Here is a 227,510-nt window from a genome sequence, read left to right as displayed (position 1 = left end):
GACCGCGCTGGACGACGCCAAGAAGGCCATCGACGCCGCCGACCCGAACGACCCGGCGGCCATCGCCGAGGCGTTCTCCAAGGTCGGTACGCAGCTCAGCGAGTTCGCCAAGGTCGGCACGGACTTCCAGGACACCTTCGTCCAGTCCAACCTCGCCGAGGCGGAGAAGAAGGCGAAGAACTGCCAGGAGCTGAACAAGACCGACACGACGTCGTCGGCGCCCACCTCCTGAGTGCCGTGAAGGGCACCCTCACGACACTTAACGCCGTGAGGGTGCCCTTCACGACACCCCGTAACGGTTGGATCACGCGGCCACTGGCTCCGATCGAACGTCTGTTCTACCCTGTGCGCCGTGGGGCAGCTGTCCTTCTTCTCGGCCGAGGCGCGCACTCCGGGTGTGGCCGACCTCGCCGGCCTGCTGTGCGGGCCGGGTCAGGCGATGGGTTTCGCGCGCGGCACGGCGGCCCGCGTCTCGGTCGCGCTGCGCGACGAGTGGCGTGCGGCACCGCTGCGGCAGGTCTGCGCCGAACGCGGCGTGACGTCGGAAATCTGCATGTCAGAGGATGGTTCACGGATCGTGCGCACGCCGTTTCGCACCGATCTCACCGGTCTGGCCGCCCGCTGGCTGGATGGCACCACGAAGGTCGTTCCTCGTGATTTCACCCTTGACGGGGCGATACTGCGCGTTTGGGCACTCGCGTCCGGGCACTGGGTGGAGTCCGCCTACCTGCTGGGACTGGATCCGGACGCGCCTGGGACACACGAGCCGCTGAAAAATGCGCTGCTCGCCTCAGGTCTGCCGTGCACCCTGGTGGACGCGCCCGCGTTGCGGGTAACCGGGAGGCGAAGGCTCGCGCGGCTGGCTGAGCTGGTCGGACGTCCGCCGCGCGGGGTGGCGGAGCGCACCTGGCCGGCGGCCTAGACAGGCGTTCAGGCAAGGTTGTGTCACTCTGTCTCGTCGTAGGGTGCGCCGCGGACAGTGCACACTGGCGGGTCTGAGATCGGGTTTGGAAGAGAGCGGGACAGCGTGGCTGGATCGACACGGACGAGAAAGAGCAGCGGAGGAACGGGCGGCAATCGACGGCTCGTGATCGTCGAGTCCCCGACGAAGGCGCGCAAGATCGCCTCGTACCTCGGCGCTGACTTCGTCGTGGAGTCCTCCAGGGGACACATCCGGGACCTGCCGCGCGGCGCTGCGGACGTGCCCGCCAAGTTCAAGGGACAGGCCTGGGCCCGGCTCGGCGTGGACGTCGACCACGACTTCGAGCCGCTGTACGTGGTGAGCGCGGACAAGAAGTCGCTGGTCACCGAGCTCAAGGAAGCGTTGAAGGACGTCGACGAGCTCTACCTCGCGACAGACGGTGACCGCGAGGGTGAGGCCATCGCGTGGCACCTCCTCGAGACGCTCAAGCCGAAGATCCCGGTCCGCCGGATGGTCTTCCACGAGATCACCGAGTCCGCGATCCAGGCCGCCGCCGCGAACCCGCGCGACCTCGACCAGGACCTGGTCGACGCCCAGGAGACCCGGCGCATCCTGGACCGCCTCTACGGCTACGAGGTCAGCCCCGTGCTGTGGAAGAAGGTCATGCCGAAGCTCTCGGCGGGCCGCGTGCAGTCCGTGGCGACCAGGCTCGTCGTCGAGCGCGAACGCGAGCGGATGAAGTTCGTCTCGGCGAGCTACTGGGACATCTCCGCCACGATGGACGCTGGCGCGGACGCCTCGCCACGGCAGTTCGGCGCGCGGCTCGTGGCCGTCGACGGCACGCGCCTCGCGACCGGCCGCGACTTCGGTTCCGACGGCCGCCTGAAGAACTCCGACGTCACCGTTCTCGACGAGACCCAGGCCCGCGCCCTCGCGGCCGGCCTGGAGAACGTCGGCATGCGCGTCACGTCGGTCGAGGAGAAGCCGTACACGCGCAAGCCGTACGCGCCGTTCATGACCTCGACGCTGCAGCAGGAGGCGGGCCGCAAGCTGCGGTTCTCCGCGGACCGCACGATGCGCACTGCGCAGAAGCTGTACGAGAACGGCTACATCACCTACATGCGTACCGACAGCACCACGCTGTCGGAGACGGCGATCAACGCCGCGCGCTCGCAGGCGACGCAGCTCTACGGCGCCCAGTACGTGGCGAAGGAGCCGCGCCAGTACACGCGCAAGGTCAAGAACGCGCAGGAGGCCCACGAGGCGATCAGGCCGGCGGGAGAGAGCTTCCGCACGCCCGGCCAGGTCGCCGGTGAGCTCGACTCGGACGAGTTCAAGCTCTACGAGATGATCTGGCAGCGCACGATCGCCTCCCAGATGGCCGACGCGCGCGGCAACACGACCAGCGTCCGCATCTCCGGCACGGCCGCGACCGGCCAGGAGTGCACGTTCTCCGCCTCCGGCCGCACGATCACGTTCGCGGGCTTCCTCAAGGCCTACGTCGAGACCGTCGACGCCGAGGCGGGCGGCGAGTCGGACGACGCCGAGTCGCGACTGCCGCAGCTGGTCAAGGACCAGGCGATCACGCCGGTCGAGCTGACCGCGGACGGCCACTCGACCAGCCCGCCGTCGCGCTTCACCGAGCCGAGCCTGATCAAGACGATGGAGGAGCTCGGCATCGGCCGTCCGTCCACCTACTCGTCGATCATCAGCACCATCCAGGACCGCGGCTACGTGTGGAAGAAGGGCGCCGCGCTGGTGCCCTCCTGGGTCGCGTTCGCCGTGGTCGGGTTGCTGGAGAACCACTTCGGCCGGCTCGTCGACTACGACTTCACCGCCGCGCTCGAGGACGAGCTCGACGGCATCGCCGCCGGTCGCCAGCAGCGCACGGCGTGGCTGAGCGGCTTCTACTTCGGCGGCAGCGTCGGCCCGGACGGTTCGGTCGGCCGGTCCGGCGGCCTGAAGAAGCTGGTCGGCTCGGGTGTCGAGGACATCGACCCGCGGGAGATCAACTCCATCCCCCTGTTCAGTGACGCCGAAGGTCGTACGGTCGTCGTCCGGGTGGGTCGCTTCGGGCCGTACCTGGAGCGCGAGGTCGACGGCGCGGCGCAGCGCGCGAACCTGCCCGAGGACCTGCCGCCGGACGAGCTGACCGCGGAGATCGCGGAGAAGCTGTTCGCGACGCCGCAGGAAGGCCGTTCGCTTGGCACGGACCCGGTGTCCGGCAACGAGATCGTGGCCAAGGAAGGCCGCTTCGGGCCGTACGTCACCGAGGTGCTGCCCGAGTCGGACAACGGCAAGAAGGCGCCGAAGCCGCGGACCGGCTCGCTGTTCAAGTCGATGTCGCTGGACACGGTGACGCTCGACGACGCGCTGAAGCTGTTGTCGCTGCCGCGCGTCGTCGGCAAGGACCCGGAGACCGGTGCCGAGATCACCGCGCAGAACGGCCGGTACGGCCCGTACCTGAAGAAGGGCACGGACTCCCGGTCGCTCGTCGACGAGTCGCAGATCTTCACCGTCACGCTCGAAGAGGCGCTGAAGATCTACGCCGAGCCGAAGAAGCGCGGCCGGTCCGCCGCGGCCGCCCCGCCGCTGCGCGAGCTGGGCAACGACCCGGTGTCCGGCAAGCCGATGGTGATCAAGGACGGCCGGTTCGGCCCGTACGTCACCGACGGCGAGGCGAACGCGTCGTTGCGCAAGACGGACAGCGTCGAGACCATCACCGATGAGCGCGCGGCGGAGCTGCTGGCCGAGAAGCGCGCCAAGGGACCGGTCAAGAAGAAGGCTCCGGCCAAGAAGGCTGCCACGAAGAGCACGGCAGCTAAGAAGGCGGCGCCGAAGAAGGCCGCGAGCAAGAGCTGACCTTTCGGGGGTGGCGGTGGATTTTGGACCTGACGGAACGCAGGCGCCGCCGCCACCTCGCGTCTTTCCCGACCCGCTGGCCGGGCTGATCGCGGCGGACACCTTCGTCGCACGGCCCCTCCCGAAGATCGCCAGGCCGCCACAGCCTCCGCAGCCGACCGAGCAGATGCGGCAGGCGATCGCGGAGCAGATGGCGCGTGAGCAACGGCACGCGGCGCGTCCCAGACAGAAGCCGCGGCCGCCGCAGCGCCCGCACGTTCCGCCCGCGATGCCGGCGGTCGTGCCACCCGCTCCGCAGCAGGCCCAGCAGCAGCAACAACAGACCAGCGGCGTGGCGACGTTCATCGGTTGCTTGATCATCTTGCTGGTGTTCGGCGGGCTGGCCGCGGGTGTGATCGCTTTTCTTGGGGCACTCTTCAGCTGACTCGGCCAATCTCGGTCCGACCGTCCGGTTACGCTGAGCCGAAGAGTCGGGGCACGCAAGGAGTGACGTCATCCAGGACGCGGACACAGGTGCGCAGGAGGCTGGCCGGAATCGGCCCGCCGAGTCGAGCGTGTCCACGGTCCACCGGCTGCGCAGCGTTCTCGCGATCCGGCCTTTCCGCAGGCTGTGGCTCGTCACCTACCTGTGCAGCGTCGGCGACTGGCTGTCGCTGCTCGCGTTGACCGGTCTGGTCTCGGAGCTCACGGACAGCTACCAGTGGCAGAGCTTCGCGTTGAGCCTCGTGGTGCTGACGCAGCTGCTGCCCGGAATCCTCTTCGCGCCGCTCGGCGGTGTGCTCGCGGACAAGTTCGACCGCCGCAAGGTGATGGTGCTCTGCGACATCGCCCGCGGCGGCCTGTTCATCTCGATCGCGCTGGTCGGCACGACGTGGTGGCTGTTCATCGCGAACTTCATGGTCGGCTGCTGCGCGATGCTGTGGATCCCGGCCAAGGAGTCGGCGGTCCCGAACCTGCTGCGCCGCCCGGACCAGGTGGAGTCGGCGAACCAGCTCGGCCTGGTGATGACCTACGGCATCTCCACGATCAGCGGCTTCGGCCTGTACTCGCTGGTCTCCGGCATCCCCGGCTACCTGAACCTGCAGGGTGACAACGCCGAGTTCAACATCGCCACGATCGCCGTGGTGATCAACGGTCTGCTGTACTTCACGTCCGCGGTGCTGGTCGCGACCCGCCTGCCCGAGCTCTCCGGCCGAGTGTCGTCGCCCCGCAAGAAGCAGCAGGACGCGGGCTCGCCGGGCTTCGTCGCGATGCTGCGCGAAGGCCTCCGGTTCGCCGCCCACACCCCGCTGGTGCGCGGCCTGGTGATCGGCATGATCGGCGCGTTCGCCGCGGCGGGTGTCGTGATCAGCACGGCGAAGCTCTACGCCGAGTCGCTGCTCGGCGGCGCCTCCACGTTCGGCCTGCTCTTCGTCGCCGTGTTCGTCGGCCTCGCGGTCGGCATGGCCGGCGCCCCCAAACTCGCCCGGCGCCTGGCGTACAACCGCCTGTTCGGCGTGACTATAGTGCTCGCCGGCGTGACGCTGGTGCTGGTCGCGTTCGCGCCGCACCTGTGGGTCGCGCTGCTGACCGTGGCTTTGGTCGGCGCGTGCGCCGGCGTCGCGTTCCTGACGGGCCTGACGATCGTCGGCTCGCAGGTCGAGGACGCCATGCGCGGCCGCACGGTCGCCCTGATCCAGTCCCTGCTCAAGATCGTGCTGTTCGGCGCCTCGGCGGGCGCGCCGCTGCTCGTGTCGCTGATCAACCGGCGGCAGATCAGCGTGTTCGGCCACCCGATGGAGGTCGACGCGACCCGCCCGGTGCTGCTCTTCGGCGCGGTGATCGCGATCCTGCTCGGCCTGGTCGCCTACCGGCAGATGGACGACCGCCGGGAGGAGCGCGTCCTGTCCTCGCTGTTCGCCGCTTTGCGCGGCCGCGCCCACACCAAGGGCATGCTGATCGCGATCGAGGGCGACACGCGGGAGGACACCTCGGTCCAGGCCCGCCGCCTCGCCGCCGCGATGCGCGCCGACGGCCTCGAGGTCCTGCTGGCCGCCGATCCGGAGTTGGACGAACGCCGCCTGCGCAACGTTCTGTCGTCCGCCGAACTGGCCGGCGTGCGGGCTCAGGCTCTGGTCGCCGCGGCTGTTCGGGCCGACGTCGTGGAACGTCAGGTTCGGCCGGCGCTCGACGCCGGGTCGCTCGTTGTGATGGAGCGGTACGTCGACAGTCCGATGGCGCACTTCAGTGCGGTCGGGAGTCTTGAGCACACCGAGCTCGAGGGGTTGGTCGACTGGGCTACCGGTCGATTGCGGCCTGACCTGACCGTGTTGCTGGATCGGGCTCCGGCCGCCGAGGAGCGAGGCTTCAGCGGGGTCGAGCACCACTGGCGGGTGCAGCGGTTGCTGTCGGAGATGGCTGCTGCGGATCCGGATCGGTACGTGGTCGTGGATGCCGACGGGGATCCGGACGCGGTGGCTGAGCGGGTGCGGTCGGCGGTGTTGCCGCTGCTGGCCAACCGTAAGCGGGTCGGGTCGCAGGTCTCCGTCTGAGGTTCGGCAAGATGAGGCCATGAGCGTCTGGACCGAGGTCGTCGGCCAACCCGAGGCCGTCGCCACGCTGAGCGCCGCCGCCGAAGCCGCCGCGAGCATCGTCGCCGGCGGGTCACCGGCCCCAGGCGCGATGACGCACGCATGGCTCTTCACCGGCCCACCCGGTTCTGGCCGCTCGTCCACGGCCCGAGCGTTCGCAGGTGCCCTGCAGTGCACGGTGACGGACGACCGCCCCGGCTGCGGCCACTGCACGGGTTGCCGCACGGCCCTGCACGGCACCCACGCCGACGTGCGCGTAGTCGTCCCCGAAGGGCTGTCGATCTCGGTCGCCGAGATGCGCGCACTGGTGCAGACCGCGGCCCGCCGCCCGACCGGCGGCCGCTGGCAGGTCGTGATCATCGAGGACGCCGACCGCCTCACCGAAGGCGCGGCGAACGCGCTGCTCAAGGCGGTCGAAGAGCCGCCGGACCGCACGGTCTTCCTGCTGTGCGCGCCGTCCGACCACCCGGACGACGTGTCGGTCACCATCCGGTCCCGCTGCCGCCTGGTGCCACTCGGCTCGCCGCGCCCGAAGGCGATCGCCGAAGCCCTGGAGCAGATCGACCAGGTCGCCCCGGAGATGGCGGCCTGGGCCGCAAGCGTGTGCGGGGGGCACGTCGGGCGCGCGAGACGACTCGCGAACGACGAGGAAGCACGGAACAGGCGTGAGGCCGTCCTCAAGATCCCGCTCGCGCTCAGGCGACCGGCGGACGTGTTCACCTGCGCCGACGAGCTGATCAAGGCCGCCGAGGAGGACGCCCTCACGGCGAACGAGGCGCGCAACGAAGAGGAGCGCGCCGCGCTGGAGACCGCGATGGGCGCGGGCGGCACCGGCAAGGGCACCGCGGCCGCGACGAGGGGCGCCAAAGGCGCGATCAAGGACCTGGAGAAGCGGCAGAAGTCGCGAGCCACGAGAACCCAGCGCGACTCGCTGGACCTGGCGCTGGTCGACCTCGCCGGGTTCTACCGCGACGCGCTGGTCACGAAGACCGGCTCCGAGGCGTCGCTGAACCACCCGGACCGCGCGGCCGACTCGAAGACGGCCGCCGCCCAGTGGTCCAGCGAGTCGATCCTGCGGCGCCTCGAGGCCGTGCTGGCGTGCCGCGAGGCGATCGACCTGAACGTGAAGCCGCGCATCGCGATCGAGGCGATGGTCACGACCTTGCACCGGGGCTGAAGCCCAGGGCCGCCGACACCTCCGCCGCCGCCCGCACTACCCGCGGCCCCAGCGCGATCAGCTCGGCTATGCCGTGTTCCATCGCCAACGACGATGCGGACAGCCCGCCGATCACGACACCGGCGTGGTCGCGGATGGCGGCGCCGACGCAGCGCACGCCGACCTCGTTCTCCTCGTCGTCCAGGGCGAACCCCGACCGCCGCACGCGCGCCAGCTGAGCCCGCAAACGCTTGGCCGAGGTGATGGTGCGTGGGGTGCGACCGGGCAGCCCGACGCGCGTGATCAACGCGTCGAGCTCGCCCGGTGACAACGAGGCCAGCACGGCCTTGCCGATCGCGGTGCCGTGACAGGGCAGTGCCATGCCCAGCCGCGACGCCATCCGGTACGGCTTGTTGGCCTCGATCTTGTCCACATACACCAGTTCGTCGCCGAAGAGCACGGCCAGGTGGACCGTGCACGCCGTGTCGTGCTGCAACGACCGCAACGCGGGGCGGGCGCGTTCGACGGTGTCGATCGGGCGAAGAACCTTGCCGGCCAACGCGAGCACTCGCGGCCCTGCCAGATAGTTGCCCTCCGACCCCACGACGGCGAAGCCGCGGTCCACCATGGCCTGCAGCAACCGGTGGACCGTCGACTTCGGCAGACCGGTCACCCGCGCGATGTCCGTAATACGCGAGTGGTCGGCCAGTGCCTCGAGCACGGCCAGCGTCTTCTCGACGGCGGTGTCGGTCATCGCCCCATCCAACCCCCGTCGACGACGAGAACGTGCCCCGTCACGTAGTCGGACGCGCGCGAGGACAGGAAGACCGCGGCGCCGACCAGGTCCTCCGGCGTGCCCCAGCGACCGGCCGGGATGCGGGTGCGGATCTGCGGCTCACGGACCGGGTCCGCCTGCAGCACCGCGGTGTTGTTGGTCGCGATGTAGCCCGGCGCGATGGCGTTGACCTGCACGTTCGACGACGCCCACTCGTTGGCCAGCGCCTTGGTCAGACCCGCGAGCGCGTGCTTCGACGCCGTGTACGCGGCCACGTTGATGCCGCCCTGGAACGACAACAGGGACGCGATGTTCACGATCTTGCCGCTGCCCTGGGCCAGCATCTGCCCGCCGACGAGCTTCGAGAGCTCGAACGCCGAGTCGAGGTTCACCGACAGCACGCGCCGCCAGTCCGGAAGCGACACCTCGGCCGCCGGACCACGCCCGATCGTGCCCGCATTGTTCACCAGCACGTCGATCCGATGCGACGCCAGCACCGGAGCCAGCGCCGGCTCGATCGACGACGGGTCCTCCAGATCAACGGAAACCGTGGAGATCACCGCGTCCGACACGTCCGACAGGTCGCCGCGCCCCAGCAGGATCAGCTTGGCACCGGCGGAAGCGAGGCCGACCGCGATGGCGCGACCGATGCCCGTGCGCGCGCCGGTCACCAGTGCGGTCTTACCGCTCAACGAGAAGAGGTCCACTAGCGCAGCTCCGTCACGGCGACCTGGTCCATGTCGTCGTACGCCTGGTTCTCGCCGCCCATGGCCCAGACGAACGTGTACGCGCTCGTCCCGACTCCACTGTGGATGGACCACGCGGGGGAGATCACGAGTTCCTCGTTGCGCACCACCATGTTCCGCGTGCGCTGCGGTTCACCGCACAGGTGGATGACGCGCTGGTCCTCGGGCAGGTCGAAGTACAGGTAGCACTCGGTGCGCCGATCGTGCGTGTGGGGCGGCATCGTGTTCCACACGCTGCCGGACGCCAGGCGCGTCACGCCCAGCACGAGTTGCGAGGACCTGATGCCGTCGGCGTGGATGAACTTGCGGATCTCGCGGACGTTGGCCGTCTCCGGGGATCCCATGTGCAGCACGTCGACCTCGTCGAACCGGGCGACGGCGGTCGGGAAGGACGCGTGCGACGGCGTGGAGAACAGGTAGAAGTGGGTGTCGTCCTCGGTCGCGTGGAACTGGACGTCCCGCGAGCCCTGGCCGATGTAGACGCAGTCGCGCGTGCCGAGCTTGTGCTCGGTGCCGTCGACGGACACGCTGCCGGATCCGCGCACCACGAGTGCCGCGAGCTCGCGCCGTTCGCAGAAGTACGAAGTACGCAGCGGATCGTAAGTGTCCAAAGTCAACGGGCGACCTGGAACCGGAGCGGCGCCGCCCACGACGATGCGATCTTCGTGCGTGTACACGGTCTTGATCTCGCCCGCCACGAAGAGGTCTTCGACCAGGTAGTGCGCCCGCAGTTGGTCCGTGTCGAACTCCTGCAACTGCGCCGGATGGGTCGAGTGCCTGATTTGCATCTCAAAGTGCCTTCCGATCGAGGCGGCGGAGTGACACGATGTGCGCCGACCAACATGGAACTACGTTCCGTGGGCTGGAACAAGCCTCGTCACTCCGCCGCCGGTGACGACGGGCATTGAAAGGCGGTTGTCGTGTACCAGCAGAACCCCAACCCGACGGGGTCGCTGTTCCTGTCGGCGCTCTTAGCCCTGATCCCGCTGGTAGCTGTCCTCGTGCTGCTCGGCGGCCTGAAATGGAAAGCGCACTGGGCGGGCCTCACCGCGCTCGCGCTGGCGATCGGCGTCGCCGTCGTCGGCTACTCGATGCCGCTCGGCCCGGCATTGAACTCCGCGGCGTTCGGTGCGGCGACGAGTGTGCTGGTGATCCTCTGGATCACGTTCAACGCGATCTGGATCTACAACCTCACCGTCCACAGTGGACACTTCGCGGTGCTGCGCAGGTCGTTCAGCTCGATCAGCGACGACCAGCGGGTGCAAGCCATCGTGATCGCCTTCTCGTTCGGCGCGCTGCTGGAAGCGCTTGCCGGTGGCGGCGGCCCGGTCGCGATCTGCTCGGTCATGCTGATCGCGCTCGGCGTCGACCCGATGAAGGCCGTCGCGTTGTCGCTGATCGCGGATACCGCGCCCGTCGCGTTCGGCGGCATGGGCAACCCGATCACGGTGCTGAACACGGTGACGAACCTGCCCGCCGACCAGTTCGGCGCGATGGCCGGCCGTCAGGTCGCGATCCTCGCGGTGTTCGTGCCGTTCGTGCTCGTGGCCGTGACGGACGGCAAGCGCGGTCTGCGCGAGGCGTGGCCGGTCGCGCTGGTGGCCGGACTCTCGTTCGGCATCACGCAGTTCGCGGTGTCGAACTTCTGGTCCTACAAGCTGTGCGACATCGTCGCCGCGATCGTCTCCGTGCTCGCGGTCGTCGGGTTCACCCGCGTGTGGCAGCCCGCCCGCTCGATCCCGCCGGTGATCGCCGGTGGCGCGACGACCGACTCGCGACGCGACGTGGTCACCGCGTTCGCGCCGTACGCGATCATCGTCGCGGTCTTCTCGATCGCGCAGATCGTGCCGGTCAAGAAGTTCCTGGACTCGCTGACTTACAAGTTCCCGTGGCCCGGCCTGCACATCACCAACGCGGCGGGCAAACCGGTGGCGACGACCTACCAGCTCAACTGGGCGTCCGCGACGGGCACGCTGCTGTTCGTCTCCGGCCTGCTGTCGCTGATCTTCCTGAAGGTCGCGGTCAACAAGGCCGCACAGATCTACGGCCAGACGATCCGGCAGTTCAGCTGGGCGATTCTCGCGATCCTCGCGGTGTTCTCGCTGTCGTACGTCATGAACTTCTCCGGCCAGATCACGACCTTGGGCCTGTGGCTCGCGGGCACGGGCGCGTTCTTCGCGTTCCTGTCACCGGTCGTCGGCTGGTTCGGCGTCGCGATCACCGGCACGGACGCGGGTTCCAACGCGCTGTTCGGTGGCCTGCAGGTGACCGCGGCCAACCAACTGGGCGCCTCGCCGTTCCTGTTCGGCGCCTCTAACAGCTCCGGTGGCGTGATGGCGAAGATGATCTCGCCGCAGAACCTCGCCATCGGCACCGCCGCCGCGGACCTGGTCGGCCGGGAGGGCGACCTGTTCCGCAAGGTCTTCGGCTGGAGCCTGTTGCTGCTCCTGGCCATGTGCGTGATCGCGTATCTGCAGTCGACACCGGTTCTGGGGTGGATGGTGCCATGAGTTTCAACAGACGAACGCTCTTCACGGCGGCCGGCGCGACAGCCGTCGCGGGCGCCGCCGGCGCGGGACAGGCGGAGGCGTCGCCCCGCCAGTTCCGCCAGGCGCTCGACTACGCGCTGCGCAAGCTGCGCTCGACCGCGCCGAACATCAAGTCGTTCCCGCAGGAGACCAAGTTCGAGAAGTGGACCTTCGCGGACGACGGCGGCTGGGTCGGCGGCTTCTGGCCGGGCCAGCTGTGGCTGGCCTACGTCGACTCGCACGACGAGCAGTTCAAGACGTGGGCGATCGAGTCGGCACTGCGCCTGGCGCCGCGCCGGACCGACACGTCGACGCACGACATCGGTTTCCTCTTCTACCCGTCGTGGGTCACGGCGTATCGGCTCACCGGCGACAAGTCGTGGCGCGACGGCGCGATCGAGGCCGCCGGTTCGTTGATCCAGCGGTACAACCCGGCGGGCCGCTTCATCCGCGCGTGGGGCAAGCTCGGCACCCCGGACAACGCGGGCCGCGTGATCATCGACTGCATGATGAACCTGGACCTGCTGACGTTCGTCTCGCAGGAGACGGGGGACCGCAAGTACCTCGACATCGCGGTCGCGCACGCGGAGACGACCCGGAAGTTCTTCCCGCGGCCGGACGGGTCCACGCCGCACGTGTACGACTTCGACCCGGTCTCCGGCGCGCCGATCGGGCCCAACACGAACCAGGGCTACAGCCCGACGTCGTGCTGGTCGCGCGGCCAGGCGTGGGGAATCTACGGGTTCACCACGATGTACCGGCGGACCCGACGGCAGGAGTTCCTCGACACCGCGCGGAAATTGGCGGACTACGCGCTGGACGTCCTGACGCCGGACCATGTTCCGGTGTGGGACTACCGGTCCCCGTTGGCGCCCAACGACATCAAGGACTCCTCGGCGGGCGCGATCATGGCGTGCGGCCTGATCGACCTCGCGCGTGCGACGGGCCGGTACGGCTACCACGTGGCCGCGCTGCGCATCCTGGATGCCTTGTGCGACACGTGTTTGACGACGCGTTCGGAACGCGCGGACGCGATCCTGGCGCGGGCGACCCGCAACCGCCGCAACGAAACCGGCATCGAGGTGTCGTTCCCATACGGCGACTACTACCTGATGGAGGCCCTGCTGCGGGTGCTCAAGCCCCGGGAGCTCGGCGCCGCGATCGGACTGTAGGCATGGCGGCCACGACGATCACGCCCGTGAGCAGGAGCGCGGTGCCGATCCAGAAGATCGGGATCGCCTGGTAGGCCGCGTTCGTGTAGGCCAACGGCGGCGCCTTCTTCGGAGGCGCCGCCTGGCCACCATCACTCGGCGGGACAGGGGTTGTCGCCGTGCCGCAGACGACGCCGCCCCTGGGCGCCGCCGCACGCACGATCTGTTCGCCGAGTGACACCTGTGCGAGTGCGCTGGGCAGATCCTTGATCTTGAGCTTGTCGGTCGGCAGCACCTGCAGGTCCAGCAACCGCGCCGTGGCGCCGAGCTGGAACCCGCTGAAGTCGTTGCCGCTGAACGAGGCCTTCTTCTCGCTCAGCCCCGCGATCTGCAGCCGGATGACCACGAGGTCCAGCAGCAACGGCACATCCAACTGTGGGTGCGCCGCGTCCAGCACGCCGAGCTCCTTGCCGCCTTGGGTGACTTTGAGGACCGGCGCGGTGTAGGTGATCTTCGACGTGGCCTCGTCGCCGGTGGCGAGCGCGGTCAGCGTCGGCTGGCTGACCACGTCGATCTTCACGTCACCGGCGAGCTGGATGCTGACCGCCCGCATGGTCGACGTCGACTGCACGGCCTTGTTCCTGCTGCCGGGGAGATCGACCAGCTTGACGTTCGACTGTGCCTTGAACGTGTCGGGCACGTTGATCAGCGAGGCGCCGGTACCCGGAACTGTGTTGAGCACGCTGAGGCTCGCGACCGACGTCTCGGCGTTGGCCAGCGGTTCGACGCACGGCCCCCGCTCGGTGTCCCACCGCGCGTGCACGCTGCCCTTCAACAGTCCCACCTTGAGCAGCGGGTCGAGCGGCGTCGGCTGGCCGGGCAGCTCCTGGGACTTCGGCTCCGGATTGTCCGGAATCGCCATCTGCACCAGCGTTCCCGGACTCTGCGGCGACCGTCCCTGGATCGCGAACCCGGCGGGCGAGGCCTGCGTGATCACGCGTTCCGCCGTCAGATACGCCTCGGTGTTGACCTGCGCGCTGGCGAGGCCGAGCCCCACCTCGCCGATCGCCTGCTTCGGCAGTTGCTCGCCGTACCCCGGCAGGATCGTGTTCGTCTTCGCGCCGTTCGGCCCGATCCGCACCACCGCGAGCCCGGTCCCGGCGTCGCCCACCGCGTGCGCCAGCGGCTGCGGCCCGTTCGGTGCGCTCGCCGGCGGCTGGTTCGGGTCCCTCGGACCCGGTACCGGTGTGGTGGGTTGCGCCAACGCGGGCGTCGCCACGAGGGCGAGCAGCAGTCCGGCAACGGGCACGGAGAGCGCTCGGTGCATGGGTTCTCCTCGGCGGTTAGGAGGCGTGACCGTGGTCACTGTCCGTTCAACGAGGGGACCCCTGGTAAGTAACGCTCGCCAGTTCCGCTATAGTTGTCGCGTCTCGCCGCCTTAGCTCAGTCGGCCAGAGCGGCTCACTCGTAATGAGCAGGTCATCGGTTCGATTCCGATAGGCGGCTCTTGGTGAGACAAGGGCCAGGTCACTCGTGACCTGGCCCTTTCTTTCATTTCTGCGCCCACTCCAGCCACGGCCGGTCGTCGCCGAACAGGTGGTGCCCGATGCCGACCATCGCCCCGCCGAAGAACCGGTACAGCCCCTCCGGTCCGCGCACTCCGAGGAACGGCCGGGCCCCTTCCCCCGAGTAGTCGACAATGCCCTCGACCGGCTCCATCCCTTCCGGCGCGAGCGTGATCGCGTCACCGACGCGCAGCGGCTCGCTGACGTTGAGTCGTTCGAGCAGCGTGGGCCAGTCGACGGACATCGGTGAGTACGCGTAGGTCGCGAACTGACCGGGGAAGTGCCTGAGGTACAGGCCCATCGTGTGGAAGTACATGTCCCAGCCGTGGCTGGTCTGGTCGAGGTACTCGTCGCCCCAGTCGTCGCTCACGACGCCGCTGTGCACGAACCGCAGCACGGTGCTGCCCTGCTCGCGGCCCTCGACGAGGTACTCCATGGCGTGGAACGACCCGTCGGGAGCGGTGTCGCCGCGGTACGCGAGGTGCTTCGGCGGGTCCCACGCGGTGATCGTCGACGACTCGGAGAAGTCGCCGATGGTCAGCGTCATCCGGCCGCCGACGCCCGGTTCGACGGTGTGCGGGCCCATGAACCACGAGGAGATGCCGGGGCCCGTCGCGATGGCGTCCCACACCTGTTCCGGAGTCGCCTCCAGGGTGACTTCCTTGTTCAGCTCGAACTCGCGGCTCACGTCTCCTCCTTGACGCTCGGGTGCAGTGCGACGACCACGCGGTGCGGCCGGCCGCCTTCGGCTTGTTCGTCGTGGTACTTCGAGACCAGCTGTGAGACGGCGACGGCCAGCTCCTCGGCGAACGCCGCGCGGTCGGCGGCGGACGCGAAGCGGATCTCGCCGTCCAGCGCGAACGTCGCGAGGCGCTTCTTCGCCTTCGCGGCACCGGTGATCAACGTGCCGACGTCGCGGACCAGGCGGGCCGCCACCGCCAGCAGCCAGCGTGCGGACAGACGGTCCGGCGCGCGGGCGGGGTCCGGTTCCACCGCCGCCAGGGCCACGGGGGAGATCACGTAGGACTGGGCCGTCGCGCGCATCAGGCGTTCGGTCACGTTGCCCTTGCGGCGTTCCTCGACCAGTTCCACCAGGCCGTGCTTCTCCAGGGCGCGCAGGTGGTAGTTCACCTTTTGCCTGGGCAGGCCGACCTTCGCGGCGAGCATGGTCGCCGAGCACGGCTCGGCCAGCTCGGCCAGCAGCCTGGCCCGCACCGGGTCCAGGGAGACCTCGGCCGCGGCCGGGTCCTCGATCACCGCCACATCGAACATGACCCCACGGTCTCACCGACAACTTTGTTAGTCAAGACAGGGGTGTTGTTCGGTGTTTTGCTCCATCGGGGTGGTGTTCGGTCGGGTACCGTAAGCAACGTCTCAATTGGTCGTTGCACGTTCGCAACCCGAGGAGACGTCATGATCACGGCCCTGATGCTGACCCTGCTCGCTCTACCGTTCGCCCTCACCGCGGCCAACATCGGCCGCAGACGCTGGATCAGAAAACGCGGCGTCGCCAGAGTGCGCGCGGAGCTCGCGCTTTTCCACGACGAGCTGACGCGGCAGGGACTCAGCCACTTCTCCGGGCACTGAGCACGCTCGGCGTCGTCGTCACGCGCGTGATCACGTCCGCCCGTTCGCCGAGTTTCGCGGCCACTTCCTGTGGGGTGCCGACCAACGCGAACGCGTACAGGACCTCGTCGTCGATCAAGGCCGACATCTCGGCCCACAGCTGCCGGCGCGACATGGTGTGCAGCTCCTCGTGCAGCGCACTCCAACCGTGCAGGTCCAGCACCTTCCGATACGCGGGCGTCGACCCGTAGAACGCGATCTGCCGCTTCACGTCGGCGACCTCGTCCTCAGTGGTCGCGACGAACGAGGGTCCACTCACCTCGAACCCGTCGAGCGACTTCCCGGCCTTGGCGCGACCCCGCTCGAGCGCGGGAACCGTCACCTCCCGCAGGTACCGGTCCGTCGTGAAGCTGTGGCACAGGAACCCGTCCGCCACCTCGCCCGCGACCTCGGTCATCAGCTCGCCGACTCCGGCCAGGTAGATCTTCGGGTTGCCGAACTCGTTCGGTCCGGGATTGAAGAACGGCGTCATCAGCGTGTGCCGGTAGAACTCGCCGCGGAACGCCAGCCGGTCGCCGGTCTCCCAGCTGTGCCAGATCGCCCGGATCGCCAGCACGAACTCGCGCATCCGCGCGGCCGGCTTCGACCACGGCATCGCGAACCGCTTCGTGATGTGCGGCTCGACCTGCGAGCCGAGGCCCAGGTGGAACCGGCCGCGGGACAGCAGCTGCAGGTCGTTGGCCAGCGTCGCGGTGCTCATCGGGTTGCGGGCGAACGCCACCGCGATCGCCGTGCCGAGCTCGATGTCCTTGGTGCGAGCCGCTGCCTGGCCGAGGCCGACGAACACGTCGTGCTTGGTCTCGGCCAGCCAGAACCCGTCGTAGCCAAGGGATTCCGCCTCGGCGGCGTGCTCGCCCACGGTGTGCGGGGTGAAGTCGACCTTGATGCTGTCCAGCTTCATGGCGAACAGGCTATTCGCAGGCGACGCCGTCCTTGTTGCGGTCGAGCGCGAGTCGGTAGCCGGGCTGTCCCGCGTAGATCGGTGCGGCGCCTGCCGCCCGAGCGGCGTCGCAGTTCGCGTAGTAGACACCTGGCGACGGCTGTGGTTGAGGCTGCGGCTCAGGCTCGGGTTGCGGCTCAGGCTGGGGTTGCGGCTCAGGCTGGGGTTGCGGGACAACCGGCTGGGCCTGGGGCACAGGTACCGGCTTGTCGTCGAGCCCATTGCATGGCGGAGCCCACAACCCAGTCGCGGCCTGCTTTGCGGTGGTCTGTGCTTGCTGGATCGCGCTGCCCGCAATGGATTCCGCGCGTGCCGCGCCCTTGCTCACCGCGAGCACCGCATAGTCGGTGCCGTCTGTAAGCACGATCGCGGCGGTGACTGCGCTCTTGACTGGCTTGATCGTCTTGCCCAGCAAGCTGGTCCTTGCGAAATCGGCGGACGCTGCCGCCCAACACTCGCCGGGTGGGGCGAGCCCTTCGATTCTGAGCTCGCGACCATCAGAGAGGCCAACGGTGCGACCGTTGACGATGCTCGTCACGCTGAGCGGAATGGGGGAAACGGTCGTACTCGTCGAACCCATCGCAGGCGGAGTCGCGACTGGCCGCTTCTGCTCGCCGCCGGTCAGCGCCCCGATCAGCTCGAAACCGAGCACGATCGCGATCACGATGAGGACGATGCGGGCGTTCTTCGGCAACTGGCGCCAGAATTGGACTGCGGTCACGGTCCGTGCATCGCTATGCGCCCAAAGGACTGTTACCCGCATCACCCGATCGGTGTCACTCGCAGGCGATGCCGTTCCGGTTCGGGTCCAGCTGCAGCCGGTAGCCCGGCTGGTCCGAGCGGATCGGGGCCGCACCGGCCCGGCGCGCCTCGTCACACGTCAGGAAGAAGACCGGCCGAGGCGTGGTCGTGGTGGGCTTCGGCGGAGCGGGCGGCGGGGGCGGTGGAGGAGGCGTCGACGTCTTGTCCTCGCCGCGGCAGGGCGGTGCCCACAACCCGAGCGGGGTCTGCTGCGCCGCGTTCTGCGCGTCGAGCATCACGCCGGTCGGCGCTTCGGCCCGCGCGGCGCCCTGGCCGACCGCGAGCAGTGCGTAGTCCGTGCCGTCGGTGAGCTTGAGGACGTTGCCGTTGGTCACCCTGACGTCCTTGCCGAGCAACATCGACGTGGCGAACGCCGCTCCGTCGGCCGCCCAGCACTCGCCCGGTGCGGCGAGGCCCGCGACCTGGATGCGGGCGCCGTCGGACAGCGTCACGGTGCGGACGTCCACGATCGACTGGACGGTCAGCGTGGACGACGGCGGGAGTGCGATCGCCGTGGAGGTGACCGCGGGCGGATCTTCGACGGGCATCGCCGCCGGCACGGGGGCCGCCTGGGTGCTGGTGCACCCGGTCACGAGAAAAGCCAGGAGCGTCGTGCTCGCGGCCCGCCGTCCGACCACCGTTCCTCCCCGCCCTGAATGACCAGCCAAAAGGTGTCTACGGAGGGGAGGGGGCGATAGTTCATCGCGTTATCGACTTGAGTCTGACGCAACGGCAGTTTCTAGCTTCGGCGCATGGCCGCGAAGAAGACGATCCACGAGATCACGATGCAGCTCGAGGCGGGCAACGCCTCGATGATGGACCTCGGCAAGATGCTCGGGCACACGGGTACGAACCTGGTCGGAATCAAGCGCGCCTACGACGAGGCGACGCAGGGCCAGCGCGGCGAGACGGTCCCCGTGGTGATCTCGATCCTCGACGACAGGTCGTTCCAGCTGCGCCTGAAGACGCCGCCGACGAGCGCGTTGATCAAGAAGGCGATGAACGGCCAGAAGAAGATCACTCAGGCCCAGCTCAAGGCCATCGCCGAGCGCAAGCTGCCCGACCTCAACACGACCGACGTCGACGCCGCGATGCGCGTCATCGCCGGAACGGCGCGGTCGATGGGGGTCACCATCGGGGACGCGTGACCGCCGTCAGGCGCGGTTCGGCTTGAGTGTCCAGACGACGGTCATCTCGCCGGTGGTCACGCCCTCGGCGTTGGTGATCGTCACCGCGACCGGGAACTCGGGGCGCTTTCCGGACTCCAGTTCGGCCAGCACGTCGGCCGCCGAGCGCTCCAGCACGGCCTCCGCACGCAGCACGCCCAGCGCGAGCTTCTTGTAGGCGATCTCGGCGCGCGCGACCAGCGGCGTCGCCTTGCTCATGTGCTCGGCGAACGCCGCCATCACCACGGCACCCGAGGCGGTCTCGGCGACGCCGAACATGTTCGCGGCGTGCGGCCCGCCGACGTGGTTGCGCATCGGCTCGTCGTCGGGCAGCACCGCGACCACACGCGTGGCCGACACGTCCTCGAACTCGACGCCGATGGTCTTCACCCACGGCACGACCTGCTTCATCGCGTCGGCGACGAACGAGAAGTCCTGGCTCATGACGGCGATGTTACTCATGAGTAGCACAGGTTCGCGAGTGAGACTCAAAACTCACTTGCCATTTGACCGTTGAAGACCGATGCTTGTACCGAGCAACTAGTTGGGTGATACAAGCAACGGAGATGGTCATGGTCGAGCCGGGGATGTGTGGCGTCGATCCCGAGCACGAGCTCGCGGAGCGCGTCGGCATGGCGATGGTTCGTCTCAACAAGATGCACGCCCAGGTCGCACACCAGATGGCCAAGCAGGGCATGGACAAGGCGTCCTTCATCCTGCTCGCCACCCTCGCGGGTCTCGGGCCCTGCCGGTCGAGCGCGCTCGCCGAGGCGGTGCTGTCCGATCCGTCCACTGTGAGCAGGCAGGTCGCCACGCTCGTCAAGGACGAGCTGATCGAGCGACGGGCCGATCCCGCCGACGGACGCGCGAGCGTCCTCGCGGTCACCGAGAGCGGCCTGAAGTTGCTCAAGGAACGCAGGCGGCTGCGCAACGTCGCCCTGGCACGGATGTTCGAGAACTGGGAGGAGACGGACTGGAAGCAGTTCGCCGATCTCTTCGAACGGTTCGTGCACGACTACGAGAAAGCCATCCCGGTTCTTTTGTCAGAGGGCGGTCTGGGGACCCGCTCAGGAGGGGAAGACAAGTAGATGTCCCAAGAAACACAGGCGACCCCCGAGTCGCCGGCAGGTCTGACACACCGTCAGATCCTGACCGTGCTTTCCGGTCTGCTGCTCGGCATGTTCCTCGCCGCGCTGGACCAGATGATCGTCGCCAGCGCGATGAAGACCATCGCGGACCAGCTGCACGGACAGACGCTGCAGGCGTGGGCGACCACGGCCTACCTCATCACCGCGACGGTGACCACGCCGTTGTACGGCAAGCTCTCGGACATCTACGGCCGCAAGCCGCTGTACCTGGCCGCGATCTCGCTGTTCCTCGCCGGTTCGCTGCTGTCCGGTATGGCGAACTCGATGTACGAGCTGGCCGCGTTCCGCGCGGTGCAGGGCCTCGGCGCGGGCGGTCTGATGTCGCTCGCCTTCGCGATCATGGCCGACATGATCTCGCCGCGGGAGCGCAGCCGGTACTCCGCGTACTTCATGGCCGTGTTCGGCACGTCGAGCGTGCTCGGCCCGGTCATCGGCGGCCTGTTCGCTGGTCTGGACAGCTTCCTCGGCTTCGCCGGCTGGCGCTGGGTGTTCCTGGTGAACGTCCCGATCGCGCTCGCCGCCCTGTTCGTCGTCGCGAAGGTCCTCAACATCCCGCACCAGCGGGTGGACCACCGCATCGACTACTGGGGCGCGCTCTCGCTGATCACCGGCCTCGTGCCGCTGCTGATCGTCGCCGAGCAGGGCCGTGAGTGGGGCTGGGCGTCGTCGACCTCGTTGGCCATGTACGTCATCGGTGCGATCGGCCTGATCGCGTTCGTGTTCGTCGAGTACCGGATGGGCGACGAGGCGCTGCTGCCGATGCGGTTGTTCCGCAACCACACGTTCGCGCTGGGCAACACGATCAACTTCGTACTCGGTATCGGCATGTTCGGCGGCATGGTGTCGTTGCCGCTGTACCTGCAGATCGTCAAGGGCGTGTCGCCGACGCAGTCCGGCCTGATGTTGCTGCCGATGATGCTCGGCATCATGTCCTCCACCGCGGTCAGCGGCCGGATCACCGCGAAGACGGGTCGCTACAAGATCTTCCCGGTGGTCGGCTCCGGGATGATGGCGGCGGCGCTGATCCTGCTCAGCCGCGTCGGTACGGACACGCCGACCTGGCAGGTCATGATCGTCATGTTCGTCATGGGCGCCGGCCTCGGTCAGTGCATGCAGACGATCCTGGTCGCGATCCAGAACGCGTCCGAGCCGCGGGACATGGGCGTCTCGACCTCGTCGGCGACGTTCTTCCGGCAGATCGGCGGCACCGTCGGTACCGCGGTCTTCCTGTCGATCCTGTTCAGCACGGTCGGCGACAAGATCGGTGAGAACGTCCGCGCGGCGTTGCAGACCGACGCGTTCCGTGCCGCGCTGGCGCAGAACCCGCAGTTCGCGCAGGCCCTCAAGCAGGGTGGTGCGGGTGTGGACCTGAACAACACCGAGTTCCTGAAGCACCTCGACCCCGTGCTGGCGCGGCCGTTCCTCGACGGCTTCTCCAGTGCGATCGACACGGTGTTCCTCACCGGCGGTCTCGTGATGATCGCGGCGTTCCTGCTGGTGTGGTTCGTCCGCGAGATCCCGCTGTCGGAGAAGTCCGGCCTGCAGCGGGCGGCGGACACCGAGTCCATCGCGGTCTAGTCACTGAAAACCGTTAAGGCCACCTTCACTGCGTCTGACGCAGTGAAGGTGGCCTTAACGGCACTACCGGAAGCTCAGTGCTCGTCGTGCTCGCCGCTCTCCTGTGCTTCCTTCTCACGCTTGTAGGAGCGCTCGATCTCCGCCTCGGCCTCGACGCGGCCGACCCAGGTCGCGCCCTCGACGCTCTTGCCCGGCTCGAGGTCCTTGTAGACCTCGAAGAAGTGCTGGATCTCCAGGCGGTCGAACTCCGCCAGGTGGTGGATGTCGCGCAGGTGCTCCTGACGCGGGTCGCTGGCCGGGACGCAGAGGACCTTGTCGTCGCCGCCCTTCTCATCGGTCATCTTGAACATGCCGATGGCGCGGGCGCGGATGAGGCAGCCGGGGAACGTCGGCTCCTGCACCAGCACAAGCGCGTCCAACGGGTCGCCGTCCTCGCCGAGCGTGTTCTCGATGAAGCCGTAGTCGGCCGGGTACTGCGTCGACGTGAACAGGGTCCGGTCCAGCTTGATCCGCCCGGTCTTGTGGTCGACCTCGTACTTGTTCCGCACGCCCTTGGGGATCTCGATGGTGACGTCGAACTCCACTGTCCGTCCTCGCTCAATGCTCGCTGTTCTTGACTGCCACTAGTGTGGACCAAAACGCCCTGTCAACCCTCATCGGAGGGACAGCAGAAGGGTGTGAGATTGCCCGTACCGAGCTGACGGAGGACCGCGTGTCGGACGAGCCCTCGTGGCCGACGGTGGACGACGACGCCACGGAGCCCGACCAGCCCGAGTCGCCAACGCTGCAGGTCAAACACCCCGTGATCGAGTCGCCGACGCTGCGGATCCCGATCGGCCGGGGCAAGGCGGGCGGCGAGGACGCGGGAACCGACCAGTCGACCGTCACACTGCGGATGGCGCCGCTGCTCAAGCCGCCTTCGATGCCGCAGCCGCCGCCGGCCTCGCCGATCCGGTCGCAGCGTCCGCAGAACGACGGTGGGGCCACGAGACCCATCTCACACCAGTCCGGGCCGGGTGCGGGGCCGTCCGGAGCGCAGAAGACCTCGATGCTGCCTGGGCCCTTCGTGCCGCCTGCCGGGCTCGCGGGCGGGGCGGGACCTGGCTCGCCTGCGCGTGGGCCGGGGGTGCCGGGTAGGCCGGGCTCAACGGGGTCGCCTGGTGGGGCGGGGACGGGGTCGCCTGGTGGGCCGGGTTCGGCGATTCCGCCCAACACCCAGCGCCCAGCGGCCGCGCGCATGCCGCAACAGGCGTCCCCCGCGCCTGGGGGTCCCCCGAATTCAATTCTCCCAGGCGACACCGACAATTCCGGGCGGTCCGAGAGCTCGGCCCCGCGATCCGAGCCGAAGTCGCAGCGCGCCGAGGAGCACGCGCAGCCGCAACGGGTCGAGCCGGCCAAGAAGAAAAAGACGGTCAAAGTCCTCGTCGCCCAGTTCGCGGTGGCGATCCTCGGCGTGGCATCGGTCCTGACGTACAAGGCGGTCAGCGGCCCGGCCACCCCCACGACCCAGCCACCCGCCCCGCCCGCCGCGGTACAGCCGATGGTCAAGGCCGTCGGCGCGGACTCCCCGGCCCCCACCCCGGCAGGCGTGAAGCGCGCGCTGTCCGGGCCCACGGCGAGCGGGCTGCTGACGCCGTTGACGGGCTCCGTTGTGGACCCGGCGACGAACGCGGTGCTCTGGTCGCAGGGCGAGACGACACCGAGCACGCCGGCGTCGTCGCTCAAGATCCTCACGGCGGCGGCCGCATTGCTCACGCTGGAGAAGACCGACCAGCTCAGCACCAAGGTCGTCGCGGGCCCGACGCCCGGCTCGGTGGTGCTGGTCGGCGGCGGCGACATCACGTTGTCGTCGAAGCCCGCGGGCACGACCACGGTCTATCCGGGAGCGGCCACGCTCGACGACCTCGCCGCGCAGGTCAAGGCCAAGGGCCCGGTCACGCAGGTGCTCTTCGACATCAGCCGGTACTCGGGCGACGCGATGGCGCCCGGCTGGGACCCGCTGGACATCGCCGGCGGCTCGATCGCCCCGATGGTGCCGATCATGATGGACGGCGGGCGCGCCGACGCCACGAAGGTCGTCAGCCCGCGCAGCCAGACGCCCGCACAGGACGTGGCGAACGCGTTCGCGCAGCGGCTCGGCGTCAGCGCCGCCACCGGTGGCAGCGCGCCTGCCAACGCGCAGGTGCTCGGCGAGGTCAAGTCCGCGCAGGTCGAGCAGCTCGTCGACAACATGATGCAGATCTCGGACAACCTCCTCGCCGAGGCGCTGTCCCGTGAGGTCGCCAGGGTCACCGGCGGCGAGCAGTCGTTCGCGGGCGGTATGAAGGCCGTCAAGGACGTGCTGGCGAAGAACGGGTTCGACGTCAGCGGCGCCGACGTCGTCGACGCGAGTGGACTGTCCGGGCGGAACAAGATCCCCTCGAAGCTGCTCGCCGACATCCTCGCCGTCGCGGGCAAGCCGGGGCTCGACGACCAGAAGACGGTGAAGCTGCGTCCGCTGCTCACCGCGCTGCCCGTCGCGGGCGGCAGCGGCACGCTCGCCGAGCGGTACCAGGCGGCGGCCGCGAGCGGCAAGGGCTGGGTGCGCGCCAAGACCGGCACGCTGACCGGCGTCAACTCGCTGGCCGGCGTCGTCGTCGACAAGGACGGCAGGCTGCTGACGTTCGCGTTCATGACGGGCAACACGGGGCCGACCGACGACGTCCGGCAGGCGCTCGACGTGCTCGCCGCCACGCTGCGTGGTTGCGGCTGTTCCTGACGCGATATCGCCAGGTAGCGTCGGAAGCGTGAACGGGGCGTCGGAGACCGAGGTCGGACCGGTCGACTGGGAGCTGGCGGCGGCTACCGCCGTCCGGCTCGTGCGACCGGGACCGCAGATCCCGCGGGACGAAGCCGACCACGTCGTCGGCAGACTCCGCGAGCTCGCGACCAGTGCGGAGGTGCACGTTCGCGAGCTCACCGGGCTTGGCGCCGGGCTTCCGCTGCTGCCGGGAGAGGTCGTCGACCGGCCCGCGTGGGTGCGCGCCGCCGTGCAGGGCCTGGAGGCGTTGACGGCACCCGCGCTGCCGCGGTCGGCCAGCCCGCTGGCGGGCATGCTGTCCGGCACCGCGGGCGTGCAGGCCGGTGTCGTGCTCGCGTTCCTCAGCTCGCGCGTGCTCGGCCAGTACGACCCGTTCAGCCCCAACGAACAGCTCGCCGGCCGGTTGCTGCTCGTGGCGCCGAACATCGTCGGCGCGCAGCAGGCACTCGACGTGCCCGCCGAGGACTTCCGCATGTGGGTGTGCCTGCACGAGTGCACGCACCGCCTGCAGTTCACCGGCGTGCCGTGGCTGCGGCGCTACTTCTCGGACCAGGTCGTCGCCTTGTTGTCCACAATGGACAGCTCGCGCGCGCCGATCGGTGACCTCATCCGCGATTTCCGGCAGAAGCTGCGGGCCGGCGGCGGTCCAATCGGGCTGATCGACCTCATCCAGACGCCGCAGCAGAAAGTGGTGCTGGACCGGCTGATCGCACTGTCCACTTTGCTCGAAGGCCACGCGGACCACGTGATGGACGCGGTCGGGGAGTCGGTCGTGCCGTCCGTCGCAACGATCCGCAGCCGGTTCACGGCCCGGCGCAAGGGTGGTGGCCTGCTGGACCGGGTGCTGCGCACGCTGCTCGGCGTGGAGGCGAAGGTGCGTCAGTACGCCGAGGGCGCGGCGTTCACCGAGTACGTCGTCGACCGGGTCGGCATGGACGGCTTCAACGCCATCTGGACGTCCGCGGACACCCTGCCCACCCGCGCCGAGATCGCCGAACCGCTGACCTGGCTGCGCCGCGTCGCGCCGTGAACGGTCCGGTCTCGTCGGTGCGGGCCGCGGTGCGGCGGTTCCTGGACACGGCTCAGCCCGAGGAGGTCGCCGTCGCGGTCTCCGGCGGCGCCGACTCGCTCGCACTCGCCGCCGCCATCGCCGATCTGGTTCCCGACGCGGTGGCGTTGATCGTCGATCACCAGCTGCAGGCGGGGTCCGACCAGGTGGCTTCACGTGCCGCTGCGGCGTGCACTTCGCTCGGGATGCGGGCGCGGGTGCTGACCGTCTCCGTGTCCGGTCCCGGCGGACCGGAGGCGGCCGCGCGTCGCGCCAGGTATGCCGCCCTGCGACCGGAACGCGGGCTCGTCCTGCTCGGACACACCCTCGACGACCAGGCGGAGACGGTCCTGCTCGGGCTCGGCCGGGGGAGCGGTCCACGTTCGATCGCCGGCATGCGCCCGCTGGACCCGCCGTGGGGCCGGCCGTTGCTCGGCGTGACGCGTGAGGTGACCTCGGCCGCGTGTGCCGAGCTCGGGCTGTCGCCGTGGACGGATCCGCACAACTCCGACCCGTCGTTCCAGCGGGTGCGCCTGCGCACGGAGGTGCTGCCGCTGCTGGAGGACGTGCTGCAGGGCGGTGTAGCCGAGGCGCTGGCCCGGACCGCCGCGCAATTGCGCGAGGACTGTGACGCACTCGACTCGCTGGCCCGCGCGTTCGACGGCGACTGCTGCGAGGTGGCCGAGATCGTGGATCTTCCGGCCGCTTTGCGACGCAGAGTGCTCAGGCGGTGGCTGCTTGGTGAAGGTGTGCCGGAGTTGTCCGACTCGCACCTGCGGCGTGTCGACGCGCTTGTCTCGGCGTGGCGCGGACAAGGCGGCGTGTGGCTGCCCGGCGGCTTTGTCGCCCGGCGGTCACATGGCAGGCTCGTGCTGAACGAACAGCAGCCTTAACCAGAGGAGACCTGTCCGTGTACGACGGCGACATCGCATCCGTGCTCATCACCGAGCAGGAGATCAGCGACAAGGTCACCGAGCTCGCCAAGCAGGTCGCGGCCGATCACCCACGAGGTGAGTCGGACCTGGTGCTGATCACCGTCCTCAAGGGCGCGGTCATGTTCATGACGGACCTGGCGCGTGCGCTGCCGGTCCCGGTGCAGCTCGAGTTCATGGCGGTCTCGTCCTATGGATCTTCCACGTCCTCTTCCGGCGTGGTGCGGATCCTGAAGGACCTGGACCGCGACATCGCCGACCGCGATGTGCTCATCGTCGAGGACATCATCGACTCCGGGCTCACTTTGTCGTGGCTGCTGAAGAATCTGCAGACTCGGCGGCCTCGGTCGCTGGAGGTTTGCACTTTGTTGCGCAAGCCTGATGCGGTGAAGGTCGAGGTGCCCGTCAAGTACGTCGGGTTCGACATTCCCAACGAGTTCGTCGTTGGGTACGGGTTGGATTACGCGGAGCGGTACCGCGATCTGCCCTACATCGGCACGTTGGACCCGAAGGTTTACTCGAGCTGATTGCGGGTTCGTAGGCCTTTTCTGGGGCTCCGCCCCAGACCCGGCGGGCTGCTGCCGGTTGCGTTGTGGGGCGCGCCCGTTTGGCTTTCGTCGTGGTTGGGGAGTGCGGCAGGCGCTCGCTGGCGTTCGGGGGCTCGCGCTTCGCGCATCGTGTCGCGTGTTGCCCATTCCGCCCCCGCGAGTTCTCGCTTCGTGCACCTGGCCCTGCGCTCGCGTGGCCGAAACTGTCAGACCCACGTGGCAGAATAAAAATCAGGGGTCCCCCTTGCGGGAGGACCCCTGATTCGCCTGCGGGACCAGCGGTTTAGCGGGACCGGCAGCGTGCGGGACTAGCAGTTCGGACGGCACCGCCGCTGACTCAAAGCGTCCAGCAGCACGCCGCGGATGTCCTCCGGCTGCAGCGCCTGGTAGGCCTTGCCGCCGGTCGCCGCCGAGATCGCCTTCAGCGACTCCATGTCCGCCTCCTGGCCTAGGCCGATCATGATGATCGGCACCGGCTTGGCCGGGTCGGACTCGCGCTTCAGGGTCTCGATCAGCGACGCCGTGTCGATCGACGAGATGTCGTCGTTGCGGCCGTCGGTGAACAGCGTGACCGAGTTGACCTTCGAGGCGTCGTAGGTCGCCAGCACGTGCCGGTAGGCGGCCAGCGTCGTGTCGTTCAACGCCGTGCCACCGCCGACCAGGGCCTTCAGCTGCGCGACGCCGCCTTCCAGACGCTTGCGCCGGGGCACACCCTGCAGCGGCTCGCCCAGCGGGCCGATCGGGGTGAGCTCGATCCAGTCGTTGGGCGGCTTCTTGTCCGTCGAGAATGCCCACAGGCCGATCTGGGTCGTGTCGGGGAGCATGGCCAGCGCGGTGAAGGCGGCCTCTGTGGCCGCCTCGATGCGTGTCTTGCCGTTGCCGCCCTTCTCGATCATCGACCCGGAGACGTCGAAGACGGTGAGCATGCGCATGTCGAGGTTGATGGCGCCCCACGTGCGCAGCAGCTCGGAGACCTGGTCGGCGTTGGGGGTCTCGATGATCTTGACCGTGTCACCCTTCACGCCGTCCTTGTCCGACGCCCAGCCCGAGGGAGCCTCACCCGCCACGTTGCGGAAGCCCGCGTCGGTGAAGCGCTTCTCGGTCTCCTTCGAGCGCAGCACGCGTTCGAAGCCCTGGGCGGCGTCACCCGTGCCCGGCTGCTCGGACGGCCGCGACACCCGCACCAGCGGGTAGTCGAAGCTCAGCGTGCCCTCCTTCGGGGGGCCGCCGTACACTGTGGCCTGCGCGTTCTTGCCCGCCGAGCGGTTCGTCGAGATGACCTGCTGCTCGGAGGCCGCGAACACGGGGGCCTTGTCACCGTCGGTGGTGACCTTGCCGAACGCGTCACGGACCGACGGCACCGCGGAGCGGCCGACGCGCAGCAGCGCGCCCACCAGCTCCGGCTTCGGTGAGCCGTCGGGGTTGCCTAGCAGTGTCCTGATCACGAAGAGGGTCGCGAGACCCTCGGACGTCATCGTCGGGTCGGACAGCGACACCGCGACCTTGGGGTCCAGGACCTTCTGCCACGCCACGGGCTGGATCGGGTGACCCAGCGCCGCCATGGCGTTCTTGGAACCGGCCAGCACGATCGGCGACGAAGCCAGCGAGGGCTTGATATCCAGCTTCGGCGCGTCGGGGCCCGTCTCGGCGGCTTGGCGTTGAGCCTCCGCCGCCCACATCGACGAGTCGGGGATCCACAGGGAGTGCGGGCTGATCTGTGCCGTCGGAAGCTCGTGCGCCACGTCCGCCGCGTTGCGCGACTCGACCTGCACCTGCACGCACCGGCCGTTCACGACGGGCTGTGTTCGTTGGTAGTCCTCGGCGGCCGCGTTGACGACCTCGAGAGCGGCTGGGGTGACGGCCACCTTGAGCGGCAGCGCGCCCTGGCAGTCTGCTCCGCTGGTCGCGCGCAGCGCCACCACCGTGACGCCTGCGGCCGCGATCACGCCGAGGAGGGCGCCGGCGGGCAGCGCAACGCGTCTGAACAGCCCAGGGGGCGTGTGACGAGCTGTCATTCGGTTACGTACCTTCAGTTGCGTGTTCACTCTTTCGAGTGGGCGGGGAACACTCAGGGGTGACTGAGGATGACATGTGACCGTCCAACGTAATGAGACAGGGTGACCTGCGTCACTCATCCGGACGGACCAACGTATTCCGGGTGAACCAAACACGCGGAACATGCGTGTCGCCGGTCACGCCGGGAACCCCGGCTCGGTCCCGGCCGTTGGTTGCTCAGTACCCGACCGGCGGACGGTACGCTGGTCGGACGCGGGAGAGGTGGGTCCTCCACCACCCGACACGCAAGTCAGGGAGGGTCGAGGCCGCCCGACGGCCGTAATTGCATGGACCGCAAGCGCCTGCTTCGCAACCCGCTGCTGTGGATCGCTGCGGTGTTGCTGCTGTACTTCGTCTTCACCGTGCTCTTCGACGACTCGCGGGGCTATCACCCCGTGAAGACGTCCCAAGCCTTGCAACAGGTGACTCAAGGCAAGGTCAAGGAAGCCACGATCGAGGACAAGGAGCAGCGTCTCCGGCTGACCCTCAACGACGGGGAGAACTTCGACGGCAGCAACCGCCTGATCACCCAGTTCCCCGCCAGCGCGACCGACGAGATCTTCAAAATCCTCAACGACGCGGGCAACCACCCGACGGTCGAGACCAAGGTCAGCCAGGAGTCCGTCCTGATGCAGATCTTGATCTACCTCGTGCCGCTCGGCCTGCTGTTGCTGCTGCTCATGTGGATGATGAACAACGCGCAGGGCGGCGGTAACCGCGTCCTCAACTTCGGCAAGTCCAAGGCCAAGCAGTTGTCCAAGGACATGCCCAAGACGACGTTCCAGGACGTCGCGGGCGCCGAGGAGGCCGTCGAAGAGCTCGAGGAGATCAAGGACTTCCTCCAGAACCCCGGTCGCTACCAGGCACTCGGCGCGAAGATCCCGAAGGGCGTACTGCTCTACGGGCCGCCGGGAACCGGTAAGACGCTGCTCGCCCGCGCCGTCGCCGGCGAGGCGGGCGTCCCGTTCTACTCGATCTCCGGTTCCGACTTCGTCGAGATGTTCGTCGGTGTCGGTGCCTCCCGCGTTCGTGACCTGTTCGAGCAGGCCAAGCAGAACGCCCCGTGCATCATCTTCGTCGACGAGATCGACGCCGTCGGCCGTCACCGCGGCGCGGGTCTCGGCGGCGGGCACGACGAGCGCGAGCAGACGCTGAACCAGCTGCTCGTCGAGATGGACGGCTTCGACTCGCGCGGCGGGATCATCCTGATCGCGGCGACGAACCGCCCGGACATCCTCGACCCGGCGCTGCTGCGTCCCGGCCGGTTCGACCGGCAGATCCCGGTGTCCGCACCGGACCTGAAGGGCCGCAAGCAGATCCTGCGCGTGCACTCGAAGGGCAAGCCGCTCGCCGCGGACGCCGACCTCGACGGGCTCGCCAAGCGGACCGTCGGGTTCTCCGGCGCCGACCTGGCGAACGTGATCAACGAGGCGGCTCTGCTCACCGCACGGCAGAACGGCCACGTCATCACGGCCTCCGCGCTCGAGGAGTCCGTGGACCGCGTGATCGGCGGTCCGGCCCGCAAGAGCCGGATCATCTCCGAGAAGGAGAAGAAGATCACCGCGTACCACGAGGCCGGGCACGCCCTGGCCGCGTGGGCCATGCCGGACATCGACCCGGTCTACAAGGTCACGATCCTCGCTCGCGGCCGGACGGGTGGCCACACCCTGTCCGTCCCCGAGGAGGACAAGGACCTGATGACCAGGTCCGAGATGATCGCGCGCCTGGTGTTCGCGCTCGGCGGCCGTTCGGCGGAGGAGCTCGTCTTCCACGAGCCCACCACCGGTGCGTCCAACGACATCGAGCAGGCGACCAAGATCGCCCGCGCGATGGTCACCGAGTACGGCATGAGCGCGCGGCTCGGCGCCGTGAAGTACGGCCAGGAGCAGGGCGAGCCGTTCCTCGGCCGCTCGGCGGGCCGGCAGGCCGACTACTCGCTCGAGGTCGCGCACGAGATCGACGAGGAGGTGCGCAAGCTCATCGAGGCGGCGCACACCGAGGCGTACGAGGTGCTGGTCACCTACCGCGACGTCCTCGACGACCTCACGCTCGAGCTGATCGAGAAGGAGACCCTGCACCAGAAGGAACTGGAGCGGATCTTCGCGCGGGTCGAGAAGCGGCCGCGGATCACGCAGTTCAACGACTTCGGTGACCGCACGCCGTCCGACATCCCGCCGGTGAAGACGCCGGCCGAGCTGGCCAAGGAGCGCGGCGAGCCATGGCCGCCCGCGGTGGAGGACACGCTCGACGACGAGCCCGAAACGCCGGAACCGGTGGAGGAGCCCGCGGTTCCGACGAACGGCATCGGTTCGAACGGGGCGTACCACCCGCAGCCGGCCAACCAGTCGGGCCCGCCGAACTACGGCGCCCCGCCCGGATGGACACCGGCGACGGTTCCCGGTGAACAGCGCAACATCTGGGAACCGAAGAAGCCCGAGCCCACCGACGCGGACGAGCGGAAGTGAGCGAGAGCTCTGACGTCGACGCCGGCCTTTCCCCCAACGGAGAGGCCGGCGTCGCCACGCGTAGGCAGTTCGACCAGGCTCGCGCCGAGGCCGCGGTGCGCGAGCTGCTGCTCGCGTGCGGTGAGGACCCCGAGCGCGAGGGCCTGCGCGAGACACCCGCGCGCGTGGCGCGGGCGTACCGCGAACTGTTCGCCGGCCTCTACACCGAGCCGGACAGCGTGCTGGCGCGGACCTTCGACGAGAGCCACGAGGAACTCGTCCTGGTCACCGACATCCCGATGTTCAGCTTCTGCGAGCACCACCTCCTGCCGTTCCACGGCGTCGCGCACGTCGGGTACATCCCGAACGAGGCCGGCCGCGTCACCGGCCTGTCCAAGCTCGCGCGGCTGGTCGATCTCTACGCCAAGCGCCCGCAGGTGCAGGAGCGGCTCACGTCGCAGGTCGCGGACGCGCTGGTGCGCAGGCTGGAGCCGCGCGGCGTGATCGTGGTGATCGAGGCCGAGCACCTGTGCATGGGCATGCGCGGCGTGCGCAAGCCCGGTTCCCGCACGACAACTTCGGCCGTGCGCGGCCTGTTGCGCTCGCAGCCGTCCTCGCGGGCGGAGGCCATCGAGCTGATCCGCGGACGGCTGCGATGAGCCTGCCCCGCCCGGACCACTGCGTCGTGATGGGCGTTCTCAACGTCACCCCGGACTCGTTCTCCGACGGCGGCCGCTACCTCGACGCCGCGGACGCGGTCGCGCACGGCGTCGCGATGCACAAGCGCGGCGCGGACCTGATCGACGTCGGCGGCGAGTCGACGCGGCCGGGCGCTTCGCGGGTCGAGGCGTCCGTCGAGATCGCGCGGGTCGTCCCGGTGATCACCGCGCTGGTCGCCGAGGGTGTACCGGTGTCGGTCGACACGATGCGCGCCTCCGTCGCCTCGGCCGCACTGGAAGCGGGCGCGTCGATCGTCAACGACGTGTCCGGCGGCCTCGCGGACCCGGACATGGCCTCGGTCGTGGCGGCGGCCCGAGTGCCGTGGATCCTCATGCACTGGCGCGGCCACAGCACCGAGATGGACTCGCTCGCGACGTACGACGACGTCGTATCTGAAGTACGCGAGGAGCTCCTGGCGCGAGTGGACGCGGCGGTGCGCGCGGGCGTCTCGGAGGACGACATCGTGCTCGACCCGGGCCTCGGTTTCGCGAAGAAGGCCGAGCACAACTGGCAGTTGCTCAACCGCCTCGACGAGCTGATCTCGGTCGGGCTGCCGGTACTGGTCGGCGCGTCGCGCAAGCGTTTCCTCGGCACGCTGCTCGGCGACCGCGCGCCGGACGGCCGGGAGGACGCGACCGCCGCGGTGTCGGCGTTGGCGGCGTTCGCAGGCGCGTGGGGGGTTCGGGTGCACGACGTGGATCGGTCGCTGGACGCCGTCGCGGTCGCCGGAGCGTGGTCGCGTGGCTGACCGCATCACGCTGACCGGCCTGCGCGTGTTCGGTCACCACGGCGTTTTCGAGCACGAGAAGCGCGACGGCCAGGAGTTCGTCGTGGACGTCACGCTGTGGCTCGACCTGGGCAAGGCGGCCGCCACCGACGATCTCACCGAGACCGTCCACTACGGAGAACTGGCTTCGCGGGTGGCAGAGATCGTCGCCGGACCTTCGTTCGACCTGATCGAGACGGTCGCGGGCAAGGTCGCCGACGCCGTGATGGAGGACCCGCGCCTGCACGCGGCCGAGGTGACCATCCACAAGCCGTCGGCCCCGATCCCGCTGACCTTCGACGACGTGTCGGTGACGATCCGGCGCTCGCGACGCTTGAACCGATGAGCCGCGCGGTGCTGTCGATCGGGTCCAACATGGGCGATCGACTCGGTTACCTGCGGATGGCCGTATCTGGTTTTGCGGACGTGTTGGTCGCGGTCTCGCCGGTCTACGAGACGGCGGCGTGGGGTGTGACGGACCAGCCGGACTTCCTCAACGCCGTCCTCATCGTCTCGGACCCGTCCGTGGACGAGTGGGGATGGCTGCGGCGCGGGCAGGCCCTGGAGGACGCCTCAGGGCGCGTGCGGACCCTCCGGTGGGGGCCGCGCACCCTCGACGTGGACGTGGTGACCGTGGACGGTGTGACGTCCGCTGATCCTTCGTTGCTGCTGCCGCACCCCGGCGCCTTCGAACGCGCCACCGTGTTGATCCCCTGGCTCGACGTGGATCCGGAGGCCGAGCTGCCCGGCCACGGGCGGATCGCGGACCTTCCGTTCAGTTCCGAAGGCGTGCGGCGGCGTGACGACCTGGTACTGGAAGTGTAGAACATCGCGTTCTACACTTCCGGTCATGGACCGCATTCCTGTTCGCGAGCTCAACCAGCACACCAGTGCTGTGCTGGCGCGCGTCGAGCACGGTGAAGCGCTCGAGGTCACGGTCAACGGACGTCCGGTGGCCCGGCTCATGCCGGTTGAGGCCGACGACACACACGAACTCCAGGACCTCGTGGCGCGAGGGCGCATCGTTCCCGCGACCGCGGCACGTGGCCTGATCCCGATGCCCGCAGGAGAGATCGACCACCACACCGACTCCGCCGCGATCATCTCCGAAATGCGCGAGGAACGTCTTTGATCTATCTGGACAGCGCGGCGATCGTGAAGCTGATCCGGCCTGAAGCCGAGACCGCCGACTTGCTCGACTGGTTGAACGACAGGCTCAACGACGTGCTCGTGTCGTCGGCACTGACAGAGATCGAGGTGCCTCGGGCACTTCGGCGTTCTGATCCGGGACGGCTGGTCGGCGTACCGACGGTGCTCGCGAAAATCAACAAGCTGGAGATCGACTCCGCGGTCCGGGCAACGGCCGCCGCGTATGACGACCCGAATCTCCGATCTCTCGACGCGATCCACCTCGCCAGTGCGCATTCGCTTGTCCTCGAGGGCAAGAAGCTGATCGCGTTCGTTACCTACGACAAGCGGCTGCTCGCGGCCGTCTCGGCGGCAGGGCTTCCGGTGGCAAGTCCCGGAATGAACTGAGCTGCTTGGATGGACGCGTGAGGTTCACCAAGCCCCGCGACCTGCTCGCGATCGCCGTCGTGGCCGGACTCCTGACCCATCTGCTGCTGCGGCTCGCGTACGACGCCCTGCCGCCGCTGCCGATCCTCGCCGGAAGCACACTCTTCGTGATCGGCGTCGTCGAGCTGGTGCTCGGGTTCAACCTTCGGGCCCGGATCCAGCGCAAGCCGGGGGCACGTCCGGTGCAACCACTCACCGCGGCGCGCGCGGTGGCGCTGGCGAAGGCCTCCTCGGTTCTCGGCGCGATCATGTTCGGCGCGTGGAGCGGGTTGCTGATCTACCTGATCCCGGTTCGCGACCAGTTCGAGGCGGCGCAGAACGACCTGGTCAGCGCCATCATCGGGATGATCGCGGCGGCCGCGTTGACCGGTGCCGCGCTGTGGCTGGAGTACTGCTGCAAGACCCCTACGGAGACACCGGGGAAGGATTAGATACCGGTGCGTAGGTCTCAGTCGGATAACTCCGGGGTACCGTAGTGCCCATGACCGGTCGCGGCGCGTCGTTCGACGACGAGCAACAAGATCACGGTCGTGGCTCCGGACGATTGCTGTTGGTAGCGGCGCTGGCGCTTGCCCTCGTGGCGGCGGCCGTGCTCGTGCTCAGCGACAACGCCCGGTGGCTGCGGCTCGCCGTGGTCGCTGCTCTGTGGGCCGCGCTGGTGGGTGCCTTCCTGGCCGCCAAGTACCGCAGGCAGGTGCAGGAACGGACCGATGAGGTCGCGGACCTCCAGTCCGTCTACGAGCTTGAGCTCGAACGGGAGGTCGCGGCTCGCCGCGAGTACGAGCTGGAGATCGAGAGCGAGACGCGCAAGCGGATCGAGGAGGAGTCCCGCGGCGACATCGAGGCGTTGCGCGCCGATCTTCGTCAGCTGCGCGACAACCTCGAGGCGTTGCTGGGCGGTGACGTCCTCGTCGAACGCATCGCGCTGCGCGCCGAGTCGACGCGCCTGCGGTCGCTGTCCGACCAGGCGCGGATCACCACGGGCGACAGCAAGCGGATCATCACCGCGGGCACCGCGAAGCAGGTCGTCAACGCGGAGAAGCCGTCCGAGCGCACCGAGCTGATCGAGCGCGTCGCGCACGACGCCAAGGTTCAGGCGCCGCGGCGTGAGCCGGCCCGGCCCGAGCCCGCCCGTCCGGAGCCCGCGCGCACCTCGCCGCAGGCCCGGCCGCAGCCGACCGTCATCCGCCGCGAGCCGCAGAAGCCCCAGGAGCCGCAGCGCCGTGAGCCGCAGCCGACGACGCGCACGGTTCAGCCCGCGCGCGCCACGGTCGACCGCGTGACGATCTCGGCGACCCCCGAGCCGCCGACCCGCGCCAACCGCTTCGAGTCCGCGTCGGCGACGCCGCGCGTGGCGCCCCGCACGACGCAGGAGAACGTGGCCGCGCGGCTCAACCCGGCCGGGCCGCCTCCCCGGCAGCCGGCAAGCGCCCAGCCTCTGAACGCGCAGTCGCAGCGCACCGAACAGGTCGACCGCGCCGAGTTCGCTCGGGCCAACAAGCCTCAGGTGTCCCAGCCGCTGCCCCAGGTATCTCAGCCGCTGCCGCAGGTGTCCCAGTCCCTGCCGCAGGTGTCCCAGCCGTTGCCGCGCGGTGGCGAGCCCGCCCGCCGGTCGCGGGTGGCCGAGCGCACCGAGATGATCAACCGCGAGAAGCTCGCGGCCGACAACCGCACCCAGGTCACCGGCGGCAGGCGCCGCGCGGACGAGCGCGACCAGAACAGCGGGTCGTGGGAGACCATCGATCCGGGCACCTCGTCCGAACGCACCGGCGGCCGCCGTGCCGCTCCGGAGGTCACCGGCCGCCGTGCCGCCGCCGAACCGGAACCCACGGGCCGCCGCTCGGCGGAGGCCACGGGTGGCCGTCGCGTCGCGACCGGGATCACGGCCAGTGAGATGACCGGTGGCGGTGGCCGCCGGGCCGCGGTGGAGGACCCGTCCGGTGCGCATGCCGACGGCAAGTCCGTGAGCGAGCTGCTGGCGTCCCTCGGTGGCGGTGAGGCGCCGCGCCGGCGTCGTCGTCGCGAGGACTGACCTACTTGTCGATGTCGCCGACGATCACGGCGAACGAGCCCAGCACCTGTGGCAGGTCGCGCACGTGCGTGCCCGGCACGAGCGCGGACAGCGCCTGGATGTTGTTGAACGACGGCGTCCGCAGCTTCAGCCGCCACGGCGTCTTCTCGCCGCGCGAGGAGAGGTGCACGCCGGACGTCCCCAGCGGCGCCTCCACCCACGTGTAGACCGAGCCCTCCGGTGCCTTGATCGCCTTGGGGAGCCGGACGTTCACCGGCCCGGCCGGCAGCTTCGCGAGGCAGTCGTGCGCGAGCCGGATCGACTGACGGGCCTCGTCGAGCAGGCAACGCACACGGGCCAGCGCGTCGCCTTCCGTGCGCACCACCGGCTGGACGTCCAGCTCGCGATACGCGGGCAACGGGTCGTCGCGGCGCAGGTCGAAGTCCACTCCGGACGCGCGGCCGATCGGCCCGGTCACGCCGTGCGCGAGCGCCGCGTCGCGGGACAGCACGCCGAGCCCGCGCAACCGATCCTCGTCGATCTTCAGCGCGGAGACGTCGATCGTCTCCAGCGCGGCGGCGACGCGGTCGGTCCAGCCCGCCGGGACGTCCTCCCGCAGGCCACCGATTCGGTTGAACATGAAGTGGATGCGCCCGCCGGACGCCTCCTCCATCACCGCCTGGACGGCCTCGCGGTGGGCGGCGGCGCCGGGGGCGAGCGGCGTCAGGAACACCATGTGCGCCATGAGCCGGTTCAGCTCGCACAGCAACGCGCGCAGCCACTGCGCCCGCGCCGGGACGTCCATGCCGGTCATCCGCTCCACGGCGAGCGCGACCGCCAGTTCGTTGCAGAACGCCGACAGCCAGTCGTGGCGGTTCGCCAGCGTCAGCACCTGGCGGTAGTCGCGCACCTCGAACAGTTTCTCCGCGCCGCGGTGCAGGTGGCCGACCAGCGGGACCGCCTCGCTGATCACCGGATCGTCCCCGGAGACCGTGAGGCGCAACCGGTACGCGCCGTGCGCCGACGGGTGCAGCGGGCCCAGGTCCACGACCCGGTCCACGCCCAGGTACTTCGCCCCGGCCCCCACCCCGACGGTGATCCGCTCACTCACCCGCCCATGGTTTCACGGGCGCTACGACCGGCTGATCCCGAACAGGTAGCACCCATGCGAGAGGCTCCGGATCTGCAGTTGTTCAACAGTAGGATCGTTGAGCAATTCTTCGATCGTACTGTTGAACGATCCGGGCTCTACCGTCTGGCCGGAGTGGATCTGCCCGGCGGCGTTGTAGGACCGTAGAATCCGGGTATTGTTCAACAATTCTACGGGCAGATTGTCGAACTGGGGGATTGTTGAACAATTGACGTGGGTGAAGACGGGTCCCAGCTCGGCATAGGGGCCCTTGCCGGCGGGCGGGGCGTAGCGGAACAGCCAGACGGGCTCGCCGGGCAGGGACTTGCGCAGGCAGCAACGCAGCGGCACGTCGGGCTCGGAGGCGCGGTACTCGCGGCCGGGGTCGTCGAGGGCTGCGGAAACCGGAATCGCGTGAATCCTCATGGGATCCAGCGTGGTCAGTCCGTTGTCGGGAAGCTGGCGGGATTCGGACGCCACGCAGGCAGCGGCGGCAACAGGTCGGACACCCGCACGGGCCCGGTCGCGTGCAGCAACCACCCGAAGTCACCGAGTCCGCCGACCGCCCGCAGCTCGGCGATCCGCCCGGCTCGAGCCGTCTCCTCCAGCCACGCCATCGGGTCCGAATCGGTCACCGACGCCGTCAACCCCAAGGCGGACAAGGCATCCCGCTGCGACACCAGCACCGAGGAGCCACCTGCGGCGGCCGCCGCCGAGTCGAAGGCGACGTGCGCGGTGATGTCGCAGGACCCGTCGAACACCGGCGCGACCTGCCGCCCATCGCGGTAGCCGGTCAGCGTCGGACGACGGCAGTCCGCGGTGTGCCCGTAGTCGATCGCCAGCGCCGCACCGGTCACCGACGCCACCGCCGAAGCCCACGCCGCGTCCCGAGGAGCGCCCACCTCGGCCCACTCGCCTTCGCCGAGCGGCCACCAGCGCGCCAGCCAGGGATCGTCGGACGGTCCTTGCACGACCGGGCAGGGAATCGCGTCCAGCCACTCGTGCGCGACCAGCAGCCCAACAGACGGCTCCAGTGAGGAAGTCCAGCGCACGCCGGGCAACGACGGGTCGGGCGCGAGATCCACTCCGGTCACCCGCAACCGGCGGCTCAGCGAACCCGAGGCCAGTTCCCGTACCGCGGCGGAAAGTTCGCCACCGCCCGCACCCATGTCGACGAAGTCCACGACCGGGGGACGTCCGAGCGCATGATCAACGCGGTCCAGCAGCGAGAGCAGGGCCGATGCCAGCTCCTGGCCGATCAGCGGGGCCGTGCGGAAGTGCCCGGACGGCCGTTCGCCCCGCACGAAGAACCCCGAAGGGCCGTACAGGGCCGACCGCCACGCCTCTTCCCAGTCGAGCACCGGACAAGTGTGCCTCTAAGGTCTGTTCCCGTGACCGACGCCGACTTGACGCCGACGCCGCCCACCCGCAAGCGCATCGAACAGCGCCGCTGGACCGTCCTCGCCCCCGTGGTCGGCCTGATCGTGCTGTCCGCGTGCGGGCTGGTGTTGTTCGGGCTGGGCACGTCGTCGCTGGGGATCAAGCCGATCGCGATCGGGGCCGCGGCCGCGTTGATCCCGGTCGTGCTCGTCGTCAGTGTCTTCCTCTGGGTGGACCGCTGGGAGCCGGAACCCGCGCAGATGCTGCTGTACGCGTTCCTCTGGGGCGCGTGCGGCGCGACGATCACCAGCCTGCCGTTCAACCAGACCGCGCAGGTGCTCGGCGCGTTGCTGACCGGCACGGACGGCAGCGCGGTCGCGGCGGTGGTCGCGGCACCGATCGTCGAGGAGGCCGCGAAGGGCGTCTTCCTGCTCGCGGTGTACCTGCGGCGCAGGCACGAGTACGACGGTGTCGTCGACGGCATGGTCTACGCGGGCATCGTGGCGGCCGGCTTCGCGTTCACCGAGAACATCCTGTACTTCGGCCGGGCCTTCGTGGACTCGGGCTTCGGCGGGCTGACGGGCGGTGTCGTCGCCCTGTTCATCCTGCGTGGCGTGCTCTCGCCGTTCGCGCACCCGCTGTTCACCACGATGACCGGCATCGGCATCGGCGTCGCCGCGGTGACGACCAGCCGCAAGGTGCGGATCGTCGCGCCGATCCTCGGGTTCCTCGGCGCGGTGCTGCTGCACGCGGCGTGGAACCTGTCCGTGTCGATCGGCACCGGGTCGGACTTCATCAACCTGTACTTTCTGATCATGGTGCCGGTGTTCGCGGGCGCCGTCACGATGGTCATCTGGCAGCGCCGTCGCGAACAGCGGATCGTCGCCGAGCAGCTGCCCGCGATGGCGATGAACCGGTGGATCGCGGCCAGCGAGGTGGCGCTGCTCGCGAGCCTGCCCGGCCGCCGCAACTGGCGGGACGCCGTGCGCCGCAAGTCCGGCGACGCCGCGGCGAAGGCGGTGAAGCTCTACCAGGAGACCGTCACGGAGCTCGCCTTCCTGCGGCACCGCATCGACCGCGGCACGGCCGACCGCAACGCCGAGGCGCGGCACGCCGAGCTGCTCGCCACACTGCACGCGGCCCGGACCGCGGCTCGCCGGTGAAGCTCGTCACCGACCGGCCACCCGCCGGGGATTAGCGGTTTACCCTCGTCGGCGTCGTCTGGTACCCGATCAGGGACTGGAACGCCAGAAGGAGTTAGTCGCATGGACGCGACAGGACGTCCGGCCAGGCTCGCCGTGGGCATCATCTCGGCAGGCCGGGTCGGCTCGGTGCTGGGCGCCGCGTTGGCCAGGACGGGCCACGTGGTCGTCGGCACGTCCGCCGTCTCCGCACAATCCCAGCGGCGCGCCGAAGAGCTGCTGCCCGGGGTGCCGATCCTCGACCCGCCCGAGGTCGCCGCGCGCGCGGACCTCGTGCTGCTGGCCGTCCCCGACGACGAGCTGCCCGGCCTGGTCAGGGGGCTCGTCGCCACGAACTCGTTCAAGCCCGGCCAGATCGTCGTGCACACCAGCGGTGCCCAGGGCGTCCAGGTGCTCGAGCCGGCCCGCGAGCTGGGCGCGTTGACGTTGGCGCTGCATCCCGTCATGACCTTCACCGGCCGGTCCGAGGACCTGCAGCGGATGACCGCCGCGTGCGTCGGCGTGACGGCCGCGGACGACGACGAGATCGCGTGGAGTGTCGGCGAGGCGCTGGTCGTCGAGATGGCCGCCGAACCCGTCCGCGTCCCGGAAAACGTCCGCCCGCTGTACCACGCGGCGCTCGCCCACGGCGCGAACCACCTGATCACGCTGGTCCGTGACGCCGTCGACCTGCTTGCCGGCGCGGGTGTCTCCGACGCCGAACGACTCATCGGCCCGCTGTTGTCGGCGGCACTGGACAACGCGCTGCGCCACGGCGACCGCGCGCTGACCGGTCCGGTCGCCCGCGGCGACACCGGTACCTTGCGCAAGCACCTGGACGTGCTCGCGGCACACGACGTGCTGCCCGCGTACAAGGTGCTCGCCCGCCGCACGGCCGACCGCGCGGAGGCAGCCGGGCTGCTGAAGCCCGACGCCGCAGAAGACGTCCGCACCACCCTCGAGGACTGAACGCATGACCAAGCCGCTGACCAAGGACGACTACTCCCCGTCGGACGTCACCGTGCACCGCGATCCCGCGCGGCTCAACCGCGTCGTGAGGGCGCTGCGCGCGGCCGGCCGCAACGTCGCGCTGGTGCCCACGATGGGCGCGCTGCACGCCGGGCACCGCCAGCTGATGCGCGAGGCGCACGTGCTGCAGAACACCGTCGTGGTCGTGTCGATCTTCGTGAACCCGTTGCAGTTCGGCCCTTCCGAGGACCTCGACTCCTACCCGCGCCAGTTCGAGTCCGATGTGGACATCTGCCGCGAGGAGCGCGTGGGCCTGGTGTTCGCGCCGTCCGTCGAGGACATGTACCCGGAGGGCGCGCAGGTCACCGTCCACCCCGGACCGCTCGGTGACGAGCTCGAGGGCGCGTCGCGACCGGGACACTTCGCCGGCGTGCTGACCGTCGTGTCGAAGCTGTTCAACATCGTCGGCCCGAACTACGCGGTGTTCGGGCAGAAGGACTACCAGCAGCTCACGCTGATCAAGAAGCTGGTGCGGGACCTGAACTTCCCGCTCGACGTCGTCGGCGTGCCGACCGTGCGCGAACCCGACGGCCTCGCCCTTTCGTCCCGCAACGCGTACCTGTCCGACGAACAGCGCACCACGGCGGTCGCGCTGTCCGCCGCGCTCACCGCGGGCGCGCACGTCTCGGCCCAGGGCGCGGACGCCGTGCTGAAGGCCGCGCACGACGTGATCGCCGCGAGTTCTGGCGTCGAGCTGGACTACTTGGAGCTACGGTCCCCGGAGCTGGGGGCCCCGCCGGAGAACGGAGACGCCCGTCTGCTCGTCGCCGCGCGGGTGGGTTCGACACGCCTGATCGACAACGCGCCGGTACTGCTCGGCGCGGGCGACGAATAGAGGGGCACGCCATGTTCCGCACGATGCTGAAGTCCAAGATCCACCGCGCGACCGTGACGCAGGCCGACCTGCACTACGTCGGCTCGGTCACCGTCGACCTCGACCTGATGGAGGCGGCCGACCTGCTGCCGGGCGAGCAGGTCGCGATCGTCGACGTCACCAACGGCGCGCGCCTCGAGACCTACGTCATTCCCGGGGAGCGGGGGTCCGGCGTCCTCGGGATCAACGGCGCCGCCGCGCATCTCGTGCACCCCGGCGACATCGTCATTCTGATCGCTTACGGTCAGATGGATGACTTGGAGGCTCGTACGTACAAGCCTCGCGTGGTGTTCGTGGACGCTTCGAACAGCGTGGTCGATCTCGGGGTTGACCCCGCGCATGCACCTGAGGGGTCGGGCCTGGTGAACGGGTCCGTGTCTTCTGAGACCGTCGAGGCGGCCGCGCTGGACGCCTTGATCCAAGCGGAGAACTGATGCTGCTCGCCATCGACGTCGGTAACACCAATATCGTCCTCGGGCTCTACGACGGGGTCGGTGACACCGCGCCCCTGGTGCGCGACTGGCGCATGCGTACCGACGCGCGGATGACCGCCGACGAGCTTGCTCTGACCATGCGCGGGTTGCTCGGTGAGTACGCGGAGAAGATCACCGGAATTTCCGCGTTGTCCACCGTGCCCGCGGTGTTGCGCGAGCTGCGCGTGATGCTCGGGCGGTACTACGCGTCCGTGCCGAAGGTGCTCGTCGAGCCTGGCGTTAAGACCGGTGTGCCGCTGCTCGTCGACAACCCCAAGGAGGTGGGGTCGGACCGCGTGATCAACACGTTGGCCGCTCACCACCTGCACTCCACTGCTTGTGTGGTTGTCGACTTCGGTACCTCTACGAACCTCGATGTGATTTCTGCTCGGGGGGAGTTTCTTGGGGGTGCGCTCGCGCCTGGGATTGAGATCTCCGTGGACGCGTTGGCGGCTCGGGCTGCTCAGTTGCGCAAGGTCGAGCTGGTGCGGCCTCGGTCGGTGATCGGGAAGAACACCGTCGAGTGCCTGCAGTCCGGGATCGTTTACGGGTTCGTCGGGCAGGTTGACGGGCTTGTTCGGAAGATCATCGCGGAACTGCACGAGACCGATCCTGGGCCGGTGGCCGTGCTGGCTACCGGGGGGTTGGCGCCGCTCGTGGTTGCTGAGTCCGAGACGATTGCGCACCACGTGCCTGATCTGACTTTGCTTGGGTTGCGGCTGGTGTTTGAGCGGAACATGGCGCGCTGATTCGGGCGTCCCCCCGCGTTGGGGGACCCCCGGTTTCTATTCTCCCAGGGTGGTCTGACAGTTCTGGGGTTGTGCGTGGGTTCCGTCCGTGCTTGCTCGCTTGGCTGCCGGTGCCGTGCGTGGTTGTTCTTTTGTTGGCTGCCGGTGTCGTGGGGCGCTGCGTCTTCCGGGGGCGCCTTCGGCGCCGCGATTGGGGCTTGACTTGGGGCCCCTCGCGGCGTGGTGGGCCGGCTCCGCCGGCAGATTCAAGATCTGCCGGCCCGACAAGGGCTACCACGCCGCACCCCAAGTCAAGCCCCAATCGCTTTCGTAGTGGGTCACCAGACGCGCCCCACTCTGGGTGCGTGGTCGCCTCTGTGGCTGCCGGTCTCGTGCGTGGTCGCCAGCTTTCGTGCCGGTCCCGTGCGTGCCCACCTTGTGTCGGTCGCGCGTGCGGTAGATGCCCAAACCGGCTCGCGCTCCGCGCATCGCGTGACACGGGGCCGGTGAACCCGGCGAGTCGTACCTTCCCGCCCCCTGAGCTGTACGTTCGCAACCCGCGAGTCTTACCGTCCGGCCCCGCGAGTCTTACCGTCCGGCCCCGTGAGTCTTACCGTCCGGCCCCGTGAGTTTGACGCTCCCGCACTCGCTGCGTGCGAGTCGTACGTTCCCGACCCCCGAGCCGTACCTTCCCGCCCCCGGAACCGTACGTTCCCTGGCCCGCCCCGCGAGTCCCACGTCCCGCGCGAGTCCTCAGTCCAGCCCCAGCGAGTCCTCAGCCCAGCACCCGCGAGTCCTCACTTCGCGCCGTGTGTTGCCCGCTCCGCCCCCGCGTGTCGGCCAACCAGCCCCGCGTGTCGTACGTTCCCGACCCCCGAGCCGTACGTTCCCGACCCCGCGTTGGACGTTCCCGCGCCCCGAACCATGCGTCCCCACACCCAGAACCGCTGCCCGAGAACTGTCGGTCCCCCTCACTAGCCTGAGATACGGGGGCAGCTCACAACGCCAGCGCGTCGACACACCCCCAGCCGACCGTAGCGCCAGGGTCCGACAATTCCGACGGCCTCGAGGGCATGAACGGGCGCTCACCCCGCCAGCACGAGCCGCTTCACGTAGGTCACCAGCGGCACGTCGAACGGGCCGTTCGACGTCTCCGGCTGCGCGTGCAGGAACCCGAGCATCCGCTCCATCAGCTCCGCCCGCTCCTCCGCCGGGATCACGATCGTGTGCGAGTGCGTCCCGACCGTCGCCACCAGGTCGTCCGGCGAGGAGCGCCGCAGCGCGTGCGGGAACTCGGCCGTCTCCGGCGAGACGAAAAGTGGGTGGTCGGGCATCTCGTAGGTCGGTGAGCTGATGGCGCTCACGCTCGACCTGGCGATCTCGTTGAACGACGACACCCACGGCACCGAGACGTCGATGTCGTTCCACAGGCCGGCGACCACCCCGCCGGGCCGCAGCACCCGCGCGATCTCGGGGAAGGCCTTCGACGGGTCGAACCAGTGGAACGCCTGCCCGACCAGGACGGCGTCGACCGTCCCGGAAGGCACCGGGATGTGCTCGGCGTGGCCGGGTAGGGCGCGTACCCCGTGCACTCGGCGGACCAGCTCGGAGAGCATCTGCTCGTTGGGCTCGACCGCGGTGACGCGGTGACCCTCGGCGATCAGTACGGAACTGAGCTTTCCGGTGCCCGCGGCCAGGTCCAGCACGTCTAAGGGGTCGGTGCCCAGCGGCTCCAACGCCCACCTGACGGCGGCCACGGGGTAGTCGGGGCGGTGCTCGGCGTAGGCGTACGCGTGTGCCCCGAACGAGTCTGCCCGGCGGGCGTGAAGGTCCATGCCCCCAACCTAAAGGTATCCGGTTGGAGGAAGCCCACGGCCTTTCCGTACCCTTTGAAGCCGTGAGTGAGCAGCCCAAGCAAAGCGCCGTGACCAGCGAAGAAGATCTGCCCGAGCAGATGCGGGTACGCCGGGAGAAGCGTGCGCGGCTGCTGGACCGCGGCGTCGAACCGTATCCGGTCGAGGTGCCGCGGACGCACACGTTGCGGCAGATTCGCGAGACTTACCCGGAACTCGAGCCTGACACGCAGACCGGGGAACAGGTCGGTGTGACCGGGCGCGTGATGTTCATGCGCAACACCGGAAAGCTGTGCTTCGCTACGTTGCGGGAAGGCGACGGCACCGAACTCCAGGCGATGCTGAGCCTCGCCGGAGTAGGTGAGGATGCCCTTTCCGATTGGAAGTCCGACGTCGACCTCGGCGACCACGTTTACATCCACGGCGAGGTCATCAGCTCGCGCCGCGGTGAGCTTTCGGTCATGGCCGACAGTTGGCGGTTGACCGCGAAGTCGCTGCGACCCTTGCCGGTCGCGCACAAGGAACTCGGTGAGGAAACGCGTATTCGTCAGCGATACGTCGACCTCATCCTGCGGCCGCAGGCTCGGAACACCGTTCGGACCCGTGCGACTGTGGTCCGCCAGTTGCGTGAGTCGTTCCACAACCGCGGATTCGTCGAAGTCGAGACGCCGATGTTGCAGACGCTGCAAGGCGGTGCCGCGGCGCGTCCGTTCGTGACGCACTCGAACGCGCTCGACATTGATCTGTTCCTGCGCATCGCGCCGGAGCTGTACTTGAAGCGCTGCGTGGTCGGCGGCATCGAGAAGGTCTTCGAGATCAACCGCAACTTCCGCAACGAGGGCATCGACTCGTCGCATTCGCCCGAGTTTTCGATGCTCGAGTACTACGAAGCGTATGCGACGTATGACACGAACGCGGTACTCACGCGGGAACTGATCCAGGAAGCCGCGCAAGCGGTTACCGGTTCACAGGTGGTGACGCTCGCGGACGGCACGGACTACGACCTGTCCGGCGAATGGACCACGCTCTCCATCTACGACTCGCTGTCCGGCGCCGTCGGCGAGGAGATCACGCCCGACACCCCGGTCGACGTGCTGCGCAAGCTCGCCGACAAGGTCGAGCTGGAGGTCAGCCCCAAGCACGGCCACGGCAAGCTGGTCGAGGAGCTGTGGGAGCACCTGGTCGGCGACCACCTCTATGAGCCGACGTTCGTGCGCGACTATCCGGTCGAGACGTCGCCGTTGACCCGTCAGCACCGCAGCCGTCCGGGTGTCGCGGAAAAGTGGGACCTCTACGTCCGTGGATTCGAACTCGCTACCGGTTACTCCGAACTGGTGGATCCGGTCATCGAGCGTGAACGACTCGAAGCGCAGGCGTTGCTCGGCGCGGCCGGAGATGTCGAAGCGATGCCGATCGATGAAGACTTTCTGCGATCACTGGAGTACGGAATGCCACCGAGCGGTGGCGTCGGAATGGGGATCGATCGGCTGCTGATGGCCATCACCGGCCTGGGTATCCGGGAGACCATCTTGTTCCCGCTCGTTCGCCCTGAATGAGTAACTTTCCGGATGTCGATAGGTGCAATGTGGCACCCGTGCGCTAACCTGCCCTCGAAGCGGTATTAAGTTGGCGTCGCGGGTGTCACTCGCGCATTCGAGTCCAGGAGGATACGCATGGCGCAGAAGGTCACCGTGACCCTCGTCGACGATCTGGACGGGTCCACGGCCGAGGAGACCGTTGAGTTCGGACTCGATGGAGTCTCGTACACGATCGACCTTTCCTCGGGCAATGCGGACAAGCTGCGTGACGCTCTTGCGGACTTCGTTGCCGGTGCACGTCGTGCGGGTGGCCGCAAGCGTGGACCTGGTCGTCCCGCCGGTGTGAAGGCGCGTCCCGCCTCTGCTGATCGCGAGCAGAACCAGGCCATTCGTGAGTGGGCTCGCAAGCAGGGCATGAAGGTGTCGGACCGTGGCCGTATCCCGGCCGAGGTTCTCGACGCGTACCACCAGCAGGGCTAAAATTCGTAAATATGCGAAGGGGTGGTCGGAGGTAATCCGACCACCCCTTCGGTTTATTTGAGTGACCACTCAACTACGCTGCGGATCCACACCGAATGCCTTCGCGAGGTCATCGAGCATCGCGTGTGCACCCTGAAGGCTGACCGAAGCCACCCAAACGGTGTCGTTCACGTCCTGCTTGCCACCCTTCAGTTGACCCCACAACGGGTTCGCCAGGAATTGGTCCTTGATCTTCTGCGACTCGTTCTTCGGATCGGACCACGTCGACACGAAGATGCGGTCGGCGTCGACCGAGATGATCTGCTCCTGGCTCAGGTTCACCGAGATCTTGTCCGACGTCGGCTGGCCTTCCGGCCGGGCGAGACCGGTGTCCTTCAGCACCCCGCCGGGGAACGAGTTCGGCGTGTAGAGCCGGACGGTCTGCTCGCCGGCGACGAACCGGACGAGGCTTACCGTCGGGTTGCGGCCCTCCTTGGCGCGGATCGCGTCGCCGAGCTTCTTCGACCGGTCCTCCAGCGCCTTGATCTTGTCGTTGGCGAGCTGCTCCTTGCCGAGCGCACGGCCGAGCAGGCGGATGTTGTCCTTCCACGTCGGTCCGGTCGTCTCGCTGAACACCGTCGGGCCGATCTTGGTGAGCTTGTCGTAGATCTCCCCGTGACGGACCTTCGCGCTGACGATCAGGTCCGGCCCGATGCCCGCGAGCTGCTCCAGGTTCGGCGTCATCAGGTCGCCGATGGCCTTGGCGTCCTTGCCGTACTTCTCGGCGTCCGCCTTCAGGTACTCCGGGAAGTTGTCGCCCTGACCCGGATAGCGGGTGAACGCGACGACCTGCGTCTCCAGCGCGAGGGTGGCGTCCACGTAGCTGGTGTCGAGTGCGGCGACCCGTTCCGGCCGGGCCTTGATCTCGGTCTTGCCCATCGCGTGCTCGATCGTCACCGGCACGAAGGCCTGGCCGGTGGTCGGCACGGCGGGGTTGGTCGTGGTCGTCTGACCGCACGCCGTGAGTGCGAGGAGCACCACGGTCGCGATAGCGGGCCTGCGCATCGGCGGCTCCTGTTAATTCGGTTAGGCTGCCCTCACCGAGCATAGGTTTTGAGGAGTGGACCGTGGCCCGTCGCCGCCTGATCGGCCTGGTGCTCCTCCTGGCGGCACTGGTGCTGATCTGCGTCGCTTCCGTCGCCATCGGGGCGAAACCGATCGCCGTCTCGGGCGTGTGGCACGGCCTGTTCTCGTTCACCGGCGTCGAGGACGACGTGGTGATCCGTTCGCTGCGGGTGCCCCGGACGTTGATCGGCATCGCGGTCGGGATCGCACTGGGCGTCGGCGGCGCGCTGATGCAGGGACACACGCGCAACCCGCTGGCCGATCCGGGCATCCTCGGAGTCACGCACGGCGCGGCACTCGCCGTCGTGCTCTCGATCTTCCTGCTCGACGTGTCGTCGTTGTACGGCTACATCTGGTTCGCGTTCGCCGGCTCGATGATCGCCTCCATCGTCGTGTTCCTGCTGGGGTCGGCCGGTCGCGGCGGCCCTTCGCCGGTGACGCTGGCGCTGGCCGGTGCGGCGGTGTCGGCGTTGATGCACGGCCTGGTGTCCGCGATCGTGCTGCTGGACCAGCAGTCGCTGGACGCGTTCCGGTTCTGGCAGATCGGCGCGATCGCCGGGCGGGACCTGACCTTGCTCGGCCAGGTGCTGCCCTTCCTCCTGGCAGGCCTGCTGCTGGCGTTCATGAACGCGCCGGGCCTGAACGCGCTGGCGCTGGGGGAGGACGTGGCTCGCGCGCTCGGTACGCGTGTCGGGCTCACGCGGGTGCTCGGCGTCGTCGCGATCACGCTGCTGGTCGGCGGGGCGGTCGCGGCGTGCGGGCCGATCGGGTTTCTCGGCCTGGTCGTGCCGCACCTGGCGCGAGCGGTGGCCGGACCGGACTACCGCTGGCTGCTGCCGCTTTCCGGCCTGTTCGGCGCCGTGCTGTTGCTGCTCGCGGACATCGTCGGACGTGTGGTCGCGCGGCCGGCCGAGGTGGAGGTCGGCGTCATGCTGGCGCTCGTCGGCGCGCCCTTCTTCGTGGCGCTGGTGCGGCGCAGGAAGCTGGTGAAGTTGTGACGGCGGTGCGCGTCGGGTCCGCCTCGTTCCGGCTGCGCCGCCGGTCCATGGTCGTCGTTCTCGCCGGCCTCGCCGTGCTGCTCGCGCTAGTGGTCGTCGACATCACGAGCGGCGACTTTCCGCTCACCGTCAACCAGGTCCTCGACGTCCTGCTCGGCGGCGGCACCCGCCGCGACCAGTTCGTAGTCTTCGAGCTCCGCCTCCCGCGCACGCTCACCGGCCTGCTCGTCGGCGGGGCCCTCGGCCTGAGCGGCGCGATCTTCCAGTCGATCGTGCGCAACCCGCTCGCCAGCCCGGACCTTCTCGGCATCACGTGGGGCGCGGGCGCCGGAGCCGTCACGGTGATCACGTTCGCCGGCAGCCTCGGGTCGATCACCGGCCCGTACGCGGAGTTCGGCCTGCCGCTCGCGGGGCTGCTGGGCGGGTTGACCGCCGGGCTGCTCGTCTACGCGCTCGCGTGGCGCAAGGGCATCGAGGGCTTCCGGATGGTGCTCATCGGCATCGGCGTCACGGCCGTCGCAGCCAACCTCACCCAGTACCTGCTGACGGTCGGCGACGTGACGGACGCGGCGCGCGCGATGGTGTGGATCACCGGCAGCCTCAACGGGCGCGGCTGGGAGCACGTCGTGCCCATCGCCATCGCCCTCACCCTGCTGATCCCGGCGGCCCTGGTCCAGGCACACGTCCTCGGAGCCCTGCAGTTCGGCGACGAGACGTCGAAGGGGCTCGGCGTCCGTGTCGACAAGTCGAGAACGGTCCTCATCCTGATCGCGATCGTGCTGGCGTCGGTGGCGACCGCCGCGGCTGGGCCCATCGCGTTCGTCGCCCTGGCGACGCCGCAGATCGCCCTCAGGCTCGCGAGGACGGCCACTCCGCCGCTGTTCGGGTCCGTCGTGCTCGGCGGTGTGCTGACCGTGCTGGCGGACCTCGTGGCGCGCACGATCTACCGCATCGAGCTGCCGGTCGGCGTCGTCACCGCGGTCCTGGGCGCGCCCTACCTGATGTACCTGCTGGTTCGGAGCCGCCGGGAGGCGCGGATATGAGTGTGCGTCTGCAGGCGAAGGAACTGAGCGTCGGCTACGGCGAGCGCGTCGTCGTCGACCGGCTCGACCTCGACATCATCGGTGGCACGGTCACCGCGGTCATCGGCCCCAACGGGTGTGGCAAGTCCACCCTGCTGCGCGCGCTCGGCCGGCTGCTCCCCGCGCGGCACGGCGCGGTCGTCCTCGACGGCAAGCGGATCGACAAGATCCCGACGCGCGAGGTCGCGAAGGTCCTCGGGTTGCTGCCGCAGTCGCCGCAGGCGCCCGAAGGACTGACCGTGAGCGACCTCGTCGCGCGCGGCAGGCACCCGCACCAGGCCTGGTACCGGCAGTGGTCGGCCGACGACCAGGAGGCCGTCGCGCAGGCCCTGCGGATGACCGGCATCTCCGACCTCGCCGAACGGACCGTCGACGAGCTGTCCGGCGGTCAGCGGCAACGGGCGTGGATCTCGATGGCGCTCGCCCAGGGCACGGACCTGCTGCTGCTCGACGAGCCCACGACGTACCTCGACCTCGCGCACCAGATCGACGTGCTCGACCTCGTCCAGCAGCTGCACACCGACATGGGGCGCACGGTCGTGATGGTGCTGCACGACCTCAACCTCGCCGCCCGCTACGCCGACCAGCTCGTCGCCATGAAGGACGGCAAGATCGTCTCTCTGGGTGCGCCGGCCGAGGTGCTCACGGAGCAGATGCTGCTCGACGTGTTCGGACTGGACGCGCGGGTGGTCGAGGACCCGGTCTCCGGGACGCCTCTGGTGGTCCCGGTCGGCTCACGCCATCGGGTGAACTAACAGACCCGCGGGCAGGTCTGGCAGGCGTTCGCCTCGGGCAGGACGTAGTGAAAGCAGCAGCTCTCCCGCCGCCGCGTCCAGCCCTCGTCGCTCAGGTAGATCGTCGAGGCCGAGGTGAACGGGTCCAGCTTCTCCGGCAGCAGCATCGCCGCGTCCGTGACGCCGGAGGTCTCGTCGCCGCACAGCTTTCCGGCCGTCCAGGCGCCGCTGTCCAGCGCGTCCGTCGCGGCGGCCCACAGCTGACGGCGGCCGAACCGGACCGTCTGGCCGAACGACGCGACGAACTGCGCGGCGTGGCCCGCGTACCGGGCCCGCAGCAGCGCGGCCAGCGCCGCCTCGTTCTTCACCACGGTCGCCGCCGGGTGGTTGCTCGCCGGGTCGTCCGGCAGGCAGGCGAACTCGTCGCACAGGATCGCGAGGCCGTCCGGGTGCGGCCGGCCGTCCTCGTTGATGTGGAACGCGAGGTCGGTGGGCTTCAACGTGGGCACGCGGCGCGCGGTGTGGAAGAGCAGCCCCGCGAGGAATCCCGGCACGCTGAGGTACCAGCCCATGATGTAGCCGCCGGTCGCGCGGTCGGACGAGTCGCCGTACTGGTCGACCATCCATTCCGCGAGGTCCTTGCGCCACAGGTCGAACCGATCGGGATCGGCGAGCATGTCCGAGCAGACGATCCAGTCCGGGTCGGCGGGCATGCCGAAGCGGATGTCGGCGCCCACCTCCAGCCGCGTGATCGACTCGGCCAGTGGTGTGAGCGCACGGGAGTCGCGGGAAACCCTCGCCGGTACGGTCAACACCCATTCCTGTTCTATGAGGCTTGCCTAACCTTACCGAATGAGACAGGAACTGTGCGCGGCGAGGTGACCCCGATCACGCCCAGTGTGGGTGAACCACCAGTTGTTCGCGCTCAGCGGACATCGCCCGATCCGTGGAATCCGGACTCGGCTACCTGCGTTGATGCATACGTCAGAGATCCCCGCGGACGACTAGCTGCGCACGGGAACTGAGACGGTCGGCCGGGCCCACTACAGTGGTGACACGGTGCCGCGCTCACCAGGGTAGATCGGTGGAGCCGGGGACCGCCGACGCAGCAGTCAGGGAGTGCGAATGTTCGAAAGGTTCACCGACCGCGCGAGGCGGGTGGTTGTCCTTGCCCAAGAAGAGGCACGGATGCTCAACCACAACTACATCGGCACCGAGCACATCCTCCTGGGCCTGATCCACGAGGGTGAAGGTGTCGCCGCCAAGGCGCTCGAGTCGTTGGGGATCGCGCTGGAAGGCGTCCGCCAGCAGGTCGAGGAGATCATCGGCCAGGGACAGCAGGCGCCGTCGGGCCACATCCCCTTCACCCCGCGTGCAAAGAAGGTGCTTGAGCTGTCGCTGCGCGAAGCGCTGCAGCTCGGCCACAACTACATCGGCACCGAGCACATCCTGCTCGGCCTGATCCGCGAAGGCGAGGGCGTTGCTGCGCAGGTCCTCGTCAAGCTGGGTGCCGACCTCAACCGGGTGCGTCAGCAGGTCCTCCAGCTGCTGTCCGGCTACTCCGGCGGCAAGGAGCCCGCCGAGTCCGGCGGCCGTGGCGAGGGCACGCCGTCGTCGTCCCTGGTGCTCGACCAGTTCGGCCGCAACCTCACCGCCTCGGCGCGGGAGGGCAAGCTCGACCCGGTCATCGGTCGCACCAAGGAGATCGAGCGGGTCATGCAGGTGCTGTCCCGCCGCACCAAGAACAACCCGGTCCTCATCGGCGAGCCCGGCGTCGGCAAGACCGCCGTCGTCGAGGGCCTGGCGCAGATGGTCGTCAAGGGCGAGGTGCCCGAGACGCTGAAGGACAAGCAGCTCTACACGCTGGACCTCGGTTCGCTGGTCGCGGGCTCCCGCTACCGCGGTGACTTCGAGGAGCGCCTGAAGAAGGTGCTCAAGGAGATCCGCACGCGCGGCGACATCATCCTGTTCATCGACGAGATCCACACGCTCGTCGGTGCGGGTGCCGCCGAGGGCGCCATCGACGCGGCCTCGATCCTGAAGCCGATGCTGGCCCGCGGTGAGCTGCAGACCATCGGCGCCACCACGCTCGACGAGTACCGCAAGCACGTCGAGAAGGACCCCGCGCTGGAGCGCCGGTTCCAGCCGATCCAGGTCGGCGAGCCGTCGCTGGAGCACACGATCGAGATCCTCAAGGGTCTGCGCGACCGGTACGAGGCGCACCACCGCGTCTCGATCACCGACTCCGCGCTGGTCGCCGCCGCCACGCTGGCGGACCGGTACATCAACGACCGGTTCCTGCCGGACAAGGCGATCGACCTGATCGACGAGGCGGGCGCGCGCATGCGCATCCGTCGCATGACCGCTCCGCCGGACCTGCGCGAGTTCGACGAGAAGATCGCGGACGTGCGTCGCGACAAGGAGTCCGCGATCGACGCGCAGGACTTCGAGCGCGCGGCGAAGCTGCGTGACGCGGAGAAGCAGCTCCTGGGCCAGAAGGCCGAGCGGGAGAAGCAGTGGAAGGACGGTGACCTGGACGTCGTCGCGGAGGTCGACGACGAGCAGATCGCCGAGGTCCTCGCCAACTGGACCGGTATCCCGGTGTTCAAGCTCACCGAGGAGGAGACGACCCGTCTGCTCCGCATGGAGGACGAGCTGCACAAGCGGATCATCGGCCAGACCGACGCGGTCAAGGCCGTGTCGCAGGCGATCCGCCGCACCCGCGCCGGTCTGAAGGACCCGAAGCGCCCCTCCGGCTCGTTCATCTTCGCCGGCCCGTCCGGTGTCGGTAAGACCGAGCTCTCGAAGGCGCTGGCGAACTTCCTGTTCGGCGAGGACGACGCGCTCATCCAGATCGACATGGGCGAGTTCCACGACCGCTACACCGCTTCGCGGCTCTTCGGTGCCCCTCCCGGTTACGTCGGCTACGAAGAGGGTGGCCAGCTCACCGAGAAGGTGCGCCGCAAGCCGTTCTCCGTCGTGCTCTTCGACGAGATCGAGAAGGCGCACCAGGAGGTGTACAACACGCTGCTCCAGGTGCTGGAGGACGGCCGCCTGACCGACGGTCAGGGCCGGACGGTGGACTTCAAGAACACCGTCATCATCTTCACCTCGAACCTGGGCACGTCGGACATCTCCAAGGCCGTCGGCCTCGGCTTCACCTCGGGTCAGGACGCAGGGTCCAACTACGAGCGCATGAAGAACAAGGTCAACGACGAGCTCAAGAAGCACTTCCGGCCCGAGTTCCTCAACCGCATCGACGACATCATCGTCTTCCACCAGCTGACTCAGGAAGAGATCATCCGGATGGTCGACCTGATGATCGCTCGGGTCGAGACGCAGTTGAAGAACAAGGACATGGCGCTCGAGCTCACCGACCGCGCGAAGTCCCTGCTGGCCAAGCGCGGCTTCGACCCCGTGCTCGGTGCGCGGCCGCTGCGCCGCACCATCCAGCGCGAGATCGAGGACCAGCTGTCGGAGAAGATCCTGTTCGGCGAACTGCAGCCGGGCCAGATCATCATCACCGACGTCGAGGGCTGGGACGGCGAGTCGGACGAGCACGACAAGGCCAAGTTCGTGTTCCGCGGCGAGGCCAAGCCGCTCCGCGTGCCGGACGCCCCGCCGGTCGACCTCGCGGCTCCGGCCGGCGAGTCGGCCTCCGAGGCCGAGTCCACGGAGTAAGTGGCTGAACGAGAACGCCCCCTGGGAGCTCCCAGGGGGCGTTCTCGCGTTCTAGTGCAGTGTTCCGGTGCTGATGACCAGGTCCTGCTTCGTGTCGTGGCAGGTATCCACCAGCAGGCCCAGCGCCGTGGCGATGGTCGCCACCGGCATCGAGGGCTTGTCGTCGTAGCCCTGCTCGGGTGAGAACGGTACGTGCACGAAGCCGCCGCGCACGTTCGGCAGTTCCGTGGCGATCAGGTGCATCAGGCCGTAGAAGACGTTGTTGCACACGTACGTCCCGGCCGTGTGCGACACCTCGGCCGCGATACCCGCCCGCAGGATCCGCTGCACACCGGCCTTGATCGGCAGCGTGGTGAAGTACGCGGCCGGCCCCGACTCGACGACGGGAACGTCGATGGGCTGGTCACCCGCGTTGTCCGGGATGCGGGCGTCGCGAATGTTGACCGCGATGCGCTCCGGCGTCACGCCCGCCCGGCCACCGGCCTGCCCGACGCATATGACAACTTCGGGTTCGTGCTCGGCGATGGCCGCCTGCAGCGTGGCTAACGAGCTGTCGAAAGCGCACGGGAGCAGGGCTGTTGCGATTTCACGGCGCGTCGCCAGCTCCCGCACCGCGTCCCAGGACGGGTTGGTGAGCGAGCCGCCGAAGGGTTCGAAGCCCGTGAGCAGTGTGACCACTCGGGCAGACTAGATGTGTGGTGGATACCCACGTAAAGCGTTCTGGGGGCGGAATCACGACGTTCGTGCTGGTAGTCGGTGCGATTGCGGTCGTGGTAGTGGCCGTGCTCAGACTGATCGGCATCGACGGCACGCGGCACATGCTGGCGACCGTCGCGCTCGTCCCGTACATCACGGTGGCCGGCCTACTCCTCGGCGTCATCGCGATGTCCCTGCGCAGATGGGTCGTCGGCTCGATCGTCCTGCTGGTCTCGATCGTGCTGCTGGCGAACGTCGCCCCGCGTGCGTTCCCCGACTCGCGTCCGAACGGCGTCGGCACCGAGCTGCGCGTAATGACGTCGAACACGCTCGGAGGAATCGCGGACGCTTCCGTGATCGTCGACGTGGTCCGGTCGCGGCGGATCGACGTGCTGACGTTGCAGGAGCTGACGCCCGAGATGGTCGCCGACCTGGACCGGGCCGGACTCGGTTCGCTGCTGCCCAACCGCGTGTTCCTGGCCGAACCGGGTGGTTCCGGGTCCGGCATCGCCTCGCGGTATCCGATGCAGCCGCGGAACCTGACCGGGCCCAGCACTCTGCGGCAGGCTGGAGCGCTCGTCGACGTGCCGGGGACCGACATCGAGGTGGTGTCCGTGCATCCGTTGCCGCCCGTTGAGGCCGTCGGGCCGGAGCCTTGGCAGCGCGAGCTCGCCGGGTTGCCGCCGCGCGACCTGAAGGGGCCGGTGCGGGTGCTGGCCGGTGACTTCAACGCGACCCTGGACCACGTGGCGTTGCGGCGGCTGCTGAACGCCGGCTACGTGGACGCTGCCGACCAGGTCGGGGCCGGGCTGGTGCACACGTGGCCCGCGCAGATCTCGTTCTGGCCGCCGCCCGTGACGCTGGATCACGTGCTGGTCGACGGGCGTTGCCCGGTGGATACCGTGGATGTCGTCGACATTCCCGGTACGGATCACCGGGCGGTGATCACGCAGTTCGTTGTGCCAGCGCCGTGAGTGCTTCCAGCGCGCCCATGGGTAGCGCTACTCCGCGGCCGTGGCGGATTTCCGGCTCTCGGGGGTTGATCCGGATCAGTGCTCCGGACGCTGCGCTGGCCAGTTCGGCCTGACGGCGGACGGTGGGAACGGCTTGGCCTGCGCCGATTTCCACGACGACCAGGTTGCGTTGTTCCCTCCGCCACTTGGTCAGCTCGTCCAGTTGTCGCTGCGAGCGGTCCGGGACCCAGGTCCAGTCGCCGAACATCAGGATGTTGGGGCGGGCCAGGCCGCCGCAGTTGCGGCACTTGGGGAGGTCGCTCGTGGCGCGCATGGTCTCTGGGTCTACCTCGATGGTTTCTTGGCATTCCCAGATGTCGTCCGTGCACGGTTCTACGCACTGGAGGTGGTGGATTGAGCCGTGCACTTCGGCTGTGTGCTGGAAGTTCGCCTTCTGGAACTGTCCGTCTACATTGGACGTGAAGACTCGTTGTTCCCTGCCCCACCGTTTGAGGATTTGGAAGCCCTCGTGTGGGGTGGTGTCGCGGTACAGGTGCAGACGGTGGCCGTAGAAGCCCCACGCCAGTTCCGGGTCGTCCGCGAAGTGGGCTGGGTCGGCTAGTTCCACGAACTTCAGGCCCAGGCGTTCGTACGGTGGGTAGGCCTCCCAGAAGCCCTGGTCGCCTCGGAAGTCTGGGAGGCCTGAGTCGACCCCCATGCCCGCGCCTGCGCAGATCAGTAGTGCGTCCGCGGTGGCTAGGAGTTCGGCGGCTCTCTCGATCACTTGCTGTTTGGCTTGCTGCTCAGGACCACCTCGAACTCGAGCAGGTCCGCGCCGGTAGCTACCAGCTTGGCTCGTTCTCCGGCGTGGGCTCGTTCGCCGGCGCTGCCCTCGCGCCAGTTGTTGAAGTCCTCGTCGGTTTCCCAGTGCGTTACTACGAAGTAGCGGTCGTCGCCGGCGATTGGGCGGAGGAGTTCGAAGCCCAGGAAACCTGGGGAGTTGTCCACTGCGCCCAGGCGGGCGGCGAAGCGCTTCTCCAGCTCGGGGCCGTTGCCCTCGGGGACCCTGATCGCGTTGATCTTCACTACTGGCATGGCCTCGACGTTAGCGCGTTGGTGTGGGAGGGCGCTCGTGCGCTGCGTCTCAGGCGGGGTGGGGGCTGGGGGCTGGCTGTTCAGGCGGGGTGGGGGGCTGGGGGCTGGCTGTTGGTTCGCTCTCGGGCTCCGTCTCCGGCCTCTGCCTCGGCCGCCGGTCTCTGCCTCGGCCGCCGGTCTTTGCCTTGGCCGCCGGTCTTTGCGCCCGCCGCCGTTCCTGATCTTGTCGGTGTTGCGTGCTTGGATATTTGCAAGGGGTGCTTCGCGCGGGGGGACCCTTGGCTGGCCCTTGTTTGGCTGCCGCCTTCCGCCTCTCGCCGCCCCCCCTCCTGCCTCCGCCTCTCGGCCCCGCCTGCCGGTTTCGTGCGTGGTCGCCTTTTCCTGGCTGCCGGTTTGTGTTGACGCGGCGGTTTGCGTGGTGGGTTGTTAGTGCGACGCGCTGACTTTTCTTGGCTGCCGGTTTCGTGCGTGGTGCGTTTCCTGCGCGGGGCTCCGCCCCGGACCCCGGCTCAGCTCAAAGAGGGGCCCTTGGGTGGTTTCGTTTCGTAGTGGGTCGCCTTGATGGTGGTGGGCCCCTCCCGTCGCATCGCACCTGAGGCAGCCACATCCGAGACCCCAGGTCAAGCGAAAAGCGTGCTTGACCTGGGGTCTCGGATGCGGCAGGGCTTCGCCTGCGATGCGACGGGAGGGGCCCACCACCTGGTGGTTTGCGCGCTGCGCGCGTCGTTGTGTCTGCCGGTCCCGTCGTGGTCTTGGTCCCGTGGCTCGCGCTTCGCGCGTCGTGTGGGGTGGGCTTAGCGGCGTAGGTTGCCTGGGTATAGGTGCTCGTCGGCTGGGAGCTTCGTGTCGCGGAACCACGCCTGGAAGAAGGCATCAAGCTGCTGGCCCGAAGCCTTCTTGAAGTGGCTCTCGAACTCCGGCCACGTCGCGTTGCCGTCTCGGTGCGTGCTGACCCACGACTGCAGCGCCTGCTTGAACACCTGGTCGCCCACCTGCTTGCGCAGGGCGTGCATGGCCAGCAGGCCCTTGGTGTAGACGCCCTTGAACTCGTTGCCCTTGCCCATGTCGTAGAGCTTGGCCGCCCAGAAGGACGTCTCGCCCTTCAGTTCCTGGATGCGGGTGCGGTACCGGTCGTCCAGATTCTGGCCCTCGTGTTCGGCCCACAGCCATTGCGAGTAGCTCGCCAGGCATTCGTTGAGGCAGATGTCGGCCCAGGTAGTGATCGACACCGAGTCGCCGAACCACTGGTGGGCGTTCTCGTGGACGATCGTCTCCAGGTCGGCCCACGCCGCGTAGACGGGACGCGTCTGGGTTTCCAGGGAGAAGCCGATGCGGTCGGCTACGAAGATGCCGCCCGCTGCACGTTGGGGGTACGGGCCGAAGTACGGCGTCAGCACCGAGATGACCTCGGGTAGGCGTTGTTCCAGTGACTTCTTGTCCTCGGTGCCTGGGGCGTAGGCGTCCACCACCGGCTTGCCGTCCGGGAGGGTTGAGCGCACCACGGTCCACTTGTCGATGGCTACCGTCGAGACGTAGGTCGCCAGTGGGGTGTCCTCGGTCCAGGTGAACGTGGTCCAGCCGTCGGCGCGGGACACGGGGCCCTCGACGCCGTTGGCGATCACTGACCAGCCGTCGGGGACTCGGGCCGTCAGCTTCAGCGTCGCCTTGTCGCGGGGGGTGTCGTTTGCCGGGAACCAGGTGGTCGCCGAGTGGGGTTCGCCTGCTGCGAAGGCGCCGCCTGTTGTTGAGACCTGCCAGCCGCTGCGGCCCAGCGAGTCGTCGCTGACCAGTTGGGGGTTGCCGTTGTAGACGACGGTTGTGGTGAACGGCTTGCCGGACGCCAAGGCGGTGGCCGGGGTGATCACCAGCTCGTGGTCGCCCTCCTGGGCGAACCTGGCGGGCTGGTCGCCCACCTGGACCGACGTGACCTTCAAGCCCAGTAGGTCCAGGTTGAACCGGGAGAGGTCCTGGGCGGCTGTGGCCGTGATGCGGGCCGTGCCGTCCAGGTGCTTCTTGGACGGGTCGTAGCTGATCGACAGGTCGTAGTTGGTGACGTCATAGCCGCTGTTGCCGTCCGCCGGGTAGTACGGGTCACCCGCTCCGGCGCCTGCCTCGACCGCAACTTGCGGGGCTGTCGTGGGCGGTGGGGGTGTCGCCTTCGGGATGCGCGCCACCACCACTAGGCCCGCTACGAACACCACGAGCACGAGGACGAACAGGTAGCGGCGTGCGTTCATGTACTAATCATCCCTGTGGACGCGGTCGAGTTCGGCGGAACGGGTCAAGGCATCCTGCTGCTGCACGGGTTGATGAGCAGGGCGACTACTTGGTGGACGGTCGCGCAGTGGTTGCGGCCGTACGGGCGCGTCGTCGGGATTGACGCACGTGGGCACGGGCGTAACCCGCAGCGGGGGCCGTGGCGGACCGAGGACTTCGTCCAGGACGCCGCTGAGGCGATCGAAACCCTGGACCTCGGACCGGCGATCGTCATCGGGCACTCCATGGGTGGGTTGCACGCCTGGGGGCTCGCGGCTACCCGTCCGGACCTGGTTCGCGCGATTGTGGTCGAGGACGTCGTGCCGGACAACCGCGGAAAGTCGGTCGACGACTGGAAGTGGTACTTCGACGCCTGGCCACGGCCGTTCGAGTCGCCTCGGCACATCAAGGCGTTCTTCGGGAGCGAGCACGCCGTGGAGTACTTCGAGGAACGGGTGGACGGGTGGCACCTTATCGCCGACATCGACGACCTCTACGCGATCGCCGGCGAGTGGGGGGAGCGCGACTACGGGGGGTTTGTCGACGCCATCAGGTGTCCGATGCTCGTTATCGAGGCCGGTAAGGGTGGGATGCGCGAAGGGCAGATGCGGGAGGTCGCGCGGCGTGGCGGTGGGACGTACCTGCTGGTGCCTGAGGCTGGGCACGTCGTGCACGACGACGCGCCCGAGGTTTATCGGGGTGCGGTCGAGGCCTTCCTGACCAGCGTGTCGATCTCGCCCGTCTGAGTGTCCACAACGGACACCTCGCGCACTCGCACGCGGATTGGTGACACCGGGAAAGCCTTGGCGAACAACGACTTCATCTCGTCGTCGGACACGTTATCGGCCAAGGTGCAGTGCGGGATCCAGCTGCCCGGCAGGTAGTACGCGCTCGGGTTGCGGACCTTGCCCGCCAGCACGTCGTGGATCGCGGAGTGCACGGCCAGCAGTTCGGCGTCCACTACCGCGCCCAGGTACAGGACGTTGTCGGACGCGGAGAAGACGCCCAGGTTGTGCAGCCACATGTCCGGCACCCACAGGCGCGACAGGTCCTCGCGCAGCTCCTTGCGGGCCTTCGGGCCGATGGTCGACGCGACGGCGTAGGTGACGTGCGGCGGGAACTCGTACGTCGTGCCGAGTCGTTGCCACAGCTCGCGGACTGCGGCGTCGGCCTCGTCGTCGAAGAAGGCGACCAGTGCCTGCATGTCAGTGCTCCCCTGGCAGGGCGAACTCGCCGCTTGCCGTCTGCTCGACCAAACCGTCCTGGAGCAGCGAGTCCAGGCACTTCTCGCGTTGCGTGACGTCCGGCCAGACGACGTCGAGCTGGGCCTTGGGCACCGGGGCAGACGTGCCGCGCAGCACGTCCAGCAGCAGGCCGCGCACCTGGCGGTCGGTGCCCGCGAACTGCTGCACCTTCTTCGCCGGGCCGTTGTACGCGGGACGGCCGTTGCGTTGCCAGGCGCACTCCGAGTAGATCGGGCAGTCCGCGCAGCGCTGGCCCTTCGCGGTGCACACCAACGCACCCAGCTCCATCAACGCCGCCGAGAACACCGCGGCATTGTCTGCCGGAAGCAGCGCCTCGACGTCGGCCAGATCGCGTTTGGTGGACGGCGGACCGGCGTCGCCGGCGCCGTGCACGGCTCGCGCGACCACACGGCGGACGTTGGTGTCCACTACCGCGCAACGTTGGCCGTACGCGAACGCGGCTACGGCACGCGCGGTGTAGGAACCAATGCCGGGCAGGCTTTCCAGCGTCTCGATGTCCGACGGCACGATGTCGCCGTGGTCGCGGGCGATGGCGGTCGCGGCCTCGTGCAGCCGCAGCGCGCGGCGCGGGTAGCCGAGCTTGCCCCACGCGCGCAGCACCTCGCCCTGGGAGGCGGCCGCCATGGCGCTCGGCACCGGCCAGCGGGCCAGCCACTCATGCCAGATCGGCTCTACGCGTGAGACCGGCGTCTGCTGCAGCATGATCTCGCTGACCAGCACGCCCCACGCGGTGCACTCCGGCCTGCGCCAGGGCAGATCGCGCGCGGTCCGGTCCCACCAGTCGAGGAGAAGTTCGCTGTCGACGCTCATCGTGGGACATTGTGGCCCACCATGAATTCGATCAGCCTGCATCCCCGGACGCGGTTCGCCGCGGGCCCCGGCGGCAAGACGCTCGTCGGGCATCCCTGGGGTGTGCACGCGATCCAGGGCGACTTCAGCCGGTTGCGCCGGCTGACCGAGGAGCCGGTCGATCCGGCGACGCTGGACGCCGAGACGCTGCGGTTCCTCGCCACGTTCCCGTTCCTCGTCGTCCATCACGTCGGTGACGTGCTGCGGCTCGTACCGCTCGGCATCGACGCCGCGCCGGTCGAGCCGTGCGCCGACGACATGCCGATCAAGCTGTCCCGGTTCGCACTGCTCCGCAACGACGACGGCGTGCTGGTGCTCGAGTCGCCGCTGTCGCTGTATCGGGCGGAGCTGTCACCGGAGCTCGGTCGAACGGTCACCGCGCTTGTGCAGCCCAAAACGTTGTCTTCGTTCGACAATGTCGAACGGCAGGTGGTGAGGGAGCTGGTTTCGGCCGGACTGGTCGGCAATGTCGAAGACCTTTCGACGTGGGACTTCCACGACCTGCTCTTCCACACCCGCAGCCGCGCGGGGCGGCACGACCAGCCGGTCGGTGCCCAGTACCGCGGCGAGGAGCCGCCCCGGTTCAAAACTGTGGCGGGCGAACCGATTCCGCTGGCAACACCGGCCGCGGTCGACGTGCCGTTCACGACCGTGCTCGAAAGGCGCAGGTCAACGCGGTCGTACGGGCCGGAGGGGATGACCGTCGAGGAGCTGGGCGGACTGCTGCACCACGCCGCGCGGATCAAGGACGGCAGGCGGCCGTACCCGTCCGCGGGCGCGTCGTACGACCTGGAGCTGTACCTGGCGGTGCGCCGGTGCCGGGGGCTGGACACCGGCGTCTACCACTACGACCCGCTGGCCCACGCGTTGCGGCTGGTGCGCGAAGAGCTCGGCGAGCTGGCCCGCAGGCCCGCCGACTTCGACTCGCCGCCGGACGTGCTCGTGGTGATCACGTCGCGGTTCGGCCGGGTCAGCTGGAAGTACACGTCGATCGCGTACGCGCTGACCCTGCGCAACGTGGGCGTGCTGTGTCAGACGCTCTACCTGGTGGCGGCCTCGATGGGACTGGCCGCGTGCGCGCTGGGTTCGGGGGACATCGCCGGAACAGAACGACTCCTCGGTGTTCCGTTCACCGAGGAGTCGACGGTCGGCGAGTTCGCCCTAGGCAGCCTTGGCGTCTAACGCCTCGACCTCGCGCAGCTCACCGGTGTGCACGTCGTAGACGAAGCCGCGCACCTTGTCGGTGTACGGGATGAACGCGCTGTGCTTGATGCGGGCCATCGAGGCGCGGACGCTGTTCTCGACGACCTTGAAGGCCTCGACGGACCAGGTGGGCCGCAGGCCGGTGTCCTCTTCGAGCTCGTCCTTGAAGCCGTCCTCGGTGACCATCTCGAGGCCGCAGTTGGTGTGGTGGACCAGCAGGATCTCGCGGGTGTCGAGCTTGCGCTGGCTCAGCGCGAGGCTGCGGATCATGTCGTCCGTCACGACGCCGCCCGCGTTGCGCAGCACGTGCGCCTCGCCCTGCTTGAGGCCGAAGATCTCGAACACGCGGATGCGCGAGTCCATGCACGTCAGGATCGCCACGTGCAGAGACGGCTTCGCAGATGAGCGGTCTCCGGGAACCACGTTTCCAAGTTCGTAGTTCCGGCGGAGCAGTTCGTCGATCGCGGTCATGACACCTCCATGGCCTAAGACGGACCCCTACTTGATTAACGGGTACCCACACCTGCGGTGACAAGGGGTTTCGGGTCAATATCACGTTCACCGAATCGAGTTACGCTGGGCTACCGCTCAATTCCGGTCGGTGGCTATACGTTCGCCTCGTGATCGAGCCCAACGGCCCCCTGCCGTCCGCGGTGTACTGGCGAAGGCGCGTTGCCGCCATCGTCGTCGCCGTGGTCGCGCTGATCGCGGTCGTGTGGCTCGTCGGTGCTCTGATCAGCGACGATGACCCCGTCGCGCAGTCGACTCCGGTGGCCGCGGCGTCCACGCCGCCGTCCACCTTCACCACGCCCCCGCCGACCTCGTCGTCCACCGCGACGCCGTCGCCGACGCCCACGACGCCTCCACCGCCACCACCTCCGCCCCCTGGTCCGCCGCAGCCGTGCCCCGACGACGTGATGGGTGTCACCGCGGTACCAGCGGCGCCCTCGTTCGCGGTCGGTTCGCAGATCGGGCTGTCGATGGCCATCTCGAACACCGGCAAGGTGCCCTGCATCCGGGACATCGGGCGGCACCTGCGCGAGCTGGTCGTGATGTCGGCGGACGGGGCGACCGCGTTGTGGTCGAGCAACCACTGCCTGGCCACCGCCGGGGACGAGGTGCGGATCCTGCAGCCCGGCGAGAAGTTCGACTTCGGGACCAAGTGGCTCGGGTCCACGTCGGAGCCGGGGTGCGCGAAGCACGTGCGGCTCGGGCCCGGCGACTACCTGCTGGTCGCGAAGCTGGGACCGCGGACGAGCCCGCCCGTGCCGTTCCGCCTCACGAACTGACGCTTTCGCGGGCGTCCCCGGCGCTGGGGGACCCCCGGTTTCAATTCTCCCACTTGGGTCTGACAATTCCGGGTGTGTGACGGCGTGAACGGGCCGTTCGCGCCTGGGAGTGGCCGGTTCACGACCGGGGAGTGGCGATGAGAGCCGCACGCCTGCGCAACGTGCCGTTGCCCGAGGCGCACCTGCTCGGGATCGCGGCCCTGGTCGCACTGCATCGGTTGCGGCCCAAGCGTTGTCCGGGGAGCCGCGTCGCGGGTGCGGTGATGGCCGGCGTCGCGACAGTCCTGATCGGACGGTCCATTGCGGCCGCCGGGCAGGTGGATCTGGAACAGCCCGGCAGCCTGGTGACCACGGGGCCGTACGCGGTGAGCCGGAATCCGATGTACGTGGCGTGGGGCCTGCTGCACCTCGGTGCCGGGGTCGGGATGCGGTCGGCGTGGACCGCGCTGACCCTGCCCGCCGCCGTGGCCCGGATCCACTGGGAGATCAGGCGCGAGGAGCGGCGGCTCGCGGCGGAGTTCGGTTCGGAGTTCGCCGAATATCGGGCGCTTGTGCCGCGCTACCTGCGGGTACCGTGGACGGATGCTCGGCCCGTCAGGGCAAGACGGGGTCCGCACGGCTGATGTCGTCGCGGCGCTGTCCCTCGCGTCGGATCTGGGCATGGAGGTGCCGCTCGAGAACGGGCTGCGCGGCACGTTGATGGCGATGCGGCTGTGCGACGTCCTGGGCACCGGCCGGGACACCGCCGTGCAGGCCTTCTACTCGTCGCTGCTGTTCTACGTCGGGTGCACCGCGAACGCGATGATCGGGTCAGAGGTCTTCGCCGACGGCGACGCGTTCCCGAGGTACGCGACCACGTCGAGGTACGGCAGTCGGCTCGACCAGCTCGGGGGAATGGCCCGTGCGGTGGCGCCACCAGGCAGTTCCCCCGTGCTGCGCGCGATGCGGGCCACTCACGGCCTGTACCGGCTGGCGCGCGCGTTCCCGGAGATCGTCGCCGCGGACTGCGACGCCGCGCGGATGCTGACCGCCCGGCTCGGTCTCCCGGCCGCGGTGTCCGACCTCTTCGCCCACGCCGACGACCGCTGGGACCGCATGGGGGAGGACATCCCGTTGCCGATGCGGATCGCCCAGGTCGCGTGCGACGCGGCCATCCAGCAGGCGTTCGGGGGTGACGAGGTCGCCGCCCAGGTGGTGCGCAGCCGGGCGGGCGGTGCGTTCGACCCGGACGTCGCGGAGCACGTCGACAAGATCCTGGAGATCGATCCGAACACGTCGGTGTGGGCGGAGACCCTGGCGAGCGAGCCACGGCCGCACCTCGTGCTCGAATCGGACGCGATCGACCTCGCGGTGAGCGCGATCGGCGACTTCGCCGACCTGGCCTCGCCCTACCTGGTCGGTCACTCGGCCGGTGTCGCCGCGCTGGCCGCGGACGCCGGTCGGCGGTGCGGACTCGGCGCCGGAGAGGTCGTCGCGTTGCGGCGCGCGGCACTCGTGCACGACGTGGGCCGCGTCGCTGTTCCGGTCCGCGTGTGGCAGCACGCCGGGCCGCTCTCGCCCGACGACTGGGAGCGCGTCAGGCTGCACGCCTATCACACCGAACGCGTGCTGACCCGGTCACCGTTCCTCGCCTCCCTCGCGCCGATCGCGGCGTTCCACCACGAACGTCTGGACGGCTCCGGCTACCACCGCGGCACCTCGGTGCTCGGCATGCCGGGCCGGCTGCTCGCGGCCGCCGACGCCTACCACGCCATGACCGAGCCACGGCCGCATCGCGCGGCGATGTCGCAGGCACAGGCCGCCGACACCGTCTGCGAACAAGTTCGGGCGGGGCGACTGGATCCCGACGCGGTCGGCGCCGTGCTCGCGGCGGCCGGTCACCGTGCGCCGCACATCGAACGGCCGGCCGGGCTGACGGCCCGCGAGACCGAGGTCGTGGGCCTGCTCGCCCGCGGCATGCAGACCAAGCAGGTCGCTCGTGTCCTGCGGATCTCGGTCAAGACGGCCGACCACCACATCCAGAACGCCTACCGGAAGATCGGCGTCAGCACCCGAGCCGGCGCCGCGTTGTTCGCCATGCAGCACGGACTCGTGGAGTAGGGAGAACTCCCGATGGGCGCGGGCGATGCCCGCTCCTAGCGTCGAAGTCGTCCGAACGGCTCGACGCAGGAGGCGATCATGTCGAGTACTCACTCCTCGCTCGTCGCGGGTTTGCCCGTCACCGAGCGAAAGCTGGACGTGGACGGGTTGTCCACCGCGATCATCGAGGGCGGCGCGGGCCGGCCGGTCGTCCTGTTGCAACCCGAGTTCCGCGCGGTCTGGATGCGGGTGGTCCCGGACCTCGTGACGACCCATCGCGTGATCGCGGCCGACCTGCCCGGACTGGGTGCGTCGGTGTCCGACGGCCGCTTCGACGCGGACCGCGTGCTCGCCTGGCTCGCCGACCTCATCGGCCAGACCTGCGACAGCGCCCCGATCCTCGTGGGCAAGGGGCCGGCCGGTGCCCTCGCGGCCCGCTACGCCATCGACCACGAGGTGGACCGGCTCGTGCTGGTGGACTCACACGGGCTGGCGCCGTTCCGGCCACCGCTCGGCATGATCGTGAGCTTTGCCGGGGTCATGCTGCGGCCGACGGAACGCAGGCTGGACAAGAGCTTCCGGAAGTACTGCTACACCGACGCCGACCGTGTGCGGGCCGACATGGGCGAGTCCTACGACGCGCTGGCCGCCTACGCGCTGGACCTGTTCCGGACCCCGTCGTTCCGGACGGCCATGCGCCGGCTCGGCTCCTGGATGTCCGCGCCGATCCCGCCGGAGGCCCTCGACCGGATCACCGTGCCGACGGCGTTGATCTGGGGACGGCACGACGTGGGGATGCCGCTGCGCGTGGCGGAGGCGGCCAGCGCCCGGTTCGGGTGGCCGCTGCACGTGATCGAGGACGCTCGTGACGACCCTGGGCTCGAGCAGCCCGAGGCGTTCCTGGCCGCGTTCCGCGCTTTCGCGGGCGTCCCCGGCCTCAGGGGGACCCCCGATTTCAATTCTCCCACCGGGGTCTGACAGTTCCGGGGGTGTGACGGCGTGAACGGGCCGTTGACGGGCCGGGTTTCAGCTGAGCGGCGAGGGGCTGAGCGCGGTCCACGCCGGCAGCTCGTCCGCCACTGATAGTTCCGGGGGTGTGGCGGCGTGAACGGGCCGGAGTTCAGCTGAGCAGCGAGGGACGCAGCGCGATCCACGCCCGCAGTTCGTCCGCCACGGACGCCGACCGCACGTGCGGCAGGCACGGTGTGAGCTGGTGGATCTCGTTGCGCAGCCGTCGCACCACCCGCACCTCCTCGGTGGCCCGCGGGTTCAGGGTTCGGACGGTGTCGAGCGCGGCAGCGGCCGAGGCCAGCCACACCCGCAGCACCGAGTCGGGTTCGGACTCCGCCTCCGCGAGAGCACGTGCCAGCGGCACCGGATCCCCGAGGCGCTCGTACGCCAACCGCTCCAGCACCAAGACCAACTCCGGCCGATCGGCGCGCTTCCGGGCCTCCGTGATCAGCGCGTTCCACCAGGACCGGTCACCGGCGCGCCGGTCGGCCCAGGCGGCGCCGTCCACTTCGGACAGGCTCACCAGATGCCTGGCGTCCGCCAGGTCGGCCCCAGCATCTTGAGCACCGTGCCGGGCGATGCGACCTCGGGATCGGTCGCCGCGATCACGCCCATGCCCGTCGACGGTTGCCAGTACTCCGCGTATCCGTCGTTCACGGAACCTCGCGGTTCGAGCTGGAACCCGCGGGCGCGCACGGCGAGGTCGAGATCGCGTAGCAGCAACCGCTTGCGGAACCGGCCATACCGGCTGACCAGCGCCCGGCCGGCGTTACCCCGCAGGAACCGCAGCCGGTGCGTCTGCGCGCCGAAGTAGGTCACCTGGCCGTCCCACCAGCCGAACTCGACTAGACCGGTGTCGGTGAGCGAGCCGGACGGCGCCGGCCACGTGTGGCCGGACCCGAACGCGGCCTCGACATCCACCAACGTGGTCGAGTCCGAGCACCGTTCCGCGCGTCAGCAGGTCGGCGAAGAAGTCGAGATCAGGGGCCAAACCAGCGCTCTTCGGACGCACCGCGCGGGGCGGCCGACGTCTTGCCGATGATCAGCTCGGTGGACAGGTTGACCGACCGCGGACGCGCCCGCTCGTTGGTGTCGAGCAGCAGCTTCCCGGCCGCGCGGCCCTTCTCCAGGACGGGCTGGCGCACGGTCGTGAGACCCGCCTGCTCGGCCTCCCGGATGCCGTCGAAGCCGGTGATCGTGAGGTCGTGCGGCACGCGCAGGCCGCGGCGCGCGGCCTCCTGCATGGCGCCCAGGGCGAGGATGTCCGAGCAGCAGATCAACGCGGTGATCTGCGGGTCCGCGTCGAGCACCTGCGCCGCGGCGGACTCGCCGGAGGCGATGTTGTGGTCGAACCGTTCTACGACCGGGATGCGCGACCAGTCGACGCCCGCCTCGCTGAACGCCTCGGCCAGGCCGGACAGGCGGTTGCGCTGCACGTGGAAGTGCGCGGCGTGCTGGCGTTCCGGCGTCACGAAGCCGTCGTTGCGGTCACGCGCCAGGCGCATGCAGATCACGCCGACCCGGCGGTGTCCCAACGAGATCAGGTGCTGGGCGAGCCCGTACATGGCGCCCTTGTCGTCGATGCCGACGCGGTCGACCGTGCCCATGTCGGGCTGGTCGCACACGACGGTCGGCACGGGGCGCTCGAGCACCGCCGCGAGGTGCGGGTCGTCGTCCGGGACGGAGTACACGACGAATCCGTCGACGCCCGCGCGGTGCACGGAGGCGACGTCCTCGCGCTCCGGGTTCGCGGGTACGAGCAGCAAGCCGGTCCCGGCGTCTTCGCAGGCGAGGGCCAGGCCCTCCAGGAAGCCGATCGCCGCCGGGTCACGGAACGCGTATGACAGGTTCTCGGTGAGCAGCAGGCCGACGGCACCGGCCTTGCGCGTGCGCAAGGACCTCGCCACGGGATCCGGGCCGGGATAACCCAGCCGCCGAGCCGTGTCCAACACCCGGCGACGCAGCTCTGGCGAGAGCTGGTCGGGACGGTTGTAGGCGTTGGACACCGTTGTCCGGGAAACACCCAGCTCAGCGGCCAGAGAGGCCAGCGTCGCGGGGCGTCGCACATGCATCGACCGCGCCATGAAGTGACCGTAACGGTTCAGAACCAATTACTGAAGTGAGGGTGACCCGTGTCCCTCTATTGACGCATCGCCGCAGGTTGACACTTCTGGAGTGTCAAGAACATGGTCCAGACCATTACTAGTCTCGTTTCGGAGGTGAGGTGGACTCACGAACGACGAGGCGCGGCCGGAACACGCGGGTGTAGTTGTCGGTCCCCGGCCTGCGGCGATCCGGATCGAGGCGCAGCACGAGCTCGTCGATCGCGGCCGCCGCCATCTCCTCGATCGGCTGGGCCAGGGTGGTCAGCGCGGGGGAGCAGTACGACGCCATGGGGATGTCGTCGAACCCCACGACCGACAGGTCGCCGGGCACGGACACACCACGCTGGTGTGCCTCGCGCATCACGCCGAGCGCCATGTGGTCCGACGAGCAGATCACCGCGGTCGGGACGACGGTGTCGAACAGCGTCGCCATCGCCTGGCCGCCGCCCTCCGCGCTGAACGGGGCGTGCGCGACGAGGTCGGACCCGGCGGGCAGGTGGTGCTCCTCCAGAGCCGCCGCCCAGCCCGCGCGCTTCAGCCGCGACGGCAGCGAGCGTGCCGGACCGGAGACGAAGCCGATCCGCTCGTGCCCGAGTTCGATCAGGTGTTTGGTGGCGGTGTAGCCCGCGAGTTGTTCGTCCACCGTCACATCGGGCACGTCGAGCGCGGGCGTGGCACCGTTCAGGAAGACCATGTGGACGCCGTCGGCGAGCAGCTTCGCGTAGTAGCTCGGCCGTGGCGCCTGCCCGAGCGGCACCTCGACGTTGGTGATCTCAGGTGACACGAACACCATGCCCTCGACCCCGCGGGCCAGGAGCATCCGGACGTACTCCTCCTCGCCCATCGGGGCGCCGCTGCGGGTGTTGCACAGCAGCGACGAGTACCCGAGCCGCGCGGCGCGCGTCTCCAGCGCCTCGGCGAACGCGGGGAAGACGGGGTTCGAGAGCTCGGGTACCAGCAGGCCGATCACGCCCGTGCGTTGCAATGCGCCCAGGCCACGAGGGCTGTAGGGCATCTCCGACAGCACGGACAGCACGCGCTGCCGGGTCTCCTCGTTGACCCCGGCGCGCCGGTTCAGCACGCGGCTGACCGTCGAGATGCTCACGCCGGCTGCCCTGGCGATCTCGGACAGTCCGGGCACGGCGCCTCCTCTTGAGTGAACGTGGTGACGCAAGCCTGCCGTTTGCAGCAAGTTTTTGCAATGCATCGGCACCGTTACGGCTTGGTTACGGTCGCCCCCCTTGACCTGACCATGCTCATGGGAGTGAAATCCGCAGCAACATTTCGCAAATCCTTGCAGGGACCTCATCGCGGATGAGGCAAGCAGGAGGGAACGGCAGCAACGATGCGACGTACAACCCTCGTGACCGCCATGGCGGCCGGTGTGGCCCTCGTGCTCACCGCTTGCGGTGGCGGCGGCAGCAGCTCGAGCGGCGGCTCCGACTCGGGTGAGGTCACCTTCTGGGACACCAGTGGCCCCAACGAGAGCCCGGTGTTCACCAAGCTCGCCAACGACTGCGCGTCGAAGGGCGGCTACAAGGTCAAGGTCGAGACGGTCGCGTTCGACCAGGCGCTGAACAACTACAAGACCGCCGCGCAGGGTGGTCAGGGCCCGGACGTCTTCCGTTCCGAGGTCGCGTGGGTCTCGCAGCTCGCGAAGAACAGCCTGATCGCCGACGTCAGCGACACCGACCTCGCGAAGGACACCGGCGACTTCCTGGAGACGCCGCTGGGCTCCACCAAGTACGAGGGCAAGACCTACGGCGTCCCGCAGGTCACCGACTCGCTCGCGCTGCTCTACAACAAGAAGAAGCTCGCCGACGCGGGCGTGCAGCCGCCGAAGACGTGGGCCGAGCTGAAGGACGCCGCCGCCAAGCTCGGCGGTGAGAAGTCGTTCTTCCTCAACAACGACGCGTACTACGCGCTGCCGTTCATCTACGGCGCCGGCGGCGACCTGGTCGACGCCTCCGCGAAGAAGATCGTCGTCAACTCCTCGGAGAACGTGAAGGCGCTGCAGACCGCCAAGGGCCTGCTCGACGCCAAGGCCGCGACGACCGCGCTCGACCCGACGAACTCCTACGCCAACATGCAGGCGGCGTTCTCGGCCGGCGAGGCCGCGATGGTCATCAACGGCCCGTGGGCCGTCGCCGACTACCTGAAGGGCGCGGCGTTCAGCGACGCGTCGAACCTCGGCATCGCGCCCGTTCCCGGTGACTCCGCGGGCAAGGGCAGCGCGCCGGTCGGTGGCCACGACTACGTGATCCGCCAGGGCACCAAGGCCAAGCAGTCCTCGATCAAGTTCATCCAGTGCATGAGCTCGGCCGAGTCGCAGGCGTCCATCGCCAAGCAGCTGGGCCTGCTGCCGACCCGCAAGTCCGCGTACTCCAACGCCGACGTCAAGGGCAACGCCGTCGTGTCCGCGTTCGAGCCGGTCGCCAAGGCCGCGCACGCCCGTCCGTGGATCCCCGAGGGCGGCCAGCTGTTCGACCCGCTGAAGATCGCCTACGCCGACGTGCTCGCCGGCAAGAAGGAGGCCAAGGCGGCGCTCGACGAGGTCGCCAAGGCGTACAAGGACACCGTCGTTCCCGAGTACTCGATCGGCTGATCAGGTGTCGTGAGTGCTTTCCGTCGTCCCGGCGACGGAAAGCACTCACGACCCTGTCTGAGGGGAGTTGAGGGTGCGCAGGTTCCTGGAACGGCACTGGTACGCGTACGCGATGGTCCTGCCCGTCGTGGTGGTCATCGCCGTGTTGGTGCTCTACCCGCTCGCGCAGGGCGTGTTCTTCACCTTCACCAACATCAACGAGGCCAACATCGCCAACCCGATCCTCGATCGGCCGGCGACGTACGAGGGCGTTGGTTTCAAGAACTATCTGAACGTGCTGTCCGGCGATCCTTCGTTCGGCTCGTTCTGGTCCACTTTGGTCCGGACGCTGATCTGGACCTTCGCCTGTGTGTTCTTCCACTACGTGATCGGCCTCGGCCTGGCGCTGCTGCTCAACCGCCAGGTGAAGGGCCGCGCGCTCTACCGCGTGCTGCTGATCCTGCCGTGGGCGGTGCCCGCGTTCATCAGCGCGTTCGCGTGGAAGTACATGTTCAACGCGCAGTACGGGATCATCAACCAGTTCCTGCGCTTCCTGGGCCTGTCCGACCCGCCGGTGTGGCTCGGCCAGTCCGACTGGGCGCTGCTCGCCGTGATCATGGTCAACGTGTGGCTGGGCGTGCCGTTCATGATGGTCGCGCTGCTCGGTGGCCTGCAGTCGATTCCGGCTGACCTCTACGAAGCGGCCGAAGTGGACGGTGCCACGCCGTGGCAGCGGTTCGTCAACGTGACTCTGCCGGGCCTGCGTTCGGTGTCGTCGACGGTGATCCTGCTGGGCATCATCTGGACGTTCAACATGTTCCCGGTGATCTACCTGATCGCGGGCCAGAACCCGAACACGCGGATCCTGGTGACGTACGCGTTCGAGCGGTTCTTCTCCGCCGCCTCCCGTGACTTCGCGATCGCGTCGACCTACGGCGTGCTGATCCTGTCCGTGTTGTTGGTCTTCGCGTCGGTCTACCGCCGCGCGCTGCGCAAGCAAGGCGAGGTGTGGTGATGACGCTCGACGCCAGTTCGCTCCAGGTCGTCAAGGCGCAGGATCGCCGGATCAAGCGCGCCGAACGGTCGAAGCTCGCCTCGTTCGGCCTGCACGCCGCGCTGATCGTCGCGTCGCTGATCGCCGTGTTCCCGGTGTTCTGGGTGCTCGTCACGTCGTTCAAGCCGGATGCCCGCGCGGTCGAGCCGACGCCCAAGCTGTTCAATGAGTCCTCTTTGGACAACTACACGCGGATCCTGGCCGGGGAAAAGGGTTCTTTCCTGACCTGGTTCGGCAACTCCGTGCTGATCGCGTTGCTGACGACCCTCATCGCGGTGTTCCTGTCCGCCACGACGGGGTACGCCGCCTCGCGGTTCCGGTTTCCCGGCAAGCGCGGCCTGATGATGCTGTTCCTCGTCGTGCAGATGTTCCCGTTCGCGGTCCTGATCGTGCCGCTGTACAACATCCTGCTCGCGCTGGGCCTGCAGGGGCAGTCGATCGGGCTCGTGCTGGTGTACTGCACGACCTCCGTGCCGTTCTGCACCTACATGCTCAAGGGCTACTTCGACACCATCCCCGCGGACATCGACGAGGCCGGGCGCGTGGACGGGCTGTCGCCTTTCGGCGTGTTCTGGCGGCTGGTCCTGCCGCTGGCCCGGCCGGGTCTCGCGGTCACGTCGTTCTACGCGTTCCTGACGGCATGGGGTGAGGTCGCGTTCGCCTCGGCGTTCCTGTCGGCTGCGGACGAGTCCAAGACGCTGGCCGTCGGGCTGCAGGTGTTCGTGCAGCAGAACCGGACCGAGTGGGGGCACCTCGCCGCCGCCTCGATCCTGGTCGCTATTCCCGCTGTCATCGTGTTCTACCTGGTGCAGCGGTTCCTGGTGACGGGCCTCGCGTCCGGCGCCGTGAAGGGTTAGTCCTTCTTGTCGTAGCGCAGCCTGGCCTGTTCGACCTTGGCCAGGTTGTGCTGCGACCACTCCGCCAGCGAGGCGAAGAGCGGTGCCAGGCTGCGCCCCAGCTCGCTGATCTCGTACTCCACCCGCGGCGGCACCTCGGGGTGGTAGGTCCGTACGACCAGCCCGTCGCGCTCCAGCTGCCGCAGCCGCTGGGTGAGCACCTTCGCCGTGATCGTGCCGATGCGGCGCTCCAGCTCGACGAACCGCTGCGTGCCGTACTCGTTGAGCGTCCACAGGATCGGCGTGGTCCATCGGCTGAACACGATGTCGACCACGGGGGCGATCGGGCACGCCTGTTCTGGCGCCGTCATGGATAGTCACTTTCCTCTAGGTACCTACTATCACCAGGATGTTAGCTTCCCTCGCGATAGCAATTCAACGGACGAGGAGCGACAAAGTGATCGTGGTGACTGGGGCTACCGGCAACGTGGGACGCCCGCTGGTGGAGCTGCTGGGGGACAAGGCCGTCGGGGTGTCGCGGCCACAGGTCGATCTCGCGAAGCCGGAGACGCTCGACCCCGTACTCAAGGGTGCCGACGCGGTGTTCCTGCTATTCGCGGGCGACTTACTGGGCCCGGACACGGACATCGACGCTGTCCTGGACGTCGTCAAGCGCAACGGGGTCCCACGCGTGGTGCTGTTGTCGTCGCAGGGCGCGGGCACGCGGCCGGACATGGTCCCGCACTCGCGGCTCGCCGGGTTCGAGGAGGCCGTGAAGGAGAGTCCGGAGTGGACGATCCTGCAGCCGAGCGGGTTCTTCTCCAACGCCTACGCGTGGGTTCAGCCCATCAAGGAACACGGCATCGCGCCGGCCCCCTTCGCGGACGTCGCGATCCCGTTCGTCGATCCGGCGGACATCGCCGCGGTCGCCGCGAAGGTGCTCACCGAAGACGGTCACAACAAGAGGACGTACGTGCTGACCGGACCCGAGGCGACCACCCCGCGGCAACGGGCCGAGGCGCTCGGCGCGCGGTTCGTGGAGCAGACCGCCGAGGAGGCGCGCGAGCAGATGCTCCGGTTCATGCCGCCGCCCGTTGTGGACGGAACGCTGACCATTCTGGGTGCGCCGACCCCGGAGGAACAGCAGGTCAGCGCGCACGTCGAACAGATCCTCGGCCGAAAGGCGACCACCTTCGAGCAGTGGGCCGCCCGGAACGCGCCCGCGTTCAAATGAGGTGTTCCCGTAAGCGCTTGCAATGAATAGCTTGGCGCCAACGGTGGAAGTGAAAGGTGCGTCACATGGCCGAGGTGTCCTACGTCAAGGCGTCGCGGGTGTTCCCGGGAAACCCGCCCGTCCGAGCGGTCGACGAGCTGTCGCTCGAAGTCGCCGACGGTGAGTTCCTGGTGCTCGTCGGGCCTTCGGGTTCCGGCAAGTCGACCGCGCTGCGCATGCTCGCGGGCCTGGAGGACGTCGACGAGGGCGCCATCAACATCGGCGGCAAGGACGTCACCAACGTGCCGCCGAAGGGCCGGGACATCGCGATGGTGTTCCAGTCGTACGCGCTGTACCCGCACATGACGGTCGCGGAGAACATGGGCTTCGCGCTCAAGCTGCGCGGCGTCAACAAGGCCGAGATCAAGGACAAGGTCGCCGAGGCGGCCAAGATGCTCGACCTGACCAAGTACCTCGACCGCAAGCCGAAGGCACTGTCCGGTGGTCAGCGGCAGCGTGTCGCGATGGGGCGCGCCATCGTGCGTGAGCCGTCCGTGTTCCTCATGGACGAGCCGCTGTCCAACCTGGACGCCAAGCTGCGTGTCGAGACCCGTGCGAACATCGCGGCGCTGCAGCAGCGGCTCGGCACCACGACGATCTACGTCACGCACGACCAGGTCGAGGCCATGACCATGGGCCACCGGGTCGCCGTGCTGAAGGACGGCATCCTGCAGCAGTGCGACACCCCGCGTGCGCTCTACGACAGGCCGGCCAACGCGTTCGTCGCCGGGTTCATCGGCTCGCCGGCCATGAACCTCAAGACGGTTCCGCTGACCGCGGAGGGCGCGAAGCTCGACGGCATCGTCGTGCCGCTGTCGCGCAGCAGCCTCGACGCCGCGAGTGGCGAGCACCTGTCCGAGGTCACGTTCGGCATCCGGCCCGAGGCGCTGGCGCTGGTGCCGTCCGGTGAGCAGGGCATGGAGATGACCGTCGAGCTCGTCGAGGAGCTCGGTGCGGACGCGCTCGTGCACGGTGCGGTCAAGATCGGCGACTCGTCCGAGCGCTTCGTCGTCCGCGTCGACGGCCGGACGCCGCCGTCGCTCGGCCAGGCCGTCAAGGTCGCGGTTCGCGACGCCACCGAGATCCACCTCTTCCACCCGGAGACGGGCGCGCGGCTCGAGAACTGATTTCAGGTCACGCGGGAGCCCCGCGATGCATGTCATGCATCGCGGGGCTCCCGCGTGACAGAAGCGAAGTGATCCACATGCATGAATGGCCACGTCAGCACCCATGCTGACGTGGCCATTTGCACACCCGGCCGGTGGACACGAGGGCCACTCAGCGTTTTAAGATGAACTCGACAACGGTTTCCATTCCTAGATCGAGTGACAGTCGAGGAGCGCCCCCGATGACTCTCCGCAACGCCCTGGTCGCCTTGCTGGCCGCCGTCAGCCTGACCGCGTGCGGGACCGGCGCGACCACGACGGACAACGGCAAGATCAAGGTCGCGGCCTCCACCAACGTGTGGGGCAGCGTCGTCAAGGCCGTCGGCGGCGACGACGTCGAGGTCACCTCGATCATCAACGACCCGTCCGCCGACCCGCACTCCTACGAGAGCAAGCCGGCCGACGTCGCCGCGGTGCAGCAGGCCAAGCTCGTCGTCTTCAACGGCGGCGGTTACGACGACTTCTTCGCCAAGCTCATCCAGAGCGACGACGCCAAGAAGATCGAGGCGTTCCCGTTGTCCGGCCTCGCCGACGCGCACAAGGAAGGCTCCGAAGAGCACGCTGAGGCGAACGAGCACGTCTGGTACGACCTGCCGTCCGTGAAGAAGGTCGCGGACCAGGCCGCGCAGGACCTCGCCGCCATCGCGCCGGACAAGAAGGCCACGTTCGAGGCGAACGCCAAGGACTTCGGCGCCAAGCTCGACGCGCTGCTGGAGCGGGTGCAGAAGCTGAAGCACGGCCAGAACGTCATGGCGACCGAACCCGTCGCGCACTACCTCCTCGAGGCCGCCGCGGCGCACGACGTGACGCCCGTGCAGTTCAGCAAGGCCGTCGAGCAGGAGACCGACGTGCCCGCCGCCGCGCTCGCCGAGGCCAAGCAGCTCGTCGAGAACAAGCAGATCGTCGCGCTGGTCAACAACAGCCAGACCGAGAACCCGGTCGCCAAGCAGCTCGTCGACGACGCCAAGGGCAAGGGCATCGCGATCGTCACCGTGTCCGAGACGCTGCCCGAGGGCGTCACGGGCTACGTTGTCTGGATGACGCAGCAGGTGGACGCGTTGGCCAACGCGCTCGGCAAATGACGGCAGCGGTAACACTGAGCGGAGCGCGGCTGGCCTACGGCGACCGCGTGCTGTGGGACGGCCTCGATCTGGAGGTCGGGACCGGCGAGTTCGTCGCCGTCCTCGGCCCCAACGGCTCCGGCAAGACCAGCCTCATGCGGGTCCTGCTCGGACTGCAGCCCCTGTCGGCGGGCGAGGTCCACATCAAGGGCGGCAACCGGCGCATCGGCTACATCCCGCAGCAGCGCGCGGTCGACCACTCGCTGACGTTGCGCGGCCGCGACCTCGTCGGGTTCGGATTGGACGGACACGAGTGGGGCACCGGCCTGCGTGGCCGACGGGCGCGACGCGCGAAGGTCGACGAGGCGCTCGAAGCGGTCGGCGCCACGGCGTACGCGAGCAAGCCGATCGGGCTGCTGTCCGGAGGTGAGCAGCAACGGCTGCGCGTCGCGCAGGCGCTCGTGGGCGACCCCGAGGTGCTGCTGTGCGACGAACCGTTGCTGTCGCTGGACCTCGCGCACCAGCGCAGTGTTAGCGACCTGATCGACGCGCGCCGGCGGTCTGCGGACACCGCGGTGCTGTTCGTGACGCACGAGATCAACCCGGTCCTGCCGCTCGTCGACCGCGTGCTGTACCTGGTGGACGGCCGGTTCCGGATCGGCAAACCCGCCGAGGTGATGACCTCCGAGACGCTGTCCGAGCTGTACCGGACGAACGTCGAGGTCGTGCGGATCCGCGACCAGATCATCGTCGTGGGCGCGTGCGAGGAGGGCCAGTCGCACCACCTGGCCGAGGAGGAGTCATGACCTTCGGCCAGCTGCTGGGCCTCGACTTCGTCCAGTACGCGCTGATCGCGGGCGCCGTGCTCGGTCTCGTCGCGGGCATCCTCGGACCTCTTGTGGTGACGCGGAAGATGGCGTTCGCCGTGCACGGCACGAGCGAGCTCGCGTTCGCGGGTGGCATGGCCGCGCTGCTGTTCGGCATCAGCGTCGGCTACGGGTCACTGCTCGGTGCCATCGTCGCCGCGTTGCTGCTGGGCCTGTTGAGCCAGCGCGACACCGACCGCGACTCGGTGATCGGTGCCGTTCTCGCGTTCGGCCTCGGCCTCGGCGTGTTGTGCCTCGCGCTCTACAAAGGACGGGCGGGCAACAAGCTCGGCCTGCTGACCGGACAGATCATCGGCGTCGACAGCACGAACCTGTGGCTGCTCGCCGGGTCCTCGGTGGTGGTGCTGATCGCGCTGGCGTTCATCTACCGGCCGTTGCACTTCGCGTCCGTGGACCCGGATGTCGCTGTCGCGCGCGGAGTTCCGGTGCGCGCGTTGTCGATCGTCTTCGCCGTGCTGGTCGGCATCGCGACCGCGCTCAGCGTGCAGATCGTTGGCGCGCTGCTCGTGCTGGCCCTGATGATCACGCCGGCCGCGGCCGCCTGCCGCGTCACGGCGTCGCCGTTGCGCGCCACCGTGTCGGCCGTCGTCTTCGCCGAGGTCGCCGTCGTCGGCGGGATCCTGCTGTCGCTGGCGTTCCAGCTGCCGGTCAGCCCGTTCGTCACGACCATCAGCTTCGTGATATATCTCGTATGCAGAGGTATCGGGCACCGTCAGGTGCGGTCCACATAGTGGACTGGCGCAACGGCCGGCTTTCCCCTGCTCGGCGCGCTGACCAGGTGGCGTAACACAGGCGTAACAAACTCGTCTTGGTTCGCCGTCCAGACTGTGGCGCATGACCAGCAGCCATCGTGACGGATCACCCGAGCGGCGCCTCCGCGCCGACCGGGCCCGTCAGGCTGCCGACGTCATCCGCCAGCAGGTCGTGCAACGCGCGTTCCCGGACGGCGTGCTGCCCGACGAGCGGTTCCTCGCGACCGAGTTCTCCGTGTCGCGCAACAGCATTCGCGAGGCGCTCGACCTGTTGCGCGAGGAGGGCCTCATCGACCGTGTGCCGGGTGTCGGCACGGTCGTCGTCGCGCGGAAGTACTCCCACGGGCTGAACCAGCTGATGGGCCTCGCCGAGACGCTGCACGAGCACGGCACCGTCACCAACGACGTGCGCGCGCTGCGCGTGATCAAGGCGCCGTCGTCCGTCGCGGCACGGCTCGGCTCCGCGGAAGTCGTTTATGTGGAACGGTTGCGGCGGTTGAACGGCCTGCCGCTGTCGCTCGACCTCACGTACCTCACGCTGGACGTGGGCGAGCCGTTGCTGTCGCAGGACCTCGAGAACCGCGACATCTTCTCGTTGATCGAGCAGACCTCCGGTCAGCGGCTGGGCACCGCGGTCGTGTCGCTGGAAGCCGTCAACGCCGACGCGCACTCCGCCACCGTGCTGGAGGTTCCGCGCGGAGCGGCGCTGCTGGTCGTGGAACGGCTGAGCCACTTCGCGGACGGCCGCCCGGTGGACCTGGAGTTCATCCGCATGCGGGGCGATCGCCTCACCATGCGTGCGGAGCTGCGGAGGACGTCGTCATGAACGTCGCGCCGCGGTTCCGTCTGCACGTGGATCTTCGCCGCACCGCTTCAGCAATCTGTAGCTGAGCGCTGCCCAGTTCCCCCTTCTATTACCAGGAGACCATTCATGGCTCTGGTCAACAACCGTGCCGACGTTCCGGTGACGATCAACGAATCCAAGTGCATCGACGGCTGCCGGCTGTGCGTCGACATGTGCCCGCTCGACTCGCTGGCGATCAACCCCGAGACCAACAAGGCCTACATGCACGTCGACGAGTGCTGGTACTGCGGCCCGTGCGCCGCCCGCTGCCCCACGGACGCGGTGACCATCAACATGCCCTATCTGTTGCGGTGAAAGGGAAACCCATGCGCAGACTGCTGCTGCCCCTGTTGTTCCTCGTCACCGCGTGCGGGACGGGGTCCGCGTCCGGCGAGAAGGTGCCGGTCGTGATCGGTTACCAGTCGAAGACCATCAACACCGTCACTGCGGGAACCCTCCTAAGGGACAAGGGTTTCTTCGAGCAACGCCTGAAGGAGCTCGGCAAGAAGACCGGTAAGACCTACGAGGTCACCTGGCAGGACTACGACACCGGCGCGCCGATCACCGCGCAGATGATCGCGGGCAAGATCGACATCGGTTCGATGGGCGACTTCCCGTTGCTCATCAACGGTTCCCGCACGCAGAAGCAGGGTGAGGACGGCACGCGCATGCTGTCCGTCACCGGCTACAACGCCAAGGGCGGGCTGAACACCGTCGTCGTGCCGCCGAACTCGACCGCGAAGACGCTGGCCGATCTCGCCGGGCAGAAGGTGTCGGCGAGCGTCGGCTCGGCCGGGCACGGAACGCTCGTCCGCGCCCTCGGCGATGTGAAGGTCACCGTCGAGAACCAGCAGCCGTCGGTCGGCGCGTCGGCGCTGCAGTCCGGGAACGTCGCGGCGCTGTCGCAGTTCGTGGCCTGGCCGGGCGCGCTGGTGTTCGCCAAGCAGGCCAAGGTGTTGTTCGACGGTTCGGCGCTGAACCTGCCTACGTTGCACGGCGTCGTGGTGCGCAACCGGTTCACCCAGCAGCAGCCCGACGTGGTGCGCGAGTTCCTGCGGGCGCAGCTCGACGCGACGAAGTTCCTGCACGAGAAGCCTTTGGAGGCAGCCGAAATCGTCGCGAAGGCGACCACGCTGCCGGTCGAGGTCGTCTACCTCTACAACGGGCCGAACGGCGTCTCGACGTTCGACCTGTCGCTGAAGTCCGTGCTGCGCAAGGCGTTGAAGGAGGACGTGCCGTTCCTCAAGTCGATCGGCAACATCGAGGAGCTCGACGTCGACAAGTTCATCGACGACCAGCCGTTGAAGGACGTCATCGCCGGCACCGAGGACCTCACGAACCCGGCGAAGATCGCCGCCGGGGAGCCGGCCACGGCGAGCGAGGTCTGGTTCGACGGTGAGGCCGCGCCGCGTCCGGTCGCGACGCCGACCGAGCTGTTGAAGCTCATCAACTCCGAGGGCAAGAAGGTCCGCACCGGGTACGTGCCGGACACGGAACTGGGCACGCGGTGGTTCGCGGACCACGTGTTCTGGGTCAACGACAACGGGAAGCTGCTGCCGTTCACGACCGAGGCCGCGGCCGCCAGGCACGGCGCCGTGCTGACGTTCGAGCAGGCTCTCGCGGCTGCGGGCAAGTGATGCGATGGGTGCTGAGGGGCGGCTCTCTTGTGGTGGGGCTAGTCCTGTGGCAGGTGCTGACCGCGTCGGACACCGAGGCGTGGCTGCGGTTCTCGCAGCTGCCGACGGTCGTCGAGGTGGCCGAGCGGTTCGCACAGCAGGTGGGCGACGCGCAGTACTACCACGACCTCGGCAGCAGCCTGGCGCGCATCGGCGCGGGGTTCCTGCTGGCGGCCGCGCTGGGCATCTCGCTCGGCGTGGTCGTCGCCCGGTCGCGGGTGCTGGGTGATCTGCTGCAACCGTCGCTGGAAGTGGTGCGGCCGATCCCGGCCATCGCGCTGGTGCCGATCGCGATCCTGCTGTTCCCGACCGACGAGCAGGGGATCGTGTTCATCACGTTCGTCGCCGCGTTCTTCCCGATCCTCGTGTCCACGCGGCATGCCGTGCGCGCGTTGCCGACGATCTGGGAGGACGCGATCCGCACGATGGGCGCGAGCCGGTCCCAGGTGCTGTTCCGGGTGGTGCTGCCGGGCACGCTGCCCGGCGTGTTCGGCGGGCTGTCCGTCGGCATGGGTGTCGCGTGGATCTGCGTGATCTCCGCGGAGATGATCTCCGGCCAGTTCGGCGTCGGGTACCGGACGTGGCAGGCGTACACGGTCGTCGACTACCCCGGCGTGATCGTCGGGATGATCACGATCGGGCTGCTCGGCTGGCTGACGTCGGCCGGGGTGGAACTGCTCGGACGCCGGGTCACCCGGTGGCTGCCAAGGGAGGCCGCGATATGAGCGTGGTGATCTCCGGCCTGACCGTCTCCTATGGACGATCGGCCGTCTTGTCCGGTCTGGATCTGTCGGTGTCACAAGGAGAACTGCTCGTCGTCGCAGGCCCGTCCGGCTGCGGCAAGTCGACGCTGCTGCGCGCGGTGGCCGGGCTGGTGCCGTTCACCGGGCAGGTGCTCGTGGACGGTGTGCCGGTGCGCGGCACGTCGCGCGAGCGGGCGATGGTGTTCCAGGAGGACGGTCTGCTGCCGTGGCGCTCGGCGTTGCGCAACGTCGAGCTTCCGCTTGCCCTGCAAGGGGTTTCGCGCGAGTCCCGCCGGTCGACCGCGTTGGCGTGGCTCGACCGCGTCGGCCTGACCGGGTTCGAGGACTACCTGCCGCGCAGCCTGTCCGGCGGCATGCGGCAACGGGTCCAGCTCGCCCGGACGCTCGCGCAGGCGCCCGCGCTGGTGCTGATGGACGAGCCGTTCGGGGCGCTGGACGCGCAGACCCGTTCGACGATGCAGCGGCTGGTGGCCGAGGTGCTGCGGGAGACCGGCACGACGACGATCTTCGTGACGCACGACGTCGACGAGGCCGTGCTGCTGGGAGACCGGGTGGTCGTGCTCGGCGCGGGCGAGGTCGACGTGCACCGCGACGCGATCCTCAAGGCGGTGATGGCGTGAACCTGTCCTGTGACGTCCTGGTGATCGGCGGCGGGACGGCCGGTTCGATGGCCGCGATCACCGCCGCCGAGCACGGCCGCGACGTGTTGTTGCTGGAGAAGGCGCACGTGCGGCACTCCGGCGCGCTGGCGATGGGCATGGACGGCGTCAACAACGCCGTCATCCCGGGGAAAGCGCGGCCCGAGGACTACGTCGCCGAGATCACCCGCGCCAACGACGGCATCGTCAACCAGCGCACGATCATGCAGACCGCGACGCGCGGGTTCGAGATGGTGCAACGGCTCGAGCGCTACGGCGTGAAGTTCGAGAAGGACTCGTTCGGCGACTACCACGTGCGCCAGGTGCATCGGTCCGGCAGCTACGTGCTGCCGATGCCGGAGGGCAAGGACGTCAAGAAGGTCCTGTACCGGGTCATGCGGGAACGTTCCATGCGGTCGAAGATCCGCATCGAGAACCGCGTGATGCCCGTGCGGGTGCTCGTCTCGGATGGACGTGCCGTCGGCGCCGCCGGGTTCAACACCCGCACGGGCGAGTTCGTGACCGTGTCCGCGGGTGCGGTGATCCTCGCGACCGGCGCGTCCGGACGGCTGGGCCTGCCCGCGTCCGGCTATCTCTATGGCACCTACGAGAATCCGACGAACGCCGGCGACGGTTACTCGATGGCGTATCACGCGGGCGCCGAACTGTCCGGGATCGAGTGCTTCCAGATCAACCCGCTGATCAAGGACTACAACGGGCCGGCGTGCGCTTATGTCGGCAACCCGTTCGGCGCTTATCAGGTGAACTCGCTCGGGGAACGGTTCGTCGACTGCGACTACTGGTCGGGTCAGATGATGGCCGAGGTGGCTTCCGAGATCGAATCCGCGCGCGGACCGATCTATTTGAAGGTCACTCATCTCCCGGAGGAGTCGATCTCCGCGCTGGAAGGCATTCTGCACACCACGGAACGCCCTTCTCGTGGCACTTTCCACGCGGGGCGTGGGCACGACTACCGCACACATGACATCGAGATGCACATTTCCGAGATCGGTCTCTGTGGCGGACATTCCGCTTCGGGTGTGTGGGTCGACGAGAACGGGCTGACGACCGTGCCCGGACTTTATGCCGCGGGTGATCTCGCGTGCGTTCCGCACAACTACATGATCGGCGCATTCGTGTTCGGCGATCTCGCCGGTGCGCATGCCTCGTCTCATTTGGTGCGGGACCTGCCGTTGCCTTTGGACCAGGTGGAGGAAGCCCGGTCGTTGATCTACCGGCACCTCGACCATCCGGACGGCCCGCCGCAACCGCAGGTGGAGTACAAGCTGCGCCGGTTCGTGAACGACTATGTGGCGCCGCCGAAGAGCGAGACAAAGCTGATGATCGCTTTGGAGACGTTCGCGCGGATGTCCGGCGAAATCGCTCAGATGGGCGCCAGGACGCCGCACGAGCTCATGCGGTGCGTCGAGGTGTCGTTCATCCGGGACTGCGCGGAAATGGCCGCACAGGCCTCGCTGATGCGCACGGAGAGCCGCTGGGGGCTCTACCACCAGCGGGTCGACCTGCCCGCGCGTGACGACTCGTCGTGGTTCCACCACCTCAACCTGCGCAAGAACGCCCAGGGCGAGATGGAGTTCGTCAAACGCCCGGTCAACCCGTATCTGGTGCCGGTCGAGGGCGTCACGCACCGGACGGGTTCTTTCGAGTACCTCGGGAGCCGGTCGGTGTCGGCGGCATCGTCCACTGTGGACTCGACCGACGGTTCCGGGGAGGTCGCGTCGCCCCGGCTGCTCGAGCTGCTGGCGCTGGTCGACGAACAGCCGTCGCTAGCCGACCTGCGGCCGTTCCTGGCCGACGGTGACGCCGCCGTCCGTCGGGCGGCGGTGGCGGTGCTGACCGAGGCGGTACCTGTCGGGTTCGAGTTCGCGCTGGTCGAGGCCATGGCGGACCCGTTCGTACGGGCCGAGGCGGCGGCCGGGTTGCGGGAGCTCGTCGAGGTCGTACCCGCGAGCGACGCCTTGCGTGTGGCGCTGGAGGCCTCACCCGCGCGGGCGGCGGCCCTGGAGGCTCTGTGGGCGCTGAAGCTCGGTACCGCGGCGGTCTACGCGGCCGCGCTGGACGACCCGGATCCCGAGGCCCGTGCGGCCGCGATCCGCGGTCTGGTGGCGCTGCGGGAGACCGCTCTGCTGGCTCGGGCGGCCGCTGATCCGGAGCGTGAGCTTCGCGTTCTGGTGGCGCGAGGCATAGACGATCCCGATGTCCTGTCCGCTCTGGCGGTCGATCCGGACCTGTTCGTGCGGGCCGCCGCGCTGGAGTCCGCGGGCCGCGTCGGCTATCCGCCGGAGCTGCACGCGCTGGGTCTGGCGGCGTTGTCCGACCCGGCGTGGGAGGTGCGGGTGGGGGCCGTGCGGGCGCTGTCCACGCCGGATCCGATCCTGCCTGCACTGAGTGACGTGAACCTGGACGTCCGGAAGGCGGCGGTGCGGGCGTTGACGCGGTGGGCGGACCGGACACCGGTCGCGCTGGCGCTGAAACGGGCGCTGGACGACTCGGACGCGGATGTGCGCGCCTACGCCCGGCGAGCCCTGGAGGTCACGCGGAGCGGGTCGTGAGGGGCATGGTTGGCGCGCGAACCCCAAAAGGGCAGCCCCCACCCGTCCCGGGGGGCGTCCCCGGCTCCAGTCTACCGGCAAAGCCGCAGGTCAAGTGGCCGTTCACCGATCTGTGGATAACTCGGGTCACGCGGAGCGGGTCGTGATGGGCTTGGTGATGTCGTCGTGCCGCGGCGCCGGCATCAGGCGCGGCGGGATGTCCAGGCCGGCGACCCGGACCTGGTTGCGGCCGTTCTCCTTGGCCTTGTAGAGCGCGGCGTCGGCGGAGTGCTGGGCCGCGGCCAGCGAGTCGCCGTTGTCCGGGATGACGGCGAGGCCGATGGACGACGAGATGGCGCGCAGGTCGACGTCGCTGTCGTCGGGGGCCGGCAGCTCGCGGCCGTACAGGGTGACGGTGTTGCGGTGCTTGTCGGTGGTGAGAACGGCCAGCTCACCGATGGCCTCGCGGATGCGCTCGGCGATCGCCACGCCCTGGGCCAGGCCGGTCTCCGCGAGGGCCACGACGAACTCCTCGCCACCGTCGCGGGCGGCGACGTCGCCGGGGCGGAGCTTGTCGCGCAGGATGCGGCCGACCTCGGCGAGCACGGCGTTGCCCGCGGGGTGGCCCCACGTGTCGTTGATGCGCTTGAAGTGGTCCAGGTCGATGACCAGCACGGTCACCGGCTGGTTGTCCGTCATGCACCGGTTGACCAGGCGGCCCGCGTACTCGGCCAGGCCGGTGGTGTTGAGCAGGCCCGTGCGGAAGTCGGTGTGCGAGTCCTTGATCAGCTGCTGGTGGGCCTGGCGCTGCTCGCGGAGCAGGCGTTCCATGTGCGCGTTGCGCTGCCTGGCCTCTTCCAGCATCTTGTTGATCGCGATCATCGGGAACAACGCCAGCAGCGGCGCCGCCCAGTGCACGACCATGAGCAGGCCGATCACGGCACCGCCGGTCAGGGTGATGACGTCGAGCAGGTTCTCGCTGCGGCTGCCGAGGGTGGACTTGAACGCGCGGTCGGGCAGCGTCAGCTTCATCGCGAGACCGACCATCACGGCCTGCAGCGCGCCGTAGACGGCGCCGGCGGACAGGATCAGCGTGAAGAACGTGACGTCGGTGTACCAGTCGTGGTGCGCGTGCGGCCACGTGTTCGCCCACCAGATGATCCCGGACGCGGTGAGTGCGCTCACCAGCATGCTGACCGTGGTGAACACGTAGCGGTGCGGGGAGCGCCGGGCGATCTGCAGCATCATGAGGCGGACCAGCACGATCTGGGCGATGGCCAGGCTCGGGGGCAGCGCGACGACGGCGGCGAACGTCCAGACGGACGTGAGCATGATGTGCGGGCCCTGAGCCGCGTCACGGCGGCTTTCTTCGGCCCTTCGGACGGCGACCAAATGGACCACCATGGCGAACGCCAAACCGGTGGCGCGGATGATGTCGATTTTTGACGGCAGCGGCCAGTGCGTGAGCACAAGCGCCAGTACAACGAGTAGCGAAAGCTCTACGGTGAGTAGATAGGCGATAGCCTTTCGCGGCAAACGCCAAAGTTCCCAGTCACCCAATCGCTTCCACATCGTTGTGCTGGTTCGACGCCAACCCGTCAAAATCGAACTCACATATCCCCCCTCGGTCTCCGGTCGGTCACACTGTTCCGGGGGTCCTGGTACGTGCTCATCTGGCCTCGTCTCCTCGGGAGGTGATCGTCGTGCGTGACGACCGCGAGTGGTGATCTCCCGCTCAGACAGTTTCCCCTGTTCAGTCCCCCCGGTGATCAGGAAGTAGGTCCGTCATGCGTGATGACCGCGAGTGGTGATCTTGTTGTTCGCCTCCCTTTCACCTCGTCGGCGAGCTCCTCTACCTAGTAATCGCAACAGGTGAGTGTCTTGTTTCACAGCGTCACATCGGCACTCACTTCGTTGTTCGCGCGTGACCAAGAACTCGCCGCACGAATGGCCAGCAGTGCTCCCACGGCGCCGGCCCCGGCGATCGTGAGCGTGATCGACCCGAGCGCCTGCGCGACGGTCCCGCCGATCGCCATACCGCCACCCTGGCTGGCGCGAAGCGCGGTTCTGGCGATGCCGTGCGCCCTGCCCCGGTACGCATCGGGCATGACACGTCCCCATGCTGCGCGCGCAGGGGTGTGAAACGCACCAGCGAGCCCCGCGATCGTGAGCAACGCGACAGTCCACACGAGATTCGGATCGGTCGCGAAACCGATAAGCGGAACCAATGACAGAACGGCCAGCGGACCGATCAACCGGTCCCGTTGCCGGTCGTCGCGCACGAGCCGGTAGAGCAGTGCGACGCCCACGACGTTCGTCGCGGGCTCCAGCGCGAGGATCAGGCCCGACGACCACGGTGCGCCGAGTTGTACCGAGAGCGGTACCGCGAGTCCCGCCGGGACCATCGCGAACCCGGCCAGCAGCCGCAGGCCGAGCACACTGCGCAGCCGGGGCGTGCTGAAGATCAGGTGCAGAGCGTTCCGCTTCGGCCTGGTGCGTCCGGTCTCACCACGTTTCGACGCGCGCGCCAGTGGGTCCGCCGCCGGGCGGCGCTGCACCGAGACCTGCACGAGGATCGCGACGAGCACGAACGTGGCCGCGTCGATCGCGAGCGCTGCCTGCGGGCTCAGTGCCGTCACGATGAAGCCGGCCGAGGCCAGGCCGGCCATCTGCGCGACGTCCACCGAGGACCCGAAGAGCGCGACACCGTCGTTGTAGCGCTCAGGCGGGAGCGCGGACGGCAGGGTCGCCTCCTGGGCGGCGAGGAACGGTGACGCGATCATCTGCACCATGACCAGCAGGACGATCATCACCGCCAGCGGCATCTGCGGGATGGCCATCAACGTGACCAGCAGGGCCTGCAGCCACGCGCAGATCACCATCACCGCGCGTCGCGGGTAACGGTCCGCGAGCCACGCGAGCATCGGGCCGGAGACGAGGGTCGGCAGCATCGTCATCGCATAGACCGCAGCCGTCCAGGCCGGCGACTGCGTGCGGCTGAACACGAGAAGTGAGAGCGCGACCGTTGCGAGCGAGTCGCCCGCGGTGGAGACGGTCGAGGCGATCCACATACCTCGGAACTCGCGCAGCGCGAGCAGCCCGCGAAGGGCACCCTGGCTCGCTCTGCGATGAGTCACGTTACCCCCGCCCGAAGTAACTATTTCTCGGATAGCAACGGTAGAAGCTTCCGTTACGTGCAGCGTCAGTCCTACCACAGTGTGTACCTGAACGGAGCAGGTCAATTACTCAAAGTAGTTACAATAGCGAAAAGTTGAGGGGTAAATCTTAACAGTTGACGTCTATTACCCCTGGTTGATGGCCTGTAGGTCACGCAGGGTGAACGCTACGTCCGGGTGGATGTCGCCCGCTGCGCCAGGTGGATCAGCCTCGCTCGGTCAGGCCGACCAACTCGCCCTCGCAATCTTCCGATCAGTTTGCGATGAGGCGCGGAATAGTACCTAATTCCTAGAACTGGTAGTAGAGGAACGGGCTGAAGGTTCCGGCGGCCACCAAGATCGCCGAGTACGCCACTCCGGCGGTCATGAGGGTTATTCGCAAAGTGTTCGCGACCCGCGTTCGGGACGCCTCCAGGAACGGCCCGGTGACCGGTTCCGCGGGCAGAACAACGATCAGCGTCGCGAGCAGCAGCAATACGATTCGCTGGTGGGTCGCGGCGACCGCCACCGCGTCCGACAGGCCGCTGAAGTCGGGCAACAGCATGTGGCCCAGCATGGTGAAGGCACGTCCGAGGTCCGGCGCGCGGAAGAACACCCAGCCGACGAGAACCAGCAGCATCGTCGCCGCGCGGCGGATGATCATGCGCCGGCGGTCTGCCGGCGCGGTGTCCCACCCGAATCGGCGTTCCAGGACGAGCAGCGCGCCGTGGTAAAGACCCCACACGAGGAACGTCCAGTTCGCGCCGTGCCAAAAACCGGTCAGCACGAACACGATTCCGAGGTTCCGATACGTCATCCGCACGCCCCGGCGGTTACCGCCGAGCGGGATGTAGACGTAGTCGCGGAACCAGCGCGACAGCGACATGTGCCACCGGCGCCAGAACTCGGTGATGGTGACCGAGGAATAGGGGCGTGCGAAGTTCTCCGGAAGGCGGAAACCGAGCATCCGCCCGAGCCCGATCGCCATGTCCGAGTAACCGGAGAAGTCGAAGTACAGCTGCAGCGTGTACGTGATCGCGCCGAGCCAGGCGATCGACCACGTCATCTGGTCCGACGGCGTCGCGAAACACGCGTCCGCGAGCGGGGCCAGCGAGTCGGCGATGATCACCTTCTTGCACATGCCCAGCGCGAACCGCGGGAAGCCGGCCGCGATGTCGTCCAGCCGGTTCTGCCGCGGCTGCGGCAGCTGGTCCGCGATCTCGTGGTACCGCACGATCGGACCCGCGACGAGCTGCGGGAACATCGCGATGTAGGTGACGAACGAGACCGGGTCGCGCAGGGCGTGCCGCTCACCGCGGTAGATGTCCACCACGTACGAGATGTGGTGGAACGTGTAGAACGAGATGCCGATCGGCAGGGCCAGGTGCACCACCGGCAGGTCCGCGCCGACGACCGACGCGATGTTCGCGAACTGCTGCGTCGCGAACCCGGCGTACTTCCAGATCGCCAGCACCGACAGGTCGGCCGCGATCACCCCGACGAGGAGCTTCCGGCGCTGCTGGTCCGGGGTTCGACCCGGTTCGAGCCGCGGCCCGGCGAAGTAGTTCAGCACCATGCAGGCCAGCAGCAGGAACGTCGTCGCACCCGCGCCGCTCGCGTAGAAGACCAGGCTGGCCACGGCCACGACACCGTTGCGCCACGACCGTGGGGCGACCAGGACGGCCGCCAGCACGGCTGGCATGAAGAACCAGAGGAACAGCGGTGAGGTGAACGACATCGAGGTCAGACCCTAGGCGATTCGCCCGCTTGGACGAGGGCGAATCGCCTCACACGTCTTACTTGGCGGCGGCCCTGCGCCTGCGCGCGACCTCGGCGAGTACGACGCCGGCCGCGACCGACGCGTTGAGCGACTCGACGCCCGCGGCCATCGGGATGGAGACGGTCTGGTCGCAGGTCTCCTTGACCAGCCTGGACAGGCCGCGGCCCTCGGAACCGACGACGACCACCAGCGGGCCGGTCGCCAGGTCGAGGCCGTCGACGTCCACGTCGCCGTCCGCGTCGAGGCCGACGATCATCAGGCCCTCGTCGGCCCAGTCCTTCAGCGTGCGGGTCAGGTTCGTGGCGATCGCGATCGGCAGCTTCGCCGCCGTGCCCGCGGACGTCCGCCACGCCACCGCCGTCACGCTGGCGCTGCGCCGCTGGGGGAGCAGCACGCCGTGCGCGCCGAACGCGGCGGCCGAGCGCACCACGGCGCCCAGGTTGCGCGGGTCCGTGACGCCGTCGAGAGCGACGAGCAGCGGCGGCCGGCCGGACCGCAGCGCCTCCGCGAGCAGTTCGTCCGGCGACTCGTAGTCGAACGGCGGCACCTGCAGGCCGAGGCCCTGGTGCATCGCGCCGCCGGTGATCCGGTCGAGCTCGCCGCGCGCCACCTCGAGCACCGAGATACCGCGGTCCGCCGCGAGGCGCACGGCCTCGGCCACGCGGTCGTCGGCGTCGATGCCGAGCGCGACGTACAACGCCGTCGCGGGAGTGCCCGCACGCAGGCACTCGACGACGGGGTTGCGGCCCGCGACGACCTCGGGCAGCTTCTCGGCGGCCCTGCGGCGCTGCTGCTTGGCCGCGTCCTGCTTCGCGACGGCCTTGGCGCGCTTGTACGCCGGGTGGTTCGGCCGGTCGGCGGCCTTGGGGGTCGGGCCCTTGCCCTGCAGGCCCTTGGACTTCTGCCCGCCGGAGCCGACGACCGCGCCCTTCTTCGAGCCCGGATTGCGCATCGCGCCCTTGCGCTTGGAGTTGCCAGCCACGGGGTCAGTCTTCCCTCAACGTCCACTGTGGACCGTCGGGGGTGTCCTCGACGGCGATGCCCGCTTCGATGAGCTGATCGCGCAACGCGTCCGCGCGCGCGAAGTCCCGATCCTTGCGGGCCTGCTGCCGGTCGGCGAGCAGTTTCCCGACCAGCGCGGTCAACGACTGCCGCATGCCGGTGTTCGCGGGCGTGGCGTCGTTCCACTTGGGGGACAACGGATCCACGCCCAGCACGTCCGCCATCCGGCGCACGCACTCGGCCGCCTCCCGGGCGGCCTTGTCGTCGCCGTCGGCAAGTGCGGTGTTGCCCTCTCGCACCTTGTTGTGCAGCGCGGCAACGGCTTGCGGGGTGCCCAGGTCGTTGTCCATCGCCGCGACGAACTCGGGGCACATGTCGCCGCCCAGTTCGACCGGGCCGACGCGTTCCGCGGTGCGCCGCAGGAAGGACTCGATGCGCCGGTAGCCGGACACCGCGTCCTGCAACGCCTCCTCGGAGTACTCGATCATCGACCGGTAGTGCGGCGAGACGAGGTAGTACCGGAGCTCGGCCGCGCGGACGCGCTTGAGCATCTCCGGGATGGAGACGGTGTTGCCCAACGACTTCGACATCTTCTCGCCGCTGAGCGTCACCCAGGCGTTGTGCATCCAGTAGTTCGAGAAGCCGTCACCGGCCGCCCGCGACTGCGCCTGCTCGTTCTCGTGGTGCGGGAAGATCAGGTCGATGCCACCGCCGTGGATGTCGAACTGGTGCCCCAGGTACGACGTCGCCATCGCGGAGCACTCGAGGTGCCAGCCGGGCCGCCCGTCGCCCCATGGCGTCGGCCACGACGGCTCACCCGGCTTCGCGGCCTTCCACAGCGTGAAGTCGCGCGGGTCGCGCTTGCCCCTGGCGTCGGTCTCGCCCTGCTGCACGTCGTCGAGCTTCTGCCCGCTCAGCGCGCCGTACTCGGGAAAGCTCTTCACGTCGAAGTAGACGTCGCCGTTGTTGTCGTAGGCGTGACCCTTGTCGATCAGCCGCTGCATCAGCTCGACCATCTGCGTCACGTGCCCGGTCGCGCGCGGCGCGTACGACGGGGGCAGGCAGCCCAGCGCGTCGTAGGCGTCCTCGAACGCGCGCTCGTGCGTGTACGCCCACTCCCACCACGGCCGGTCGTGCTCGGCGGCCTTGGCGAGGATCTTGTCGTCGATGTCGGTGACGTTGCGGACCAGCCGCACGTCGTCGCCGTTGCGCGCCAGCCAGCGCCGCAGGACGTCGAAGTTGAGGCCGCTGCGAACGTGCCCGATGTGCGGAATGCCCTGGACGGTGGCCCCACACACGTAGATCGACGCCGTTCCGTTGACCTGCGGGTGGAACTCCCGCATGCTCCGGCTCGCCGTGTCGTAGATGTGGAGGCTCACACAGAGATGGTACGGGCGACAGCCAGTAGCGCATCCGGCCGGTCGCCGGTTGGGAGCTGCTCAACCCACTGGAACCGGCACCCGATCTGAATCGCGCCGCCGTCGGCCTCTTCGCTGTCACCGACCATGAGCGTTTCCTCGGGATTCACGCCGAGACGTTCGCAGGCGATCTTGAAGATCCGCGGGTCCGGCTTGATCATGCCCTCCTCGTAGGAGAGGACGACCTCGTCGACGCGCATGTCGTGCGCTTGGAGGATCGGGCGGATGTCGAAGCCCATGTTGCTGACGATCGCCGTGGGCACGTTCTTCAGGAGCTCGAGCGTCTCCGCGGTGTCCGGGTACGGCACCCAGAACTCAGCGCTGCACATGCGGTCGTAGAACGTCTCGTGGTCGTCGACCGCGTCCCTGAGCAACGTGTGGAACACGTAGCGGTGCTGGTCGGCGTCGAGGTCTCGCTGCTCCCACGCCGCCTTCAGCCGCGGGTCGTCGGGAGTGGTGACCGCACGCAGGACGTCCCCGAGCTCGGTGATCTCGGGGTGCTCCATGCGGAACAGCGTGCCGGAGAAGTCGAAGAGGGCGGCGCGGATCGTCACGTTTCCACGCTACATGGTCTAGACCAGGGAACGGCCGGGCGACGCGGGGAGTTCTCAGTGCATGGGCTGGTTATGGGCGGTGTCGCTGCCGGGGCTGGTGTGCCTGCTCGTGGTGCTGGCTTTTGTCGAGCTGGTCGTGCGACGCCGTCGCGGGGCGCCCGTGTCCGCCGTCGGGTTCGAGCAGCTCGGGGCCGCGTTCGAGGCGGGCAAGGCCGACGAGTTGGAGCACCGGAAGGCCGAGCTGATGTTGCGGGACGACGCGGAGGAGGGGGCGCCACCGCGCGGGCCGATCGACCTCGACGGCGGGGTGGCCCGGATCAAGCGTCCTGGGTGAGCAGCAACGCCGTGGCGATCGCGGCGATGCCCTCGCCGCGGCCCGTAAGCCCCAGCCCGTCGGACGTGGTCCCGGACACCGAGACTGGCCCGCCAACCGCTTCGGAGAGCGTCTTCTCGGCCTCTGCCCGGCGCTTGCCGATCCGGGGTGCGTTGCAGATCACGGTGACTGTGGCGTTGCCCACCCGGTAGCCCGCCTCTTCGACCAGTCGGCGCGCCTCCGTGAGAAATGCCACTCCGTGCGCCCCGGACCAGCGAGGATCGGACGTCCCGAAGATCGCGCCCAGGTCGCCGAGGCCCGCGGCGGACAGCAGGGCGTCGCACAACGCGTGTGCGGCGACGTCGCCGTCCGAGTGGCCCGCGCACCCGTCGGCGTCGTCCCAGCGCAGGCCGGCGAGCCAGCACTCGCGGCCGGGCTCGATGGGGTGGACGTCGACTCCCTGGCCGATCCTCAACGGGTTCCTCCAGACAGGACCGCCGATGCGACCGCCAGGTCGAACGGGGTGGTGATCTTCATCGCGTGCGGGTGGCCGGGGACGGTGGCGACCGGGACGCCCAGCAGCTCGACGAGCGCGGCGTCGTCGGTGGCGCTGAGACCCGACCGATAGGCGTTCTCGAGCACCCGCGCGTTGAATCCTTGTGGGGTTTGCACTATGCGAAGTACGGCACGATCGGGTGTGGCGACGACAACTCCGACCTCGTCGACCTGCTTGACCGTGTCCGCTACGGGTAGCACGGGGATGACCGCGTCGTGGCCGCTCTCAACGGCGGCGACGACGTCCCGCACGACCGAAGGAGGGGTGAACGCGCGGGCGGCGTCGTGGACGAGCACGACGCGTGTGTCCGGAATCTCAGCGAGTGCGTGAGCGAGGGCGAGCCGCACGGAATCGGTGCGCTCGGCACCCCCCGCAAGCACGTGCACCGCCCCGCCGGCCGGAGCCAGCGAGGCGGTGACGGTTCGTACTTGGTCCACATCGGACGGTGGAGCGGCGATGACCACGTGATGCACGCAACCTGAGGCGAACAGGCCACGCACCGCACGGGTGAGCAGCGGAACTCCGTCGACCGGCACCAGCGCCTTGGGCATCCCGAAACCCAGACGTTCGCCCCGGCCTGCCGCGGGCACGAGCGCGACCACACTCATGTTCGCGGTGTTTCCGTGTGGGGGTTTGTCAGGATGCGGTGGCGAGGACCTCGTCGAGGAGGACCTCGGCCTTGTCCTCGTCGGTGCCCTCGGCAAGCGCAAGTTCGCTCACCAGTATCTGCCGTGCCTTGGCCAGCATTCGCTTCTCGCCGGCGGACAAGCCTCGGTCCTTCTCACGCCGCCAGAGATCGCGCACCACTTCCGCAACCTTGTTCACATCGCCCGACGCGAGCTTCTCAAGGTTGGCCTTGTACCGCCGAGACCAGTTGGTCGGCTCCTCGGTGTGGGGAGCACGCAAGACCTCGAAAACCCGGTCGAGACCCTCTTGGCCGACAACGTCGCGGACGCCTACGATCTCGGCGTTGTCAGCGGGAACCCGAACGGTGAGATCTCCCTGCGCGACTTTGAGGACGAGGTACTTCTTCTCCTCGCCCTTGATCACGCGGGTCTCGATTGCTTCGATGAGAGCGGCACCGTGGTGCGGGTAGACGACGGTCTCTCCGACCTTGAAAACCATGTGTCCTCTGCCCCTTTCGCTGACTCCATCCTAACACGTCCGGCAATCCCCCGATGCCCGGCCGATGATCCGTTAGTGCTGGTCAGGGCCCTTTGGGGGGTTGACAAAACGCCCGTTCGCGTGCAACGTACGGGGCATCGAAGATCGACTGGTACCACGTGCCATGCCCTTCCGAGCCCCCGGTTAGGCTTCTCGCCTGGTGGTTGTTCCCTAGGAAGGACGCTGGAGCCGTGAACTCAAAGGTGTCTCGCCGGTTGGTCGCGACGGTGGCATTGGCCACCGGTCTCGGTCTGTTCGCGGCCGGCTGCAGCGCCGGTCAGGTGACCCAGACCGACACCCAGGTCGCCGCGGTCGACGGTGCGAGCGGCGACGTCGGCAAGGTCGGCGTCCGCAACGCGATGCTCGCGTACCCGCACGAGGGCAACCGCTACCAGGCGGGTGAGGACGCCCCGCTGGTCGTCGTGATCGTCAACAGCGGTGAGAACCCGGACAAGCTGCTGTCGATCAGCAGCCCGTTCGCCACCGGCGACTTCGCGATCGAGGGCGACACCGAGCTGCCCGCCCGGTTCTCGCTGCAGGCCGGTTCCGAGGGCGCCGAGGCGCACGCGACCGGGTCCAGCACGCCGCACCCGACGTCCTCCTCGTCGGCCGCGCACTCGTCGTCCACGCAGCCGAGCGTGACGGGCACGAGCACGCCGTCGTCGACCTCCTCCGTGGCGCCCTCCAGCGGCGCGCCGTCGGGCTCCAGCTCGGTGAAGCCGACCTCGTCGTCGAAGGCGCCGGAGCTGCCGATCGGCAAGATCAAGATCATGGTGAAGGGCCTGGTGCAGGAGGTCGTGGCGGGTCAGACGATCCGCGTCACGTTCCTCTTCGAGAAGGCGGGCCCGCTCACCCTCGACGTCCCGGTCGCGCCCTCCACGGAGGAGCGCAAGTCCGAGGGCCACACCGAGGGCCACTGACCCCATCGCTAGTGCCCTGAAGGGCACCCTCACGGCATTTAACGCCCTGAGGGTGCCCTTCACGGCACTTTCAGGGAGTGTCAGACCCGTGATCTAACGTTTCCCGCGTGGCGAAGAACGCGGCTAGGCCGATCTTCCGGTGTTCCGAGTGCGGGCACGATGTGGCCAAGTGGCTCGGCCGCTGCCCCGAGTGCCAGGCCTGGGGCAGCATCGAGGAACGCGGCGTCGCCGCGGCCGCCCGCATCGTGGCCGGCGCACCGAGCACGACCGCCCGGCCCATCGGCCAGGTCGACATCGAGTCGGCCCGCGCGAACCCCACGGGCGTCGGCGAGCTCGACCGGGTGCTCGGCGGCGGGCTCGTGCCTGGTGCCGTGGTGCTGCTCGCCGGAGAGCCGGGCGTCGGCAAGTCGACATTGCTGCTCGAGGTCGCGCACAAGTGGGCCGAGAAGGTGGGCCGCTGCCTGTACGTGACGGGTGAGGAGTCCGCCGGCCAGGTGCGGCTGCGTGCCGAGCGGACCGGCAACCTGCACGACGAGATGTACCTGGCCGCCGAGAGTGAGCTGTCCGCGCTCCTGGGGCAGGTCGACGCGGTGAAGCCGTCGATGCTGATCGTCGACTCCATCCAGACCATGTCCACGCTGAGCGTCGACGGCACGCCCGGCGGCGTGACGCAGGTGCGGACCGTCGCCGCCGGGCTCATCGCGCTGGCGAAGGAACGCGGGCTGCCCATCGTCCTCGTCGGACACGTGACCAAGGACGGATCGGTCGCGGGGCCGCGGGTGCTGGAGCACCTGGTGGACGTGGTGCTGCAGTTCGAGGGCGACCGGCACTCCAGCCTGCGGCTGCTGCGGGGGATCAAGAACCGCTACGGCGCCGCGGACGAGGTCGGCTGCTTCGAACTGCGCGACGACGGGATCATCGGCGTACCGGACCCCTCAGGGCTGTTTCTGACCCGCCGGGAGAAGGCAGTCGAAGGCACGGCCGTCACCGTGGCCGTCGAGGGCAAGCGGCCGATGCTCGGCGAGGTGCAGGCGCTCGTCGCGAAGACGAACCTGCCCGCACCCCGGCGCGCGGTCAGCGGACTGGACTCCGCCCGGATCTCGATGGCGCTCGCCGTGCTGGAGAAGCGCGGCCGCGTGAACCTCTTCCAGAAGGACGTGTTCACCGCGACCGTCGGCGGCATGCGGCTCATCGAGCCGGCCGCCGACCTGGCCGTGGTGCTCGCGGTGGCGTCCGCCGAACGCGAGGTGGCGTTGCCCGCGGACCTCGTGGTGCTCGGCGAGGTGGGCCTCGCCGGTGAGATCCGGCGGGTCAACGGGGTCGGTCGCAGGCTGGCGGAGGCCGTGCGCCTCGGGTTCAAGAAGGCGCTCGTGCCGCCGGACGCGGGGCCGTTGCCGGACGGTGTGCGCGCACTCGTCGCGCACGACCTGTTCACCGCGCTGGATGTGCTGGGGCTGAACAAGAAATGAATCAGCCCATGAAGATCGACGACGTCTTGTTGTCGAACTGAAAATCAGCCAGATTCGCGACGTCACCGGTCACGACGAGCTTCTCGCCCTTGCAGTTGCGGTCGGACCACAACGTGATCGGGCCGCCGTTCACCTGCAGCGAGGTGGCCATGTTGTCCTGCGACACGTTCTGACAGCCCTTGCCCGCAAGGCCCTCGGCGACGGCGTCACCTGCGAAGTTCGCCTCGTCGATCAGGATCACGCTGGTGTTCTTCGGGGCGGCGGCTGCGGTTCCCGAAACGACGGCGAAAGCGGTCATACCAATGGCGATGGCGGCAAGCGTCTTCTTCATGAGTAATTCCTCGCTGGTGTATTCCGATTCGGTCGCTGGATACACGCAGTGGAATCGAGGGCGGATCAACGAGGTGATCCGGATCACCTTTGCTGCTTGTTACATTTGCCGGGGCCGAAAGGGATTCGGCCCCCGGCAAACGCATTACTGCGAAAGCAGCTGTGCGCACCTGATCAGGCCGAGGTGCGAGTACGCCTGCGGGTGGTTGCCGAGCGAGCGTTCGGCGACCGGGTCGTACTCCTCGGGCAGCAGGCCGGTCGGGCCCGCGGCGTCGACCATCTGCGCGAAGAGCTCCTCGGCCTCGGTCCGGCGCCCGGTGAGCAGGTACGACTCGATCATCCAGGCGGCGCACAGGTGGAAGCCGCCCTCGTCGCCCGGCAGGCCGTCGTCACGCCGGTACCGGTAGACCGTGCAGCCGGAGCGCAGCTCGGCCTCGATCGCCGTGACCGTGGACTGGAACCGCTCATCCGTCGGGTCGATCAGGCCGGTCAGGCCGACGAACAGCGACGCCGCGTCGAGGTCGTCACCGTCGTAGGCGGTGGTGAACGACTGGACCTCGTCGGACCAGCCGTTCTTGAGCACGTCGTTGGCGATGGTGTCGCGCAACGGCTCCCAGGACGGCTCCAGGGCCCGCCCGAACTGCTTGCCCAGCTTGATCGCGCGGTCGATCGTCACCCAGCACATGACCTTGGAGTACACGTGGTGGCGCGGCGCGTGGCGCTCTTCCCAGATGCCGTGGTCGGGCTCGTGCCAGCGGCGCGCGACGGCCTCGGCCATCGCCTGGACCATCTTCCAGTCGGCGTCGGTCAGCGTGCCGCGGGCGTTGGCCAGCGACACCACGAGATCGACGACCGGGCCGAACACGTCGAGCTGGACCTGCTGGTTGGCCAGGTTACCGACGCGGACCGGCCGCGAGCCCGCGTAGCCCGGCAGCGTGTCGATCACGGCCTCGGCGCCGAGCATGGTGCCGTGCAACGTGTACAGCGGGTGCAGCCGCTCCGGGCCGGGCAGCGTGGCGAGCACGCCGTGGATCCAGCCGAGGAACGCTTCGGCCTCGGCGTAGGAGCCGACCGACACCAGGGCCTGGGCGGTCAGCGCGCCGTCGCGCAGCCAGCAGTAGCGGTAGTCCCAGTTGCGGATGCCGCCGAGCTCCTCGGGCAGCGACGTGGTCGCCGCGGCCATGATCGAACCCGACGGCGCGTGCACGAGACCCTTGAGCGTCAACGCCGACCGCGACACCAGGTCCGTCTGGACCGGCGGCAGCTTCAGCGTCTGCGCCCAGTCCGACCAGTACGTGCCCGCGCGCTCGCGGCGCTCGGTCTCGCTGATCGGGTGCTCGGACAGGTCGTCCGTGCCGCAGCGCAGCTCCAGCAGCACCGGCGCGCCCTCACGGGGCCGCACGACGGCGCGGGCGGTCTCCTGCACACCGTCCGAGGTGATCTCCCAGTCCACGCCGGGTGCGCGCAGCACCATCGGCTCGGACGTGCCGACGACCCGCAGGCCCTCGCGTTCGCGCAGCAGCCGGACCGGCACCTGGCCGAACTCCGGGCGCGGCGCGAACGTGATCACCGCGTTGGTCGAGCCCGAGATGCGGCGCACCAGGTCCGTGCGGTGCTGCGCGAGGTCGTGCTCCAGGTAGTCGGTGACCAGCAGCCGCGACCAGCGCGTCTCGACGATCATCGTGCCGGGCAGGTAGCGCTGGCCCAGCGGCAGCGAGCCGTGCTCCGGCTTGATCGAGAAGTGGCCGGCGGCCGGGCCGCCGAGCAGGTCCGCGAAGATCGCCGCGGAGTCCGGCTCCGGGTGGCACAGCCAGTTGACCTTGGCGTCCGGAGTGACCAGCGCGACCGACCGCTCGTTGGCGAGCATGGTCAGCCGCTCGATCGGGACGGCCTGGTCGCCGTGCAGCCAGTTGCGCCGCTCCTCGAGCAGGAACGCGAGCACGGTGGCGACGTCGGTGGTGTCCTCGACGGTGTACTGCGCCAGCGACTCGCCCGCGCCCACGCGGATGCCGACGTCCGGGCCGGTCAGCCGGGCGAACGCCTTCTCGTCGGTGACGTCGTCGCCGAGGAACACCGCGGCGGTCGCGCCGACCTGGTGGCGCAGCACGTCCAGCGCGTGACCCTTGTCGGTCTGCACGACGGCGAGCTCGACGACGGCCTTGCCCTCGGTGACCTGCACGCCGTCCCACGTGCACGGGCCGGACCGCACCCGGTCCAGCACCATCACACCGGTCTCCGGCGCCGCGCGGCGCACGTGCACCGCGACGCTGGCGGGCTTCACCTCGAGGTGCACGCCCTCGTGGCCGTCGACGATCGTCTCCAGCTCCGCCTCGATGCGGCGCAGCAACGACTTCGCGTTCGCGTCCAGCGCGTGCACGAAGCCGACGTCGAACTCCGAGCCGTGTGAGCCGACGAGGTGCACCTCACCCGGCAGCCGGGACAGCATCGCCAGGTCGCGCAGCGCACGGCCGGAGATCACCGCGCTGGTCGTCTCGTGCAGTCCCGCGAGCGAACGCAGGGCGCCGACGGACTCCGGGAGCGGGCGGGCCTGCTCCGGGTCCTCCACGATCGGCGCCAATGTCCCGTCGTAGTCGCATGCCACGAGCAGTCGGGGCGTCCGGGCCAGTTGAACGATGGCTCGGCGCAGGTCGGCGGGGAGGGCCTCGGCGGTCAACGCCCCTCCTCAAGCACTCGATGGGACAAGGGGTTTCCGAACTCTTCTCAGCCGGTCGGCTGCGCGCCCAGTGCCTCGAGGAAAGACCTCGCCCAGCGGTCGACGTCGTGAGTGAGGACTTGTCGGCGCAGCGCGCGCATCCTACGGCGGCCTTCTGCTGGATCGATGTCGAGGGCCGCTTGCAGAGCGTTCTTGACACCATCCAGATCGTGGGGGTTCACCAGGAACGCACTGGTCAGCTCGGCGGCGGCACCGGCGAACTCGCTGAGCACCAACGCGCCACCAAGATCATATCGGCACGCCACGTACTCCTTGCAGACCAGGTTCATCCCGTCCCGCACCGGAGTCACCACCATCACGTCCGCGGAGCTCATGAACGCCACGAGCTCCTCGCGGTCGACGGACTGGTGGAGGTAGTGCACCACCGGTTTGCCGACGCGCCCGAACTCACCGTTGATCCGCCCGACCGACCGCTCGATGTCCTCGCGCATCGCCTTGTAGTGGTCGACCCGCTCGCGTGACGGTGTCGCGAGCTGGACCATCGCGACCTCTTCCGGGTCGATCCTCCCGTCGGCGAGCAACTCGTACAAGGCCCGAAGCCGCACGTCGATGCCCTTGGTGTAGTCGAGCCGGTCGACGCCGAGCAGGATCGCCTTCGGGTTGCCGAGGTCGGCCCGGATCTGCCGCGCACGTTGCTGCACGTCCTTGCGCCGGGCCACCGCGTCGAGCCCGGCCGAGTCGATCGAGATCGGGAACGCGCCGACGCGGACCGTGCGGTCGCCGACCTGCACGACACCGGGCCGCGTGCGCACGCCGACGCTGCCGCGGCTGGGTTCGAGGCCGACGAGCCGCCGGGCCAGCCAGAGGAAGTTCTGGGCGCCGCCGGGCCGGTGGAAGCCGATCAGGTCCGCGCCGAGCAGGCCGCGGATGATCTCGGTGCGCCACGGCAGCTGCATGTACAGCTCGACCGGCGGGAACGGGATGTGCAGGAAGAAGCCGATCCGCAGGTCCGGGCGCAGCTCGCGCAGCATCGCCGGGACGAGCTGCAGCTGGTAGTCCTGCACCCACACCGTGGCGCCCTGTGCCGCGACCTTCGCGGTGGCGTCGGCGAACCGCTGGTTGACCCGCTTGTACGCGTTCCACCAGTGCCGATGGAACGCCGGCTGCGCGACGACGTCGTGGTAGAGCGGCCAGAGCGTCCCGTTGGAGAAGCCCTCGTAGTAGTCGCGCACCTCGTCGGAGCTCAGCGACACGGGATGCAGCAGCAGCCCGTCGTCCTCGAACGGGTCGACGTCGGTGTCCGACACGCCGGGCCAGCCGACCCAGGCGCCACTGTGTGAGCGCAAGAACGGTTCCAGCGCGCTGACCAGGCCTCCCGGACTGTGCTTCCAGCGTTCTGTGCCGTCTGGCAGACGTTCCAGGTCAACCGGCAGCCGGTTGGCCACGACTACGAATTCCGCCCCGTTCTCGCCAATGTCGGTGCTCACTTCACCGAGGCTAACGGGGCCGCGTGACCTCGGCGTGCTGTGTTGTTGTCGCCATCACAACAGGTTCACTCCAAGCGACGACGCGTTGGCCGAAGTGGACCGGACATTCGTGGACCTGCGAACTTGCGCTCCAGCCGGCCCAGCCCGGTTCGCACGGGCTGGGCGAGGTACTCGCCGAGCACGACGCCACCGGCCAGCGCCAGGGCGATGCCGCTCGCGAACACCAGCGTGGACAGACCCGCCGGGTCGTTCTCGGCGGTGAGCTGGAACAGGCCCCGATAGGTCGTCCAGCCGGGCAGCAGCGGCACCATGCCGGAGAACGCCACCACCAGCGTCGGGATGCGCAGCCGGCGCGACATCGTGGCGCCGCCGAACCCGACGACGGTCGCCGCCACGGCACTGCCCAGCAGCGCGTCCAGCCCCAGCGACGTGACCAGCCCGTACGCGCCGGTGCCGACCGCGCCCGCGATGCCCGCGACCAGCACCGCGCGCGGTTTGGCGTAGCAGGCGAGCGCGAAGCACGCCGACGTCGCCGCGCCCGCCGCGATCTGCATCGGCACCGCGCTGATCAACGGCGGCAACGGGTCGGTGAGCGTGATCTCCAGACCGAAGTGGACGGCCGTGCGCAGCGCGAGCGCGACGCCCGCGATGAGACCGGCACTGAGCAGCACCGTCTCGACCGTGCGTCCCGCGGCCGTGACGTTGTACCCGGAGATCGCGTCCTGCACCGTGCTGACCAGCGCGAGCCCGGACAGCAGCACCACGATCCCGACCGCCACGAGCAGGCTCGGCCGGATCGCCGGGAGCAGATGCGTCGCGTGCACGGCGAGCGCGGCTCCGGTCGCGAGCGCGCCGCCGATGAGCTGCTGGAAGAAGAACGGCAGCGCGCGGCGGTTGAGCAGGCGCCCGACCCGGTCGATCAACGCCGTGACCACGCCCGCGGTGATCGCCACCGCGTACCCGCCACCGACGAGGAACGCGACCGCCGCCGCCATCCCCGCGTAGGCCGCCGTCGCGACCCAGCGCGGATACGGGTGCGGCGCGGTGGTGACGCGGTCGAGCTCCTTGAAGGCGTCCTCGGCGCTGATCTCGTTGCTCGTGATGTTGCGGACGAGCTGCTCGACGTCGGCGAGCCGGGTGTAGTCGAGGCTGCGCTGGCGCACCACGCGCAGCGCGGTGACGGGCGGCCGGTCGGTGCCGCGATGGCAGCTCACGCTGATCGAGGTGTAGATCACGTCGACCTCGGTGTGGGGAAGCCCATAGGCCGTCGTGACGGCGAGAATCGTGGCCGTGACGTCCGCGGCGCCGGCACCGCTGGACATCTGCACCTCACCGATGCGCAGTGCGAGGTCGAGTACGAGATGGACGGTCGGATCGTCGGGCAACGCCGGGCCGTGCAAGTGGTTCGCGGAAATTCAGGACACCTCCCTAGAGTGATCGTGTTGCTCCGCCCGACTGTTGCTGTGGCATCGGCCACCTCCGAACGGGGTACCCGAAAAGGGCGACATGATCACTGTCCGTTGGTTACGCTCCTGACCTGGTCAGGGACTGACGTGACACAGGTTGATCCACTCAGTTGGCTGGTGCGACTCCAACCGGAGCAATCCGATCACACTGAGAGCAGACCGTTCGTCGCAGGTAGCACCCGCATCGGGCGCTTACGATGTCTCCGGCCAACGGGCCAGGCCGGCATAGCTCAATTGGCAGAGCACTCGCCTTGTAAGCGAAAGGTTAGGGGTTCGATTCCCCTTGCCGGCTCTCTGCGGACAAGGGTTCGCCCAGGTGGGCGGGCCCTTGTCTTGTTTGGACGTGACGCGTGGTCACGTTTTCCGGACCAGTCCGGTGAAGCCTGCGACGCCACAGCGTTGCGAACGACCACCCCAGGATCTGGATCACCCATCCGCCCGCCGTGTACCGCTGGCCGGTTCCGGAGTCAGCGAACTCGCATCCGGGTGGTCCGCGGAGTTCCCGGGAAGCATGGACGGCTCCGGATAGGACAGTCCGTTCATCGCGGGCCGTATCTCAGTTGGGCGTGACATCGTGTGCGCATGTCCTACCTCGCGGATAGCGCGCGCTACGACTCGATGTCCTACCGGCGATGCGGTCGCAGCGGCCTGAAGCTGCCGGCGATCTCGCTGGGGCTGTGGCACAACTTCGGTGGGGACCGGCCGTACGAGCTGGGCCGGTCCATCGCGCGCCGGGCGTTCGACCTCGGCGTCACGCACTTCGACCTGGCCAACAACTACGGCCCGCCGTACGGGTCCGCGGAGATCACCTTCGGGCAGATCCTGAAGGACGACCTCGGCCGGTACCGCGACGAGCTGCTGATCTCCACCAAGGCGGGGTACGACATGTGGCCCGGCCCGTACGGCGAGTGGGGCTCGCGCAAGTACCTGCTGGCGTCGCTCGACCAGTCGCTGACGCGCATGGGCCTGGACTACGTCGACATCTTCTACTCGCACCGCTTCGACCCCGACACGCCGCTCGAGGAGACGGTGGGCGCGCTGGTCAGCGCGGTGCAGCAGGGCAAGGCACTCTACGTCGGCATCTCGTCCTACAGCGCCGCCAAGACCCGCGAGGCGGCCGAGCTGCTGCGCAGCGCCGGGGTGCCGCTGCTGATCCACCAGCCGTCGTACTCGATGCTGAACCGCTGGATCGAGCCGGACCTGCTGGACGCGCTCGAGGAGGTCGGCGCGGGCTGCATCGCGTTCTCGCCGCTGGCGCAGGGCATGCTGACCGACCGCTACCTCCACGGCATCCCGGCCGATTCCCGTGCGGCACAGGGCAAGTCGCTGTCTCCCGATCTGCTCAGCGACGAGAACCTGGGGCGGATCCGGGCGCTGAACGAGATCGCGAAGGGGCGCGGTCAGTCGCTGGCGCAGCTCGCCCTCACGTGGACGGTCCGCGACCCGCGGGTCACGTCGGCGTTGATCGGCGCGTCCAGCGTGAACCAGCTGGAGCAGAACATCGCCGCGCTCGACGCGCCGCCGTTGACCGACGACGAGATCGCCGAGATCGACAAGCACGCGGTCGAGTCCGGCATCGACCTGTGGGCAACCTCCTCCCAGGCGGACTAGCGAACGTGACGTTTGGGGACCTCTATGTCCCCAAACGTCACGTTCGCTAGTCGCTAGAGCCGCCGGGGGAGGCGGATGGTGAAGGTGGTGGAGCCTGGGGTGCTGGTCAGCTCGATCGTGCCGCCGTGGGCGTGGACCAGTGACTCGACGACCGCGAGCCCCAGTCCGCTGCCTCCGCGCTGGCGCGTGCGCGAGTCGTCGACCCGGTAGAAGCGGTCGAAGATCCGCGTCTGGTCCTCGCGCGGGATGCCGGGGCCGTCGTCGCGGACCCGGATGACCACCTCGGACTGGGCGCTGTTGTCGACCTCCAGCACGATCGCGGTGCCCGCCGGGGTGTGCACCGCGACGTTGGTGAGCAGGTTGTCCAGCACCTGCCGCAGCCGCGCCGGGTCGGCCCGCAACAGCGCCGTGTCGGCGTCCAGCGTCAGCGGGTTGCCGGGATGTGCGGCGCGGTAGGCGTCCGCGGCGGCCTCGGCCACCGGCGCGAGATCCATCTCCTCCAGGCGCAGCGACGGCTCGGACTCGGCCGAGTCCAGCCTCGCCAGCAGCAACAGGTCGTCCAGCAGCACGCTCATCCGGGCGGCCTCGCTGCGCAGCTTCTCCAGGTGCCGCTCCCGCTCGGCGGGCTCGTTGGCCGCGGCGTAGCGGAACAGGTCGGCGTACCCGCGCAACGAGGTCAGCGGCGTGCGCAGCTCGTGCGAGGCGTCGGCGATGAACCGGCGCAGCCGTTGCTCGGCCATGGTCCGCGCGGCCAGCGACGAGTCGATGTGCTCGAGCATCGTGTTGAACGCGGTCCGCAGCTCCTCGATCTCCGTGCCACCGCCGCGGCTGTCGTCGCGTACGGGCAACCGGGCGGAGTCGGTGAGGTCGTGCGAGGTGATGTGGTGCGCGGTGTCGGCCATGTCGCTCAACGGCCGCAGACCCCGGCGCAGCACGGCCTGTCCGCCGACGACCAACGTGATCAGCGCGGCGAGGAACGCGATGATCTCGACGGTCATCAGCTGCGCGACGGTGCTGTCCTGGTCGCCCACGGGAGCCGCGCTGACCAGCACTCGGGTGGGCGAGACGGCGCAGCCGCGGGCCCGGAACTTGCCGTCACCGCGCAGGTAGACGCTCTCGTAGTAGTCGGCCTTCAACGCCTGGAGCGCGACACCGTCCAGCTCCTGCACGTCGTGCGGGATCTCGCCGGACCGGCCGGTGATCCGGTCGCCGTCCATCTTGTAGACGACCGAGTACCAGCCGACCGGGACCTTCGTGACCTGGTCGTAGTTGCGCACGTCCTCGGCGGCGGTCTGCTGCGCCATGCGCATCTGCTCGTCGAGGCGGTCGTCCAGGTACGTGCGCATGCTGGTGACCATGACCGTGCCGATGATCGCGAACACCACCAGTGCGAGCGCGCCCAGCCCCAGTAGCAGCCGAGTCCCCAGCCGCAGGTGGCGGCCGCATTTCACTCCGCGGCCCGCCTGAGGACATAGCCCACCCCGCGCACGGTGTGGATCAACGGCTCACGGCCGTCGTCGAGCTTGCGGCGCAGGTGTGAGATGACCAACTCCACCACGTTGGACCGTCCTCCGAAGTCGTACTCCCAGACATGATCCAGGATCTGCGCCTTCGTCAGCACGGCGGGGGAACGGCGCATCAGGTACCTGAGCAGCTCGTACTCGGTCGGTGTCAACGTCACGAGCTTGCCGCCGCGACGGACCTCGCGGGTGTCCTCGTCCATCACCAGGTCCGCGACCTTCAACACCGAGCGCTTCCACGACGGGCCGGTCGAGCGGCGCAGCACGGCGCGCAGCCGTGCCATCAGCTCCTCGACGGAGAACGGTTTGACCAGGTAGTCGTCACCGCCGCGGGTCAGGCCGGCGACGCGGTCGGCGGTGCCGTCGCGCGCGGTCAGGAACACCACGGGAACCATCGCGCCCGCGGCGCGCAGCCGGTCGAGAACCGTGAAGCCGTCGAGGTCGGGGAGCATCAGGTCGAGCACGACGATGTCCGGCTGGAACTCGCTCGCCTCGCGGAGCGCCTCCTCGCCGCTGCCCGCCGTCGCGGCCTGCCAGCCCTCGTACCGCGCCACCGTCGCGACCAGGTCCGCGATGTGCGGTTCGTCGTCGACCACGAGCAATCGAACCGAGTTCCCCTTGTCCACGTGCTCATGGTGCGACAGGCGGGGGGCACCCCGCTCTATCGACAGTAAATCGACAGCCGGCGAACAGCCTCGGCACAGCTCACCCGAAGAAGCTCGACGCAACGTCACCGACATAGGAGTTCCGCCGTGACCACCATGCAGCTTCCCGCGCGCCCGGCGCCCGCCGGCGCGGGCGGGCTACGGCAGAAGGCGGTGGCGAAGACGGGCTTGTACGCCGGGCTCGCCGCCAACGTCCTCGCTGTGACCGCCCTCTACCTCGCCGTGCCCAGCGGCAACCTGCTGATCGCGCTCGGCAGGCTGATGGGCCTGTACGGCGCGCTCGCGATGGCGTTCCAGCTGCTCCTGGTGGCGCGGCTGCCCTGGTTGGATCGCCGTCTCGGCATGGACAAGCTGACCGCGTGGCACCGCTGGGTGGGCTTCACGATCTTCTGGATGCTGGTCGGGCACCTGACGTTCATCATCTTCGGCAACGCCGGTGACAGCGGTCCGGTCGCCGAGCTGATCAGGCAGACGACCGAGCTGGAAGGCATCCTCCGGGCGCTGGTCGCGTGGGTGATCATCATGGTCGTCGGCATCGTGTCCGCGAGGTTCGCGCGGAAGCGGATGGCCTACGAGACCTGGCACTTCATCCACCTCTACACCTACGTGGCGATCTTCCTGGCGTTCCTGCACCAGATCGTGGTCGGCAGCTCGTTCCGCAACTCGGCCATCGGCACCGCGTACTGGTGGGGCCTGTGGGGCTTCGCGCTCGGGTCCGTCCTCATCGGACGCGTCGCGCTGCCGCTGTACCGCAACTGGAAGCACCAGTTCCGCGTGGCGGCCGTCGTGCCCGAGTCGGACAACGTCGTGTCGATCTACATCGAGGGCAAGGACTTGGACAAGCTGCCCGCCAAGGCCGGCCAGTTCTTCCTCTGGCGCTTCCTGGCCAAGGGCCGGATGTCGTCGGCCAACCCGTTCTCGCTGTCCGCGGCGCCGAACGGCCGGTACCTGCGGCTCACCGCGAAGGCGCTGGGCGAGGGCAGTCGGAGCCTGCGCGACATCAAGGTCGGCACCCGCGTCTTCGCCGAGGGCCCGTACGGCGCCTTCACGACGATGCACCAGACCAAGCCGAACGCCCTGCTCATCGCGGGTGGCGTCGGTGTCACGCCGGTGCGCGCGCTGCTGGAGGAGATCCAGGGCCACGTGGTCGTGCTCTACCGGGTGAACGACCCGAAGGACGCCGTGTTGCTGCGGGAGATCCAGGAGATCGCGCAGCGAAAGGGCGCGGTGTTGCGCCTGGTCACGGGGTCGTCGAAGGTGCTCACCCCGAACGGCCCCCTGCTGGGGGCGCGCAACCTCGCCGCGCTGGCGCCGGACGTGAAGGACCGCGACGTGTTCGTCTGCGGCCCGCCCGCGATGACCGACGCCGTGCTCGAGGCCCTGACCGAGATCGGTGTCCCCGCGAACCAGGTGCACGCCGAGCGCTTCGCACTGGCGAGCTGAGAGGACTTCAGACGATGAAGAGGGCGATTCCCGTACTCGTGCTGTCGGCCGCGGGCCTGGTGCCCGTGTGGCTGTTCGAGCCCGGCGCCGAGGAGCCGTTGACCGACGTCGCGGCGCCGGTCACCGAGGCCCCGGCCCAAACACAGGCGCAGACACAGACACAGGCCGGCACACCCCAGGCAGCCAACAAGACCGTCAAGGGCAAGCTGATCAAGACGTCCGAGGGTGACGTGCAGGTCCAGGCGGTCTTCCAGGGCACCAAGATCACCGACATCCAGGTGGTCACCGCCCCGAACACCGCTCCGACCAAGAAGGCGTTGCCGCTGCTCAAGCAGTCGGCGTTGCAGGCGCAGAGCGCGAAGATCGACACGGTGTCCGGCGCGACCGCGACCAGCGGCGGTTACAAGCAGTCGCTGCAGTCCGCGATCGACCAGGCCCAGTAGCCATGAACCGGGTCGAGCACATCATGGGTCTGCCGATCTCGGTGGACCTGCGAGACGGCGACCCTTCGCTGGTGGACGAGGCATTCGAGTGGCTGCGCGAGGCGGACGCGCGGTTCTCGCCCTTCAAGTCCGACAGCGAGGTGTCGCGGCTGGGCCGGGGTGAGCTGTCCCCTGACGAGCTCACCCCGGATCTGGTCGAGGTGCTCGACCTCTGCGCGTGGTACGAGGAGGCGACCGGCGGCGCGTTCAAGCTGTGCCTGCCCGGCCGCGGCCTCGACCCGTGCGCCGTGGTGAAGGGCTGGGCGGTCGAGCGGGCGGGCGAGGTCCTGCTGGGCGGTGGCGCGCGGAACTTCTGCCTCAACGCCGGCGGCGACGTCTTCGCCGCGGGCGAGCCCACACCGGGAAAGCCTTGGCGTGTGGGCGTTCGGCACCCGGAGGATGCGGACAAGCTCTGCGTCGTGCTGGCGGTGCGGGACGGATCCGTTGCCACGTCGGCGTTCTACGAACGCGGCGAGCACATCATCGACGGCCGCACGGGCGAACCGGCTCGTGGTCTGCTCAGCCTGACCGTCTACGCGCCGGACCTCACCACCGCCGACGCGACCGCGACGGCGGCGTTCGCGATGGGCCTCGAAGGCGTGGAATGGGCTGCGGCACAAGAGAACTGCGAGGTCTTCGCCGTCACGTCGGACCGGAGGGTGATGCAGACGGCTGGACTTCCGGTGGAGGTCTGCTAAAGTGCCCGCCCAACGGAGGCTCGGGGCATCCGTTGGCACGGAAGAAATTGCGGAACCCGTGTGGGAACGACCCGCTGGTGTGCGTTATCGGGAACGTGCTCCAGCGGGTCGTTCTGCTTATGCGTAGCGGGTTTCCTCGAACGGCTCGTTGACCGCGGACCGCCCGAGGTCGCGGCCGATCCCGTCGAGCACGTCGACCAGTTCGAGCCCGGCCAGCCAGTCGCGCGGCAGTGCGTCGGTGCCGTGCAGCGCGCCGAGGATGTTCCCGGTGAGCGCGGCCGTCGCGTCGCTGCCGCCGGAGTGGTTGACGGCGGCGCGCATCGCGTCGGCGAACTGCGCCGGCTTCGGGTGTGAAAGCACGAGGTAGACCGCGATCGCCAGCGCCTCCGGACCGGTCCAGCCGCTGCCGAGCCGTTCGACCCGGATCTCCTGCTTCTCCTCCGCGAGCACGACCGCGCGCGTCAGCACGGTCGCCGTGTAGGTGTCGTCCCGCAACACGCGTCCGATGACCTGGTCGATGGCTTCCTTGAGCGGGCGGTTCTTCACCGCCAGCAGGTGGACCAGCAGCGCGAGCGCGCCACCGGACACCCAGCCGCCCGTGCCGCCGTGGGTCAGCGCGGCGAACCGGCAGCCCAGGTCGTAGGCGATGCTCGCGCTCGGCGCGAAGCCGGCGGGTGCCGTCCTGGTCACGCCGTTGCAGCCGGACGACTCGTTGTGCGGTTCCTCCGGTGTCGACGGCGTCTCGGACGCGAGCGCGCGCAGGCAGGTCAGGCCGGGCGAGCGGCTCTCGTACAGCCGTTCGTCGGCGAGCAGCCCGGCCGCACCCTCGTCGGGCGCGTCCTGCTGCTGGGTGATCAGCCAGCGCCGGTAGCTGTGCCACACCGTCTCGATGGGCTCCCACTCGCCGGTGAGTTTCCCGCGCACCCACGCGCGCAGGTAACCGTCCGCAGTGAAGAGCGTCAGCTGGGTGTCGTCGGTGACCAGCGCCGGCTTCGGCGGGGAGAGCACGCCCTGCGGGCCGTGTTCGCGCTGGATGTCCGCCCAGCCGAGGTACTGCACCGGTGCGCCGAGGGCATCACCGAGCGCGCCGCCGAGGAGGCACCCGGCGCCGCGATCAACCACGGAAGAGGGATCACGCGGCACGGTGAAACCCTACCGGGCTCCTCACGCTCCGTTCCACCGACGAAAGACGCGTCACGTGGAATCCCTGGTGCGGACGCTAGCGAACGTGACGTTCGAGGACATAGATGTCCCCGAACGTCACGTTCGCTAGCCGTCCCCAAGCGGTTGAGCGATCAAGTTTTACTGAGCGTGTATCTGGGGGTGACGCTCGCGCACCTCACCAAGTGACAAGGTCAGCGAGGCGCGGACGGGGTGAGCATGCGGAGCAAGACCGGCCTGGAGTTCGGCGTGCTGGGTCCCCTGCAGGTGCTCGCCGACGGCAGTCCGATCCAACTCGGCCGCAAGGGTGTGCGGGGTCTGCTCGCGATGCTCGTCGTGGAGGCCAACCGAGCGGTCGCCATCGACGACATCGTGGACTCGCTGTGGGGTGACGCCCCGCCCGCGACCGCCCGGACGATCGTGCACGGTTACGTGTCCAAGCTGCGCAAGGTGCTGGAGGAGGCCGACCCGACCGGCTCCGCGACCATCCGCACCACGCCGCCGGGGTACGAGCTGTCCGTCGACCCGTGGCGCCTTGATCTGCACCGGGCCCGTCAACTCGTCGCGTCGGCCCGTGGCAAGCCCGCCGCGATCCGCGCGGGGTTGTTGCGCGAGGCACTCGGCCTCTGGCGCGGCCCGGTGCTCTCCGACGTGCCCGGTGAGCCGATCACCACGGACCTCGACGAGCTGCGGTTGTCGGCCATCGAGGAACGGATCGACGCCGAGTTGGAGCTGGGCCGCCACCTGGAGCTGGTGGGCGAGCTGCGGCAGCTGTGCACCGAGTACCCGTACCGGGAACGCCTGGTGGCGCACAGCATGCGCGCGCTCTACCGGTCTGGTCAGCGGGCCGACGCGTTGGACGCCTACCAGCGGTTCCAGCGCCGCGCGGTGCAGGAGCTGGGCATCGATCCTGGTCCCGAACTGCGCATGCTGCACAAGCAGGTGCTGCAGGACGACCCGGCGTTGAGCGTGATCGGCTCGGCCGAACCTCGCACGGTCGCGCCGCGCGCCGGGATCGTGGTGCCCGCACTGCTGCCCGCGGCGGCTTCCGACCTGTTCGGCCGCGGCGCCGACACGCGGTGGCTGGACGACGTGTGCGACAGCCGGAACCTGACGGCGACGACCGTGGCGGTGCTGACCGGCCCGCCCGGTGTCGGCAAGAGCGCGCTCGCGATCACGTGGGGACACGGGCACGCGGAGAAGTTTCCACACGGGGTGCTGTACGCCGAGCTCGGCTCGGTGGAACCGGCGGAGGTGCTGACCAGGTTCCTGGTGGCACTGGGGGTTCCGGCGGACGGCGTGCCCGTGCAGGAGGAGGACCGGGTCGGCCTGTACCGCTCGCTGCTCGCCCGCAGGCGGGTGCTGGTGGTGCTGGACGACGCGGTGAGCGTCGAGCAGGTGCAGTCGTTGCTGCCACCGGGATCGGGGTCGCTGGTGCTCGTCACCTCGCGGCGCCGGTTGGAGGGGCTGGTGGTCAGCAACAGCGCCCGAATTCGCAGGCTGGGCGTGCTCGACGAGGACAGCGCGGTGCGGCTGGTGGACGACGTCTTGGGGAGGACGTTGTCGATCGAGGACCCGGCGGCGAGCCGCAAGCTCGCCGAGCTGTGCGGGTGCCTGCCGCTCGCGCTGCGCGTCGCGGCGGCGAAGCTCGTGATCAGTCCTGAATGGACGGTCGGGGACCTGATCGCCGAGCTCGCCGACGACCGCAACCGGCTGCGCTCGCTGGAGCTGCCGGAGTCGGAGGTCGGGGTGCGCCGCGCCCTCGACCTGTCCTGCCGGGGCCTGCCGCCGGAACTCGGGGAGGTGTTCCAGGCGGTGGGCCTCGCGCCAGGACGTTCGGTGTCGCCGCACGCCGTGGCCGCGTTGTGCCGGATTCCACTGGATTCGGCGCGACGCCGATTATCCCAGCTCGTGGAGGTGAACCTGCTCACCGAGCCCTGGCCGGACGGGTTCGCCATGCACGAGCTGGTGCGGCTCTACGTCCGCGGGCTCGGCGTCGCCGACCCGGATGCCTTGCGGCGCTTGGTGAACTACTACCTCGTCGCGTGCGACCGCGTCCGCAACGCGATCCGCCCGTCGCGCGACGGCCTCGACTTCGCGTTGCGGGACAACGGATGCACGGCCCTGCCCACCGCGGCCACCCCGCGCCGGGCGCTGACGTGGTTCGACCAGGAGTGGCCCAACCTGGTGGCGGTCGTGCACGCCGCCGCCGAAGCGGGTCTGCACGACCAGGTGTGGCAGATCGTCAGGCTGCTGCACCCCTACGCGACGGTGCGCGCCCTCACGGGGGAGTGGGTGGCGCTCGTCGGGTTCGGCACGGCCTCTGCCGAGGTGACGGGGAGCCTCCTCGGCCAGGTGCTGATGCTGGACGCGGCGTACACGACGAACGCCCGGATGGGCAGGCCCGTCCTGCTCCCGGACGCGCGTCGTGCGCACCGGCTCGCGACCGAGCTGGGCGAGCGTCGGTACCAGGTGCTGACGCTCGCCCAACTCGCGGACGTGCTGTTCCGCCTGGGACATCACGACGAGGCCCTGCTGCACTTCTGGGAGTCCGTCGAACTCGCCCGCCACGAAGGCGACATGGTGGGCGAGGCGCACGGCCTCAACAACGTGGCACAGGTCGAACAGGCCCTCGGGCGCGCGGACACCGCTGTGCGCCACCAGTTCCAGGCCGTCGAGATCTATCACCGGTCCGGCGATTCCGCGGCTTACGTGTGCGGTATCGACAATCTGGCCGAGTTGTACCTGGAGCTCGGCCGGCTCGACGAGGCCGAGGAGTACGCGCGAACCGGAATCGAGCTCGCCGCCGCGGGGGGAATGACGCTGTACGAGGCGTTCGGGCGGTTCGTGCTGGGAGGCGTGCTGGTTCGTCGCGGGGAGAACGTCGCCGCTCGGGCCGAGCTGGCGGAGTCTCTGCGGCTGTACGAGCAGGTCAACTCGGGGCGGGCCGCCGAGGTGCGGGCGTTGCTCGAAACGGTGGGATCCGATGTTTAGCCGGTGTTTAGCCCGGCGGGGATCGGACGTGGGAGGTTGGTTCTGGGCACGGATCTTTCTTGCGGAAGACGGTGTCCAGGTGGCTGAAGGGGGATCGAGGGGGTAGGCCACCGAACGGAGGGGTTACCGGCATTCGGGGGAGAGTGCCGGTAACCCCTCCTCTGGGTTTGTAGTGCTATGGGGGGAGCTTTCCAAGCGCCCAGCGCTTGGAAAGCTCCCCCCATAGCAAGTCCCGTCAGGGCTTCGCCGTCTCCCGGTCGTCCTCGGGAATCCGCGCCAGCGGCAACAACTCCGGCCGCTTCGGCGCCAGCCCGTCACCCATGGACTCGCCGCGCAACAGCCGTCCGATCCACGGCACGACGTGCTCGCGCGCCCACTTCAGGTCCTGCCGCCGCTGCGTCATCCACTCGGCCTCGACCGGCGGCGGCCAGGGCGCGTTCCACTCCTCTTCGACCGGCAGCCCGAGCGACTCGGCGACGCGCAGCGCGATGCGCTGGTGGCCGTCCGGCGAGAAGTGCAGCCGGTCCTCGCTCCACGCCCGGCGGTCGTGCAGCACGTGCATGGACCAGAGGTCGATCATCGCGCAGTGGTAGCGCTCGGCGATGGACCACAGGTGCGAGTTGTAGATCCCGACTTTGCCGCGCAACGACCGCAGCAGGGGCGTGCCCCTCGTGTCCGGACCGGTGAACATCACCACGTCGCACCCGGCGGCGCGGAGCTCGGCGACGGCGATCTCGAACTGCTCCGCGATCCCGTCCGGGTCGCTGTTCGGAACCATGAGGTCGTTGCCGCCACCGCAGAACGTGACCAGGTCCGGCTTCAGCGACACCGCCAGCGGCACCTGTTCGTCGATGATCTCCTGCAGCATCTTGCCGCGGATCGCCAGGTTGGCGTATCTGAAGTCCGGCGACCTGGCGGCGAGCATCGTCGCGAGCCGGTCCGCCCAGCCGACGAACGTGTCGCCGTCGCCCGGATCGTCCATCCCCTCGGTGAAGCTGTCCCCTACGGCTACCAGAGTCTTCCAGCGCAGCACGGCGTCCCCCTCCCTCGTGACGGCAGACAGCATGCATAAGAAATCGCCACCTACGCCACCGTCAGTTACGGCATCGTAGGTTTTGTAGCTGTAGGTGACGAACTAATTACCACTCGATCGTGGGATAGACGGGGAAAATCGGACGTTCTGTCTCATTTCGCAAGTAGCCTCGCCGCCGTGCGACCCGGCTTTCCCCTGCCCTGGACCTCCATCAGCGCTGTTGTGGTGCTGCTCGGCCTCGTGGCCGGGGTGGTGCTCGGAGCGGGAACCGGGGCGAAACCGGTGCAGGACGTGCGTCCGCCCGACGGTGAACCGGGGGTCTCCAACATCGGCGGTGACGACCCTCCCATGGAGTACACGCCGGCCGCCACCTCGAGCCTGCCGAAACCGCAGCCGAAGCCGACGAGTCCGCCGCCGCAGTCGCGTCCGGTCGTGACGCCGCAGACCACCGCGCCGCAGCCGAGCATCGTGCGGACGACGGAGATGCCGTTGCCGCAGTTGCCGACGTTGAACACGCAAAACCCCCGGAGCGACATCGGCGCGTGATGTCGTTCCGGGGGCGTTTGGGACCGCTAGCAGGGGAACGCCGCCGCCGATCAGTTCCCCCGCTAGCGGGGCCTTGGAACCGGCAGGACGCGGGGAGCGCCGCCGCCGATCAGTCCGCTGTATCAATCCCCGTGGCTAGCGGGGTTGGGACCACCATTCGCGGCGCCGCCGCCGATCTACCGCGAATGGTGGGGTTGGGACCGCTGTAAGGGGCGCCGCCGCCGATCTACCCCTTACAGCGGGGTCTGTGGGAAACACTGTTCAGTTTTGGGCGCCGCCGCCGATCTACCGCTGTATCCATCCCATCGGCAGCGGGGTCTTAAGAGCCCGCGGCGATTCCTAAGTTCGCAGCCGGCAGGTGTTCGTCGTACGCCGAACGCAGGCGCAACTCCGCGGCAGGCGAAGCGCCGATGGTGTCGAGTCCCAGCAACGCGGCCCCGACCACGGGCGGCAGATCCACCACCCGCACCTGGGCGAGCGGCGCGACCTCCAGCACGTGCCGCCGCACCGGGCCCAGCACGGCCTCCGTGGCACCGGTCATCACGCCACCGCCGAGCACCACGTCCACGGCCTCGCCGGCCAGGTCGAGACGCTGCAGCGACACGGTGGCGAGCAGCGTGATCTCCTCGATCAGCCGATCGACCACGGCCTGCGCGACCTCGTCACCACGTGCCGCCACCGAGAACAGCAAGGGGCACAACGGGTGGGGGTCGAACTCGATCTCCTGGAAGTGGATCTTCTCCACGGCCTCGTGAATCGTGGAGACGCCGTAGTGCTCGATCAACGCCGGCAGCAGCTCGGTCGGCTTGCCGCGACCGTCCTCGGCACGCACGGCCAGCCAGAGCGCCTCGTTGCCGAGGTGGCCGCCACCGCCCCAGTCGCCGGAGATCGGGCCCAGGGCCGGGAAGCGGTGTGTGCGACCGTCGCGGGCGACACCCACGGCGTTGATGCCCGCACCGCAGACCACCGCGACGCCCACGCCGTCGGCGGTACCGGCACGCAGCAGCGCGAACGTGTCGTTACCGACCACTGTGGACGTTGACCAGCCGCGAGCGGCGATCGCCTCGGTCAGCTCCTCTTCCTCGCGCGGCAGGTCGGCGCCCGCGAGGTAGGCGGCTGTGTGCCGGGCGATCGGCTCGTCGGGGGAGAGTCCAGCCTGCGCAGCCGCTTCACGCGCCAGGCCCTCGAACACGTCGAGGCCCTTCTGCAGGCCGACGACCTGTGGCGAGGCGCCCGGTCCGCGCACCTGCGCGAGCACCTTGCCGTCGGAGTCGACCAGCAGCACGGCTGTCTTGCTGTTCCCGCCGTCGATCGCGAGCACCCGGTCGGTCATGAATCAAGCTCCCTTCACCCACGGCAGCAGATCGCGGTTCTGCGCGATCAGCTCGTCGGCCAGCTGGTCTGCGATGGCGTGCTGGCCGACCAACGGGTGCGCGAGCAACGCGTTCGAGACGCGGTCGCGGCCACCGTGGATCGCCGCTTCGAGCGCCAGGTACTCGTAGCTCGTCACGTGCGAGATCAGGCCGGAGATGGACGGCTCCACCGGGCGCACCGGCAGCGGCACCGCGCCGGAGGCCGACACGGTCGCCGGGACCTCGATCACGGCGTCGTCCGGGAGGAACGGCAGCGTGCCGCCATTGCGCACGTTGACCACGTGCCGCTCGGCGCCGGCGCCACCGGTGAGGGCGTGCACCAGCTGCACCGCCGCCTCCGAGTAGTACGCGCCACCGCGCTGCGAGAGCTGCTCGGGCTTCGTCACGACGGTCGGGTCGCTGTAGATGTCCAGCAGGTCCTTCTCCACGGCCGCGACGACTTCGGCGCGCGGCACGTCGGTGAGCTGCTTCTTCACCACCTCGTCGTGGTTGTAGAAGTACTTCAGGTAGTACGACGGCACCATGTTCAGGCGCTGCATCAGCGTGCCGTCGATGCCGATGTGCTCGGCCAGGCCGGAAGCGTGCTGCGCCAGCAGCTCCGGCAGCCGGTCCTTGCCGTCGACGAACACGCCGCGTTCCCACGACAAGTGGTTCAGGCCGACGTGCTCCAGCTCGACCGCGTCCGGCTCGACGCCGAGCAGCCCGGAAGTCCAGCGCTGGAACGTGATCGCCACGTTGCACAGGCCGACGGCGCGGTGGCCCGCCTGCAGCAGCGCCCGCGTGACGATGCCGACCGGGTTGGTGAAGTTGACGATCCAGGTGTTCTCGCCGCACAGCCGGCGCACCTTGTCCGCGATGTCGAGCACCACGGGAACCGTGCGCAACGCCTTCGCCAGACCGCCCGCGCCGGTCGTCTCCTGACCGACGCAGCCGCACGACAGCGGGAACGTCTCGTCGGACGCACGCGCCGCCTGACCGCCGACGCGCAGCTGCAGCAGCACCGCGGACGCGCCCTCGATGCCCTGCTCCAGCGACGTCGTGGTGCGCACCTTCGCCGGGTGGCCGGCGTGCGAGAGGAGTCGCTGGCTGAACGGCCCGACGATCGACAGGCGGTGCTCGTCCGGGTCGACCAGGACGATCTCGTCCACCGCGAGGCTGGTGCGACGGCCGGCAATGCCGTCGACCAGCTCAGGTGTGTAGGTGGACCCGCCACCGACGACGGTGAGTTTCATCCCTTGACTCCCGTGAACGTGATTCCCTTGACGAACGACCGCTGTGCGAAGACGAAGAGCACGACGGCCGGGAGCATCGCGAGCAGGGTCACGGCCATCGCCGAGTTCCACTGCACGAAGTGCATGCCCTTGAACGAGGCCAGCGCCAGCGACAACGTCCACTGGTCCTTGACCTCGCTGGTGTACAGCAGGGGACCGAAGTAGTCGTTCCAGGTGAAGAGAAAGCAGAACAGCGCGGTGGCCGCGATACCGGGCCGCGCCATCGGCACGATGATCCGGATCAGCGCCTGGAACTCCGTGCAGCCGTCCACCCGTGCCGCGTCCACATAGGACTGCGGGATGGTGAGCATGAACTGCCGCAGCAGGAAGATGCTGAACGCGTCGAACAGGAAGTACGGCACGATCAACGGCCACAGCGTGCCGGTCAGGCCCAGCGACGACCACGTGTCGTACAGCGGGACCGCGACGACCTGCGGCGGCAGCATCATGGCGCCGATGACGAGCAGGAACACCACGTTCTGCCCGCGCCACTTGAGCTTCGCCAGCGCGTAGGCCGCCGGGATCGACGAGAGCAGCATGCCCAGGGTCGCCAGCAGCGAGTACAGCATGCTGTTGAACAGGTAGCGGACCAGCGGGGCCTTCTCGAAGACCTCGATGAAGTTCTCCCAGTGCCACTCGCGTGGCCACAGGTCCGCGGTGAACGCCTGGTCGTCGGACATCACCGCGGTCAGCAGCACGAACACCACCGGTGCGGCGAAGATCAGGCCCATCGCGAGGCCGATGCTGTGGATCGCCACCCAGTCCAGAATCTGCCTGGGGCTGCGGGGTTTCGCGTGGCTCTCCTCGCGAGCGACCACGACCGGGTTCGGAAGCGTGGTGGTCATGCGCCCGGACCCCCTTCCTCCGCGTGCGAGCTCTTGCGCATCTTGTTGACCAGCACGATCGTGACCGCGAACGAGATGACGAACAGCACCGTCGCCATCGCGGCCGCGTAGCCCATGTCGAAGTACCGGAAACCGGTCTGGTAAAGGAAAGTCGGGAACGTCAGCAGCGAGTTCTGCGGGTACCCGAGGTTCTTGGTACTGCCGGTCGGGTCGGCCGACCCGGTCGCCGCGGACCCGGCGACGATCGCCTGGGTGAACAGCTGCAGCGCCAGGATGATCGAGTTCACGATGCCGAACAGCAGCACCGGCGAGATCGTCGGCAGCGTGATGTGCCACCACCGGCGGATCGGGCCCGCGCCGTCGAGCTCGGCCGCTTCGTACTGTTCCTGCGGCACGTCGAGAATCGCCGCGAGCATGATGATCATCAGGTCGCCGCAGACCCACATCATGATCGCCGTGACACCCGGCTTCGCCCAGCTGGGGTCGGAGAACCACAGTGGACTGTCGACGCCGAAGAAGTCCAGCACCTTGTTGAGCGGGCCGCCGTTGGGGCGCAGCACCATGAAGAACACCAGCGTCGCGGCCACCGGCGGGGCGAGCGACGGCAGGTAGCACAGCGTGCGGATCAGGCCCACACCCGACTTCAGGCGGGCGATCACCGACGCGACACCGAGCGCGAACACCGTGCGGGCGATGGTCACGACGACCACGAACCACAGCGTGTTCTCGATGGACGTCCAGAAGAGCTTGTCGCCCCACATGAACGTGTAGTTGCCGAGTCCGATGAACTCCGGCGGGTTGATCAGGTCGTACTTGGTGAACGAGAAGATCACCGTGGCGATCAGCGGGTACCCGAAGAACAGGACGAACCCGATGATGGCCGGCGCCATGAACGCGAGCACCGTGAAGCGGTTGCGTGCGCGGGCTCGGGACCGCCCCTTGGCCGGGGCGGTCCTTCGCACGTCCACGCGTTCCAGCGTGGCAGTCATCTTCCGTCTTCCTTTACTTGCCGGCCTTGGCGATCTGGTCGTCGATCTGCTGATCGACTCCCTTGAGACCGGCCGCGAGGTCGGTGGACTTGCCCGACTGCCATTCGGTGGCGTAGTCGCCGACGGCCTTGATGTGCGCGTCGCCGATCGGCGTCACCGGGTTGCCCTTGAGCTTGCCGCTCTTGGCGAGGTCGATGAACGTCTTGAACTGCTCGTCGACCTGGAGGTTCGGGTCGGACAGCGATTCCTTGGTGCTGGGCACGTTCTTGATGCCGTTCGCCAGCGAGACGATCGTCTCCTTGTCGAACGTCATGTGCTTGATCAGCTCCCACGCGGCGCCGGGGTTCTTGGCGCCCTTGGGGATGCCCATGATCGTGCCGGTGGTGAAGCCGACGCCCTGCAGCTCGGACTTCTTGGAGTCGAGGACCGGGAACGGCGCGGTGCCGAACTTGATGTTCGGGGCCTGGGCCTTGAGGAAGGCGGTGCGGTACTCGCCGTCCATCATCATCGCGATCTTGCCCTGGTGGAACGCGTGGTCCGCGGAGTACTCCTGGCCGAGGCCGGCGCGGAAGCGCTCGAGCGCGTCGTAGCCGTAGAAGTCGACGAGGTCCTTCTGGAACTTGAACATCTCGGTCCAGCCGGGGCTCGAGGCCAGGGCGGACTTGCCGTCCTTGTCCCACTCGGCACCGAAGAACGGGGCCCAGATCTGCGGACGGTTGTTGTAGAACATCATCGTCGGCAGGAAGCCCGCGACCTCGATGGAGCCGTCGGCCGCCTTCTTGGTCGTCTTCTTCGCGTAGTCGAGCAGCTCCGAGATGGTCGACGGCGGCTTGGTCAGGCCGGCCGCGGACAGCATGTCGGTGTTGAAGTACAGGCCGTAGATGTCGGTGAGCATGGGCATCGCGCAGCGGTTGCCCTTGTACTCGGTGTAGCTGCGGACGGCCTCGTTGATCTGGTCCATCGGCGGCTTGTCGCGGTCGATGTACGGCTTCAGTTCCTGGAACGCGCCCGTGGAGCAGAAGGAGCCGATGTTGTCCGTGGTGAACGACATCGCGACGTCCGGCGGGTTGCCACTGCGGATACCCGCGGTGATCTTGTCGTCGTCCTGCGCACCCTCGTGCTTGATCTCGATGTTCGGGTACTTCTTCTTGAAGCTGTTGAGGGCCTTGGTGACCTCTTCGTACTCGCGGTCGGAGTAGTTGCTCCACACCGTGAGCGTGATCTTGTCATCCTTGCCGGGGGCCGCGGCGGCACCGGAGTTGGAGCCGCCACCCTTGCCTGCCGCACACGCGGTCAGGGACAGCGCCGCGGCGACACACAGCAAGGCAGCACGAGTGGTCTTGCGCATGCGCACTCCTTCGATCAACGGGGGGACGTGGCGGCAACGTGGCCGCGGAATGGTTCGGTGGTGGCGGCCGGGAGCCCGAAGATCTGTTCCCTGGCCACCGCGAGCGCCGAGTGCAGGGCGCCGGAGCGGACCGGTTTCCCGGTGACCAGAGCGAGCTGTACGGGTGTTCGAGGCACCACCAGTTGCCGCAGTTCCGCGGCAACGAGATCGTTGAGCGTCGTTCCCCCCGCCTGGGCGATCTCGCCCGACAGGAGGATCAGTTCCGGGTCGAGCACCGCGACGACGCTAGCCACTCCCGTGGCGATGCGCCTGGCGAGATCAACCAGGAACTCCCGGCCCGCAGGGCCCGCCGCGAGTGCCTTGCGCACCGCGGTGTGACCGTTGCGGGCCGCCAGCCCGTGCGCACGGGCCAGCTTGCAGATCGATACGTTGCTGAGCAGTTCACCGAACGTGCCGCCGAGGCGGTCCGTGTCGGTGTCGGCGTTGGCACGGTCGGGGATCTGCAGGCCGTCGATCTCGCCCGCACCTCCCGTGGCGCCGCGGAGCAGGGATCCGTTGATCACCACGGCGGCGCCGACCAGGTCGGCGGGCCAGATGACCACGAAGTTGCGCACCTCGGTGGCCCGTCCGGCCACCATCTCCTCGAGCGCGACGAGGTTGACGTCGTTCTCCACGCTGACGCTCGTCCCGAGCGCCGAGCGAAGCCGGCCGGGCACGTCGAACCCGGACCAGCCGGGCAGGTGCGGCGCGTAGGCGAGCTCGCCGGTAGCCGGGTCGACCGCGCCGGGGCTGCCGACCACGACGTGGAGCAGCTGCTGCGTGGCCAGTCCCGCCTGGCCGGCGGCCTTGCCGATCGCGCTGACGAACGTCTCGAGGACCTCGCCGGTCTTGGGCATCGGGGCGCGGTGCTCGGTGAGCACGGCGCCGGAGATGTCCGCGATGGCGACGTCGACGGTCTCGGGGGTCAGGTCGACGGCGGCCACGTGGGCCAGCGCGCCGTTGACCGACCACAGCTGCGCCCGCGGCCCGCGCCCGCCGCCGCGCAACCCGTTGCGGATCACGGTGTCGGCGGTCTCGAGCCGGGTGAGCAGCTGCGCGGTGGCCGGCTTGGAGAGGCCGATCAGACCTTCCAGCTCCGACCTGGTCAGCGGCCCGTTGCGCAGCAGAGCCTCGATCGCTGCGCGGTCATTGATCTCCCGCAGCAGTCGTGGGCTTCCGGCACGCATTGGGTCAGCTCCTGTCTGTTAACTTTCCAGACGATTTCGGGTCACGGTAGTGACGTGGTTCACCGTGGTCAATCCCCGATATGGTCCTGTGACCTGACTTAGGTTGCCCTAAGGCAGTCTGGAAGCATGACGGACGTGCGCCACTCGGAACTCGCCCAGCTGCTCGGAGGTCGCGGCGGCGCGCTCGACGCCTCGCTGCCTCCGGTGGCGTTCGTGCTGGGTTGGTTGCTCTTCGATCACTCGATCGGCGCAGGTGCCGTGTGTGCCGTCCTGGTCGGCGCGGTGATCGGGCTCGTTCGCTGGTTTCGGGGCACCCGGCCGCGGGCCGTCCTGGTGTCCGTCGCGCTCGTCGTGATCGCCGCGCTTGTCCCCGTCTACACAGGGCGCGTCGAGGACCTCTTCCTCGTCCAGCTCCTGTCCAACGCCGCGTCCGCGCTTGTGTGGGCCGCTTCGATCGCGTTCCGGTGGCCGCTGCTCGGCGTGGTCGTCGGGGGTGTGCTCGGGCAGAAGTTCCGGTGGCGCCGGGATTCTGCGTTGTTGCGCGCCTACAGCATCGCTTCGTGGGCCTGGGTGGGGCAGTACGTGCTGCGGGTGCTCGTGTTCACGCCGTTGTGGCTCGGGGCGCACATCGGTCTGCTGCTCACCGCTCGGGTCGCGTTGACTTGGCCGTTGCAGGTGCTGTGTGTGGTCGTGTCGGGGTGGCTGCTCAAGCGGTCACTGCCCGCCGACCACCCCGGGATTCGCCACCCACGGGTCAACGACGCTTCAGCGTCCTGAGGAAGACCGTCCAGGCGGTCCGGGAGAGCGGCAGGTGCGTGGCCGGAGCCTTGCTGTCCCGGATGCCGACGCCGCGTCCCACCTCGACGCAGTCCTGGCCACCGCCGCTGTGACTGCTTTTGCGCCAGGTGGTCATCCGGGGCCTCCCTCACGTGACGATGCTGGTGATCAGCTCCTTGGATTCTTCCGCATCGAGTGCTTGCTGGTCGAGTGCCTCCAACACCTGTTGGTACATGGCCATGGATTCCTTGTCTTCCAGGAATAGGCTGGTGTTGAGGCCCTCCTGGTACACGATGGGCTCGAATGTTGCGAACGCCAGCTTGGTGAATGAACCCGCGAGGCCGGCGTGAACACCGACTGCGGTGGGCACGATTCGCAGGTCGACATTTGGCCGGATCAACATGCGCATCAGCTCGTGCAGCTGATCGGACATGGTTTCCGGACTGCCGATCGGCAGCAGCAACGCCTGCTCGTGCACGAAAAATGTGAACGTGCGGCCCGAGTCGATGATCTCGCGCCTGGCGGTGCGGGCGGCGACCAACTCCTCCACGTTGCCTCCGTGCACGTTGACGAATGCCTGGGTCACAACACGCGTGTATCCGGGTACCTGCAACAGACCTGGGACCAGGTTGAGGCTCCAGACCGTGATCGCGTTAGCCAGCCGCTCCTGTTCGATGAGCGTGCGAACCTGGTCGGGCACGCCAGACTCCGGGAACTGGAGCCAGCCCTTCTCACGTGACTCGCGGAAGAGCGCCATCAGACGCCGGTAGTCGGCAGCGGATATGTGGCACAGCCCGAGCAGCAGGGATACCTCGGACTCCGTCGATCCACCCTTCCCGTTGGCCAGGGCCGAGATCTTGGCCTCGTCCCAGTCCAGAATCTGGGCCGCGCGCCGAGCACTCAGCCCGGCGTCACGCAGCGCTGCGCATATCCCGTTGCCGAACTCCCGTCCGACAACGCTGGAGATTCTCTTTGGCATGCCAGGAAAGCTAGGGGGTGGTGGCCCTTGAGCACCATTGTTTCGGGCCAGAACAACCTGAAAGTAGGTCGCTTGGCAGGCTTCCAAATTTCAGCGCTTTCGCTTGCGCGCCTTGGGAGTCGTGCCCGTGCGCGCCGGCGGTGGCGGCGGCTCGGGAAACGCCTCGATGAACGCGTTGCCTTGTTGGAAGTCGCGGTACTGGCGAAGCGGAAGGCGAATCAGGAACGCGAACCCCGCGCCGATCACACCGAAGCCGAGCACGCCTTTCCAGCCGGCGATGTTCTCGTACAGCTCGTCGAATCCGGTGAGTCCGGCCACGGCCGCTATGACCGCGGTGACCGATGGGGCCAGCAGAAAACCGATAACGGCGATCAGGCCCCACGGTCGGTAGTCGGTGCGGTGGTGGAGCCCGGCGCGGCGCTGCCTGAGCGTCAGCACGCCCGTCCACCGCAGGCGGATCTTCGCATTCCATCGCTCCGCGTCGACCGGTTCGTCGGAAACTTCGACTCCCGCTGATCTGGCCTCGATCGCCCTGATGACGACCTCGCCGACCGGTCCGGTCACGGGCACGAGCAACTCCCGTGCCGTCCCGACAATCCGCAGCGCCGGCCCCGGTGAGACGTCGTAGTCGAGCGCCTTTGCGCCGACGTCGTCTCCCGCGTAGACCAGTACCTGCCACGTGGTGGCTTCGTTCACCTGCTCCAGTCGCACCGATTGCAGTGCGGTCCACGGCACTGCCACAACGTCTCGCGACCGCTTCCACCGTGACCGCATGCTGTCCAGGACGAGCCGGTCCTGCTGTATGACCAGGCGAGCGCTCAGACCGCGGGTTTCGAACGGGATCTCGAGCCGGGAGGCGATCAGGGCCGTGGTCACAGGACGCGTGGTCACCAGTCGTACGGCAGCCGCAATCGCCCACGTCACCGCGAGCAAGCCGAGTGCGACAGGTGCAGAGGTCAGTAGTCCGATCTTGAGACCCGCGACGAGCACAAAGAACATGCCTGGCACAGCAGCCCATCGCGTGATCACTGGCCACACGGTCACGCGGTTCCAGCACACACACAGGGCGAGGCCGATGGTCAGCCAGATCCCGCCTCCACCGACGAGGTAATCCTGCAGCGGTTCTGAACTGCGGTCATTCCACTCCAGCAGAAGCAGGTACCCGCCGATCGGGGTCGCGGTGGCGACTGCCACGAGCACGGCGGCAGCCGCCCTGCGGAGAAGCGCCTCGGTCACAGGTTTCCTTTCAGACGCCACTCGCGTCGAGGACCCTGGACCGGCGGATTCTCAGCGGCTTTCCGCTCTGCCTCCCAGTACTCACGCCATTCCTTGTCCTTGTCGTCCTGCTTCACCTGGCCGTCCTGTTCGCGGTGTACCTGATCGCTGAACCCTTGCACGATCGAGTTCGCCACGATCTTGGGAGCCTTCGGGAAGCCGCCCTGGGTCTCGACGTGACCTTCGAGCGCCTCGGCACGAGGGTTGGTGCTGCCATAGCGGTCCTGGGCGTTGTCGCGCCACGTCTGCCCGAGTTGGTCGGCCGGTCCGTCCTTTGCGGACTTCGCGGCCTTCAGATCGTCGCCGCGTTTGCCGAGCTCCTTCAGCTTTTCGAGGTCGTCGGCCCCGAGCTTGCCCGCCTGGGCCTTCTTGGCCATGTTCAACGATTCTTGCGCGTGCTTCACGGCATTGCTGTTGAACTTGTTGACGCTCTGGTCGAGGTTGCGCGTCGTGCCTTTGATCATGTTGCGCGAGTGCTTGGCGTCGTCCGCCACCTTCTCCAGCTGTTTGACCAGCTTGCTGACCTTCTTGGCGTTCTTCCCGGCGAGTACGGCGCCCTCCGCGACAGTGTCGGCGATGAACGCCGCCTCCGACGCGCCGAAGGTGACTGGGGCGAGCGCGGACGCCGCAGCGAACTTGATGATCGCGTCCGCCGCGAAGTTGGCGATCAGGTCGCGAATGATGCCGCGCACCACACCTACAGCGCTCGCGGCCACGGTCATCGCCTGCGCCGCGGAGTCCGCGTGGGCGCCGCCGCCGGACACGACCTGGGAGAAGTTCTGCACGGCCTTGCGATAGCCGTCGATCGCGGCTCCATGCGTGCCTTCTAGCGTGCCGAGGGTTTCGGAGTACTTCTGCGAGGTCTCGTGCAGGCGCTTGGCGATGTTCTTCCATGTCGTGGCCATGGCCGTGACGGCGTCCGGGTCACCCGCGAGCAGGTCGAGCGGCTCCTTCAGGAACCCGATGTGCTCGATGAGCCAGCCGATGACGCTGGACAGGATGCTGCCCAGCGGGTCCATGGCGAAGCCCAGCAGATCGAGCCCGAGGCCGGCCGTGTCGGCGGCGACAGCGCCCCAGTCACCCTTGATGCCGTCGTAGATCACGTTCGCGGCACTGCCGAACATGCCGGACGCGTCCCACGCCTGCGTCGGACTGTCGAAGTTGGACCCCTTGACGAGGCTCGACCACTCGAAGCCCTCAGTCGCGTTGAGCGGATTGCCTTGCTCGCTCATGGAGCCACCCCGTCAAGACCGTCGCGCAGCTTGCCGAATGCCTGAGCCACCTGGTCCTCGTTGTCGGCGTACTCCTGCCGCATGCCCGCGAAGTTCTCGGCCACCGCGTCGCCGGTCTGCTTGACCTTGCCGACGTACTCGACGGCGTCATCGGTCCAGTTGCTCAGAACTTGTGCGAAGAACATGCCGATGACCCCGAAGGCCTGCGGGTTCCACAACGAGGCCCCTGCTTCTGCGGCGTCGGGCAGCGCGGCCATGAGTGTCTTGAGCTCGCGCTCGTGGGCCTCCAGCACCCGGAGGTCGACTTCGAAACCGCCGCTCATCACCAACCACCCCGCTTGAACAGATCACGCTGGTCGAAGTCCGTGTCGTCATTCTCTGCAGCAGGTGCCGGACGACTCGGGCGCGGCGCCGGCCGGGTCTGCACGCTCTCCTGCTGCTCCTCGTTCACCACGAACTGCGCCGGCGCCACGGGTGGGGGCTCGTCGGGCACCTCGATGGGTGGGATCTGCTCCTGGACGAAGCGCATCGCGTCGCTGTTCTCGCCCACCACCGGGGCCATGATCGTGGCGATCTGGCCGACGGCCTGTGCCTGGGCGCGCTTCGCGGTGGTCATGACGAGGGCGGCCAGCCGTTCCTTCGGCATGCCGTCCGCCTTGCTGCCGAAAGACAGGTTCAGCAGCGCGCCACCCGCGCTCACGGTCACCGTCACCGCGCCGTCCTGGCTGGTGGCGGTGCCGGTCAGCTCCGCGATCTTGGCCTTCGCTTCTTCCGCTCGCTCGAGCAGCGCGGTCGTGCGCTTCTCGTAGTCGTCGAGCAGCTTGTGTGGATTGGTCATCACGTCCCCTTGCTCACGCGTGACCGTCACGTTACTGACAGCGACCCTTCGAAGTAGGCCGAATCGACCAGATCAGGCGGCCGGGCGCGGAGCGTCCGGTCCGAGCACGTCGACCGCGGCGAGCCAGGCCGCTCCGGCCGCACCTTCGGTAGCCATGATCACGGGAGCGTCGGTGCGCACCCGCAACTCGTCCCGCAACGCGACGCCCACGGGCGTGACGATCAGACTGCCGACCAGCACGATCGGGGACGAGTCGGTCACGACGTCGAGCGCCATCTCCGTCAGGTGGTGTGCCGCCGCCCGCACGATCCGAATCGCCTCGGGGTCACCGTGGTGATGAGCAGCGCTGACCAGCGGCGCGAACCGCGCCAGGTCGATCGGAGCCCCGGCCTTCACCACCTGAATGAGCTGATTGCGGTTACGAGCACCGGCAACGGAGAGCACGGCCGTCGCGAGCCCCTCCAGGGACGCGTCACGGTCCAGCAGCCGCAACGTGGCGCGCACGGCCTCGCGCCCCAGCCAGAACGCCGACCCCTCGTCGCCCAGCAGCCACCCATAACCACCCGAGGCGCGCGTCATGCGGTGATCGACGACGCGGGCGGCGATGGAGCCGGTGCCGGCGACGACGACGGTGCCATCAGGAGACGACGTGCCGGTCGCGAAGGCCGCCTCGCAGTCGGTGATCACGCGCATCGGGCAGTTCAGGCCCGCGTCCGCCCACGCCGCCTGGAACAGCGCGGAGACGCCGGGGTCCGTGGTCAGCTTCGACGCGCCCGCCATGCCCAGGACGCCGGAACGCACCTTGCGGGAGTCCAGGCCGTCCAACGCCTCACGTAGCGCCTCACCGATGTGCGCGGCGGCGCGCTCCGGCGGGTGCGAGTTGGGGTTCGCCCCGCCCGCCAGTCCCGCGCCCAGGCGCACGCCTTCGAGATCGAGCACCAACGCCCTGGTGGAGGTGCCACCGGCGTCCAGTCCGACGACCAGGTCCATTCCACCGAGTATGCCGAGAACCGCGTGGAAGAGGACCGCCCAACCGGGTGTTCAGAGCACCTGCGCACGGTCACCGGACGCGTTGTGGTGGAACAGCACGAGGTCGCCCGGCGGCACCTCCGAGCCGAAACCGACCACAGTGGACAGTGACGGGACGACCAGTTCGTAGTTGAACGTCATCGGCGTCGAGATCACGTCGACCAGGCCGTCGGCGTCGCCCGGCGGCTTGTACTCGCCACCCACACCGACGGTGTACGTCACCGCACCGGAGCCGATGACGGCACGCGACACCGGAAGCGTGACCACGTTGCTGTCGAACAGGTTCGTGTCGACGTCACCGAGGAAACCGTTCAACGGCTGCTCGTCGACCACGTCGCCGTCGACGGTCTCCGTGCGCGCCAGCCACACGTCCTCCAGCACCCGGCCGTTGGCGTCCGTCGGCTTCACGGCCCTGGTCACGAACTTCTTGTCGCCGACCGAGAACCGCACGACCGGCCACGTGTTGCCGCCGAGGTTCGACCAGTTCGCCCAGGTCACGACGCCGAAAGCCAACAACTCGGGCGTCGCTGTCGCGCCGACGTACCGCAGGTCGCCGCCGCGCGCGGTCTCGTTGACCGCGCAGTTCTCATGTAGCTGACCGCATGCCGGCAGTTGGTCGCTGCGGCCCTGCAGGCGAAGCACGGTCATCCGCGACCGGTAACCCGGCTGGTCCAACGCCTTGCCGACGACGTGACCGCCCACGACCTTCAGGCGCGACACCGGCTTCGGCGCCGCGTACACCGGCACACGCAGCGACGAGCCGCCGTCACGCGAGAACACGACCAGTCCGGACGCCTCGGCCAGGTACTGCCTGCCCTTCGCCAGGTCGACGGTCGGGTCCGCCACCTTGCGCAGCTCGGACGGGTTGAGGACGTGGAGCAGGACCGGGACCCGCGCGGTGCCGCCCGGCGGCACCACGATGTACGGCGCGGGTACCTGGTACGCCACGCCCGGCACCGAGGTGATCGGCTCGTACCGCGCGGTCAGTCGCACCATGGCCGCGGACTTGTTCACCAACCGGATGGTCTTGAAGCTCAACACCGGTCCGCCGGCCTCCACGGTCCCGAACGAGAGCCCGACCGTGCCGGGCGTGTCCTGGGCGAATGCCAGCACGTCCGCGCCCACGGCGGACAACGCGTCCACCCGACCGGCGCCCACTCGCATGGGCGCTTCACGTAGGCCGGAAACATTGTCGTCGCCGGACTTGATGATGCCGGAGGCCGTGTTCATGATCGCGGCCTTGACCTCCTCGACCGTCCACGCCGGGTGCGTCTGCCGCACGAGCGCGGCGATTCCGGCGATGTGCGGCGCGGCCATGGACGTCCCGCCCATGCTCACGCCCTGGTCACCGGTGCCGGCCGCGGCGGAGAAGATGGTGTCGCCGGGCGCGGCCACGTCCGGCTTCGCGGCGACGGGCCCGCGGCCGCCGCGCGACGACGAGGGCGTGAGCGTGTCCGCCAGCGTCGGCGTCACGACGGGCACCGTGCGCCGCATCGCCGAGTCCATCCGGACCTTCAGCGTCCCGGCCTGCAACGCGGGCCGGACAAGAGCGGTCGCGGAGCCGGTGAACTGGAAGGCCGGGATCTTGTCGTTGCCCGCGATCGCCGCGGCGAAGTTGTCCTTCGTCGACGAGAGCAGCACCCCGGCGGCTCCCGCTGCGGCGGCGTTGTTCGTCCGCCCGGCGGAACCGCAGGCCCGTGTCGCGTCGTTGTCGTCCCACTCCAGCCAGACGATCTTGTCGGCCAGCGACTCCGCGATCGGCTTGCAGCCGTCCACATTGGACGTCAACGTGACCACTGGTAGTTCGAGGTTCACCGGCTTGGTGTACGCCAGGCTGTACTGGCCGGGGCGTTTCGTGCCGTCGGCGAGCACGCCGTCGAGCATCGCGAACGCGTCGCGGGTGTTGGCGACCGCGATGGCCTCGGGCGTGTTCGCGGGCGAGCCGCCGACGTCGTAGAAGTCGCCGCCGTTGCCCGCGGACGCGACCACGACGACGCCGTGCTGAACGAGCTTGCGCACGAACAGGCTGTCCGGGTCGTCGGCCGCGCCGAAGTCGCTGCCCAGCGACAGGTTCACCACGTCGAGGTGGTCTTTGAAGTCGCCGTCGCCGTTCGGGTCGAGCGCCCAGTCCAGCGCCTGCGAGGTCAGGTTCGTCGACCCCTCGCAGCCGAACACCTTCAGCGCGTACAGCGACGCCATCGGCGCGGTGCCCGGCCCGATCCGCAACGAGTCCAGGTCGACCGAGGCGTACGAACCGCGGTAGGTCGAGCCGTCCGCGTTGACGCCGAACCCGGCCGCGGTCCCGGCGACGTGCGTGCCGTGGCCCTCGCAGTCCATCGGGTCGTTGTCCGGTTCGGGCAATGAGTCCGGATCGGACCCGTCGTACGCGTCGCCGGCGAAGTCGTGCCCGCCGACGACCTTCGCCGTCGGGAAGGAACCGCCGCCGAAGTCGGCGTGTTTGTAGTCGATCCCGGTGTCGATGACGCCCACGCGCATGCCTTCGCCGGTGGCGCCGGCCGACTTCCAGACCTGCGCGGCACGGGTCAGCCGCACGGCCGACGCGTTGGTGATCTTCTTCGGCACGGTCCGGTGCACGGCCTTGACCTCGGGCATCGCCGCCAGCGAGGCGAGCCGGGAGGCGTCGGCGTTCAACACGACGCCCGGCACGGCGTTCGACGTGTGCGCCACTTCCTTCGCCCGCGCGGCCGATGCAACCCGATGGGCCTTCTCCCGCGTCCTCGACCGGGCGTCCCGTGCGGCGAGGGAGGTCCCCGCGTCGACCGCGGCCGTCTCGGTGAGCTCAACGAAAACCGAGACCCGCTCGGTTGGTCCGATCGGCGCGACGAGGGCTCCGACCAGCAGCGCAGCCACTGCCAGATTCATCGCCAGTACCTCCTAGTCATCGGACGACTTCCTCGCAGGCTCTAGACGCGGGCGTGAGTACGGGGCTATACATCCGATGTATTTCGTGGTGGTTGACCAGAGGAGGGACGGCCGTGCAGCTCCTGCGTGTCGGGCCGGTCGGTGAAGAGCGTCCTGCGGTGCGGATCGACGACGGGACCACATACGACCTCCTAGGACTCACCTCGGACATCGACGGCGAATTCCTGGGGAACGACGGCGTGAGCAGGGTTCGCGAGGCGCTCGAGGCGGGCTCGCTGCCGGAGCTGGCGACCGAGGGTGTCCGGATCGGACCGCCGCTGCGGCCAGGCAAGATCATCTGCATCGGGCTGAACTACTCCGACCACGCCGAGGAGACCGGCGCGGACATCCCGGGCGAGCCGGTGATGTTCCTCAAGACGCCGGACACCGTGGTCGGCCCGTACGACGAGGTCCTCGTGCCCAGGAAGTCGGTCAAGACCGACTGGGAGGTCGAGCTCGGCGTCGTCATCGGCCGAACCGCCCGCTACCTGGAGTCCGAAGCGGACGCCCTGGCCTGCATCGGCGGTTACGTCCTCTCCCACGACGTCTCCGAGCGCGAGTTCCAGATCGAGCGCGGCGGCACGTGGGACAAGGGCAAGAACTGTGAGACGTTCAATCCGCTCGGCCCCTTCCTCGTGCCTGCCGACGAGATCCCCGATCCCCAGAACCTGGAGCTGCGGCTCTGGGTGAACGGCGAGCTCAAGCAGAACTCCTCCACCAAGAACATGATCTTCCCGGTGGTCGAGATCGTGCGCTACCTGAGCCAGTTCACCGTCCTTCGACCGGGTGACATGATCAACACCGGCACGCCCGCGGGCGTCGCGCTGGGCCAGCCCGAGCCGAAGCCCTACCTCAAGGCGGGCGACGTCGTCGAGCTGGAGATCGAGGGACTCGGCAAACAGCGGCAGACCCTCGGGCAGGCCTGAACATGCCCAAAATCATCGATCTCGACGTCCTCGACATCCGGTTCCCCACGTCCCGGGAGCTCGACGGGTCCGACGCGATGAACCCGGACCCGGACTACTCCGCCGCGTACGTCGTCCTGCGCACCGACGACGGGCCGGAGGGGCACGGTCTCGCGTTCACCATCGGCCGCGGCAACGACGTGCAGGCGGCCGCGATCCATTCGCTCGCACCGCACGTGGTCGGCCGGGACGTCCCGGAGACCGCGCAAGCGCTTGCGGACCTGTACTTCGAGCTGATCGGCGACTCGCAGCTGCGCTGGCTCGGCCCGGAGAAGGGCGTGGCGCACATGGCGATCGGCGCGGTGGTCAACGCCGCGTGGGACCTCGCCGCGCGCCGTGCCGGGCTGCCCGTGTGGCGGTTCCTCGCGCAGATGACGCCCGAGGAGATCGTCAGCCTCGTCGACTTCCGGTACCTGTCGGACGCGCTGACGCCCGAGGACGCGCTGCAGATCCTGCGGTCCTGCGAGCACGGCAAGGCCGAGCGCGCGGAGTTCCTGATGCGCGAGGGATATCCCGCCTACACGACCTCGCCCGGCTGGCTCGGTTACTCCGACGACAAGCTCGCCGGTCTCGCCCGGCAGGCGCTCGCCGACGGCTTCGACATGATCAAGCTCAAGGTCGGCGGCAGCCTCGACGACGACGTGCGCCGGATGAAGCTCGCCCGCGAGGTCGTCGGTGAGAAGGTGCGCGTCGCGGTGGACGCCAACCAGCGGTGGGATGTCGACACCGCGGTGCGGTGGATGCGTGAGCTCGCGCCGTACGACCCGTACTGGATCGAGGAGCCGACGTCGCCGGACGACGTGCTGGCGCACCGGGCCATCGCGGACGCGCTCGCGCCGATCCGCGTCGCCACCGGTGAGCACGTGCAGAACCGCGTGGTGTTCAAGCAGTTGCTGCAGGCCGGTGCGATCGACGTGCTGCAGCTCGACGCGTGCCGCGTCGCCGGCGTGAACGAGAACATCGCGATCATGTTGCTGGCCAAGAAGTTCGACGTTCCGGTGTGCCCGCACGCGGGCGGTGTCGGGCTGTGCGAATTGGTGCGGCACCTGTCGATGTTCGACTTCGTGGCCGTGTCCGGCGAGATCGGCGAGCGCGTCATCGAGTGGGTCGACCACCTGCACGAGCACTTCCTCGACCCGGCGGTCGTGCGCGACGGCCGGTACCTGGCGCCCGACGCGCCGGGATTCTCCGCTCAGCTCAAGGACGAGACCCTGTCGGACTACCGCTTCCCGGACGGTCCGGTGTGGACAGCTTTGGAGGGGCAGTGACTGACTTCGAGGGCCTGGTCGCCGTCGTGACCGGCGGCGCCTCGGGCATCGGGCTGGCGACAGCGAACCTGTTGTCCAGCCGCGGCGCTTCCGTGGCGGCGCTCGACCTCAACCCGGACGTGAAGGACCCGCTGGTCGGGGTCCGCACGGACGTCTCGGACGACGAGAGCGTCCAGTCCGCGATCGCCGAGGTGGTCGAACGGTTCGGCCGGCTCGACATCGTCGTGAACAACGCGGGCATCGGCGCCCAGGGTGACGTGAGCGCCAACTCCGACGAGGAGTGGTTGCGCGTGCTCAACGTGAACGTGGTCGGCATGGCGCGGGTGGCGCGGGCGGCGTTGCCGCACCTGCGGAACTCGCCGTCGGCCGCGATCGTGAACACCTGCTCCATCGCGGCGTGGGCCGGGCTGCCGCAACGCGTCCTGTACTCGGCCAGCAAGGGCGCGGTCTACGGACTGACGCTCGCGATGGCCGCCGACCACGTGCGCGAGGGCATTCGCGTCAACGCGGTCGCCCCCGGCACGGCGGACACCCCGTGGGTGGGCCGTCTGCTCGACTCGGCGCCGGACCCGGCCGCCGAGCGGGCCGCATTGGAGGCGCGCCAGCCGCACGGCCGGCTGGTCTCCGCCGACGAGGTCGCGGGCGCGATCGCCTACCTGGCGAGCCCGCTGTCCGGTTCCACCGCAGGCACGATTCTCGCTGTCGACGGTGGCATGTACGGGTTGCGTCTGCGCCCGAAGCCTTAGGAGAGCCAACAACTATGAAGCGTCGCAGCAGCCTCACCGCCGCGGTATGCCTCGCGCTCGCCGGTGTCTTGACAGCCTGTGGGACCGGCGGCGGGGCCACAGGCTCGTCGAGCGGAGCCGTCGGCCCGATCGGCGCCGACCACCCGCGGGCCGACTCCGACTTCTGGAACTCGTACATCAAGTACTTCCCGGAGAAGGCCAAGGAACTCGGCATCAACCTGCTGAACCCCACCAACTCCCAGAACAAGGTGGAGAACCTGGTCGCCAACGCGCAGACGCTGCAGTCGCAGGGCGCGAAGGCGATCGTGATGGCCCCGCAGGACACCGGTGCCATCGCGTCCACTTTGGACCGCCTGGACAAGGCGGGCATCCCGGTCGTCACCGTCGACACGCGCCCGGACAAGGGCAAGACCTACATGGTCGTGCGCGCGGACAACAAGGCGTACGGCGAGAAGGCCTGCAAGTTCCTCGGTGACAAGCTCGGCGGCAAGGGCAAGGTCGTCGAGTTCCAGGGCTCGCTGTCGTCGGTCAACGGCCGCGACCGCTCCGAGGCGTTCGCCGCCTGCATGAAGCAGAACTACCCCGGCATCACGGTGTTCGAGGAGCCGACCGAGTGGGAGGGTGCGAAGGCCTCGGCCGCGCTGCAGACCCGCCTCAACGAGCACCCGGACATCAACGGCATCTACATGCAGGCCGGTGGCGTGTTCCTCGCGCCGACGCTGCAGCTGTTGCGCCAGAAGAACCTGCTGGTCCCGCCGACCGACCCGAAGCACGTCTTCATCGTGTCGAACGACGGCATCCCGCAGGAGCTGGAGGCCATCCGCAAGGGCGAGATCGACGCGACCGTGTCGCAGCCGGCCGACCTCTACGCGAAGTGGGCGCTGTTCTACGCCAAGGCGGCCGTGGAGAAGAAGACGTTCCAGACCGGCAAGACCGACCACGACTCGACCATTGTGGACACCGGTAACGGCCGGCTCGAGGACCAGCTGCCCGCGCCGCTGATCACCAAGGAGAACGTCGACGACAAGGCCTTCTGGGGCAACCAGATCAACAAGTGATGTCATCGGAGTTCGCCGTGGTCGCAAGGGGTGTGACGAAGCGGTTCGGGTCGGTGCTCGCGCCGGGTGGCGCGGGCGGCGATCTCCGGGCCGGTTGGTCGCGTGCCCTCGCGTGTCGGTCGGGGTGTGTGTGATGTCGGAATTCGCCGCGGTCGCGAGGGGTGTGACGAAGCGGTTCGGCAAGACGCTCGCGTTGGACGACGTGGGCATCGAGATCCGGGCCGGCGAGTCGCACGCCCTCGTGGGCCGCAACGGCGCGGGCAAGTCGACGCTGGTCTCCGTCCTCACCGGCATGCAGGTGCCGGACGCGGGCGAGGTCGCGTTCTTCGGCGAACCCGCGCCGCCCGTCGCCGACCGCGCCGCGTGGCGTCAGCACGTGGCGTGCGTGTACCAGAAGGCCACCGTGGTGCCCGAGCTGTCGGTCGCCGAGAACCTGTTCATCAATCGGCAGGACTTCGGCGGTGGCCTGATCAGCTGGAAGCGACTCCGTCGCGAAGCCGCTTCGTTGCTGGACCTGTACGAGGTCGCCGTCAGCCCGGACTCCAAGGTCGCGGACCTGACCGTGGAGCAGCGGCAGCTCGTCGAGATCGCGCGGGCACTCTCCATGGGTTCCCGCTTCGTCATCCTCGACGAGCCCACCGCGCAGCTCGACGGTCCCGCGATCGAGCGGCTGTTCGACCGGATGAGGTCGTTGCAGGACAGGGGAGTGACGTTCCTGTTCATCTCCCACCACCTGCAGGAGGTCTACGAGGTCTGCCAGACCGTCACGGTGTACCGCGACGCGAAGCACATCGTCACCGCGCCGGTCGCCGAGATGTCCAAACCGGACCTGATCGAGGCTATGACCGGCGAGGCGGGCGGTCTCAACGTGCCCAGCGGCGAGGACCGGGCGACGTCAGCCGACGAGGTGTTGACCGTCGCGGAACTGAGCGGCGACGCGTTCGAGGACATCTCGCTCACCGCGACGCGCGGCGAGGTCATCGGCCTCGCGGGCAGCGCGTCGAGCGGCAAGCACGAGTTCGCCGAGACCGTCTACGGGCTGCGCAAGCCCTCGTCCGGGGCCATCGCCGTGAACGGGTCCGCGGTGCGTGGCGGCGACGTGCCGTCCGCCCTGAAGGCCGGAATCGGCTGTGTGCCAAGGGATCGGCATCACCAGGGGCTCGTGGTCGACCTGTCGATCGCGGAGAACGCCACGATGAGCGTGCAGGGCACGTTCGTGCGTCGCTCCGCCCTGAACAACGCGGGGCGCACCGCGATCGCCTCGTACGACATCAAGGCCGCCGGGCCGGACCAACCCGTGTCCGACCTGTCCGGCGGCAACCAGCAGAAGGTCGTCATGGCCAGGGCTCTGGCCGGCGACCCCGCTGTGCTCGTGCTGATCAACCCGACCGCGGGCGTCGACGTGAAGTCGAAGGAGTCGTTGCTCGGGGTCGTCGACGCGCAGGCGCGCCGGGGCAAGGCCGCGATCGTCGTATCCGACGAGCTGGACGACCTGAAGGTCTGCGACCGAGTTCTGGTGATGTTCCACGGCCGGGTCGTGCGCGAGTTCGCGCGCGGCTGGCAGGACCGGGAGCTCATCGCCGCGATCGAAGGGATGGAGCAGTGACCAAGGCGATGAGCCCACCAGTGCAAACGACGTCTCCGCCGCCGAACAAGCAGCGGTTCCAGTTCGCCAAGTACCAGGACCTCGCGCTGGTGCCCGCGATCGTGCTGCTGATCGTCATCGGCGCGGTGCTCAACCCGACGTTCCTCACCGCCGACAACCTGATCGCGGTGCTGCAGTTCCAGAGCGAGCTGAGCCTGCTCGTGCTGGCGCAGGCGCTGATCCTGATCGTCGGCAAGATGGACCTGTCGCTCGAGTCCACGATCGGCATCGCGCCGGCCGTGGCGATCGCGCTGGTCATCCCGGTCGCGTCCAACGGCCTGGGGGTCGAATTGCCCGCGTGGACCGCGATCCCGGTGTGCCTGCTGACGGGCGCGCTGATCGGCGGCTTCAACGGGTTCCTGATCCTGAAGGTCGGTCTGTCCGGCTTCATGGTCACCCTCGGCATGCTGACGATGCTGCGCGGTCTGCAGGAGGCGCTGACCAAGGGCCAGACGCTGTTCGACGTGCCGGAGTCGTTCCTGTACCTCGGCGCGGCGCGCTGGGCCGGCCTGCCTGCGGCGGTGTGGATCTGCATCGTGCTGTTCGCCGTCGGCATCTTCACGATGTCGTACCTGCGACAGGGGCGTTCGTTGTACGCCATCGGCGGCAACAAGGAGGCCGCGCGCGCCGCCGGTATCCGGGTCGACCGCGTGGTGTGGATCGTGCTGATCATCGGTGGCGTGCTCGCCGCGATCGCCGGCGTGCTGATGACCGGACGGCTCGGCACGGTCGCCGTGTCGCAGGGCGCGGGCATGATCTTCAAGGTGTTCGCGGCCGCGGTCATCGGCGGGATCTCGCTGCAGGGCGGCAAGGGCACGCTGTTCGGCGCGCTGTCCGGTGTGCTGATGCTCGGACTGGTCGAGCAGATCCTGCGTCTGCAGGGCGTTTCCGGGTACTACATCAACGCGTCCTACGGCGCGGTGATCATCCTCGCGCTGGTCGTCACCCGATTCGCCACCGGTCAGAAACAGGAGTAGTCGTTGGAAACCGTCGCGCTGCACACCCGGCTCCGTGAAGGCAAGGAGGCCGACTACGACCGGATCCACGCCACGATTCCCGCTGAGCTGGACACCGCGTTGCGGGAGGCCGGGGTGCATTCGTGGCGGATCTGGCGCAGTGGCCGGGAGTTGTTCCACCTCGTCGAGGTCGACGACTACAAGGCGATGCGCGAGCACTTGGCGGCACACCCGGCGAACATTCCGTGGCAGGCTCGGATGGCGGAACTGTTGGAGGTCGAGGACGACTACTCCGGCGCCGTCCCCGACGTGAAGCTGGTTTGGGAGCTGCCGTGAAGGTTTCGGTTTCGCGTTTGGGCTTCGGTGCCGCGCCCATCGGCAACCTGTACCGCGAGATCTCCGACGAGGAGGCGTTCGGCGCGGTCGAGGCGGCGTGGCAGACCGGTGTCCGCTACTTCGACACCGCGCCGCACTACGGCCTCGGCCTGTCCGAACGCCGCCTCGGCGTGGCGTTGCGGGGCCGGCCTCGGTCGGAGTACGTGATCTCGACGAAGGTCGGGCGACTGCTGGAGCCGTTCGACGGCGAAGGCCAGGACACCGAGGGTTTCGCGGTGCCCGCGCACTTCCGGCGCGTGCGTGACTATTCGGCGGACGGCGTGAAGCGGTCGCTGGAGTCCTCCTTGGAGCGTCTGGGCACCGACCGCGTGGAGATCGTCTACATCCACGACCCGGACGAGTACTGGGAAGAGGCGGTGTCCCAGGCGTATCCGGCGTTGGAAGAGCTGCGGTCCCAGGGCGTCGTGGACGCGATCGGCGTCGGCATGAACCAGTGGGAGATGCCGGAACGGTTCGTCCGCGAGACCGACATCGACGTGGTGATGCTCGCCGGCCGGTACACGTTGCTGGAGCAGACCGCGCTCACGACGTTCCTGCCGCTGTGCGAGGAGCGCGGTGTGTCGGTCGTCGCGTGCGGGGTGTTCAACTCGGGTCTGCTGTCGCGGGCCGTTGTTCCGGATGCGGCGAAGTACAACTACGAGGACGCACCCTCGGAGCTGGTCGAACGCGCCCGCTCGATCGCGGCGGTGTGCGAGCGGCACGGCGTGACGTTGCCGCAGGTCGCGATCCAGTTCGCGTTCGGCCACCCGGCCGTCGTGTCCGTGGTGATCGGGTCGCGCACCGCGGAGCAGATGCACGGCAACGCGGCGTACTTCTCGGCGGCGATCCCCGCGGAGCTGTGGGACGACCTGCGGTCCGAGGGACTGCTGGGCGCGGAGGTGCCGACGCCGTGATCATCGACGCGCACCACCACCTGTGGGACCTGTCCGTCCGCGACCAGGACTGGATCACCGACCCGCCGATGGGTGTGATCAAACGCAGTTTCTCGGCCGAAGACTATGCCGAAGATGCTTCAGGCGTCTCGGCTTCCGTGCTGGTGCAGACGATCTGCGTGCCCGAGGAGACACCCGAGTTCCTCGCGATCGCCGAGCAGTCACCTGTGATCAGTGCCGTGGTGGGCTGGACGGACCTGACCTCGCCGTCGATCGATGACGCGCTCGCGGCGTTGCGCGACGGCCACGGCGGTTCGTGGCTGCGCGGGATCCGGCACCAGGTGCAGGGCGAGCCGGACCCGGAGTGGTTGTGCCGCAAGGAGGTCTGGCGCGGGCTGGCCGCGGTCGGTTCGGCCGGGCTGGTGTACGAGCTGCTCACGTTGCCGCACCAGCTGCCCGCCGCGCGCAAGACCGTGGCGGCGCTGCCGCAGGTGTCGTTCGTGCTGGACCACTGCTCGAAGCCGCCGGTCGCGTCCGGCGACGTCGACGAGTGGGCCGAGCTCGTGCGGTCGCTGGCCGAGCACGAGAACGTGACGTGCAAGCTGTCCGGGCTGGTCACCGAGGCCGACTGGAAGTCGTGGACGATCGACGACCTGCGCCCGTACTTCGAGGTCGTGCTGGACGCGTTCGGCCCGTCGCGGCTGATGTTCGGGTCGGACTGGCCGGTGTGCCTGCTCGCCGCGTCCTACGGTGACGTCGTCTATGCGGCGCAGGAGCTGACCTCGGAGCTGTCCGCCGACGAACGCTCCGAGATCTTTTCCGGTACGGCCCAGCGGGTCTACGCGATCTGACCCTGCTTCTAGATCTGGCGCAGTTCCTCGACGAGCGCCTCGGTCGCCTCGGCGAGCGGGGCGCGCACAGGGCCCGCGGGGAGGTTCCTGAGGCGTAGTGCGGCCTTCACCGCGACGACGCCGGGTTCGCGGGTCATGATCGCGGTGATCGCCGGCAGCTGGGCCTGGTGCAGGCGCAGGGCTTCGGCGTTGTCGCCGCGGTCGAACGCGTCGAGCATCGCGCGGATCTCGTTGCCGACGACGTGTCCGACCGTGCTGACGACGCCCGCGCCGCCGATCGCGTACATCGGGAGCGTCAGCTCGTCGTTGCCCGAGTAGAACCGCAGGCCCGTCTCGTTGATCAGGGTCGCGGTCGCGAGCAGGTCGACCTTGCAGTCCTTCACGCCGACGATGTTCGGGTGCTCGGCGAGCCTGCGCAGGGTGCCGGTCTCGATCGCCGTGGCGGTGCGGCCGGGGATGTCGTAGAGCAGGACCGGAAGCTCGGTGGCCTCGGCGGCGGTCCGGAAGTGGCTCTCGACGCCCTCCTGGGTCGGGCGGCTGTAGTACGGCGTGACGACCAGGAGCCCGTGCGCGCCGGCCTTCTCGGCCTGGCGGGCGAGCTCGACCGTGTGGCGCGTCGAGTTCGTGCCGACGCCCGCGATGATCTTGGCGCGGTCGCCGACGGCGTCGGTGACGGCCCGGATCAGGGCCTCCTTCTCCGTGTCCGTGGTGGTCGGGGCCTCGCCGGTGGTGCCGTTGAGGACGAGGCCGTCCGCGCCGCCCTGGTCGACCAGGTGGGCGGCGAGCGTCTGCGCGCCGTCGAGGTCCAGCTCGCCGTCGCTGGTGAAGGGCGTGATCATCGCTACGAGCACTCGTCCGAACATGGTTCCAGGTTCGCCCCGTCGTTCGGAAAGTTCCAGTTAGAAGTTCTGCCCTGATTGTTAAGCTCAGCTTTGTGTTGGACGTACGCAGGTTGCGGCTGCTGCACGCGCTGTCCGTGCACGGGACGGTCACGGCCGCCGCGGAGGCATTGCATGTCACGTCGCCCGCCGTGTCGCAGCAGCTCGCCGCCCTGGAACGGGAGGCGGGCGTCGCGCTGGTGGCCCGCGACGGCCGCCGGTTGACGCTCACGCGGGCCGGGCAGGTGCTCGCGGCGCACACGCAGCTCGTGCTGGATCAGCTCGCCGCGGCCGAGGCCGACCTGGCGTCGTTGCGGACGCGGGTGTCGGGCGCGGTGCGGCTGGGTGTGTTCGTCTCGGCGGCGGTCGCCTTGCTGCCGCGGGCGATCCGTTCGCTGCGAGCGGCGCACGGTTCGGACATCGAGCTCGTGGTGCACGAGATGGAGCCCGAGGCATCGCTGCCCGCGCTGCGCCGCGGCGAGATCGACATCGCGGTCGTGCACGCGTACAACATCATGCCGCGCGACGTGCCCGTGTCGTGTGAGTCGCACGAGCTGCTGATCGAGCAGGTGTGCGTGGCGTTGCCGCTGAACGATCCGTTGGTGCAGCAGGACTCCGTGGACCTGGCTCTGCTGGCCGACCGGCCGTGGATCATGCCGCGCACCGACGCGTCCTGTCACGAGCTGACCCAGCGTGCCTGCGGGGCCGCGGGGTTCGTGCCGCACCCGCAGGCCTACTGCGATGACTTCGGTGTCATGTGCGGGCTCGTGGAGGCCGGCCTGGGGCTGGCGCTGGTGCCGTCGCTGGCGCGCCGGCCGGGCGTGGCGCTGCGTCCGTTGAAGCAGCCGGTGTACCGGACGGTGTCCGCGGTCGTGCGGCATCGCGCCGACGGCCAGGCCGCCGTGCAGGTGGTGCTTGACCACTTGCGCGAGGCCTGACCGCTTTCGTTCAGACCGTTGTCAAGTCAGGCAAGATCTGACAACCACTGCTCGACGCCTGCCACGTGCACGGTCGACCAGCTGCGCGCCAGCTCCGGTTGGTGGGCGGCGAGCGCGTCCACGATGGCGCGGTGCTCGGCGACCGTTCGGTCTACCGCGTTCGACTGAGTGATTCCGCGCCAGATGCGCACCCGCACGGTCGGGCCGGCCAGGGTGTCGAGCAGCTGCGCCAGGTAGGCGTTGCCCGAGCACTGCGCGATGGCGCGGTGGAACTCGAGGTCGTGCTCGACGAGTTCCTCGACCGACTTGGCGTGCTCGGTCGCGTCGCAGAGTGCCCGCAGCTTGTTGATCTCCTCGACGTCGATGCGCTGGGCGGCCATCGCGGCGGCGGCGGGTTCGAGGATCCGCCGGACCTGCAGCACCTCGAGCAACGAGTCCTCGCCGCGGTGCAGGTCGAGCACGAAGCTCAGTGCGCCGAGCAGGTCGTCCGCGCGCAGGCTGGACACGTAGGTGCCGTCACCTTGACGCACGTCCAGCACCCTGACCAGCGACAACGCCTTGACCGCCTCGCGCAGGGAGTTGCGGGACAGCCCGAGGCGCTCGGCCAGGTCGGCCTCTCTCGGCAGCCGATCGCCCGGCTTGAGCTCGCCGGAGACGATCATCTCCTTCACGCGCAGGATCGCGTCGTCAGTAACCGCCACGGCACCCTCTGTTCGATAGACCTCGGATGTCTAACCCACAGTATGGGCTACATCTGTCTCGTATCGTGACATTGGGTCATGAATAACGAGTTGACCTTAGAATCAGTTATCTTCTAACGAGTACGTGACGGGATCCCGTCTTGTCGCCATAATGGTCTGGACCATTCAGGGAGGGATCTTGGACGCCGTTGTCGCAGCCCCGCAGGCGCTGCTCGGTCGCACGATCGTCGGTCCTGCCTCGGTGCGGATCAGAGACGGTCGAATCGTCGAAGTGATCACCGGTGAGCCCCCCGCGGGCGCCGAGGTCCTGCCCGACGGTCTGCTGACACCCGGTCTCGTCGACGTGCAGGTGAACGGATTCGTCGGCGTCGACTTCGCCGAGGCCGACGCCGACGCGATGCGGGCCGTCGCAGGTGCTCTGCCGTCCACAGGTGTGACCCGGTTCCTGCCGACCCTGATCACCGCGCCGGTCCCGGTCGCGCTGCGTCAGGCCCGTGCCGTTCTCGCGGCGTCGGCTTCCTTGGCTTCCGGTGCCCGGCCGTTGGGTGTGCATCTCGAAGGGCCGTTCCTGTCACCAAAACGCGCCGGCGTGCACGACCCGACTTTGATGGTCGCTCCTGGGCCGTCGGAGATCGATGCTCTGCTGGAGCTCGGGTCGGCTTTGCGGATGGTGACGCTGGCGCCGGAGCAGCCCGGCGGGTTGGACGCGGTCCGGCGTTTGGTTTCCGCGGGCGTCCTTGTGGCGGTGGGACATTCCGACGCCACCGGGGAGCAGACGCGAGCCGCCGCCGACGCGGGGGCGCGCATGGTGACCCACCTGTTCAACGCGCAGCGGCCACTAGGACACCGGGAGCCAGGGGTTCCCGGTGTTGCTTTGGTGGACGATCGTTTCACTCTCGGATTGATCGCCGATCTCGCGCACGTCGGCCCGGACGTTTGCCGCCTGGTGTTCAACGCTGCCGGTGCGCGGGTTGCTCTCGTGACCGATGCCGTTGCCGCTGCTGGGATGCCTCCTGGGCGGTACCAGCTCGGAGGTGCCGACGTTGTTCTGACTGACGACGGTGTGCCTCGGTCGCCTGAGGGCACGATCGCCGGGTCCGCTCTGACGTTGGACCGCGCGATCCGCAACATCGTGTCCGTTGGGGTGCCGGTTGAGGATGCGTTGGCTTCGGCGACGATCGTGCCCGCTGAGGTGATCGGGGAGTCGGGGTTGGGGCGGTTGGCGCCCGGCGCTGTCGCTGACCTCGTGTGGTGGGACTCGGACCTTCGCCCTCGCAAGGTCTGGGTGGACGGGGCGGTCGCGTACGACGCCGACAACCCGTCGCTGCCCAAGTCGGCCAGCTACGCCACGGCTGGTCAGTAGCGAACACGAAAGGGGCCCTCGCCGCGGCGAGGGCCCCTTTCGCATGTCTGGGGCGGCCCAGATCGCGCGCTAACGCAGGCGTCCCCCGCCACGGATCCCCCCGCGCGAATTCTTCCAGGCGGCACTGACATTCCGGGCCTCGTCGACGCACGGGCTGCGCCCGTTCGGTGAGCGCGCCTGCTCGGGGTCCCCGCCCACGCCCGGCGGCGTGTCGTCCGTGCAGGCCGCGTGTCGCCCTTTCAGCACCCCCGAGTTGTCCGTTCGCCACGCCCGAGTTGTCCGTTGGTGCCCGCTCCAGAGACGCGAATGCCCCGGCGGGTGCACCCGCCGGGGCATTCGTCAACCACGTCAGAGCGTGCGCGTCACCTTGTTGAGGCCACGCGGGTTGTCCGGGTCCCCGCCCCGCGCCAGCGCCAACCCGTGCGCCAGCCGCTGAATCGGCAGGATCTCCAGAATCGGCGCCACCTCCTCAGCCGTCTCCGGCACGAGAATCCGGTGCGCCGCCGCCACCTTGTCAGCCGCAGACCCAACAGCGGTCACGTCGGCCCCACGCTGGTGCACGGCCTCCAGAACATCCCGCAACGCGTCGCCACCCTTACCCGCCGACGTAACCGCCAGCACGGCCGTCTCAGCGTCCACGGCCGCAACAGGCCCGTGCAACAGATCGGCCCCGCTATAGGCCCGCGCCGCCAGGTACGACGTCTCGGCGAGCTTCAAAGACGCTTCGAGAGCCGTCGGGTATGAGTAACCCCGACCGGTGGTCAGCACACGGTCGACGAACCGGTACCGCCCAACAACCTCGTCGATCCCAGGAGAAGCCAGAGCCGAGGAAGCCAACTCGCCTAGCGAAGCGGCGGCGGAGCCGTCACCACCACGAGCAGCGTCGACCAGCAGATACAAAGCCAGCAGAGTCGCCGAGTAGGTCTTGGTGGCGGCGACGGCGTGCTCAACGCCCGCGCCGACATCCACGGACAGCTCGGCGGCGGCGTTGATCGGCGAGGTGGCCGTGTTGGTCACCGCGACCGTCAAAGCGCCGCGCCGGCGGGCGGACGCCGTGACCTCGAGCAGGTCCGGGGAGCCGCCCGACTGCGACACGGTCACCAGCAGCACGTCCCGCAGGTCCGGCTCGGCGCCGTACAACGTCGTCGTGGACGCGGACACCAGACCGGCGGGCAGTTCCAGCAGCACCTCGGTCAGGTACTTCGCGTAGATCGCCGCGTGGTCGGACGAGCCGCGCGCGGCGAAGAGGACGAAGCGCGGGGCGCGGGCGCGGATCGCTGAGGCGACCGAGGCGAACTCGGCGCGGCGTTCGTACAGGGAACTGAAGATCTCGGGCTGCTGGGCGATCTCGGCTGCCATGTGCTGACCGGGCTGAGAAGTCATGTCGTGCCTTTCGCAATCAGCTCTGCAGCGGCCCGGAGACTCACCCGAGACCCGCCGTGGGTGTCGATGCGGGCGCCGCTGCCCAGGTCCGGACCCGGCACGCCGGTCTCCACGTGCACGGTGTCCAGACCAAGCTTAGTTAACAAAGTTACCAGTTGGCGAGCATGTTCATGACGGTGCGCGTCCCTGGTCACCACCACGATCGTCCGCCCATCGGCGACGCTCGCAACCTCTTCGGCGGTCACCGAAGCGGACGCGATCACCTGGGTGTCCGGACGCAGTTCCCGCAGGTACGGGCCCAGGCCCCACGGCACGTCGCCGACCGCGATCGACGGCGCCACCACCAGGTCGACGACGAGCAGCGGCCCTCGCAACGACACCGAGCCCGACAGGGCACGACGGGCCGCCAGCATGCCGATCTCCGCGTCGTGCGCGTCGACCCGCGCGGGCGGCGTTCCCAGGGCCAGCGTCCGCGTGGCCGCCTGCGTCAGGCGTTCCTCGGACAGTTCACCGGACTTCACCGCCGCCACGATGCTGTCGACCAGCCACTGCATGCCGTCGTCGTCGAGCGGCTCGCCGCCCAGGCACAGGGCGTCCACGCCCGCGGCCAGAGCACGAACCGCGCCCTGTGCGAGATCGCCGCCGACGGCCTTCATGTCCAGGCCGTCCGTGATGATCGCGCCGGTGAAGCCGAGTTCCGAACGCAGCACCGAGATCGCCTTGGGGTTCAACGTCACCGGCGCCGAACCCCACTCGGCCACGACCAGGTGGCCGGTCATGATCGACCGGACACCCGCCGAGATCGCCGCGCGGAAGGGCACCAGCTCAACTGAACGAAGCTCGTCAACCGTCCGCGGCAGCACCGGCAGCTGTTCGTGTGAGTCCACAGTGGACGCGCCGTGGCCGGGGAAGTGCTTGGCGCACGCGGCGACGCCCACGGTCTGCATGCCCTCGACGAACGCCGCCACGTGCCGGGCCGCCGACGAGGGATCCGAACCGAAGGAGCGGACGCCGATGATCGGGTCCTCCAGTGTCAGCACGAGGTCCGCCGACGGCGCCAGGTTGAGCGAGATCCCGCACGCCGCGAGGCGCGCGCCGATCGACGCCGCCACCTCACGGGTCAGGTCGAGGTCGTTCGCGGCGCCCAGCGCGTGGTTGCCGGGCACCTCCGAACCACGACCGGCGTCCAGGCGGGTGACGTCGCCGCCCTCCTCGTCGATGCCGATCACCACGTCCGGACGCGCGGAACGCAGTTCCGAGCACAACGACGTCACCTGCGAGTCGGAAACAACGTTGCGGCCGAACAGGACGACGCCACCGAGGCCGTCGGACACCCGGCGCAGCAACCAGTCGGGGGCGGTCGTTCCGTGGAATCCGGGCAGTAGAACGGCTGCGGCCAACTGCTCCACGCGTTATCCCTTCACCGCGCCGGCCGTGACACCGGCGACCATCTTCCGCTGGACGATCAGGAAGAACACGAGCGCGGGCACCGTGAACAACACCGAGGCGGCCATCGCGCCACCCCAGTCGGTGCCGAACGCCGTCTGGAACCCGGACAGGAACACCGGCAGCGTCTCGCGGTCCTGGCTGCGGATGAGCACCTTGGCGAACAGGAACTCGTTCCACGCCGTGATGAACGCGAACACCGACGTGGCCACCAGGCCGGGGCCGAGCAGCGGCAGCGTCACCTTCTGGAACGCGCCCCACCGACCGCAGCCGTCGACCATCGCGGCCTCTTCGAGCTCGATCGGGATGCCGTTGACGAAGCCGCGCAACGTCCACGCGCAGAACGGCAGCGTGACCGCGAAGTACACGAGGATCAGCGACGTCAGGTGTTCGTAGAGCTGAAGGTCGCGCATCATCAGGAACATCGGGATGAGCAACGCCTCGAAGGGCGCCATCTGGGCGACGAGCATGAGCAGCACGAAGCCCTTGCGGCCACGGAACCGCAGGCGGGACATGGCGACCGCGGCGAGCAGACCGACCACGATCGACGCCAGCACCGCGGTCAGCGTGACCGTCAGGCTGTTCGCCAGAGACGACAGGAAGCCCTGTTTCGTCCACGCGGTCACGAAGTTCACGGCCGTGACCTTGAACGGCACCAGGTCGTAGCCGCTGGTGAGCAGCGTGCCCTTCGGCTTCAGCGCGGACGTGATCATCCAGTAGGTGGGGAACGCGAAGAACGCCGCGAGCACGAGCCCGAAGACGTTGGCCACCGGCCTTCTCACAGCTGTCCCTCCTCGGTCCGCAGGAGCCTGCGCAGGTACTGGAACGTCAGCAGCGCCAGGATGATCATCATGACCACGCTGACCGCCGCGCCCACACCGAAGTGGCCCTTCGCGATGCCCTCCAGGTACTGCAGCACGGCGAGCGTCGTGCTCTCGCCGCTCGGACCGCCCTCCTTGAACACCCAGATCTGGGCGAAGACCTTGAAGTCCCACAGCGTCGACAGGAACGTCACCATCATCAGCAGGGACTTGATCTCGGGCCAGGTGACCGCGCGGAACGTCTGCACACCGCTCGCGCCGTCGATCCCCGCGGCCTCGTAGAGATCGCGCGGGATGCCCAGCAGGCCGGCGTAGAGGGAGAACGCGAGGAACGGGATCGCCTGCCACACGATCAGCAGACCGACCACGGTCAGCGTCGACGCGCCCGACGAGAACCACGAGTGCCCGGCGAACGAGTCGAACCCGAGCTTGACCAGGGTCTTGTTCAGGATCCCGTACGTCTGGTCGAACATCCAGATGTAGACGGTCGCGGACGCGAGGATCGGCATCGCCCACGCGCACAGCATGGTCACCTGCAGCACGATCCGCACCCATGGGCTGAGCGAGCGCATCAGCAGCGCGATCAGCAGACCGGCGATCACCGAGGTGGCGACGACGGCGACGGTGAAGACGATCGTCCGCACCGTCACGTCCCAGAACCGCTCGTCCTGCAGGATCTCGGCGTAGTTGTCGAACCCGGTCCACACGATCTCGCCGCGGAACAGCTCACCGAGGTTCAGCTGCCGGAAGCTGGTCACGAACACCGAGACGACCGGGAACCCGATCAGCCACAGGATCGCGATGACCGCGGGCGCCAGCAGGAGGTAGGGCAGCGCCCGGTCGAAGGCGCCGCCACGACGGCGCTCGCGCGCGCCGCCCGTCACGGCAGGCGGCAGCGCCGGCGGGACGGATCCCGCCGGCGCAGCCGACTCGGTCGTCTTGACGGCCGTCATTATCCGGTCGTCAGCTTCCCAGTGCCTTGCTGATGGCCTCGTTGGCTTCCTTCGCCACGGTGTCCAGCGGCTTGGCACCCGTCAGGTACGCGGTCAGCGCGTCCTTCAGCGGGTTCTGGCCGGCCTCGACGGCCGCCCACTTCGGCGTGGTCGGGGTGACCTTGCCGTTCGGCGCGGCCTTCGCGAGGGCCTTGCCGACCGCGTTGGACTCCAGCTTCGAGGTGTCCTTCGAGGTACCCGGAACGGCGCCGCCCTCGGCCAGCATGTCCTGGTACTTCTTGCTGCTCAGCAGCGCCAGGTACTTCTTGGCGATGTCGGCGTTCTTGCTGTTCGCCGGGATGGCGAGGTTCGAGCCGCCCAGGAAGACCGGCGCGGTCTTGCCCGCCGTCTTGGACGGGATCGGGAACGCCGAGGTCTTGTCCTTCAGCTCCGGCTTGTCCTTGACCGCGCTGCCGAGCTCCCACGGGAGACCGATCATCATGGCCACGTTGCCGGTCTCGAAGACCTCGTACTGCTGCGGCTTGGCCTCGTCGGTGTCCTTCGCGGCCTTCGTGCCGGACGCGTCGACCAGCGACTTGTACGCCTCGAAGCCGGCCTTGGACTGCGCCGAGTCGAGCGCGCCGGTCCACTTGCCACCGGACTCCTTGGCGACGTCGCCGCCCTCGTCCCAGAGCAGGGACAGCAGGAAGTACCAGGACTGACCCGGCAGGTACAGCGCCTGGAACTCGGGGTTCGAGGCGTTGGCCGCCTTCAGCTTGTTCATCGCGTCGATCCACTCGGCGCGCGACGTGGGCGGGTTCGCGATGCCCGCGGCCTGGAACAGGTCCGTGCGGTAGATGACCGTGCGGTTCGCGGCGTAGAACGGCACACCGAACTTCTTGCCGTTCAGGGTGAGCGAGTCCTCGAGACCGCTCAGCCACTCACCACCGTTGAACTGGCCCTTGTCCGCGGTGAGGTCGGTCAGCGTCTTCTCGTCCGCGAAGCCCGCGGTCTGCGTGTTGCCGAGCTCGATGACGTCCGGGGGAGTGTTGCTGCTGAGCGCCGTGGTCAGCTTCTCCTGGATGCCGTTCCACTTCTGGACCTCGTACTTGACCTTGACGCCCTTGTTGCTCGCCTCGAACTCCTTGTTCAAGGCGTCCGTGAGCGTGGTCGGCGCGGAGCCGTCCATCAGCCACACGGTCAGCGTCTTCTCTCCTCCTGAGTCGCCGCTGCCACTGTTGGTGCTCGTGCCACATCCGGCCACGGCTACCGCCAGTGCGGCGGCACCGGCAGCGAGTCCTCTCCAGCCCTTCACAGTCGCGCCCTTTCAGCAAGCCCGGCTCCAGCGCCGGAACGCCCAAGTGGTTCAGACCAATGCGGCTTAGCGTGTGCCGCGCCACAGATCCTGTCAAGGCCGATGCCAAGTCGTTGCGAAGTCATCCGATCATTTGCGTGTCGATTTTCAACCGCTTGATGCGCCCTTCTCGCGGGTTATCGGGGGTTCGAGCGCACGAATCGGCACGGACAAGGCATCCTTGACAGGCGTGGTTGTGAAGTTCGAGGAGGAGGCCATGCTGGAGACGACGCCTGCATCGGGCGTGGACGCCAGGACCCGTGCGCAGCGCGAGCCCAAGTACTGGGGTCTCAAGCGGCATCTGCTCGACCTGCTGCGCGCGTTGCCGCCGGGGTCGCCGATCCCGACGGAACGATCACTGGCGGCGGAGTTCGACGTCTCCCGAACCACGGTGCGCCAAGCGCTTGCGGAGCTGACCGTCGAGGGCAGGCTGCTCCGCGTGCAGGGCAAGGGGACCTTCGCGGCTGAGCCGAAGGTCGCACAGCGACTGCAGCTGTCTTCGTACACAGAGGACATGAAGGCGCAGGGCCGGGTGCCGTCCTCGAAGCTGATCGAGGCGTCCGAACAGCCCGCCGAGGCGGAGCTCGCCCGGCTGCTGGGCGTCCGTCCCGGTGCGAAGGTGCTGCGGCTGCACCGCCTCCGTCTGGCCGACGGCGAGCCGATGGCGATCGAGACGACCCACCTCGCGCTCGGCCGGTTCCGCGGGCTGCGCCGGTACCTGGCGCCCGGCGCCTCGCTGTACCAGGTGCTGCGCGAGCGGTTCGGTGTCGAGATGGGACACGCGGAGGAGACGATCGAGACGGCGCTCGCGTCGCCCGAGGAGGCCGAGCTGCTCGGCGCGGACATCGGCCTGCCGATGCTGCTGCTGTCCCGGCACTCGTTCGACACCGAGGGCAACCCGATCGAGTGGGTGCGGTCGGTGTACCGCGGCGACCGGTACAAGTTCGTCGCCACGCTGAACCGTCCGCAGTAGACCGCCGTGGCCGACATCGCCTGGGGGACGCCGCGCGCTCGCCTGGTGCTGGCCACCACGATCATCGGGTCGGGCATGGCGATGCTCGACTCCACGATCGTCAACGTCGCGCTGCCGCGCATCGGTGACGAGCTCGAGGCGTCCGTCACGGATCTCCAGTGGATCCTCAACGGGTACCTGCTCGCCCTGGCTTCGCTGATCCTCGTCGCTGGATCGCTGGGGGACCGGTTCGGGCGGCGGCGCGTCTACGTGATCGGCGTCGTCTGGTTCGGTCTCTCGTCACTGCTGTGCGGTGTCGCGACGAACGTGTGGACCCTGGTCCTCGCGCGCGTGCTGCAGGGGATCGGCGGGGCTCTGCTCACGCCCGGCGCGCTGGCGATCCTGCAGTCCTCGTTCGGACGCGACGCCCGGTCCAGGGCGATCGGGGCGTGGTCCGGGCTGTCCGGCGTGGCCACCGCGATCGGGCCGCTCGTCGGCGGGCTGCTCGTGCAGGTGTGGTCGTGGCGGCTGGCCTTCCTGATCAACCTGCCCGTGGCCGCGCTGTGCGTGTGGCTCGCGCTGAAATCGGTGCCCGAGTCGAAAGACGACGAGGCCGGCCATCCCGACTACGTCAGCTCGGGGGTCGGCGCGATCGGGCTGGCCCTGCTGACCGGCGGGATCGTCGAACAGTCCTACCTCTGGGCCGGGCTCGGGATGGTCGCGTTGATCGTGTTCGGCGTGGTCCAGGCGCGCAGCTCGGACCCGCTGGTGCCGCCGGAGCTGTTCCGGGACCGGACGTTCGTGCTGTCCAACGGCCTGACGTTCCTCATGTACGGCGCGCTGGGCGCGGTCATGTGGCTGCTGGTGCTGCAGCTGCAGGTGTCGGCCGGCTACTCGCCGACGGCGGCGGGCCTGGCCAGCGTGCCGATCACGATCATCATGCTGCTGACGTCGGCCCAGTCCGGCCGGCTCGCGCAGAAGTACGGTCCGCGGGCCCAGCTGGTGATCGGGCCGATGCTGGTCGGGGCGGGCATGTTGCTGCTGCGCAACGCCGTCCCGGGCTCGTCATACCTGACCGACGTGCTGCCGGGCGTGCTCGTCTTCGGCGTCGGCCTCGCCGCCGTCGTCGCTCCCGTGACCGCCACCGTGCTGGCCGCCGCGCCGGACCGGCACGCGGGCATCGCGTCGGGTGTGAACAACGCGGTCGCCCGAACCGGCAGCCTGCTGGCGGTCGCGGTCCTGCCGAGCGTCGTCGGCCTGACCGGCGACCGGTACAGCGACCCGGCCGCCCTCACGTCGAGCTGGCAGATGGCCCTAGTGCTGTGCGCGATAGCCGCGGCCGCCGGCGGGCTGATGGCGCTGGGCGTCGACAACAAGGTCCTCGACGTCCCGGCTGAGCCGGACGAGTGCCCGCACACCGGTGAGTGCATGCACCTCGGTGTGGAGGGTCCGCCGACGCACATCAAGCCGGGCACCCACGAGCTCTCAGGAGCTCAGCAGGCGGGCCAGTAGGGCCGGCTCGATGTTGCCGCCGGACACGACGCCGACGGTCTTGCCGTTCGCGACCTTCGGGTAGGCGGCCACGACGGTCGCCCCGCTCGGCTCGGCGACGATCCGGGTCCGCCGCGCGATCTGCGCCACCGCCGCCCCGATCTCCTCGTCGGACACGGTGACGATGTCGTCGACGTACTTCCGGATGTGCGCGAACGTCAGCTCGGACGGTTCGGCCCGCAGCCCGTCCGCGATCGTGCGCGCCCGGTCCTGCGGCGACCACCGCACCAGCTCGCCCGCGCGGAACGACTCCGCCGCGTCCCCGGCCAGCTCCGGCTCGACCCCGATGACCCGCACGCCCGGCCGCAGCGACTTCACGGCCGTCGCGATGCCGGAGATGAGCCCGCCGCCGCTGACGGGAACGATCACGGTCGAGACGTCCGGCAGGTCCGCGACGATCTCCAGGCCGATGGTGCCCTGCCCGGCGATCACGTCGGGGTGGTCGAACGGCGGGATGAGCGCGGCGCCCAGCTCCTCGACGAGCTCCTCGGCCCGCGCCTCGCGCTGACCGATCGGCACGAGCACGACGTCGGCGCCGTGCGAGCGGGTCGCGTCGATCTTGAGCTGCGGCGTGTTGTCCGGCACGACGATCGTGGCCTTCACCCCGGCGAGCTTCGCGGCGTAGGCGACGGCCTGGGCGTGGTTGCCGCTGGAGTAGGCGACGACGTTCGTGCCCTCGGGCAGGCGGGACAGGGCGTTGAACGCGCCGCGGATCTTGAACGCGCCGATCGGCTGCAGGTTCTCCGGCTTGAGCCACAGCTGCCCGTCGCCCCACGGCAGCAGCGGCGTGCGCAGGACCACGGGTGAGATGGCCTCGGCGGCCGCTTCGATGTCGGAGATCGTCACCAGTCGCATGGTTCCGATGATGCACGTCACCGCGGCCCAACCGAAGAAGTGGTCCGGGCGTCCCACTTTTTGCCATGACTGCGGAGAAGACCGAGAAGATCACCCCGACCAAGATCGTCGCGAGCGTGCTCGCCGCCGTCACCGCGGCGCTGCTGAGCCTGCGCCTCAACGTCGTCGGCACCGTCATCGGAGCGGTGGTCGCGAGCCTGGCCACCACCATCGGCGCCGTTCTCTACCAGCGCTCGATGGAGCGCGAGAAGCGGTGGCAGGTGGTCGCCGTGGGCGGACTGCTCGTGTCGCTCACCGTGGTGGCCGTCGTGGCGAGCGTGCGGATCGTCCAGGGCACCCCGGTGAAGGCCCAGCAGCCGATCCCGACGGAAACGCAAAAGGTGATCGAAAGATCCACCGAGACGATCAAGGAAACGGTCCGGCCGACGGAGTCCACTCCGGCGACCACTCAGTCGCCCGCCGAACGCACCACTACGACCGAACCCCCGTCATCTCAGCTGCCTTCCAGCAGCTCAGCGCCTTCGTCAACTGTCACCACCATTAGGTGATCGTTTCACCGATTCGTGGTCGCGTTAACTGTCAAGGGCTACGGAGCGCAGTTGATCAGTCGTGAGCTGTGACACACTTCGACCACAGTTGGCCCCTGCCGTTATAGATAACAGGCTCATAACTTCACTCGAATGGGCGACACGGATCGGCTGTTCGAGGAGGCCTGGGAGGAGGGCGTGATGCAGCTCGTGGCTGATCCACTGACGCGCAGCGCCCGGAAGAACGAGGAAACGAGAGTTGGAGGGGTGGGGCGACCCCTGCCGCCGCCCCACCACCCGTCCCCCTAGAGCACCCGAGAGAGGTCCCTGCAACCAGCTCTCGGGCACCCCTGCACCCGAAGATGAGGGAGACGTCTGATGAACCGCACGAGTGCGGCCCGTTTAACCGGTGCCGTGTTGCTCGCCACCGGAGTCGTGACTGCTCTCAGCGTACCGGCGTTTGCGGACCCTGCCGCACCCGCCGGGGCTACCAGTTCCAACACGGAGAGCTACCCGTCCGAGTTGCTCCAGGCGGTCCAGCGGGATCTGGGCCTGAACGCCGATCAAGCACGCGTCCGTCTCGCCAGCGATGAGCGGTCCGGCTCCATCGAGAACTCCGCCAAGTCTCAACTCGGCGAGGCGTTCGGCGGCGCTTGGATCGACCAGTCGTCCGGCAAGTTGCAGATCGCCTCAACCAAGCCCGGCGTTACCGTCGACGGCGCCGATGTGAGGACCGTCAAGTACTCGCAGCAGCAACTCAACGGCACCAAGACTGTTCTGGACGTGCTGAAGGCGCCGTCGAGCGTCACGAGCTGGCGGGTCGACGACCAGACCAACAGCGTCGTGGTCGAGGTCAACAAGACCCAGCGCGACGCCGCCACCGAGGCGTTCCTGAAGACCGTCCGGTCGATCAGCCCCGCGGTCCAGGTCGCCGAGGTGACCGAGTCGCCGACGCCGCTGTACGACCTGCGCGGCGGTGACGCGGTCTACATGGGCGGCGGACGCTGCTCGCTCGGGTTCTCCGTCCAGGGCGGCTTCGTGATCGCCGGCCACTGTGGTCGCGCGGGCACCGCGACCCAGGGCTACAACCGCGTCTCCCAGGGCACCTTCGCGGCCAGCGTGTTCCCCGGCAACGACTACGCGTGGGTCCGGACCAACTCGAACTGGACGCCTCGCCCGTGGGTCAACCACTACGGAGGCGCGAACGTGATCGTGAAGGGCTCGACCGTGGCCGCGATCGGCGCGACGATCTGCCGCTCCGGCTCGACCACCGGCTGGCGTTGTGGCCGGGTCCAGGCCTACAACCAGACCGTCAACTACGCGCAGGGCCAGGTGCGCGGCCTCACCAAGACGAGCGCCTGCGCGGAGCCGGGTGACTCCGGTGGTTCGTGGGTGGCGGGCACCGGCTTCGGTCAGGCCCAGGGCGTGACCTCCGGTGGTTCCGGCAACTGCACCTCCGGCGGCACCACGTATTTCCAGCCAGTCAACCCGATCCTGCAGCGCTACGGCCTGCGCCTCGTGACCGGATGATCAGCTGAACTGAACAGACCGTTTCGAGAGCCCGTACCAGAAGCCTTCAACGCTGGTACGGGCTTTCTCGTGCGTCGCCGCGCCGAGTGCCACGAACAGCGGTGCGAAGTGCTCGGTGCGCGGATGCGCGATCCCGGCCGCGGGTGCCTTCACCTCGAAGTCCAGCAACGCGTCCACGTCACCCTCGCTCAGCCGCTCGTTCGCCCAGTCGTCGAACTCCTTCGACCACGACGGCGGCTCGTAGTCCGGGCCCGCCGGGAAGTTCACGCAGCTCAGGTTGTGCGTCATGAAGCCGCTGCCGACGATCAGGACGTTCTGGTCGCGCAACGGCGCCAGCCTGCGGCCGATCTCGTGCAGCTCGCGCGGGTCCAGCGTCGGCATGGACATCTGCAGCACCGGCACGTCGGCGTCCGGGAACATCTCCTTCAATGGGACGTACGCGCCATGGTCGAGCCCGCGCGTCTCGTCCTGGGCGACGTGGCCGAGCAGCTTGCGGACGTCGTCCGCCAGCTCCGGAGCGCCGGGCGCCGGGTACTTCACCTGGTAATAGCGCTGTGGGAAGCCCCAGAAGTCGTACGTCAGCGGCACGGTCGTGGTGGCACCGATCGTCGTCGGCGCCTCCTCCCAGTGCGCGGAGACCATCAGGACGGCCTCCGGGCGCGGGAGGGCGGCGGACCAGTCCCGGAGCTCCTTGGTCCACCGCTCGTCGTCAGCCAGCGGAGGAGCGCCGTGGCTCAGGTACAGGACAGGTGCGGTCACGCCTCTCAGCGTACGCGATTTAGTTCAAATTTCAACGACTCTGCCGCGGTCTTGGGGTCCTCGGCCTCGGTGATGGCGCGCACGACGACGACGCGGGTCGCGCCGGCCTCGAGCACCTGACTGAGGTTCGACTGGTCGATGCCGCCGATGGCGAACCAGGGGCGGATGCAGCCCCTGGTGGCTTTGACCAGATCGAGTCCGGGGGCCGGGCGGCCCGGCTTCGTCGGCGTCGGCCAGCACGGGCCGGTGCAGAAGTAGTCCGCGCCGTGCTGGGTGGACGCGGCGCGCATCTGGTCCACGTCGTGCGTGGAGCGGCCGATGACCATCTTCTCGCCCACGACGTGGCGCGCGATCGCCACCGGCAGGTCGTCCTGGCCGAGGTGCAGCACGTCCGCCTTCACCGCGTACGCGACGTCCGCGCGGTCGTTGACGGCGAGCAGCGCACCCCGATCCTCGCAGATGCCCGCGATCTGTTCGAGCGCGGCGATCTCCTGCTTGGCCTCCAACGACTTGTCGCGCAGCTGCACGATGTCGACGCCGCCCGCGAGCGCCGCGTCCACGAACTCCGCGAGGTCCGGGCGGTTCGGGGTGCAGAGGTACAGGTTCGCGTCGGCGAGTCGTTGCCTGATCAGGTTTCCGTCGAGTCCTGGCACGCTCGCACGGTAACCGTTACGGTGGGGCTTGGTCCGCACGGGAGCCTGGAGAACACCGGGCTGAGAGGGAGCGTGGTTCGCTCCGACCGTCGAACCTGATCCGGGTCATGCCGGCGCAGGGAGCGTGAATGCCTTGACCGTAGAAGTGTCCGTCCTCGGCGGCGGTGTCATCGGCCTGTCCGTGGCGTGGTTCGCCGCGCGCGACGGGTTCTCCGTGAACGTGCACGATCTCGGCTCGCCGCACGGCGGTTCGGTCGTCGCGGGCGGCATGCTCGCGCCCGTCTCAGAGGCTTGGCCGGGTGAGGAAACCGTTACCGCGCAAGGTGTTGCGGCGCTGGCTCGGTGGCCGGGGTTCGCCGCTGAGCTGAACGTAGAATTGTTCAACAATGGGACGATCGTGGTCGGGACTTTGCCCGGCGACCTGGCCGAACTTCGTCGTATTGAGGGATTGTTCAACAATGGTGAAGTAGAATTGTTGAACAATAGGGCGATCCGACAGGTGGAGCCGGCGTTGGGGCCGGCGGTGCGCGGCGGGGTGTTCGCGCCGGGAGATCTGGCGGTGGACAACCGCGAGCTGCTTTCCGCGCTGCGCAAGGCTTGCGTCGAGACCGGGGTCACCTTCAATTCCAATGTGGACGGACGGTTCACGGTGATCGCGGCGGGGGCGTGGAGCGGAGCCCTGCATCCGGCGCTGAAGGACGTGATCCGACCGGTGAAGGGCGAGATCCTGCGCCTGACAAGACGTTCCGGGGCGCTGCCGCCACCAACGCACACGATCCGCGCTTCGGTGTCCGGGCGGCCGGTGTACATCGTGCCGCGCAACGACGGGGTCGTCGTCGGCGCCACCCAGTACGAAGCCGGGTTCGACACCGACGTGACGGTCGCCGGCGTGCGAGACCTGTTGCGGGACGCGGAAACCGTGCTGCCGGGCATCGCCGAGTACGCGCTCGCCGAGTGCGCGGTCGGGTTCCGCGCGGGCAGCCCGGACAACGTGCCGATCGTCGACTGGCTGGAGCCCGGCGTCATCGCCGCGTGCGGTCACCACCGCAACGGTCTGCTGCTGGCGCCGCTGACGGCGGCGCGGGTCCTCGAACTGCTCAAGGGAGGAACACCGTGAACGCACGGGTCAACGGCGTGGTCCGGGACCTGCCGGACGGCGCGACCGTCGCACACGTCCTGGAGCTGCTGAACGCGCCGCCGTCGGGTGTCGCGGTGGCCCTGGACGGCGAGGTCGTGCCGAGGGCGGCCTGGTCTTCGACGTTGGTGCCATCAGGTGGTGTGGTCGAGGTGCTCACCGCAGTGCAGGGAGGATGACGTGGACGACCCGTTGATCATCGCGGGCCGCGAGTTCCGGTCGCGGCTGGTCACCGGCACCGGTGGCGCGACGAACCTGTCCGTGCTCGAACGCGCGCTCGTCGCGTCCGGCACCGAGCTGACGACCGTCGCCATGCGGCGCGTCGACTCGGCGGGCCGGACCGGCGTGCTGGACCTGTTGCGGCGCCTGGGAATCGGCGTCCTGCCGAACACCGCGGGCTGCCGTTCGGCCGCTGAGGCCGTGTTGACGGCACGACTGGCCCGCGAGGCGTTGGAGACGAACTGGGTCAAACTGGAAGTCGTTGCCGACGAACAAACCCTGCTGCCCGACCCGGTCGAACTGCTGGACGCCGCCGAGCAGTTGGTCGACGACGGCTTCGTGGTACTGCCGTACACCAACGACGATCCGGTGCTGGCGTTGAAGCTCGAGGACATCGGATGCGCCACGGTGATGCCGCTCGGGTCGCCGATCGGAACCGGTCTCGGGATCCGCAACCCGCACAACATCGAGCTGATCGTGTCGCGCGCGTCCGTGCCGGTCGTTCTGGACGCCGGCATCGGTACCGCGTCCGATGCCGCGCTGGCCATGGAACTCGGGTGCTCGGCGGTGCTGCTGGCGACGGCGGTGACGAGGGCGGAGAAGCCGGAGCTGATGGCGGCGGCCATGCGGGCGGCGGTCGAAGGGGGCAGGCTCGCTCGGCTGGCCGGCCGAATTCCGCAACGTTTCTGGGCACAGGCGTCTTCACCCGCACTCTGAGCCGTCTTCCCTGGGCGATGGGTAACCTTGAGCATTACCCCGCCGCACGCGTGGCCGCGCGCGGCGCGAGCTCATCACCACAGGAGGACATGAGAGCCGTGACGGCCCCCATTGACGCCGAGGTCGAGGACGCGACCGCGCGCCTGTACCTGGCGATCGGCCGGCTGGCCCGGTTGCTGCGCCGCACCGGATCCCCTGGACTCGGCCCCGGCGCGGTCTCCGCGCTGGCCACCCTCGCCCGCTGCGGGCCCATGCGGCTGGGCGACCTCGCGACGAAGGAGGGCGTCGCCCCGCCGACGCTCTCCCGCATCGTCGCCGCCCTCGTCGAGGCCGGCTACGTCAAGCGCGAGCCGGACCCGCAGGACGGCCGCGCCTGGCTCGCCACGCCGACGCCCGAGGGCGAGACGATGGTGTCCGGCGTGCGGTCCGCCCGCGTGCGCGAACTGCAGCGCCGGATCGAGCAGCTGGCGCCGGAGCACCAGGCCGCGCTGGTCAGCGCCCTCGACGCGCTAGAGACGCTGGTCGGCGAGGACAGCAAGTAGGGCCTCGTTGAAGGCGTCGAACTCACGAACGAGCACGTCGCGGGTCTGGGCGAGCACGGCCTCGGCCATGGGACCGCTGAACTCCTCCGCGTTCACGAGGCGGGTGCCGCCGGGGTGCTCGTGCAGCTCCCAGCGGTGCCTGCCGAAGAACTGCTCGGGATCACCGCCCTGCGACCTCAGCACGTAGGGCTCCTTCGAGGTGATCTCGCCCTCGAAGTCCCGTGCGAACGGCGTGCCCTTACCCGCCCGCACCTTCGTGCGCGTGCCGTCCACCAGCATGTACTCCATCACCGGGTTCCACGTGGAATAGGCGGAGAAGTCCACCAGCACCTCCCACACGTCGTTGATCGGCGCGGGGATGACCAGCTCTGTCCTGACCTCATTTTCCTGCATGGTTGTTCAGTCTAATGGGCTCGGTAAAGTTGTTTTCATCGTCGGGATCAAGGGACAGGTGCAGCAGCGCGGCGTCGAGCGACGCCGCGAGATCGTCGACGCCGCGATCGAGCTGTTCGGGCGCAACGGGTACGCGGGCACGGGTGTCGCGGCCATCGCCAAGATCGCCGGCGTGACGCCGTCCGCGGTGATCCACCACTTCGGTTCGAAGGAGAACCTGCTCAAGGCCGTCCTGGACGAGTTCGACGCGCGTGCCGCCGCGCGGGTCGGTAGCCGGAGCCTGCGTGAGGCGTTGCTCGAGGACGCCGAGTACACGATGGCGCACAAGGGACTCGCGACACTGCACACCGTGCTGCAGGCCGAGCACATCGCGACCGACTCGGCGGTGCGAGACCGGTTCCGGGCGCGCAACCGCTTGCTGCGCGGGCATTTCGCGGCCGAACTGGGTGACGCGGGCGCGACCGAGCTGATCGCGTTCCTGGAAGGCGCGCTGACGGTGTGGCTGCTCGACCCGGAGACCACCGATCTCCGGGCCATGTACGAGCACTACCTGTCGAGCCGCCACATCGGCGACACCGGGCCGACGCCGCCGCCCAGCGGGTAGGACGCCTCGACCGACTTCACGATGAAGTCCTTGCCGAACCGCACGGCCTCCGGCACATCCGCGCCGCGGGCGAGCGCCGAGCTGATCGACGACGCGAGCGTGTCGCCGGACCCGTGCGTGTGCTTGGTTTCGTAACGCGGACCCGGCAGCTCGATGAAGTCCCGGCCGTCGAACAGCAGGTCCAGGCACTCGGGGTCGTCCCACATGTGCCCGCCCTTGACCAGCACCCACTGCGGGCCGAGCGCGTGCAGCGCCTCGGCCGCCTTGCGCTGGTCGTCGCGGTCCCGCACGGTGATCCCGGTGATCAGTCGCACCTCGTCGAGGTTGGGCGTGACCAGGGTCGCGCGCGGGAACAGCAGCCCCCGCAACGCGTCCAGCGCGCTGTCGGCCAGCAGCTGGTTGCCGTGCATGGACGCGGCGACCGGGTCGACGACGAACGGGATACCGGACCCGCCGATCCCGACCTCGTCGAGCGCGGGTGCGATCGCCTCGATGATCTGAGCGGACGCGAGCATGCCGGTCTTGGCGGCCTGCACGCCGATGTCCTCGACCACCGAGATGATCTGAGCGGCGACGACGGACGGTGGGATCTCCACGAAGTCCGTGACGCCCAAGGAGTTCTGCACGGTCACGGCGGTGACCGCGGTGCAGCCGTGCACCCCGCACGCGAAGAGCGTGCGGAGGTCGGCCTGGATGCCCGCACCACCGCCGGAGTCGGATCCGGCGATGGTGAGGACACGAGGTGGCGTGGTCATTCCGTCATTCCACGACCGGCAGGTAGACCTTGTTGCCGTGGTCGGAGAACTCGTGCGACTTCTCGGACATGCCGGCCTCAATGGCCTCCACAGTGGACAGTCCGCGTTCCTCGGCGTACTTGCGGACGTCCTGCGTGATCTTCATCGAGCAGAACTTCGGCCCGCACATCGAGCAGAAGTGCGCGGTCTTCGCCGGTTCCGCGGGCAGCGTCTCGTCGTGGAACGAACGGGCCGTGTCCGGGTCCAGCGACAGGTTGAACTGGTCCTCCCAGCGGAACTCGAAGCGCGCCTTGGACAGGGCGTCGTCCCAGTCCTGGACGCCGGGGTGACCCTTGGCGAGGTCGGCCGAGTGCGCCGCGATCTTGTACGTGATCACGCCGGTCTTCACGTCGTCGCGGTTGGGCAGGCCCAGGTGCTCCTTGGGCGTGACGTAGCAGAGCATCGCGGTGCCCAGCCAGCCGATCTGCGCGGCACCGATCGCGGACGTGATGTGGTCGTACGCCGGCGCGATGTCCGTGGCCAGCGGGCCGAGGGTGTAGAACGGCGCCTCGCCGCACCACTCCTCCTCCAGCCGGACGTTCTCGGCGATCTTGTGCATCGGCACGTGGCCGGGGCCCTCGATCATCACCTGCACGTCCTTCGCCCGCGCGATGTGCGTGAGCTCGCCCAGGGTCCTCAGTTCGGCGAACTGCGCCTCGTCGTTGGCGTCCGCGATCGAGCCCGGCCGCAGGCCGTCACCCAGCGAGAACGTCACGTCGTAGGTGCGCAGGATGTCGCAGAGCTCCTCGAAGTGCGTGTAGAGGAAGCTCTCCTTGTGGTGCGCCAGGCACCACGCGGCCATGATCGAACCGCCGCGCGAGACGATGCCGGTCACGCGCCGTGCGGTCAGCGGGACGTAGCGCAGCAGCACGCCCGCGTGCACGGTCATGTAGTCGACACCCTGCTCGCACTGCTCGATCACGGTGTCGCGGTAGACCTCCCACGAGAGCTGCGCGGGATCGCCGTTGACCTTCTCCAGCGCCTGGTAGATCGGCACGGTGCCGACCGGGACCGGCGAGTTGCGCATGATCCACTCGCGCGTCTCGTGGATGCGCTTGCCGGTGGACAGGTCCATGATCGTGTCGGCGCCCCAGCGGGTCGCCCACACCATCTTGTCGACCTCGTCCTCGATGGACGAGGACACGGCCGAGTTGCCGATGTTGGCGTTGATCTTGACGAGGAACTTCTTGCCGATGATCATCGGCTCGGCCTCGGGGTGCTTGCGGTTCAACGGGATCACCGCGCGGCCGATGGCGACCTCGTTGCGGACGAACTCCGCGTCGAGGTTCTCCCTGGTCGCGATGTAGCGCATCTCGGGGGTGATGATCCCGGCCTTGGCGTACGCCAGCTGCGTGACGGCGCCGTTGATCGGTTCCCGTGCGGCGATCCACTCCGACCGCAGCGGCGACAGTCCACTGTGGACGTCGATCACCGCGTTGTCGTCGGTATATGGACCGGAAGTGTCGTACAGGTCGACGTGCTCGCCGTTCGTGAGTTCCACCCTGCGGAACGGCACACCGTCGCGGTACACCTTCCTGGAGCCCGAGATGGGCCCGGTGGTCACGTTCGGCCGGACCGAGCGGTCGTCAAGTGCCGTCACGACATTTCCTCCCTACGCCGGCATTACCCGGTCAGGTTCAGGCGGTCGGTGACACCGTCGAGTCACCCTCTCAGCCCGCTGTGGCGCGAGCTCCCGCGTGTTGAGTTGTCCGTCCGACCATAGCCAGGGCGCGCCGTGGCTGCCAAGGGGGCGGTTTGGGCCTACTCTTTCCCGCGTGGCTGATCACCAGCCGTACCCACCCGGCGCGCGACGAGGCGAACGTCCCGCAGTGGTCTCCGCGTGCCCGTCGTGCGGCGAGCTGGCCGGCCGCGGCTATCCCGAATGCCGGTACTGCGCCGAGCTGCTCGACCAGTTCTGGTTGGCGGACTGGGAAGTCCTCCGATCCATGGAGCAGCTCGCGGACCGTGAACTGGCCGAGCTGGTGATCGGCGCCGACGTGGGAAAGTACCCGTGGACCTGCGTCGACTGGGCGATGACGCTGCTCGCGTGCTCGCGGTGCGGCGCCGAGCTCGGCACCGGTCCGGTCGAATGCGTGCGGTGCGCGGTGACCGAGGAACGCCGGTGGTCGTGGGACCACTCGGCGCACCCCTACACCATGAACGGCAACGAGCACATGCTGCGCGTCGCCCGAGCGGCGATGCGGGCACCGCACCGCCGCCGATCGACCGTCGTGCAGACCTGGCGGTTGCTGCTGCCGTTCCTGGTCGCGGGCCACGTCGTCGAACCGCACCATCTGGACCGGATCCGCGCCCACGTGCTCGCCGGCGGATATCCGGCCCTCGCCGAGTGCCACGACCTGGCCGAGCTGGCCGGGCTCCCCGAGCTGTTCTGGCGCCGGGGCGACCCGATCTCAACGCGGGTCGAGTACCAGCCGGACTCCGAGCGCCAGCAGCACGCCGCCCGAGATCTTTTCCAGCGCAAGGCGGACGCGCGAGCGGCTGAGCCAGGCGCGGATGCGGTGCAGAATGCCGACGACGACCAGGTACCAGGCCGTGTCCACTAGGACCCACACCATCGCGAACAGCAACAGCAGGCTCGTGTTGTCCGACGGCACGAACTGCGGCAGGAACGAGATCGCGAAGACGCCCAGCTTCGGGTTCGCCAGGTTCACGATCAGTCCGGACCGGAACGCGCTGCTCGCCGGCGGTGCGGTGAGCTCGTGCGGCTTGCTGAGCAACGCCTTCACACCCAGGTAGACCAGGAACAGCGCGCCGCCGATGCGTAGCGCGTGATAGGCGACCTCCGAGGCCGTGAGCAGCACGGACAGGCCGAGCGCCGCGGCGATCGCCCAGCAGGCGACCCCGGCCTCCATGCCGATGACCGTGGCCAGCGCCGCGCGTCGCCCGTGCACCGACTGTCGCAGGACCAGCGCCGTGCCGGGTCCGGGCGACAGTGCGATCAGGAACGACGCCGCGATCAGCGCGGCCAGGTTGTCCAACATGCTCTGATGGTCGCTGGTCGGTGCAACTGGGTTTCAGGGTTGACCTGGAGCGCGCTCCAGGAGCCAGCATCAGGTGCATGAATCGAACACTGGGGCGTTCGGGAATCGAGGTGTCCGCGCTGGGCGTGGGCACATGGGCGATGGGCGGTCCGTGGTGGGGCGGTGACCAGCCGCTCGGCTGGGGACCGGCGGACGACGCCGAGTCCGTGCGGGCCCTGCGGCGGGCGTTCGAGATGGGCGTGACGCTCTACGACACCGCGGACACCTACGGGTGCGGGCACGCGGAGACGGTGCTCGGCGAGGCTTTGCGTGACGTGCGCGACGACGTCGTGATCGCTTCCAAATGGGGTTACACGTTCGATGCCGGCACCAAGCAGGCGACCGGTGAGGACGCCTCCCCGGAGTACCTGCGGTCCGCGGTCGAGGCGTCGCTGCGGCGGCTCGGCACCGACCGCATCGACGTCTACCAGCTGCACCTGACGAACCTGGAGTTCCCGCTGGCTCTCGAGCTGCGGGACGCGTGCGAGGAACTGGTCGCCGCGGGCAAGATCCGGTGGTACGGCTGGAGCACCGACGACCCGGCGCGGGCGGCGTTCTTCGCGACGGGGGAGCACTGCACGGTCGTGCAGGCGCGGTTGAACGTCATGGAGGACGCGCCGGCGATGATCGCCGTCGCCGAGGAGCACGACCTCGCCGTGCTGTGCCGCAGCCCGCTCGCGATGGGTCTGCTGGCGCGGGAGTCGTTCGACCTGCCCCGTGATGACGTGCGCGCCCTCGCACCGGAGTGGATGGAGTACTTCGTCGACGGGCAGCCGTCACCGGCGTTCTTCTCGGCGCGGGAAGCGTTGCGTTCCTCGTTGACCGCGGGCGGGCGGACGCTCGCGCAGGGCGCGCTGGCCTGGCTCTGGGATCGGTCGCCGCGGCTGCTGCCGATCCCCGGTTGCCGGACCGTCGCTCAGGTCGAGGAGAACGTCAGTCCTCTTCTCGCGGCTCGGACGGATCCCAGCTGAGTCCCGGCTGACCCCACTCGTTGGCCTTGAGCATGCGCTTGGCGTCGCGCTTGTTCCGGCCGACGAGGCGGTCGAGGTAGAGCAGTCCGTTGAGGTGGTCGGTCTCGTGCTGCAGGCAGCGCGCGAAGAACCCGGTGCCCTCCACCTCGACGGGCTCGCCGTGGCCGTCCTGGCCGGTCACCTTGGCCCACGATGCGCGCCCGGTCGGGAACGCCTCGCCGGGCACGCTCAGGCAGCCCTCGAAGTCGTCCTCCGGGTCCGGCATGGTCTCCGGGATCTCGGACGTCTCGAGCGTCGGGTTGCACACGACGCCGCGGAACTGGTTGCCGTCGTCGTCCGGGCAGTCGTAGACGAAGACGCGCAGGTCGACACCGATCTGGTTGGCCGCGAGCCCGACGCCCTCGGCCGCCTTCATGGTCTCGAACATGTCTTCGATCAACGTGCGCAGCTCGTCGTCGAAGGCCTCGACCGCGCGCGTCGGGTTGTGCAGGACGGGGTCGCCCGCGATCCGGATCGGGTGCACTGCCATGGGGAAACCCTAAGCGACCCGGAAACTGTCGGTGTCGGGCGGTAGGTTGGATGTGATCACGTGATGTAATGCACCGCACGAAATGACACGCGTGTGGTTACCGCTAGGAGCCAGATGGAAGCCGCAGAGGCGCTCGCTCCGGCTGACGGGTTGACCAGCCGGGAACTGACAATGCTGGCCTTCGAACGCCAGTGGTGGAAGTACGCGGGCGCCAAGGAACAGGCCATCAGGGAACTGTTCGACATGTCCGTCGTCCGGTACTACCAGCTGCTCAACACGTTGATCGAGAAGGAAGCCGCGATGGCGGCCGAACCGTTGCTGGTCAAACGTCTCCGCGGGGTGCGCGGCGACCGCCGCCGCGTCCGCGCTCGTGCGAGGGGTGCCGAGTGAGCTCCCCCGACTCGGCCGGAGTCTCCCGGCCCGCGAAGGCCGCCGGATTCGCCCTTCTGGGTGTAGCCGCGGTCGCTCTGGTGATCGGCGTCGTGTCGCTGTTCAGCGGCGGCTCGTCGAACGAGGGCAATGCCGCGACCACCACGTCGCCGCCTTCGTCGGCGCCGGCTCCGGTGACGACCACGGAGCCGCCGTCCTCGGCCGCGCCGACCACCACCACTACTACAGCTCCGCCCACCACCACGGCTCCGCCCACGACGACCGCGCCCCCGCAGACGCCGTCCGCGCCCAAGGTTCCGGTGCGGGTCTACAACAACAGCACCATCACCGGCCTGGCCGCGCGCGCGTCCGACGACGTGAAGCACGCCGGGTGGGAGGTGTCGGAGACCGGCAACTACTCGCAGGGCCAGATCCCGACGACCACGATCTACTACCGGCCGGGCACGGACGAGGAGGCGTCGGCGAAGGCGCTGGCCGAGGCGTTGCGCGCGCGGGTGGAGCCGCGGTTCGACGGAATCAAGAACGCCGCGGCGGGCGTGATCCTCATCGTGACCAACGACTACCAGGGCCCCAGCCGAGCCAAGTGAACGGGCGGCGCCGTTCCTACGCCGCCCGCAAACTCATCGGGAGGCCGCGTAGGCCGCGAGCGAAGCAAGCTGCGCGGGATCCAGCGACGGCCGCACGGTCTGCCGCGCCTTCGCGAGGTGCGCCTTGGTGACCTCGGCAGCCTCCAGCGACTCGCGCATCGCGGTCAACGCGGCCTCCCGCACGAGCGCCGCGCAGTCAGCGGCCGAGTACCCGTCGAGGTCTCTTGCAAGCGCGTCCAGGTCGACGTCCGACGCCAGCGGTGTGTTGCGCGCCGAGGCCCGGAGGATTTGGGTGCGGGCGTCCGCGTCCGGCGGCGGCACGTAAACGAGCCGCTCGAGCCGTCCAGGCCGCAACAACGCGGGATCGATCAACTCGGGCCGGTTGGTAGCGCCGAGAACAACGACGTCCCGCAACGGCTCCACGCCGTCGAGCTCGGTGAGCAACGCGGCCACCACCCGATCGGCAACGCCAGAATCGCTCGACTGCCCCCGCCGCGGCGCCAACGCATCAACCTCGTCGAGAAACACCAACGCGGGCGCAGCATCCGCGGCGCGCCTGAACAGCTCGCGAACCGCCCGCTCCGACTCGCCGACGAACTTGTCCATCAACTCGGCACCCTTGACGGACAACACGTTCAACTGCCCGGTCCCCGCCAACGCCCGCACAAGGAACGTCTTCCCACACCCCGGCGGCCCGTACAACAACACGCCGCGCGGCGGCGCGACGCCGAGCCGTGCGAACGAGTCGGGGTAGCGCAGGGGCCACAGCGCGGCCTCGGTCAGCGCCTGCTTGACCTCCGCCATGTCGCCCACGTCGTCCAGCGTGAGCCCACCGGTCGACAGATTGTCCGAAGTGGACATAGAAATCGGCCGGACCGTGTTGAGCGCACCCATCAGATCCTCTTGCGCCACACGGGGTTCTTGTACGTCGCGCTGCCGGAGTGCGGACCGCACGGCAGCCTCGCGCCGCAGTGCGACCAGGTCGGCGGCAACGAATCCCGGTGCCCGTTCCGCGACCTTTCCGAAGTCCACATCGGACTCCAGCGGCACGTCCCGCAGCAACACGCGCAGGAGCTCGGTCCGGGTGGCCGTGTCGGGCAACGGAAGCGTCAGCTCGCGGTCGACGAGGTCGGGCGTGCGCAGCCGCGGGTCGATCGCCTCGGCATGCGCGGACGTGACAACAAGGGCCAGGCTGGGTTTTATCGCGGCGCGCAAGGTATCCAGCACAACCGTCGCCACCGGCGGCGGACTAGCAGCCGGCAACAGCGCGTCCACGTCCGTGATCAACAAAACCGTAGGCCGGTCGGGCGCTTTGGCGATCGCGTCGGTAAGCCGCTTGGCCGTAGCACCCGCTTCCAGCACCGCGATCGACGGCGCCGCGATCTCGATCACCGCGGCGTCCACGCTAGCCGCGACCGCCCGCACGAGCGTCGCTTTGCCGACGCCTTCGGGTCCGCTGATCAGGGTCGCCAGCCGGGGCGCCGCACCCAGACGGGTGAGCAGCTCGGGCTGGTGGAACATCAACTCCAGCCATTCCGCCAGCCGCCGCGCCTGGTCGCGCTGGCCGACCAGATCAGCCAGCGGCAGGGCTTCGTGCTGCGGCGCGATCGCGGTTTCCGCGATTGTGGTTCCGCCGATTGTGGTTCCGCCGATTGTGGTTTCGGCGACCGCGGTCCCGCCGGCGGCCGCGGTTCCGGCTGCTGTGGTTCCGGCGGCGGCGTTCCGGGCGGCTTCGGCGGCGGCGCCGGGGGTGGCGTCGCGCCACGCGACGACCGTCGACGACTGCACCGCAACCGGACTAGCCGGGTCGCTGGACGTGATGGTGATCAACTCGTTGGTCCACGTCATCCCGATCGCGTGCGACAGCTGACGCCGCGCGAGCGAGACGTCCGAACCCGGTGGCGGCGCGAGGTCCTGGGGGAGCAGCGACACGGAGTCGCCGACCGTCAGGACCTTCCCGGTCAGCGCCAGGCGCAACGTCTCCGGCGTAACCGACGTCGACGCGAGCCGCGAGCCGGCAACGGTGATCGCGCGCGCGGGCGTCACCGACACCGGCGCCACCACGACCTCCGAGCCCTCGACGATGCCGAGGTTGGACAACGTCACGTCATCCACAAGCACAACGCCAGGCGGGTGCTCGCCCGCGGCGGCCAGCGCCGCGCTGACGCGGGCCCCGGTCAGGCGAACCGCGTCCCACGCCCGCAGCCCCAGGGCGTCAAGCACCTCGGGGTGCAGCCGGACGACGCCGCGGCGGGTGTCCAGCGCGGACGGGGACAGCCTGGCGGTCAGCGTGATCACGGCACGGACTCTAATCCGCCTCGCCGCGCGCGGGAGGCTTCACCGGACCACAGCCGCTCCGCCGCACTGGCACCTCGCCGAACCTGCGGAGGCCCAGCCGCTCCTCGAGCACGCCCCGTGGTGCCGAGCACGCCCCGCTGCGCTGGCGCGCCCGGCCGACCGGTCGCGCCGTGCCCGAGGCCGCCTCCCCGCACCGGCCCTCGCCGTATCCACGCACTGCTGTCTCGCCGTGCCGGGCACGCCAGGCCGTGCCGTGCCGGGCACGCCAGGCCGTGCCGTGCCGTGGCCCCGCTGGCACCGAGGCCCAGTCGAACTTGCGGAGGCCCCGCTGCTCCACGCCTCGTCATACCGGGAACGTCTCACCGCATCAGTACTTCGCGCCCGCTGCACCGACGCTCGCTGGGCCGAGCAATCCTGCTGTGCCGCAGCCCGCCGCATCGACGCACCGCATTCCGCCGGCTGCTGGACCGCCGACTCGCCGTACCGAGAAGGCCCCGCCGTACCAAGAAGGCCCGCCGCCCGCCCCGCCCCGCCGTATCAAGGAGGCCCCGCCGCACCGATAACGCCGCTGTGCCCGCGCGCTTCCTTATGCGCTCAAAGCGTACCGCCGGGGTCTGACAATTCCGGCACCCCCGAAGCGTGAGCCAACTTCCGGCGTCACCTGAAAGTGTCAGGGCTTGTGGTGGCGGCGCAGACCCAGCTGGCGCCAGCTGCGCCGACGGCCCGTGCCGTTGCCGGCGATCGCGTTGGCCTTCTCGGCGGCGGCCGCCGTGGTCGCGTCGCGTCGCGGACGTCGGACGGCGCGCATGGCGGCACCTGCGACTCGACCGTGCAATGGCTGCCGCAACCCAAGCCGCCGAGCAGCCACCCCGTGAGCCCGCTTGATAGCGCGCCGCTCAACCCCAGTGACCTCCCAGGCCTCCGGGTGCTTGGCGAGCCAGCGGTAGCGGCGCACCGAGTACGGCAGGTGGCCCAGGTACACCAGCATCGCGAGGATCAACGCGGCAAGGGGAAAGGTGATGATCGCGGCGGCCAGCAGACCTACGCCGACCAGCCCAGGAGCGACCAGCCTAGGCGGCACCTTAATAGTCTTCACCGAAAGCGTGGGGATACGAGAGACCAGCAGCATGGCGATACAGACAGTCCACGCCATGACGAACAAAGTCCCGGACCACCAGCCACCACGCCCGACCTGCTCATCAACGATCAGAGGCAGCAGCAACAACAACCCACCGGCCGGAGCGGGCACACCGACGAAGAACTCCTTCGCGAACGGCGGCTGCTCCACCTCCAGCAAGGTGTTGAAGCGCGCCAGGCGCAGAACCATGCACACCGCGAAGATCAGGGCGATGACCCAGCCCTCGCGCGTGTTGTCGAACCTCCAAATGTAGATGACGAGCGCGGGCGCGACGCCGAACGAGATCGCGTCGGCCAGTGAGTCGAGCTCGGCGCCCATCTTCGACGTGGCGTCCAGGAGCCTGGCGATCCGGCCGTCGAGGCCGTCGAACACCGCGGCCGCGGCGATCGCGCCGATCGCCGCACCCCACATCCCGATGGTCGCGAAGTGCACCGCCGAGAGGCCCGCGCACATCGCCAGGACCGTGATCGCATTCGGCAGCAGCCGGATGCCAGGCCCGCTGGGCGCCACGGATCAGCCCTCCGGAAGCTCGGCGAGAACCGTCTCGCCACCAATGGTGCGCTGTCCGGCCTCGACGAGCGCCCGCGAACCGCGCGGAACGTAGAGGTCGACCCGGGAGCCGAAGCGGATGAGGCCGTACGTCTGGCCGGCGGCGACCTTCTCGCCCTCGGTCACCTCGCACACGATGCGGCGCGCGACCAGGCCGGCGATCTGCACGACGACCAGGTCGTGGCCTTCAAGGGTCCGCAGCCACACGGTGTTGCGCTCGTTGTCCTCGGACGCCTTGTCCAGGTCCGCGGACAGGAACTTGCCGGGACGGTAGGAGACCTGACGGATCTCACCCGCGGCCGGGACGCGCTGCACGTGCACGTCGAACACGGACAGGAAGACGCTGATCCGGATCATCGGCGTAGTGCCGAGGCCGAGCTCGGCGGGCGGTACTGCCTCGACGACATGCGACACCGTGCCGTCCGCGGGCGCGACCGCGATGTTCGGGCGCGACGGCGTCACGCGCTTGGGCTCGCGGAAGAACCACGCGACCCAGGCGGTCAGCACCGCACCTACGACGCCCAGGCGCTTGGAGAAACGGCGCAGAACGAATGTCGCGACCGCGGCGCCGATGACGAACGGGCGGCCGTGCGGGTTCATCGGCGGGACGATGCCACGCGCGAGTTCGAGGAAGTGGGAGACGGGCTTCTCGCTGCTCATCGTGTCGGGGGTTCCGTAGCTTCCGGGAGTGGTCGGGCGGGAACACGCTACGCCAACGCCGGAAAGCTCCGGTTCGGACGGCCCGTGCATCCCCCGACGAATGCACGCGCCGTCCATCGCCTACCGAACAGTGTAATCCCGGTCACACGGCGTGAACAACGTCGAAGGGTGAGCGTTCCATCACAGCCCGTCCATGCCCATCTCACGCAACTGGGCTCTGAGCTGCGGAACCAGAACCGGGTCGGCGACGGCCGGCCGCACGAGGTCGTCGGGGTAGACCACCGCGCCATCCGCGAACCGCAAAGTGAATACGCCGCCCCAGTTCAGCTCGAGCCGGGCGCGGCCGGTGCGAACCAGGGCGTCCGCGATCGCGAAACCGAGCAGCTCGCTCACCGCGTCGACGGCGGCGCGCAGCGCGTCGGCCTCGGACACGGTGGGGTCGACCGTCCCGCCGGTCAGCTTGCGCAGCTCACCGCGGGCCAGCGCATCGAGCACGTCGCCGAGGGTGTCGCCGATGCGGGCGACCCGCCCCGCGTGGGCCAGCAGGGCGGCCTGTCGCGTCACGTGCGCGGGACCGGCCAGTTCGACGATCTCCGGCCAGTCGGCGATCGGTCTGGGCTCCAGCAGCTCCTGTGCGAGGTTGTCGAGACCGTTCACCACGGTCCACCCCGGACGTTCGTCGTCCGGAACAACCTCGGGACCGGGCATGCCCGCCATCGCCGCGACCCGCTCGCGGACCGGCGGGTGGCTGTCGAACACCGACGTCGGCTCCTGGTCGGCGTACACCTCCTGCAGCTCGCGCAGCTCGTGCACACGCCGAGGGTGGTCGAGGTACGCGCGGAACCCGGCCAGCAGCGGCGGCATCCGCTCCGCGTGGTCGGCCAGCGACACGTACGAACCGACGAAGTCCGTCCACGCCTCGTGCAGCGGCCCGATGCGCTGCAACGCGCGTTGTGCGGTCGGCCGGCCCGCGGCGAGCACGGAGCGCGAGTCGGCGTACAGCTCGTGCTCGCGGCTGACCGACGCGGCGACCAGCGCGTACAGCCGCGCGTACGCGAACAGCACCGGGCCGAAGCCGAAGCCGTTGACCAGGCCGTCCTGCGCGTCCTCCAAGGCGAGCTTCGCGCGGAACGTCGCCTCGGACGCCTTCGTGTGCCCGCCGCCGTAGTGCCCCAGCTCGTGCGCCAGCACCGACCGCAGCTCGCCGACGGACAGCCCGGCCAGCAGCGGCAGGCCCAGCCGCAGGTACCGCACGTCGCGGTGTTCCCACACGGCCGCGTTGGCCTCGGCGACCAGACGGATGTCGTCCGGCGACCGCGTCTGCGCGAGCGCGGCCAGCTCGTCGACGTGCCGCCACAGCTCGGGCTGAGCCTCACGGGTCAGCGGCACGCCGCCCGGTTCCGGCCGCGCGTAGATCGCGCGCAGCAACGACCAGCCCATCGGCACGCCCACGCCCAGGCCGATGATCGTCAGCCAGATCGCGCCGCCGGGGTCTTCCTGGCGCAGCCACACCCAGACGGCCAGGAACAGCAGTCCCACCGACAGCAGACCGCCCACGACGAAGTACCCGGCCAACAAGGCCAGTGCCAGCACGGCTCTCATGCGATCCCCCAGGTCACATCAGCATGCGAACCGTGACTGTAGATCCGGCGGGCAGTTCCGTCGCGTCTTCCGGCACTTCGATCAGGCAGTTCGACAGCGCCAGCGCCGACAACAGGTGCGAGCCGGGCCCGCCGACGGGCGTCACCACCTGGTTGGACTCCGGGTCGTAGGCACCGCGGCGGAACTGCGTCTTCCCGAGCGGCGACGTGATCGCGCTGGTCAGCGCGGCCTGCGCCATCTGCCGCTCGACGACGGTGTGGCCCATCGACGCGAGCAGCGCCGGGCGCACGAACACCTCGAACGACACCTGCGCGCTCACGGGGTTGCCGGGCAGCGTGACCACGGCCACGCCGCCGTACCGGCCCGCGCCCTGCGGGCCGCCGGGCTGCATCGCCACCCTGGTGAACTCCACGCCCCGGCCGGTGAAAGCGTCCTTGACCACCTCGTAGGCGCCCGCGCTCACGCCGCCGGACGTCATGATCACGTCGACCGACCGCAGGTGCGGCGCCAGCGCGGCGTGGAACTCGACCACGTCGTCGGGCACGAACCGCAGCAGCTTCGCCTCACCGCCCGCCTCGCGCACCGCGGTCGCCAGCATCAGGCCGTTCGACTCGTAGATCTGGCCGGGCAACAGGCGGTGGCCCGGTTCGACGAGCTCGGATCCCGTCGAGAGGACCAGCACCCGAGGCCGCCGCCGGACCGGCAGCGCGGCGAACCCCAGCGCCGCCAGCAGTCCCAGCTGCGCGGGCCGCAGCACGGTGCCAGCGGTCAGCACGGTGTCGCCGGCGCGCACGTCGTCCGCGGCGCGGCGGATGTTGGCGCCCTCGGCGACCGCGGAGTTCACCCGGACGGTGGCCGTGCCGCCGTCGGTCAGCTCCACCTGGATCACCGCGTCCGCGCCGGGCGGGACCGGCGCGCCCGTCATGATCCGGTGGGCGGAACCGGCCGCCAGGTGCTTCAGATCGGTCTTGCCCGCCGGGATGTCGTCGGCGACCGGCAGCTCCACGGGCGCGCCCGCGATGTCCGCGGCGCGCACGGCGTACCCGTCCATCGCCGAGTTGTCGAAGGGCGGCAACGAGATGGGCGCGACGACGTCCTCGGCGAGCACCAGACCGAGGCAGTCGGCGAGCGGCAGCTGTTCGACCGGCATCCGGCCGATGAGCTCCGCCACACGGTTCCTGTGGTCAGCGACTGTGGTGAGTGGCACGCGTGCATACTGCCAACCGACCACGAACACAGGGGGACGCAGTGCAGGTCAGGACCAGGCACACGCCTACGTTCGGCGTGGCCAGGCTGGTCATGGCACCGGCCGAGCTGGTGCTCGTCGACCCGGAGACGGTGCTCGCGACCAGCTACGGACTGGGGTACGAGCGCAAGGGCAAGGGCAGCAAGCAGGTCGGCCTGTGCACGGCCGGGCCCGAGGGTGGCTGGGTCGACGTGGCGCCGCCGTTTCCCGGCGACCTGCACGTCGTCGAACTCGACGGCAACACCGGCTGGTGTTTCGCGAAACTCGGGTGGCTCGCTTCCGGAAGTACCGTCCGGACGGACGCCGACGCACCGCCGTTGCGCGCATTGTTCGGCGGCGGAGAGGGTTTCCTGAACTACGCGACCGGACAGGGATCCGTGGTGCTCGCCTGTTGCGGCACGCTCGACGTCGTGACGCTCACGGAAGGCGAACTCGTGACTCTGGACAGCGACCATGTCGTCGCGTTCGCGGACAGCGTGCAGTGCCGGTTGCGGGCCGCCGCACAGGACGGTCCACAGTCCATCCGCACTGGTGAGGGACTGATGTTCGACTTCGCCGGACCGGGGCTCGTGCTGACCCAGACTCGGGGTCCGCGGCAACTCGTCAACTGGTTGCGAGCCAACGGAGTCAGCTCTCGTTCATGACTCCGTAAGGAGGTATCCGAGTGGTCTTTCTTCTTTTAGCGTTGCGTTCTGCTTGCGTGACTTGAAGGAGGACGTCTTGGCTCTCGGTACCGTCAAGTGGTTCAACTCCGAAAAGGGATACGGCTTCATCGCAACCGACGGCGGGCCCGACGTGTTCGTGCACTACTCGGCGATCCAGATGGAAGGCTTCCGGACCCTCTCGGAGGGAGACCGGGTGCAGTTCGAGGTGCAGGCCGGCAGGGACGGGCGGAGCCAGGCCTCCGACGTCCGCCGTGCTTGATCACAGATAGGTCCAACACCCGGCACCGCCATTCGGAGGGACGTTAGGCTGCCCGCGTGTCTGATGACCTGAGCGGGCGGCGGATCGGCCATTACCGAATTGACGGTGTGCTCGGCCGTGGTGGCATGAGCGTGACCTACAAGGCCACGGACGTCAGACTGGGTCGGAAAGTCGCGCTCAAGGTCATCGGCGAACACCTGACCGCCGACGCGGAGTTTCGCGAGAGGTTCGTGGACGAGGCGCGCAACACCTCGGCCATCGACCACGCGAACATCGTGCCGCTGTACGACTTCGACGAGGTCGACGGACTGCTCTACATCGCGATGCGACTGGTCGACGGCGTGGACCTCGCCGGTCACATCAAGGAAGGGCCGCTGTCGCCGGGCCGCACCATGACCCTGCTCGGCCAGGTCGCCGAGGCGCTGGACATGTTGCACGGCAAGGGACTCGTGCACCTCGACGTGAAACCCGCGAACGTCCTCGTCACGACGAAGGAGGCGTCGCGGGAGCACGTCTACCTCGCCGACTTCGGCCTGACGCGGCGCGGCGCCACCGGCCACCGCACCCGGACGGGTGATTTCCTCGGTTCGCCGACCTATGCCGCGCCCGAGCACCTGCGCGGAGAGCCGGTCGACGGACGCACGGACCAGTACGCGCTGGCGTGCATGCTGTTCGCCTGCCTGAGCGGCCGCCCGCCGTTCCAGGGCGGTGTGCAGGAGGTCATCCAGGGCCACCTCGGTGGCGAGGTGCCCGCACTCAGCCAGATGGTCATGCTGCCGCCCGGCATCGACGACGTCATCCGCAAGGGCACCGCGAAGGACCCGAACCAGCGCTACGCCAGCTGCGTCGACCTGATCAACGCCGCGCGCGGTGTGCTCGCCCCGCTGATCAGCGCGGGCGGTGGCGCGCCCATCCCGCGGCAGCCCGCGTCCGGGTCGATCCCGGCGCAGTCGCTGCCGGTGTCCGGGCCGACGCCGGTGCAGACGCCGTCCTACCAGCAGCCGCATCTCGCGGACCCGGTCCGGCTCCGGCCGCCGACCCAGATGGGCGCCAGCGCGTTCACGACCACCGCCACGAAGGAGCGCCCGGCGTGGCTCGTGCCGGTGATCGCGGCCGCGGCGGCGATCGTGCTCATCATCATCGTGGTCATCATCCTGTCGCCGGGCGACGAGCCCGCGCGTGGACCGGGCAGCTCCTCGTCGTCGTCGCCATCGCTGCATGTCGGGGACAACACGTCGAGCAAGAAGCCGCTGCCGACGTCGGTCTCCGTACGCCCGTCCCGCTGACCTGGCCGTCTTGCACTCGACCCGTCCGAGTGCTAAACACGACTTAGCACTCGGGCAGCCCGAGTGCCAACAGTGTGGCTAGGACTGGTGAGGCCGCCTTCCGAGGGGGTCGTCCGTCGCGGGCACCAACCTGGCCAACGCACCGTGTTCCGCTGTGGACGTGTGTCCACAGTGGCCCCAGAATCCACAAAGGCGGAGGAACACACCGCAATGGCCAAGATGATTGCGTTCGACGAGGACGCCCGCCGCGGTCTCGAGCGGGGCATGAACACCCTCGCTGACGCCGTCAAGGTGACGCTCGGCCCGAAGGGCCGCAACGTCGTGCTCGAGAAGAAGTGGGGCGCGCCGACCATCACCAACGACGGCGTCTCCATCGCGAAGGAGATCGAGCTCGAGGACCCGTGGGAGAAGATCGGGGCCGAGCTCGTCAAGGAAGTCGCGAAGAAGACCGACGACGTCGCCGGTGACGGCACGACCACGGCCACCGTGCTGGCCCAGGCGCTCGTGCGCGAGGGTCTGCGCAACGTGGCCGCCGGCGCCAACCCGCTGGGCCTCAAGCGCGGCATCGAGCAGGCCGTCGAGGCGGTCGCCGAGCAGCTCCTGAAGGCCGCCAAGGAGATCGAGACGAAGGAGCAGATCGCTGCTACCGCGTCCATCTCCGCCGCTGACCCCACGATCGGCGAGCTGATCGCCGAGGCGATGGACAAGGTCGGCAAGGAAGGCGTCATCACCGTCGAGGAGAGCAACACCCTCGGTCTCGAGCTCGAGCTCACCGAAGGCATGCGCTTCGACAAGGGCTACATCTCCGGTTACTTCGTGACCGACCCCGAGCGTCAGGAAGCGGTCCTCGAGGACCCGTACATCCTGCTGTTCGGCTCCAAGATCTCCACGGTCAAGGACCTGCTGCCGCTCCTCGAGAAGGTCATGCAGTCCGGCAAGCCGCTGCTGATCATCGCCGAGGACGTCGAGGGCGAGGCCCTGGCGACCCTGGTCGTCAACAAGATCCGTGGCACCTTCAAGTCCGTCGCCGTCAAGGCTCCGGGCTTCGGTGACCGCCGCAAGGCCATCCTGCAGGACATCGCGATCCTGACCGGTGGCCAGGTCATCACCGAGGACGTCGGCCTCAAGCTGGAGAACGCCGACATCTCGCTGCTCGGCAAGGCGCGCAAGGTCACCGTCACCAAGGACGAGACCACCGTCGTCGAGGGTGCCGGCGACGCCGACCAGATCCAGGGTCGCGTCAACCAGATCCGCGCCGAGATCGAGAAGTCGGACTCCGACTACGACCGCGAGAAGCTGCAGGAGCGCCTGGCGAAGCTCGCCGGTGGCGTCGCCGTCATCAAGGCGGGTGCCGCGACCGAGGTCGAGCTGAAGGAGCGCAAGCACCGCATCGAGGACGCGGTGCGCAACGCCAAGGCCGCCGTCGAGGAGGGCATCGTCGCCGGTGGTGGCGTCGCGCTGCTCCAGGCTGCCGAGGCCGCCTTCGCGGGCCTGCGTCTCACGGGCGACGAGGCCACTGGTGCCAACATCGTCAAGGTCGCCGTCGAGGCGCCGCTGAAGCAGATCGCCGTCAACGCCGGCCTCGAGGGTGGCGTCGTGGTGGAGAAGGTCAAGGGTCTCGCCGCGGGCGAGGGCCTGGACGCCGCCACCGGTGAGTACAAGGACCTCGTCGCCGCGGGCATCATCGACCCGGCCAAGGTGACGCGTTCCGCTCTGCAGAACGCCGCGTCGATCGCCGCGCTGTTCCTGACGACCGAGGCTGTCGTCGCGGACAAGCCGGAGAAGAACGCCGCTCCGGCCGCGCCGGACGCCGGCGGCATGGACTTCTAGTCCCTGCTTCCACTCACGAAACGCCCTCCGGCTCCGGCCGGGGGGCGTTTCGCTTTGCCGCGAGTCCTCAACTCAACCCCGCCGAGTCCTCACTTCACCCACCCAACTCTGGGTGCCGAACCGCCAACTCGGGGGCCCTGAACGGGGGACTCGTGGGTGCTGAACGGGGGACTCGCCGGGGTTGGGCCGAAGACTCGCGCGTGTCCTACGTTCCTGCACCGTGTGTCCCACGTTCCCGACCCGCACCTACGCCACGCGGGAGCCCCGCGACGCGTGACACGCCACGCGGGGCTCCCGCGTGGCGTAAGCGATGGTGGGGGTCAGCGGCCTGAGCCGAAGCAGACGAAGGGGCGGCGTAGCGGGTCAAGGGATGTGGCTTCGGCCAGCGCTTGGGCGATTGGTTTGCCCTCCGCCAGGAGCTTGTGGAAGTCGTCCATTGTCAGGGCGGCTGCGTGGTCGCCGACCTTGTTGACCGCCGCCACCACGGTGTGCGAGCCGCTTGCCAGGAGAGCTCCCGCGAAACCCAGGGCCTCGTCGCCCGGCCGGATGTGCGACAGGGCGAGCTCGCACGCCGCCAGCACCACCTGCTCGGGAGGGTGTGCGAGCCGAGCCGTTTCGTGGGCGAACAGAGGACCGTCGAACAGTTCGAGCCGCGAGAACAAGGCGTTGTCGGCGGCATGCACGCCGTGAGCCGCGATGTGTGCCAGCCGGGCTCCGTTCAAAGCGCGGAGCACATCGGCGGTTTTCCCTTCCGCCAGCAGAACCGCGGACGGGAAGACAGCCTGCAGACGGTGGACCTCGCCGACGCTTTCCGGCAGGTCCGGCCCACCGACCAGGACGACACGGGAAGCGGACGACCGGGCCTCGGAGGCCGAAAGCCAAGCGGTAGCGGACGGAGCGACGACCACCGGCCGGCCGGACAGCGAAGGCAGCGCACCCCACGGAACCGCGTACAGCTCGCCGGTCGGCACCACCACCAGGTCCCGCGCGCCGATCAACGGCAGCAGCGGCGTGATCAACTGAGCATCCAGCAGAGCCGCGCGACGGGAAGCCGACACCGTCACTGCCTCGACCAGAGGCCCAGGCAAGTGATCAGGAGCCAGAACGTCCAGATCGGCGTGGAGCTGCCGGGTGATCTCGGCGGCATGCAAGGCGGAACCCAGGCGCACCAAGGAAATCGAGGCCCCGGTCACCACGAGAGCCGCCAGGGAGTCGTCGTGCACCACGAAGCTCACCAGGGCACGGGTACCAAGGCGCGCCATGACATCCGACAACGAACACACCGGCCGCGGCCGGCCCCACGGCGAGGTGTGCCAGCCGAGCCGGGCGACCTCCCGGCGGAGCACGTCGAAGCGGGCCTCCAGGGCTTCCACCGGACGGCCCTCCAACCGGGCCTGCTGCAAGGTCCTTGCCAGGGAACGGGATTCGGTCACCCGTGACGCCAGAACAGGATCATCGATCACCGGCAGCGGTTCGTAGCGGTACACCTGCGCGCGCGTCCGTTCCACCCAGTTGAAGACCTCGGCCGGGTCGCCCGCGCCCAGGACCAGGCCGACCGCCAGTTCGCCCAGCTCGCGGCCGTGGACGGCGGTGCCGCACAACAGGTCCAGGCCGCCCATGCGGTCGCGGACCTGCGACAGCTCGGTCATCCCGGCGTGCGCCTCGGCCAGGGCGCGTTTGGGCGACGAGGCCAGCTCGGCCCGGCACAGTCGCAGCAGCATGCGGTGGTCGATCGGGGTGTGCGGGCCGGGAGCGGGTACCGAAGCGACCAGATTCCTGGCCGTCGCAACGGATCCGCGGCGGTAGGCGAGACGCACGGCCAGCATGCGCGCCATCGACGCCTCGTCCGCCAGGCCGATGGTCGCCAGGCGGTCGGCCAGCGCGGTGGCCTTGGCCGGCGACGCGGAACGGGTGGGCCGGCCGGTCATGGCGATCAGCGCGTCGGCCCGCATGCGGGTCAGGGCGGCGACCTCGGCCCACGCGCCGCTGCCGCGCCGGGCGAAACGGGTGCGGGCGGCGGCGGCCAGGGAGCGGGCGAGGGGAAGGTCGCCCAGCAGCAACGCGGTCGCGGCGCGGGCCAGTTCGGCCTCGGCCAGGTCCTGGGACGCGCGGTTGCGGCGCAGTTCCGGCAGGGCCTCGTCGAGGTGGTCGGCGGCCTCTTGGGCCAGTCCTGCCGCAAGCAACGCGCGGGCCTGGTCGATCTGCGTGCGGGGGACCAGGTCCGGGGCCAGGCGGCGGAAGATGCGCTCGGCCTGTTCGTGGTGGTCCAGGGCGCCGGGAATGTCGCCGCGAAGGTGGGCGATGTCGCCCAGGTTGCCCAACGCCTTGGCCTGCAACACTTCCAGGCCGTGCTCCTGGGCCAGCGCGAGGCTGTGCCGCATGTCCTGCTCGGCCGGACCGATCTGGCCGTTGTCGATGTAGCTGCGGCCACGGTTCAGGATGGTCCTGACCAGCACCGCGGGGTCGCCGACGCCGGCCGCGCGGGCCTGTTCGAACAACGGGACCGCGCGCGAGAAGAGCTCCAGGGCTTCGTTGATGCGCAACGCGCGCAGCAGCACCAGGGCGTGCTGGCTGTGCACGAGTCCTTCGAGCTCCGCGCGTTCCGGAGAAGAAGGCACCGCCAGCAGCAGGTCGGCGGCGGTGCCGAGATGGACCAGGCCGTCCGCGACGGACGCGATCTCCGCCTCGGCGTAGGCGAGCGTGCACAACACCCGCACGCGCACGGAGATCGCCTCGGGTGCCCCCACCGGAAGTGCCCGCAGCGCCTGCCGCAACAACCTGACCGCCTCGGCCGGTCGTCCCTGCGCGGCCGCCTTCTGTGCCCGCACCCGCAGCTCGGCTGCCGCCGCGACACCCTCGGAGGGATCACCCACCTACCTATGGCAGCACATCAGCGGTGCAAGATGCGCCCTCCGAAGGACCCTAGTGATGACCCCGATCGAGTGGCGTCACAGCATGATCGTCGGGGTCACGACTGTTCGTCCCGGTTCACCACGCGAGTTCACGAGGTGCACGAGGATCTGCGTCGTGCCGGTCGGCACGTCCGCCAGCACGAACCGGCCGCCGTCATCGGCCTTCGTCGTCGTCGACTGGTGATCGGCAACCCGCACCTCGACGGTGTGTTCACCAGCCGGTACGAGCCAGCCGTCGATGCGGTGGCGCGAGCCGGTCGACGTGAAGTTGACCATCAGCGTCAGGTTGTCGACGGTGAACGTGATCGTTCCCGTCTGGCCGCCGCGCACACCGGCGAACGAGCCGGCGCGCTCCCACCGCGCGACCTCCACGTCGAGGTCCTCGAGGGCGATCGCGAACTTCACGCGGTCCAGCAGGTCCGCCGGCGGTGGATCGAGCTGATCCACCAGCCTGTTCAGTTCGGAGAGGACAGCGGTGTCCTCGTGGCCTCTACGGTCGTCGCGCGGGTCGATGTCGTTCACCGCGATCCTCCTTCCGTTTCCAGATAGCCCCGCAACAGGGTCAAGCACCGTCCCCTGGTCGGGCCGATGCTGCCGTGCGGCATCGACAGGGCCTCCGCGACCGCGCGGTACTCCGCGCGCCCCGCGAGCACCGTCAGCCGCAGCAGTTCCTGGCAGCGCCTGGTCAACTTCCCGAACGCCGCCCACAGGCGACGGTCCCGGTCGTCGATCAGGGTCACGTCCTCCGGCAGTCCGGTCTCGGACTCCAGTTGTTCGGCGTACTCGTCGGACAACGCGGTCTCGCGCTTGTTGGGTTGCCAGGTGCGACGAGCTTCACGCCTCGCCGTGACGACCAGCCACCCGACCAGCGCCCTCGGCTCGTGGAGCTTCTCGAGGTTCTTGAGGAACGCGAGCCAGACCGTCTGGACGACGTCTTCGGCCACGTTGCGATCCAGGCCCTGTCCGCGTGCGACGTGCCACACCAGCGGTGTCAGCTCGTCGACGAGTACGTCCAGCGCCTGCCGGTTCCCGTCCCGCGCCGCCTCGATGCACACGGCGTGGCGTTCGGTGCCTTCAAGTCCGTCCCACGGCGGATGTTCGTCCGCCGTGTGCAGCTCGCCCACACCACACCTCCGATCGGCCGCCCCACGTCGGCGCCGTCCGCCAACACAGGAGGAGCCAACTGGACGGTAGATACAACGTTCACTCGAATGGAGCAGTATCAAGCCGCGCCGCTGACCATCTTCCTCCGGGAATGCCGACGGCCCGTGACTCCCCCTCGGCGTCACGGGCCGTCGTGGGCGGAAGCGGAACCTGATCGGACCCCTCGAACCGATCGGGAGCGCCCCGCGTCCTTCCCTCAGACCCCAGAACCGTTGGTCTCGTGGTGACCGGTGGTCTCGCCGCCGCCGTTGGTCTCGTGGTGTCCGTCCGGGCCGACAACCGACCCTTCGGGGCAGAACGGGCAGTTGGGGCAGGTGTCCAACGGCGGGGCGTAGCGAGGTTTTGTGACCGTCTGCTCACTCATGGTTACCCCTCCTTAGTCCGGTCACGAGGACCGGCTACCTGTTCAGAGCAGTCAAACGAGACGCAGATACAAGATGTGCAATCAGACGCGTGAAGTTGCTACTCAGTTCTGGGTTTCACTAAAGCAAATCAACCATCCAGTATGGTCTAGACCATGCCTCTTCTCGAAGTGATCGCGCTGGACGCCAAGGACGCCGAGGCCGCGCAGGCCGGTGGCGCACATCGACTCGAGCTGGTCGCCGACATGGCCGCGGACGGACTGACGCCGTCCGTGCGGACCTTCCGGGACGCCGCCTCCGCCACCGACCTGCCGATTCGCGTGATGCTCCGCGACGCACCCGGCTTCGCGCCCGGCGACCTCAGGGAGCTGCGCCGCGCGGCCGCCGAGCTGCGGGAGGCGGGCGCGACCGAGTTCGTGCTCGGGTTCCTCGACGCGGACGGCGAGATCGACGAGGGCGTGTGCCTCAACCTCCTCGCCGAGCTGGAGGGCTGCCGCTGGACGTTCCATCGCGCCCTGGACAACTCGCGCGACGTCCGCCGGTCGTGGGGAGTCGTCGGGGCGCTCGGCTGCGACACCGTGCTCGCGGCGGGCAGTCCCAACGGGGTCGCGGACGGCCTGCCCGTGCTGCGCGACCTGGCCCAGTGGCAGGACCAGGTCCACCTGCTCGTCGGTGGCGGCCTGAAGCGAGAGCACCTGCCCACGTTGCTCGACGCCGGGGTGACCGGGTTCCACGTCGGAAGCGCGGTCCGGCCGGGCGGCTGGGACGCGCCACTCGACGCCGGAGCCGTCCGGGAATGGGTCGACTGTCTGGTCTAGACCCTTTGCGCAGACCGTTCTAGCATGCTCGTTGCTTCCTGCGAAATAGCCGTTGCACATAATGCAACATGGAAGGGCGGGATCATGCGGCTCAAGCGACTGATGGCGGTACTGGGCGCGGGCGTGTTGGTCGCCTGCGCTCCGGTGCAGTCGGGACCGACGAGCTCCGGCACGGACGAGAAGTCCGGCCAGCTGCGGGTGTGGCTGTTCGACGAGGTCAACCGGGCGCCGAAGGAGGGTGTCGTCAAGGACGCGATCGCCGAGTTCGAGTCCGCGCACTCCGGCGTGACCGTCGACGTGCAGTACATCCAGGTGCAGACGCGGGCCGAACGGTTCAAGGCCGCGTTCAGCGACCCGAAGAGCGCGCCGGACGTCGCGGAGTTCGGCAACACCGACCTCGCCGGCTACGTGTCCGCGGGCGGGTTCGCCGACCTGGACCTCTCGAAGTGGGCGGACGGCAAGGACCTCGTGCCGACCGTGCTGGACACCGCCAAGGTCGACGGCAAGGTCTACGGCGTGCCGTGGTTCGTCGGCGTGCGCGCGTTGTACTACCGCACGGATGTCTTCGCCGAGCTCGGCATCCAGCCGCCGAAGACGCTCGACGAGATCGCGCCGCTGGCCCGCCGGATTCGCCAGGCCAAGCCCGACATGCTCGGCATCTCCGCAGGCGGCAAGTATCTCTTCGCGGCGCTGCCGTTCATCTGGGCGCAGGGCGGCGAGATCGCCAAGCAGGACAACGGCAAGTTCACGTCCACTGTGGACAGCGCGCAGGCGAAGGCCGGGGTCGCGAAGTACGCGGAGCTGGTGAAGGACGACATCTGCCCGCCCGCCCAATGCGCGGGCAACGGCGGTGACGCGAGCGTCGAGGCGTTCCGCGCGGGCAAGGCCGCGATGACCATCGGCGGCGACTTCAACCGCAAGTCCGTGGACGCCAGCTCGGCCGCGGGCAAGTACGGCGTGGTCCCGCTGCCCGGCACGACGCCCGGTTCGATCGCGCCCGCGTTCGCCGGCGGCAACCTGCTCGGCGTCCTGAAGGGCACGCAGCGCAAGACGCTCGCGAACGAGTTCGTGCAGCTGCTGGCGTCGAAGAAGTACCAGCAGAAGATGTACTCGGCGATGGGCAACCTGCCGACGTTCAGTGATGTGCAGCAGCAGGTCGCGGAGTCGGACAAGTGGCTGGAGCCCTTCACCGCGACGCTGAAGGCGGGCACGAAGTTCGTGCCGGTCACCCCGGCGTGGGCGAAGATCGAGGCGCAGACCGTGCTGCCGACGATGATCCAGAACGTCGTGACGGGCGCGAAGGACGTCAACGCCGCGACCAAGGACGCGGCCGACGCGATGAACGCGGCCTTCTCCTCGTGAGGGGACACGCACGGGTCGCGTTCGCGTACCTCACCCCGGCGCTGCTGGTGCTCGGCGGGCTGCTGGCCTACCCGATCTACCAGCTGGTGCTGATCTCGCTCTACGACTACGGCCAGGAGCAGGTCAGCGGCGGCGCGCCGCTGACCTTCCTGGGCCTGGGGAACTACCAGAAGCTGTTGGGAGACCAGCAGTTCTGGACGGTGCTCGGGCAGACCGTCGGGTTCGCGGCGGTCTGCGTGGTCGGCACACTGCTCGTCGGCGCTTGTCTCGCGATCCTCTGCACGCGGGTGCGCACCTGGGCGCGGATGGTGTTGTTCCTCGCCGCGCTGGGCGCCTGGTCCACGCCCGCGGTCGCGGGGTCGACGATCTGGCTGTTCCTGTTCGACGCGAACTTCGGGTTCGTCAACGAGATCCTCGGGACGACCGGGTACTCGTGGACGTTCGACAAGTGGACGGCCTTCGGACTCGTTGCCGCACAGGTGATCTGGTGCTCGTTCCCGTTCGTCATGGTGACGCTCTACGCGGGCATCAAGGCGATCCCGGCCGAGGTGCTGGAGGCCGCCGCGCTGGACGGCGCGTCGACGTTGCGCACGGCTGTCTCCGTGACCCTGCCGCTGCTCAAGCCGATCCTGATCGTGGTGACCATCCAGTCGATCATCTGGGACTTCAAGGTGTTCACCCAGATCTACGTGATGACCAACGGCGGCGGCATCGCCGGGCGCAACCTCGTACTCAACGTCTATGCGTACCAACAGGCTTTCGCGGCCTCCGAGTACGGCCTGGGCGCGGCGATCGGTGTCGTGATGACGGCCGTGCTGCTCGTGATCACCTTGTTCTACTTGCGGGCGTTGCGGCGTCAAGGGGAGGCGCTGTGAGGCGCGGTCTGACGGAATCGGTCACGGTCGTGATCGCCGGTGTGGTGGCGTTCCCGCTGTTCTGGATGGTGCTCAGCGCGTTCAAGCCGGAGGACGAGGTCATCTCGGCCGATCCGCGCCCGTGGACGTTGCGGCCGTCGCTGGACAGCTTCACGCGGGCGCTGACCGTGCAGAACTTCGGGCGCTACTTCATGAACAGCGTCATCGTGGCGTTGGTCGTGGTGGCGTTGAGCATCCTCATCTCGTTCCTGGCCGCGACCGCGTTGACGCGCTTCCGGTTCCGCAGCCGGACCACGTTGCTGATCATGCTGCTGGTCGTGCAGATGGTGCCGATCGAGGCGCTCACCGTGCCGCTGTTCTTCCTGATGCGGTCGGTCGGCGACTCCGTGCCGATGTTCGGGCTGAACCACCTGGGCTCGCTGGTGCTGGTGCACCTGGCGTTCAGCCTGCCGTTCGCGATCTGGATGCTGCGCGGGTTCGTCGCGGCCGTGCCGGTCGAGCTGGAGGAGGCAGCCACTTTGGACGGTGCGTCGCGGTTCCGGTTCCTGTGGCAGGTGCTGTTTCCCTTGGTGGCACCAGGGTTGGTGGCGACCTCGGTGCTGTCGTTCATCCACGCGTGGAACGACTTCCTGTTCGCCAAGACGTTCATCATCTCCGCCGCGGAGAACCAGACGCTGCCGCTGGCGCTGCAGGTGTTCGTCAAGCCGGACCAGAACGACTGGGGGGCGATCATGGCCGGGTCGACGTTGATGACCATTCCGGTGCTGGTGTTCTTCGTGCTGGTGCAGCGGAACCTGGTGTCCGGGCTCGCCGGGGCGGTGAAGGGATGACCCTGGTGCCGCGTCCCGTGTCGTTCGCCGCGGGGGAGGGGACGGTCGAGCACGGCGTCGTCGAGACGCTGTTCGTCGACGGCCCGCCGCAGGGTTACCGGCTGACCGTGTCACCTGGGGGCACGGTGATCGAGGCTTCCGACGAGGCTGGCGAGTTCTATGCGTACCAGACGATCCGGCAGTTGATCGGTCCCGATGCGTTCCGGGTCGCGTCCATCGACCGGACGCCCACGATGCTGCCGGTCTGCACGATCGAGGACTACCCGCGGTTCCCGTGGCGCGGCTGCATGATCGACGTGGCGCGGCACTTCGTGCCCAAGCACGATCTGCTGCGGTACGTGGATCTGCTGTCGGTGCACAAGCTCAACGTGCTGCACCTGCACCTGACCGACGACCAGGGCTGGCGGTTCGAGGTCAAGCGGTACCCGAAGCTGACGTCGGTCGGCGGCTGGAGGTCTTCGTCGCGGTACGGCGACCGTCGCTCCGGAGGTCGGACCGGGCGGCCGCACGGCGGGTTCTACACCCAGGACGACCTGCGCGAGATCTTCGAGTACGCACGGCAGCGGCACGTCCTGGTGATCCCCGAGATCGACGTCCCGGGTCACTCGCAGGCCGCGATCGCCGCTTATCCGGCGCTTGGTGTGCACGGCGGCGATGTCTGGACGGACTGGGGCGTCAACGAGCGCGTGCTGAACACCGAGGAGTCCACTGTGGACTTCTATCGGAACGTGTTCGACGAGCTGATCGACGTGTTCCCGAGCGAGGTCATCGGCATCGGTGGCGACGAGGCACCGGGCCACGACGGTTCCTTCGTGCGGCAGATCGCGCAGCACCTGGTGCGGCGTGGCCGGCGGCCGTACGGGTGGGACGAGATCGTGGCGGCCGGACCGCTGCCCGCCGGGACGATCGTCGCGTCCTGGCGGGGGATTTCCGGTGGTGTCACGGCAGCTCGGGACGGCCACGACGTGGTGATGTGCCCGGAGGAGTTCGTGTATCTGGACTACCGGCAGTCGTCACGAGAGGACGAGCCGATTCCGGTGGGGACGGTGACTACCGTCGAGGACGTCTACGGGTGGGAGCCGATGCCCGCCTCGCTCACCGGCGCCGAGCCGGGGCGAGTTCTCGGTGCACAGGCCAACCTGTGGACCGAGCATCTCGACTCGCCCCGGCGCCTCGACTACGCCGCGTTTCCCCGGCTCGCGGCGTTCGCGGAGGTGGTGTGGAGCCCGCGGGAGAAGGACCCCGGTTTCCTCGACCGGCTGGCCGCTCACCACCTCCCTCGCCTGGACGCACTCGGCGTCGAGTACCGGCCGCTGGCAGGTCCGCTCCCCTGGCAGACCATGCCCGGCGTCCCAGGCTTTCCCCGTTGATCAGAACCCCTGAGTGGTCGTCTCGGTCGGGTACACCTCTTCCTCCGGCATGAGGATCCAGGCGGCGACGTAGAGGATCGCGCCGGTGCCGAACCCGAGGAGGGTGGCGGCCACCAGGCCGATGCGGACCAGCGCCGCGTCCACGCCGAGGAGCTTGGCGAACCCGCCGCAGACACCGGCGAGCATGCGGTCGTCGCGACTGCGGCGGAGCTTCTTGACCTGGGTGGTCGCTTCGTTGAGCACGTTGTTCGTCATGGCATCAATGCTCGTGATTTCGCCGCCCCGGCACATCGGTGACCACCCGGAATCCGACCCTGAGCCTTACCCTCGGACTCATGGACTCCCCTTCGGAGTTGGCATCAGGGTTGGACGCGACTGGCTATCTGCCGGATTCCGGCATCGCCACGGCGGCGTTCCTCGCGCTCCGGATGGGTCGCCCGCTGTTCCTCGAGGGCGAGCCGGGCACCGGCAAGACGTCACTGGCCCTGGCGTTGTCGTCAGCTTTGGATGTGCCGTTGATCCGGCTGCAGTGCCACGAGGGCATCGACGCCACGCAGGCGTTGTACGACTGGGACTTCCCGCGCCAGCTGATGCACCTGCGGGTGCTGGAGGCGGCGGGCTCCGTGGATGAGGCTTCCCTCTACACGCGACGGTTCCTGCTGGCCAGGCCCCTGCTGCAGGCCCTGGAGGAGGCACCGTGCGTGCTCCTGGTCGACGAGATCGACCGGGCCGACGACGAGTTCGAGGCGTTCCTGCTGGAGGTGCTCTCCGAGAACGCCGTGAGCATTCCCGAGTTCGGGGTGGTGCGGGCCGCGACGCCACCGCTGGTCGTGCTCACGTCCAACCGCACGCGCGAGGTGCACGACGCGTTGAAGCGGCGCTGCCTCTACCACTGGCTGGAGCACCCGTCCATGGAACGTGAGGTCGCGATCCTGCGGCGGCGGCTGCCCGACCTGTCGGAGCGGCTGGCCGAGGAGGTCGCCAAGGCCGTGCACCGGCTGCGGTCGTTGGAGCTGATGAAACCGCCGGGGGTCGCCGAGTCGCTCGACTGGGCGCAGGCGCTGCTCGCGCTCGGGAAATCCACGCTGGACGCCGAGGCGGCGGCCGCCACGCTGGGTGCGGTGCTCAAGTACCGCGAGGACGCGGAACGCGCGTTGAGGAGCGGTTTGGCCGGGTAGCGTGCCGCTGCATGATCTTCGATCTGGGCGATCGGGCCGGAGTCTGGCGGTTGATCGAGGACTTCGCGGCCCATTGGGCGTCACCGCTGACGCCCGGCGACGGGGTCGATGAAGCGGAACTGACGGCCGCTGAGGAACGGCTGTGCCTGCGCCTGCCGGATGCGATGCGCCAGGCGTACCGCTTGTTCGGCCGGCGAGATGATCTGACCGACAACCAGGACGTGCTGCTGGATCTCGCTGGGATCGGGGTGGACGGTGACGTGCTGGTCTACCGGGTGGAGAACCAAGGTGCCGCGTACTGGGGCGTGCGACTGACCGATCTGGACCAGGCGGATCCGCCGGTGGTGATGCGATTGGACCTGGTGGAGAAGGACGCCGAGTCCTGGGAGCCCTGGCTCGATCGCTTCTCCCTGGCATGTGCCGAGATCGTTCTGTCCGAGTCGTTGTTCGCCGATGGCCCGGTCAACAACGCGGCGCTTGCCGATGCGACGGCACTGGAGCAGTTGTTCGAGCGGCTCCCGGTACCGGAGTACCCGGCGTCCCGGTCAGGGCCCGGTACCCGCTGGTTCGCGGGGCCCGACGTCGTTTTGCGCGAGGATCAGCGGCAGCGGCTGTGGGTGCGGGCTCGCACTTCCGAAGCGCTTGCGCGAGTACTGGCGGAGCTGCCTTGTGAGTGGGAGCTCTGACCGTTGAGGAGCACAATCGTGGGATGAGCGACGCGCTCTCCGCCTGCGTGGGGTTCACCCGCGTGCTGCGTGGCGCCGGGCTCGCCTGCGGCCCCGACCGGGTGCAGGCGTACCTGCGCGCCGCCGAGCACGTGGACCTCTACTGGGCGGGCCGGTTGACGCTCTGCGCGGACCCCGACGACCTGCCGCGGTACGACAAGGCGTTCCAGGCGTGGTTCGGCGGAGATCGTCCACGCCAACGCCCCCAGGTCGAGGTAGTCGTGGAACAGCTCCGACTAGGCCTGGCCGCGAGTGACGTGGAAGTGTTGCGGCACAAGGACTTCTCCGAGCTCACGCCACAGGAGCGGGAAGCGTTCCGCAGACTCCTCGCCCAGCTGAACCCCGTTCCGCCGCAGAGAAGAGCCCGCAGGCTGGTCAAGGCCCGCCGCGGCCGGGTGGACCCAAGGCGCACGGTCCGCAAGATGATCGAGGCCGGCGGCGAGACCGTCCTGCCGCGACGGCGAACCAGGACCCGCAAACCCAGAAAAGTGGTGCTGCTGATCGACGTGTCCGGCTCGATGAGCGCCTATGCCGACGGGCTGCTGCGGTTCGCGCACGTGCTCGCCAAGAGGATGCCCGTCGAGGTGCACACCGTCGGCACCCGGCTGACCCGCGTGACCAGGCAGCTGCGCGAACGCGACCCCGAACGGGCCATGCGCGCCACCGCCCGCGCGATTCCCGACTACGAGGGCGGCACGCGGCTCGGTGACACGCTGCGGGCGTTCACGAGACAGTGGCGCCAGCGCGGCGCGGTGGTCGTGCTGTTCTCGGACGGCTGGGAGCGCGGGGACCCCGCGTTGCTGGCCGAGCAGCTGAGAAGGATCCGCCGGGTGTCGCACGCCGTGATCTGGGCCAACCCGCACGCGGGCAAGCCGGGGTACCGGCCGGTGCAGTCCGGGATCGTCGCCGCGTTGCCGCACGTCGACCGGATGGTCGCCGGGCACAGCCTGCACACACTGCAACTTCTGCTGAACGAGGTGCGTCGTGCGTGACGTTCTGTTCGAGCTGGCCGACCGGGTCGCGAGCGGCGAGACGGTCGGCGTCGGCACCGTGGTCGCGACGTTCAGCTCGGCGCCGCGCGCACCCGGTGCCGCGATGATCGTGAAAGCCGACGGGACGGTCAGCGGCAGCGTGTCCGGCGGTTGCGTCGAGGGTGCGGTGTACGACCTCGCGCAGGAGACCGAGACGGCGGTGCTTCAGCGTTATGGGGTCAGCGACGACGACGCGTTCGCGGTCGGACTGACGTGCGGCGGGATCATCGACATCTACGTCGAGAAGATCAACGCCGAGACGTTCCCCGAGCTGCCCGACGTGGTGGAGACGGTGCGGGCCGAGCAACCCGTGGCGATCGCGACCGTGATCGAGCACCCTGGCGGCATCGGCCGGCGCATGGTCGTCTGGCCGGACCGCACCGCCGGAACCCTTGGCTCCGAACGAATCGACGACGCGGTCGCGGACGACGCGCGGGGGCTGCTCGCGAGTGGGCGCAGCGCGACCCTCCACTACGGCCCGGACGGGCAACGGCGCGGCGAAGGCATGGCCGTGTTCGTGAACTCCTTCGAGCCGCCGCCGCGCATGCTGGTGTTCGGCGCGATCGACTTCGCTGCCGCGATGGCGCGGCTCGGGGCGTTCCTCGGCTACCGCGTGACGGTGTGCGACGCGCGCCCGGTGTTCGCCACGAAGACCAGGTTTCCGGACGCGGATGAGGTCGTTGTGGACTGGCCACACCGGTATCTGCGGCGGGAAGCGGACAAACTCGACGAACGTACGGTTGTCGCGGTACTCACCCACGACCCGAAGTTCGACGTGCCGGTGCTCGAGGTCGCGTTGCGGATGAAGCTCGGTTACGTGGGCGCGATGGGGTCGCGCAGAACCCATGAAGATCGCCTGAACCGCTTGCGGGAGGCGGGTTTGACGGAGAGTGAACTCGCGAACCTGAGCAGTCCGATCGGACTGGACCTCGGTGCGCGCACACCGGAGGAGACCGCGGTGTCGATCGCCGCGGAGATCATTTCCTTGCGGTGGCAGGGGACTGGGACCCGGCTCAGCGCGCTGGAGGTCCCGATCCACCGTTGATCGGGTTGTGTGATCTCTCAACCAGGTGGAGTCTGGGGTGACCCTCGTCACAATCACCCACCCTCGGGAGGGTTCATGCACATCACGGTCAACGTCGACGGAGTGAGGCACGCCGACGAGGTGGAACCCCGGACGCTGCTCGTGCACTACCTGCGGGAGCGGCTGGGGAAGACCGGCACTGTGGTCGGCTGCGACACCAGCAACTGCGGTGCCTGCACGGTCCATCTCGACGGTCACAGCGTGAAGTCGTGCGCGATGCTCGCGGTACAGGCGAACGGGCACGAGATCACCACCATCGAGGGCCTCGCCCGTGACGGCAAGCTCCACCCGGTGCAGGAGGCGTTCCACGCCAACCACGCGCTGCAGTGCGGGTTCTGCACGCCAGGAATGATCATGCAGGCGATCGACCTGCTCGCCGACGACCCGAACCCGGACGACGAGTCCGTGCGCAAGGGGCTGGAGGGCAACCTCTGCCGCTGCACCGGCTACCAGAACATCGTCCGCGCGGTGCAGGACGCGGCACACCGGATGCGGCCGGGCGCCGGTCCCGAGGTCGAACAGGTCTCGGAGACCACCGCTCAGGTCCACCACCCGGTAGGTGGCGAATGACCGCCACGGCGGAGTCTGAGGTAGGGAAAGCCAGGCTCCGCAAGGAAGACGCACGACTGATCACCGGCCGGACCAGGTGGACGGACAACGTCCAGCTGACCGGCATGCTGCACATGGCCGTGCTGCGCAGTCCCATGGCGCACGCGCGGATCCGTTCGATCGACGTCACCCGCGCGACGAGCGCTCCCGGCGTGCTGCTGGTGCTCACCGGTCAGGACATCGCCGACGAGCAGGGCAGCCTGCCGTGCGCGTGGCCGATCACCGAGGACATGAAGGCGCCGCCCGCGCCCTCGCTCGCCGTCGACGAGGTCAACTTCGCCGGCGAGGCGGTCGCCGTCGTCATCGCCGAGGACGCCTATCGCGCCGCGGACGCGCTGGAACTGATCGACGTCGACTACGAGGAACTGCCGGTCGTCCTCGACATGAACGAGGCCCTGCTGGACGACGCGGATCTCGTGCACCCGGACCTGGGCACGAACAAATGCGCCACCTGGGTGTTCGACTCGGGCGAGGCCGGGTCCGGCGGCGACGTCGAGCAGGCGATCGCGGACGCCGAGGTCGTGCTGGAGCGAACGTTCCGCCAGCAGCGGCTGATCCCGGCATTCATGGAACCGCGCTCGGTCGTCTGCGACCCGGCCAACGACATGTTCACGCTCACCAGTGCCACCCAGATCCCGCACATCCTGCGCTGGATGATCTCCGCGTGCCTCGGCATCGCGGAGCACAAGCTGCGCGTGATCGCACCGGACGTCGGCGGCGGGTTCGGCGGCAAGCTCCAGGTGACGCCCGAAGAGTTCCTCTGCGTGCTCGCCGCGCGCCGGATGGGCCGTCCGGTGAAGTGGACCGAGTCGCGCACGGAGTCGATGCTGTGCGCGCACCACGGCCGCGACCAGATCCAGAAGATCACGCTGGCCGCCCGTCGCGACGGCACGGTCACCGGGCTGAAGGTCGAGCTGCTCGCGGACATGGGCGCGTACCTGCGCCTGGTGACGCCGGGCATCCCGATCCTCGGTGCCTTCATGTACGGCGGCATCTACAAGATCCCTGCCTACAAGTTCGTCTGCACCAACGTTTTCACGAACAAGACGCCCACCGACGCCTACCGCGGCGCCGGACGGCCGGAGGCCACGTTCGCGATCGAGCGGATGATGGACGAGCTGGCCGTCGAGCTGGACGTCGACCCGATGAAGCTGCGGCAGCAGAACTGGATCAAGCACGAGGAGTTCCCGTTCACGACGTCCGCCACGCTCACCTACGACTCGGGCAACTACGAGGCGGCGACCGCGCGGGCGATGGAGCTCTTCGGCTACGACGCGCTGCGGACCGAGCAGGCCGAGCGCAGGGCCTCCGGCGATGTCGTCCAACTGGGCATCGGTATCTCCACGTACACCGAGATGTGCGGCCTCGCGCCGTCCCGCGTCCTCGGCGCACTCCGTTACGCCGCGGGAGGTTGGGAGCACGCCTCGATCCGCATGCTGGCCACCGGCAAGGTCGAGGTGATCACCGGAACGTCCCCGCACGGGCAGGGCCACGAGACGGTCTGGAGCCAGATCGTCGCCGACCGGCTCGGCGTGCCGTTCGAGGACATCGAGGTGCTGCACGGCGACACCGCCTCGTCACCGCGGGGGATGGACAGCTACGGGTCCCGTTCGCTCGCCGTCGGCGGCATCGCGCTCGTGCGGGCCGCGGACAAGGTCCTGGCGAAGGCACGCACACTCGCCGCGCACATGATGGAGTGCGACGAGGGCGACGTGGACTTCACCGCCGGCCAGTTCTCGGTGCGCGGCACGGAGACCAGCCGCACGCTGGGCGACGTCGTGCTCGCCGCGCACGTCGCGCACGACCTGCCCGCGGGCATGGAGCCGGGTATGGACGCCGACGCGACGTTCGACCCGGACAACTTCTCGTTCCCGCACGGAACCCATTTGTGCGCAACGGAAGTGGACACGCAGACCGGTGTCGTTCGCATTCGGTCCTACGTGGCGGTCGACGACGTCGGTGTGGTCGTCAACCCGATGATCGTCGACGGGCAGATCCACGGCGGCATCGCACAGGGCATCGCGCAGGCGTTGTTCGAGGAGGCCATCCACGACGAGACCGGCACGCTGACGACGGCGACGCTGGCCGACTACCTGGTGCCGTCCGCGGCCGACCTGCCCACGTTCACGACCGACCGGACGGCGACGCCCGCGACGTCGAACCCGTTGGGCGTCAAGGGAGTCGGCGAGGCCGGCACGATCGCGTCCACGCCGGCCGTGGTGAACGCGATCCTGGACGCCGTGCGGCACATCGGTGTCCGTGACATCGAGATGCCGTGCACGCCGGAACGGGTGTGGCGCGCGATCCAGGGCCGCGGTGAGGCGCCGGCCGAAGCGCCGGCCGCGGGCGGTCTCGGTTCCATCGGAGGTGCCCGATGATCCCCTCGGGTTTCGACTACCTGTGTCCGTCTACTGTGGACGAAGCGGTGCGGATGCTCGCGGACGCGGGCGAGGACGCCAGGGTGCTGGCCGGTGGCCAGAGCCTGATCCCCGTGCTGCGCATGCGGCTCGCCGCACCGACGGTGCTGGTCGACCTCGGCGACCTGACCGAGCTGACGGGTGTCCGCGACGACGGCGACTCGTTGCTGATCGGTGCCATGACCACGCACTACGAGGTGCAGCGTGATCACCTGATCCACGAGCACGCCAGGCTGCTGGCGCGGGCGACGGACACCGTCGCCGACCCGCAGGTACGCCACCGCGGCACGTTCGGCGGCTCGCTGGTGCACGCCGACCCGGCGGGCGACCTGCTGGCCCCCGTGCTGGCGCTGGACGCGGTAATGATCATCGCCGGTCCCGGCGGACGGCGTGAGGTGCCGGCGTCGGAGTTCTTCGTCGACTACTTCACGACGGCGCTGGCGCCGGACGAGCTGCTCGTGGACATCCGCGTGCCGAAGTGCACCGGCTGGGGCGCGCACTACGAGAAGCTCAACCGGGTGGCGCAGGCGTGGTCGATCGTCGCGGTGGCCGCGGCGGTCGAGGTGTCCGGCGGCACGATCACGCAGGCCAGGGTCGGTCTGACCAACATGGGCCCGACGCCGATCCGCGCGCGTGCCGTGGAGTCCGCGCTGGTCGGCCAACCGGCGTCGCGCGAGTCGATCGTGGCCGCGGCCTCGCACGCCGCCGAGGGGACCTCCCTCGGTGACGACTACAAGGAGAACCTCGCTCGGGTGCTGTGCGGACGGGCGCTGACCACGGCGGCCACCGCATGAAGCTGGAGCACCGGTTCTCGGTCCCCGCACCGGTGGACGAGGTGTGGGAGGCCCTGCTGGATCCGGAGCGGGTGGCGCCGTGCATGCCCGGCGCCACCCTCGCCTCCGTGGAGGGCAAGGCGTTCAGCGGCAGCGTCAAGGTCAAGCTGGGGCCGGTCCAGCTGCTGTACCGGGGCACCGGCGAGTTCGTGGAGATCGACCCGGCCACGCACTCGCTGGTGCTGCGCGCGTCCGGCAAGGACACGCACGGCAACGGCACCGCCTCCGCGACCGTGACCGTCCACGTCGATCAGGAGGTATTGGTCGAAACGGATCTGAGCATCACCGGCCGTCCGGCCCAGCTCGGCCGAGGCCTGATCGCCGAGGTGGGTGGCCGGATCGTCGGCCAGTTCGCCGAATCCCTGGCGAGGGAGCTCGAGCCAGGGGAAGCTGACGAGGTGCAGCAACAGCATCTCCGAGTCGTCCGGGACGAGCCGGAGCCGATCGACCTGATCGGCACCGCCGGCGTTCCGGTGCTGAAACGCCTGCTCCCGGTGCTCGCGATCGCGCTGATCGCGATCTTCGTGGTCCTCCGTCGCAGGCGGCACCGCTGAGGCCCGTTGGCCGGCGGCTGGCATTCGTGCTGGCCGCCGGCTTTCTCACGTCCTGCACCGGTTCACCCGTCGTGGTGACGTCAGCTCCGGTCACTTCGTCGTCTTCTGTCGCTCCCGCTCCCCGGACGTTCACGCTGGCCGCGGGCGGCGACATCCTGATCCACCCGGCGCTGACCGACCAGGCCGTCGCGGACGGTTCAGGCTCCCGGAACTACGTGCCGCTGCTCGAGGGCATCCGCAGGGCGGTCGACGCCGATCTGTCGATCTGCCACATGGAGGTGCCGCTCGGGAAGCCCGAGGGTCCGTTCTTCGGCTACCCGGCCTTCCTCGCGCCGCCCGAGGTCGCCCGTGGGTTGAAGGACATCGGCTACGACAGTTGCTCCACGGCGTCGAACCACACGCTCGACCGCGGCCCTTCGGCCATCCAGACGACCCTTGACGCGATGGATGCCGTTGGGCTCAAGCACACCGGGTCGTTCCGTACGCCCGAGGAGGCCGCGGCGCCCCTTCTGTTGGATGCCGGCGGCGTGAAGGTCGCACAACTGTCGTTCACCTACGGGTTCAACGGGATTCCGCTGCCGCAGCCTTGGATGGCCAACCAGATCAACGTTGCCAAGATCCTTGCCGACGCTCGTGCTGCTCGGGCTGCCGGGGCTGAGGTCGTTGTGCTGTCGGTGCAGTGGGGGAACGAGTATCAGCACGAGGCTACTGCTGAGCAGAAGTCCCTGGCGCGGCAGCTGTTGGCGGATCCCGCGTTGGATCTGATCATCGGTACGCATGTGCACGTGGTGCAGCCGTTCGAGAATATCGGCGGGAAGTGGGTCACCTACGGTTTGGGGAATGAGGTGGCTCGGCATTCCGAACCCCGTGGTGTTACCGAGGAAGGTGTGATCGCTCGGTTCACCTTCACTCAGGATGCGTCCGGGTGGAAGGTCACCAAGGCCGAGTATGTGCCGACTCTGGTGGAGCTCGGGCCGCCGATTCGGTTGGTGGATCTGACGCGGGTCGGTGAGACGCCCCGGCGGGCTGAGGCGATCAAGCGGACCGAGGACGTGCTGTTCAGCATGGGTGCCATGAGTGCCGGGCTGACCCGCGCACGCCCCTGATCAGGCGCGTCGGGTCGCTGGAAGGTGTTTACTCAGAGCTGGAGTTGACGGATACGCGCTTGGTCCGTTCGGCTCCATAAGATGTGGGATGATCGGCGTAAGACGTGAGGAGAAGCCGTGACCGCTCTTCCTGAGCCTCCGAGCCATCTGCTGACGGTCGCCGAATACGCCGCGCTGGGTGAGACGGAGCCCGGCTACACGGAGCTGCAAGAAGGCCGCATCTTGATGTCCCCAAGCCCCACTCCCGAGCACAACATTGCCTCCGGTGAGCTCTACGTGCAGCTTCGAGCCCAGGCTCCGGATGATTTTGTCGTGATCCAAGACATCGACATCGATCTGGAGCTCACACCGGCCGACCACCCTGGGTTCTCCCGCCGTCCAGACATGGTGGTCGTCAGCAGGGCCGAGCGTCAGCGAGTCAGGAAAGAGGGCGGCATCCTCCGCGCCTCGGAGGTAATCCTGGTCGTCGAGATCGTCTCGCCAGGATCCCGCCGCACGGACTACATGATCAAGCGCGACGAGTACGCGGACGCGAGGATCCCGCACTACTGGATCGTCGACATCTCTGAGCCGGTGTCGCTGCACGCGCTGCACCATGCGGGTGACTTCGGCTACCAGGAGACCCCGGCGGTCACGGCCGAGTACTCGGCGATCGAACCTTTCCCGGTCAAGATCCAGGTCGACCAGCTGTCCGAGCGCGACTGAGGTCATTGAGAGAGCGGTAGGCGAACCCGGTTGGCTGATATTCCCGCTTCGATCAAGTTGATGGCGGACTATCAATGTTTCCCACTTTGGTTGCAGCCGCCGGCTGGTATCGGCAATCTGCCCGTCGGTGATCTTCCCATCTCTCAGGAGCTTGCGGTCGATCTGTCGGTGTGGGCGCAGGACTATGACCGAACTCTGAACCGTGAGTTCGTCGTTCGCGGCGAGAATCTCGCGAGACGGCTTGCACGTGAGCTGGGTCCAGGTTGCTCGGTGACGTACTTCGACAATGACACGAGCGAAGTACGTCTGATTTCGTGACCGTCTGTGCGGCAGCAGCGGTCCTACTTGTGTGGCCGGAAGGATGGCGGAGGCGATTACTCCGTTCGGCTCTAGGGTGTGAGTTGTTCGTTAAGTAGCGTCCTGCGCTGCATGCGCCGGACGGTCCAAAGGCCACTACTGGGGGTGGCCGCCTTCCGGCGGCGAACCTGGGGGTTCCGTGCTGCCGCCGCGTGGATTCAGCGTGCCCAAAAAACTGTCGATCTTGCTCGTGTTGACCGCGGTCGCGCTGGTCGGCCTACCCGCCGGGCCACCGATCACCGGTCCCGGACAACTTCCTGATCTGGGGATTTGGCGCACGATCTCGGGCTGGTTCGCCGGCGGCACAGCCGAAGCCGCACCGAGACCGGAACAGGGGCAGGCGCACAAGCCGCCGCTGCGGGTGCGGGAACTGACCGAGAAGCGGACGCCGTCTGTGCGGGTGTTCCAGCTGAACAACGGGCAGTTCGAGGCCGAGGTGACCTCGGAGCCGCGGGCGTTCCGCGACGCGAGCGGCAAGTGGCGGCAGATCGACCCGGCGGTGCGCGAGCAGGCGCGCGACGGGTATCGGTTCGTCAACGACACCAACGGTTTCACCAGCCTGTTCGGTGACAAGTCCGACCGGCTGGCCGGGTTCGAGGCCGGTGGCAAGCGGGTCGGGCTGGGACTCGACGGTGCGGCGAAGGGCCTGGCGCCGAAGGTCGACAAGGGCATCGTGACCTACCCCGGCGCGTTCGACGGCGCCGACCTGGTCTACCAGGTGACGGGTGAGGCGCTGAAGGAGAAGATCGTTCTCTCGAAGGCGCCGAAGGACGCGACGTACAGGTTCACCCTGGACCTCGCGGGTGTCACCGCGAAGACGCTGGACAACGGTGAGATCGGGTTCTTCGACAACCCGGACGGGCCGCCGCTGTTCGTGATGCCCAGGCCGTTCATGTTCGACAGCAAGGCCGATCGCAAGTCGCCGCACGGCAAGGCATGGAGCGACAAGGTCACGCAGACCGTCGAGCAGCAGGGCGACAAGATCACTGTCACGCTCAAGGCGGATCAGGGCTGGCTGGCGTCGAAGGACCGGCAGTACCCGGTCACGATCGACCCGACGATCAAGCTGCAGCCCACCCCGACCACGGGCCAGGACGTGCAGATCTGGTCGGACACGCCGGATCGCAACGACGGGTCGAGCTACCAGCTCTCCGTCGGTACGGACAACCTCGGCAAGGCCCGCACGCTGATCAAGTTCGACACCTCGGTCGTCCCGGCGGGCACGGCGCTGACGAGCGCGAAGCTGCGCCTGTACTACGACTCCGAGTTGTACGAGGGCGCCAACAACAACGTCCACGAGGTGCGTCGGGTCACGCAGGGCTGGTCGGAGGACACGGCGACGTGGAACTCGATCAACGGCGCGTTCGCCGAGGCCGCGCTCTCGACGGCGACCAAGCAGGCCGGCGTGGCGAACGTCTGGCACGAGTGGGATGTGCGCAACATCGCGCAGTCCTGGGTGTCCGGATCGGCCTCGAACTTCGGGTTCATGGTCAAGTCCACCGACGAGACGCTGGGCCGCGGTGGCGCGATCTACCAGGCGGCCGAGTTCGCCTACAACGGCGAGACGGAGAACACGCCGAAGCTGGTCCTGACCTACGGCCGGCCGAGCGCGGACCTGCAGAACCCGACCAAGATCTTCGCGACCGGCGCGGAGCTGAACTGGGGCGCCTACGTCGACCCGGATCCGAACAACTCGGCCGACGACGCGGTGGAGTACCAGGTGCACCGGTCGGTGTTGCAGGCGTTCACGCCGTCGGAGTCGACGCTGGTCGCGCCCCTGTCACCAGCGACGACTTCGTTCACGGACACCACGGCGCGGCCGACGCCCGCCGACTCGCCGGATCCGTTCGGCAACGCGTACTACTACATGGTCGCGGTGAAGACCCGTGACGGGCAGGTGGTCCCCGGTCCGACGCAGCTGGTGCGGCTGCCGAAGGCGGGGTTCATCACGCAGGTGCTGCGCGGTGGCGCTGACGACGCGACGTTGTCGTCGTTGAAGCCGGACCAGAATCTGGACACGTTGGGCGGCCAGCCGTGGCTGATGGCGGGCAACGGTTCCGCCACCTACGGCAAGACGCGTGCGGTGGTGAAGTTCCGCGACCTGTCGTCGCTGCCCGCGGGAGCGCGGGTGACGAACGCGGAGCTGACGCTGTGGGGCTTCTGGTCCTCCGGCTCGGGCGGAATCCTCGACGGACATCCGCTGACGAAGTCCTTTGTGGAGGGTCAGGCGACGTGGAACCGGGCGTCCACGGCGACGGCGTGGACCACACCCGGCGGTGACTTCGGCGCCGCGACGGACAACGTCTCGGGTATCACCAACGACCCGAACCGGCACATCTGGGACGTCACGTCGCTCGCGCAGGGCTGGGTGGACACCCCGGCGTCGAACAACGGCTACGAGGTCAAGCTGCGCGACGAGAACGTGCTGCAGCGGGTGCTGTTCCTGTCCGACGAGGCACAGGAACAGGCGTTGCGGCCGAAGCTCACGGTCACCTACACGCAGCCGACCGCGGAGATGACCTACTACGCGCCGGACACCCCGTCGATCCGGATGATCCCCGGTGACCAGTACACGATCCCGGTCACGGTCACCAACTCCACCACCAGCACCTGGCGCGCCGCCGACCAGGTCGTGTCGTACCGGTGGAACCTGCCCGACGGCACCGATGTCACCACCGGTGGCAACCGCCTCGAAACCGCGCTCCCGGCCGATGTTCCGCCGGGTGGCAGCGTCACCGTGCAGGCACAGGTGAAGACGCCGATCCAGTCCGAGGCGGGCAACAAGCGCGAGCAGTTCGTGCTGAACTGGGATCTGCGCAACAAGACCACCGGCACATGGCTGTCCGCCACGGGCGGGATCCCGGCGCTGCCGCAGAACGTCACGGTCGAGGACCCGACCTCCGACCAGCTCGGCCTGGAGAAGTTCTACTCCTACGCCGGCAAGTCGACCGGTGCCGGGTCGAACGTGCTGGTGAACCAGTTCGCGGGCAACACGGTCTGGTCCTATGACGCGTTCGCGAACCCCGGCCGTGGGCTGAACACGTTCACGCGGTTGACCTACAACAGCATGGACACCTCGGCCACGTCGTTGGGTCAGGGCTGGTCGCTGGCCGCGAGTGGCTTGACCCGCCTTGGCGCGTATCTGGAGCTGCACCCGAAGGGCCAGGACTACCCGTCCCGGATCACGTTGCCCGACGGGGACGGCACGTCTCACACGTTCAACCTGAACAAGCACAACAGCTCCGACCCGGCGCAGTGGACCTACGACATTCCGGCCGGTGTGCACCTTTATGTGCAGCGCGACGGGCAGGCGGAGAAGTCACGCCGCTGGAAGATGACCCGCCCCGATCGCACGGAGTTCCTGTTCGACGACGAGGGCTGGCTGACCGCCGTCAAGGACAAGAACGGCAACGAGCAGAAGTTCACCTACACCGAGCGCAAGTCGAACAACCAGCCGCGCAAGTTCCTCGCCTACGTCACCGACCCCGCGGGCCGGCAGACGCTCACGTTGGACTACTGGGAGAAGGGCGAGACCCAGAACCCGAAGATCATCGACAACGTCCAGTCGCTGAAGGACATCTCGGGCCGCACGATCAGCTTCTCCTATGACGACAAGGGTTTGCTGACCCAGTTCGTCGACGGCGCCGGGAGCGCCCAGCCCAAGACGTTCAAGTTCGTCTATGACGCGACGCAGGGCAACAAGAACGTCAAGCTGGTCAAGGTCACCGACCCGCGCAACCACGACACAGGTCTCGCGTACTACACGGCGCCGGTGGACCCGAAGGACAAGTGGAAGCTTCAGACGATCACCGATCGCCTGAACTACGCCACGACCTTCGCCTACGCCGACCCGGACGGCCAGGCCGGCTCTGAGGTCGAGTCGACGGTCACCGATGCGGAGAACCACGTCACGAAGTACCGCATCGACGGCTACGGCCGCCCGACCAAGACCACCAACGCCAAGAACCAGGTCACCCAGCTGGAGTGGGACGCCGACAACAACGTCACCAAGCTGACCGAGGACAACGGCGCGGCCTCGACCTGGGTCTACGACCCGAAGACCGGCTACCCGACGTCGATCCGGGACGCGGAGGCGGTGGCGAACAACTGGCCCGCCACGACGTTGAGCTACCAGACCTCGCTCAACGGCTACGTCGCCGAGCTGTCGTCGAAGACGACACCGGAAGGTCGCACGTGGGCGTTCGGTTACGACGCCAAGGGAAACCTGACGTCGGTCACCGACCCGAAGGGTGTCCCGACGCCGTCGCCGGACGACTACAAGACCGTCCACAGCTACGACCAGTTCGGTCAGCTGCAGAGCACGACGGACGCCAACGAGAACACCACCACGTTCTCCGACTTCGACCCGAGTGGATCTCCGAGGAAGACCAGGGACCCGTACAACAACGAGACCAACCTGGTCTACGACGTGCGCGGCAACGTGTTGTCGCTGACCGACGCGTCGGGCAAGACCACGACGGTCGGCTATGACGTGTTCGGTCGTCCGCTGGAGACGAAGGCGCCGAAGGATCAGGCCGCCGGGCAGTTCATCACCACGCCTGCGCCGGTGTACGACGCCAACGACAACGTCACCCAGGCGACCGCGCCGAACGGCGCGGTGTCCACGGCGGTGTATGACAACGCCGACCAGATCACCTCGACGAACGCACCGAAGGACACCCCGACCGGCCCCGAGCGCAAGGCGAGCTTCACCTACGACAAGGTCGGAAACCTCAAGACCGAGACGCAACCGCTGGGCAACCTCACCACGGGCGATCCCAACGACTACGTGGTCCGGTACGACTACGACGAGATCTACCAGCTGACCGCGACCACCAACGCGGACAACAAGAAGATCACCTACGAGTACGACCGCGTCGGCAACGTCGTCACCGTGGTGGACCCGCGCAAGAACGCCACCGCGGACACCGCCGACTACACCAGCAAGGTCACCTACGACCTCAACCACCGCACGGTCGACACGGTCGACGCGGCGGGCAAGGCCGACCACGTCGGCTACGACCGCGACGGCAACGTCATCTCCAAGCGCGACAAGGAGAACAACACCACCACCCTGGTGTACGACCAGCGGTCGATGCTGGTCGAGGCGCAGGTCCCGCACAAGGCCGGCGTCACCCGCGTCACGAAGTTCGAGTACGACGAGGCGGGCAACCAGACTCGCGTCATCACCCCGCGGGGCGTGGAGACGACCGACGACCCGGACGACTTCGCCGTACAGACCACCTACGACAAGCTGAACCGGCCGATCGAGAGGCTCACGCCGTTCGACAAGGACGACGCGCAGTACAAGACGCCGGACAAGACGATCTACACCTATGACGCGGTGGGCCGGATCAAGGAGGTCAGCGCTCCGCCGTCACAGGGCCAGGCCGTCCGCAATGTGTCCAAGTACTCCTACTTCGACAACGGCTGGGTCCGCACGTCCACCGATCCGTGGGACATCGTCACCGCTTACGACTACACCCCGTTGGGGCAGCAGGCCTCGCGCACGCTGACGTCCGCGGGTGGTTCGTCGGGCCGGACGATGACGTGGGACTACTTCCCGGACGGCAAGCTCAAGTCGCGTTCGGACAGTGGTGTACCGGTCGGCCTGCACGTCGCGCTGACCGACAACTCCGACACCGGATTCATCGAACTGGCCGGCAACTGGTCCACAGCTCTGTCCGGCCAGGGTTTCCAGGGGTACGACTACCGCTCCACCGCACAGGGCACGGGCGCCACCACGTTCACGTGGAAGCCGGTGATCCCGCAGGACGGCTCCTACGAGGTCTTCGTCAAGTACCCGTCCGGCGTTTCGGGAGCGGCGACCAACGCGCCGTACAAGGTCGACACGGGTACCGCGCAGTCCACGGTGAACGTCGACCAGACCCAACGCGGTGGCGAGTGGGTGAGCATCGGCAGCTCCACCTTCACCGCGGGCAACGCCGCCAAGATCACCCTGTCCGATCAGGCGAACGGCACCGTGCTCGCCGATGCGGTGAAGCTGGTGCGTAACAACGCCGCGGACCCGGACAACGAGTCGAAGACGTTCGGCCAGTCCTACGACGCCAACGGCAACCTCACCGGCCTGACCGACTCCTCACCCGGCGCGAAGATTGACGCCTATGTGTTGACCTACAACGGGTTGAACCAGCTCACCAAGGTCGAGGAGAAGCTGGCGTCGGTGGTCAAGGCGACGACCACGTTCTCCTACAACGAGAACGGCGCTCCACTCACCCGTGGCCACGACAAGCAGTCCTCGGAGTTCACCTACAACCCGCGCGACCTGGTCGAGCAGGTGAAGAACACCGAGACCGGCGGTTCACCGAAGATCACGTCCTTCACCTACACCGACCGCGGTCAGGTGAAGGAGGAGACCAAGTCCAACGGCAACAAGACGGTCTACGGCTACCACCTCGACGGAGCCGTCGCCACGCAGGTGGAGTCCAAGTCCGGCGGCACGCTGGTGGCGCAGCACACGATCGACTACAGCGCCAACGGCAACCGGATCAAGGACGCCTCGAAGATCCAGAATGCGGACAACGCCGCCGCGTATCTGGACGAGGTCCACGAGTACACCTACGACCCGCTGGACCGGATCCGCAACGCCACCAAGAAGTCCGCGGCGGGCGCGGTGCTGGAGACCGAGGACTACGTCCACGACGCCAACAGCAACGTCACGTCCTCGACTCTTGAAGGCAAGACGACGACGTTCAACTACGACCGCAACCGCCTGCTGTCGGCGTCGACGTCGGGTGCGACGGCGTCGTACAACTACGACCCGTTCGGCCGGCTGGACACCGTCACCGCGGCCGGCCAGATCATCGAGTCCTACAAGTACGACGGCTTCGACCGCACGATCGAGCACCGCAAGCAGGCCGACGGTGGTGGCCTGAAGACCACCGCCTACGCCTACGACCCGCTCGACCGCACATCGTCGAAGACCGAGGACGGCAAGACCACCGACTTCGCCTACCTCGGCCTGACCGACAAGGTCGTCTCCGAGACGATCGCGGGCCAGCTGCAGCGCACATACCAGTACGACGCGTTCGGGCAGCGGCTGGCGCAGATCAAGAAGGACACCGACGGCGCCGGACCGGAAGTCGCCGAAGACTCCTACTACGGCTACAACCCGCACACCGACGTCGAAACCCTCACCAAGGACAACGGCGACACACGGGCCACGTACGGGTACACGGCCTACGGCAAGGACGACAAGGAGGCCTTCACCGGCATCGACAAGCCGGACGCGCAGCAGCCGGGCAAGCAGCCGTTCAACTTCTACCGCTACAACGGCAAACGCTTCGACCCGTCGTCGGGTTCGTACGACATGGGGTTCCGCGACTACAACCCCGGCCTCAACCGGTTCATGACGCGCGACATGTACAACGGCGCGCTCTCCGACATGAAGCTCGGCACGGATGCGTTCACCGGCAACCGCTACGCCTTCACCGGCGGCAACCCGATCTCCCGCATCGAGAACGACGGTCACTGCTGGGACTGGATCCAGAGCGTGTGCGACGCGGTCAGCGACACGGGAGACGCGGTCGACCAGGGCTTGTCCGACATCGGCGACTTCTTCGTGGAGCACACGGACGACATCCAGGCGGCCAGCGACTTCGTGGTCGCGGTGAACGACACGCTGTTCAACCCGTTCGGACCCTGGTTCAACCCTCGTCAGTTCGCGGAGGACACCGCCAACGAGATGTTCGGCCTCGAGGACCGGACGCACGAGGACTCGGACGCCTACAAGGTCGGTGAGTGGACCGCCATCGGTGCCACGCTCTTCGTCGGTGGTGGTTCCGGGCTGGCCAGGGGAGCGGTCAATTCCATCAAGGGATTCCTCAAGGAAGGTGCGCGGAGAGTCGCGATCGACACCGATGCCCTGGTGAAGTTCGACGAGCTCGTGAAGCCTCTCTTGCGGGAGGGCGATGAGCTCATCGCAACACCCAACGTTGTCCGTGAGCTCGCGGAATCCGCCACCCAGGTCAAGAACGTCGCCGACTTCCTGGCAAAACGAGGTGTCGCCGCGATCGCCGTCGAGGAAATTGGGACTGCCCTTCCGGCGACTCGGCTCGCTGAAATCATGAACGGTTTCAAGTTCCATCGCGGTAATGCCGGGGATGCCTTGAACATCGTCGAGGCCGCCGTCGCCAGAGCCGATCTCTTCATCACCGCGGATGCGAATACCCTCGGCAGGGCGTTCGGTATGGGTGGTATTATCAATATTCCAGGTACAGGTCTCCGGTTGCCGTTCAGGGTGGTGAAGTGACGTTGCGCGGTTTGCTCAACTCCGAGGAGTTCCTGGAGTTGAACGACGACGTCCGGGTAGTGGTTGACGAGGTCGACGTAATGATGTCGACCAGGCCGCCAAACGTTTCCCTGGTCGCTGTGGAGGGTGATCGTGAGCTATGGCGCACGGTTCTCCCTGATTTCGCCCCGGACATCACGAGTGCCGAGGTCGACAACCACACCGTCGATTACCGGGCGGCCGGCTGGGAATCGGGTCAGCTGCTCGTGGTCGCAGGCGAGGATCGCGCCTACTTGATCGGATATGTCGATGGTCGGGTGAAGCGGGAGCTTCCCCTGGGGGCAACCGGAATCTCGACCGTCGACTTCGTCGGAATCGTTGAACTGCGGCACGGGTCGCTGCTGGCGGTCGCCTCCGCGAAGGTCGTCTGGCTCGTCAACGGGCAAGCCGAAATCGTGGGCGAGTTCCGCTACCAGGGTCCGGTGGATTCAGTTCGTGCGGGACAGCCGAATGAGCTCGTTGTCGCGTTCTACGACGTTGAGAACGCGAGCTGGCCGGTCGTCGATCACGTGATCAACCTTGACGATCTTGGTGGAGCTGCCCGCGCATAGCGACGGTGAGAAATGCCGTCCACACGGACGGGCTCAGCGGGAGATGCACGGCCGGGGATTTGGTGTCGCGGATGCCGACTCCCCGGCCGATCGCACGTCCGATGGATCATGAAGGGTCTTGGTTGTTGGACATTCAGGCGAGTGGGTTGATGGATCGTGCGACGTTCAAGGTGGTGGTGGACGCCCCGCTGGGCCGGCACTTCCGCAGATATCGGCTCATCGGGGCGATCCTGATCCCGATGTTCCTGCTGGGGGTGATCTTCAGCCCGAGGCCCGAGTACATCCTCGCGGTTGTCGTGGGGGTGTTCGCACTGCTGACGCCGACGTTGATGCACGCCTTGTCGTATCGGAACCTCAAGCGGCTGCCTCAGGTGCCGTGGACGTACCACCTCACCGCGGAGGGCTTCGAGATCGGCTCGCCGACCGGGACCTCGAAACGCGACTGGAGCATGGTGAAAGCCGTGCGTGAGACCGACGACGCGTGGGTGTTCGAGAGTGAGGTCAAGGGCTGCACGGTCGGGCTGCCGAAGAAGTTCTTCACCGATCAGCAGCACGCCGAGATGAGGATGTTCTTCTGGGACCGCGGGATGGTCACGGCGGGTTGATGGAACTCACCGACTTCTTCACCGCGTCGGCGGGCTTTGTCGAGGCGCCGCTGGACGCCGTCGGACGTGAGTTGCTGGCCTGGCGCACGGAACTCGGCTACCGCCCTCGGCTGAGCAAGACCGCGGGGCCGTTGGCTGAACAGTTGAAGCATCTCAACCCGTTGCTGACCACGGCACGCCCGAGGGAGTTGCTCGTCACCGCCGGACCGTGGGTCGCCTACTTCGACTGTTTCGCACGTGAGACGGACGCGGCCAGCACGTGCGCAGTGCTCGCGAGGCGGATGGGGGTGCGCGCGCTGAACATCAGCCGGGCCGCATCGGAGATCGAGTTTCGCGGTATGAGGTTGGCGGCGGGGTGCAGTTCCACCTCTGGGGACCGGAAGGCGAAAAGCCGCTCGGATACGTCCGGACCATCGACGCGATCGACGACGGGCGGTGGGTGTTCGAGCAGTCGGGAACACCGCTGGACTTCGAGGAGCCGCAGAACTACTCGAAGCAGCGGATTCGCGACCGGTTCACCGTCGACATGCTGGACCGCTACTGTGCCGCGCTGGGAATCCGGCCGTGTGGAACAGAAGGGTTGCTCCTGGAGAGCAATGTCGTCATACCTCCCGGTGCCCGAGAGGTATGGATCTGAAGCTGATGGCATGGGCGAGGGGCTACTTCGAAACGCTGGCCAACGTCACCCCCGGAGGCGAATGACGTGCTCGACGTGCATTGCTTCCGGGACGTGCGCGGGTTCTCCTGTGGAACCTTGTGGTCTGTGGGGATTGGGAAGCTATCGCACGGTCAGTGTGTCCAACGCCCTTGGCATCCCACTGACAGCTGAATGATCTCCGACCTAGTGGAACCGCTCGCGCTTGGCCGCGGCGAGGAACGCCGTCCACGCGGACGGGCTCAGCGGGAGGTGCACGGCCGGGGACTTGGTGTCGCGGATACCGACACCCCGGCCGACCGCCACACAGCTGTCGCCGTTGGGGCTGTAGCTGCTCGTGCGCCACACGGTCATCTCGTGGGCCTCCTCAGGTGACGATGTCGGTGATCAGCCTCCTCGATTGTTCCTCATCCAGTGCCACCTGATCGAGCGCGTTCAGCACCTTGGTGTAGGTCTCGATGGACGCCTTGTCCTCGAGGAAGATCGACGAGTTCTCGCTCTCGACGAACACGACGGTCGGGATCTTCTCGAACTTCATCATCTTGAAGTCGCCCATGGTGCCCGGATGAGCACCGATGGCGGTGGGAACGACCCGAATGACGATGTTGGGGCGCACCAGCATCCGCAGCAGATGGTGAAGTTGCGCCGACCAGACATCCGGTCCGCCCACGGGCAGCCGCAGCGCCTGCTCGTGGATGAAGAAGACGAACTTCTTGGGAGATTCGAGAATCTGCTGGCGAGCGAGCCGCGCCTGCACCCGCGTCTCGATCTCGGAGGCCTCGATCGTGGACCAGACCTTGAGCATGGCGCGCGAGTAGTCGGCTGTCTGCAGCAGGCCGGGCACGATACCGAGATACCAGCCGATGAGTTTGGTGGCCGCGTCCTCGTGCTCGATCAGCGTGGTTACCTGCACCGGCAGCTTGCCGTCGTAGACCTGCCACCAGCCCTCCTCGCGGGCGGCGCGGAACAGTTCGTGCAGGCGTCTGCACTCTTCCAACGGCGTGTGGCACGCGCCGAGCAACCGGGAGAGGTCCATTTCGGACACTCCGCCCTTGCCGTTCAACAGATCCGACAGCTTCGCGAAGTCCCAGCCGACGAGCTTCGCCACCGCGCGGTAGCTCAGCCCTGTCCGGTCGAGCGCGGCGCGCACACCCGCGCCGAACTCGCGTCCACGAACCGTGGAGTTTCTCCGTGGCATAGAACGAAGTTAGGGCCCAGGCAAGACTGAGCGACACCGTTTCGCCCGAAACCAACCCGAAAAGGCGGCTGGTGGAAGGCGCACATCAGTCCAGAGCGGCGGTGTGGCGCAGTTGTTCCGGCGAAGGATCGCTGACGAGAACCCGCAACGCGGCGGCGAACCGGTCGACCTGCCGGTCCAGGTCGGCGAGCTCTCGCGAGGGCTCGGCGACGAGAGCCGCTCGCCCAGGGCGGTTCCCGGCGGCCGTCAGCGCTTCGCGGATCGGCACCGAGCGGCGCAGCGCGACGAGCAATGTCCACAGCCGACGTTCGACGATCGCGAGCTGAGCCGGGTCACCGGTGACCTTCAGGAAATCGGCACGGATCGACGACGCCCGGCGTTGCTGGACGGGACACGTGAAGTCGGTGCTGCGGACGACGAGATCAGCACCCGCGGACCGAGCTTGCGACTCCTCGGACGGACGGAAGAAGCGACGACCCGCCGGCCGGGAGGCCGACGGGTTCCACATCCACCAGAACGTCATCCGACGAGGTCGTCCGCGTCGACGATCTTGTACGCGTACCCCTGCTCGGCGAGGAACCGCTGGCGGTGCGCCGCGTAGTCGGTATCGAGGGTGTCGCGGGCCACGACCGAGTAGAAGTGGGCCTGCCGGCCGTCGCCCTTGGGTCGCAACAGGCGGCCGAGCCGCTGTGCCTCCTCCTGGCGTGAACCGAACGTGCCCGACACCTGTACGGCCACCGAAGCCTCCGGCAGGTCGATCGAGAAGTTCGCGACCTTGGATACCACCAACACGCGGATCTCGCCGCGCCGGAACGCGTCGAACAGCTTCTCGCGCTCCCGGTTCTTCGTCGAACCCTGGATCACCGGGGCGTCCAGCGCGGCCCCGAGCTCCTCGAGCTGCTCCAGGTACGCGCCGATCACCAGGGTCGGCTCTTCGGGGTGCTGGTCGAGGATCCGCTGGACGACCGGCATCTTCGTGGCCGCCGTCGAGCACAGCTTGTAGCGCTCCTCGGGCTCGGCCGTGGCGTAGAGCAGCCGCTCGTTGTCGGTCAGCGTGACCCTGACCTCGGTGCACTCGGCGGGCGCGATCCAGCCCTGCGCCTCGATGTCGCGCCACGGCACGTCGTAGCGCTTCGGGCCGATGAGGCTGAACACGTCGCCCTCCTGGCCGTCCTCGCGCACCAGCGTCGCGGTGAGCCCCAACCTGCGACGACTCTGCAGGTCAGCGGTCATCCGGAACACCGGCGCGGGCAGCAGGTGCACCTCGTCGTAGACGATCAGGCCCCAGTCGCGCGAGTCGAACAGCTCCAGGTGCCGGTACTCGCCCTTCGTCTTGCGGGTGATCACCTGATAGGTCGCGATGGTGACCGGGCGGATCTCCTTGCGTTCGCCCGAGTACTCGCCGATCTCGTCCTCGGTCAACGAGGTCCGCGCGACCAGCTCGCGCTTCCACTGGCGACCGGCGACGGTGTTCGTGACCAGGATCAACGTCGTCGCCTGCGCCTCGGCCATGGCGGCCGCGCCGACCAGCGTCTTGCCCGCGCCACACGGCAGCACGACCACACCGGAGCCGCCCGCCCAGAACGCCTGGGCGGCCAGGCGCTGGTAGTCGCGCAGCTTCCAGCCGTTCTCCTCGAGCGCGATCGGGTGCGCTTCGCCGTCGACGTAGCCGGCCTCGTCCTCGGCCGGCCAGCCGATCTTGAGCAGCAGCTGCTTGAGCCGCCCGCGCTCGCTCGGGTGCACGACGACCGTGTCGGCGTCGATGCGCGGCCCGAACATCGGGGCGATCTTCTTGTGCCGCATCACCTCTTCGAGGACCGCGCGGTCCAGCGAGTTGAGGACCAGCCCGTGCACCGGGCTGTTGGTCAGCACGAGCCGCCCGAAGCGGCTCATCGTGTCGACCACGTCGACCAGCAGCGGCTGCGGCACCGGGTAGCGGGAGAACCGCACCAGCGCGTCGACCACCTGCTCGGCGTCGTGCCCCGCGGCGCGGGCATTCCACAGCGCGAGCGGCGTCACCCGATACGTGTGCACGTGCTCGGGTGCGCGCTCGAGCTCGGCGAACGGGGCGATCGCGGTGCGCGCCTCGTCGGCCTGGGGGTGGTCGACCTCGAGCAACAGGGTCTTGTCCGACTGGACGATCAGAGGGCCATCGGTCACGTTCACCAGTGTCTCAACTCCCGCACCCGGAGTGAGGTGCGGCTGGCGAACGTGACGCTCAGGGACATCTATGTACCCGAACGTCACGTTCGCCAGCGGACTTGACAACACACAAATCACATCCGGTCCCCTACATTGCCGCGCATGAGCACCGAGTCGACCGAGCCCGTCGAGCCCGAAGAGCCAGCCCCGGCAGCGCCGCCGCCCGCGCCGCCACCGGCGAAGAAGAACTGGCTGAAGTTCGTCATCGTCGGCGTGCTGGCCATCGCGTTGATCGGCGGTGCGATCTACCTCTTCAACCAGTTCGGTTCCGGTCCCGCGAACGCCAAGGTGGGCGACTGCGCGTCGATCAAGCCGAAGGATCAGGACCAGTGGGACGTCACCCTGCTGAAGTGCGCTGACGCCAACGCGACCCACAAGGTCGCCAAGGTCCTGCCCAACAAGGAGGACGCCTGCCCCGAGGACGGCTACTACGAGCCGGTCGGCGTCGACAAGAAGCAGCTGTGCCTGATGCCGAACTTCGAGGAAGGCGCCTGCTACACGCCGAGCGACGACGGCTCGACGTTCAAGAAGGGCGAGTGCAAGGGCGACTCGGTCGTCAAGGTCGTCAAGAAGATCGACGGCAACCCGGACCCGGTCGACTGCCCCTCGGGCAGCAGCGACCTGAAGTTCAGCGAGCCTGCCGTGATCTTCTGTCTGGGGACCGGCGAGACCCCCTGATCCGGTGAATCCGGTCAGTTGAAGTGGCAACGGCGCCGATACCCAGGCCATGAAGAAGATCGGCCTGGGTATCGCCGCTGTCTTCCTGCTCGTCGTGGTCAGCGGGTTCGTGCTGTCCCAGCTGCAGGGCAACGCGGCGGACGCGGCCAAGGTCGGCGACTGCGCGCGCATCACCGGGGTCGCGGACAGCCCGAAGTACCAGGCCATGCCGTGTGAGTCGGACCAGGCCAACGTCAAGATCGCGAAGATCCTGGCGTTCAACGACAAGGCGTGCCCCTCGGGCGGAACCGAGTACTCCACGTACACCGGCCAGGCCACCTTCTGCCTTATGCCCAACTTCGCCGAGGGCAACTGCTACGGCCAGGACCGTGAGTCCGGTATCGCGAAGGTCGACTGCAAAACGCCGAACGCGGTTCGCGTCGCGAAGGTCGTGACCGGTTCGACGGACCCCGCTAGCTGCGGAAAGGCACGCTCCGCGAGGTTCCCGGAACCCGCTGTCACGTTCTGCCTCGAGCGCGGCGATGTCCGTTAAGACACATTTCGGTAAACCGCATGCGGGTGCGGCTTCCGTCTGACTACCTTCCTGTCGCCCGTGTCGGGGGACATCTGGGGAATCCACGGAAGCATTGGAAGTCGAATGAGCACTGAGCCGACCGCACCCGCGCCTGCGCCCGCACCGCAGCCCGCGCCGGAGCCCAAGAAGCAGAGCATCGGCAAGCGGATCCTGCTGTACGTCGTCGGCCTCGTGGTCGCCGCTGTCGCCATCTACGGGTTCAACTACTTCACCAGCGACGCCGCGCAGACCAAGGCCGGCGACTGCGCCACGGTGAAGGGCACCACGTCGTCCCCGGACTACAAGTCCGCCGGCTGCGACTCGGCCGACGCCAACTACGTCGTCGGCAAGGCGCTGAGCTCGCTCAGCGAGTCCTGTGGCTCGGACGGCTACGTCGAGTACACCGAGTCCGCGCGCCGCGGCCCGAAGACCAAGCTCTGCCTGGTCCCGCGGCTCGCCGAGGGCAAGTGCTACGACTTCGACAACACGACCAGCATGGAGTGGCCCGCGATCGACTGCGGCAAGTCCGGTGCGGCCAAGGTCGTCAAGGTCGTGAAGGACGCCGAGCCCGACTGCGGTGAGGCGAACGCCTACGCGTTCACCGCGCCGAAGATCGCCTACTGCGTTGCCCCCGGCGACGCGTAACTTCGAGCCACGGAACCGGGGCCGCGTCGAGCGGCTCCGGTTTCTTTTTCAGCAAGCGGCGAGCGGCCGGACTCGGGACGAGCTAGGTTCTGCGCGCCCGCGCGACGCGAGAGGAAACCTTTAGGTGACGCCCCCGAACTACCCGCAGCAGCCAGGGCCGTACGGGCCGCCTCCACCCGGAGGCTTCCCGCCGCCGCCCGGCCAGCAGCCTCCGCAGTGGGGCCAGCAGCCGCCGCCGCCTCCGTACGGCACGCCCCCGCAGGGCATGCCCGGCCAGCCCATGCCCGGCCAGCTCATGCCCGGTCAGCCCATGCCTGGTCAGCCCATGCCTGGTCAGCCTGGTCAGCCGCCGATGGGTCCGCCCGGATTCGGTGGCGCGCCGATGCCGGCCCCGCCGCCCAAGAAGGCCGGTCCCGGCCGTCTGCTCGGCTGCGGCCTCGGGCTGGTCGTGGTGGTCGGTCTGATCATCTTCGGCATCACCCAGTGGGGCACCGGCCCCGGTTCGGCCAAGGCCGGTGACTGCATCAAGGTCAACTCCGCGAAGATCAACGACGCGGACGTCGAGAAGATCGACTGCAACTCGTCCGAGGCGGCGTTCAAGGTCGCGAAGAACCTGGACTCCAGCACGGACAAGTGCCCCACCGGTGACTACGCCGAGTTCCGCAGCAGCGGGCGGCGGTCGAACGGGTACAAGCTCTGCCTGATGCTGAACGCCAAGGAAGGCGACTGCTTCAAGGAGGAGGGCTCCATCGTGGCCGGCAAGACCACGAAGGTCACCTGCTCCTCGTCGGCGACCTACAAGGTCACCAAGGTCGTGTCGACGGTCGACAAGGACGCCTGCGCGGACGGCGAGGAGTACAGCACGTACTCGGAGCCGGCGACGACGCTCTGCCTGGCGAAACCCTGACCCACCCGAAATGCCGTTAAGGCCACCTTCACTGCGTTCAGCGCAGCCAAGGTGGCCTTAACGGTTTGAAGGGGAGCAGCTAGCTGGTCGTTCCTGGTGGCAGCAGTTGCTGCACGTCCAGGCGGCCGGTGAGGACGTCCTCGGTGTCCATCATGTCGGCGACCCGCTGCAATCGGATCGGGTTCAGGCCCAGCGGGAACGTGCCGACGGAGACGAGCGCCGCGGTCGGCTGGTCGACGTCCGCGTAGCTGGTCAGGGAGTCCTGCACGCCGAGCTTGTTGTTGGCCGCGGCCTGCTGGGCCTTGCGCAGCACGTCACGGAACACCTTCATCGTCTTCGGGTTCGCGTCGGCGAACTTCTTGGACGACGCGTAGCCGGACATCGGGAAGTCCAGTGTCGGGCCGCGGGCCGTGTCCGTCACGATCTTCGCGCCGATCTTGCGCTGCGCCTTCGTGATGAAGGGCTCGATCATGAACGCCGCGTCGACCTGGCCGGACGTCAGCGCGCCCTCCATCTCGCCGAACGGCATCGGCTTGAACTTGATCTTCTGCTTCTCCACGCCCGCGGTGTCGAGCACGGCGCGCGTGGTCAGGGCGCCGATGTCGGTGTCGCTGTTCACCGCGATCGTCGGCGCGGCCTTCTTGGCCGGATCGTTGTAGTCCGACGTGGCCGACGCCACGAGGGCCATCGAGTTCTGGCCGGCCTGGTAGGCCTCGCCCTGCAGCTGCAGCTCGGTGCCCTCCGCGACCGCGCGGAACAGCGCGACGTGCGTGGCCCACGTGATGTCGAGCTGGGTGTCGAGCTGCTTGATGCTCTCCGACTCGCTCGTCTGCGGGACGAGCGTGACCGAGAGGCCCGCCTTCTCGAAAAGCTTCTCGGTGAGCGCGATCCGCAGCGGTGCCACGTCGACCACCGGCAGTACGCCGATGCGCAAGCTGGTCTTTTCGACGTCGGGGGTCTCGTTGCCCGACGAACCGCCGAACAGTCCGCAGCCCGCGGTCAGGGCACACGTGATGAGCACTGCGGTGAGTCGCAGAGCATGGGCTCGGGTAGCCATGGCACCTCTCGCCGGTTGGCCTCGAGTAGTGTCGAGTTGATCAGTGAGTGTCGCCACAAGCCATACTCTCCAGCGTCCCAACAGGGACTTCGGACGGGCATGAGGCATGCCGACGACCGGGGATGTTAACCACCTGAACGTATGAAAGGACACCCCGTCTCGATACGGTGAGTGCTTCTGGAGACTTCCCCCAAGGAGGGGGAGCCCATTACGCTCCCCGCCGGGTGGCACAGGTCGATGCGGACCATCGTGCCTCTGCTCGGGGGTGGGGTGCCTCACCGGTGCTACCGCCTCTGTGCTGCAATTCGGCCCGTTTTACGAGTCCATGCTCGGTCCAGGGGAGAGACCGGGACACTGCTGCCGGAAGAGGAAGCCCAGAGTGGCCCGACGCGAGAGAGGTCCCAGCCAGTTTGGCGTGGGGAAGTCACCACGCTCCGAAAGGCCCGAATCGGGTGACGGACTGGCTGCGCTGGGTGACGAACAAGTGACCGACACAACTGTGACGTCGAAGACGGACCCTCAGCAGTCGTCGGCACGAGCCGCGGGGTGGCGGCTGCGTAACTGGCGCTTGCGGACCAAACTGTTCGCCGTTCTGCTGATCCCGACCGTGGCCGCGCTCGCGCTCGGTGGCCTGCGGGTGCGCGCCGAACTGGGGAACGCGACCGACTTCAACCAGCTCGCGAACCAGATCCGCCTGGAGACCGCCGTCGCGGACCTCGTGCAGCAGCTGCAGCGCGAACGCGACCTGAGCGTCAGCCACGTGGCTTCCGGCAAGAAGGTCGACCGGGTCGTCCTCGAGCGCCAGCTGCGCCGGGTGAACGACACCACCGAGGCGTTCAACAAGAGGATCACCGAGCTCAGCGGCGACCTGCGTCCGGCGGCCGTCGAGCGGTTCCGCCTCGCGGCCGACCAGCTCAGCCGCCTGAACAGCCTGCGCAACGCGGTCCGCGAGACGCAGTACCCCTCCGAAGCCGTCATGCGGACGTACTCGGAGTCCATCGACTCGCTGCTCAACCTGGGTGAGCAGACGATTTCCGAGATCAACGACCCGACGCTCGTGCGACTGCACCTGTCGACCAACGCGATCGCCCGGATCAAGGAGCAGGAGTCGCTCAAGCGGGGCATCCTGCTCGACGTCTTCCAGCGCGGGGCGTTCACTCCCGGTCAGCAGCGGGCGCTGCTCGCCGCGGACGCCGAGCTCGAGGCCGCGCGCAACGACTTCCGCAAGTCCGCGACCGCCGACCAGGCCAAGATCTACGACGACACCGTCACCGGCCTCATCGTCGACACCGCGAACGACATGCAGGAGTCGGCGATCAACCGCCAGGCGGCGGGCGGCGAGTTCCAGGGCCTCACGCCCGAGAAGTGGGACATCGCCTCCACCCTGACCGTCAACCTGACCCGTGACGTGGAGAACCTGCTGCTCGAGCAGCTGCAGGCCCGCACCGACCAGCTGGCCGGCGAAGCCCGCAACACCGCGGTGCGCGAGTCGATCATCGTCCTCGTGGCGCTGGCTCTCGCCCTGCTGATGGCGCTGTTCGTCGCCCGCTCGATCCTCGGCCCGCTGCGCACGCTGCGCCGCACCGCCCTGGACGTCGCGGACCACGGTCTGCCGGACGCGGTCGAGCGGATCCTCGCGGACCCGAACCCGGAGGACGCCGCGAAGAGCGCCGTCGAACCGGTGCCGGTGCACACCCGCGAAGAGGTCGGCCAGGTGGCCCGCGCGTTCGACGCGGTGCACGGCGAGGCGGTCCGGCTGGCGGCCCAGCAGGCCCTCCTGCGGGACAACGTCAACGCGATGTTCGTCAACCTCTCCCGCCGCTCGCAGGCGCTGGTCGAACGCCAGCTCAACCTGATCGACCGGCTGGAGCAGGACGAGCAGGACCCGGACCAGCTCGCGAGCCTGTTCGAGCTCGACCACCTCGCGACCCGCATGCGGCGCAACTCCGAGAACCTGCTGGTCCTCTCCGGCACGGACCTCTCGCGGCGCCTCACGCGGCCCGTCCCGGCCGCCGAGGTCCTCGGCGCCGCGGTGTCCGAGGTCGAGCAGTACGCCCGTGTGCAGGTCGGTCAGACGCCCGAGCTCACGGTCCAGGGCCGCGCGGTCAACGACCTCGTGCACCTGGTCGCCGAGCTGCTGGACAACGCGACCGCCTTCTCCGACCCGGTCACCAAGGTCACGGTCCGCACGGCCCGCACCCGCAAGGGCGAGCTGGCGATCGAGATCCAGGACCGCGGCGTCGGCATGGGCGACCAGGAGATCATCGACGCCAACGAGCGCCTGGCGGATCCGCCGGACGTGGACGTGGCGGTTTCCCGCCGCATGGGCCTGTACGTGGTCGCGCGGCTGGCGAAGCGGCACGACATCAAGGTGCGGCTGCGGGGCAACGAGGACATCGAGGGCGGCACGACCGCGCTCGTCATCGTCCCCGAGACCCTCATCGCCGCGCCCGGTGCGGCCCCCTCGCCGTACCTGGCTCCGGCCGAGCCGACGCAGGACTTCTCCGCCGCGACCGCGCAGCGCGCGTCCGGCATCGCGGGCGCCTTCACCGGCACCATGCCGCGCATCGAGGAGTCCAGCCCGAACCTGCAGTCCAGCCCGGACCTCCCGGTGAGCTTCGTGCAGAGCGACAGCGGGAGCACGGCCACCTCGGTGCCCGCGTTCGGCGCCGAGACCCCCATGGAGGTGTCCTCGCCGTCGCAGCAGTGGCGGCAGGATCAGCTCGACGCGCTGGAGCCCGAGGGCTCCTTCGGGGAGCCCACTCTCTTCACGGCCTACGAGGACCGTCAGGAGGACGAAGGCGACCTGGCCTTCGAGCCCGGCTACGAGACGACCCAGTTCGTGCCGATTCCGCCGGTCGCCGAACCGGAAGAGGATCACTCGGACACCGGTGTGGTGCGCGCGCCCGTGGACCAGGAGCTCGCCGCCCGCAACGGCACGTCGCAAGCCTCCCGCAAGGAAGTCGAGCACGACTTGGACGCGCCGACCGAGCGCCTGCCGATCTACGAGGCGGTGCTGTCGCAGTGGTTCCAGGCCGTTGGCAGTGAGACATCGGCGTCCACCGCTCAGGCCGTCCCGCCCGCCCCGGCGGAGACCCCCGCGGCCCCAGTTGAGACGGCGCGTCCGGAGCCGTCCAACGGCGTCGCGCCCACCCCGAAGACCGAGGAGCCGGCGCTTCCGACCCGGCCCGCCAAGCCGGAGCCGAGCGTTGCTCCGACGACTTCCTCCGCAGGTCTACCGGTGCGCAAGCCGCGCAAGCCGGTCGAGACCCAGCCGGAGGAGACCCCGCAACCTGCCGAGCTGGAGTCCGCCGTGCAGACGGAGTCCGTCGCCCCGGAAACGGTGGCCGATGCGACAGCAGAAGCCCCGGTGGCGCAAACTACTTCCGAGTCGGCGTGGCAATCGCCTGCCGACGAGGGCTGGCAGGCGGCTCGGGAGCTGTTGAACAAGGCTCCTGAGACGAAGACGGCGGCGGGATTGCCGAAACGGACACCGAAGGCACAGCTCGTGCCTGGTTCTGCTGCGCCGAAGCCGACGGTGGCTCCGCAGCAGGCCCAGCGGCCGCCGTTGCCGCCGCGCTCCGCTGACGCGGTGCGTGGGCGCATGTCGAGCTTGCAGAACGGTGTCCGGAGAGGCCGGCACGCACTGATTGACGCATACGCTGGTGACCAGTCGAGCCGGCAGAACGAGGAGCAGGAGTGACGACCGCAGCGCAGCCAGGCAGCTTTGGTTGGCTTATCACCGACTTCGTGCGCCGTGTGCCAGGTGTGGCACACAGCGTCGTGGTGTCGGCGGACGGGCTGTTGCTCGCCGGTTCCCAGGGTCTGCCCAGGGACCGTGCAGAGCAGCTCTCCGCCGTTGCTTCCGGACTGGTCAGCCTCACACAAGGCGCGGCCCGCTGCTTCGAGGCAGGCGGGGTCAACCAGACTGTCGTCGAGATGGAGCGGGGCTACCTGTTCCTGATGTCGATCAGCGATGGTTCGTGTCTCGCCGTGCTGGCCGCCCCGAACTGCGACATCGGGCTCGTGGCGTACGAGATGACCTTGTTGGTCGAAAGAGTCGGACAACAACTCACCCCGGAACTGCGCGCGCAGCTCCAGGGTGTCGTCCGCCGCTAGGCCTCACTGACCGTGCAGGGGTGAGAGGAAATGGCTGGAAGACCTGGCGCCAAGGGCCGTGGCTTCGGTAGGAACTTCAACTACCAGGAGTGGGCGGCCGGCGGGTTCCAATTCGACGAGCCGGACGCCGAACGCCCCGACGAACTCGAGGAAGCCGAGGACGCACCCCACGATGAGCGGATTACAGGGCAAGGGCTAGGCGATATGTCTCAGCGTGAGGTGGATGACTCGTCGTCGTATCCCTACGACGACGTGCCGAACCGGTTCGACATCGACGGGTACGGCAGCGGGCTGTTCGGTGGCCCCGGAGCTGACCTCTTCGGTCAGCACGAGGTCCCCGAAGTGGTGCCCGAACAGCTGCCGTACACGACCGGTCCGCAACCGGTGGTTCGGCAGGAGGAGAGCTCGGCGGCGGACTCGGGTTCGCTGGTCCGTCCCTACACCCGCACGGGTGGCCGGACGCGGCCGGACTACGACCTGGCCATCGAGGCGCTGGTGTCCACCAGCGAGCGCGGGCTGGAGCGGGATGCCGCCGTGCTGCCCGAGCACAGGTCCATTTGCGGGCTATGTGTGGACACTCGGTCGGTGGCCGAAGTCGCGGCTCTCCTACGCTTGCCACTGGGCGTCGTGCGGGTCTTGATCGGCGACATGGCAAGCATGGGTTTGGTTTTGATTCACCAGGGCGGTCTGGTCGTGGGGGACCGGCCTTCCATTGAATTCCTGGAGAGGGTGCTCAGTGGGCTTCGCAGGCTCTAGTCCCCAGGGCGCCGAGGGCGCACGGAAGCCGACGACCTCCGCCAAGATCGTGGTGGCGGGTGGCTTCGGTGTGGGCAAGACGACGTTCGTCGGCTCGGTGTCCGAGATCGTCCCGTTGACCACCGAGGCGGTGATGACCGAGGCCAGCGCGGGGGTGGACGACCTCTCCGCAACGCCCAACAAGGTCACCACGACGGTCGCGATGGACTTCGGTCGTGTGTCGCTCGACAGCGACCTGATCCTGTACCTGTTCGGCACACCGGGTCAGCACCGCTTCTGGTTCATGTGGGACGACCTGGTGCGAGGTGCCATCGGCGCCATCGTGCTGGTCGACACCCGCAGGCTCGCGGACGCGTTCGCGTCGATCGACTTCTTCGACGACCGGCAGCTGCCGTACGTCGTGGGCGTCAACTGCTTCGACGGATTGCTGCACCACCGTCTGGAGGACGTCCGCGAGGCGCTCACCATCGACGAGTCGGTGCCGATCGTCACGTGCGACGCGCGCAACCGGCAGTCCACGAAGCAGACGCTCATCACGCTGGTGGAGCACGCGATGCGCCAGTGGATGTCCGTCCGCGCGGGCTGACCCACCTGAAACTCGAAAACGCGCACCCCTGTCACGGGGTGCGCGCTTTCGTTACGCCAGATTCAGTTGGGATCGTCCAGGGTGATATCCCTTCGCCGTGGGTGGTCGGGTTGATCAGCCGATGGTGAGGCTTGCGCCGATGTAGGCCTCGGCGCTCACGTCGCCGGAGCCCAGGTCCACGTTCGCGTCCGCGTCGAGATCCACGTCGGCGTCGATGTCGAGAGCGCCGTCCGCGCTGACGTCCGCGTCCGCGCTCACGGTCGGACCGTCGAGGTTCACGCTCGCGTCGACACCGTCGATGCTCGCGTCCACGTTCGCGTTCACGCCGTTGATGCTGGCGTCCACGTCCGCGTCGACATTCGCGTCGACACCGTTGATGCTCGCGTCGACATCGGCGTCGACGTCCGCATCCAGGTTGCCGTTGACGTCAACGCTGGCACCGAGGCTTGCGTCGGCGTCGGCGCTGGCGCCGAGGTTGATGTCGAGCAGCGAACCGAGGTCCAGCGAGGCGTCGAGGTCGACGTCGAGGTCCGCTCCGATCGACGCATCCGCCTCGATGGAGGCGTCCGCCTCCACGTCCGCGTCGACGTCTGCCGTCGCTTCGGGCGTGTCCACCGCGACATCCACGTCGGCGGCGATCGCGGGCTCCTCGACCGCGACGTCCGCATCGACGACGGTGTCCATGTCCATGGATCCGCCGGTCCACATGTCCGCGAGCGCGGCGGCGTGGCAGGCGACCTCCATCGCGAACGCGGCACCGCCGTTGATGCCCGATGCGGCGTGGTCGCCGATGCCGGCGCTGACACCTGCGGCCACCGGAACGGAGTCCAGGTTGCCGCTGACCGCGACGTTCGCACCGACGTTGTTGTCACCGAGGACTTGGATGATCGGATCGGCCTGTGCTGTTCCGGTCGTGAACGGCAAGGCGAACGCCAATGCCGTTGCGGTGAGGGCGGCTCTACGCGCCCACCGGATGATGGCCATTGCGCTGCTCCTCCTTCGTCGATCGCGAACGTCGGGGGACGTTCATGGCAATCGACGCTAGGTCGCGAAGCGATCACGCACGGGTGGATATCCGTATCACCAGGGTGATGACGATCAGTTAATCCTCATCCACCAATGCGGCGGATGTGATGCGATGAAGAGGGAATCTGCGTACCTCGCCGTAGCTGTGGTCGTAGCCCTCGAGTACTCCGCCGCCCACGATGTGGGGCTGGATGACGCGCTGCGCGGCGGTGCCGTGTGAGTCGACGAAACCGACGAGCACGCTGCGTTGCGCACGGGCCGCCTGGACGAGCAACGACAGGGTGGCCGACGGCCCCGAGCCGAGGTGGCCGGGCACCGAGACGCGTTCACCCCGTGGTGTCGCAGCCGCGCGATCACCGGCGCGGACCAGCCGAACGAGTTCACCCAACTGTTCGTCGGCGGGCACGGAGGGCAACGCGGGTCGCCGGGCGGTGCGGGCGCGCGGCGTGATCCGGCGTCCGCCGGGACGCAGGTCGAGCACCCTTCCGTCCGGTCCTTCGGCCGCGGGCGCGAAGCCCGCCGACCGCAGTCCCTCCAGCACGTCGGCCAGCGACAACGGGCTCACGAGCACCGTCGGCGCGATCCGCCGCAGCTCCAGCTCGTGTGCCGACGGGTGCGCGAGCACCTCGCTGACCAGCACCGGGTCGTCGCAGCGGAGGAACGACCCCGCCGCGCCGCCGCGCAGTCTGCCATGGCGCCGAGCGGTGTCGTCGATCAGGTACGTCAACGCCTGCGGGATCGGCGTGCGTGACCTCGTCTTGAACAGTTCGTGCAGCTCAGCGGCAGTGCGGCCGGAGTCGAGGGCGCGCCGGACCGAGCCCTCGGAGATGCGGTAGACGGTCGCGCTGCCGGCGGACTCGACGTCCGCGACGCGGGCGATGTCGTCGGCGAGGTCGGGCTCGAGGCGGCCGGGCGCGATGATCGTCAGGTCGGCCTGCACCAGCACGTGGTCGATCGGCGCGGGCAGCGATTCGGCGAGCTGCTTGGCCGCGACGGCCGGGCCCTCGTCCAGCATGATCCGGCCGGCCGTGGTGATCGCGCCGTGGGCGATCAGCGCCACCGCGGTCGCCTCGTCGAACGTCCAGCGGACGAGCTCGTCGCGCTGCCGTCCGCCGCGCCGCGGCGCGCGCCACCCGAGCACGGCCGCCAGGCCCGCCGGGTCCGGGATCGACGTACCGGGTTCGAGGGCCGCGACGGCCTCCAGCACCCAGCGCCGGTCGCGGGGCGCCTGCGCGCGGCGCACCTCGTCGGCCAGCGGGTTGATCAGGCGCTCCTTCTCGTCGCGCTGCCCGATGAGCGCGGGCAGCCGCGGCAGCTCGAGCCAGGCGTGCGCGAGCGAGGCCCACTGGTTCTCGGCGTTGGCCGCGAGCCAGACGTCGGCCTTGGTGGTCGGGATCCACTCCGGCTCGCTCGCCTCGCTGTTGCCCGCGAGGTCGGCGCCGACGACCAGCTCCACGAGCAGCGCGGCCCGTCGTTCGTCGACGTCCAGGTCCTTCGCGACCTTGCGCAGGTCCCGCACGCCCAACCCGCCCTGCTTGAGCACCGGCGGCGGCTCCACGGACCAGCTCGCGAGGAGGTTGGTGACGTGCCGCACCAGCTCCAGCGCCTCGCCGCCGCCCGTCGCGTCCACATCGGACGGTGACAGCTCGCGGGTGCGCAGCTTCGGCTCGCTGACCTGGATCGTCCCCATCGGACTGTCGCCGCGCACGACCAGCGCCACCTCACGTGGCAGCTCGACGGTCGAGTGGTCGCGGCGGATCAGCAGGCCGCGGGCGAGCAGTCGCTGGATCGGCGTCTCGGCGTTCTCCAGCGACACCATCCGCGCCGCATCACGGGTCTCGCCGATCGGCGGTCCGGCAGCGAGCTTCGCGAGCACCCGTTGCTCGGCGTCGGTGACGCCGGTGAGATCGACGAGCTGCCCGGTCGAGCGGCCGAAGCCGCCGGGGAACGTCCCGAACGCCTCGCGGGTCACCGGCGGCACGGACAGCAGTGCGTCCTCACCCCACACCAGCGCGCGTTCGCGCAGCTTGGTGAGGGCCTGCCTGACCGGCTTGGGCTTGAGGTTCAGCAGCTCGACGAGTGTGTTGAACGACACGGGCCTCGTGTCGGCGTCGAGCACGACCAGGGCTTCGAGCACGGTCAGCGTGAAGGTGTCGAGGTCCTCGCAGGCCCGAGCGATCGAGGCCCGTGTACCGATGCGTGTGGCCAGCACGGCCATGTCCGCAGGTGGGGGCGTCGCAAGGTCCGGGCGCACGCGCAGCAACGCCACGAGCGTGGCGTCGTCCTGTGCGCGCAGCCAGTCGGCGAGTGTGATGCCGGACATCTTCACCACGTTATATGGCCATCAGGCACACTTGTCCCGACACATGGCATGACCGAGGAGGAATCGTGGCCAAGGCCGCACGCCCGGAGCGGGTCGACCCCAGCTGGCCGGAAGGCCCCGACGGTGGCTACCCGGTGAGTGAGCTCGCCAGCCACAACCAGGGCGCGATGTCGCCGTTCGGCATGGTGACCTTCCCCCTGCCCGCGGAGGACCTCGGTTACGTCCACCCCGAGACCGAGATCAACAAGTAACTGTCAGGGCGGCCTTAAGACTCGCCGAGTCGAGTGAGTTCCGCATAGGGGCCGGGGCTAGGCTCGATTCCCGCGTGAGCTATTACTGCGTGGGAGGAATCGATGCCGGTCCCCGGCCCTGGTTATTCGATCACGGTGCGCCTGGAGGCGCCGCCGTCGGCGAGCGCCGCAGGCGACCTGACCAGCGCGGTCGGCCGCGCAGGAGGCGTGATCACGGCGTTCGACGTTGTCGAGTCGCACGCGGACAGAGTCGTCATCGACCTCACCTGCAACGCCCTTTCGGCCAACCACGCCAAGGACATCACCGACACCCTGCAGCTGCTGCCGGGCATCGTGGTCCGCAAGGTGTCCGACCGGACGTTCCTGGTCCACCTCGGCGGCAAGATCGAGATCTCGTCGAAGGTCCCGCTCCGCAACCGTGACGACCTCTCCCGCGCGTACACGCCAGGCGTCGCCCGCGTCTGCCAGGCGATCTACGACAACCCCGACGACGCCCGCCGCCTGACGATCAAGCGCAACACCGTGGCCGTCGTGACGGACGGTTCCGCCGTGCTGGGGCTGGGGAACCTGGGTCCTGCCGCCGCGCTCCCCGTGATGGAGGGCAAGGCCGCGCTGTTCAAGAAGTTCGCCGGTGTCGACGCCTGGCCGGTCTGCCTGGACACCCAGGACACCGAGGAGATCATCCGGGCGGTCGAGCTGATCGCCCCCGTCTACGGCGGGATCAACCTCGAGGACATCTCCGCGCCTCGCTGCTTCGAGATCGAGGCGCGGCTGCGGGAGAAGCTCGACATTCCGGTGTTCCACGATGACCAGCACGGCACTGCCATCGTGGTGGTTGCCGCGTTGCGCAACGCCTTGCGGGTGGTCGGGAAGTCCATTGGGGACTGCAAGATCACCGTTTGCGGTGTTGGTGCTGCTGGGTCGGCGATCATCCGGCTTTTGTTGTCGCAGAACCCTGGTGACGTGATTGCCGTTGACGTTGATGGCATCGTGCATCGGGATCGGCCAGGGCTGGACTCGAACCTGAAGTCCATCGCTGCGGCTACCAACCGGGACAACGTTTCCGGTCGGCTGCATGACGCTTTGGTTGGGTCCGATGTGTTCATCGGGGTGTCTGCGCCCAACCTGTTCGGTGCGGAGCAGGTGGCGACTATGGCTTCTGACGCCATTGTTTTTGCTCTGGCCAACCCGGATCCGGAGATCGATCCTATGGAGGCTCAGCAGCACGCTGCTGTTGTGGCTACCGGTCGGTCGGACTTTCCCAACCAGATCAACAACGTGCTTGCGTTTCCTGGGGTGTTCCGGGGGTTGCTTGACGGGCACGCTCGGACCATCACTGACTCGATGCTGCTCGCGGCTGCTAACGCTATTGCTGATGTGGTGGATGGGGAGCGGCTCAACGCTTCCTTCATCGTGCCTTCGGTGTTCGATACCTCCGTGGCGCCGGCTGTGGCTGAGGCTGTGCGGAAGGCTGCTACTGGGCAGGGCTGACGCGGTCTTTTCGGTCTGACGACACGCTCGCTGTGCGGGCGTGTCGTCGTGTCTGGGGTCGGTTTGGATTGACGCGGCGGCTTTTGTGGTGGGGCGCGTTTGTGTTGACGCGGCGGCTTTCGTAGCGCGCCTTCGGCGCCTTGGGGGCTCCGCCCCCTAAGAACCCCCGGCTCAGCTCAAAGAGGGGCCCCTCCGTGGTGTCGTTTCGTAGTGGGTTGCGTTGGGGTGGTGTGCCCCTCCCGTCGCATCGCACCTGAGGCAGCCACATCCGAGACCCCAGGTCAAGCGAAAAGCGTGCTTGACCTGGGGTCTCGGATGC

Annotated in this window: 219 protein-coding genes, 2 tRNA genes and 2 riboswitches (1 of these 223 running past the window's edge); of the genes, 126 read left to right on the top strand and 95 right to left on the bottom strand. The window is 68.6% G+C overall.

Annotated features, from left to right (window positions below):
• From QSK35_RS25465 to QSK35_RS25440, 6 genes are all read left to right on the top strand, one after another.
• Nucleotides 1–232: the 3' portion of a hypothetical protein gene (locus QSK35_RS25465; RefSeq protein WP_285750000.1), read on the top strand. It extends 359 nt beyond the left edge of the window; the window shows 232 of its 591 coding nt (coding positions 360–591); its start codon lies off the left edge, out of view; the stop codon is at nt 230–232.
• A 120-nt stretch (nt 233–352) separates the two neighbouring features.
• Complete coding sequence (locus QSK35_RS25460) at nt 353–922, top strand: hypothetical protein (RefSeq protein WP_285749999.1); 570 nt, start codon at nt 353–355, stop codon at nt 920–922.
• Between the two features lie 105 nt (nt 923–1,027).
• A complete protein-coding gene (gene topA, locus QSK35_RS25455; RefSeq protein WP_285749998.1) occupies nt 1,028–3,784 on the top strand; it encodes a type I DNA topoisomerase in 2,757 nt (918 codons plus the stop codon).
• A 16-nt stretch (nt 3,785–3,800) separates the two neighbouring features.
• Nucleotides 3,801–4,208, top strand: coding sequence for a hypothetical protein (locus QSK35_RS25450; RefSeq protein WP_285749997.1), 408 nt, complete (start codon nt 3,801–3,803; stop codon nt 4,206–4,208).
• A gap of 130 nt (nt 4,209–4,338) precedes the next feature.
• On the top strand, nt 4,339–6,315 hold the full coding sequence (locus QSK35_RS25445) for a bifunctional MFS transporter/dTMP kinase (protein ID WP_285749996.1): 1,977 nt from the start codon (nt 4,339–4,341) through the stop codon (nt 6,313–6,315).
• A 19-nt stretch (nt 6,316–6,334) separates the two neighbouring features.
• Nucleotides 6,335–7,531, top strand: coding sequence for a DNA polymerase III subunit delta' (locus QSK35_RS25440; RefSeq protein WP_285749995.1), 1,197 nt, complete (start codon nt 6,335–6,337; stop codon nt 7,529–7,531).
• On the opposite strand, the gene QSK35_RS25435 is transcribed toward QSK35_RS25440, so the two are convergent.
• The 3 genes from QSK35_RS25435 to kduI are packed head-to-tail and all read right to left on the bottom strand — an operon-like array spanning nt 7,509 to nt 9,819.
• Complete coding sequence (locus QSK35_RS25435) at nt 7,509–8,264, bottom strand: IclR family transcriptional regulator (RefSeq protein ID WP_285749993.1); 756 nt, start codon at nt 8,262–8,264, stop codon at nt 7,509–7,511. The genes QSK35_RS25440 and QSK35_RS25435 overlap by 23 nt on opposite strands.
• Complete coding sequence (locus QSK35_RS25430) at nt 8,261–8,992, bottom strand: SDR family oxidoreductase (RefSeq protein WP_285749992.1); 732 nt, start codon at nt 8,990–8,992, stop codon at nt 8,261–8,263. Before QSK35_RS25430 ends, QSK35_RS25435 begins: the two co-directional genes overlap by 4 nt.
• Nucleotides 8,992–9,819 carry a 5-dehydro-4-deoxy-D-glucuronate isomerase gene (gene kduI / locus QSK35_RS25425; protein WP_285749991.1) on the bottom strand — a complete coding sequence of 276 codons (828 nt, stop codon included), beginning with the start codon at nt 9,817–9,819 and terminating at the stop codon, nt 8,992–8,994. The genes QSK35_RS25430 and kduI overlap by 1 nt, the downstream gene beginning before the upstream one ends.
• A gap of 132 nt (nt 9,820–9,951) precedes the next feature.
• Here kduI and QSK35_RS25420 point away from each other — a divergent pair, with 132 nt between their 5' ends.
• Both QSK35_RS25420 and QSK35_RS25415 read left to right on the top strand, forming a co-directional pair.
• A complete protein-coding gene (locus QSK35_RS25420) occupies nt 9,952–11,541 on the top strand; it encodes an L-lactate permease (protein ID WP_285749990.1) in 1,590 nt (529 codons plus the stop codon).
• Entirely contained in the window at nt 11,538–12,731 is a 1,194-nt protein-coding gene (locus QSK35_RS25415; protein WP_285749989.1) for a glycoside hydrolase family 88 protein, read from the top strand. The genes QSK35_RS25420 and QSK35_RS25415 overlap by 4 nt, the downstream gene beginning before the upstream one ends.
• Here the strand turns inward: QSK35_RS25415 and QSK35_RS25410 are convergent.
• Entirely contained in the window at nt 12,694–14,037 is a 1,344-nt protein-coding gene (locus QSK35_RS25410; RefSeq protein ID WP_285749988.1) for a hypothetical protein, read from the bottom strand. The genes QSK35_RS25415 and QSK35_RS25410 overlap by 38 nt on opposite strands.
• A 105-nt stretch (nt 14,038–14,142) precedes the next feature.
• Between QSK35_RS25410 and QSK35_RS25405 the strand changes: the two genes are divergently transcribed.
• Nucleotides 14,143–14,216: transfer RNA gene (locus tag QSK35_RS25405), tRNA-Thr, on the top strand.
• Nucleotides 14,217–14,261: 45 nt separating this feature from the next.
• Here the strand turns inward: QSK35_RS25405 and QSK35_RS25400 are convergent.
• Nucleotides 14,262–14,963, bottom strand: a complete 702-nt coding sequence (locus QSK35_RS25400; protein ID WP_285749987.1) for an SRPBCC family protein — start codon at nt 14,961–14,963, stop codon at nt 14,262–14,264.
• Nucleotides 14,960–15,547 (bottom strand): ArsR/SmtB family transcription factor, encoded by a 588-nt coding sequence (locus QSK35_RS25395; RefSeq protein WP_285749986.1) that lies wholly within the window; start codon nt 15,545–15,547, stop codon nt 14,960–14,962. Before QSK35_RS25395 ends, QSK35_RS25400 begins: the two co-directional genes overlap by 4 nt.
• 141 nt (nt 15,548–15,688) lie before the next feature.
• Here QSK35_RS25395 and QSK35_RS25390 point away from each other — a divergent pair, with 141 nt between their 5' ends.
• A complete protein-coding gene (locus tag QSK35_RS25390; protein WP_285749985.1) occupies nt 15,689–15,862 on the top strand; it encodes a hypothetical protein in 174 nt (57 codons plus the stop codon).
• On the opposite strand, the gene QSK35_RS25385 is transcribed toward QSK35_RS25390, so the two are convergent.
• Genes QSK35_RS25385 through QSK35_RS25375 form a run of 3 tightly spaced genes read right to left on the bottom strand, consistent with a single transcriptional unit; the run spans nt 15,840 to nt 18,280 of the window.
• Entirely contained in the window at nt 15,840–16,802 is a 963-nt protein-coding gene (locus QSK35_RS25385) for a TIGR03617 family F420-dependent LLM class oxidoreductase (protein WP_285749984.1), read from the bottom strand. The two genes, QSK35_RS25390 and QSK35_RS25385, sit on opposite strands and share 23 nt — an antisense overlap.
• 10 nt (nt 16,803–16,812) lie before the next feature.
• Nucleotides 16,813–17,562, bottom strand: a complete 750-nt coding sequence (locus tag QSK35_RS25380) for an excalibur calcium-binding domain-containing protein (protein ID WP_285749983.1) — start codon at nt 17,560–17,562, stop codon at nt 16,813–16,815.
• 55 nt (nt 17,563–17,617) lie between these two features.
• Complete coding sequence (locus QSK35_RS25375; protein WP_285749982.1) at nt 17,618–18,280, bottom strand: thermonuclease family protein; 663 nt, start codon at nt 18,278–18,280, stop codon at nt 17,618–17,620.
• Between the two features lie 114 nt (nt 18,281–18,394).
• Here QSK35_RS25375 and QSK35_RS25370 point away from each other — a divergent pair, with 114 nt between their 5' ends.
• Nucleotides 18,395–18,790: an uL11 family ribosomal protein gene (locus QSK35_RS25370; RefSeq protein ID WP_285749981.1), complete on the top strand. Its 396-nt coding sequence runs from the start codon at nt 18,395–18,397 to the stop codon at nt 18,788–18,790.
• A gap of 6 nt (nt 18,791–18,796) precedes the next feature.
• Here the strand turns inward: QSK35_RS25370 and QSK35_RS25365 are convergent, their stop codons facing one another.
• On the bottom strand, nt 18,797–19,252 hold the full coding sequence (locus QSK35_RS25365; protein WP_285749980.1) for a DUF4442 domain-containing protein: 456 nt from the start codon (nt 19,250–19,252) through the stop codon (nt 18,797–18,799).
• Between the two features lie 128 nt (nt 19,253–19,380).
• Here QSK35_RS25365 and QSK35_RS25360 point away from each other — a divergent pair, with 128 nt between their 5' ends.
• Together QSK35_RS25360 and QSK35_RS25355 are read left to right on the top strand one after the other, a co-directional pair.
• On the top strand, nt 19,381–19,896 hold the full coding sequence (locus tag QSK35_RS25360; RefSeq protein WP_285749979.1) for a MarR family winged helix-turn-helix transcriptional regulator: 516 nt from the start codon (nt 19,381–19,383) through the stop codon (nt 19,894–19,896).
• Entirely contained in the window at nt 19,897–21,534 is a 1,638-nt protein-coding gene (locus QSK35_RS25355; protein ID WP_285749978.1) for an MDR family MFS transporter, read from the top strand.
• Nucleotides 21,535–21,608: 74 nt separating this feature from the next.
• Here QSK35_RS25355 and QSK35_RS25350 read toward each other — a convergent pair whose 3' ends face one another.
• The gene (locus tag QSK35_RS25350) at nt 21,609–22,118 is read right to left on the bottom strand and encodes an inorganic diphosphatase (RefSeq protein ID WP_285749977.1); all 510 of its coding nucleotides are present in this window, start codon (nt 22,116–22,118) and stop codon (nt 21,609–21,611) included.
• 128 nt (nt 22,119–22,246) lie between these two features.
• On the opposite strand from QSK35_RS25350, the gene dacB reads away from it, so the two are divergent.
• From dacB to hpt, 4 genes are read left to right on the top strand one after another with little or no spacing between them, the layout of a single operon-like run.
• The gene (dacB, locus tag QSK35_RS25345) at nt 22,247–24,292 is read left to right on the top strand and encodes a D-alanyl-D-alanine carboxypeptidase/D-alanyl-D-alanine endopeptidase (protein WP_285749976.1); all 2,046 of its coding nucleotides are present in this window, start codon (nt 22,247–22,249) and stop codon (nt 24,290–24,292) included.
• Between the two features lie 28 nt (nt 24,293–24,320).
• On the top strand, nt 24,321–25,364 hold the full coding sequence (locus tag QSK35_RS25340) for an Rv3626c family coenzyme F420 biosynthesis-associated protein (RefSeq protein WP_285749975.1): 1,044 nt from the start codon (nt 24,321–24,323) through the stop codon (nt 25,362–25,364).
• Entirely contained in the window at nt 25,361–26,275 is a 915-nt protein-coding gene (gene tilS, locus QSK35_RS25335) for a tRNA lysidine(34) synthetase TilS (protein WP_285749974.1), read from the top strand. Before QSK35_RS25340 ends, tilS begins: the two co-directional genes overlap by 4 nt.
• Nucleotides 26,276–26,292: 17 nt before the next feature.
• Entirely contained in the window at nt 26,293–26,841 is a 549-nt protein-coding gene (gene hpt / locus QSK35_RS25330) for a hypoxanthine phosphoribosyltransferase (RefSeq protein WP_285749973.1), read from the top strand.
• 329 nt (nt 26,842–27,170) lie between these two features.
• Here the strand turns inward: hpt and QSK35_RS25325 are convergent, their stop codons facing one another.
• Nucleotides 27,171–28,877 (bottom strand): substrate-binding domain-containing protein, encoded by a 1,707-nt coding sequence (locus QSK35_RS25325; protein WP_285749972.1) that lies wholly within the window; start codon nt 28,875–28,877, stop codon nt 27,171–27,173.
• A gap of 327 nt (nt 28,878–29,204) precedes the next feature.
• Here QSK35_RS25325 and ftsH point away from each other — a divergent pair, with 327 nt between their 5' ends.
• The 9 genes from ftsH to QSK35_RS25280 are packed head-to-tail and all read left to right on the top strand — an operon-like array spanning nt 29,205 to nt 36,454.
• Complete coding sequence (ftsH, locus tag QSK35_RS25320; protein WP_285749971.1) at nt 29,205–31,382, top strand: ATP-dependent zinc metalloprotease FtsH; 2,178 nt, start codon at nt 29,205–29,207, stop codon at nt 31,380–31,382.
• Nucleotides 31,379–32,020 carry a GTP cyclohydrolase I FolE gene (gene folE, locus QSK35_RS25315; protein ID WP_285749970.1) on the top strand — a complete coding sequence of 214 codons (642 nt, stop codon included), beginning with the start codon at nt 31,379–31,381 and terminating at the stop codon, nt 32,018–32,020. Before ftsH ends, folE begins: the two co-directional genes overlap by 4 nt.
• Nucleotides 32,017–32,829: a dihydropteroate synthase gene (gene folP, locus QSK35_RS25310; protein ID WP_285749969.1), complete on the top strand. Its 813-nt coding sequence runs from the start codon at nt 32,017–32,019 to the stop codon at nt 32,827–32,829. Before folE ends, folP begins: the two co-directional genes overlap by 4 nt.
• Nucleotides 32,822–33,193: a dihydroneopterin aldolase gene (folB, locus tag QSK35_RS25305; RefSeq protein ID WP_285749968.1), complete on the top strand. Its 372-nt coding sequence runs from the start codon at nt 32,822–32,824 to the stop codon at nt 33,191–33,193. The genes folP and folB overlap by 8 nt, the downstream gene beginning before the upstream one ends.
• The gene (folK, locus tag QSK35_RS25300) at nt 33,190–33,672 is read left to right on the top strand and encodes a 2-amino-4-hydroxy-6-hydroxymethyldihydropteridine diphosphokinase (protein ID WP_285749967.1); all 483 of its coding nucleotides are present in this window, start codon (nt 33,190–33,192) and stop codon (nt 33,670–33,672) included. The genes folB and folK overlap by 4 nt, the downstream gene beginning before the upstream one ends.
• 25 nt (nt 33,673–33,697) lie before the next feature.
• Nucleotides 33,698–33,979, top strand: a complete 282-nt coding sequence (locus QSK35_RS25295) for a type II toxin-antitoxin system Phd/YefM family antitoxin (protein WP_285749966.1) — start codon at nt 33,698–33,700, stop codon at nt 33,977–33,979.
• Nucleotides 33,976–34,383, top strand: a complete 408-nt coding sequence (locus QSK35_RS25290) for a type II toxin-antitoxin system VapC family toxin (protein WP_285749965.1) — start codon at nt 33,976–33,978, stop codon at nt 34,381–34,383. Before QSK35_RS25295 ends, QSK35_RS25290 begins: the two co-directional genes overlap by 4 nt.
• Before the next feature lie 17 nt (nt 34,384–34,400).
• Nucleotides 34,401–34,853: a DUF3180 domain-containing protein gene (locus QSK35_RS25285; RefSeq protein WP_285749964.1), complete on the top strand. Its 453-nt coding sequence runs from the start codon at nt 34,401–34,403 to the stop codon at nt 34,851–34,853.
• 50 nt (nt 34,854–34,903) lie between these two features.
• Nucleotides 34,904–36,454, top strand: a complete 1,551-nt coding sequence (locus QSK35_RS25280) for a DUF6779 domain-containing protein (RefSeq protein ID WP_285749963.1) — start codon at nt 34,904–34,906, stop codon at nt 36,452–36,454.
• A gap of 1 nt (nt 36,455) precedes the next feature.
• Here QSK35_RS25280 and QSK35_RS25275 read toward each other — a convergent pair whose 3' ends face one another.
• Genes QSK35_RS25275 through QSK35_RS25265 form a run of 3 tightly spaced genes read right to left on the bottom strand, consistent with a single transcriptional unit; the run spans nt 36,456 to nt 38,923 of the window.
• Nucleotides 36,456–37,544, bottom strand: a complete 1,089-nt coding sequence (locus QSK35_RS25275) for an NADH-quinone oxidoreductase subunit D (protein WP_285749962.1) — start codon at nt 37,542–37,544, stop codon at nt 36,456–36,458.
• A gap of 21 nt (nt 37,545–37,565) precedes the next feature.
• Nucleotides 37,566–37,988 carry a DUF1203 domain-containing protein gene (locus QSK35_RS25270; RefSeq protein WP_285749961.1) on the bottom strand — a complete coding sequence of 141 codons (423 nt, stop codon included), beginning with the start codon at nt 37,986–37,988 and terminating at the stop codon, nt 37,566–37,568.
• Nucleotides 37,989–38,002: 14 nt separating this feature from the next.
• The gene (locus QSK35_RS25265; protein WP_285749960.1) at nt 38,003–38,923 is read right to left on the bottom strand and encodes an SAM-dependent methyltransferase; all 921 of its coding nucleotides are present in this window, start codon (nt 38,921–38,923) and stop codon (nt 38,003–38,005) included.
• A 45-nt stretch (nt 38,924–38,968) separates the two neighbouring features.
• On the opposite strand from QSK35_RS25265, the gene QSK35_RS25260 reads away from it, so the two are divergent.
• The 5 genes from QSK35_RS25260 (at nt 38,969) to QSK35_RS25240 (ending at nt 43,248) form a co-directional block, all read left to right on the top strand.
• Nucleotides 38,969–40,105 (top strand): PrsW family intramembrane metalloprotease, encoded by a 1,137-nt coding sequence (locus tag QSK35_RS25260; RefSeq protein ID WP_285750069.1) that lies wholly within the window; start codon nt 38,969–38,971, stop codon nt 40,103–40,105.
• A 102-nt stretch (nt 40,106–40,207) separates the two neighbouring features.
• On the top strand, nt 40,208–41,092 hold the full coding sequence (locus tag QSK35_RS25255) for a Rossmann-like and DUF2520 domain-containing protein (RefSeq protein WP_285749959.1): 885 nt from the start codon (nt 40,208–40,210) through the stop codon (nt 41,090–41,092).
• Between the two features lie 4 nt (nt 41,093–41,096).
• Nucleotides 41,097–41,987, top strand: coding sequence for a pantoate--beta-alanine ligase (gene panC / locus QSK35_RS25250; protein ID WP_285749958.1), 891 nt, complete (start codon nt 41,097–41,099; stop codon nt 41,985–41,987).
• An 11-nt stretch (nt 41,988–41,998) separates the two neighbouring features.
• A complete protein-coding gene (panD, locus tag QSK35_RS25245) occupies nt 41,999–42,460 on the top strand; it encodes an aspartate 1-decarboxylase (RefSeq protein ID WP_285749957.1) in 462 nt (153 codons plus the stop codon).
• Nucleotides 42,460–43,248, top strand: coding sequence for a type III pantothenate kinase (locus QSK35_RS25240; RefSeq protein ID WP_285749956.1), 789 nt, complete (start codon nt 42,460–42,462; stop codon nt 43,246–43,248). The genes panD and QSK35_RS25240 overlap by 1 nt, the downstream gene beginning before the upstream one ends.
• A 1,064-nt stretch (nt 43,249–44,312) precedes the next feature.
• On the opposite strand, the gene QSK35_RS25235 is transcribed toward QSK35_RS25240, so the two are convergent.
• Complete coding sequence (locus tag QSK35_RS25235) at nt 44,313–45,062, bottom strand: class I SAM-dependent methyltransferase (protein WP_285749955.1); 750 nt, start codon at nt 45,060–45,062, stop codon at nt 44,313–44,315.
• A 119-nt stretch (nt 45,063–45,181) separates the two neighbouring features.
• Here QSK35_RS25235 and lysS point away from each other — a divergent pair, with 119 nt between their 5' ends.
• Complete coding sequence (gene lysS / locus QSK35_RS25230) at nt 45,182–46,636, top strand: lysine--tRNA ligase (protein ID WP_502881715.1); 1,455 nt, start codon at nt 45,182–45,184, stop codon at nt 46,634–46,636.
• 117 nt (nt 46,637–46,753) lie between these two features.
• Nucleotides 46,754–47,098 carry a histone-like nucleoid-structuring protein Lsr2 gene (locus QSK35_RS25225; RefSeq protein WP_285749953.1) on the top strand — a complete coding sequence of 115 codons (345 nt, stop codon included), beginning with the start codon at nt 46,754–46,756 and terminating at the stop codon, nt 47,096–47,098.
• Nucleotides 47,099–47,167: 69 nt separating this feature from the next.
• On the opposite strand, the gene QSK35_RS25220 is transcribed toward QSK35_RS25225, so the two are convergent.
• Nucleotides 47,168–48,142, bottom strand: coding sequence for an ABC transporter substrate-binding protein (locus tag QSK35_RS25220; protein ID WP_285749952.1), 975 nt, complete (start codon nt 48,140–48,142; stop codon nt 47,168–47,170).
• A 62-nt stretch (nt 48,143–48,204) separates the two neighbouring features.
• Between QSK35_RS25220 and QSK35_RS25215 the strand changes: the two genes are divergently transcribed.
• The 3 genes from QSK35_RS25215 to QSK35_RS25205 are packed head-to-tail and all read left to right on the top strand — an operon-like array spanning nt 48,205 to nt 51,037.
• Nucleotides 48,205–49,200 (top strand): FecCD family ABC transporter permease, encoded by a 996-nt coding sequence (locus QSK35_RS25215; protein WP_285749951.1) that lies wholly within the window; start codon nt 48,205–48,207, stop codon nt 49,198–49,200.
• A complete protein-coding gene (locus QSK35_RS25210; protein ID WP_502881713.1) occupies nt 49,197–50,243 on the top strand; it encodes a FecCD family ABC transporter permease in 1,047 nt (348 codons plus the stop codon). The genes QSK35_RS25215 and QSK35_RS25210 overlap by 4 nt, the downstream gene beginning before the upstream one ends.
• Nucleotides 50,240–51,037, top strand: a complete 798-nt coding sequence (locus QSK35_RS25205) for an ABC transporter ATP-binding protein (protein ID WP_285749950.1) — start codon at nt 50,240–50,242, stop codon at nt 51,035–51,037. Before QSK35_RS25210 ends, QSK35_RS25205 begins: the two co-directional genes overlap by 4 nt.
• On the opposite strand, the gene QSK35_RS25200 is transcribed toward QSK35_RS25205, so the two are convergent.
• On the bottom strand, nt 51,034–51,828 hold the full coding sequence (locus tag QSK35_RS25200; protein ID WP_285749949.1) for a (2Fe-2S)-binding protein: 795 nt from the start codon (nt 51,826–51,828) through the stop codon (nt 51,034–51,036). The two genes, QSK35_RS25205 and QSK35_RS25200, sit on opposite strands and share 4 nt — an antisense overlap.
• A 313-nt stretch (nt 51,829–52,141) precedes the next feature.
• On the opposite strand from QSK35_RS25200, the gene QSK35_RS25195 reads away from it, so the two are divergent.
• Nucleotides 52,142–54,697, top strand: a complete 2,556-nt coding sequence (locus QSK35_RS25195; RefSeq protein WP_285749948.1) for an ATP-dependent Clp protease ATP-binding subunit — start codon at nt 52,142–52,144, stop codon at nt 54,695–54,697.
• 51 nt (nt 54,698–54,748) lie between these two features.
• On the opposite strand, the gene pcp is transcribed toward QSK35_RS25195, so the two are convergent.
• Nucleotides 54,749–55,375: a pyroglutamyl-peptidase I gene (gene pcp / locus QSK35_RS25190; protein ID WP_285749947.1), complete on the bottom strand. Its 627-nt coding sequence runs from the start codon at nt 55,373–55,375 to the stop codon at nt 54,749–54,751.
• Nucleotides 55,376–55,479: 104 nt separating this feature from the next.
• Between pcp and QSK35_RS25185 the strand changes: the two genes are divergently transcribed.
• Complete coding sequence (locus tag QSK35_RS25185) at nt 55,480–56,367, top strand: endonuclease/exonuclease/phosphatase family protein (RefSeq protein WP_285749946.1); 888 nt, start codon at nt 55,480–55,482, stop codon at nt 56,365–56,367.
• Here the strand turns inward: QSK35_RS25185 and QSK35_RS25180 are convergent.
• From QSK35_RS25180 to QSK35_RS25170, 3 genes are all read right to left on the bottom strand, one after another.
• Entirely contained in the window at nt 56,339–57,130 is a 792-nt protein-coding gene (locus QSK35_RS25180; protein WP_285749945.1) for an SIR2 family NAD-dependent protein deacylase, read from the bottom strand. The two genes, QSK35_RS25185 and QSK35_RS25180, sit on opposite strands and share 29 nt — an antisense overlap.
• Nucleotides 57,127–57,441 (bottom strand): antibiotic biosynthesis monooxygenase family protein, encoded by a 315-nt coding sequence (locus QSK35_RS25175; protein WP_285749944.1) that lies wholly within the window; start codon nt 57,439–57,441, stop codon nt 57,127–57,129. The genes QSK35_RS25180 and QSK35_RS25175 overlap by 4 nt, the downstream gene beginning before the upstream one ends.
• A gap of 794 nt (nt 57,442–58,235) precedes the next feature.
• The gene (locus QSK35_RS25170; RefSeq protein WP_285749943.1) at nt 58,236–59,678 is read right to left on the bottom strand and encodes a M1 family metallopeptidase; all 1,443 of its coding nucleotides are present in this window, start codon (nt 59,676–59,678) and stop codon (nt 58,236–58,238) included.
• A gap of 15 nt (nt 59,679–59,693) precedes the next feature.
• Between QSK35_RS25170 and QSK35_RS25165 the strand changes: the two genes are divergently transcribed.
• The gene (locus QSK35_RS25165) at nt 59,694–60,443 is read left to right on the top strand and encodes an alpha/beta fold hydrolase (protein WP_285749942.1); all 750 of its coding nucleotides are present in this window, start codon (nt 59,694–59,696) and stop codon (nt 60,441–60,443) included.
• Here QSK35_RS25165 and QSK35_RS25160 read toward each other — a convergent pair.
• Together QSK35_RS25160 and QSK35_RS25155 are read right to left on the bottom strand one after the other, a co-directional pair.
• Nucleotides 60,389–60,901 (bottom strand): 2'-5' RNA ligase family protein, encoded by a 513-nt coding sequence (locus QSK35_RS25160; protein ID WP_285749941.1) that lies wholly within the window; start codon nt 60,899–60,901, stop codon nt 60,389–60,391. The two genes, QSK35_RS25165 and QSK35_RS25160, sit on opposite strands and share 55 nt — an antisense overlap.
• Before the next feature lies 1 nt (nt 60,902).
• Complete coding sequence (locus QSK35_RS25155) at nt 60,903–61,772, bottom strand: HhH-GPD family protein (RefSeq protein WP_285749940.1); 870 nt, start codon at nt 61,770–61,772, stop codon at nt 60,903–60,905.
• A gap of 21 nt (nt 61,773–61,793) precedes the next feature.
• Between QSK35_RS25155 and QSK35_RS25150 the strand changes: the two genes are divergently transcribed.
• Nucleotides 61,794–62,993: a SagB family peptide dehydrogenase gene (locus tag QSK35_RS25150; RefSeq protein WP_285749939.1), complete on the top strand. Its 1,200-nt coding sequence runs from the start codon at nt 61,794–61,796 to the stop codon at nt 62,991–62,993.
• Here QSK35_RS25150 and QSK35_RS25145 read toward each other — a convergent pair.
• Nucleotides 62,973–63,485 (bottom strand): beta-class carbonic anhydrase, encoded by a 513-nt coding sequence (locus QSK35_RS25145; protein ID WP_285749938.1) that lies wholly within the window; start codon nt 63,483–63,485, stop codon nt 62,973–62,975. The genes QSK35_RS25150 and QSK35_RS25145 overlap by 21 nt on opposite strands.
• 149 nt (nt 63,486–63,634) lie before the next feature.
• Between QSK35_RS25145 and QSK35_RS25140 the strand changes: the two genes are divergently transcribed.
• The 4 genes from QSK35_RS25140 to QSK35_RS25125 all read left to right on the top strand — a co-directional run bounded on the left by QSK35_RS25140 (nt 63,635) and on the right by QSK35_RS25125 (nt 67,360).
• Entirely contained in the window at nt 63,635–64,303 is a 669-nt protein-coding gene (locus tag QSK35_RS25140; RefSeq protein WP_285749937.1) for a hypothetical protein, read from the top strand.
• A 137-nt stretch (nt 64,304–64,440) separates the two neighbouring features.
• Nucleotides 64,441–64,926 (top strand): methyltransferase family protein, encoded by a 486-nt coding sequence (locus QSK35_RS25135; protein WP_285749936.1) that lies wholly within the window; start codon nt 64,441–64,443, stop codon nt 64,924–64,926.
• Nucleotides 64,886–66,403 (top strand): HD domain-containing phosphohydrolase, encoded by a 1,518-nt coding sequence (locus QSK35_RS25130; protein WP_285749935.1) that lies wholly within the window; start codon nt 64,886–64,888, stop codon nt 66,401–66,403. The genes QSK35_RS25135 and QSK35_RS25130 overlap by 41 nt, the downstream gene beginning before the upstream one ends.
• Before the next feature lie 78 nt (nt 66,404–66,481).
• On the top strand, nt 66,482–67,360 hold the full coding sequence (locus QSK35_RS25125; protein WP_285749934.1) for an alpha/beta fold hydrolase: 879 nt from the start codon (nt 66,482–66,484) through the stop codon (nt 67,358–67,360).
• A 142-nt stretch (nt 67,361–67,502) separates the two neighbouring features.
• Here QSK35_RS25125 and QSK35_RS25120 read toward each other — a convergent pair whose 3' ends face one another.
• The 4 genes from QSK35_RS25120 to QSK35_RS25105 form a co-directional block, all read right to left on the bottom strand.
• Nucleotides 67,503–67,916 carry a hypothetical protein gene (locus QSK35_RS25120; protein ID WP_285749933.1) on the bottom strand — a complete coding sequence of 138 codons (414 nt, stop codon included), beginning with the start codon at nt 67,914–67,916 and terminating at the stop codon, nt 67,503–67,505.
• Nucleotides 67,913–68,314, bottom strand: a complete 402-nt coding sequence (locus tag QSK35_RS25115) for a hypothetical protein (protein WP_285749932.1) — start codon at nt 68,312–68,314, stop codon at nt 67,913–67,915. The genes QSK35_RS25120 and QSK35_RS25115 overlap by 4 nt, the downstream gene beginning before the upstream one ends.
• A gap of 59 nt (nt 68,315–68,373) precedes the next feature.
• A complete protein-coding gene (locus QSK35_RS25110) occupies nt 68,374–69,477 on the bottom strand; it encodes a LacI family DNA-binding transcriptional regulator (RefSeq protein WP_285749931.1) in 1,104 nt (367 codons plus the stop codon).
• Nucleotides 69,478–69,595: 118 nt separating this feature from the next.
• Nucleotides 69,596–70,639, bottom strand: coding sequence for a LacI family DNA-binding transcriptional regulator (locus QSK35_RS25105; RefSeq protein ID WP_285749930.1), 1,044 nt, complete (start codon nt 70,637–70,639; stop codon nt 69,596–69,598).
• A gap of 204 nt (nt 70,640–70,843) precedes the next feature.
• On the opposite strand from QSK35_RS25105, the gene QSK35_RS25100 reads away from it, so the two are divergent.
• From QSK35_RS25100 to QSK35_RS25090, 3 genes are all read left to right on the top strand, one after another.
• The gene (locus QSK35_RS25100) at nt 70,844–72,103 is read left to right on the top strand and encodes an extracellular solute-binding protein (RefSeq protein WP_285749929.1); all 1,260 of its coding nucleotides are present in this window, start codon (nt 70,844–70,846) and stop codon (nt 72,101–72,103) included.
• Between the two features lie 73 nt (nt 72,104–72,176).
• Nucleotides 72,177–73,097, top strand: coding sequence for a carbohydrate ABC transporter permease (locus QSK35_RS25095; RefSeq protein ID WP_502881712.1), 921 nt, complete (start codon nt 72,177–72,179; stop codon nt 73,095–73,097).
• Nucleotides 73,097–73,993, top strand: a complete 897-nt coding sequence (locus QSK35_RS25090; protein WP_285749928.1) for a sugar ABC transporter permease — start codon at nt 73,097–73,099, stop codon at nt 73,991–73,993. Before QSK35_RS25095 ends, QSK35_RS25090 begins: the two co-directional genes overlap by 1 nt.
• Here QSK35_RS25090 and QSK35_RS25085 read toward each other — a convergent pair.
• Nucleotides 73,990–74,343, bottom strand: coding sequence for a winged helix-turn-helix transcriptional regulator (locus QSK35_RS25085; RefSeq protein ID WP_285749927.1), 354 nt, complete (start codon nt 74,341–74,343; stop codon nt 73,990–73,992). The genes QSK35_RS25090 and QSK35_RS25085 overlap by 4 nt on opposite strands.
• An 86-nt stretch (nt 74,344–74,429) precedes the next feature.
• Between QSK35_RS25085 and QSK35_RS25080 the strand changes: the two genes are divergently transcribed.
• From QSK35_RS25080 to QSK35_RS25030, 11 genes are all read left to right on the top strand, one after another.
• Nucleotides 74,430–75,206 (top strand): SDR family oxidoreductase, encoded by a 777-nt coding sequence (locus tag QSK35_RS25080; RefSeq protein WP_285749926.1) that lies wholly within the window; start codon nt 74,430–74,432, stop codon nt 75,204–75,206.
• A 65-nt stretch (nt 75,207–75,271) separates the two neighbouring features.
• On the top strand, nt 75,272–76,372 hold the full coding sequence (locus QSK35_RS25075) for an ABC transporter ATP-binding protein (RefSeq protein ID WP_285749925.1): 1,101 nt from the start codon (nt 75,272–75,274) through the stop codon (nt 76,370–76,372).
• 221 nt (nt 76,373–76,593) lie between these two features.
• On the top strand, nt 76,594–77,493 hold the full coding sequence (locus tag QSK35_RS25070) for a metal ABC transporter solute-binding protein, Zn/Mn family (protein ID WP_285749924.1): 900 nt from the start codon (nt 76,594–76,596) through the stop codon (nt 77,491–77,493).
• On the top strand, nt 77,490–78,278 hold the full coding sequence (locus QSK35_RS25065) for a metal ABC transporter ATP-binding protein (RefSeq protein WP_285749923.1): 789 nt from the start codon (nt 77,490–77,492) through the stop codon (nt 78,276–78,278). The genes QSK35_RS25070 and QSK35_RS25065 overlap by 4 nt, the downstream gene beginning before the upstream one ends.
• Nucleotides 78,275–79,090, top strand: coding sequence for a metal ABC transporter permease (locus QSK35_RS25060; RefSeq protein WP_285749922.1), 816 nt, complete (start codon nt 78,275–78,277; stop codon nt 79,088–79,090). Before QSK35_RS25065 ends, QSK35_RS25060 begins: the two co-directional genes overlap by 4 nt.
• 103 nt (nt 79,091–79,193) lie before the next feature.
• The gene (locus tag QSK35_RS25055; protein WP_285749921.1) at nt 79,194–79,937 is read left to right on the top strand and encodes a GntR family transcriptional regulator; all 744 of its coding nucleotides are present in this window, start codon (nt 79,194–79,196) and stop codon (nt 79,935–79,937) included.
• 105 nt (nt 79,938–80,042) lie between these two features.
• A complete protein-coding gene (locus tag QSK35_RS25050) occupies nt 80,043–80,270 on the top strand; it encodes a 4Fe-4S dicluster domain-containing protein (RefSeq protein ID WP_285749920.1) in 228 nt (75 codons plus the stop codon).
• Between the two features lie 11 nt (nt 80,271–80,281).
• A complete protein-coding gene (locus QSK35_RS25045) occupies nt 80,282–81,592 on the top strand; it encodes an ABC transporter substrate-binding protein (protein WP_285749919.1) in 1,311 nt (436 codons plus the stop codon).
• Between the two features lie 32 nt (nt 81,593–81,624).
• A complete protein-coding gene (locus QSK35_RS25040; protein WP_285749918.1) occupies nt 81,625–82,356 on the top strand; it encodes an ABC transporter permease in 732 nt (243 codons plus the stop codon).
• Nucleotides 82,353–83,015 (top strand): ABC transporter ATP-binding protein, encoded by a 663-nt coding sequence (locus tag QSK35_RS25035; RefSeq protein WP_285749917.1) that lies wholly within the window; start codon nt 82,353–82,355, stop codon nt 83,013–83,015. Before QSK35_RS25040 ends, QSK35_RS25035 begins: the two co-directional genes overlap by 4 nt.
• On the top strand, nt 83,012–85,606 hold the full coding sequence (locus QSK35_RS25030; protein WP_285749916.1) for a fumarate reductase/succinate dehydrogenase flavoprotein subunit: 2,595 nt from the start codon (nt 83,012–83,014) through the stop codon (nt 85,604–85,606). The genes QSK35_RS25035 and QSK35_RS25030 overlap by 4 nt, the downstream gene beginning before the upstream one ends.
• Nucleotides 85,607–85,732: 126 nt before the next feature.
• On the opposite strand, the gene QSK35_RS25025 is transcribed toward QSK35_RS25030, so the two are convergent.
• The 6 genes from QSK35_RS25025 to QSK35_RS25000 form a co-directional block, all read right to left on the bottom strand.
• Nucleotides 85,733–87,055: a GGDEF domain-containing protein gene (locus QSK35_RS25025; protein WP_285749915.1), complete on the bottom strand. Its 1,323-nt coding sequence runs from the start codon at nt 87,053–87,055 to the stop codon at nt 85,733–85,735.
• Nucleotides 87,056–87,471: 416 nt separating this feature from the next.
• Nucleotides 87,472–88,722, bottom strand: coding sequence for an MFS transporter (locus tag QSK35_RS25020; protein ID WP_285749914.1), 1,251 nt, complete (start codon nt 88,720–88,722; stop codon nt 87,472–87,474).
• Nucleotides 88,723–89,050: 328 nt separating this feature from the next.
• Nucleotides 89,051–90,478, bottom strand: a complete 1,428-nt coding sequence (locus QSK35_RS25015) for an MBOAT family O-acyltransferase (RefSeq protein WP_285749913.1) — start codon at nt 90,476–90,478, stop codon at nt 89,051–89,053.
• Nucleotides 90,479–90,536: 58 nt separating this feature from the next.
• Entirely contained in the window at nt 90,537–91,502 is a 966-nt protein-coding gene (gene rlmB / locus QSK35_RS25010) for a 23S rRNA (guanosine(2251)-2'-O)-methyltransferase RlmB (protein ID WP_285749912.1), read from the bottom strand.
• Nucleotides 91,503–91,506: 4 nt separating this feature from the next.
• Entirely contained in the window at nt 91,507–92,901 is a 1,395-nt protein-coding gene (cysS, locus tag QSK35_RS25005) for a cysteine--tRNA ligase (RefSeq protein WP_285749911.1), read from the bottom strand.
• Nucleotides 92,898–93,494, bottom strand: coding sequence for an HAD family hydrolase (locus tag QSK35_RS25000; protein ID WP_285749910.1), 597 nt, complete (start codon nt 93,492–93,494; stop codon nt 92,898–92,900). The genes cysS and QSK35_RS25000 overlap by 4 nt, the downstream gene beginning before the upstream one ends.
• Nucleotides 93,495–93,555: 61 nt before the next feature.
• On the opposite strand from QSK35_RS25000, the gene QSK35_RS24995 reads away from it, so the two are divergent.
• Nucleotides 93,556–93,828: a DUF6191 domain-containing protein gene (locus QSK35_RS24995; protein WP_285749909.1), complete on the top strand. Its 273-nt coding sequence runs from the start codon at nt 93,556–93,558 to the stop codon at nt 93,826–93,828.
• Here QSK35_RS24995 and ispF read toward each other — a convergent pair.
• From ispF to QSK35_RS24980, 3 genes are read right to left on the bottom strand one after another with little or no spacing between them, the layout of a single operon-like run.
• Entirely contained in the window at nt 93,812–94,282 is a 471-nt protein-coding gene (ispF, locus tag QSK35_RS24990; protein WP_285749908.1) for a 2-C-methyl-D-erythritol 2,4-cyclodiphosphate synthase, read from the bottom strand. The genes QSK35_RS24995 and ispF overlap by 17 nt on opposite strands.
• Nucleotides 94,279–94,971, bottom strand: coding sequence for a 2-C-methyl-D-erythritol 4-phosphate cytidylyltransferase (gene ispD, locus QSK35_RS24985; RefSeq protein ID WP_285749907.1), 693 nt, complete (start codon nt 94,969–94,971; stop codon nt 94,279–94,281). Before ispD ends, ispF begins: the two co-directional genes overlap by 4 nt.
• Nucleotides 94,972–94,999: 28 nt before the next feature.
• Nucleotides 95,000–95,488: a CarD family transcriptional regulator gene (locus QSK35_RS24980; RefSeq protein ID WP_065915127.1), complete on the bottom strand. Its 489-nt coding sequence runs from the start codon at nt 95,486–95,488 to the stop codon at nt 95,000–95,002.
• 230 nt (nt 95,489–95,718) lie between these two features.
• On the opposite strand from QSK35_RS24980, the gene QSK35_RS24975 reads away from it, so the two are divergent.
• Nucleotides 95,719–96,447 carry a copper chaperone PCu(A)C gene (locus QSK35_RS24975; RefSeq protein WP_285749906.1) on the top strand — a complete coding sequence of 243 codons (729 nt, stop codon included), beginning with the start codon at nt 95,719–95,721 and terminating at the stop codon, nt 96,445–96,447.
• Between the two features lie 107 nt (nt 96,448–96,554).
• Nucleotides 96,555–97,916 carry a DNA repair protein RadA gene (radA, locus tag QSK35_RS24970; RefSeq protein WP_285749905.1) on the top strand — a complete coding sequence of 454 codons (1,362 nt, stop codon included), beginning with the start codon at nt 96,555–96,557 and terminating at the stop codon, nt 97,914–97,916.
• 1 nt (nt 97,917) lies between these two features.
• Here radA and QSK35_RS24965 read toward each other — a convergent pair whose 3' ends face one another.
• The 4 genes from QSK35_RS24965 to QSK35_RS24950 all read right to left on the bottom strand — a co-directional run bounded on the left by QSK35_RS24965 (nt 97,918) and on the right by QSK35_RS24950 (nt 103,822).
• Nucleotides 97,918–98,334 carry a beta/gamma crystallin family protein gene (locus tag QSK35_RS24965; protein ID WP_285749904.1) on the bottom strand — a complete coding sequence of 139 codons (417 nt, stop codon included), beginning with the start codon at nt 98,332–98,334 and terminating at the stop codon, nt 97,918–97,920.
• 57 nt (nt 98,335–98,391) lie between these two features.
• Nucleotides 98,392–100,920 carry a trehalose-phosphatase gene (gene otsB / locus QSK35_RS24960; RefSeq protein WP_285749903.1) on the bottom strand — a complete coding sequence of 843 codons (2,529 nt, stop codon included), beginning with the start codon at nt 100,918–100,920 and terminating at the stop codon, nt 98,392–98,394.
• A 47-nt stretch (nt 100,921–100,967) separates the two neighbouring features.
• Complete coding sequence (locus tag QSK35_RS24955) at nt 100,968–102,407, bottom strand: alpha,alpha-trehalose-phosphate synthase (UDP-forming) (protein WP_285749902.1); 1,440 nt, start codon at nt 102,405–102,407, stop codon at nt 100,968–100,970.
• A 65-nt stretch (nt 102,408–102,472) separates the two neighbouring features.
• A complete protein-coding gene (locus QSK35_RS24950) occupies nt 102,473–103,822 on the bottom strand; it encodes a threonine/serine exporter family protein (protein WP_285750065.1) in 1,350 nt (449 codons plus the stop codon).
• 270 nt (nt 103,823–104,092) lie between these two features.
• Here QSK35_RS24950 and QSK35_RS24945 point away from each other — a divergent pair.
• Together QSK35_RS24945 and mgrA are read left to right on the top strand one after the other, a co-directional pair.
• A tRNA-Thr gene (locus tag QSK35_RS24945) sits at nt 104,093–104,165 on the top strand.
• 290 nt (nt 104,166–104,455) lie between these two features.
• The gene (gene mgrA / locus QSK35_RS24940; RefSeq protein WP_285749901.1) at nt 104,456–105,484 is read left to right on the top strand and encodes an L-glyceraldehyde 3-phosphate reductase; all 1,029 of its coding nucleotides are present in this window, start codon (nt 104,456–104,458) and stop codon (nt 105,482–105,484) included.
• Between the two features lie 53 nt (nt 105,485–105,537).
• Here the strand turns inward: mgrA and QSK35_RS24935 are convergent, their stop codons facing one another.
• Both QSK35_RS24935 and QSK35_RS24930 read right to left on the bottom strand, forming a co-directional pair.
• Entirely contained in the window at nt 105,538–106,935 is a 1,398-nt protein-coding gene (locus QSK35_RS24935; RefSeq protein WP_285749900.1) for a sensor histidine kinase, read from the bottom strand.
• Complete coding sequence (locus QSK35_RS24930) at nt 106,932–107,630, bottom strand: response regulator transcription factor (RefSeq protein ID WP_285749899.1); 699 nt, start codon at nt 107,628–107,630, stop codon at nt 106,932–106,934. Before QSK35_RS24930 ends, QSK35_RS24935 begins: the two co-directional genes overlap by 4 nt.
• 126 nt (nt 107,631–107,756) lie before the next feature.
• On the opposite strand from QSK35_RS24930, the gene QSK35_RS24925 reads away from it, so the two are divergent.
• From QSK35_RS24925 to QSK35_RS24915, 3 genes are read left to right on the top strand one after another with little or no spacing between them, the layout of a single operon-like run.
• Entirely contained in the window at nt 107,757–109,112 is a 1,356-nt protein-coding gene (locus QSK35_RS24925; RefSeq protein WP_285749898.1) for a ferredoxin reductase family protein, read from the top strand.
• A 14-nt stretch (nt 109,113–109,126) separates the two neighbouring features.
• Nucleotides 109,127–109,555: an FMN-binding protein gene (locus tag QSK35_RS24920; RefSeq protein ID WP_285749897.1), complete on the top strand. Its 429-nt coding sequence runs from the start codon at nt 109,127–109,129 to the stop codon at nt 109,553–109,555.
• A 2-nt stretch (nt 109,556–109,557) separates the two neighbouring features.
• The gene (locus QSK35_RS24915) at nt 109,558–110,292 is read left to right on the top strand and encodes an FAD:protein FMN transferase (RefSeq protein ID WP_285749896.1); all 735 of its coding nucleotides are present in this window, start codon (nt 109,558–109,560) and stop codon (nt 110,290–110,292) included.
• 117 nt (nt 110,293–110,409) lie between these two features.
• Here QSK35_RS24915 and QSK35_RS24910 read toward each other — a convergent pair whose 3' ends face one another.
• Nucleotides 110,410–111,435, bottom strand: a complete 1,026-nt coding sequence (locus tag QSK35_RS24910) for an ADP-ribosylglycohydrolase family protein (RefSeq protein WP_285749895.1) — start codon at nt 111,433–111,435, stop codon at nt 110,410–110,412.
• A gap of 237 nt (nt 111,436–111,672) precedes the next feature.
• Here QSK35_RS24910 and QSK35_RS24905 point away from each other — a divergent pair, with 237 nt between their 5' ends.
• Nucleotides 111,673–114,447 carry an AfsR/SARP family transcriptional regulator gene (locus tag QSK35_RS24905; RefSeq protein ID WP_285749894.1) on the top strand — a complete coding sequence of 925 codons (2,775 nt, stop codon included), beginning with the start codon at nt 111,673–111,675 and terminating at the stop codon, nt 114,445–114,447.
• A gap of 235 nt (nt 114,448–114,682) precedes the next feature.
• On the opposite strand, the gene QSK35_RS24900 is transcribed toward QSK35_RS24905, so the two are convergent.
• Nucleotides 114,683–115,513, bottom strand: coding sequence for an SGNH/GDSL hydrolase family protein (locus tag QSK35_RS24900; RefSeq protein ID WP_285749893.1), 831 nt, complete (start codon nt 115,511–115,513; stop codon nt 114,683–114,685).
• 144 nt (nt 115,514–115,657) lie between these two features.
• Here QSK35_RS24900 and QSK35_RS24895 point away from each other — a divergent pair, with 144 nt between their 5' ends.
• A complete protein-coding gene (locus QSK35_RS24895; RefSeq protein ID WP_285749892.1) occupies nt 115,658–116,026 on the top strand; it encodes a hypothetical protein in 369 nt (122 codons plus the stop codon).
• A gap of 319 nt (nt 116,027–116,345) precedes the next feature.
• On the opposite strand, the gene QSK35_RS24890 is transcribed toward QSK35_RS24895, so the two are convergent.
• Genes QSK35_RS24890 through QSK35_RS24865 form a run of 6 tightly spaced genes read right to left on the bottom strand, consistent with a single transcriptional unit; the run spans nt 116,346 to nt 123,078 of the window.
• Nucleotides 116,346–117,359: an N-acetylglucosamine kinase gene (locus QSK35_RS24890; RefSeq protein WP_285749891.1), complete on the bottom strand. Its 1,014-nt coding sequence runs from the start codon at nt 117,357–117,359 to the stop codon at nt 116,346–116,348.
• Nucleotides 117,360–117,362: 3 nt separating this feature from the next.
• Entirely contained in the window at nt 117,363–118,631 is a 1,269-nt protein-coding gene (locus QSK35_RS24885; RefSeq protein WP_285749890.1) for a 6-phospho-beta-glucosidase, read from the bottom strand.
• Nucleotides 118,628–119,515, bottom strand: a complete 888-nt coding sequence (locus tag QSK35_RS24880; RefSeq protein ID WP_502881711.1) for a carbohydrate ABC transporter permease — start codon at nt 119,513–119,515, stop codon at nt 118,628–118,630. Before QSK35_RS24880 ends, QSK35_RS24885 begins: the two co-directional genes overlap by 4 nt.
• Nucleotides 119,512–120,504: a carbohydrate ABC transporter permease gene (locus QSK35_RS24875; protein WP_285749889.1), complete on the bottom strand. Its 993-nt coding sequence runs from the start codon at nt 120,502–120,504 to the stop codon at nt 119,512–119,514. Before QSK35_RS24875 ends, QSK35_RS24880 begins: the two co-directional genes overlap by 4 nt.
• A gap of 13 nt (nt 120,505–120,517) precedes the next feature.
• On the bottom strand, nt 120,518–121,852 hold the full coding sequence (locus tag QSK35_RS24870) for an ABC transporter substrate-binding protein (RefSeq protein ID WP_285749888.1): 1,335 nt from the start codon (nt 121,850–121,852) through the stop codon (nt 120,518–120,520).
• Nucleotides 121,853–121,866: 14 nt separating this feature from the next.
• Nucleotides 121,867–123,078: an ROK family protein gene (locus tag QSK35_RS24865; RefSeq protein WP_285749887.1), complete on the bottom strand. Its 1,212-nt coding sequence runs from the start codon at nt 123,076–123,078 to the stop codon at nt 121,867–121,869.
• A gap of 126 nt (nt 123,079–123,204) precedes the next feature.
• Here QSK35_RS24865 and QSK35_RS24860 point away from each other — a divergent pair, with 126 nt between their 5' ends.
• Nucleotides 123,205–123,855 (top strand): DUF3159 domain-containing protein, encoded by a 651-nt coding sequence (locus QSK35_RS24860; protein ID WP_285749886.1) that lies wholly within the window; start codon nt 123,205–123,207, stop codon nt 123,853–123,855.
• Here QSK35_RS24860 and QSK35_RS24855 read toward each other — a convergent pair.
• The 8 genes from QSK35_RS24855 to QSK35_RS24820 form a co-directional block, all read right to left on the bottom strand.
• Nucleotides 123,833–123,991: a DUF397 domain-containing protein gene (locus QSK35_RS24855; RefSeq protein WP_285749885.1), complete on the bottom strand. Its 159-nt coding sequence runs from the start codon at nt 123,989–123,991 to the stop codon at nt 123,833–123,835. The two genes, QSK35_RS24860 and QSK35_RS24855, sit on opposite strands and share 23 nt — an antisense overlap.
• 12 nt (nt 123,992–124,003) lie before the next feature.
• Nucleotides 124,004–124,834 carry a DUF5753 domain-containing protein gene (locus QSK35_RS24850; RefSeq protein WP_285749884.1) on the bottom strand — a complete coding sequence of 277 codons (831 nt, stop codon included), beginning with the start codon at nt 124,832–124,834 and terminating at the stop codon, nt 124,004–124,006.
• 90 nt (nt 124,835–124,924) lie between these two features.
• The gene (locus QSK35_RS24845) at nt 124,925–126,070 is read right to left on the bottom strand and encodes a hypothetical protein (protein WP_285749883.1); all 1,146 of its coding nucleotides are present in this window, start codon (nt 126,068–126,070) and stop codon (nt 124,925–124,927) included.
• On the bottom strand, nt 126,067–127,341 hold the full coding sequence (locus QSK35_RS24840) for a hypothetical protein (RefSeq protein ID WP_285749882.1): 1,275 nt from the start codon (nt 127,339–127,341) through the stop codon (nt 126,067–126,069). Before QSK35_RS24840 ends, QSK35_RS24845 begins: the two co-directional genes overlap by 4 nt.
• Nucleotides 127,338–127,664 carry a hypothetical protein gene (locus QSK35_RS24835; RefSeq protein ID WP_285749881.1) on the bottom strand — a complete coding sequence of 109 codons (327 nt, stop codon included), beginning with the start codon at nt 127,662–127,664 and terminating at the stop codon, nt 127,338–127,340. Before QSK35_RS24835 ends, QSK35_RS24840 begins: the two co-directional genes overlap by 4 nt.
• Nucleotides 127,664–128,179, bottom strand: a complete 516-nt coding sequence (locus QSK35_RS24830) for a YbaB/EbfC family nucleoid-associated protein (protein ID WP_285749880.1) — start codon at nt 128,177–128,179, stop codon at nt 127,664–127,666. The genes QSK35_RS24835 and QSK35_RS24830 overlap by 1 nt, the downstream gene beginning before the upstream one ends.
• Before the next feature lie 72 nt (nt 128,180–128,251).
• Nucleotides 128,252–129,169: an N-acetylglucosamine kinase gene (locus QSK35_RS24825; RefSeq protein ID WP_285749879.1), complete on the bottom strand. Its 918-nt coding sequence runs from the start codon at nt 129,167–129,169 to the stop codon at nt 128,252–128,254.
• A gap of 51 nt (nt 129,170–129,220) precedes the next feature.
• Nucleotides 129,221–132,091, bottom strand: coding sequence for a S8 family serine peptidase (locus tag QSK35_RS24820; RefSeq protein ID WP_285749878.1), 2,871 nt, complete (start codon nt 132,089–132,091; stop codon nt 129,221–129,223).
• A gap of 113 nt (nt 132,092–132,204) precedes the next feature.
• On the opposite strand from QSK35_RS24820, the gene QSK35_RS24815 reads away from it, so the two are divergent.
• From QSK35_RS24815 to QSK35_RS24775, 9 genes are all read left to right on the top strand, one after another.
• Complete coding sequence (locus QSK35_RS24815; protein ID WP_285749877.1) at nt 132,205–133,056, top strand: fumarylacetoacetate hydrolase family protein; 852 nt, start codon at nt 132,205–132,207, stop codon at nt 133,054–133,056.
• Nucleotides 133,057–133,058: 2 nt separating this feature from the next.
• Nucleotides 133,059–134,363 carry an enolase C-terminal domain-like protein gene (locus QSK35_RS24810; RefSeq protein ID WP_285749876.1) on the top strand — a complete coding sequence of 435 codons (1,305 nt, stop codon included), beginning with the start codon at nt 133,059–133,061 and terminating at the stop codon, nt 134,361–134,363.
• Nucleotides 134,360–135,109 carry an SDR family NAD(P)-dependent oxidoreductase gene (locus tag QSK35_RS24805; RefSeq protein ID WP_285749875.1) on the top strand — a complete coding sequence of 250 codons (750 nt, stop codon included), beginning with the start codon at nt 134,360–134,362 and terminating at the stop codon, nt 135,107–135,109. Before QSK35_RS24810 ends, QSK35_RS24805 begins: the two co-directional genes overlap by 4 nt.
• Nucleotides 135,110–135,123: 14 nt before the next feature.
• Nucleotides 135,124–136,167: a sugar ABC transporter substrate-binding protein gene (locus tag QSK35_RS24800; protein ID WP_285749874.1), complete on the top strand. Its 1,044-nt coding sequence runs from the start codon at nt 135,124–135,126 to the stop codon at nt 136,165–136,167.
• Between the two features lie 133 nt (nt 136,168–136,300).
• Nucleotides 136,301–137,773, top strand: a complete 1,473-nt coding sequence (locus QSK35_RS24795) for a sugar ABC transporter ATP-binding protein (protein ID WP_285749873.1) — start codon at nt 136,301–136,303, stop codon at nt 137,771–137,773.
• Nucleotides 137,774–137,793: 20 nt separating this feature from the next.
• The gene (locus QSK35_RS24790) at nt 137,794–138,789 is read left to right on the top strand and encodes an ABC transporter permease (RefSeq protein WP_285749872.1); all 996 of its coding nucleotides are present in this window, start codon (nt 137,794–137,796) and stop codon (nt 138,787–138,789) included.
• 3 nt (nt 138,790–138,792) lie between these two features.
• Complete coding sequence (locus QSK35_RS24785; protein WP_285749871.1) at nt 138,793–139,104, top strand: L-rhamnose mutarotase; 312 nt, start codon at nt 138,793–138,795, stop codon at nt 139,102–139,104.
• Nucleotides 139,101–140,057: an aldo/keto reductase gene (locus QSK35_RS24780; protein WP_285749870.1), complete on the top strand. Its 957-nt coding sequence runs from the start codon at nt 139,101–139,103 to the stop codon at nt 140,055–140,057. Before QSK35_RS24785 ends, QSK35_RS24780 begins: the two co-directional genes overlap by 4 nt.
• Complete coding sequence (locus QSK35_RS24775; RefSeq protein ID WP_285749869.1) at nt 140,054–140,887, top strand: amidohydrolase family protein; 834 nt, start codon at nt 140,054–140,056, stop codon at nt 140,885–140,887. Before QSK35_RS24780 ends, QSK35_RS24775 begins: the two co-directional genes overlap by 4 nt.
• An 8-nt stretch (nt 140,888–140,895) precedes the next feature.
• On the opposite strand, the gene dapA is transcribed toward QSK35_RS24775, so the two are convergent.
• Nucleotides 140,896–141,750, bottom strand: coding sequence for a 4-hydroxy-tetrahydrodipicolinate synthase (gene dapA, locus QSK35_RS24770; RefSeq protein WP_285749868.1), 855 nt, complete (start codon nt 141,748–141,750; stop codon nt 140,896–140,898).
• A gap of 71 nt (nt 141,751–141,821) precedes the next feature.
• On the opposite strand from dapA, the gene QSK35_RS24765 reads away from it, so the two are divergent.
• On the top strand, nt 141,822–142,703 hold the full coding sequence (locus tag QSK35_RS24765; RefSeq protein ID WP_285749867.1) for a LysR family transcriptional regulator: 882 nt from the start codon (nt 141,822–141,824) through the stop codon (nt 142,701–142,703).
• A 26-nt stretch (nt 142,704–142,729) separates the two neighbouring features.
• On the opposite strand, the gene QSK35_RS24760 is transcribed toward QSK35_RS24765, so the two are convergent.
• Complete coding sequence (locus tag QSK35_RS24760; protein WP_285749866.1) at nt 142,730–143,404, bottom strand: FadR/GntR family transcriptional regulator; 675 nt, start codon at nt 143,402–143,404, stop codon at nt 142,730–142,732.
• 178 nt (nt 143,405–143,582) lie between these two features.
• On the opposite strand from QSK35_RS24760, the gene nagA reads away from it, so the two are divergent.
• On the top strand, nt 143,583–144,767 hold the full coding sequence (nagA, locus tag QSK35_RS24755; RefSeq protein ID WP_285749865.1) for an N-acetylglucosamine-6-phosphate deacetylase: 1,185 nt from the start codon (nt 143,583–143,585) through the stop codon (nt 144,765–144,767).
• Nucleotides 144,768–145,115: 348 nt separating this feature from the next.
• Here the strand turns inward: nagA and QSK35_RS24750 are convergent, their stop codons facing one another.
• From QSK35_RS24750 to QSK35_RS24730, 5 genes are read right to left on the bottom strand one after another with little or no spacing between them, the layout of a single operon-like run.
• Nucleotides 145,116–146,126, bottom strand: coding sequence for an SIS domain-containing protein (locus tag QSK35_RS24750; protein ID WP_502881710.1), 1,011 nt, complete (start codon nt 146,124–146,126; stop codon nt 145,116–145,118).
• 20 nt (nt 146,127–146,146) lie between these two features.
• Complete coding sequence (locus QSK35_RS24745; RefSeq protein ID WP_285749863.1) at nt 146,147–147,559, bottom strand: glycoside hydrolase family 3 protein; 1,413 nt, start codon at nt 147,557–147,559, stop codon at nt 146,147–146,149.
• Between the two features lie 3 nt (nt 147,560–147,562).
• Nucleotides 147,563–148,378, bottom strand: a complete 816-nt coding sequence (locus QSK35_RS24740; RefSeq protein ID WP_285749862.1) for a carbohydrate ABC transporter permease — start codon at nt 148,376–148,378, stop codon at nt 147,563–147,565.
• On the bottom strand, nt 148,375–149,370 hold the full coding sequence (locus QSK35_RS24735; protein ID WP_285749861.1) for a carbohydrate ABC transporter permease: 996 nt from the start codon (nt 149,368–149,370) through the stop codon (nt 148,375–148,377). The genes QSK35_RS24740 and QSK35_RS24735 overlap by 4 nt, the downstream gene beginning before the upstream one ends.
• Before the next feature lie 10 nt (nt 149,371–149,380).
• Nucleotides 149,381–150,664 (bottom strand): sugar ABC transporter substrate-binding protein, encoded by a 1,284-nt coding sequence (locus QSK35_RS24730; protein WP_285749860.1) that lies wholly within the window; start codon nt 150,662–150,664, stop codon nt 149,381–149,383.
• Nucleotides 150,665–150,920: 256 nt separating this feature from the next.
• On the opposite strand from QSK35_RS24730, the gene QSK35_RS24725 reads away from it, so the two are divergent.
• The gene (locus tag QSK35_RS24725; RefSeq protein ID WP_146352630.1) at nt 150,921–151,676 is read left to right on the top strand and encodes a GntR family transcriptional regulator; all 756 of its coding nucleotides are present in this window, start codon (nt 150,921–150,923) and stop codon (nt 151,674–151,676) included.
• Between the two features lie 6 nt (nt 151,677–151,682).
• Nucleotides 151,683–153,167: an MFS transporter gene (locus tag QSK35_RS24720; protein ID WP_285749859.1), complete on the top strand. Its 1,485-nt coding sequence runs from the start codon at nt 151,683–151,685 to the stop codon at nt 153,165–153,167.
• On the opposite strand, the gene QSK35_RS24715 is transcribed toward QSK35_RS24720, so the two are convergent.
• A complete protein-coding gene (locus QSK35_RS24715; RefSeq protein WP_285749858.1) occupies nt 153,141–154,061 on the bottom strand; it encodes a threonine ammonia-lyase in 921 nt (306 codons plus the stop codon). The two genes, QSK35_RS24720 and QSK35_RS24715, sit on opposite strands and share 27 nt — an antisense overlap.
• 65 nt (nt 154,062–154,126) lie before the next feature.
• Between QSK35_RS24715 and QSK35_RS24710 the strand changes: the two genes are divergently transcribed.
• Nucleotides 154,127–154,609: a hypothetical protein gene (locus QSK35_RS24710; protein WP_285749857.1), complete on the top strand. Its 483-nt coding sequence runs from the start codon at nt 154,127–154,129 to the stop codon at nt 154,607–154,609.
• A 357-nt stretch (nt 154,610–154,966) separates the two neighbouring features.
• On the top strand, nt 154,967–156,118 hold the full coding sequence (locus QSK35_RS24705) for a S1 family peptidase (RefSeq protein WP_285749856.1): 1,152 nt from the start codon (nt 154,967–154,969) through the stop codon (nt 156,116–156,118).
• Here the strand turns inward: QSK35_RS24705 and QSK35_RS24700 are convergent, their stop codons facing one another.
• Both QSK35_RS24700 and thiE read right to left on the bottom strand, forming a co-directional pair.
• Entirely contained in the window at nt 156,119–156,886 is a 768-nt protein-coding gene (locus tag QSK35_RS24700) for a dioxygenase family protein (protein WP_285750063.1), read from the bottom strand.
• A complete protein-coding gene (gene thiE, locus QSK35_RS24695; protein ID WP_285749855.1) occupies nt 156,883–157,530 on the bottom strand; it encodes a thiamine phosphate synthase in 648 nt (215 codons plus the stop codon). Before thiE ends, QSK35_RS24700 begins: the two co-directional genes overlap by 4 nt.
• A gap of 27 nt (nt 157,531–157,557) precedes the next feature.
• Nucleotides 157,558–157,669, top strand: a riboswitch (TPP riboswitch).
• Between thiE and thiO the strand changes: the two genes are divergently transcribed.
• From thiO to QSK35_RS24675, 4 genes are all read left to right on the top strand, one after another.
• Nucleotides 157,664–158,647: a glycine oxidase ThiO gene (gene thiO, locus QSK35_RS24690; protein ID WP_502881709.1), complete on the top strand. Its 984-nt coding sequence runs from the start codon at nt 157,664–157,666 to the stop codon at nt 158,645–158,647. It overlaps the preceding riboswitch by 6 nt.
• Entirely contained in the window at nt 158,644–158,844 is a 201-nt protein-coding gene (thiS, locus tag QSK35_RS24685) for a sulfur carrier protein ThiS (protein WP_285749853.1), read from the top strand. Before thiO ends, thiS begins: the two co-directional genes overlap by 4 nt.
• A 1-nt stretch (nt 158,845) precedes the next feature.
• Nucleotides 158,846–159,601 (top strand): thiazole synthase, encoded by a 756-nt coding sequence (locus QSK35_RS24680; RefSeq protein WP_285749852.1) that lies wholly within the window; start codon nt 158,846–158,848, stop codon nt 159,599–159,601.
• A gap of 98 nt (nt 159,602–159,699) precedes the next feature.
• A complete protein-coding gene (locus QSK35_RS24675) occupies nt 159,700–160,143 on the top strand; it encodes a MarR family winged helix-turn-helix transcriptional regulator (protein ID WP_285749851.1) in 444 nt (147 codons plus the stop codon).
• On the opposite strand, the gene QSK35_RS24670 is transcribed toward QSK35_RS24675, so the two are convergent.
• Entirely contained in the window at nt 160,111–160,536 is a 426-nt protein-coding gene (locus tag QSK35_RS24670; RefSeq protein WP_285749850.1) for an SRPBCC domain-containing protein, read from the bottom strand. The genes QSK35_RS24675 and QSK35_RS24670 overlap by 33 nt on opposite strands.
• Between QSK35_RS24670 and QSK35_RS24665 the strand changes: the two genes are divergently transcribed.
• Nucleotides 160,535–161,140 (top strand): TetR/AcrR family transcriptional regulator, encoded by a 606-nt coding sequence (locus QSK35_RS24665; protein WP_285749849.1) that lies wholly within the window; start codon nt 160,535–160,537, stop codon nt 161,138–161,140. The genes QSK35_RS24670 and QSK35_RS24665 overlap by 2 nt on opposite strands.
• On the opposite strand, the gene thiD is transcribed toward QSK35_RS24665, so the two are convergent.
• The 3 genes from thiD to QSK35_RS24650 form a co-directional block, all read right to left on the bottom strand.
• On the bottom strand, nt 161,083–161,895 hold the full coding sequence (gene thiD, locus QSK35_RS24660; protein WP_285749848.1) for a bifunctional hydroxymethylpyrimidine kinase/phosphomethylpyrimidine kinase: 813 nt from the start codon (nt 161,893–161,895) through the stop codon (nt 161,083–161,085). The two genes, QSK35_RS24665 and thiD, sit on opposite strands and share 58 nt — an antisense overlap.
• A gap of 4 nt (nt 161,896–161,899) precedes the next feature.
• Nucleotides 161,900–163,534: a phosphomethylpyrimidine synthase ThiC gene (thiC, locus tag QSK35_RS24655; RefSeq protein WP_285749847.1), complete on the bottom strand. Its 1,635-nt coding sequence runs from the start codon at nt 163,532–163,534 to the stop codon at nt 161,900–161,902.
• Nucleotides 163,526–163,641, bottom strand: a riboswitch (TPP riboswitch). It overlaps the preceding gene by 9 nt.
• 704 nt (nt 163,642–164,345) lie before the next feature.
• Nucleotides 164,346–164,936, bottom strand: coding sequence for a LysE family translocator (locus QSK35_RS24650; RefSeq protein WP_285749846.1), 591 nt, complete (start codon nt 164,934–164,936; stop codon nt 164,346–164,348).
• Between the two features lie 77 nt (nt 164,937–165,013).
• On the opposite strand from QSK35_RS24650, the gene QSK35_RS24645 reads away from it, so the two are divergent.
• Entirely contained in the window at nt 165,014–165,946 is a 933-nt protein-coding gene (locus tag QSK35_RS24645) for an aldo/keto reductase (protein WP_285749845.1), read from the top strand.
• Here the strand turns inward: QSK35_RS24645 and QSK35_RS24640 are convergent.
• Complete coding sequence (locus tag QSK35_RS24640) at nt 165,909–166,475, bottom strand: peptide deformylase (protein ID WP_285749844.1); 567 nt, start codon at nt 166,473–166,475, stop codon at nt 165,909–165,911. The genes QSK35_RS24645 and QSK35_RS24640 overlap by 38 nt on opposite strands.
• A gap of 114 nt (nt 166,476–166,589) precedes the next feature.
• Here QSK35_RS24640 and QSK35_RS24635 point away from each other — a divergent pair, with 114 nt between their 5' ends.
• On the top strand, nt 166,590–166,865 hold the full coding sequence (locus tag QSK35_RS24635) for a DUF3263 domain-containing protein (RefSeq protein ID WP_285749843.1): 276 nt from the start codon (nt 166,590–166,592) through the stop codon (nt 166,863–166,865).
• Entirely contained in the window at nt 166,862–167,452 is a 591-nt protein-coding gene (locus QSK35_RS24630) for a LytR C-terminal domain-containing protein (protein WP_285749842.1), read from the top strand. The genes QSK35_RS24635 and QSK35_RS24630 overlap by 4 nt, the downstream gene beginning before the upstream one ends.
• A 33-nt stretch (nt 167,453–167,485) precedes the next feature.
• Here QSK35_RS24630 and QSK35_RS24625 read toward each other — a convergent pair whose 3' ends face one another.
• The 6 genes from QSK35_RS24625 to moeA form a co-directional block, all read right to left on the bottom strand.
• Nucleotides 167,486–169,750 carry an AAA family ATPase gene (locus QSK35_RS24625; protein WP_285749841.1) on the bottom strand — a complete coding sequence of 755 codons (2,265 nt, stop codon included), beginning with the start codon at nt 169,748–169,750 and terminating at the stop codon, nt 167,486–167,488.
• A 10-nt stretch (nt 169,751–169,760) separates the two neighbouring features.
• A complete protein-coding gene (locus QSK35_RS24620) occupies nt 169,761–170,087 on the bottom strand; it encodes a hypothetical protein (RefSeq protein ID WP_285749840.1) in 327 nt (108 codons plus the stop codon).
• A gap of 333 nt (nt 170,088–170,420) precedes the next feature.
• On the bottom strand, nt 170,421–171,398 hold the full coding sequence (gene pssA, locus QSK35_RS24615; protein WP_285749839.1) for a CDP-diacylglycerol--serine O-phosphatidyltransferase: 978 nt from the start codon (nt 171,396–171,398) through the stop codon (nt 170,421–170,423).
• 3 nt (nt 171,399–171,401) lie between these two features.
• Nucleotides 171,402–172,097 carry a phosphatidylserine decarboxylase gene (locus tag QSK35_RS24610; protein ID WP_285749838.1) on the bottom strand — a complete coding sequence of 232 codons (696 nt, stop codon included), beginning with the start codon at nt 172,095–172,097 and terminating at the stop codon, nt 171,402–171,404.
• A 180-nt stretch (nt 172,098–172,277) separates the two neighbouring features.
• Nucleotides 172,278–173,699, bottom strand: coding sequence for a M48 family metalloprotease (locus QSK35_RS24605; RefSeq protein ID WP_285749837.1), 1,422 nt, complete (start codon nt 173,697–173,699; stop codon nt 172,278–172,280).
• Nucleotides 173,700–173,712: 13 nt separating this feature from the next.
• Nucleotides 173,713–174,906, bottom strand: a complete 1,194-nt coding sequence (gene moeA, locus QSK35_RS24600) for a molybdopterin molybdotransferase MoeA (RefSeq protein ID WP_285749836.1) — start codon at nt 174,904–174,906, stop codon at nt 173,713–173,715.
• Nucleotides 174,907–174,947: 41 nt separating this feature from the next.
• On the opposite strand from moeA, the gene QSK35_RS24595 reads away from it, so the two are divergent.
• The 4 genes from QSK35_RS24595 to groL all read left to right on the top strand — a co-directional run bounded on the left by QSK35_RS24595 (nt 174,948) and on the right by groL (nt 178,985).
• Nucleotides 174,948–175,589 (top strand): AIM24 family protein, encoded by a 642-nt coding sequence (locus QSK35_RS24595; RefSeq protein ID WP_285749835.1) that lies wholly within the window; start codon nt 174,948–174,950, stop codon nt 175,587–175,589.
• 76 nt (nt 175,590–175,665) lie between these two features.
• A complete protein-coding gene (locus QSK35_RS24590; RefSeq protein ID WP_285749834.1) occupies nt 175,666–175,869 on the top strand; it encodes a cold-shock protein in 204 nt (67 codons plus the stop codon).
• A gap of 56 nt (nt 175,870–175,925) precedes the next feature.
• Nucleotides 175,926–177,155: a serine/threonine protein kinase gene (locus QSK35_RS24585; RefSeq protein ID WP_285749833.1), complete on the top strand. Its 1,230-nt coding sequence runs from the start codon at nt 175,926–175,928 to the stop codon at nt 177,153–177,155.
• Between the two features lie 210 nt (nt 177,156–177,365).
• Nucleotides 177,366–178,985, top strand: a complete 1,620-nt coding sequence (groL, locus tag QSK35_RS24580; protein ID WP_285749832.1) for a chaperonin GroEL — start codon at nt 177,366–177,368, stop codon at nt 178,983–178,985.
• Between the two features lie 320 nt (nt 178,986–179,305).
• Here the strand turns inward: groL and QSK35_RS24575 are convergent, their stop codons facing one another.
• The 4 genes from QSK35_RS24575 to QSK35_RS24560 all read right to left on the bottom strand — a co-directional run bounded on the left by QSK35_RS24575 (nt 179,306) and on the right by QSK35_RS24560 (nt 183,425).
• Nucleotides 179,306–181,858 carry a CHAT domain-containing protein gene (locus tag QSK35_RS24575; protein WP_285749831.1) on the bottom strand — a complete coding sequence of 851 codons (2,553 nt, stop codon included), beginning with the start codon at nt 181,856–181,858 and terminating at the stop codon, nt 179,306–179,308.
• 75 nt (nt 181,859–181,933) lie between these two features.
• Complete coding sequence (locus tag QSK35_RS24570) at nt 181,934–182,356, bottom strand: carboxypeptidase regulatory-like domain-containing protein (RefSeq protein ID WP_502881714.1); 423 nt, start codon at nt 182,354–182,356, stop codon at nt 181,934–181,936.
• 59 nt (nt 182,357–182,415) lie between these two features.
• A complete protein-coding gene (locus QSK35_RS24565) occupies nt 182,416–183,021 on the bottom strand; it encodes an RNA polymerase sigma factor (RefSeq protein ID WP_285749829.1) in 606 nt (201 codons plus the stop codon).
• Nucleotides 183,022–183,257: 236 nt separating this feature from the next.
• The gene (locus QSK35_RS24560) at nt 183,258–183,425 is read right to left on the bottom strand and encodes a hypothetical protein (RefSeq protein ID WP_285749828.1); all 168 of its coding nucleotides are present in this window, start codon (nt 183,423–183,425) and stop codon (nt 183,258–183,260) included.
• Nucleotides 183,426–183,578: 153 nt separating this feature from the next.
• Between QSK35_RS24560 and QSK35_RS24555 the strand changes: the two genes are divergently transcribed.
• The 5 genes from QSK35_RS24555 to QSK35_RS24535 all read left to right on the top strand — a co-directional run bounded on the left by QSK35_RS24555 (nt 183,579) and on the right by QSK35_RS24535 (nt 188,678).
• The gene (locus QSK35_RS24555; protein ID WP_285749827.1) at nt 183,579–184,241 is read left to right on the top strand and encodes a copper homeostasis protein CutC; all 663 of its coding nucleotides are present in this window, start codon (nt 183,579–183,581) and stop codon (nt 184,239–184,241) included.
• An 84-nt stretch (nt 184,242–184,325) separates the two neighbouring features.
• On the top strand, nt 184,326–185,603 hold the full coding sequence (locus tag QSK35_RS24550; protein ID WP_285749826.1) for an extracellular solute-binding protein: 1,278 nt from the start codon (nt 184,326–184,328) through the stop codon (nt 185,601–185,603).
• Complete coding sequence (locus QSK35_RS24545) at nt 185,600–186,478, top strand: carbohydrate ABC transporter permease (RefSeq protein WP_285749825.1); 879 nt, start codon at nt 185,600–185,602, stop codon at nt 186,476–186,478. Before QSK35_RS24550 ends, QSK35_RS24545 begins: the two co-directional genes overlap by 4 nt.
• Nucleotides 186,475–187,308, top strand: coding sequence for a carbohydrate ABC transporter permease (locus QSK35_RS24540; RefSeq protein ID WP_285749824.1), 834 nt, complete (start codon nt 186,475–186,477; stop codon nt 187,306–187,308). Before QSK35_RS24545 ends, QSK35_RS24540 begins: the two co-directional genes overlap by 4 nt.
• Nucleotides 187,305–188,678 carry a beta-N-acetylhexosaminidase gene (locus tag QSK35_RS24535; protein ID WP_285749823.1) on the top strand — a complete coding sequence of 458 codons (1,374 nt, stop codon included), beginning with the start codon at nt 187,305–187,307 and terminating at the stop codon, nt 188,676–188,678. Before QSK35_RS24540 ends, QSK35_RS24535 begins: the two co-directional genes overlap by 4 nt.
• Here the strand turns inward: QSK35_RS24535 and QSK35_RS24530 are convergent, their stop codons facing one another.
• Nucleotides 188,679–188,933: a PspC domain-containing protein gene (locus QSK35_RS24530; RefSeq protein WP_285749822.1), complete on the bottom strand. Its 255-nt coding sequence runs from the start codon at nt 188,931–188,933 to the stop codon at nt 188,679–188,681.
• Nucleotides 188,934–189,013: 80 nt separating this feature from the next.
• On the opposite strand from QSK35_RS24530, the gene QSK35_RS24525 reads away from it, so the two are divergent.
• The 15 genes from QSK35_RS24525 (at nt 189,014) to QSK35_RS24455 (ending at nt 209,381) form a co-directional block, all read left to right on the top strand.
• A complete protein-coding gene (locus QSK35_RS24525) occupies nt 189,014–189,856 on the top strand; it encodes an AAA family ATPase (protein WP_285749821.1) in 843 nt (280 codons plus the stop codon).
• 11 nt (nt 189,857–189,867) lie between these two features.
• On the top strand, nt 189,868–190,542 hold the full coding sequence (locus QSK35_RS24520; RefSeq protein WP_285749820.1) for an SMI1/KNR4 family protein: 675 nt from the start codon (nt 189,868–189,870) through the stop codon (nt 190,540–190,542).
• Nucleotides 190,543–190,565: 23 nt separating this feature from the next.
• Complete coding sequence (locus QSK35_RS24515; RefSeq protein WP_285749819.1) at nt 190,566–191,573, top strand: vWA domain-containing protein; 1,008 nt, start codon at nt 190,566–190,568, stop codon at nt 191,571–191,573.
• Entirely contained in the window at nt 191,566–192,657 is a 1,092-nt protein-coding gene (locus QSK35_RS24510) for an XdhC family protein (RefSeq protein ID WP_285749818.1), read from the top strand. The genes QSK35_RS24515 and QSK35_RS24510 overlap by 8 nt, the downstream gene beginning before the upstream one ends.
• Before the next feature lie 75 nt (nt 192,658–192,732).
• Complete coding sequence (locus QSK35_RS24505; protein WP_285749817.1) at nt 192,733–193,266, top strand: (2Fe-2S)-binding protein; 534 nt, start codon at nt 192,733–192,735, stop codon at nt 193,264–193,266.
• Nucleotides 193,263–195,683 carry a xanthine dehydrogenase family protein molybdopterin-binding subunit gene (locus QSK35_RS24500; protein ID WP_285749816.1) on the top strand — a complete coding sequence of 807 codons (2,421 nt, stop codon included), beginning with the start codon at nt 193,263–193,265 and terminating at the stop codon, nt 195,681–195,683. The genes QSK35_RS24505 and QSK35_RS24500 overlap by 4 nt, the downstream gene beginning before the upstream one ends.
• Nucleotides 195,680–196,516, top strand: coding sequence for an FAD binding domain-containing protein (locus tag QSK35_RS24495; RefSeq protein WP_285749815.1), 837 nt, complete (start codon nt 195,680–195,682; stop codon nt 196,514–196,516). The genes QSK35_RS24500 and QSK35_RS24495 overlap by 4 nt, the downstream gene beginning before the upstream one ends.
• Nucleotides 196,513–197,109: an SRPBCC family protein gene (locus QSK35_RS24490; protein ID WP_285749814.1), complete on the top strand. Its 597-nt coding sequence runs from the start codon at nt 196,513–196,515 to the stop codon at nt 197,107–197,109. The genes QSK35_RS24495 and QSK35_RS24490 overlap by 4 nt, the downstream gene beginning before the upstream one ends.
• 26 nt (nt 197,110–197,135) lie before the next feature.
• Complete coding sequence (locus tag QSK35_RS24485; protein WP_285749813.1) at nt 197,136–198,215, top strand: CapA family protein; 1,080 nt, start codon at nt 197,136–197,138, stop codon at nt 198,213–198,215.
• Nucleotides 198,216–198,332: 117 nt separating this feature from the next.
• Nucleotides 198,333–198,920: a Uma2 family endonuclease gene (locus tag QSK35_RS24480; protein ID WP_285749812.1), complete on the top strand. Its 588-nt coding sequence runs from the start codon at nt 198,333–198,335 to the stop codon at nt 198,918–198,920.
• A gap of 60 nt (nt 198,921–198,980) precedes the next feature.
• On the top strand, nt 198,981–199,238 hold the full coding sequence (locus QSK35_RS24475; RefSeq protein WP_285749811.1) for an immunity protein CdiI family protein: 258 nt from the start codon (nt 198,981–198,983) through the stop codon (nt 199,236–199,238).
• Between the two features lie 202 nt (nt 199,239–199,440).
• Nucleotides 199,441–207,549, top strand: a complete 8,109-nt coding sequence (locus tag QSK35_RS24470; RefSeq protein ID WP_285749810.1) for a DNRLRE domain-containing protein — start codon at nt 199,441–199,443, stop codon at nt 207,547–207,549.
• Entirely contained in the window at nt 207,546–208,139 is a 594-nt protein-coding gene (locus tag QSK35_RS24465) for a hypothetical protein (protein WP_285749809.1), read from the top strand. The genes QSK35_RS24470 and QSK35_RS24465 overlap by 4 nt, the downstream gene beginning before the upstream one ends.
• Before the next feature lie 149 nt (nt 208,140–208,288).
• Entirely contained in the window at nt 208,289–208,744 is a 456-nt protein-coding gene (locus QSK35_RS24460; RefSeq protein WP_285749808.1) for a YcxB family protein, read from the top strand.
• Between the two features lie 355 nt (nt 208,745–209,099).
• Nucleotides 209,100–209,381: a hypothetical protein gene (locus QSK35_RS24455; RefSeq protein ID WP_285749807.1), complete on the top strand. Its 282-nt coding sequence runs from the start codon at nt 209,100–209,102 to the stop codon at nt 209,379–209,381.
• 204 nt (nt 209,382–209,585) lie between these two features.
• Here QSK35_RS24455 and QSK35_RS24450 read toward each other — a convergent pair whose 3' ends face one another.
• The 4 genes from QSK35_RS24450 to QSK35_RS24435 form a co-directional block, all read right to left on the bottom strand.
• Nucleotides 209,586–209,753, bottom strand: a complete 168-nt coding sequence (locus tag QSK35_RS24450; RefSeq protein WP_285749806.1) for a DUF397 domain-containing protein — start codon at nt 209,751–209,753, stop codon at nt 209,586–209,588.
• Between the two features lie 13 nt (nt 209,754–209,766).
• Entirely contained in the window at nt 209,767–210,597 is an 831-nt protein-coding gene (locus QSK35_RS24445) for a helix-turn-helix domain-containing protein (RefSeq protein WP_285749805.1), read from the bottom strand.
• A gap of 85 nt (nt 210,598–210,682) precedes the next feature.
• Nucleotides 210,683–211,120 (bottom strand): hypothetical protein, encoded by a 438-nt coding sequence (locus tag QSK35_RS24440; RefSeq protein ID WP_285749804.1) that lies wholly within the window; start codon nt 211,118–211,120, stop codon nt 210,683–210,685.
• On the bottom strand, nt 211,117–212,757 hold the full coding sequence (locus tag QSK35_RS24435; RefSeq protein WP_285749803.1) for a DNA repair helicase XPB: 1,641 nt from the start codon (nt 212,755–212,757) through the stop codon (nt 211,117–211,119). Before QSK35_RS24435 ends, QSK35_RS24440 begins: the two co-directional genes overlap by 4 nt.
• Before the next feature lie 144 nt (nt 212,758–212,901).
• On the opposite strand from QSK35_RS24435, the gene QSK35_RS24430 reads away from it, so the two are divergent.
• The 4 genes from QSK35_RS24430 (at nt 212,902) to QSK35_RS24415 (ending at nt 215,582) form a co-directional block, all read left to right on the top strand.
• Nucleotides 212,902–213,477, top strand: a complete 576-nt coding sequence (locus tag QSK35_RS24430; RefSeq protein ID WP_285749802.1) for an LppU/SCO3897 family protein — start codon at nt 212,902–212,904, stop codon at nt 213,475–213,477.
• A 49-nt stretch (nt 213,478–213,526) separates the two neighbouring features.
• Nucleotides 213,527–214,009 (top strand): LppU/SCO3897 family protein, encoded by a 483-nt coding sequence (locus QSK35_RS24425; RefSeq protein WP_285749801.1) that lies wholly within the window; start codon nt 213,527–213,529, stop codon nt 214,007–214,009.
• Between the two features lie 105 nt (nt 214,010–214,114).
• The gene (locus tag QSK35_RS24420) at nt 214,115–214,675 is read left to right on the top strand and encodes an LppU/SCO3897 family protein (RefSeq protein WP_285749800.1); all 561 of its coding nucleotides are present in this window, start codon (nt 214,115–214,117) and stop codon (nt 214,673–214,675) included.
• Nucleotides 214,676–214,799: 124 nt separating this feature from the next.
• On the top strand, nt 214,800–215,582 hold the full coding sequence (locus QSK35_RS24415) for an LppU/SCO3897 family protein (protein WP_285749799.1): 783 nt from the start codon (nt 214,800–214,802) through the stop codon (nt 215,580–215,582).
• Nucleotides 215,583–215,661: 79 nt separating this feature from the next.
• Here the strand turns inward: QSK35_RS24415 and QSK35_RS24410 are convergent, their stop codons facing one another.
• Nucleotides 215,662–216,639, bottom strand: a complete 978-nt coding sequence (locus QSK35_RS24410; protein ID WP_285749798.1) for an ABC transporter substrate-binding protein — start codon at nt 216,637–216,639, stop codon at nt 215,662–215,664.
• A 484-nt stretch (nt 216,640–217,123) separates the two neighbouring features.
• On the opposite strand from QSK35_RS24410, the gene QSK35_RS24405 reads away from it, so the two are divergent.
• The 4 genes from QSK35_RS24405 to QSK35_RS24390 are packed head-to-tail and all read left to right on the top strand — an operon-like array spanning nt 217,124 to nt 222,100.
• Nucleotides 217,124–220,342 carry a nitrate- and nitrite sensing domain-containing protein gene (locus QSK35_RS24405; RefSeq protein ID WP_285749797.1) on the top strand — a complete coding sequence of 1,073 codons (3,219 nt, stop codon included), beginning with the start codon at nt 217,124–217,126 and terminating at the stop codon, nt 220,340–220,342.
• Entirely contained in the window at nt 220,339–220,758 is a 420-nt protein-coding gene (locus tag QSK35_RS24400) for a roadblock/LC7 domain-containing protein (protein WP_030470879.1), read from the top strand. The genes QSK35_RS24405 and QSK35_RS24400 overlap by 4 nt, the downstream gene beginning before the upstream one ends.
• A gap of 30 nt (nt 220,759–220,788) precedes the next feature.
• Nucleotides 220,789–221,514 (top strand): DUF742 domain-containing protein, encoded by a 726-nt coding sequence (locus tag QSK35_RS24395; RefSeq protein WP_285749796.1) that lies wholly within the window; start codon nt 220,789–220,791, stop codon nt 221,512–221,514.
• Complete coding sequence (locus tag QSK35_RS24390) at nt 221,495–222,100, top strand: GTP-binding protein (protein WP_030470877.1); 606 nt, start codon at nt 221,495–221,497, stop codon at nt 222,098–222,100. Before QSK35_RS24395 ends, QSK35_RS24390 begins: the two co-directional genes overlap by 20 nt.
• Before the next feature lie 114 nt (nt 222,101–222,214).
• Here the strand turns inward: QSK35_RS24390 and QSK35_RS24385 are convergent, their stop codons facing one another.
• The gene (locus QSK35_RS24385; protein WP_285749795.1) at nt 222,215–223,084 is read right to left on the bottom strand and encodes a hypothetical protein; all 870 of its coding nucleotides are present in this window, start codon (nt 223,082–223,084) and stop codon (nt 222,215–222,217) included.
• A 118-nt stretch (nt 223,085–223,202) separates the two neighbouring features.
• Complete coding sequence (locus tag QSK35_RS24380) at nt 223,203–225,449, bottom strand: helicase-associated domain-containing protein (RefSeq protein ID WP_285749794.1); 2,247 nt, start codon at nt 225,447–225,449, stop codon at nt 223,203–223,205.
• 65 nt (nt 225,450–225,514) lie between these two features.
• Between QSK35_RS24380 and QSK35_RS24375 the strand changes: the two genes are divergently transcribed.
• On the top strand, nt 225,515–225,700 hold the full coding sequence (locus tag QSK35_RS24375) for a hypothetical protein (protein WP_285749793.1): 186 nt from the start codon (nt 225,515–225,517) through the stop codon (nt 225,698–225,700).
• A gap of 122 nt (nt 225,701–225,822) precedes the next feature.
• Here the strand turns inward: QSK35_RS24375 and QSK35_RS24370 are convergent, their stop codons facing one another.
• On the bottom strand, nt 225,823–225,957 hold the full coding sequence (locus QSK35_RS24370) for a hypothetical protein (protein WP_285749792.1): 135 nt from the start codon (nt 225,955–225,957) through the stop codon (nt 225,823–225,825).
• Between the two features lie 88 nt (nt 225,958–226,045).
• On the opposite strand from QSK35_RS24370, the gene QSK35_RS24365 reads away from it, so the two are divergent.
• A complete protein-coding gene (locus tag QSK35_RS24365) occupies nt 226,046–227,191 on the top strand; it encodes an NAD(P)-dependent malic enzyme (RefSeq protein WP_285749791.1) in 1,146 nt (381 codons plus the stop codon).
• Nucleotides 227,192–227,510: the final 319 nt, after the last annotated feature.

The sequence above is a fragment of the Lentzea sp. NBRC 105346 genome, from assembly GCF_030269605.1.
Lineage (GTDB): Bacteria > Actinomycetota > Actinomycetes > Mycobacteriales > Pseudonocardiaceae > Lentzea.
Note: the sequence above shows the minus strand (reverse complement) of the source record. Positions and strands in the feature narration are given on the sequence as shown.

Bases quoted from the DNA above. Each gene is read 5' to 3' on its own strand.
- QSK35_RS24980 (WP_065915127.1), bottom strand. From the start codon at position 95,488: ATGGTTTTCAAGGTCGGAGAGACCGTCGTCTACCCGCACCACGGTGCC.
- QSK35_RS25255 (WP_285749959.1), top strand. From the start codon at position 40,208: ATGGACGCGACAGGACGTCCGGCCAGGCTCGCCGTGGGCATCATCTCG.
- QSK35_RS24395 (WP_285749796.1), top strand. From the start codon at position 220,789: ATGGCTGGAAGACCTGGCGCCAAGGGCCGTGGCTTCGGTAGGAACTTC.
- mgrA (WP_285749901.1), top strand. From the start codon at position 104,456: ATGTCCTACCTCGCGGATAGCGCGCGCTACGACTCGATGTCCTACCGG.
- QSK35_RS24370 (WP_285749792.1), bottom strand. From the start codon at position 225,957: ATGACGACTCTGTCCGCGTGCGACTCGACAACGTCGAACGCCGTGATC.
- QSK35_RS24885 (WP_285749890.1), bottom strand. From the start codon at position 118,631: ATGAAACTCACCGTCGTCGGTGGCGGGTCCACCTACACACCTGAGCTG.
- QSK35_RS24495 (WP_285749815.1), top strand. From the start codon at position 195,680: ATGATCCCCTCGGGTTTCGACTACCTGTGTCCGTCTACTGTGGACGAA.
- QSK35_RS24705 (WP_285749856.1), top strand. From the start codon at position 154,967: ATGAACCGCACGAGTGCGGCCCGTTTAACCGGTGCCGTGTTGCTCGCC.
- QSK35_RS24890 (WP_285749891.1), bottom strand. From the start codon at position 117,359: ATGACCGACCGGGTGCTCGCGATCGACGGCGGGAACAGCAAGACAGCC.
- QSK35_RS24665 (WP_285749849.1), top strand. From the start codon at position 160,535: ATGGTTGTTCAGTCTAATGGGCTCGGTAAAGTTGTTTTCATCGTCGGG.
- lysS (WP_502881715.1), top strand. From the start codon at position 45,182: ATGCGGGTACGCCGGGAGAAGCGTGCGCGGCTGCTGGACCGCGGCGTC.
- QSK35_RS25390 (WP_285749985.1), top strand. From the start codon at position 15,689: ATGATCACGGCCCTGATGCTGACCCTGCTCGCTCTACCGTTCGCCCTC.
- QSK35_RS25295 (WP_285749966.1), top strand. From the start codon at position 33,698: ATGGACCGCATTCCTGTTCGCGAGCTCAACCAGCACACCAGTGCTGTG.
- QSK35_RS24520 (WP_285749820.1), top strand. From the start codon at position 189,868: ATGATCTTCGATCTGGGCGATCGGGCCGGAGTCTGGCGGTTGATCGAG.
- QSK35_RS24610 (WP_285749838.1), bottom strand. From the start codon at position 172,097: ATGAGCAGCGAGAAGCCCGTCTCCCACTTCCTCGAACTCGCGCGTGGC.
- folP (WP_285749969.1), top strand. From the start codon at position 32,017: ATGAGCCTGCCCCGCCCGGACCACTGCGTCGTGATGGGCGTTCTCAAC.
- QSK35_RS24420 (WP_285749800.1), top strand. From the start codon at position 214,115: ATGAGCACTGAGCCGACCGCACCCGCGCCTGCGCCCGCACCGCAGCCC.
- QSK35_RS25220 (WP_285749952.1), bottom strand. From the start codon at position 48,142: ATGCGCAGGCCCGCTATCGCGACCGTGGTGCTCCTCGCACTCACGGCG.
- QSK35_RS25090 (WP_285749928.1), top strand. From the start codon at position 73,097: ATGACGCTCGACGCCAGTTCGCTCCAGGTCGTCAAGGCGCAGGATCGC.
- QSK35_RS25415 (WP_285749989.1), top strand. From the start codon at position 11,538: ATGAGTTTCAACAGACGAACGCTCTTCACGGCGGCCGGCGCGACAGCC.
- QSK35_RS24710 (WP_285749857.1), top strand. From the start codon at position 154,127: ATGACTGCGGAGAAGACCGAGAAGATCACCCCGACCAAGATCGTCGCG.
- QSK35_RS24715 (WP_285749858.1), bottom strand. From the start codon at position 154,061: ATGCGACTGGTGACGATCTCCGACATCGAAGCGGCCGCCGAGGCCATC.
- QSK35_RS24855 (WP_285749885.1), bottom strand. From the start codon at position 123,991: ATGACCACCTGGCGCAAAAGCAGTCACAGCGGCGGTGGCCAGGACTGC.
- kduI (WP_285749991.1), bottom strand. From the start codon at position 9,819: ATGCAAATCAGGCACTCGACCCATCCGGCGCAGTTGCAGGAGTTCGAC.
- QSK35_RS24550 (WP_285749826.1), top strand. From the start codon at position 184,326: ATGCGGCTCAAGCGACTGATGGCGGTACTGGGCGCGGGCGTGTTGGTC.
- QSK35_RS24385 (WP_285749795.1), bottom strand. From the start codon at position 223,084: ATGGCCATCATCCGGTGGGCGCGTAGAGCCGCCCTCACCGCAACGGCA.
- QSK35_RS24670 (WP_285749850.1), bottom strand. From the start codon at position 160,536: ATGCAGGAAAATGAGGTCAGGACAGAGCTGGTCATCCCCGCGCCGATC.
- QSK35_RS25385 (WP_285749984.1), bottom strand. From the start codon at position 16,802: ATGAAGCTGGACAGCATCAAGGTCGACTTCACCCCGCACACCGTGGGC.
- QSK35_RS25100 (WP_285749929.1), top strand. From the start codon at position 70,844: ATGCGACGTACAACCCTCGTGACCGCCATGGCGGCCGGTGTGGCCCTC.
- QSK35_RS24725 (WP_146352630.1), top strand. From the start codon at position 150,921: ATGCTGGAGACGACGCCTGCATCGGGCGTGGACGCCAGGACCCGTGCG.
- QSK35_RS25440 (WP_285749995.1), top strand. From the start codon at position 6,335: ATGAGCGTCTGGACCGAGGTCGTCGGCCAACCCGAGGCCGTCGCCACG.
- QSK35_RS24475 (WP_285749811.1), top strand. From the start codon at position 198,981: ATGGCGGACTATCAATGTTTCCCACTTTGGTTGCAGCCGCCGGCTGGT.
- thiD (WP_285749848.1), bottom strand. From the start codon at position 161,895: ATGACCACGCCACCTCGTGTCCTCACCATCGCCGGATCCGACTCCGGC.
- QSK35_RS24430 (WP_285749802.1), top strand. From the start codon at position 212,902: ATGAGCACCGAGTCGACCGAGCCCGTCGAGCCCGAAGAGCCAGCCCCG.
- QSK35_RS25015 (WP_285749913.1), bottom strand. From the start codon at position 90,478: ATGTCGTTCACCTCACCGCTGTTCCTCTGGTTCTTCATGCCAGCCGTG.
- QSK35_RS25205 (WP_285749950.1), top strand. From the start codon at position 50,240: ATGAGTGTGCGTCTGCAGGCGAAGGAACTGAGCGTCGGCTACGGCGAG.
- QSK35_RS24515 (WP_285749819.1), top strand. From the start codon at position 190,566: ATGAGCGACGCGCTCTCCGCCTGCGTGGGGTTCACCCGCGTGCTGCGT.
- QSK35_RS24870 (WP_285749888.1), bottom strand. From the start codon at position 121,852: ATGCGCAAGACCACTCGTGCTGCCTTGCTGTGTGTCGCCGCGGCGCTG.
- QSK35_RS24820 (WP_285749878.1), bottom strand. From the start codon at position 132,091: ATGAATCTGGCAGTGGCTGCGCTGCTGGTCGGAGCCCTCGTCGCGCCG.
- QSK35_RS24505 (WP_285749817.1), top strand. From the start codon at position 192,733: ATGCACATCACGGTCAACGTCGACGGAGTGAGGCACGCCGACGAGGTG.
- QSK35_RS25035 (WP_285749917.1), top strand. From the start codon at position 82,353: ATGAGCGTGGTGATCTCCGGCCTGACCGTCTCCTATGGACGATCGGCC.
- QSK35_RS25160 (WP_285749941.1), bottom strand. From the start codon at position 60,901: ATGCAGGCACTGGTCGCCTTCTTCGACGACGAGGCCGACGCCGCAGTC.
- QSK35_RS25270 (WP_285749961.1), bottom strand. From the start codon at position 37,988: ATGAGGATTCACGCGATTCCGGTTTCCGCAGCCCTCGACGACCCCGGC.
- panD (WP_285749957.1), top strand. From the start codon at position 41,999: ATGTTCCGCACGATGCTGAAGTCCAAGATCCACCGCGCGACCGTGACG.
- groL (WP_285749832.1), top strand. From the start codon at position 177,366: ATGGCCAAGATGATTGCGTTCGACGAGGACGCCCGCCGCGGTCTCGAG.
- QSK35_RS24865 (WP_285749887.1), bottom strand. From the start codon at position 123,078: ATGCGTGCCGGAAGCCCACGACTGCTGCGGGAGATCAATGACCGCGCA.
- QSK35_RS24440 (WP_285749804.1), bottom strand. From the start codon at position 211,120: ATGACGTTCTGGTGGATGTGGAACCCGTCGGCCTCCCGGCCGGCGGGT.
- QSK35_RS24810 (WP_285749876.1), top strand. From the start codon at position 133,059: ATGCCCAAAATCATCGATCTCGACGTCCTCGACATCCGGTTCCCCACG.
- QSK35_RS25325 (WP_285749972.1), bottom strand. From the start codon at position 28,877: ATGACAGCTCGTCACACGCCCCCTGGGCTGTTCAGACGCGTTGCGCTG.
- QSK35_RS24880 (WP_502881711.1), bottom strand. From the start codon at position 119,515: ATGACCACCACGCTTCCGAACCCGGTCGTGGTCGCTCGCGAGGAGAGC.
- QSK35_RS24525 (WP_285749821.1), top strand. From the start codon at position 189,014: ATGGACTCCCCTTCGGAGTTGGCATCAGGGTTGGACGCGACTGGCTAT.
- QSK35_RS24380 (WP_285749794.1), bottom strand. From the start codon at position 225,449: ATGTCCGGCATCACACTCGCCGACTGGCTGCGCGCACAGGACGACGCC.
- QSK35_RS25075 (WP_285749925.1), top strand. From the start codon at position 75,272: ATGGCCGAGGTGTCCTACGTCAAGGCGTCGCGGGTGTTCCCGGGAAAC.
- QSK35_RS25280 (WP_285749963.1), top strand. From the start codon at position 34,904: ATGACCGGTCGCGGCGCGTCGTTCGACGACGAGCAACAAGATCACGGT.
- QSK35_RS24500 (WP_285749816.1), top strand. From the start codon at position 193,263: ATGACCGCCACGGCGGAGTCTGAGGTAGGGAAAGCCAGGCTCCGCAAG.
- QSK35_RS25130 (WP_285749935.1), top strand. From the start codon at position 64,886: ATGCTCGGCCCGTCAGGGCAAGACGGGGTCCGCACGGCTGATGTCGTC.
- QSK35_RS24555 (WP_285749827.1), top strand. From the start codon at position 183,579: ATGCCTCTTCTCGAAGTGATCGCGCTGGACGCCAAGGACGCCGAGGCC.
- QSK35_RS24850 (WP_285749884.1), bottom strand. From the start codon at position 124,834: ATGCCAAAGAGAATCTCCAGCGTTGTCGGACGGGAGTTCGGCAACGGG.
- QSK35_RS24750 (WP_502881710.1), bottom strand. From the start codon at position 146,126: ATGGCAGCCGAGATCGCCCAGCAGCCCGAGATCTTCAGTTCCCTGTAC.
- QSK35_RS24410 (WP_285749798.1), bottom strand. From the start codon at position 216,639: ATGGCTACCCGAGCCCATGCTCTGCGACTCACCGCAGTGCTCATCACG.
- QSK35_RS25110 (WP_285749931.1), bottom strand. From the start codon at position 69,477: ATGGCGCGGTCGATGCATGTGCGACGCCCCGCGACGCTGGCCTCTCTG.
- QSK35_RS24905 (WP_285749894.1), top strand. From the start codon at position 111,673: ATGCGGAGCAAGACCGGCCTGGAGTTCGGCGTGCTGGGTCCCCTGCAG.
- QSK35_RS25410 (WP_285749988.1), bottom strand. From the start codon at position 14,037: ATGCACCGAGCGCTCTCCGTGCCCGTTGCCGGACTGCTGCTCGCCCTC.
- QSK35_RS24835 (WP_285749881.1), bottom strand. From the start codon at position 127,664: ATGAGCGGCGGTTTCGAAGTCGACCTCCGGGTGCTGGAGGCCCACGAG.
- QSK35_RS25235 (WP_285749955.1), bottom strand. From the start codon at position 45,062: ATGGACCTTCACGCCCGCCGGGCAGACTCGTTCGGGGCACACGCGTAC.
- QSK35_RS24450 (WP_285749806.1), bottom strand. From the start codon at position 209,753: ATGACCGTGTGGCGCACGAGCAGCTACAGCCCCAACGGCGACAGCTGT.
- QSK35_RS24920 (WP_285749897.1), top strand. From the start codon at position 109,127: ATGAAGAGGGCGATTCCCGTACTCGTGCTGTCGGCCGCGGGCCTGGTG.
- QSK35_RS24800 (WP_285749874.1), top strand. From the start codon at position 135,124: ATGAAGCGTCGCAGCAGCCTCACCGCCGCGGTATGCCTCGCGCTCGCC.
- QSK35_RS24900 (WP_285749893.1), bottom strand. From the start codon at position 115,513: ATGCTGTCTGCCGTCACGAGGGAGGGGGACGCCGTGCTGCGCTGGAAG.
- QSK35_RS25395 (WP_285749986.1), bottom strand. From the start codon at position 15,547: ATGTTCGATGTGGCGGTGATCGAGGACCCGGCCGCGGCCGAGGTCTCC.
- QSK35_RS24645 (WP_285749845.1), top strand. From the start codon at position 165,014: ATGAATCGAACACTGGGGCGTTCGGGAATCGAGGTGTCCGCGCTGGGC.
- QSK35_RS24445 (WP_285749805.1), bottom strand. From the start codon at position 210,597: ATGCCACGGAGAAACTCCACGGTTCGTGGACGCGAGTTCGGCGCGGGT.
- QSK35_RS24825 (WP_285749879.1), bottom strand. From the start codon at position 129,169: ATGGACCTGGTCGTCGGACTGGACGCCGGTGGCACCTCCACCAGGGCG.
- QSK35_RS24490 (WP_285749814.1), top strand. From the start codon at position 196,513: ATGAAGCTGGAGCACCGGTTCTCGGTCCCCGCACCGGTGGACGAGGTG.
- QSK35_RS24635 (WP_285749843.1), top strand. From the start codon at position 166,590: ATGGAAGCCGCAGAGGCGCTCGCTCCGGCTGACGGGTTGACCAGCCGG.
- QSK35_RS25125 (WP_285749934.1), top strand. From the start codon at position 66,482: ATGTCGAGTACTCACTCCTCGCTCGTCGCGGGTTTGCCCGTCACCGAG.
- QSK35_RS24530 (WP_285749822.1), bottom strand. From the start codon at position 188,933: ATGACGAACAACGTGCTCAACGAAGCGACCACCCAGGTCAAGAAGCTC.
- QSK35_RS25070 (WP_285749924.1), top strand. From the start codon at position 76,594: ATGACTCTCCGCAACGCCCTGGTCGCCTTGCTGGCCGCCGTCAGCCTG.
- QSK35_RS25170 (WP_285749943.1), bottom strand. From the start codon at position 59,678: ATGAACGCACGCCGCTACCTGTTCGTCCTCGTGCTCGTGGTGTTCGTA.
- QSK35_RS24460 (WP_285749808.1), top strand. From the start codon at position 208,289: ATGGATCGTGCGACGTTCAAGGTGGTGGTGGACGCCCCGCTGGGCCGG.
- QSK35_RS24535 (WP_285749823.1), top strand. From the start codon at position 187,305: ATGACCCTGGTGCCGCGTCCCGTGTCGTTCGCCGCGGGGGAGGGGACG.
- ispD (WP_285749907.1), bottom strand. From the start codon at position 94,971: ATGAGTGTGGTCGCGCTCGTGCCCGCGGCAGGCCGGGGCGAACGTCTG.
- QSK35_RS25240 (WP_285749956.1), top strand. From the start codon at position 42,460: ATGCTGCTCGCCATCGACGTCGGTAACACCAATATCGTCCTCGGGCTC.
- QSK35_RS24605 (WP_285749837.1), bottom strand. From the start codon at position 173,699: ATGAGAGCCGTGCTGGCACTGGCCTTGTTGGCCGGGTACTTCGTCGTG.
- dapA (WP_285749868.1), bottom strand. From the start codon at position 141,750: ATGTTCGGACGAGTGCTCGTAGCGATGATCACGCCCTTCACCAGCGAC.
- QSK35_RS24650 (WP_285749846.1), bottom strand. From the start codon at position 164,936: ATGTTGGACAACCTGGCCGCGCTGATCGCGGCGTCGTTCCTGATCGCA.
- QSK35_RS25195 (WP_285749948.1), top strand. From the start codon at position 52,142: ATGTTCGAAAGGTTCACCGACCGCGCGAGGCGGGTGGTTGTCCTTGCC.
- QSK35_RS25050 (WP_285749920.1), top strand. From the start codon at position 80,043: ATGGCTCTGGTCAACAACCGTGCCGACGTTCCGGTGACGATCAACGAA.
- folK (WP_285749967.1), top strand. From the start codon at position 33,190: ATGAGCCGCGCGGTGCTGTCGATCGGGTCCAACATGGGCGATCGACTC.
- QSK35_RS25150 (WP_285749939.1), top strand. From the start codon at position 61,794: ATGAATTCGATCAGCCTGCATCCCCGGACGCGGTTCGCCGCGGGCCCC.
- QSK35_RS25175 (WP_285749944.1), bottom strand. From the start codon at position 57,441: ATGCCAGTAGTGAAGATCAACGCGATCAGGGTCCCCGAGGGCAACGGC.
- QSK35_RS25155 (WP_285749940.1), bottom strand. From the start codon at position 61,772: ATGAGCGTCGACAGCGAACTTCTCCTCGACTGGTGGGACCGGACCGCG.
- QSK35_RS24875 (WP_285749889.1), bottom strand. From the start codon at position 120,504: ATGACTGCCACGCTGGAACGCGTGGACGTGCGAAGGACCGCCCCGGCC.
- QSK35_RS24560 (WP_285749828.1), bottom strand. From the start codon at position 183,425: ATGAGTGAGCAGACGGTCACAAAACCTCGCTACGCCCCGCCGTTGGAC.
- QSK35_RS24915 (WP_285749896.1), top strand. From the start codon at position 109,558: ATGAACCGGGTCGAGCACATCATGGGTCTGCCGATCTCGGTGGACCTG.
- QSK35_RS24830 (WP_285749880.1), bottom strand. From the start codon at position 128,179: ATGACCAATCCACACAAGCTGCTCGACGACTACGAGAAGCGCACGACC.
- QSK35_RS24860 (WP_285749886.1), top strand. From the start codon at position 123,205: ATGACGGACGTGCGCCACTCGGAACTCGCCCAGCTGCTCGGAGGTCGC.
- panC (WP_285749958.1), top strand. From the start codon at position 41,097: ATGACCAAGCCGCTGACCAAGGACGACTACTCCCCGTCGGACGTCACC.
- QSK35_RS24640 (WP_285749844.1), bottom strand. From the start codon at position 166,475: ATGGCAGTGCACCCGATCCGGATCGCGGGCGACCCCGTCCTGCACAAC.
- QSK35_RS24425 (WP_285749801.1), top strand. From the start codon at position 213,527: ATGAAGAAGATCGGCCTGGGTATCGCCGCTGTCTTCCTGCTCGTCGTG.
- QSK35_RS25360 (WP_285749979.1), top strand. From the start codon at position 19,381: ATGGTCGAGCCGGGGATGTGTGGCGTCGATCCCGAGCACGAGCTCGCG.
- QSK35_RS25225 (WP_285749953.1), top strand. From the start codon at position 46,754: ATGGCGCAGAAGGTCACCGTGACCCTCGTCGACGATCTGGACGGGTCC.
- QSK35_RS25370 (WP_285749981.1), top strand. From the start codon at position 18,395: ATGGCCGCGAAGAAGACGATCCACGAGATCACGATGCAGCTCGAGGCG.
- QSK35_RS25435 (WP_285749993.1), bottom strand. From the start codon at position 8,264: ATGACCGACACCGCCGTCGAGAAGACGCTGGCCGTGCTCGAGGCACTG.
- QSK35_RS24735 (WP_285749861.1), bottom strand. From the start codon at position 149,370: ATGACGGCCGTCAAGACGACCGAGTCGGCTGCGCCGGCGGGATCCGTC.
- QSK35_RS25045 (WP_285749919.1), top strand. From the start codon at position 80,282: ATGCGCAGACTGCTGCTGCCCCTGTTGTTCCTCGTCACCGCGTGCGGG.
- QSK35_RS25365 (WP_285749980.1), bottom strand. From the start codon at position 19,252: ATGAGCCAGGACTTCTCGTTCGTCGCCGACGCGATGAAGCAGGTCGTG.
- QSK35_RS25085 (WP_285749927.1), bottom strand. From the start codon at position 74,343: ATGACGGCGCCAGAACAGGCGTGCCCGATCGCCCCCGTGGTCGACATC.
- QSK35_RS25355 (WP_285749978.1), top strand. From the start codon at position 19,897: ATGTCCCAAGAAACACAGGCGACCCCCGAGTCGCCGGCAGGTCTGACA.
- QSK35_RS25145 (WP_285749938.1), bottom strand. From the start codon at position 63,485: ATGACCGCGATCGACGAACTGCTCCGCCGGAACTACGAACTTGGAAAC.
- QSK35_RS25060 (WP_285749922.1), top strand. From the start codon at position 78,275: ATGACCTTCGGCCAGCTGCTGGGCCTCGACTTCGTCCAGTACGCGCTG.
- ftsH (WP_285749971.1), top strand. From the start codon at position 29,205: ATGGACCGCAAGCGCCTGCTTCGCAACCCGCTGCTGTGGATCGCTGCG.
- QSK35_RS25065 (WP_285749923.1), top strand. From the start codon at position 77,490: ATGACGGCAGCGGTAACACTGAGCGGAGCGCGGCTGGCCTACGGCGAC.
- QSK35_RS24840 (WP_285749882.1), bottom strand. From the start codon at position 127,341: ATGAGCGAGCAAGGCAATCCGCTCAACGCGACTGAGGGCTTCGAGTGG.
- QSK35_RS24995 (WP_285749909.1), top strand. From the start codon at position 93,556: ATGGGCTGGTTATGGGCGGTGTCGCTGCCGGGGCTGGTGTGCCTGCTC.
- QSK35_RS25135 (WP_285749936.1), top strand. From the start codon at position 64,441: ATGAGAGCCGCACGCCTGCGCAACGTGCCGTTGCCCGAGGCGCACCTG.
- QSK35_RS24795 (WP_285749873.1), top strand. From the start codon at position 136,301: ATGTCGGAATTCGCCGCGGTCGCGAGGGGTGTGACGAAGCGGTTCGGC.
- QSK35_RS25055 (WP_285749921.1), top strand. From the start codon at position 79,194: ATGACCAGCAGCCATCGTGACGGATCACCCGAGCGGCGCCTCCGCGCC.